Here is a 228,188-nt window from a genome sequence, read left to right as displayed (position 1 = left end):
CCGGGCCGACCGCGACCTACGGGCCACTGTCGGTGGCCGGGTGCAGACTGGCCCTTATCCGCGACAACGGCGTCCTGGAGGCACACGACCATGTCCGACGTACTGCTCACCGTAGGTACCCGCAAAGGACTCTTCATCGGCCGCAGAAGCGGCGGCTCATGGGACTTCGACGGCCCGCACTTCAACGCGCAGGCCGTGTACTCGATCGGCATCGACACCCGCAGAGCCGTGCCCCGGCTGCTCGTCGGCGGCGACAGCGCGCACTGGGGACCGTCGGTCTTCCACTCCGACGACCTCGGGAAGACCTGGGTGGAGCCCGCCAAGCCGGCGGTGAAGTTCCCCAAGGACACCGGGGCCTCGCTGGAGCGGGTCTGGCAGCTGCATCCCGCGGGCCCCGAAACCCCGGACGTGGTCTACGCGGGCACCGAGCCGGCCGCGCTGTTCCGCTCGGAGGACGGCGGCGAGACGTTCGACCTCGTACGGCCGCTGTGGGAGCACCCGACCCGTTCGCAGTGGGTCCCGGGCGGCGGCGGTGAGGCCGTGCACACCGTGGTGACGGACCGGCGCGACCCGCAGTCGGTGATGGTCGCCGTGTCGACCGCGGGCGTGTTCCGCTCCCGGGACGGCGGCGAGAGCTGGGCGCCGTCCAACAAGGGGGTGTCCGCGGTCTTCCTGCCGGACCCCGACCCGGAGTTCGGCCAGTGCGTCCACAAGATCGCCCAGGACGCCGGGGATCTGGACCGGCTGTATCTCCAGAACCACTGGGGTGTCTTCCGCAGCGACGACGCCGGCGCGAAGTGGACGGACATCGGAGCGGGCCTGCCCTCGGACTTCGGCTTCGCCGTGGCCGCGCACCCGCACCGCCGCGACACCGCCTATGTCTTCCCGATCACCGCGGACGCCGACCGGGTGCCCGCCGGCCGCCGGTGCCGGGTGTACCGCACCACCGACGCGGGCGGCAGCTGGGAGGCGCTGTCCGCCGGACTGCCCGAGGGTGATCACTACGGCACGGTCCTCCGGGACGCCCTGTGCACCGACGACGCCGATCCCGCCGGGATCTACTTCGGCAACCGCAACGGCGAGGTGTACGCCAGCGCGGACGACGGAGACAGCTGGCAGCAGCTGGCCTCGCATCTGCCTGACGTGCTCTGCGTACGGGCTGCGGCCATGGGTTGAGGGTCAAGGTCACTCCACCAGTAGAGTGACGCCCCGTGGCAGCACGACCGTTGAAGGACATTGTGGAGCCGGGATGGGCCGACGCCCTCGAACCGGTGGCCGAACGCATCGCCGCGATGGGCGACTTCCTGCGCGCGGAGATCGCCGCCGGACGCACCTATCTGCCGGCCGGACCGAATGTGCTGCGCGCTTTCCAGCAGCCGTTCGAGGACGTCCGGGTGCTGATCGTCGGTCAGGACCCGTATCCGACACCCGGGCACGCGGTGGGGCTGAGCTTCTCCGTCGCGCCCGAGGTGCGGCCGGTGCCGGGCAGTCTGGACAACATCTTCCGGGAGATGCACGCGGACCTCGGGCATCCCCGGCCCTCCAACGGCGATCTGACGCCCTGGGCCCGCCAGGGTGTGCTGCTGCTGAACAGGGCGCTGACCACCGCACCCCGCAAGACGGCGGCCCACCGCGGCAAGGGCTGGGAAGAGGTGACCGAACAGGCGATCCGTGCGCTCGTGGCGCGTGGCAAGCCACTGGTCTCCGTGCTCTGGGGGCGTGACGCCCGCAATCTGCGCCCGCTGCTCGGTGATCTTCCGGCGATCGAGTCCGCGCACCCCTCCCCCATGTCGGCGGACCGGGGCTTCTTCGGCTCGCGCCCGTTCAGCCGGGCCAACGACCTCCTGCGACGCCAGGGCGCCGAGCCCGTCGACTGGCAGCTTCCGTGACCGCGAGCCGGGTCCTCGGTGTGGACTCCGGCGGTTCCGGGCTGCGCGTGGCCCTCGCCGATGTCTCGGCGCCCCGGCGTGCCGAGACGCTCGCCTCACGGGAACCGGTACGTACCGGCGGCTCGGGCATCGACGCCGGGCACCTGCTGGAGCAGGTGCTGCCGATGGCGCGTGCCCTGCTGGACCGGGCCGGCGGCGGCGAGGTGTCCGCGGTCGCGATCGGTGCCGCCGGGATGGGGACCCTCGGCGGGCAATTGCGCGCGGAGCTTCCGGCCGCGCTGGGCGAGACGCTGGGTGTCGATCGCCTCGCGCTCGCCGCGGACGCCGTCACGGCCTATGCGGGGGCGCTGGGGCAGCGTCCCGGCGCGGTGGTCGCCGCGGGCACCGGTCTGATCGCGCTGGGCACCGATCTGTCGGCCTGGCAGCGCGCCGACGGCTGGGGTCATCTGCTCGGGGACAGCGGCGGCGGAGCCTGGATCGGACGCGCCGGGCTGGACGCGGCGCTGCGGGCGCACGACGGGAGGCGCGGCGGTTCCGTCGCTCTGCTCGCCGCCATGGAGTCGGCGTTCGGTCCGGCGCAGGAACTGCCGGCCCAGCTGTACCCGCGTACCGACCGGCCCGCCGTGCTGGCTTCCTTCGCGCCGGAGGTGGGGCGCTGCGCCGCGGGCGGCGACGCTGTGGCGGCGGACATCCTCGCCCGTGCCGCCGGGCACATCGCGGAGTCGGCGTCGGCCGTGTGCCCGCCGGCCGGCGTAGGGGCCGAGGCGCCTCAAGTGGCGCTGACGGGCGGTCTGTTGAAGATGGGCGACCCCCTGCTCGTACCGCTGAGGGCCGAGCTCGCCTCCCAACTGCCGTCCGCCGGGCAGGTCGCCGCGGCCGGGGATCCGCTCGACGGGGCGCTCCTCATCGCCGCCGCGCTGGCACAGGACGCGCTGCGGCTGCCCCGCCATCCGACGCTGCTGTACGTCCCGGCAGAGCAGGGCAGATGAGACACCGCGAACTCATCGGATAAATACGGACAGACGACGCGGGACCGCCCCCTCCCCGAACAGCCGCACCCACAAAACCAGTAGCATGCGGCGCCATGAGCTCCCCCACTGGGCCGGCATCCGGCCTGCCTGTACGAAGCCCGCGACCGCGTCAGTCCGGACGGCACCGCCGCCCGGAACCCGTGGCCGCTCCCGAGGGCGCGCCCGCGCTTGTGCTCGCCGTGCCCGGCGCTCCCGGGCCCTCCACCCGGAGCCTGGCCGAAGAGGTCATAAGCATCGCCCGGTCCGAGCTTCCCGGCCTCGAGGCCGGCATCGGCTACCTCGACGGCGACGACTCCGAGTACCCCACCCTCGCGACCGTGCTCGCCCACACCGCCGCGCGCCGGACCGAGCGGTACGAGATCGCCAGAGCGGCCGGCCGTGAAGTGGCGGAGCCCGAGGGCCCCGCCGCCGTCGTGGTGCCGCTGCTCGCGGGGCCGGACAACGTCCTGATGCGGCGCATCCGCCAGGCCGTCATGGACAGCCGCGCCGCCGCCGAGCTGACGGACGTCCTCGGCCCGCACCCGCTGCTCGCCGAGGCGATGCACGTGCGGCTCTCCGAGGCGGGGCTCGCCCGCGCCGACCGCGCACGGCTGTTCACCGTCGCCACGGCCGCCGACGGCATCATCCTGGCCACGGTGGGCGGTGACGAGGCCGTCCAGGCCGCCGGCATCACCGGCATGCTGCTCGCCGCACGGCTCGCGGTGCCGGTCATGGCCGCGGCCCTCGACCAGGAGGGCGCCGTCGCCGCGATCGGTGACCAGCTGCGCGGTTCCGGTTCGACGCAGCTGGCCTTGGCGCCGTACCTCGTCGGCCCCGAGCTGCCCGAGGGTCTGCTCGACGCCGCCGTGAAGGAGGCCGGCTGCGCTGCGTCCGAGCCGCTGGGCGCCTACCCGGCGATCGGCAAGCTGGTGCTGTCCCAGTACGCGGCCGCGCTGGGCATCAGCCCGCAGCCGCAGGGCTCGCCCGCTCACTGACGGACACCGCACGACGCGTCGGGCCCGCACCGTCAGCTCGGTGCGGGCCCTTCCCGCGGGCCGGGGAGCCCCGGGGGTGCGTCAGGCGAAGACCACGCAGGAGGCCGCGGGGGCGTCCAGGGAGCCCGCCCGGTGCGGCACTCCGGTGTCGGGGTCGATGTCGAACCAGGTGACGTTGCCGGAGCGCTCGTTGGCCGCGTAGAGCCTGCGGCCGGTCGGGTCCAGGACCAGGTCGCGCGGCCAGTGGCCGCCGCACGGGACGGTCGTGATCAGCTCCGGCCGTTCACCGCTCTCGTCGAGCGCGAGGACGGCGATGCTGTCGTGTCCGCGGTTCGCGGCCCACAGATGGCGGCCGTCGTGCGAGACCACCACCTCGGAGGGGTAGACGGGCCCGTCCGCGCCGTCGGGCAGCACGGGCGTCTCACCGACCGGTTCGAGCACGCCCGTGTCCGCGTCCCAGCGGCAGACGGTGAGGGTCGGTTCGAGCTCGTTCAGCACATAGGCGTGTGTGCCGGCGGGGTGGAACGCCAGATGGCGGGGCCCGGTGCCGGGGCGCAGCGCCGTTTCGCGGTGCTGCGTCAGTTCGCCGGCCTCGGGGTCGAGCGCGAAGACGCGTACGGCGTCGGTCCCGAGGTCGACTCCGAGGACCCAGCGTCCGCTGGGGTCGGGCAGCACCTGGTGGGCGTGCGGACCGCGCTGCCGGTCCGGGTGCGGGCCTGCACCCTCGTGCTGGAGCACACCGCTGGCAGCGTCCGGCTCACCGCCGGTCTTGACGGGGAGCACGCTCACGCTGCCGGAGCCGTAGTTGGCCGTGAGCAGATGGCCGTCGCTGTAGGTGAGATGGGTCGGCCCGGCGCCGCAGACGGGCACGCGGCCGCCGATCGGCCTGGGAGCCGAACCCTGCACGTCGAAGGCCGCCACGGCCCCCTCAGAGGTCTCGGAGACGGCATAGAGGACCGGCCCGCCGGGGGCGGTCGCCAGCGTGAGGTACGAGGGATCCGCGAGAGCGTCGCTGGCTCCCGTCTCGGTCAGGGCTCCGGTCGTCCCGTCCACGGCGGCGGCGATGATCCCCCGGCCGCCGGCGGAGGTGAAGGACCCTATGAATGCCCGTCCGGTGTTCGTGTTGCCCACGCCGTTCCCTCCCACTGTTCCCACGGATCTCTCGTGCCCCGCCGATCGCTCCTGCCCCGCTGATCGTTGGTGGCCCGGCCGACGGTAGCAGCGGTCTAGACCAAGTGTCGTCACCCGTTCCAGACCCCGGCCGCACGAGCGCGGGCCTCCGGGTGATGGACGTAGGCGGGTCTCCACTCGGTCGGGTCGTAGGTGCGGTGGAACACGGGGGTCGCCGAGCCCGACATCGGCGGCACGATCCACGACCAGTCGGCGCCGACCCCGCGCCCCCGGCTCTCCTCCCGGTCGATGTGGGTGAGGAAGCGGCGCGACTCGGTGTGATGGTCGGTGACGGTCACCCCGGCGCGGTCGAAGGAGTGCAGGACGGCCCGGTTCAGCTCCACGAGCGCGCGGTCCTTCCAGAGCGAGCGGTCCGTGGTGGTGTCGAGCCCCAGCAGTTCGGCGACGCGCGGCAGCAGGTCGTAGCGGTCGGTGTCGGCGAGATTGCGCGCGCCTATCTCGGTGCCCATGTACCAGCCGTTGAACGGCGCCGCCGGGTAGCAGACCCCGCCGATCTCCAGGCACATGTTGGCGATCGCCGGGACGGCGTGCCAGCGCAGACGGAGGTCGGCGCACCAGTCGTCCTCGGGGTGTCTCAGCTCGACCTCCAGCACCGCGTCCGGCGGCAGGTCGAACAGGCGGGGCTTGCGGTCGGCGTCCTCGACGACCAGGGGCAGGACGTCGAAGGGCGTACCGGGCCCGCCCGGCCAGCCGAGGCGCAGGGCGAGTTCGGTGAGACCCGCGTTGCGCGGATCGCCGACGACGGCTCCCCCGCCGGTGCGGTAGCCCGCGTACCGCACGAGCTGTTCGTTCCAGATCCGCGGGCCGGGCCGGTCGGGGGTGTCCGGGGCGAACACGGTGATCAGGGGCCTGATGTGGCCGCCGTTGGTCGCCTCCCGCAGATGGAGGGCCGCCTCGCGGGCGACTGATTCGGCGTCCTCGACCTGGCGGCGGTCGCGGACACGCAGGGAGCGCCAGTAGAGGCGGCCGATGCAACGGTTGCTGTTGCGCCAGGCGACCCGGGCGCCGTAGGCGAGTTCGTCGGCGGTGTGCCGATAGGTGCCGGTAGCGTCGATCTCCGCGCGTACGGCGGCGATCCGGGCCGCCGGGTCCACTCCCGGGCGCTCCTCGCGGTGATGGAGCCGGACGAAGTCCTCGGCCTCCTCGACCACTGCGCCCGCCGCGTGGGGCGTGACGGCGATCGGCCGGCCGGAGCCGGTGACGGGGCAGCGGCTCTCCGTCACCGGCTCCGGCCTGCCGGGGGCGTGCGCCTCTTCCGGGACGAGGGCCCTCCGCAGCGATCTGAGCAGTGACTTCCGCATGGTGCGTACCCCCGGGGCCCTGGAAGGACGTACGTGGATGCCGCACTGGTTACCCAGTGAACACGCTGATCCACCCTCTGTGTACGCGGAGAAAATGCCTCATTCACGTGCTTCCTGTCCATGCCCCTGGTCAGGCGGGCACGAGCGGGGCGCGCGGGGATGTGTGCAGCGGCGCGGCGAGGTCCGCGAGCGCCTGCTCCAGTGCATGGAGGTGCGTGAGTGCAACGTCGGACGCGAGGTGAGCGTGGGGCGCGAGAGCCGCGCTGTCAGCGTCGGCGCGGCCCGCCGCGGGGGCCACGAGCGCGTGGACGGCGGTCTCGACGCGGCGACAGGCGGTGGCCAGGCGCGCGTCGTGCGAGGCCGTGCGGCCGGCCGGCTCCGCGGCGACGGCGGCGAGCCCGCGCACCTCTCGCGCGCAGTCGTCGAGCAGCACGATGACCTGCCGGGCGCGCGCCTTGCGGGCCCGGAGCGGGCTCAGCGGGTGGACGAGCGGGGCGAGGGACAGGCGCACCCGGCCGAGCAGCAGCTCCAGCTCCGCCGCGAGGGACGCGGGGTCGGCCGTGCTGTCCCCGGCCAGCCGGCGGGCGGCCGCGGTGGTGCAGCCGTGGACGCAGGTCAGCGCGCGCCGGATCCAGGCATCGGTCGCGGCGTGCGTGGTGACGGGCAGGATCAGGGCGACTCCGAGGGCCGCGCCGAGGGCACCGACCGCCGTCTCCTGGAAGCGGAGGAGCAGCAGGCCCGGGTGGAGGACGCCGAGGAGCCCGTAGAGCAGGCCCGCCATGACGGTGACGAAGAACATCATCCAGCTGTAGGAGGGCGCGGCGGTGTAGAAGATCCCGAAGACGCAGACGGCGACGAGCGCGGCGGTCGGCAGCGGGGCGCCGGCGATGGGGATCGCGATCAGGAGTCCCGCGGCGATGCCGGTGACCGTTCCGACGACACGGCGGAAGCCGCGGACGAGGGTCTCGCCGCGCGAAGCGGTGTTGACGAAGATCCACCAGGCGGTTCCCACGGCCCAGTAGAAGCGGTCGGGCGAGACGACCTCGCCCACGGCGAGTGCCACGGCGCAGGCGAAGGTCGCCTGGAAGGCCTGGCGGGTGGTGGGGCGGGCGAGTCCGGTGCCGGGCAGCGGCGCGGGGGCAGCGGGCGGCGGGGTGCGCCGTTCGATGCACCACAGGCCGAAGCGGACCGCCGAGGCGGCGGCGAGGGCCAGTGCCACCGCCGCGTACAGCTCCGGCAGCTGGGCCGGGAGCGCGTGCAGGAACTGGGTGACGAAGAACATCATGAACGCGAAGATGCCGAGCGCGTGTCCGCGCAGCCCCCAGCGCCGGGCGTAGACCCCGCAGAAGACCACGACGAGCCAGGCGGCGGCGCGCAGCAGCGGCTCACCGTGCAGGGTGGTCGCGAGGGCGAGTACGGGGAAGCCCGCGGCGGGCAGCAGCGCGGTGGTGACCGCCTGGCGGCGCACGGTCGCGTCGCCGACGGTGAACAGCGCGAGGAGGGCGGCGAGACCGCCGGTGATCGAGGCGACGAGGGAGAGCCCGGCGGCTTCGGCGGCGGCGACCGCGAGGCCGATACCGAGCACGGCGCGCAGGGAGACACGCAGCCGCAGACGCCCCGGGTCGGGGGCGCTGAACATCCTCTTCACACCGGTCACGCTCCTCACGGCTGTCGTCCCGCCCCCTCGCTGTTCGGCTCACCCTGCAGACACGGCAAAGGCGCCGCGGGTCCGGAGTGGCGGCGTCGCCGGTCCGGCGCTGCGCAGCGCCCTCTCACCAGAGGAAAGCATTCCGGATGCCGGTGGCTCAACTCGATCGGTCCGAGGTGGGCCATTGGTACAGTCGATGGCGGATCATCCGGACCAGCAGGAGGCCAACGGACCATGGCCGTGGACGCGCTCGACACCCGCATCCTGCGACTGCTGATGGAGCAGCCGCGCACCAGCGCGCGGGAGTACGCCCGGCTGCTGGGCATCGCGCGGGGCACCCTGCAGGCCCGGATCGACCGCCTCGAACGGGACGGCGTGATCACCGGCACGGGGCCCCACCTCTCCCCCGCCGCTCTCGGTCATCCGGTGCTGGCCTTCGTCCACATCGAGGTCACCCAGGGGCATCTGGACGAGGTCGGCGACGCGCTGGCGGCCATCCCGGAGATCATCGAGGCCTTCTCCATCACCGGCGGCGGTGATCTGCTGACCCGGGTCGCCGCCCGTGACAACGGCCATCTGGAGGACGTCATCCAGCGCCTGATCCAGCTGCCGGGCGTAGTGCGCACCCGCACCGAGATGGCGCTGCGCGAGCGCGTGGCGCACCGGCTGCTGCCGCTGGTCGAGTCGGTCGGTCGGGCAGCCGGCAGCGGCCGCTGAACCGCGCCTTGGCATGCTGGGGGGCATGAGCCAGCCGCGCACCCCTTCGGTCATCTTCGACCTCGACGGAACACTCGTGGACAGCGAGCCGAACTACTACGAGGCGGGGCGCAGGCTGCTCGCCGAGTACGGCGTGACCGACTTCGGCTGGGAGCGCCACACCGACTTCATCGGCATCGGGACGCGCGAGACCCTGGAGGCGCTGCGCGAGGAGTACACGATCTCCGCACCCGTCGAGGAACTGCTGGCCGGCAAGAACCGGCACTACCTGGCACTCGCCGCCGCGTCGACGGACGTGTACCCGCAGATGCGGGGGCTCGTGGAGCTGCTGCACGGCGAGGGGGTGCCGATGGCCGTGGCGTCCGGCTCGTCCCGGGCCGCCATCGAGGCGGTGCTCGCCGCCACCGGCCTGGACGCCTTCCTCACCACCCTCGTCTCGGCCGAGGAGGTCGGGCGCGGCAAGCCGGAACCCGATGTCTTCCTGGAGGCGGCCCGCCGGCTCGGCGCCGAGCCCGCCGACTGCGTCGTGCTGGAGGACGCCCCGCCGGGTGCGGCGGCCGCCCACGCAGCGGGGATGCGGTGCATCGCGATCCCGTACGTGGCGGCGACGGCCGACGATCCTGCGTTCCGCGCGGCGGGACTGCTGTACGCGGGCGGCCAGAGCGAGTTCACGGCACGGGCGGCGTACGACTGGATCACCGCTCCGTAGTGCCGCGACGCGGTTCGGCATCTCCGCTCCGGAGCGGAGATGCCGCCCGACAGCGCCACCGCACCGGGGCGCCGTCCGCCCTCGGGCAGGTGGTTCACCCGGGGTCGTCCGGAGGACCTGGCGGACCGGAGCCACGGGAGGGGTATGCCAAAGGATCACCCCAGGGGCCTCTCCGGTAACGTCGAGGCATGAGCCACCCGCACCCAGAGCTGAAAGCCGCCCCGCCGCTGCCCAAGGGAGGGCTGAGGGTCGTCGCCCTGGGCGGCCTGGGCGAGATCGGCCGCAACATGACGGTCTTCGAGCACAACGGCAAACTGCTCATCGTCGACTGCGGTGTGCTGTTCCCCGAGGAGCACCAGCCGGGTGTGGACGTGATCCTTCCCGACTTCACCTCGATCCGGGACCGCCTGGACGACATCGTGGCGATCGTGCTGACCCACGGCCACGAGGACCACATCGGCGCGGTGCCGTATCTGCTGCGCGAGCGGCGCGACATTCCCGTCGTCGGCTCGAAGCTCACGCTCGCGTTCCTGGAGGCCAAGCTCAAGGAGCACGGCATCAAGCCGCGTTCGGTGCGGGTCAAGGAGGGCGACCGCCGCGGGTTCGGCCCGTTCGACTGCGAGTTCGTCGCGGTCAACCACTCCATCCCGGACAGCCTCGCGATCGCGATCCGCACCGGCGCCGGAATGGTCCTGCACACCGGTGACTTCAAGATGGACCAGTTCCCGCTGGACCAGCGGATCACCGACCTGCGCGCCTTCGCCCGCCTCGGCGAGGAGGGTGTGGACCTGTTCCTCACCGACTCCACCAACGCCGAGGTGCCCGGCTTCACCACCTCGGAACGCGACCTGAACCCCGCCATCGAGCAGGTGATGCGCACGGCGCCGCGGCGTGTCATCGTCTCCAGCTTTGCCAGCCATGTACACCGCATCCAGCAGGTGCTGGACGCCGCCCACCAGTACGGCCGCAAGGTCGCCTTCGTGGGCCGGTCGATGGTCCGCAACATGGGTATCGCCCGCGACCTGGGCTATCTCAAGGTTCCCCAGGGCCTGATCGTGGGTCTGAAGGAACTGGAGAAGCTGCCGGACCACCAGATCACCCTGGTGTGCACCGGGTCCCAGGGCGAGCCGATGGCCGCGCTGTCGCGGATGGCCAACCGCGACCACATGATCCGTATCGGTGAGGGCGACACCGTCCTCCTCGCCAGCTCACTGATCCCGGGCAACGAGAACGCGATCTACCGCGTGATCAACGGCCTGACCCGGTGGGGCGCCAACGTCGTCCACAAGGGCAATGCCAAGGTTCACGTCTCCGGCCACGCCAGCGCCGGCGAACTCGTCTACTGCTACAACATCGTGAAGCCGCGTCACGTCATGCCGGTCCACGGCGAGTGGCGTCATCTGCGCGCCAACGGTGACCTGGCCATCCGTACCGGCGTCGAGCCGGACCGCGTGATCATCGCCGAGGACGGTGTCGTCGTGGACCTCGTCGACGGACGCGCCTCCATCACCGGCAAGGTGCCCGCGGGCAACGTCTACGTGGACGGCATGGCCGTCGGCGGCGCCACCGAGGCCTCCCTCAAGGACCGCGTGACCCTCGCCGAGGAAGGCGTGGTCACCGTCGTCGCCATCGTGGACGCCGACACCGGGGCGCTGGCGGAGGCACCGGACTTCCTGGCCCGCGGATTCGTCCATGACGATTCGACCTTCGAGACGGTCGTCCCGGTGATCGAGAAGGTCCTGGCGAAGGCCGCGCTGGAAGGCGTCGGCGACGCCCTCCAGCTGGAGCAGCTCATCAGCCGCGCGGTGGCGTCCTGGGCGTTCCGGACCCACCGCCGCAAGCCGCTCGTCATCCCGGTGATCATCGACGCCTGACGGCCGCCGGGCCGTACGGGGCGCTGGCGCGCGGTGCGCGGCGCCGGTGCGGCTCAGCCCACCGGCAGACGGTCGCGTACCGTGCCCGCCGCCGACCGCACGTCGTGCGCCGCGCCGGAGACCGCCGCACCCAGATCGCGTCCGGCGCGACGGGTGCGGCGCCGCCCGGCGGAGGCGGCGGTGCGCGAGCGGTAGGCCAGCGACGGCTTCCCGTGCGTGTCCGCCGCCGCGATCAGCAGACCGCCGAAGAGGGACACGTTCTTGGTGAACTGGGTGCGCAGGCGAGCCCGTTCCTCGGGGTCCTCGGTCTTCCACCAGGCGTGCCCGGCCAGCGTGGTCGGGACGAGCGAGGCGGCCAGGGCGAGGGCCGAGGCACGCGGAAAACGACCGGCCGCGAGCAGCACGCCGGCGCCCAGCTGGACGGCGCCGTTGATCCGGACCAGCCGCTCGGTGTCCTCCGGCAGCCGGGGCACCCGTTCGGCGACGGGCAGCGCCACGGGTGCGGCGGCCGGCGCCACGGAGCGCGGGTCGAGCAGCGTACGGAATCCTCCCGAGACGAAGACGGAGGCGAGCAGGGGGCGGGCGGCTGTCCTGAGAATGGCCATGGTGAGCGCCTGCCCCGGGCACGGGCGGGCACGCCCGCGCATCCTCCGTCCGGCCTAGGGCACCCTTCGCGACCACCGCCAGTAGGACCGCCGTCGCGGGGGAAGGAGCGGGGGAAGAAGTCCCGCGATCGGATACGCACCGGACCAGGGAGGAAGCCATCGCAGCCGACGGCGCACCGCAGGAGGGCGACGCGTGGTGGAAGTCCGCGGTCGTCTACCAGATCTATCCGCGCAGCTTCGCGGACTCCGACGGCGACGGCATCGGTGACCTCGCCGGCATCACGCAGCGCCTGGACCATCTCGCGGATCTCGGCATCGACGTCATCTGGCTGTCGCCGGTCTATCCCTCGCCCCAGGACGACAACGGCTACGACATCAGCGACTACCAGGACATCGACCCGGTCTTCGGCGACCTGGCGGCGTTCGACCGGCTGCTGGCGGCCGTGCACGAACGCGGGATGAAGCTGGTGATGGACCTGGTGGTCAACCACACCTCCGACGAGCACCCGTGGTTCCAGGAGTCCCGCGATCCTCGGAGCCCCCGGCGCGACTGGTACTGGTGGCGGCCTCCGCGCAACGGCCGCGAACCGAACAACTGGGGCTCCTTCTTCTCCGGACCCGCCTGGACGCACGACCCCGCGAGCGACGGGTACTACCTCCATCTCTTCTCGCCCAAGCAGCCTGACCTCAACTGGGAGCACCCGCGGCTGCGTCAGGCCGTGTACGCGATGATGCGCTGGTGGCTCGACCGCGGTGTCGACGGCTTCCGGATGGATGTCGTCAACTTCATCTCCAAGGACCCGGCGCTGCCGGACGGCGCCGTGACCGGTGACGGCCCCCTCGGCGACGGCTCGCCCCACTTCGTGTGCGGTCCCCGTATCCACGACCACCTCCAGGAGATGCACCGCGAGGTCTTCGCCCGGTACCCGGGGCGGCTGCTGACCGTGGGCGAGATGCCGGGCGTGACCGTGGAGCAGGCCCGGCTGTTCACCGATCCGGCGCGGGCCGAGGTCGACATGGTCTTCCAGTTCGAGCATGTCGGACTCGACCACGGCCGCCACAAGTTCGACCTGAAGCCCCTGCGTCTGACCGACCTCAAGGCCTCGCTCGGGCGCTGGCAGACGGAGCTCGCGGACACCGGCTGGAACAGCCTGTACTGGAACAACCACGACCAGCCCCGCGCGGTCTCCCGCTTCGGCGACGACAGCCCCCGGCACCGTGTGCGCTCCGCCACCGCACTGGCCACCGTGCTGCATCTGCACCGGGGCACGCCCTACGTCTACCAGGGCGAGGAACTGGGCATGGCCAACGCGCCGTTCCGCTCGATCGAGGACTTCCGGGACATCGAGACGCTCAACCACTACGCGCAGTCGCTCCGCGCCGGGGAGAAGCCCGAGGACGTCCTGCCGGGCCTGCGGGCGATGGGCCGGGACAACGCCCGTACCCCCATGCAGTGGGACGCGTCCCCGCACGCCGGCTTCACCACCGGCACCCCGTGGCTGCCGGTCAACCCCGACCACACCGAGGTCAACGCGGCAGCCGCCCGCGCGAACCCCGCCTCCGTCTACCACCACTACCGCCGGCTGATCGCCCTGAGGCACGGTGAACCCGCCGTCGTGCACGGTGACTTCACGATGCTGCTGCCGGACGACGAACGCGTCTACGCCTTCACCCGGCAGCACGGCGGCACCGTACTGCTCGTGGTCGCCAACCTGAGCTCCGAGGCGGTTGCCGTGCCGCTGCCGGACGGGTGGCAGAACGCCGAACTACTCCTCGGCAATGTCCCGGCCGGCGAGGCGACCGACGCGGCGGACCCCGCACCGTCCGGTCACGCCGTCCTCGCCCCGTGGGAGGCCCGCATCCACCGCCGCACCACCTGAGGTCACAGGGTGAAGGCCGCCTCGACGAGCATCGCGGCTCCGGCGGCCCCTCTCGGCGCGTGGCCCGGCGCACGGAGAGTCCGCGTGCCCGAGCCGACGCGCCGGGTCCGCCACCGTCGGCGAGAGCGGTGTCCCGATGATCCCGGCATCGGCGGGTAGGCGCCCTTCATGACCGTCTACGGATTTCATGCCTCGCACGAACAGGTACCGCCTGCCGACCTGCTGAGCGCGGTGGTCCACGCGGAACAGGCGGGCTTCACCGCCGCCATGTGCTCGGACCACTTCTCGCCCTGGAGCGCCCGGCAGGGTGAATCCGGCTTCGCCTGGTCGTGGCTCGGCGCCGCGTTGCAGGCGACCGACCGCATACCGTTCGGCGTCGTCAACGCGCCGGGCCAGCGGTACCACCCGGCGATCGTCGCGCAGGCGGTGGGCAGTCTCGCCGCCATGTACCCCGGACGGTTCTGGGCCGCTCTCGGCAGCGGTGAGGCGTCCAACGAGCACATCACCGGCGAGCGGTGGCCCCGCAAGGACGTACGCAACGCGCGGCTGCGCGAGTGCGTCGACATCATCCGCGCCCTGCTGCGCGGCGAGGAGGTCAGCCATGAGGGCCTGGTGACGGTGGACCGGGCCAGGCTGTGGACCCGTCCCCCGACCCCACCGCCGCTGATCGGCGCCGCGTGCAGCGAGGCGACGGCGCGCTGGTGCGCGGACTGGGCCGACGGCCTGATCACCGTGAACGCCCCGCACGAACAGCTGACGCGGATCATCGACGCCTACCACTCCGCCGGCGGGACCGGCCCGCTGCACCTCCAGGTCCATCTCAGCTGGGACCCCGACCACGACACGGCCCTCGCCGTCGCCCACCACCAGTGGCGTTCCAACGTCCATGGTCCGCCCGCCAGTTGGGACCTGGAGACGGCGGAGCTCTTCGACAGTGTCAGCGAGCACGTCACCCCCGAGCAGGTCGCGGACTGCGTCAACGTCTCCTCCGACCTGGGCCGGCACGCGGCCTGGCTCCAGGAGTACGCCGACCTCGGCTTCGACGCGGTGATGCTGCACCACGTCGGGCAGGAACAGGCCGCCTTCATCGAGGCGTTCGGCGCCAAGGTGCTGCCGCAGCTCGACGTGACCCGTCCGCGGGCCTACACCGCGGAGCGTGCGCGATGAGGCTGACCCGGACCTCCGACCTGTGGTGGAAGAACGCGGTGGTGTACTGCCTGGACGTCGAGACGTACCAGGACAGCAACGGCGACGGCACCGGCGACTTCGCGGGCCTCACCCAGCGGATCGACCATCTGGTGCGCCTCGGTGTCACCTGTGTGTGGCTGATGCCCTTCTACCCGACACGCGAACGCGACGACGGCTACGACATCACCGACTTCTACGGAGTCGACCCCCGCCTCGGCACGCTCGGCGACTTCACCGAGTTCGTCCGCACCGCCCGCGACCGCGGCATCCGGGTCATCGCCGACCTGGTGGTCAACCACACCTCCGAGCACCACCCCTGGTTCGAGGACGCCCGCTCGGGCCGCGACGCGGCGCACCGCGACTGGTACGTGTGGCGCGACGAGCCGCCCGAGGACGGACCCTCCGGCGTGGTCTTCCCGGACGCGGAGAAGAGCCTGTGGGAGTACGACCGGACGTCCGGCCAGTACTACCTGCACCGGTTCTACAAGCAGCAGCCCGACCTCAACATCACCAACCCGGCCGTGCGGGACGAGATAGCCCGCATCATGGGGTTCTGGACCCAGCTCGGTCTTTCCGGTTTCCGGGTCGACGCGGTGCCGTTCCTGCTGGAGACCGACGGGCAGGACGACGCCGGCCGGCTGCCCGACCCCCATGAGTACCTCGCGGATCTGCGCGCCTTCCTCGGCCGCCGCTGCGGCGACGCGGTGCTGCTGGGCGAGGTCAATCTCCCCTACGACGAGACGGCGTTGTTCTTCGGCGAACCGAGCTCCGGCCGCGGCGACGAACTGACGATGTGCTTCGACTTCATCGGCATGCAGCGGATGTACCTCTCGATGGCCCGCGGCGACGCGTCCCCGCTCGCCGACGCCCTCCGTACGCGGCCCGCCGCTCCCCGCGACGCCCACTGGGCCACCTTCGTCCGCAATCACGACGAGCTGACCCTGGACAAGCTCGGCGACGACGAACGCGCCGAGGTCTTCGAGGCGTTCGGCCCCGAGAAGGACATGCAGCTCTACGACCGCGGTCTGCGCCGCAGGCTGCCCCCGATGGTCGGCGGTGACAGGCGGCGGCTGGAACTCGCCTACAGCCTGCTGTTCGCCCTGCCCGGTACGCCCGTCCTCTACTACGGGGAGGAGATCGGGATGGGTGAGAATCTCGCCGCGGAGGGCCGGCAGGCCGTGCGCGGGCCGATGCAGTGGACCGCCGACGACGACGCCGGCTTCTCCACCGCGGACGCCGGAGCGTTCCCGAACCCGCTGTGCGAGGGCGAGTTCGGCCCCGGGCGGGTGAACGTGCACGACCAGACCCACGACGCCGGATCGCTGCTCGCGCGCATGCGCCTGATGATCGAGCGCTACCGCGGGGCGCCCGAACTGGCCTGGGGGACGTACGAGGTCCTCGACACTCCTGCGCCCGCCGTCCTCGCCCACATCAGCTCGCTGCCCGAGGGGGCCGTGCTGGCCCTGCACAATTTCGCGGACCACACGGTCACCGCGGAGACGAAGGCGCCCGAGCTGAAGCCGGGCACGGTGCTCACCGACGTGCTGACCGGCGCCGCCGTCACCATCCCGCGCGGCGGCCGTCTGCGCACGGAGCTGGAACCGTACGGCTACCGGTGGCTGCGCGTCGACACGACGGCGGACGACCCGGAGCGTACGACCGCGAGCTGACCGGGGCGGCTGTTCGCACGGTGCGGCTCAGCCGAGGAAGCTGAGCCGCACCGTGCGGCGCGGGTTGTCCTTGTTCGTGTCGACCAGGCAGACCGACTGCCAGGTGCCCAGTTCGAGACGTCCGCCGATCACCGGCAGCGTCGCGTGCGGAGGGACGAACGCGGGCAGGACGTGATCGCGGCCGTGGCCCGGGCTGCCGTGGCGGTGCTGCCAGCGGTCGTCGGCCGGGAGGAGGGTGTGCAGCGCGGCCAGCAGGTCGTCGTCGCTGCCCGCGCCCGTCTCGATCACGGCGACACCGGCCGTCGCGTGCGGGACGAAGACGTTGAGCAGTCCGTCCCGGCCGTTCGCCGCCTCCTGGAGAAACTGTTCGCAGGCGCCGGTCAGATCGGTCACCGTCTCGTCGGAGCCGGTGGTGAGGTTCAGGACCTTGGTGGTGAAGGGTGCGGGCATGGGTCCATTTTCCCCCTCCGCGGGCCGCCTGCCCGTGAAGGCCCCGGCCGGGGAGGCCGCCGTGCCGGTCGTTCGGCGGGCGACGCGCGGTACGAAACCGGCCCGGCGGCCTCCCGTGGGTGCGACGGTCGATGGACGCGAAGAGCCGGGTGTGTCCACCATGGATGCACCCCTGACACGGCTTTCCGGCGCGGCGACGTCACGAGCGGACGGGACGGTGCTCCATGATCCACAGCGCTCCGGGTGCGGACTCCCCGCCCCTCCCCTCGGCCGCGGACGTCGTGATCGTGGGCGGCGGTGTCATCGGAGCGAGCATCGCCTTCCATCTGGCCGAGGCCGGCGTCCGGGACGTCCTGGTGGTGGAGCGCGACGAGCCGGCGTCGGGATCGTCGGGGAAACCGATCGGCGGGATCCGCGCCCAGTTCTCGGACCCGCTGAACATCGGGCTGGGACAGCGCAGCCTGGAAGCCTGGCGACAGTTCGCCACCCGCCCTGGCGCCGACATCGGGCTGCGGACCATCGGGTATCTCTTCCTCCTGGGCACGGGAAAGGAGGTGGCGACGTTCGAGCGGGCCGTCGCCGTGCAGAACGATCTGGGGGTCCGCAGCCGGATCATCACGCCGCGCGAGGCTCACGAGCTGTGCCCGTACATCGATCCGTCCTCGATCGCCGCCGCGGCCCACTCCCCCGACGACGGCTGTGCGCTCCCCGGTGCCGCGGTCGGCGGGTACCTCCGTGCGGCCCGCAGGCTCGGTGCCACGGTCCGTACCCACTGCGCGGTCACCGGCATCGCCACCGACGACGGCCGGGTGCGGGCGGTGCACACCTCGTCGGGGACCGTGCGCACCGGCACCGTGGTGTGTGCCGCGGGAGCCTGGTCCGGGGCCGTCGGTGCGATGGCCGGGGTGCCGCTGCCCGTGGTCCCGTTGCGCCGCCAGATCGCGATGACGGGCCCTCTCAGGCCCGGGCCGCCGAGAATCCCGTTCACCCTGGACTTCGCGTCGTCGCTCTACTTCCACGACGACGGCGCGGGTGGGCTGGTCCTCGGGCTCTCCGACCCGCGTCAGAAGCCGGGCTTCGGACGGGAGTTCAGCGTCGAATGGCTGGAGCCGTTCCGGGAGGCGGCCCGGCGGCGGGCGCCGGTGCTCGCATCGCTGGGGGTCCGCAGCGGCTGGGCGGGGCTGTACGAGGTGACGCCCGACCGCAACGCCCTCATCGGCCGGGCCCGCGAGGTGGACGGATTCCTGTATGCCACCGGCTTCTCCGGGCACGGTTTTCTCCAGGCCCCAGCGGTCGGCGAGATCATGCGAGATCTGTATCTGGAGGCGACGCCGTTCGTCGATGTCGGTCCGCTGTCCGCGACCCGTTTCGAAGGGAGCGCAGCCGCTGCCCGGCCCGAGGCGCACATCATCTGACGCGCGGGGATCGGACCACGAGAGGCCCGAGCCGGACATCCGGGAAGCCATGGATCCCAGAACCGTGGATCCGAGAAGCATGGATCCGAGAAGGCGCACAGCAGAGAAGGAGGACCGCATGATCCCGACCTGGCGGTTGCGGGCGGCGTTCGCCCGACGCCTCTCCGACATGTACGGGGCCGAAGTGCCTGCGTACACCACGCTCCTGGAGGTGTCGGCCCAGGTCAACGACGAGGTGATCGGCAAGGACGGCGACGCGGGACGCCTCGGCGGGATCGAGCGGGTGACGGCCGAGCGGCACGGTGCGATCCGCGTCGGCACCCCGCGTGAGATGCGCCAGGCCGCCCAGATCTTCGCCGCGCTCGGTATGCGGCCGGTCGGCTTCTACGATCTGCGCGAGGCCGCGGCCAGCTCGGTGCCGGTCGTCTCCACCGCCTTTCGTCCCGTCGAGGCCGAGGAGCTGGAACGCAATCCCTTCCGCGTCTTCACCTCCATGCTCACCACCGCCGACCGGCGGTTCTTCGACGCTGAACTCGAAGGCCGGCTGGAGTCGTTCCTCGACCGGCGCGCTCTCTTCCCTCCGGAGCTGCTGCATCTGGCGGCACAGGCGGAGCGGGAGGAGGGGCTCGACGAGGCGGCCGCGGAGCGATTCCTCACCCTGGCGGTGGCCGCCTTCGAACTCTCCCCGGAGCCCGTGGACCGGGCCTGGTACGCGGAACTGGAGCGGATCTCGGCCGTCGCCGCCGACATCGGCGGTGTCGCGAGCACGCACATCAACCACCTCACACCGCGCGTCCTCGACATCGACGAGCTCTACCGGCGGATGGGAGAGCGCGGCATCACGATGATCGACCGCATCCAGGGGCCGCCGCGGTGGGACGGTCCCGACGTCCTGCTGCGCCAGACGTCCTTCCGTGCGCTCTCGGAGGCACGGCGTTTCCGGGAGCCGGACGGCAGCATCGGCGAGGGTGCCCTGCGGGTGCGGTTCGGTGAGGTCGAGGCCCGCGGTATCGCCCTCACGCGGGCGGGCCGGACGCTCTACGACGAACTGATCGGCGGCCCCGCCGAGGAATGGCCGCTGCGCTTCCCCCGTACGGAACGTCAGTTGGCCGCCCGGGAGATGGGGTACTTCCGGTACGAACCGGCGGCCGGCCGGCCGCTCGACGGGCAGCGGCCGCCCCAGGATCTGCCCGGTCTGCTCGACGGCGGCTGGCTCACCGCCCTGCCCATCGTCTACGAGGACTTCCTGCCCGCGTCGGCCGCCGGGATCTTCCAGTCGAACCTCACCGAGGAGGGCACCCGGGACCGCACGGCCATCGGCACGCACTACGACCAGCGGTGGCTCTCGGAGGTGCTGGAGCGCCCGGTCCACGACCCCTTCGATCTCTACGCCGCTCAGCAGGACCGTTCACTACGGCAGGCCCGCGAGGCCATCGGACTCCCCAAGGACGCGCTGTGACAGGACAGGCTGTGACCAGCAACGACATTCCCCTTCCGGACCTCGAAGCGCTGCGTTCGCTCGCCCGGGAGAGCCTGCGGCGCTGCGGCGCCGAGCTGCCCGCGGACGGCGGCGACGTCGTCGCGCGGTCGCCGCTGACCGGCGGCACACTCTTCACTCTGCCCGCCACCGGGGCCGAAGAGGTGGACGCGGCGATCGGTGCGGCCGCGGAGGCGTTCCCGCAGTGGCGCACTGTGCCCGCGCCCCGGCGCGGCGCGCTGGTCAAGCGGCTGGGCGAGCTGCTCACCGAGCACAAGGAGCACCTCGCCGACCTGGTCACCGTCGAAGCGGGAAAGATCCGCTCCGAGGCGCTCGGCGAGGTGCAGGAAATGATCGACATCTGCGAGTTCGCGGTCGGTCTGTCCCGGCAGCTCTACGGGCGGACCATGGCCTCCGAGCGCCCCGGCCACCGTCTATCCGAGAGCTGGCATCCGCTCGGCGTCGTCGGGGTGATCTCGGCCTTCAACTTCCCGGTCGCCGTCTGGTCCTGGAACACCGCCGTCGCCCTGGTCTGCGGCGACCCGGTGGTGTGGAAACCCTCCGAACTCACCCCGCTCACCGCCCTGGCCTGCGACGCGCTCCTGGCGCGGGCCGCGGCCGACACGGGTGCGCCCGCCGGCCTGCACCAGGTCCTGCTCGGCGGCCGCGACATCGGCGAGCGGCTCGTCGACGACGAGCGGGTGGCGCTGGTGAGCGCGACCGGTTCGGTGCGGATGGGCAAGGAGGTGGCACCGCGCGTGGCCGCCCGTTTCGGCCGCTGTCTGCTGGAGCTCGGCGGCAACAACGGGGCCGTCGTCACCCCGTCCGCCGACCTCGACCTCTCGGTCCGCGGCATCGTCTTCTCCGCGGCCGGCACCGCAGGGCAGCGCTGCACCTCACTGCGCCGGCTGATCGTCCACGAGGACATCGCCGACCGGCTGGTCGAGAAGATCGTCCACGCGTACGGACAGCTGCCGGTCGGTGATCCTTTCGCGGACGGCACGCTGGTGGGTCCGCTGATCTCCGGCGCCGCGCACGACGCCATGAGGCAGGCGCTCGCCGATGCGGAGGCGGACGGCGGCAAGGTCCTCACCGGCGGCGAGCGGCTGACGGCGCGGTCGGCCCCGGACGCGGTCTATGTGCGGCCCGCGGTCGTCCGGATGCCCGCGCAGACCGATGTCGTGCGACGGGAGACCTTCGCCCCGATCCTGTACGTGCTGACCTACCGGAAGCTGGAGGAGGCGGTCGCGCTGCACAACGGCGTGCCGCAGGGTCTGTCGTCGAGCATCTTCACGCAGGACCAGCGGGAGGCGGAGCGCTTCCTGGGCGCCGACGGGTCCGACTGCGGTATCGCCAACGTCAACATCGGCACGTCGGGTGCCGAGATCGGCGGGGCGTTCGGCGGCGAGAAGGAGACGGGCGGCGGGCGCGAGTCCGGCTCGGACGCCTGGCGTGCGTACATGCGCCGGGCGACCAACACGGTGAACTACTCCGACAGCCTGCCGCTGGCCCAGGGGGTCAATTTCCTCTAGACCGCGCCTGGGCCCCCGGGACCCTCTGGGCGCGCGCCTGGGGCCCCGAGGGCTCGGCGCCCGTACGCGCCGCCCGGGCGGGAAGATCCGCGGACCCTCCACAGTTGGTAGAAGCGTGAACAACTTCGGGGCGCGTGACGTGACGCGGAACAAGGACGTGGTCGTCATAGGCGCCGGGCAGGCGGGACTGTCCGGCGCCCACCATCTGCGCCGTGTCGGGCTGGTCCCCGACCGCGACTTCGTGGTCCTCGACCACTCCCCGCAACCGGGTGGCGCCTGGCAGTTCCGCTGGCCGACGCTGACCTACGGCAAGGTCCACGGCATGCACTCACTCCCCGGTATGGAGTTGACCGGAGCGGACGACGACCGGCCCTCGTCGGAGGTGATCGGGGCCTATTTCGCCGCCTACGAGGAGCGCTTCGACCTGCGCGTGCACCGCCCCGTCGACGTCCTGGCGGTGCGCGAAGGAGACGACGGCCGGCTGCGCGTCGAGACCTCGGAGGGGACCTGGTCGGCGCGGGCGCTGATCAGTGCGACCGGCACCTGGGACCGGCCCTTCTGGCCGCGCTACCCGGGCCAGGAGACCTTCCGCGGGCGGCAGTTGCACACCGCCGGGTACCGGGGGCCCGAGGAGTTCGCCGGGCAGCGGGTGGTCGTCGTGGGCGGCGGAGCCTCGGGGACCCAGCACCTGATGGAGATCGCCCCGTACGCGGCAGCCACCACCTGGGTCACCCGGCGGCCACCGGTCTTCCGCGAGGGGCCCTTCGACGAGAACGTGGGCCGGGCGGTCGTGGCCAAGGTCGACGAACGCGTACGCCTCGGGCTGCCGCCGCAGAGTGTCGTCTCGGTGACCGGACTGCCGCTCAACGACGCGATCAGGCGCGCCCGCGAGGACGGGGTGCTCGACCGGCTGCCGATGTTCGACCGGATCACACCGGACGGTGTCGCCTGGGACGACGGACGCGTGGTGGAGGCGGACGTGATCCTTTGGGCGACCGGGTTCCGCGCGGTGATCGACCACCTCGCGCCTCTGAAGCTGCGCGAGCCGGGCGGTGGCATCCGGATGGACGGCACGCGGGCTGTCCGGGACCCGCGTGTCCATCTCGTGGGGTACGGGCCGTCGGCATCGACCATCGGCGCCAACAGGGCGGGGCGGGCGGCCGTGCACGAGATCATGCGGCTGCTGGAGCGGGAGCCGGTGCTGGTCTGAGCACGCGCCCCGTCAGCCGGACTGCCGCACGCCTCGGCTTGCGGGCCACCCCTCACCGGTCACCCGTCAGCCGTCAGCCGTCAGCCGTCAGCCGTCAGCCGTCAGCCGGAACGATCCTTCGCACGGTTGGCGTTGAACTCCCGCACATTGCGCTGGTGTTCCTCGTAGTTCGCCGTGAAGCGGGTGTCGCCGGGGGCCACGGTCACGAAGTAGAGCCAGTCGCCCGGCGCCGGTTCGACAGCGGCGCGCAAAGCGTGCTCCCCCGGGTTGCCGATGGGCGTCGGGGGCAGCCCCTCGCGCCGATAGGTGTTGTACGGGTTGTCGATCCTGGTGTCGTCGGCCGTGGTGTCCAGCGTGCTGCGGTTCAGCGCGTAGTTCAGCGTCGAGTCCATCTGGAGAGGCATCTGCCGTGCGAGGCGGTTGTGGACGACCCGTGCGACCTTGGCCATGTCCTCGGGAGTGTCGGCCTCGGCCTGCACGATGCTGGCGATGTTGACGGTCTGATAGTCCGTCAGCCCACTGCGCTGCGCACCGGCCGGTACGCCGGCTGCACCGAACCGCTTATTCGCCGTGTCGACCATGTAGGCGAGCAGGCTCGCCGGCGTCGTGTCGGAGTCGATCGGATACGTCGCGGGGAAGAGGTAGCCCTCGGGGTTGCCCCGGGCTTCGGGCGGCAGGTCGAGCGGGGCCGTGCCGACGGCCTTGCGGGTGGTCCCGGGTGCCTTCCCGAGTGCCTCGTCCACCGCTGCGTAGATCTGCGCGGTGCGCCGGCCCTCGGGCACGAGCAGGGTGTCCTGCTCGCCCTCGGGCTCGCCGGACAGCATCAGCGTGACCACCACCGCGGCCGCCGCCACGGCGAGGGCGGCGGTCACGATCAGGGTCCATCGGCCACGGCGGGACAGGCGTGGCCCGCGCCTGGACGGTGACGGCGAAGGCTCGTCGTTCATACGCGCACGCTAACCCGGGCCGCCCGGCGACCCTGCGCACCACCGCGGTCCGCACACCGGATCGACACCTGCCGTTTCCCGTCGCCCGGTATGTGCAGGGTGGACTGGCCGCCGTATCAGCGGGTGAAGGGCGGCAGGGCCGCGAACTCCGGCGCCACCTGGACCGCTTCGGCGAGCGTGTCGAGCACCCGCCGCACCCGCGTCAGCGGGTGGTCCGGGAACTGCTGGTCCCACTGGGCGTGGTCGGCGGCGTGGAAGGGCAGTCCGCCCTGCACCTCCGGGGCATAGGGGTGCGGCCGGAAGTAGTTGTCGTGGCCGACCTGTGCCATCACCATGGCCTCGCGCATCCCGGTCATCCCTCGCTCGGGTGACTGGACCTTCACCACGGTGCTGCAGGTCGCCCGCGGCACGGTGTAGCTGCCGATGAAGGCCTGCCCACTGGGCTGTCCCGGCAGCGGCAGCTTCAGTATCTGCTTGAGCGCCGGCAGTCCGCCGAGCGACTTCACGGAGGCCTCGATCAGCCCTCCGCCCGCGTCCGCGGTGAGCCGGGTCAGCGCCGCCCGCAGAGCGGGCCCGTCGTCGAGCGACGCGGGAAGATCCGGGGTCAGTCCGAAGAAGTGCACCGACAGCAGGTCGCCGTCGTCGTTCGCCCAGACGTCCTGGTCGACAGGCCGGTAGCCGGGCAGTTCCACGCCAAGGAGTGCTCTCATGGGCGGCGATCATGCCCTACCCAACGGACCCCGCGTCACTCAGGGGGCGATGACGGGGACGGTCAACTGCGCGTCCCTGCGCACCAATGCGGCATAGCGGCCGTCCAGAGCGAGCAGCTTGTCGTGGCTGCCGCGCTCGGCGACGCGTCCCGCTTCGAGGACGACGATCTCGTCCGCGTCCCGGACGGTGGAGAGGCGGTGCGCGATGGTGATGGTCGTGCGGCCGGCGGACAGCGCGTCGATGGCCTCCTGCACCGCGTACTCGGTGCGGGTGTCCAGTGCGCTGGTCGCCTCGTCGAGGATGAGCACGGGCGGGTCGCGCAGGATGGTGCGGGCGATGGCGAGGCGCTGCTTCTCGCCGCCGGAGAACCGGTATCCCCGCTCGCCGACCAGGGTGTCGTACCCATCGGGCAGGGAGGCGATGTGGTCGTGGATCTGTGCGGCCCGGGCGGCCGCCTCGATCTCCGCGTCCGTGGCGTCCGGCTTGGCGAAGCGCAGATTCTCGGCCACGGAGGCATGGAAGAGATAGGTCTCCTGGGAGACCACTCCGACGGCGCGCGCGAGGGTGTCGAAGTCCAGGTCGCGTACGTCGACTCCGTCGATCGTGACTCTGCCTCCGGTGACGTCGTACAGCCGGGGCACGAGATAGCTCAGGGTGGACTTGCCGGAGCCGGTGGGTCCGACGACGGCCAGCCGCCCTCCGGCCGGCACGGTCACATCGACGCCGTCGATCGTGAGCTCGGTCTGCGTGTCGTCGTAGGCGAAGTCGATGTCCTCGAAGCGGACTTCGCCACGGATCGTGTCGAGCCGCACCGGCTTCTCCGGTTCGGTGATCTCCACGGGCAGGTCGAGGTACTCGAAGATGCGCTGGAAGAGCGCGAGGGACGCCTGCATCTGCACACCGGTGGAGAGCAGGCTCACGGCCGGGCGGAACAGGCCCTGCTGGAGGGAGACGAAGGCGACGAGGGTGCCGATGGAGATCGTGGGCCCGCCGCTCTGGAGGGCGAACCCGGCGGCCCAGTAGATGAGGGCCGGCATCGCGGCCATGACGATGCCGATGGTCGACATCCGCCAGCGGCCGGCCATGCTGGAGCGCACTTCGAGGTCGACGAGGCGCTCGGACTCCTCCGCGAAGGACTTGGTGAGCGAGTCGGCCCGGCCCATGGTGCGGCCGAGGAGGATGCCGCTGACCGAGAGCGACTCGGTGACGGTCGCGGCCATCACCGCCATCTGTTTCTGGCGCTGGGTGGTGATGCGCTTGCGTTCGTTGCCCACGCGGCGGCTGATCCAGACGAACAGCGGCAGCAGGAGCAGCGAGACCACGGTCAGCCGCCAGTCCAGCGCGAGCATCGCCACGACGGTGGCGACGACGGCCGTGAGGTTGGAGACCAGCGAGGTGGCGGTGGAGGTCACGGTCGCCTGCATCCCGCCGATGTCGTTGGCGATCCGCGACTGGACCTCGCCGGTGCGCGTCCTGGTGAAGAAGGCGAGCGGCATCCGCTGGAGCTGGGCGTAGACCGCGGTGCGCAGGTCGTGCATCACGCGCTGGCCGACGGTGGTGGAGATCAGTGTCTGCAGCACGCCGAAGACGCTGGTCATCACCGCGGTGAGGATCATGCCGAGGGCGAGCAGGCTGAGCAGGCCGGTGCGGCCCTGCGGAATGGCGGTGTCGAGGATCTCGCGCAGCATGAAGGGCGAGGCGACGGAGACGGCCGACGCGGCGCCGACGAGCAGTCCGACGATCGCGAGGCGGCCGCGGTAGGGGCGGAAGAGCCGGAGGATCCGGCGGACCTCGGCCCTCGGTTGTTCCGGTTCTTTGGCGTGGGCGTTCCACGGGGTGGCTTCGGGGTGCATGGGCTCCTTCGAGGATTTCGACGGAATGTCCGGGCTCGATGACCGTCGACAACGGTCGACGACGGTCGACGACTCCGGATTTCGCGCGGACCGTACGTGCGGCCGCACGTACCGCGCGTACGGGATGAGTCCGGACGTACAGGATGAGATTTTGAGAGCTTAGCTCACTGTTACCTGTATTCACAATGAGCCTGGTCCTGATATTGTTCCCGTATGAGCACACCCGACCCCGACGGCCTGCTGGCCGAGCAGCTGCTGCGGCTGACCCGGAGACTGCATCGCAGCCAGAAGCGGCAGCTGGAGTCGGCCGACATCGCGATCACCCCCGCCCAGTCCCGTCTGCTGCGGACCCTCGCGCACTACGACGACCCGCCACGCATGGCCGACATCGCGTCGCGCCTCGAAGTGGTCCCGCGGGCCGTGACGAGCCTGGTGGACGGGCTGGAGGCGAGCGGCTGCGTCCGCCGCGCCCCCGACCCCAGCAACCGCCGGGTGATCCGCATCGAGCTCACCGACACCGGCCGTGCCACGCTCCGGGCCCTGCGGGCCGCGCGCCGCGCCGCCGCGGAGGACATCCTGGCCCCGCTCACCACCGAACAGCGTGAGGTGTTCGGCGGGCTGCTCTCCACCCTGGTCGACGGTCCCGGGGTCCGCTGCTGACACCTGCGCCGGGCCGCGCGACGAAGAGTCCATGCGTTCACCCCCGAGAGTCCAAACGCGGCTCTTGCTCATCACCAGCCTCAACACCCATGGTCCTAGCCGAGGTTCATGACCCGGCCGCGCACCAGCTTTCGTGGAGGCTCGATGAACGACGCAGCGATACCGGACCAGCGTAGTGACGACGGCGACGACGACGGCTCGATGAGCCGTCGTTCCGTTCTACGGACCACGGCGGGCGTGGCGGGAGCGGGACTCGGCCTCAGCGCCCTGGGGACCGGCACCGCGGCCGCCGCCCAGACCGCGAGATCCGCCACCGCACCGCAGGCGCCGTCCCCCGCACGACAGGGCCGCACCATGGCCGGGGTGCCCTTCGAGCGCCGCGGGACGGTGCGCGTCGGCATCATCGGCCTCGGCAACCGCGGCGGCAGCATGATCGATCTCTTCCTGGCCGTCCCCGGCGTCCGGGTGATGGCCGTGTGCGACCCGGTGAAGGCCAAGGCCGAGAGCGCCGCCGCCAAGGTCTTGGCCGCCGGGCAGGCGGCGCCGGCCGTCTACACCAAGGGCGACGACGACTACGAGAACCTCTGCAAGCGCGGCGACATCGACTTCGTCTATGTCGCGACGCCGTGGGACCTCCACTTCGAGATGGCGAAGACCGCGCTCCTCAACGGCAAACACGTCGGCGTGGAGTGTCCGATCGCGATGAGGCTGGACGAACTGTGGGCGCTGGTCGATCTCTCCGAGCGCACCCGCCGGCACTGTATGCAGCTGGAGAACTGCTGCTACGGCCGCAACGAGATGCGGGTGCTGCGGATGGCGCACGCGGGCAAGTTCGGTGAACTCCTGCACGGGGCAGGGGCGTACAACCACGATCTGCGCGGTCTGATGTTCGACCCGGACTACTACGAGGGCCCATGGCGCAGGCTGTGGCACACCCGGCTGCGCGGGGATCTGTACCCCAATCACGGCTTCGGCCCCGTCGCCAACTACCTGGACGTCAATCGCGGCGACCGCGTGGTGAGCATCTCCAGTTTCGGCACCCCGGCCCTGGGCCTGGCGGAGTACCGCAAGGCGCACATGCCGCCGGGCGATCCGAGCTGGAAGGAGACGTACATCGAGAGCGACCGGACGATCAGCATGCTCCGCACCGCGAAGGGGCGGGTCATCCGGCTGGAGCACGACGTGTCGACTCCGCACCCCTACAGCCGGATCAACAGCCTCGGCGGCACCAAAGGCGTCTTCGAGGACTACCCCGCGCGCATCTACATCGAGCCCGACCACTCCGACGACGCCTGGGGCGATTTCGAGGCATACACGCAGTGGGACCACTGGCTGTGGAAGGAGCACTCCGACCCGCCGGGCGGCCATGGCGGCATGGACTACATCATGATCTTCCGGGTGATGCAGTGCATGCAGCTCGGGCTGGTTCCGGACTTCGACGTCTACGACGCGGCGACCTGGACGGCACCCGTCCCGCTCAGCCATGCGTCGGTGAAGGCGAAGGGCGCGCCGATGGAGATGCCCGACTTCACCCGCGGCGAGTGGCGCAAGGAACGGTCCGGCGTGGACTCGGACAAGCCGTAGCCGGCCCGCGCGGGGCCCGGTCGGCACCGACCGGGCCCGGCGCTCCGTCGGCACCCTCGGCGCCGGGCCCGGCAGTTGGGGGCGCTCAGCAGCGCCGGCGGTCCTCGGTGAGCATGCCCTGAACCGTCGTCAGGCTCCGGTCGTAGCAGCCCTCCGGGCCGTGCAGCAGGTATCGCTCCGCGGTGCGGCCCACCGCGTGCCGCTGATCGCGCGGCACATTGGCCGTGTACGTAGCGTCGCCGGTGTACCGGTCGTCCAGCCGCGACCACGCGAGCCGCCGGCCGCCGCGCACCTCGGCCGTGTCGGCCCTGTCCCCCAGCGTGAGCACGGTCCGCAGCCGGTCGCCGGCGCCGAGCGTGGTGGTGCCGTCCATGGTGTAGAGGCGGTGGGTGGCGGTGGCCCGCCCGCCGGACGTGACCGTCTCGTCGTCCGTCCAGGTCCCCTTGAGCGCGTCGAGCTTCTCGTCCTCGGTCCAGCGGTGGACGGACACGTTCCCGACCGCGCGGCTGACGGTGGTCGTGACCCGCCCGTGCGAGGTGTCGAGATACCCGCTCACGGTGAGGCGGTGGCTGCCCTTCGTGTCGAGGCGGTGCTCCGGACCGGGCGTGTGCCGTACCGAGTTGACCGGGGTGCTCTCGTGATGGCGGGTCAGCCCGCCGGTGACCACCGTGCTGCCCTCGTCCTGCCACACCAGCACGTTGGTGGGGGTGCTCCATCCGGGCCGGCCCTGCGGGACCCCGGCGACGGACACCTCGACGCGGTGCTCCCGGCCGTCGTTGAGAAGGGCGGCGAAGGGGGTGAGGTCGTACTGGACCGGCTTGATGTCGAACGCCCGCGGCCCCGGGATCACGTACCAGAGAAAGGGGTTGGACCAGCCGCCGGTCCAGACCGTCGGGAAGGGCGCGGCGATGCCCGCAAGCCGGCCGTCGACCCGGATCTGCACTTCGCGGTAGGGGCCGTCACCGGCCTTGCAGGAGTACGGGGCCGTGTCCGGGACGGTGAGGTACCAGTACTCCTCGCAGCCGCCGCCGGAACCCGTGGCGTACACCTCAGCCACGATCCGTTCGGAGTTGCGGGGCGTGGTGAGGGACGTGCCGTTCAGGGCGAGCACCCGGTCGGGGACGGCGGCGGACCGGGGCGCGCCGTGGGCGGCGTAGAAGGTGAGCGTGACCTTGACGTCGATGATCCCGGTGTACGTCTCGTCGACGACGTTGCCGATCAGCATCTCGACCGGATGGGCGCCGCGCAGCAGTTCGCTGTAGCGGGTGACGTCCTTCTCCACCGACCAGGCGATTCCGTCGGGCGAGGGCTGCGGTGTCGAGGTGCGCAGGATCTCCACTCCCCCGACGGACAGATGGCCCAGACGGTCGTACTGGCGGCCCTTCACGTTCCCGTCGAGCCGCAGCACCACCGTGCTCCAGCGGTCACCGCAGCCCTTCGGAGGCGTGTAGCTCCCCCGGTACGGCGTGAAGTCGCGGAACTGCGCCTGCGCCAGCGTCACGTCGCAGGACCGGGTGCCGGGGCGGGTGACGGGCGGCGCGGCGGTGACGGGGTCGTGCCAGTCGCTGCCGAACTCCGCCGGCGGTTCGGATGCCCGCGGTGCGGCACCCGATGGTCCGACGGCCGGAGGTTCGACGGCCGGCGATTCGGCGGCCGCCGCGGCGGGCCCCGCGCCGAGCAGTGTTCCGGTCACCAGAACCAGCCCGGCGAGCATGGACATGATCTGTCGTCTCATGCCTCAGGAGTGAACCGGCGACCGCCTCGGCACGCCAGGCCCACGGACCGGAGATTGGCGCGTTCTGCCTTGTCACGCGCAAAAACCGATTGCGGAAGAGGCCCTCGAAAGGCGAACCTTGCACGGTTTGCGCCACCCGTTTCGAGCTCTGGGACGTCATGCAGATTCGCGATCTTCCGTACACCGACCCCGGCTCGCCGGATGCCAGGTCGGGGCCGCGGTTCCTGCTCTGGCTGGGTCGCAATCAGCTGGACGGCCAGCTCAAGGCGCTGGCCTGGGGACTGCTGCACTTCTGCGGTGTGGCGGGCCTGCCCCTGGGAGTCGGCCGGGCCGTGCAGGCGGTCGTGGACCGCTCCGGCAGCGGGCTTGCGCTCTCCGGCGCGGTGATCGTCCTGTGCGGTGTGGCGATCACGGTGGGCGACACCATGCTGCACCGCGCGGCCGTCACCAACTGGATCACCGCCGCGGCCCGGGTCCAGCAGCTGCTGGCCCGCAAGGCCGCGGAACTGGGCTCGGCGCTGACCCGCCGGGTCGCGGCCGGCGAAGTGGTCGCGGTCTCCACCGGCGATGTGGAGAAGATCGGCTGGTTCGTCGAAGCCGTCTCCCGTTTCGCCGCGGCCGCCCTCACCGTGGTCCTGGTCTGCGTCGGCCTGCTTCTCTATGAGCCGGAGCTCGGCGTGATCGTCGCCATCGGTGTCCCGGTGCTGGCGCTCGCGGTGCTGCCCCTGCTCCCCCGCGCCACCCGGCGCGCCGACATCCAGCGCGAGAAGGCCGGCCGGGCCACCGAGCTGGCCTCGGACACCGTCGCCGGTCTGCGCGTCCTGCGCGGGATCGGCGGTGAGGAGCTGTTCCTCGGCCGCTACCGGGAGGCCTCCCAGGAGGTCCGCAGGGCGGCGGTCCGCAGCGCCCGGATGTGGGCGCTGATCTCGGCGATCCAGGTCCTGCTGCCGGGTCTGCTGCTGATCGCGGTGGTCTGGTACGGGGCGGGGCTGGTACGGGACGGGCGGATCGGCGTGGGTGAGCTCGTCACCGCGTTCAGCGCGGTGACCCTCCTGATGTACCCGCTGCGGCACTTCGAGGAGATCGCCATGGCGTACTCCTTCTCGCGGCCTTCCGCGAAGCGTGCCGCCCGGGTGCTGGCGCTGCGGCGTACGTCGGAGCCGTCGGGCGTGGAGTACGGCAGCCCCAGCGGTGACCTGTACGACCCGGCGACCGGCGTCCTCGCCCCGACCGGCCTGTTCACGGCCGTGGTGTGCGGGGACCCGGACGCGGCCGGCGTGCTGGCGGAACGGCTCGGCGGCCACGCGGCCGGCGGCACGGACGGCACGCCCTCCGTGCTGCTGGGCGGTGTGCCGCTGGACGAACTGGTCCTGGACGCTTCACGAACCGCCGTCCTCGTCCAGGACAAGGACCCGGTGCTGCTCTCCGGCACGCTGCGGGAGCTGCTCGACGTACCGGCCTCCGGTCAGGTCGCCGCCGAGGACGCGCTCGCTGCCGCGCAGTGCGCCGATGTCCTGGACGCGCTCGCTCAGGCGTCAGTGGAGGACGACGGCGATCCGATGGAGACACGCATCACCGAACGCGGCCGGTCGCTCTCGGGCGGACAGCGCCAGCGGCTCGCCCTGGCGAGGTCTCTGGTCACCGACCCCGAGGTACTCGTCCTGGACGAGCCGACGTCCGCCGTGGACTCGCACACGGAGGCCCGGATCGCCGAGGGGATCCGCACGCTGCGGACCAACCGCACCACGGTGGTGTTCGCCTCGTCGCCGCTGCTGCTGGACCGCGCCGACCAGGTGGTGTTCGTGCACGACGGCAAGGTCGCGGCCGTCGGTACGCACCGCGAACTGCTGCACGGCGTCGAGTACCGGGCGGTCGTGACCCGTGAGACCGAGGAGGAGCAACTCGGCGGCACACAGGCCGCCGACGAGCTCGCGGAACTGGAAGAGATGGAGGAGTCGGCGTGATCGGCGTGGCACCACCGGCATACGATCCGGCGGCCCCGGAGTCGACGGCGACCCTGCCCGTCGGTACCCCGACGACGGTACGGACCTACGTCCGCGAACTGCTGCGGCGGCATCGCGGGGCCTTCGTCCTGCTGGTCTCCGTCAACGCCGTCGCGGTGATCGCCTCGATGGTCGGCCCCTACCTGCTCGGCGGACTGGTCGAGGACCTCGCCGGCGGAGCGCGCGATCTGCATCTGGAGCGCACGGCGGCCCTGTTCGCGGTCGCGCTGGTCGTGCAGACCGTGTTCACCCGGCTGATGCGGCTGCGCGGCGCCATGCTCGGCGAGGAGATGCTGGCCGACCTTCGCGAGGACTTCCTCGTACGGTCGGTGGGTCTGCCGCCGGGCGTGCTGGAGCGGGCCGGGACCGGTGATCTGCTGTCGCGTATCACCACTGACATCGACCGGCTGGCCAACGCGATGCGTGAGGCGGTGCCGCAGCTGGCGATCGGCGTGGTCTGGGCGGGACTGCTCATCGGCGCGCTCACCGTGACCGCGCCGCCGCTGGCGCTGGCCGTGCTGGTCGCCCTCCCGGTCCTGGTGATCGGCTGCCGCTGGTACTTCCGGCGTGCGCCCTCCGCCTACCGCTCGGAGGCCGCCGGATACGCGGCGGTCGCCGCGGTGCTCGCGGAGACCGTGGACGCCGGCCGGACGGTGGAGGCCCACCGGCTCGGGGACCGCCGGGTCTGCCTGTCCGAGCAGCGGATCAAGGAGTGGACCGCCTGGGAGCGCTACACGCTCTATCTGCGGTCGGTGCTGTTCCCGGTCATCAACGTCACCCATGTGACGATCCTCGGCGCGGTGCTGCTGATCGGCGGCGTCTTCGTCCTCCAGGGCTGGATCTCCGTGGGCCAGCTGACGACGGGTGCCCTGCTGGCGCAGATGATGGTCGATCCGGTCAATCTGATCCTGCGCTGGTACGACGAGCTCCAGGTCGCCCAGGTGTCGATCGCCCGGCTCGTCGGCGTGCGCGACATCGAGCCGGACGCCGGCGACGCACGGGTACGGCCGGACGGCCGGGAGGTCCGTGCTGACGAGGTGCACTTCGGTTACCGCGAGGGTGTGGACGTCCTCCACGAGGTGTCCCTGTCGGTCGCGCCCGGCACCCGGCTGGCGCTGGTCGGACCGTCCGGCGCGGGGAAGTCGACGCTGGGCCGGCTGCTGGCGGGCATCTACGCCCCGCGGGCGGGCCGGGTCTCCCTCGGCGACGCCGAGCTGTCCCGGATGCCGGCCGAGCGGATCCGCGAGCATGTGGCCCTGGTCAACCAGGAGCACCATGTCTTCGTCGGCTCGCTGAGGGACAATCTTCTGCTGGCCCGTACGGGAGCGGCGGACGCGGAGCTGTGGGCCGCGCTCGGCGCTGTGGACGCGGACGGCTGGGCGCAGGCGCTGGACGAGGGCCTGGACACGGAGGTGGGCTCGGGCGGTCTCGCGCTCACCCCGGCACAGGCGCAGCAGATCGCGCTGGCCCGGCTGGTTCTGGCCGACCCGCACACGCTGGTGCTGGACGAGGCGACCTCGCTCCTGGACCCGCGTGCGGCCCGTCATCTGGAGCGCTCGCTCGCGCGCGTGCTGGACGGCCGTACGGTCGTGGCGATCGCCCACCGGCTGCACACCGCTCACGACGCGGATGTGATCGCGGTGGTCGAGGACGGCCGGATCACCGAGCTGGGCAGCCACGACGAACTGGTCGCGGCGGACGGGGCGTACGCGGCCCTGTGGCGCTCCTGGCACGGCTGAGCCTGCCGCGCGGGGAAGGGGCGGCCGGCCTGCCGACGCTCCCTGGGTACAGCAATCGCCCGTGCCGCGAGTACCTGCGGCGCAGTGGCATCCGGCACAGGTTCCGGAGAGGACCGACAGCCAGGCCGTCCGCCTGCGCAAAGGCTCACGCAGCGGACGGCCACCCGGCTTCGACGAGGAGCGCTACTAGAAGCGCGACACCATCGGGCGAGCGATCAACAGGCTGAAGCGGTCCCGGGCGTGGAGGATCAGCTCGGCTCGCTCGCCTTGATCGATGCGGCCGACCTGGCGGCCTGCTCGATCTTCGCGCAGTGGGCCGCACGGGCTTCCTCGTCGATCTTCTGCTCGTTCTCGGCGCGCACCCCGGTCCGGCCGTCGAGGCCCTCGCGCAGGATGTCGGCGTGCCCGGCATGCCGGATGGACTCGCCGAGCACATGGACCATGACGGCGAACAGGTTCGTGTTGAGGTAAGGCTCCGGCCACCACGGCACGTGGCCGGGGGCGTCGAGGGGAAGCTCGTTGATCGTCGCGTCCGAGTGTTCCCACGTGCGCCGGTAGAACCCCGTGATCTGATCGCGGGTCTCGTCCTCGGTCGCCCACTGATCGCTGCCGTCGGAGTCCTGCCACCGGGACAGGGATTCCGGGGAAGGGCGGTCGAAGACCTCGCCGAAGTACCTGGCCTCGACGGTGGCCACGTGTTTGACCAGGCCGAGGAGGTTGGTCCCGGTCGCCGTCAAAGGTCTGCGGGCGTCGTATTCGGACAAGCCGTCGAGTTTCCAGAGCAGCGCCGCGCGGTCCCGCCGCAGTCTCCCGTGCAGGTTGTCCTTCGCGAATTCGTCGATCATGCGGCCCAACCCTTCCATGGGCTGTTCGTGGTCTCCAGACCCCGTACGTCGGCCGCGACGGCCGGCAGAGCCGAGGCTCAAGGACTCCTCGCACCATGAGCTTCCGGGAATGACTGTCTGTCAGAGAGACGTGGGGGGTGCCGCCCGCACGACGGTGGAGCCGACCGAGATGTCCCCGTCGATCTCGCCCGCGGCCTCGACCGAGGCCTTGGTCTGCTGCACTGGTCCCACGTGCTGTCGGCCGACCACGGGCGGCGTTCACGGACGGGGCAGTCACATGATCGCCCGGACAGCTCCTGGATGTAAGCGCTGCTAGATGTAGTTGAGCGCCGCGGCGCCGCCCACTCCCCCGAGCAGCATGAAGACCGGCATCAGCACCTTGAGCTCCACCCAGCTGCCCGCGCGGAACCGCATCGGCTTCGGCGGGCCGATCGGGTACCAGCGCTTGTTGCCCACGGGGATCGGCCACAGGATCGGGCAGCCCGAGATGGTCAGGGCGTCCCCGATGTCGTGCACCAGGGCGCCGAGCACGACGGGCAGACCCAGCCACAGGTACTCCTGGCCGGGCGCCGTGAACAGCCAGTCGGCTCCGTTGCCCGGCTGGTCCAGGACGCCCGCCAGGATCCAGGCGCTGGTCGCGCCGAGCAGCCACACCAGGACGTCGCTGGAGACCCGTGCCGCCCGCCAGAGCAGCCCTTCCACCGCCAGCACGAGGTGGATGAAGAGAATCGCCAGCACCGCCCAGCGGCCGCCGACGATCGCCAGTGCGGAGGTGCCGGCGCCGATCGTCACGGCCCAGAGCCAGGTGTGCGTCAGGGTGCGGTGGCCGCCGGTCCTGCGCTTGTCGCCCGGCTTCTTGGTCGCCTTGTAGATCGCGTACGACAGCTTGTCCACGATTCCGCAGAGCGCGCGCGATATCGGGCCGAAGGCGCGGGAGATCGTCGCCGCCTTGTGGTCCAGGTCGGGAGCCAGTGCGGCGCCGGCGCAGATCAGCGCCCCGACGACGAGCACGGGCCACGGCATCGGGTGCCCGGCGGCGGCCGTCGCCGCGCCCACTCCCAGCCAGGCGGCTGCCCCGGACAGCGAATGCGCCGGTCCCATCATGTGCGTTCCCGCCCCCGTCGATCCCGTGCTGAAGCTCATGGTGCTTGCGGTGAAGCCCAGTTGACGAGTCAGCGTAGCGCTCATGATCTTCCCTCCACCGTCCGGTTCCCTCATCGGGACCGAAGGCAGGCAAGATGGGGGCGTGACCCTTATCGATCAGCTGCCGCCGGATGCCGACCCCGATGCCCTCTTCGAGGCCTTCACCTCATGGGCCGAGGGCCAGGGCATCACGCTCTATCCGGCTCAGGAGGAAGCGCTGATCGAGGTGGTTTCCGGGGCGAACGTGATCCTTTCGACCCCGACCGGCTCGGGCAAGAGCCTCGTGGCGGCGGGCGCGCACTTCACGGCGCTGGCGAAGGACCAGGTCACCTTCTACACCGCGCCGATCAAAGCGCTGGTCTCGGAGAAGTTCTTCGACCTGTGCAAGCTCTTCGGCACGGAGAACGTCGGCATGCTGACCGGCGACGCCTCCGTCAACGCCGACGCCCCCGTCATCTGCTGCACCGCCGAGGTGCTCGCCTCCATCGCCCTGCGCGACGGCAAGCACGCCGACATCGGCCAGGTCGTGATGGACGAGTTCCACTTCTACGCCGAGCCGGACCGCGGCTGGGCGTGGCAGATCCCGCTGCTGGAGCTGCCGCAGGCCCAGTTCGTCCTCATGTCGGCCACGCTCGGCGATGTGTCGATGTTCGAGAAGGACCTGACCCGGCGCACGGGCCGGCCGACCGCGGTCGTCCGGTCGGCGACCCGGCCCGTCCCGCTCTCCTACGAGTATGTGACGACGCCGATCACCGAGACGCTGACCGAGCTGCTGGAGACCCGGCAGGCACCGGTCTACATCGTGCACTTCACGCAGGCCCAGGCGGTCGAGCGCGCGCAGTCGCTGATGAGCATCAACATGTGCACGCGCGAGGAGAAGGACAAGATCGCCGAGCTCATCGGCAACTTCCGCTTCACCACCAAGTTCGGCCAGAACCTCTCCCGCTTCGTGCGCCACGGCATCGGAGTGCACCACGCCGGCATGCTGCCCAAGTACCGCCGGCTGGTCGAGAAGCTGGCGCAGGCGGGTCTGCTGAAGGTCATCTGCGGTACCGACACCCTCGGAGTGGGCGTCAACGTCCCCATCCGCACCGTGCTGTTCACCGCGCTCACCAAGTACGACGGCAACCGGGTGCGCACTCTGCGCGCCCGTGAGTTCCACCAGATCGCCGGCCGTGCCGGACGGGCCGGCTTCGACACCGCCGGCTTCGTCGTCGCCCAGGCTCCCGAGCACGTCATCGAGAACGAGAAGGCACTGGCGAAGGCGGGCGACGACCCGAAGAAGCGCCGCAAGGTCGTCAGGAAGAAGGCGCCGGAGGGCTTCGTCGCCTGGTCGGACACCACGTTCGAGAAGCTGATCGCCTCCGATCCGGAGCCGCTGACCTCGCGCTTCCGGGTCACCAACATCATGCTGCTCTCGGTGATCGCCCGGCCGGGGAACGCCTTCGAGGCGATGCGCCATCTGCTGGAGGACAACCACGAGCCGCGCAAGGCGCAGCTGCGGCACATCCGCCGGGCCATCGCCATCTACCGCTCGCTGCTGGACGGCGGAGTGGTGGAACAGCTGGACACGCCCGACGCGGAGGGCCGCACCATCCGGCTCACCGTCGACCTCCAGCAGGACTTCGCGCTGAACCAGCCGCTGTCGACGTTCGCCCTGGCCGCCTTCGACCTGCTCGACCCCGAATCGCCGTCATACGCCCTGGACATGGTCTCCGTCGTCGAGTCGACGCTCGACGACCCCCGCCAGATCCTCGCCGCGATGCAGAACAAGGCGCGCGGTGAGGCCGTGGGGCAGATGAAGGCCGACGGCGTGGAGTACGAGGAGCGCATGGAGCGGCTCCAGGACATCTCGTACCCGAAGCCGCTCGAAGAGCTGCTGTGGCACGCGTACAACGTCTACAAGAAGTCGCACCCGTGGGTCGGTGACCACCCGGTCTCGCCGAAGTCCGTGATCCGGGACATGTACGAACGGGCGCTGACCTTCACGGAGTTCACCTCCTGGTACGAACTCGCGCGCACCGAGGGCATCGTGCTGCGCTATCTCGCGAGCGCGTACAAGGCGCTGGAGCACACCATCCCGGACGATCTCAAGTCCGAGGACCTGGAGGATCTGATCGCCTGGCTCGGCGAGATGGTCCGTCAGGTCGACTCCAGCCTGCTGGACGAGTGGGAGCAGCTGGCCAACCCGGAGGTGGAGACCGCGGAGGAGGCTCAGGAGAGGGCCGACCAGGTCAAGCCGGTCACGGCCAACGCACGCGCCTTCCGGGTGCTCGTGCGCAACGCGATGTTCCGCCGGGTGGAGCTGGCCGCGCTGGACAGGGTGAACGATCTCGGCGAGCTGGACGCGGAGTCCGGCTGGGACGCGGACGCCTGGGGGGAGGCGATGGACGCGTACTGGGACGAGTACGAGGAGCTGGGCACCGGCCCGGACGCCCGCGGTCCCAAGCTGCTGATCATCGAGGAGGACGCGCCGCACGGTCTGTGGCGCGTCCGGCAGATCTTCGCCGACCCGAACGGCGACCATGACTGGGGCATCAGCGCGGAGGTCGATCTCGCGGCCTCCGACGAACAGGCGCAGGCCGTCGTGCGTGTGACCGCCGTCGGTCAGCTGTGAGAACGCGCCTGTCGACAGGAATGCGGCTCATGACTGGAACACAGGAGAACACGCGATGACGAACCCGGCGGAGCGCCTGGTGGATCTGCTCGACCTGGAGCAGATCGAGGTCAACATCTTCCGCGGTCCGAGCCCGAACGAGTCCCTGCAGAGGGTCTTCGGCGGGCAGGTCGCCGGCCAGGCTCTGGTGGCGGCCGGCCGCACCACCGACGGGGAGCGCCCGGTGCACTCCCTGCACGCGTACTTCCTGCGGCCGGGCCGTCCCGGTGTGCCGATCGTCTATCAGGTCGAACGGGTCAGGGACGGCAGGTCGTTCACCACCCGCCGGGTCACCGCGATCCAGCAGGGCCGGACGATCTTCAATCTGACCGCGTCCTTCCACCGGCCGGAGGAGGGCAGCATCGAGCACCAGCTGCCGCCCCGCCTCGACTTCCCGGACCCCGAGACGCTGCCGACGGTCACCACGGAGATCCGCGAGCACCTCGGAACGCTGCCCGAGGCGCTGGAGCGGATGGCCCGCCGCCAGCCGTTCGACATCCGTTATGTCGACCGGCTGCGCTGGACGCCGGAGGAGATCAAGGAGAAGGAGTCCGATCCGCGCAGCGCGGTGTGGATGCGCGCGGTGGGCCCTCTCGGCGACGACCCGCTGGTGCACACCTGCGCGCTGACGTACGCCAGCGACATGACCCTGCTGGACGCGGTCCGGATCCCGGTGGAGCCGCTGTGGGGACAGCGCGGCTACGACATGGCGTCGCTGGACCACGCGATGTGGTTCCACCGGCCGTTCCGTGCGGACGAGTGGTTCCTGTACGACCAGGAGTCGCCGATCTCGACGGGCGGGCGGGGACTGGCCCGCGGACGCATCTACGACCGGTCGGGGCAGCTGCTCGTATCGGTCGTGCAGGAAGGCCTGTTCAGGCCGCTGGGCGGCTGAACCGACCCCCATCAGGGGACGGCCGTAATCAATGGAGGAGATCAGATGACATCGCTGTACGACATCCCGCTGCACACACTGACCGGTGAGCCGACGTCCCTCGCCGCCTACCGGGGCCAGGCGGTCCTGGTGGTGAACGTGGCGTCCAAGTGCGGTCTCACCCCGCAGTACGCCGGTCTGGAGCAGTTGCAGAAGCAGTACGGCGAGCAGGGCTTCACCGTCCTCGGGGTGCCCTGCAACCAGTTCGCGGGCCAGGAGCCGGGTGACGCGGAGGAGATCCAGACCTTCTGCTCGGCGACCTACGGCGTGACCTTCCCCATGCTGGAGAAGGTGGAGGTGAACGGCGCGCAGCGGCACCCGCTGTACGTCGAGCTCACCAAGACGGCGGACGCGGACGGCGAGGCCGGCGACGTGCAGTGGAACTTCGAGAAGTTCCTGATCGGCAAGGACGGCGCGGTCGTGGCGCGCATCCGCCCGCGCACCGAGCCGGACTCCCCCGAGGTGGTCTCGGCGATCGAGGCCCTTCTCTGAGCCTGCGGGGGCGGGCCGTTCGGGCCCGCCCCGCCGGCCGTGATCAGCGGATGGTCATGCCCGACAGGGTGCGGGCGATCACCAGTCGCTGGATCTCGCTCGTGCCCTCGAAGATCGTGTAGATCGCCGCGTCGCGGTGCATGCGCTCGACCGGGTACTCGCGCGTGTAGCCGTTGCCGCCGAGGATCTGGACCGCCTGCGCCGTGACCTTCTTCGCCACCTCGCTCGCGTACAGCTTGGACATCGACCCCTCGGCGGAGGTGAAGGGCTTGCCCGTCACACCCATCCACGAGGCGCGCCACACCAGCAGCCGGGCCGCGTCGATCTGGGTGCGCATGTCGGCGAGCTGGAAGGCGATGCCCTGGTTGTCGATGATCGGGCGGCCGAACTGGCTGCGCGTCCTGGCGTAGTCGAGGGCCACCTCGTACGCGGCACGGGCGGTGCCGACCGCCATCGCGCCGACCGCCGGACGCGAGGCCTCGAAGGTCGCCATGGCCGCGTTCTTGACTCTCTCGCCGCCGGCCTTGACGCTCTCGCGGGCCCGGGCGAGGCGCTCGTCCAGCTTCTCCTTGCCGCCCAGCAGGCAGTACCCCGGTACGCGGACGTCCTCCAGGACGACCTCGGCGGTGTGCGAGGCGCGGATGCCGTGCTTCTTGAACTTCTGGCCCTGGGAGAGCCCCCGGGTGTTCGGCGGCACGATGAAGGACGCGTGACCCTTGGAGCCGATCTCCGGGTCGACGACGGCCACCACGACATGGACGTTGGCGATGCCGCCGTTGGTCGCCCAGGTCTTGGTGCCGTTCAGCACCCACTCGTCCTTGGCCTCGTCGTACACCGCGCGGGTCCGCATCGCGCCGACGTCCGAGCCGGCGTCCGGCTCGGAGGAGCAGAAGGCCGCCACCTTCACATCGTCGACGTCGCCGTACATCTGGGGGATCCAGGTGCCGATCTGCTCCTCGGTGCCGTTCGCGAGGACGCCGACCGCCGCAAGTCCCGTACCGACAATGGACAGTCCGATGCCGGCGTCGCCCCAGAAGAGCTCCTCCATGGCCATCGGGATGCCGAGACCGGTCGGGTCGAAGTACTGCTGCGCATAGAAGTCGAGGGAGTAGATTCCGACCTTGGCGGCTTCCTGGATCACCGGCCAGGGGGTCTCCTCACGCTCGTCCCACTCTGCGGCGGCCGGGCGCATCACGTCCTTGGCGAAGCCGTTCAACCAGTCCCTGACCTGCTTCTGGTCGTCGTTGAGATCGAGCGTGAACTCGGCCATGTCCCCTCCAGCACTGCGGTGTCTTCCTGCATGTTACTTGCGGTAACCGCAGTCTGTTACCGGTTAGTAGCCCATGTCAACCGAACGCCGGGGGATCCCCGGTACGGGCGGGCAGGGTGTTAGTTTGCGCAGGCGTTACGCAATCGCACGGCGGGGAGAAAGCCATATGGAGACCACACACCAGTCGTCCGACCAGGACCGACCGGCCGCCGACCAGCGCCGTCGCGAGTTGCTGGAGGCGGCCGACCGTGTCGTACTCCGGGACGGTCCCCAAGCCTCCATGAACGCCATCGCGGCGGAGGCGGGCATCACCAAGCCCATCCTCTACCGCCACTTCGGCGACAAGGGCGGTCTCTACCGCGCGCTCGCCAAGCGCCACACGGACGCGTTGCTCGCCTCGCTGCGGGTGGCCGTCGACGCGCCCGCCGACCGGCGCAAGCGGGTCGAGGCCACGCTCGACGCCTACCTCGCCGCGATCGAGGCCCGGCCGCAGGTCTACCGCTTCCTGATGCATCCCGCCGAGGACGCCCACCAGCCGGAGGCGGGATTCGACGTCGGCCGCCACTCGGCACCGCTTCTGCGCCGCCTCGGTGAGGAACTGGCCAAGGTGATCCACGACCGGGTGGACCTGGGGCCCGACGGTGAGCAGCTCGCACGGGTGTGGGGCCATGGGATGGTCGGCATGATGCACGCGGCCGGCGACTGGTGGCTCGGTGAACGCCCGTGCTCACGCGCCCAGTTGGTGACCAGCCTGACGGATCTGCTGTGGGGCCGCCTGTTCGAGGTGCCGGACCGCGAGGACGGGCCCGGCTTCTAGGGAGTCTCCGCAGGGCGTGTTGAGGCCGGGGCAGCGGCGCCGGACAGCGGCGCCGCGCGATTCGGCTCCCGCCGGCGGAAGACCCGGTCCCGCTCTATGTGCTCCACTTCGCGCGTGCCGCCGCCCGCAGCACCTTCGCGCGGCGCCGGCCGGTGAGCCGGTCCGGGTACACGATCCCCTCCAGGTGATCGCATTCGTGCAGCAGACAGCGCGCGAAGAATCCGGTCCCCTCGACACGTACCCGCTCCCCGTCCGCGGTCGTCCCCTCCACCACCGCACGGTCGTGACGCGGCGTCCCCGCCTCGAGGCCCGGCAGCGACAGACAGCCCTCGGGGCCGCGCACCGTGACCCCGTCCGCCTCCACCAGGCGCGGGTTGACGATGTGTCCGAGATGGCGCACGTCCTCGTCGTCCGGGCAGTCGTAGACGAACACGCGCAGCCCGACGCCCACCTGGTTGGCGGCCAGGCCCACTCCCTGCGCCGCGTACATCGTCGCGAACATGTCCTCGACGAGCTGCTTCAGTCCGGGACCGAAGTCGCTGACGGGTTCACAGGGGGTGTGCAGCACGGGATCGCCGAGGAGGCTCATGGTCCTCACGAGTCCGGAACTGCCGGGGATCGGGCGGTTTCGCATGGCCGCAAGCGTACGTTCAGCCGTGACCTCCGCGTCTCGGGCGGTGCCGAGGTAGGGCCGTGCGGCCGGACCTGGATAGGCTGGGCCGGACCGATGCAAGGAGGATCAAGGACGATGTCAGGCAACTCGGAGCCCCTGACGCCGCGCGCCAAGCTCGCCGTGACGGCAGGCAAGGCCGCAGCGGCGGTGTCGCGCGCCGCCGGACGCGGCAGCGGATCGGTGATCGGCGGCCGGGTCGCGCTCAAGCTCGACCCCGATCTGCTGGGGCGGCTCGCGCAGCATCTGGACGTCGTCCTCGTGTCGGCGACGAACGGCAAGACCACCACGACCCGGCTGATCGCCGAGGCCCTGCGGGCCAGCGGTCCGGTCGTCTCCAACGCCCTGGGTGCGAACATGCCCGCCGGCATCACCTCGGCCCTGGCCGGTGGCTCCGACGCCAAGTTCGGTGTGATCGAGGTCGACGAGAAGTACCTCGCCGGCGTCGCACGTGATGTGACGCCGAAGGCGATCGCACTGCTCAACCTCTCGCGCGACCAGCTCGACCGTGCCGCCGAGACCCGGATGCTGGCCGAGAAGTGGCGCGAGGGCCTCGCCGGCTCGAAGGCCATGGTCATCGCCAACGCGGACGACCCGCTGATCGTGTGGGCGGCCTCCTCGTCCCCCAACGTGGTGTGGGTCGCAGCCGGCCAGGAGTGGAAGGACGACGCCTGGTCCTGCCCGTCCTGCGGCGGTGTGATGCAGCGCCCGGGCGACGACTGGTTCTGCGGCGAGTGCGGTTTCCGCCGTCCCGCCCCGAGCTGGGTCCTCAGCGGCGACCATGTGCTCGACCCGCACGGCTCGGCCTGGCCGATCCACCTCCAGCTCCCCGGCCGCGCCAACAAGGCCAACGCCGCCACCTCCGCCGCGGTCGCCGCCTGCTTCGGCGTTCCGCCACAGGTCGCGCTGGAGCGCATGTACGCGGTGCAGGCCGTGGCCGGACGCTATGACGTGGTCTCCTTCCAGGGCCGTGATCTGCGCCTGCTGCTCGCCAAGAACCCGGCCGGCTGGCTCGAGACGTTCTCCCTGATCGACCCGCCGCCGACGCCGGTCATCCTGTCCGTCAACGCCCGCGGCGCCGACGGAACGGACACCTCCTGGCTCTGGGACGTCGACTACACCCGGCTGGCCGGCCACCCGATCTTCGTCATCGGCGACCGCCGGCTGGACCTGGCCGTGCGGCTGGAGGTCGCGAACCTGGACTTCCGGGTCTGCGAGACGGTCGACGAGGCGGTGCAGCTCGCCCCGCCGGGACGGATCGAGCTGATCGCCAACTACACCGCCTTCCAGGACGTGCGCCGCCGCGTCGGGAACTGACCGGGGACTGCGAAAAGGACATGAGCATGAGCGACAACAGCCTGCGTCTGGTCTGGGTCTACCCGGACCTGCTCAGCACCTACGGCGACCAGGGCAACGCCCTCGTCGTCGAGCGCCGGGCCCGTCAGCGCCGCCTCGACGTGATGCGGATCGACGTGCGCAGCGACCAGCCGATCCCGACCTCCGGCGACATCTACCTGATCGGTGGCGGCGAGGACCGGCCGCAGCGGCTCGCGGCGGAGCGGCTGCGCCGCGACGGCGGGCTCAGCCGGGCCGCCTCCAACGGCGCGATCATCTTCTCGGTCTGCGCCGGTTACCAGATCCTCGGTCACGAGTTCATCAACGACCTCGGTGAGCGCGAGCCGGGCCTCGGCCTGCTCGACGTGGTCTCCACGCGCGGCGAGGGCGAGCGGTGCGTCGGCGACGTACTGGGCGACATCGACCCGCAGTTGGGCCTGCCGCAGCTGACCGGGTTCGAGAACCACCAGGGCATCACGCACCTCGGCCCCTCGGCCCGTCCGTTCGCCCGCACCATCCTCGGCCGGGGCAACGGCACCGGCGACGGCACCGAGGGCGCGTACAACGAGACCGTGTTCGGCACCTATATGCACGGCCCGGTCATGGCGCGGAACCCGCAGATCGCGGACCTGCTGCTCAAGCTGGCCCTCGATGTGAACGCCCTGCCGCCGACGGACGACCGCTGGTACGAGGCGCTGCGCGCCGAGCGCATCGCCACCGCGACCCAGCCCGCCTGACACCGCGCGGCACCGAGGCACACGCCGGCGTCCGCGCCGTCCCCGGGCGCCGGACGGACGGCAGTCCGGCGTCCGGCGCGCCCGGGGCGACGGGCGTCCAGCACTCGGACGCCCGGTTCGGTTCCCGCCGCCTCGCGCCGGTAGGGTGGCGGGGATCCGACCGGACGACGTGGTCCGGGAGTCCGCCCACGTTGCAAAGGTAATTCGGGCAATGCGCATTGGTGTGCTCACCTCCGGCGGCGACTGCCCCGGCCTGAACGCCGTCATCCGCTCCGTCGTACACCGCGCCGTCGTCGACCACGGCGATGAGGTCATCGGCTTCCACGACGGGTGGAAGGGACTTCTGGAGTGCGACTACCGCAAGCTCGACCTCGACGCCGTGGGCGGCATCCTGGCCCGCGGCGGAACCATCCTCGGGTCCTCCCGTGTCCAGCCGGCGCACCTGCGTGACGGTGTGGAACGCGCCAAGGGACATGTCGCCGAGCTCGGCCTCGACGCGATCATCCCGATCGGCGGCGAGGGCACGCTGAAGGCGGCCAACCTCCTCTCCGAGGGCGGCCTGCCGATCGTCGGCGTGCCGAAGACCATCGACAACGACATCGCGTCGACCGACGTCACCTTCGGTTTCGACACGGCGGTCGGGGTGGCCACCGAGGCCCTCGACCGGCTGAAGACCACGGCCGAGTCGCACCAGCGTGTGCTGGTCGTCGAGGTCATGGGCCGGCACACCGGCTGGATCGCGCTGCACTCGGGCATGGCGGCCGGCGCCCACGCCATCGTCGTCCCTGAGCGGCCGTTCGACATCGACGAGCTCAGCAAGCGGGTCGGTGAGCGCTTCGAGGCGGGCAAGCGGTTCGCCATCGTCGTCGCCGCCGAGGGCGCCAAGCCCCGCGAGGGCTCGATGCAGTGGGACGAGGGCGGCAAGGACATCTACGGGCACGAGCGCTTCGCGGGCGTCGCCCGGCAGCTCTCCATCGAGCTGGAGGAGCGCCTCGGCAAGGAGGCCCGGCCGGTCATCCTGGGGCACGTCCAGCGCGGCGGAACCCCGACGGCGTACGACCGTGTCCTCGCGACCCGCTTCGGCTGGCACGCGGTGGAGGCGGCGCACCGCGGTGAGTTCGGCATGATGACCGCGCTGCGCGGCACGGACATCACGATGGTGCCGCTGGCCGAGGCCACCGAGACGCTCAAGACCGTCCCGGACGAGCGGTACGCCGAGGCCGAGACCGTCCTGTGAGGTAGTCGCAGACCGCGAACTGCCCCCGGCCGCAACCGCGGCCGGGGGCAGTTCTAGTCTGGTGCGGACAACAAGCACGAATCGGTACGCACAGGGGTGCACAGATGGATCACAGCGGGCACGGCATGACGATGGATCTGCCGCCGTTCACGCTGGGACGGGGTCTGGAGTTCTCCCCGGACCCGTTCTTCCTGACGGGCTGTGTGCTCGCGCTGGTGCTGTACGGCTGGGGGGTGCTGCGGTTGCGCCGGCGCGGCGACAGCTGGCCGGTCAGCCGCACGGTGCTGTTCACCGTGGGCGTGCTGAGCGTGGCCCTGGTGATGTGCACCAAGCTGAACGACTACGGCATGGTCATGTTCAGCGTGCACATGGTGCAGCACATGGTGATCAGCATGCTGTCCCCCATCGTGCTGCTGCTGGGGGCGCCGGTCACGCTGGCGCTGCGCGCGCTGCCGGTCGCCGGCCGCGGCCGCAAGGGTCCGCGCGAGCTGCTGCTCGCACTGCTGCACAGCCGGTACATGAAGATCGTGACCCATCCGGCGTTCACCATCCCGCTGTTCATCGCGAGCCTCTACGGCCTCTACTTCACGCCGCTGTTCGACTTCCTGATGGGGTCGACCGTGGGGCATGCCGCGATGATGGTGCACTTCCTCGCCGTCGGCCTGGTCTTCTTCTGGCCGATCATGGGCGTGGACCCCGGGCCGCACCGGCCGGGCTATGTGATGCGGATGCTGGAGCTCTTCGCCGGGATGCCGTTCCACGCGTTCTTCGGTATCGCGCTGATGATGGCGACCGAGCCCATGATCGGCGCCTACCGCAACCCGCCGGCCTCGCTCGGCATCGACGCACTCACCGACCAGAACGCCGCGGGCGGCATCGCCTGGGCGTTCAGCGAGATCCCGTCCGTGCTGGTGCTGATCGCCCTGGTCTTCCAGTGGTACCGCTCCGAGCAGCGGCAGGCCAGGCGCCTCGACCGGGCCGCGGACCGGGACGGCGACAAGGAGCTCGAGGCGTACAACGCCTATCTCGCCTCGCTCCAGGCACGCAGCCGGTAGTGAGCACGGCGGACGGGCAGTAGCGCGAAGCCCTCCTCGCGGGTGACCATGGTCCTGGGCGGCCGTGGCCGCACGGAGGAGGGCGCGCATGTCCGGATCCACGAAGGCGATGGGAGTGCTCACCGTCTCGACCCTGGTGGTCGTGACCGCCTATACGGCAGCACTCGGCAGCAACGGCTGGCTCTGGTTCGGCTGGGTCGTGCTCGGCCTGCTGACGATCGGGGTGATCGCCTCGCGCGGCAACACCTGACGGCGGGCGCCGCGGGCGCTCGGCCGCTACGCGGAACGGGCCGGCGCCCGGCAGAAGGCAAGGGCGCCGGGCAGTGCCCGGCAGGTCGGCCGCCGGGCGGTGCTCAGAAGCGGAAGACCGCTCCGGTCGCCGCGTCGAGCGCGCACGCGTTGGCGTAGGTCTTCTGCCAGCTCATCGAGCGCTGCTGCCAGCTGCCAGTGGCCTCGACCGTCACCGGGTCGAACTTCTTGGTGCACGGGTGCGGGTCGGCGGGCAGTTTGTCGAGGTCGCCGCCGGCCTTCGTGAGCGCCGCGCACGCGTCCGCCGCCGCGGGGTGCGGGCCGCCGGGCTCGGGTGCGCACTTCAGCATCACCCCGCGCATCCAGGTGTTCTCGCTGCCGGACACGGTCAGGAACAGCCCCTCGCCGGCGACGGGCTCTTCGTCCGCGGCCTGCGCGGGCACCACGGCGGCAAGGGTCATCAGGGCGGCTGCGGCAAGAGTGACACTGCGGTACATCGAAGGCTCCTGGGGCTCGGGGAACGACGCAGGGTCGGACCGACGGAGGCAAGAGCACTCCTGGACGGGCGCGGTGGCAAGCGGCCGCGCGGCCCCGGTCGCGCGTACGGGCGACAGAAATCGCCCGTACGGCCCCGGGGCCGCCGCCTCGAACCGGCCGGTGCCTCAGCCGACACCCACCGGGACGCGTTCGGTGTCCTCAGCCCGGTGCCGCGCTGCGGGCTCGACCTCCCGTTGGACGACGGGGTCCACGGGAAGGGGCTTGAACTCGGGCATCGGGGCCGAGGGGGCGGGGGTGGCCCGCAGCATGCGCTCGGCCTGTGTCACCCGCCGGCTGAACCAGATCACCTTGCCGGTCGTCGTACCGCACGTGCCCCAGCTGTCACTGAGGACGGCGACGGTCGCGAGACCGCCCCTCGACGGGCAGGAACTGGTCAGCCGTGGCATATGGCTGTCGTTGTCCGCCACGGACGCGATCAGATGCCGCCCGGTCCAGCGCAGTTCCACCACGCAGGTCTTGTCACCCGTGACGTGCTGGACGACGTTGCCGACCAGTTCGTCGACCGCGCGACAGACGGGGGTGATGTGCGCTTCGAGCTTCCAGTGCCGAAGATGTGCCGCGAGAATGCGCCGGATCTGGGGGATCCGCTCTGTGGTTGCCTGCACTTCCAAGGTGTATCGGCAGGCGGCCTGAACGTGCATGACCGTGGCTCCTCACCGCAACAGGGCTGTCTCTTCGGATGCGGGCCCCCGAGTGCGAAGAGTGAGCACCTGACGCTTCTGGGTCACTGACCAGAGTGACCTCACGTCGTCACAACCGCAACACATCGCCCGACCGGAGCAGTGGCTCATCCCGTCGGGCACGGTTACGCGGAGCGTGCCGTGCACATAAACTGACCGTCCCCAAGACACCGACTGACCAGGGACGACGCGGCCCTGATCCTGATTCCGGACCGAGTGAGGAGCACCCTGAAGTGTTCTATTACGTGCTCAAATACGTCATTCTGGGGCCGCTTCTGCGGTTGCTGTTCCGGCCCCGGATCGAGGGGCTTGAGCACATCCCCGAGGACGGCGCGGCGATCGTCGCAGGAAACCATCTGTCGTTCTCGGACCACTTCCTCATGCCGGCGATCATCAAGCGCCGCATCACGTTCCTCGCGAAGGCGGAGTACTTCACCGGTCCGGGCCTCAAGGGCCGGCTGACCGCCGCGTTCTTCCGCAGCGCCGGTCAGATCCCGGTCGACCGCTCCGGCAAGGAGGCCGGGCAGGCCGCGATCCGTGAGGGGCTCGGGGTGCTCAGCAAGGGCGAGCTGCTCGGGATCTACCCGGAGGGCACCCGCTCGCACGACGGGAAGCTCTACAAGGGCAAGGTCGGCGTCGCCGTGATGGCTCTGCGGGCAGGCGTGCCGGTGATTCCCTGCGCGATGGTGGGCACCTTCGAGATCCAGCCTCCCGGGCAGAAGCTGCCGAAGATCAAGCAGGTCACCGTGCGGTTCGGCGAGCCGATGGAGTTCTCCCGCTACGAGGGGATGGAGAACGAGAAGGCCGCGATCCGCGCCATCACCGACGAGATCATGTACGCGATCCTCGAACTGTCCGGCCAGGAGTACGTCGACCGGTACGCGGCCGATGTGAAGGCGGAACTGGAGCCGGCGAAGAAGTTCCCGCGCCGGCGGCGCTGAGAGCGAATCTGCGCTCCGCCAAGTTTCTGGGCCCGGCCTCGGCCGGGCCCTTAGCGTTTGGACATGACCAGGGGAAACGCAGTCGTCGTCGGAGCAACGGGACAGGTGGGCCGGGCCGCGGTGCGCGCGCTCGCCGCGGACGGATGGGAGGTGCGGGCGCTCTCCCGCCGCGGCGGCAGGGACGAGAGCTGGCCGGAGGAGGTGCGGGCAGTCGTCTGCGACCGGGAGGACGAGACGGCGCTGGCGGTGGCGCTCGGCGACGGCTGTGACGTGCTGGTCGACATGGTGGCCTACGGAGCGGACCACGCGCGGCAGTTGACCTCTCTCGCCGACCGGGTCGGCTCGGCGGTCGTCATCTCCAGCGGCGCGGTGTACGAGGACGATCAGGGCCGCAGTTTCGACACACAGCGCGAGCCGGACGGCTTCCCCCGCTATCCGGTGCCGATCCCGGAGACCCAGCGCACCGTGGCGCCCGGGGATGCCACGTACGGCACCCGAAAGGTCGCGCTGGAACTGGAGTTGCTGGCGGCCGGCGACCACCCCGCGACCACGCTGCTGCGTGCGGGGGCGATCCACGGGCCGCACTGCCGCACGCCGCGCGAGCTGTACTTCGTGAAGCGCGCGGTGGACGGGCGGCCGGTGCGGATCCTGGCCCACGGCGGCCGCGACCGCTTCCATCCGGTACATGTCTCCAACCTCGCCGAACTGATCCGGCTGGCGGCCCTCCGGCCGGGGTCGCGGGTGCTGAACGCCGGTGATCCCGTGGCGCCGACGGTCGCCGAGATCGGTGCGGCCGTCGACGCCGTCCTCGGCCGGAGCAGCGAGACCGTGCTCGTGGACGGGGCGAGCCCGCGAGGCGATGTCGGGGTGACGCCGTGGAGTGTGGAGCACCCGATCGTCTACGACATGGCCGCGGCCGAACGAGAGCTCGATTACCGGGCGGTGACCACCTACGAGGACTCGCTGCCGAAGACCGTCGAGTGGCTGGCCCGGCAGCTGCACGGCCGGGACTGGACCGAGGCCTTCCCGAGGATGGCCGAGCTGTACGCTCCGCAGGTCGACCTCTTCCCCTACGCGGAGGAAGACGCATGGCTGGCCGAGCGCGGACGGGAATCGAAGTGAGCGAAGAGCACGGCATGTACGCCAAGTTGATCGGGCTGCTGGACGAGCGCGGCGCGGCGTACCGGATCATCGAGCACGAGGAGCAGGGCGCGACCGAGGCGGTCAGCGCGCTGCGCGGGAACACTCTGGCGCAGGCCGCCAAGTGCATCGTGGTGATGGTGAAGATCGGCAAGAAGGAGAAGCGGTACATCCTTGCGGTGGTGCCGGGCGACCGCCGGGTCGACCTCGGTGCGGTGAAGGGCCTGCTGGGCGGCACCTATGCCGGATTCGCGACACCCGAGGTGGCGGAGCGGCTCGCGGGCAGCGTGAGCGGCACGATCCTGCCGTTCTCCTTCGACCCCGAACTCGAACTGGTCGTGGACCCCGCCCTGCTGGTGCACGAGGAGATCTTCTTCAACGCGGCGCGGCTGGACCGTTCGCTGGCGCTGCGCACCGCCGACTACACCGCGGTCGCCGAGCCGCGCACGGCGGACATCGCGGGCTGACGTACGCCCGGGACATGAAGACCGCACGAGGGCCCGGGACATGAAGGAGGGGCGGCCGTGAACGGCCGCCCCTCCTCCGTGAAACCGGGACTTACGGCTTCGGCGTGGCGTGCGGGGTGCACGTCACATCGCGGCTGTCGACCTTGCCGCTGAGCAGGTAGGAGTCCACCCGCTGGTTGATGCAGGGGTTGACCAGACCGGTCACACCGTGCGAGCCGGCGTCCTTCTCGATGATCAGACGCGAGCCCTTGAGCCGCTTGTGCAGCTCGACGGCGCCCTCGAAGGGAGTGGCGGCGTCACGGGTCGACTGGACGATCAGCACCGGCGGCAGGCCCTTGCCGGACTTCACGTTCAGCGGGGTCTGCTGCTTGGACGACCAGGTGGCGCAGGGAAGGTTCATCCAGGCGTTGGCCCAGGTCATGAAGGGGTGGTCCCGGTGGAGCCGGGTGTTGTCCCGGTCCCACGTGCGCCAGCTGGTGGGCCACTTGGCGTCCGCGCACTCGACGGCCGTGTAGACGGCGTTGCCGTTCTCCGCGGAGATGTTGCCCGCGGTGTCGGACAGGTCCGGCGCCGCGGCGTCGACGAGTGCCTGGGTGTCACCTGCGATGTACTTGCTCCAGGTCTGGGCGGTGGGCACCCAGGCGGAGTCGTAGTACGGCGCACCCTGGAAGAAGCTGATCAGCTCCGCCGGTCCGACGACCCCGCCGAGCGGGGCCTTCTTCGCGGTGGCCCGCAGCTTCACCCACTGCTGCTCGACCTTCTCCGGAGTGTTCCCGATGTGGAAGACGGCGTCGTTCTTGGCGACCCATGCCTTCCAGTCGTTCCAGCGCGTCTGGAAGGCGACGTCCTGGTCCAGGTTGGCCTGGTACCAGATCTTCTCCCGGGACGGGTTGACCACGCTGTCGACGATCATCCGGCGCACATGGCCCGGGAAGAGCGTCGCGTAGACCGCGCCGATGTAGGTGCCGTAGGAGACGCCCAGGAAGTTGAGCTTCTTCTCACCGAGTGCGGCCCGGATCACGTCCAGGTCGCGAGCGGTGTTCGGCGTGGTCATGTGCGGCAGCATCCAGCCGCTGCGCTCGGCACAGCCGTCCGCGTACTCCGCGGCGAGCTTGCGCTGGGCCCGCTTGTCGGCCTCACTGTCCGGCACCGGGTCGGCCTTCGGAGCCTTCACGAACTCCTGCGGGTCGATGCAGGAGATCGGCGCCGAGTGGCCCACACCCCGGGGGTCGAAGCCCACGAAGTCGTACGCCTTGGCCGTGTTGGCCCAGAGCGGGTTCTTGCCCGTGACCCGGGTCGGGAAGCGCAGACCGGAACCGCCGGGGCCGCCGGGGTTGTAGATCAGCGCGCCCTGGCGGTCCGCCTTCGAACCGGTGTTGCCGATCCGGTCGACGGCGAGCTTGATCTGCTTGCCGTTCGGTCGTGCGTAGTCGAGCGGGACGGTCACCCAACCGCACTGGATGGGCTTGGCTATCGCCCAGTCCGCGGGGCAGTCCGCCCAGTCGATGCCCTTCTTGGCGGCACGTTCGGCAGCAAGCTGAACGCCACGCGCCTCGGAACCGCCGCGGCCGTCGGCGTTGGCCGCCGGAGCCACGACGGCGCCCATTATGAGGGTGCCCGCCATCAGAGTGCCGGCCGAGCCGAGCACTGCTGTGCGTCTCACGTAGAACTCCCCCTTCTGTCGTCGAAGTTCTCCGGGGGATCCTTTCGTCTGTGAGGCTGCGGGGAACAGGCCGTACTGGTGTTTCTTTACCGAACCAATAACCGGTATGCACGGTCCCGCTGAGCGGTACGCCCGGGAAGGGACGGCCCAACATCCCTTCTCAGGACGGCAGTTCCGAGCGCAGCACCTCGTCGAGCACCCGGCGCAGTTGCCGGGCGTCGGGGGCGACAGCGGTGACGAGGAAGGCCGGACCGGCGAGCGGGGTGAGGACGGCCGAGTCGCCACAGAGACGGGTTTCATACGGTTTGTCGGCCCATTCCGGATGTACCGCGAGGAGTTGGCCCACGGCCCGGTGTCCGTCGAGAACCGCTCCCCCGTCCCAGCCGGGCGGTGCACCGGAGCCGTAGGAGAGCTCCTGGTCGAACAGCGGGCGGCCGGACCGGCGGACGGTCAGCCGGGTGGTCAGGGTTCCCGGTTCCTCGCCGTGCCGGCCGAGGATCTGCTCCTCGCGAAGGACCAGACGTGCGGTGGCGGCGAGGTCGACGCGTGTGTGCATCCGCAGGTCGCTGCCCCGGGCCGAGATGAGCTGTTCGGGGAGCCAGCGCAGCTCGGCGTCCTCGCCGACCGTCAACCGCACGTCGTAGTGGGCCTGTTCACTCCCCCGGCCGGGCAGGGCGATGGTCGCGGCCGCCGAGTCGACGTCGAGCCGGGCGCCATCGCCGACGTCGGCCTCGACGGCGAGCCGGTCGCCTCCGAGGGGGGCGCTCATGGCGCCGACGACCGTGACGCGGGAGTGCGCCCGGGACTGCGGCAGGGCCGGCCGCGTACGGCGCAGCGCGAGGGGACCGTCGCCGGCCAGGACCGGCAGCCCGTCCCGGGTGGCGACGATGCGGGCGGTGGCGTGGACGCTCATGCGTTCCAGGCGGCGAGCTGCTCGCGCACCCACCCGGCGACCGGGGCGACGCCCTCCTCGCTCCTCAACGAGGTGAAGACCACCGGCAGTTCACCTCGCTGCTCCTTGGCGTCCGTGGCCATCCGGCCGAGGTCGGAGCCGACGTACGGCGCGAGGTCCGTCTTGTTGACCACGAGCAGATCGGCGGTGGTGACGCCCGGCCCGCCCTTGCGCGGGATGTCGTCACCGCCCGCTACGTCGATCACGAAGATCTGGGCGTCCACGAGCCCCTTGGAGAAGGTGGCCGTGAGGTTGTCGCCACCGGACTCGACCAGGATCAGATCGAGGGGGCCGACGCTCTCCTCCAGGTCCTCCACGGCTTCCAGATTCGCCGAGATGTCGTCGCGGATGGCGGTGTGCGGGCACGCTCCGGTCTCGACCGCCTGGATGCGCTCCGGCGGCAGCACGGCGTTGCGCAGCAGGAATGCGGCGTCCTCGCGGGTGTAGATGTCGTTGGTGACGACGGCGATGGACAACCGGTCGCGCAGCGCACGGCACAGGGCGGCGACGGTCGCGGTCTTGCCCGAGCCGACGGGTCCGCCGAGCCCGATGCGCAGCGCACGCCGGGTGCCGTCGGGACGTACGGCGTCGGCGCTGACGGCGGCGGGGCCGATGGGGGCGTGGTCGAGGTGCATGGTGCGGCTCCAGGGTGTGTCAGGACGCGAAGAGGCGTACGGGCCAGGCCGCGTGCTGTTCGGCGGTGATGTCGAGCAGCGGCGCCGAGGCCGCGGGCAGGGCGTCGATGCCCTTGCGGGCGGCTGCCGCCGCCTGTGCGGCGACCTCGTCCATCGCGGGCGCGAGGCGGGCGAGCACGGCGGTGGCGTCGAAGGGGTTCAGGCTCAGGAGGCGTACGGCCGCGGTGGCGGGGCCGCTGACCGTCTCGTAGGCGACGCAGTGCGCGGCGTCCTCGGGGCCGAGCCCGGCGGCCCGCGCCGTGAGCCCGATGACGACGGGCTGATGCGCACCGCGCGGGAGAGCGGCGGCGAGCGCGTCGAGTTCCGGAGCGGGCCAGGTGGCGCGGGCAGCGCGCATCATCTGTCGGCCGAGCCTGCGGGCCGTGGCCCGCAGGGCGGGGGACGGTGTGCGGGCGTCGGCGGCCTCGTCGAGTTCGAGGGGGTCGAGGCCGAGGGCGGCCGCGGCAGCGAGTGCGGCCGAGGTGAGTCCGGTGGTGCGGAGCCGGCCGTGGCAGAACGCCGCCAGATCCCGGGCGTCACGGATGCGGCCCGCCTTGACGGCCGCTTCGGCGCCGCCGGAGTGGGCGTGCCCGCCGGCGGGGAAGCGGCCGTCGGCGAGGACGAGGAGTGCGGCACGGCTCATGACCGGCTCCTCGTCGCAGACGGTGTCCTCTTCTGCGACGGCGATGGTGTGCATGTCGGCCCGTCGGCAGTCGTCCGCGGGACCCGGTCTGTCGTCATCGGCGGTCAGAAGAGGAAGTAGCGCTGGGCCATGGGCAGTTCGACGGCGGGCGCGGGCTCGACCGGCTCCCCGTCGATCGTCACCGTGAAGGTGTCGGGGTCGACCTCGACCCGGGGCAGGGCGTCGTTCTCCCGCATGTCCGCCTTGGTGATCCCGCGAGTACTGGTGATGGGGACGAACTCCTTGTACAGCCCGAGGCGTTCGGGCAGTCCGTCCTCGATCGCGGCCGGGGCCACGAAGGTGAGCGAGCCCGTGGAGGCGGCCCGGCCCATCGCACCGAACATCGGTCGCGGCAGCACCGGCTGCGGGGTCGGGATGGAGGCGTTGGCGTCACCCATCTGCGCGTAGGCGATCTGGCCGCCCTTGATCACCAGTTGGGGTTTGACGCCGAAGAAGGCCGGGTCCCACAGCACCAGGTCGGCGAGTTTCCCGGTCTCGACCGAGCCGATCTCGCGGTCCATGCCCTGGGCGACCGCCGGGTTGATCGTGTATTTGGCGACATAGCGACGGACTCTGTGGTTGTCGGCGCGGCCGTCCCCGGGAAGGGAGCCCCGGCGCTTCTTCATCACATGCGCGGTCTGCCAGGTACGCAGGACGACCTCCCCGATCCGGCCCATGGCCTGGGAGTCGGAGGAGATGATCGATACGGCGCCGAGGTCGTGCAGGATGTCCTCGGCCGCGATGGTCGAGGGCCTGATCCGCGACTCCGCGAAGGCGAGGTCCTCGGGCACCGACGGGTTGAGATGGTGGCAGACCATCAGCATGTCGAGGTGTTCCTCGATGGTGTTGACGGTGTGCGGCCGGGTCGGGTTGGTGGAGCTGGGCAGGACGTAGGGCTCACCGACCACCGTGATGATGTCCGGTGCGTGCCCGCCGCCGGCACCTTCCGTGTGGTACGCGTGAATGGTCCGGCCCGCGATGGCGGCGAGGGTGTCACCGACGAACCCGGCCTCGTTGAGGGTGTCGGTGTGGATGGCGAGCTGTGCGCCGCTCTCCTCGCAGACCCGCAGACAGGCGTCGATGACCGCGGGTGTGGCCCCCCAGTCCTCGTGGATCTTGAATCCCAGGGCTCCGCCGCGCAGTTGGGAGTGCATGGCCTCGCCGGACATGGTGTTGCCCTTGCCGAGCAGACCGATGTTGACGGGCAGACCGTCCAAGGCCTCGAACATCCGGGCGAGGTGCCAGGGGCCGGGCGTGATGGTGGTCGCCTTCGTGCCTTCGGCGGGACCGGTGCCACCGCCGACGAGCGTGGTGACCCCGGTCGCGAGGGCCTGGTCGACGAGCGTCGGCGAGATGAAGTGGACGTGCGCGTCGATGGCACCGGCGGTGACGATCTTCCCATTGCCCGCGATGACTTCGGTCTCGGGACCGATCACGATGCCGGGGTGGACGCCGTCCATGGTGTCCGGGTTGCCGGCCTTGCCGATGCCGGTGATCCGGCCGTCCCGGATGCCGATGTCGGCCTTGACGATCCCCCAGTGGTCGATGATCACGGCGCCGGTGACGACGGTGTCGGGTGCGCCGTCGGCGCGTGTCGTACGGGACTGGCCCATCGACTCCCGGATCACCTTGCCGCCGCCGAACACCGCCTCGTCACCGGCGAGTCCGGGGCCGCCGGAGCGGTCCTCCTCGATCTCGACGAGCAGATCGGTGTCGGCGAGCCGGATGCGGTCACCGGTGGTGGGCCCGAAGAGGTCCGCGTAGAGGGCACGGTGCAGTTCAGGCATCGAGCGCGCCTCCCGTCTCCCCGCGCAGCCCCGTGATGACGCGGAGTCCGGTGAAGGGCACCAGTTCCACGTCCACCGGGATGCCGGGCTCGAATCGCACGGCGGTGCCGGCCGCGATGTGCAGCCGCTTGCCGTGGGCCGCGGCGCGGTCGAAGTGCAGGCCGGGGTTGGATTCGGCGAAGTGGTAGTGGGAGCCGACCTGGACGGGCCGGTCGGCGGCGTTCACCACCGCCAGACGTGTGACCTCGCGGCCCTCGTTGAGGGGGACGGGGTCGTCGGCGAACAGGATCTCACCGGGAATCATTCGGCTCCTCCCCTTCAGACGATCGGGTCGTGGACGGTGACGAGCTTGGTGCCGTCCGGGAAGGTCGCCTCGACCTGGACGTCGTGGATCATCTCCGGGATGCCCTCCATGACGTCGGCGCGGCCGAGGACCTGACGGCCCGACGCCATCAGCTCGGCGACGGTCCGTCCGTCCCGCGCGCCTTCGAGGATGTGCGAGGTGATCAGGGCGACGGCTTCGGGGTGGTTGAGCGCCACCCCGCGGGCGCGGCGCTTCTCCGCGACGTCGGCCGCCACATGGATCATCAGCCGTTCCTGCTCGTGCGGGGAGAGTTGCACGCGTCCACCTCACTGTCGTCCGTGCCGGGCCCGTTCGGGCACGGCGAGACCTCGTCGCCGCCAACGCTCCGCCGACCTGCACGGTGCCGTCCCACTGCCGGGAGGTGAACGTTAGGGCGCAAGTTTTTCCGGCGCGTTAACTGACGTCGGGGGCGCTCATCGACATGAGCCCCCGAAGCCCGTCCTCCAGGACGTCGACGTCCACGTCGCCGAAGAGCGCCTGCTGAAGGATGAATCCCTGGGCGGTGGCGATGAGCGTGCGCGCCACATGGTCGGCGGGTACGTCGGCGGCCATCAGGCCGTTGTCCCGGTAGGCGTCCACGAGTTTCGCCCAGGCGAGCCGCATACCGCCGTAGCCCTCGCCGAGTGTGGTGGCGAGCCGCTCGTTGCGGAGCGTCTCGGTCCACACCTGGACCACGAGCCGGGCGAAGGCCTGTCGGTCCTCCCCCCGTACCTGCTCCTGCAGCAGCTTGCGCAGGACGCGGCCGAGCAGCACGTCGGGCAGGGGAGGCGGCGTGGTCCGGGCGGCGTCCTCGAAGGCGCCCCGGATCCCGGCGAACGCCTCGTTCGCGATGGCCGCGATCAGCTCGTCCTTGCCACGGAAGTAGCGGTATACCGCGCCTGCGGAGAGTTCCGCCTCACTGAGGATGTCCTGCATCGACGTGGCGTGGAAGCCGTTACGTGCGAAGCAGCGGGCGGCGCCGTCGAGGATCTGGCGTCGTCGTGCGTCGAGATGTTCCTGGGATACGCGGGCCATGCCAACAATCTAAAACGAACATTCATTCTTGACAAGCGCGACACGCGGCGGGACAGTGAGGTCAATCGCAAAACGAACGATCCTTCTCTTTGAATCGAGGCGCACGATGTCCGCCACGCCCACTCACCGCACGATCGCGGTGATGGCTCTCGTCCCCGCCCTGGTCGCGCTGGCCCTGTGGGCCTTCGCCTGGCCCGCCGCCCGTACCGCACCCCGGGATCTCCCCATCGGCGTCGCCGGCCCGGCGTCCGCGGTCGCCCAGGTCGAACAGCGCCTGGAACAGCGGCCGGACGCCTTCGAGGTGCACCGCTACACCGATGAGACCGCGGCCCGCGAGGCGATCGAGGACCGCGTTGTATACGGAGCGGTCGTCGTCACCCCGGAAGGGCCGCAGCTGCTGACCGCCTCCGCGGGGAGCCCCGTCGTCGCCGGACTGCTGAAGGAAGCCGTCACCGCGCACGCTCCTGCCGGCGATCCGGTGAAGGTGACCGATGTGGTGGCCACCCCCGCCGGCGATCCGCGCGGCAGCGGGCTGGCGTCGAGCATCCTGCCGCTGGCCCTGGCGGGTGTGGCGGCAGGAGTCATGGTGACGGTGCTCGGACTGCGCGGGAGCCGCGCGGCGCTCGCCCTGACCGGCGCGGCAGCACTGGTCGGACTCACGGCCGCCGCTCTCGCTCACAGCTGGCTCGGCCTGCTGAACGGCAACTGGTGGGCCGAAGCGGGAGTCCTCGGGCTGACCGTCCTCGCCATCGCGGGCGGCGTCGCGGGCTTCGCCGCGCTGCTCGGCACCCGTGGCATCGCCCTCGGCAGTCTGCTGATGGTCCTGATCGGCAACCCGTTCTCCGGAGCCGCGAGTGCGCCGGAACTGCTGCCCGACCCCGCCGGGGTGATCGGCCAGTGGCTCCCGCCGGGTGCGGGTGCCCAACTGCTGCGGTCGGTGTCGTACTTCGACGGCAGCGGAGCGGGCGGAGCGGCCCTCACGCTCTCGCTGTGGGCAGCGCTCGGACTCGCCGCGGTGCTGGCGGGCGGGCGGAGCGCGCAGCCTGCCGATGCGTCGAAGGAGTCGCTGCGACCCGTGCCGGCACCGGTCGGCTGAGCCCCCACGACCAGCCGCGCGTCCCCGCTGTAGCGGACGGGGACGCGCGGCTTTCTGCTGCGCGGGCTGGTACCGGGGGCGCTTGTGCGGCTGCGCAGTGCGGGCCGGCGCCGGGCCAGCGCCATACCGATGCGTGCTGGACCGGCCGGACACCCGGCTTGCGCGACGCGGTCGCGTGCTGGACCGGGCTGGGCACGCGGGCTTGCGCCACGCGGTCGCGTGCTGGACCGGGCTCGGCACCCGGACGCTGGCCACTCGGTTGCGTGCTGGGCCGGGCTGGGCACCAGGGCTTGTGTCATTCGCGCGCGTGCGTGACGGCCGGGCTGGGCACCCGGCTTGTGTCACTCGGGCGCCGCATGGTGCCGAGCCGGGGCGGCGGGTCGTACCGGCCGATCGGGGCGGCGAGACGGCCGCGACCGAAGGGCATCCGCTGCCCGCCGGGGACGCCGGGCCCGGCAGGGTTGTGAACCCGCGAGCCCGAGCGGCACGCCCCCCGGGGAGCCGGGCTGCGAGCCGTGAAGCTCGGCCGCCCGCTGCCCGCCGGGGACGCCGGACGTCACCAGGGGCCCGCGGGCCCGTGAGGCCCAGACCTCCGTCGCACGCCCAGGCGCGCCGGCGCGCGTCAGCCGTGCGTGTCGGGGCGGCGGTGCTCCGCCGTGAGTCCGAAGCGCCCCCGTTCGCCGGAAGCGGACGAGAGGGAGCCGACGGACGAGACCGAGCTGACCACCTGCTCCTCCGCGCTGTCCTGAGCCTGCTCCAGTCGTTCCAGGTCAGCGGCCGAGACGAGCGCCACGAGGGGCTTTCCGTGCCGGGTGACGACGACGCGTTCGCCCCCGTAGACGACGCGGTTGATCAGATCGGCGAGCTCTGCGCGGGCTTGCGTCACCGGAATCTCGTAGGCCATGCTCCCCATCATAACCGCCTGTACGTCCTGTACATTTTTTACAGAACCGTGCCAGGCGCGCACGGAGGAGACGCACTCATGGAGAAGAGGCTCGCCATGCACCGTCCGGTCGCCCGCTATGTCCTGCCGCAGTTCACCGAGCGCACGAGCTCGGGGACCCGCACCCTCGACCCGTACTCCAAGTTGCTGGAGGAGCGGATCGTCTTCCTCGGGACCGAGGTGGACGACACCGCGGCCAACGATGTGATCGCCCAGCTCCTGCACCTCGAGTACGCGGCCCCGGACCGGGACATCTCGCTCTACATCAACTCCCCCGGCGGCTCGCTCAGCGCCATGGCCGCGATCTACGACACGATGCAGGTCGTCACCTGCGACGTGGAGACGACCTGTCTGGGTCAGGCCGCGTCGACGGCGGCGCTGCTGCTCGCCGCCGGCGCACCCGGGAAGCGGATGGCACTGCCGGGAGCGCGGATCGTCGTGCAGCAGCCCGCGACCGAGGAGCCGTTGCGGGGCCAGCCGTCCGATCTCGACATCGCGGCACAGGAGTTGCTGCGACTGCGGGCCCAACTGGCCGCGATGCTTGTGACACACACCGGCCAGACGGCCGAACGGATCGCGGCCGACCTGGAGCGCGTCAAGATCTTCGACGCCGAGGGGGCCAAGGAGTACGGACTGCTGGATCACGTCATCCGGAACCGCAAGACGTCGCTCTCCGCGCCCGGTTCCCGGTGAGGGTGCGCGATGCTGCTGCCCGAACTGCCACCACTGCCCGCGCTGACACGCGCCGAGGGCGAACTGATCGACAGCTATCTCGAGGTCGTCGACCTGCTGGGGCGGATCAATCCGGCCCGCTCCACCCACACGTACGGCGCACTGCGCGCGGCCCAGGCGCTCGTCGGCCGGGCGAGCGCCCTGCGGGACGCCCTGACGCTCATGCACCTGCGCGGCGAGAGCGAGGTTCACCCGGCGACTCTCGGCCAGGCGCTGCGGGTTCTTGACGGCGATCGGAGGACGCGACGGGTGACCTTGCCGCCTCCGACGGAGAACTGACGACCCCTCGGATCGAGTCAACCGCCAAATGGGTATGAGATTCCCTACCCCATTCGGTGGAGCCGTTGCACCATCTTTGCCTACGGTCAACTTGCGCACCATGACCACCGATTTGGCGGAATGACTCATTCCGGTGCTGGTGCGGGCGTCCTCGGCCGTCGCGCGGCGAGCCGCGATGAACCCCTGTCCACCCGAACAGGTGAGTGGTGGCGAAACTCACATATCGCCGTTTCAGCTCGGAAATCCGGCGCGCCATGGGTCAAGATCCCTGGGACGACAAGCCCCCGTCACCTCGGCGGGGCGGTCCGGGCGGACGCCGAGTCCTGCCGCCGATCCGGACGTCTGGTCGACAGAAGTGCTTCGGCAGGAGTGGAGGACCCGAGCAACACGGGGCAGCCGGAAAGTCCGGCCGTCCCTCGGGGTGAAGCCGCACTATGCAGCCGGGCACCTTCGTCCGCCCGAACCCGACAGGTCATCCTTCACAGGCGGCTGACGAAGGGTTGCGCATGACTGCGCAGAAGCATGTCCCGTTCTTGATGACACGGGCGGGTGCCGTATCGGCCCTGACCCTGGCCGCCGTCGGCGGCTCCATGCTCGTGCCGGGTGCCTCGTCGGAGGCGTACGCAGCAACCACCCACGCCGGCAAGGCGTTGAAGGTGGCCGCGTCGAAGAAGGGCGCGCCGTACAAGTACGGCGCTATGGGCCCCTCCCGCTTCGACTGCTCGGGCCTGACGCTGTATTCGTACAAGAAGGCGGGCAAGAAGCTCCCCCGTACGGCCCAGCAGCAATACAACAAGACGCGTCATATCAAGGCCTCTTCACGGCAGGTGGGCGACCTCGTCTTCTTCCATTCCGGCAGGAGCGTCTATCACGTGGGTATCTACGCCGGCAGCGGGAAGATCTGGCACTCCCCCAAGACCGGTTCCTGGGTGAAGCTCGAAAAGATCTGGACCAAGAGCGTCTGGTACGGGCGCGTCGGCTGACGGCACGCCACTGAGGGTGTACCGGTGGGCGGTTGTCCCGTCCCGCCGGTGCGCCCGGTCTCGATGGCGCCGCGCATCGGCTACGCCCGGTTCCGGTGGCGCCCGCCGGCGGCTGGGCGAGGAGTGTCGCGCCCAGCGCCGTGAGCGCGCCGCCGGTGACGTGCTCCACGGCACGGGTGACCCGCGGCCCGCGCGGCTATGGGCCGAGCCGGACACCGGCTACGCCCTGGTCAGCTCGGGGCTCGGGGTGGCGGCGGTACCGGAGACGGTGGCTCTATGACGGTCACGCCGCTGGCGTACGGCAGTTGGAGCCGGCGGTGTTCTAGCGGACCATCTCGGTGGCCCATCGCGGGAACGAACGAGTCCGGCGGCTGCTTACCTACGGTCCCTGCTGCGCAGGGCGTCGGCAGTTGGAGCCGGCGGCGATCCGGCGGACCGTCTCGGTGGCCCATCGCAGGGACGAACGAGTCCGACAGCTGCTTCCCTGCGGCCCCGCTGCCCGGGGCGTACGGCAGTTGGAGCCGGCGGCGATCCGGCGGACCATCTCGGTGGCGCACCGCGGGAACGAACGAGTCCGGCGGCTGCTTCCCTACGGGCCCCGCTGCGCAGGGCGTTCGGCCGCGCGACAGGATGAGGCGGCTCCAGCGCCACGTCACCGGAGACCCACCGGCCGGGTCGTCGTTCAGCCGGGGACCGGCGCCGTCCACGGGAGAGCGATCCAGACCGTCTTGCCGCCCTCCGCCGTCGGGGTCACCGAGAGCCGGCCACCGCACTCCGCCGTGAGACTGCGGATGATGATCATGCCTCTGCCGTTGTCCTGCCGTACGGCGGCGGGCAGCCGCTGCGGCCAGCGCGGGTGGCTGTCCGTGACCCCGATGACCAGTTCCTCGTCCCGCTCCAGCCGCAGATCGACCGTGAAGGTCGGTGACTGGCCGAAGGTGTGCTGGATGGCGTTCGTGGTCAGTTCGGAGACGATCAGCCGGACCGTGTCGCCTGCCTCGTCGTCCACCGGGAGACCCCACTCGGAGAGGATGTCCGTAACGAATTTCCGGGCCGCGGAAACCGAGGCGGGATCGCTCGGCAGAGTGACGGAGGCTTCCTGAAGGTCGGCCATGGCGACGCTGTCCCTTTCCCACCGCGGCCGGGCTCCAACTCGTGGCGGATGATGCGCGGGCGGCCGCGGATTGCGCTTCGCGCCAGAGTGCCACTCATCACCGTGCCAGAGGTGGCGATCCACCAAGATATGTAGATATCTGTCGCTCGAAGCGGTGAACTCTGCTACGCGGGACCGGAGGGGCGCCGCGCCCTCCCGTCCCTGGTCACCGGCGCGGCGGGGCCGTCGAACGTGTCCGCGGGCTACGACGGGGGCGAACGGGAGTACCCCGGCCGCGGCGGGCCGGGACGGCGGCGTTCGGTGGTGTCAGCCGACCGGAGCCGTCTCCACGATGGTGGCGACAGCCCACGCGATCTGCTCGTCCGTGAGATCCGCACGGGCCGTCAGCCGCAGCCGCGAGATGCCGTCCGGGACCGACGGCGGGCGGAAGCAGCCGACGCCCAGACCTGCCGCCCGGCAGTCCGCGGCCCACTGCAGCGCCGCCTCCGGGGAGGGCGCCCGCACGGACACCACGGCCGCGTCCGGGCGTACGGCGCTCAGTCCCAGGGCCGTCAGCCGCCCGTGCAAAGTCCCCGCGACCGCGCGGGCCCGCCCGGCGAGCTCCGGCTCGCGGCCCAGCAGCCGCAGGGCGGCCAGGGCGGCGCCGGCGGCGGCCGGTGCGAGTCCGGTGTCGAAGATGAACGTCCGGGCGGTGTTGACCAGGTGGTCGATGACCCGCGCGGGGCCGAGGACCGCGCCGCCCTGGCTGCCGAGCGACTTGGAGAGGGTCAGCATCGCGACCACCCCCTCGTCGCCCGCGAGGCCGGTGGCCGCCGCGGCTCCCCGGCCGCCCTCCCCGAGGACGCCCAGGCCGTGGGCGTCGTCCACGAGCAGCGCGGCGCCGTGCTCCCGGCACGCCTGCGCCAGAGCGGGCAGCGGTGCGGCGTCGCCGTCGACGGAGAAGACGGAGTCGGTGACGACGAGGGCACGCCGGCCGGGGTGCGCGTCGAGCGTCTTGCGGACGGCCTCGGCATCGGCGTGCGGGGAGATCGCGGTCTCCGCGCGGGAGAGCCGGCAGCCGTCGACGATCGAGGCGTGGTTGCCGGCGTCCGAGACGATCAGCGACCCGCGATCGCTGAGCGCGGTGACCGCGGCGAGATTGGCCGCATAGCCGGAGGACAGGACGAGGGCGGCCTCGAATCCGCAGAACGCGGCCAGTTCCCGTTCGAGTTCGGCGTGCAGCGCGGTGCTGCCGGTGACGAGCCGGGAGCCGGTGGCGCCGGCGCCCCAGCGCTGCGCCGCCTCGGCGGCCGCGGCCGTGATCTCCGGCCGGCGGGTCAGACCCAGGTAGTCGTTGCCCGCAAGATCCAGCAGCTCGGAGTCGGCGTCGCGGGGCCGGAGCGTCCGGACGAGACCCGCGCTCGCACGGCGGCGCGACTCGTCGTCGATCCAGTCGAAAGGATCCTGGGTCATGGTGGTCCGGTCCTTTTTGTAGGCAGCGCACAGACCCTAACCGGGCCGGCTCGCGGAACCGATGTGGCCATACACACACCTCATTCGGGCTCTGTTGTCGGGTTCCGCCTTGGCCGGGACGTGTGCCGTACGTCAGGATCTGGCGCATGGACCTGCTGAACACGCTGGTGGAGAAGGGGCTGCGGCGCGAGCTGCCGACCCGTGAAGAGGCGCTCGCCGTACTGGCGACCTCAGACGACGACCTGCTCGAAGTGGTGGCCGCGGCCGGCAAGGTACGCCGTCAGTGGTTCGGGCGCCGGGTGAAGCTCAACTATCTGGTGAACCTCAAATCGGGGCTGTGTCCCGAGGACTGCTCCTACTGCTCCCAGCGGCTGGGGTCCAAGGCCGAGATTCTCAAGTACACCTGGCTGAAGCCCGACGAGGCGTCCGAGGCGGCGGCCGCGGGTGTCGCGGGCGGCGCGAAGCGCGTCTGCCTGGTCGCGAGCGGCCGCGGCCCGACGGACCGGGACGTGGACCGTGTCTCGAAGACCATCGAGGCCATCAAGGAGCAGAACGAGGACGTCGAGGTCTGCGCGTGCCTCGGGCTGCTCTCCCAGGGACAGGCCGAGCGGCTGCGGGACGCCGGCGCCGACGCGTACAACCACAACCTCAACACGTCCGAGGGGACGTACGGGGACATCACGACCACCCACACCTACGCGGACCGCGTGGACACCGTGCACCAGGCGCAGGCCGCGGGCCTGTCGGCCTGCTCCGGTCTGATCGCGGGCATGGGCGAGAGCGATACCGATCTCGTCGACGTGGTCTTCTCGCTGCGTGAGCTCGACCCGGACTCCGTGCCGGTGAACTTCCTGATCCCCTTCGAGGGCACGCCGCTGGCCAAGGAGTGGAACCTCACCCCGCAGCGCTGTCTGCGGATTCTCGCCATGGTGCGGTTCGTCTGCCCGGACGTCGAGGTGCGCCTCGCGGGCGGCCGTGAGGTCCATCTGCGGTCGATGCAGCCGCTCGCCCTGAACCTGGTGAACTCGATCTTCCTCGGTGACTATCTGACCAGTGAGGGCCAGGCGGGCAAGGCGGACCTCGACATGATCGCGGACGCCGGGTTCGAGGTGGAGGGCGCGGAGACGACGACCCTGCCGAAGCACCGGCAGGGCGGCGGCTGCGGTTCCGTGTGCGGCGGCGAGTCGTCCGACGCTCCGGCCGAAGCACCGGCCGAGGCCCGCGCGGAGGCCAACGCCGCCCGCACGGATCTGGTCTCCGTGCGCCGCCGCGGCGCCGGCACCGACCTCGCTCCCAATGCCTGAGGCGCCTCATGCCTGAACGAGTGCCCCACGACGAGCTGGTCGCCCTGGACCGGGCCCATGTCTGGCATCCGTACGGTCCGATGCCGGGCCGCAGCGACCCGCTGGTCGTGGACTCCGCGTCCGGGGTACGGCTGAGGCTCGCCGAACCCGCCCACGGGCAGCGCGAGTTGATCGACGGGATGTCGTCGTGGTGGTCGGCCATCCATGGGTACAACCACCCCGTCCTCAACGACGCGGCACGCGATCAGCTGGACCGCATGAGCCATGTGATGTTCGGCGGGCTCACCCACGAGCCCGCCGTCCGGCTCGCGACGCGGCTCGTCGAGATCACTCCCGAGCCGCTGCGGCACGTGTTCCTGTGCGACTCCGGGTCGGTGTCGGTCGAGGTCGCCGTCAAGATGTGCCTCCAGTACTGGCGTTCCACGGGCCGCCCGGAGAAGCGCCGGCTGCTCACCTGGCGCGGCGGGTACCACGGCGACACCTGGCAGCCCATGGCGGTGTGCGATCCCGATGGCGGGATGCACGAGTTGTGGTCGGGGGTGCTGCCGCGGCAGGTCTTCGCGGACGCGCCGCCGGCGGAGTTCGACGAGGTGTACGCGGACCATCTCCGGGAGGCGGTCGAGCGGCACGCCGACGAGCTCGCGGCCGTGATCGTGGAGCCCGTGGTGCAGGGCGCGGGCGGCATGCGGTTCCACTCGCCCGCATATCTGCGGGTGCTGAGAGAAGCGTGCGACGCCCACGGTGTGCTGCTGATCTTCGACGAGATCGCCACGGGCTTCGGGCGCACCGGCACCCTGTTCGCCGCGGAGCAGGGCGGGGTGTCGCCGGATGTGATGTGTCTGGGCAAGGCGCTGACCGGCGGCTATCTGACGATGGCTGCGACGCTGTGCACCTCACGGGTGGCGGACGGGATCTCGCGCGGCGAGGTGCCGGTGCTGGCCCACGGCCCGACGTTCATGGCCAACCCGCTGGCCGCGTCGGTGGCGAACGCCTCCATCGATCTGCTGCTGGCGCAGGACTGGCCCCAGGAGATCAAGCGCCTGGAGACGGGCCTGCGGGACGGCCTGGCGGAGGCGCGGAACCTGCCCGGGGTGAAGGACGTCCGGGTGCGGGGAGCGATCGGCGTCGTCCAGCTGGATCACGACGTGGACATGGCCGCGGCGACTCAGGCCGCGGTGCGCGCCGGGGTGTGGCTCCGGCCGTTCCGGGACCTGATCTACACGATGCCGCCGTACGTGACCGGGGACGAGGATCTGTCCCGGGTGTGCGAGGCGGTGTGCGCGGCCGCGGCCGCGGGGTGACGAGTCCGGGGCCCGGACCGGCAGGGCCGGGGCAGCGGACTCATGCGTACCGGGCACGCGCACTGACGCACCGTCCGGGACGCGGGCACGAGGCGCGGCGACATCGCGCAAGGGAACGAGGGGCGCTTCGGCGCCGGTGAACAGATGGGCGGTAGGGGCACCATGGCAGTCGTCGTCGTCTCGGGAACCGGGACGGAGATCGGGAAGACCGTCGTCACCGGCGCCGTCGCCGCGCTCGCGCTCGCGCAGGGGCGGACGGTGGCCGTGGTCAAGCCCGCGCAGACCGGCGTCGGGCGCGACGAGCCCGGCGACCTCGCCGAAGTCGCGCGGCTCGCCGGCGACGTGTTCGGGGTGGAACTGGCCCGGTACCCCGAACCGCTCGCCCCCGCCACCGCCGCCCGGCGGGCCGGGGCCGCGCCGGTCCGGCCGCAGGAGGTGGCCGACGCCGTGGAGAAGCTGGCCGCCGAGTACGACCTCGTCCTCGTCGAGGGCGCGGGCGGGCTGCTCGTCCGGTTCGACGACGACGGCGGGACACTGGCCGACGCCGCCCGGCTGCTGTCGGCTCCGGTCCTGGTCGTCACCACGGCGGGACTGGGCACGCTCAACGCCACCACGCTGACCGGCGAGGCTCTGCGCGCGCGGGGGCTCGCGCAACTCGGCGTGGTCGTCGGCAGTTGGCCCGCGGATCCGGGGCTGGCCGAGCGGTGCAATCTGACGGACCTCCCCGAGGCCGCCGGAGCTCCGCTGCTCGGAGCCGTACCGGAGGGGTCCGGAGCCCTCGCGCCCGCGGATTTCCGGGCCCGCGCCGGGGGTTGGCTCGCTCCGGTGCTCGGCGGGTCGTGGGACGCGGCGGCGTTCGGCCCGGTCGTACGCTGACCGGATGCGCGCGCGTATCGACGAGATCGTCTTCGACTGCCACGATCCGGCCCGGCTGGTCCGCTTCTGGGCCGCGCTCCTCGGCGGGGAGCCGGTGGACCGCAGTGCCGACTGGTCGTCCATCGATCCGCCCGGGTCCGCGCGGATCGCGTTCCAGCGTGTGCCCGAGGGCAAGGTCGCGAAGAACCGGATCCATCTGGATCTCGACGCCGGCGATGTGGACGAGGCGGCGGAACGGGCGGTGGCGCTCGGTGCCGTACGGCTGGGCCCGGTCACGACAGACGACCACGGCCGGTTCCAGGTGCTGACCGATCCGGAGGGCAACGAGTTCTGCTTCGTCGCCCCGGGGGGAGAATGACGGTGAACGTCCGCCGTCCCGGACACACCGACCCCCCGAGGAGACCGTCATGCCCTTGCGGAGCAGCGCAGTGCCCCGGGACGCCGTCCACCATCCTCTGTTCGCCCGTTTCTACGCCCGCTTCAGTGTGGCCGCGGACAAGAGCATCGCGCAGCACCGCAGGGAGCTGCTGGCCGGACTCTCCGGCCGGGTGATCGAGGTCGGCGCGGGCAACGGTCTGAACTTCCCGCACTATCCCTCCGCCGTCTCGGAGGTCGTCGCTCTGGAGCCCGAGCGCAGCCTGCGCGCGCTCGCGGTCGAGGCCGCGCGTCGCGCCGACGTCCCGGTCGATGTGGTCCCGGGTGCGGCCGAGGCGCTGCCGGTGAAGAGCGAGGCGTTCGACGCGGCCGTCGTGTCGCTGGTGCTGTGCTCCGTACGGGACCTGCCGCGGGCGCTGGCGGAGATCCGGCGGGTGCTGCGGCCGGGGGGTGAGCTGCGCTTCTTCGAGCACGGCCGCGCCGGGACCCCGGGAATGGCGCGGGCCCAGCGGCTCGTGGACCGTACGGTGTGGCCGCTGCTGTTCGGCGGCTGTCACACCTCGCGGGACACCCTCGCGGCCATCGAGGCGGCCGGGTTCGAGCTGGGTGAGCACCGGCGGCTGCGGGTGCCGGAGCAGGGAATGCAGGTGCCGAGTTCTCCGTGTGTCCTCGGCAGGGCGTACCGTCCGGTCGCCGAGAGCTGATCGGGGACAGCGGCTCACCTCTGCGTCACCAACTGCCGTGCCCGTGACGGCGTATGACGGCTCGATTCGGCTGACGGGGTGCGACGCGTACGTCCGCCCCGCGGGCTCCCCCGGCGAACACCGCCTCGAACACCACTCGGTTGCCCCTTACATCAACCCCGAGAACCGGGCCCTGCGACGGATACCGGGCACCACTGGCCGTTCTCTAGTCTCAGGAAGCCTGAGTCTCAGCACGTTGTAGGGCACCGGAGCGAGTCGGAGCGGCACGACCCAGGAGGCGGCCATGTCCACACCTGCCACTGCACCCACCCACGGCCGGGCCGCGGGTGTTCCGCTCGCCGCGCGGGCCCGGGCGCTGACCAAGGCGTACGGGAGCGGGGAGACGAGCGTCCGCGCACTGGACGCCGTCGACGTCGACATCGCCCGCGGACGGTTCACGGCGGTGATGGGCCCGTCCGGTTCGGGCAAGTCCACGCTGATGCACTGCCTCGCGGGACTCGACACCGTCTCGGCGGGCCAGGTGTGGCTCGGGGACACGGAGATCACGGGGCTCAACGACCGCGAGCTGACCAGGCTTCGACGGGACCGGATCGGTTTCATGTTCCAGGCGTTCAATCTGCTGCCAACCCTCACCGCCGCCGAGAACATCACCCTCCCCATGGACATCGCCGGGCGCAAGCCCGACCAGGAGTGGGTGGAGCGGGTCATCGACACCCTGGGGCTGCGCGACCGCCTTCGGCACCGGCCCGCGCAGCTGTCCGGCGGACAGCAGCAGCGGGTGGCCTGTGCGCGTGCCCTGGCGTCCCGCCCGGAGCTGATCTTCGCCGACGAACCGACCGGCAATCTCGACTCCCGCGCCGGCGCCGAGGTCCTCGGATTCCTCCGCGAAGCGGTGGACCACCTCGACCAGACGGTCGTGATGGTCACGCACGACCCGGGCGCCGCGGGCCACTCCGATCTGGTGCTCTACCTCGCGGACGGGCAGATCGTGGACACGATGCCGGAGCCGACGGCCGAGGCCGTGCTCGAGCGGATGCGCCTGTTCTCCGGCGGCCGGACGCAACCACCGGCCGCGGGGGCCGACCCCCTGGCCAAGGACTGAGGCCGCGCCGTGCTCAGAGCGACACTGCGGAGTTTCTTCGCGCACAAGGGCCGGCTGCTGCTGTCGATGCTCGCGATCGTGCTGTCCGTCGCCTTCGTCAGCGGATCACTGATCTTCTCGGACACCGTCTCCCGCACCTTCGACCGCCTGTTCGCCTCCACGTCCGCGGATGTCACGATCGCGCCGAAGGAAGGTGTGGGCGAGAGTCTGCCGACCGGGGTCGTACGGACCGTGCCGGCCTCGCTCGCGGACCGGGTGGGCGCCATCGACGGGGTCGCCGGCACCCACGTCGACGCGGCCGTCGAGAACATCACGGTGGTCGACGACCGCAACGAGCCCGTCGGGCCCACCAGCGGCGCGCCCACCATCGCCACCAACTGGTACGTCACCGACCGCAGCCCCGTGAAGCTCACCAGCGGCCGCGCGCCGCGCGGCGGCGGCGAGGCGCTGCTGGACCGGAACACCGCCGACAAGGCGAAGGTGGGCATCGGTGACACCCTCACGCTCCTCGCCCAGCCCGGTTCCTTCCGGGTCGAGATCGTCGGCATCGCGACGTTCCGGACCACCAACCCCGGTGCGGCGCTGGTCTTCCTGGACACGCCGACCGCCCAGGCCAAGGTGCTGGGCAGGCCCGGCGAAGCCACCTCGATCTCGGTCGACGCCGCCGAGGGTGTCAGCGACGACACGCTCAAACAGCGGGTCGCCGCCGAACTCGGTGACGCCTACGACCTCAAGACCGCCGACGAACAAGCGGAGTCCGACGCGGCGCAGCTCGGCGGATTCCTCGACGTGATCAAGTGGGTGATGCTGGGCTTCGCGGGCATCGCCGTCCTCGTGGGCATCTTCCTCATCGTCAACACCTTCTCGATGCTCATCGCCCAGCGCACCCGCGAACTGGGGCTGCTCCGCGCACTCGGGGCCGACCGCCGCCAGGTCCGCCGTTCGGTGCTGACCGAGGCGGTGCTCCTGGGACTGGTCGGCTCGACGCTCGGCCTCGCCGCAGGCGTCGGACTGGCGGCCGGGCTCATCGCGCTGATGAGCGCGTTCGGCATGAATCTGAGCGCGGCCGAGATGGTCGTGGGGCCGGCGACTCCCGTGTCGGCGTACGCCGTGGGCCTGGGTGTCACCTTCCTGGCCGCGTATCTGCCCGCCCGCCGGGCCGCCCGGGTCTCCCCGATGGCGGCGCTCGTCGACGCCGAAGTCCAGGGTGTGGGCCGGCCGTTGAGGGTCCGTGCCGTGGCCGGGTCCCTCATGGCCGCGGCGGGTGCGGCCGCGCTCGCCGGCTGCGCGGTGAGCGACCGGACGGCGAGTGCCTCCTTGCTGCTCGGACTCGGCGTGGTGCTCACGCTGATCGCCACGATCGTCGCGGGCCCGCTCCTCGTACGCCCGGTGATCCGAGTACTGGGCGGGGCGTTCCCCAAGGTCTTCGGCTCGGTGGGCAGGATGAGCCAGCGCAACGCCCTGCGCAATCCACGGCGTACGGGCGCGACGGCCGCCGCGCTGATGGTGGGGCTGGCCCTGGTCGGAGGACTGTCGATCGCGAGCGCCTCGATGACCGAGTCGTTCGACAACCAGATCGACAAGACGCTCGGCGCCGACTTCGTCGTCCAGAACAGCAACTTCATGCCCTTCCCGCAGGAGATCACCGAGAAGGTGAAGGCCGTCGAGGGCGCCGGAACGGTCGTGCGTCAGCGCTTCGCGCCTCTCGCGCTGACCCTGCCGGACGGCAAGCGGGTGGAGTCGACGGCCTCCGGGTACGACCCGAAGCTGGACGAGGCCGCCAACATCACCTACGCGAGCGGAACCACCGCGACCGCGCTGGCCGCCGACAGCATCGCCATGGACCTCGCGTACGCCACCGAACACCGGGTGCGCATCGGGTCGGTGCTGCCGGCCGAGTTCCCGGGCGGGCGGCAGGCCCGGCTGACCGTCGGGGCGCTCACCGACATGGACCAGACGGGCGGGCCGGGCATGGAGGGCGCTCTGTTCATGGGTCTGGCGACCGTCGAGAAGTGTCTGCCGGGCGGCCAGGACGCCGCGGTCTTCGTCAACGCGGCCGACAGCAGCGCCACGGACGAGCTGCGGACCGGTCTCGAAGCCGCGCTCGACCCGTATCCCCAGGTGCAGGTGCGCGACCAGGCCGACTACAAGGAACTGATCCGCCAGCAGATCGCCGTGATGCTCTACCTCGTCTACGCGCTGCTGGGGCTGGCGATCGTCATCGCGGTGCTCGGGGTCGTCAACACCCTCGCCCTGTCGGTGGTGGAACGGACGCGCGAGATCGGACTGCTGCGCGCGATCGGCCTCTCCCGGGTGCAGCTGCGGCGCATGATCCGGCTGGAGTCCGTGGTGATCGCGGTCTTCGGGGCACTGCTGGGGCTGGCGCTGGGCATGGTGTGGGGAGTGGCCGTCCAGCAGGTGCTGGCGCTGGAGGGCCTGACCGCGTTCGCCGTGCCGTGGGGCACGGTGATCGCGGTGGTGGTGGGCTCGGTGGTCGTCGGCCTCGCGGCGGCGGTACTGCCGGCGCTCCGCGCGTCGCGGATGAACGTGCTGGCAGCGATCGCCCACGAGTAGGAGAAGCGCGGGCCGGGACGGCCGGACGACCCGGCCACCGGGCAGCGGCGGGTCCCGGCGGCGACCGCCGGGACGGACGGGCCGGCAACGCCTCACCGGACCGCGGACCGCCGACCGCGCCTCACCGGACCGCCGTTGTGAAGGAGAGTCGATGCCCAGGCCGTTCCGCTTCGCGGTGAACATGCTGACACCCACCGACGGCCCGGAGTGGCGCCGGAAGTGCCGGCGGGCCGAGGAGCTCGGCTACGACGTGATCCAGGTACCGGACCACCTCGGCATGATGGCGCCGTTTCCCGCGCTGATGGCCGCCGCCGAGGTGACCGAGCGTCCTCGGCTCGGCACCTTCGTGCTCAACGCCGCGTTCTGGAACCCCGCGCTGCTCGCCCGCGAGATCGCCACGACCGACGCCCTCACCGGCGGCCGGCTGGAGATCGGCATCGGCGCGGGCTATGTGGAGGAGGAACACGACCGCGCCGGGCTGGAGTTCCGCACACCCGGTGGCCGGGTTGCGCATCTGCGGTACACGGTCGAGGAGTTGGAGCGGCTGCTCCACGACGACGGACACCTGCCGATGACAGCCCAACGACCCCGTCCTCCGCTGCTGATCGGCGGCAACGGGGACAAGGTCCTGCAACTCGCCGCGGAGCACGCCGACATCGTCGCGTTCACCGGCGCCCGGGCCACCGAGGACGGGCTCCAGGTGCTCACCGCCGAGGAGGTCGACGGACGGATCGCGGCCTACCGCAGGATGGCGGGCGGACGGTCCGAGGAGCAGGAGCTCAATCTGCTGCTCCAGCACGTAGCCGTCACCGACGACCACGAAGCCGCGGTCAAGGAGCTGCTGCCCCGGGTCCCGCATCTGAGTGTCGAGCAGGTGCTGGACGTGCCCCTGCTGGCCGTCGGGACGGTAGAGGCGATCGCCGGCCGGCTGCGCGAGCAACGTGAGCGCTACGGCTTCAGCTACCTCAGCGTCCTCGACCCGTACCTGGAGACGTTCGCCCCGGTGATGGACGAACTGCGCAACGGCTGAACGGCGCGGAAGCCGAGACGACGCGGTGTCTCGAACCCTGAAAGCCGGTGGCAGGCCCGCTCCCCCGCGTGCTTGGCTCGGCCCGTGATCGATCTGCGCATACGGACAGCCCGGCCGGACGAGGCGACGAGAGTTCTGGTCTTCTGGAAGGAGGCGGCCGAGGGGACGAGCGTCACGGACGACGTGGACGGCGTCACCCGGCTGATCTCCCGCGACCCCGAGGCACTGATCCTCGCCGAGTCCGACGGTTTGCTCGTCGGTTCCGTGATCGCGGGGTACGACGGATGGCGGTGTTCCCTCTACCGGCTCGCCGTCCTCCCCTCCCACCGCAGACGCGGTGTGTCGCGAGCTCTGCTGGAGGCGGCCGAGCGCCGGTTCGCCGCCGTCGGCGGACGCCGTGGCGATGCCATGGTTTTGGAAGCCAACGAACAGGCACACGGAGCATGGGCGGCCGCCGGGTACCGGAGGGAGGACCACTGGCGACGCTGGGTGAAACCGTTCGTGGGCCCCTCCCGTCCCGAATGACTTTGCCGGTCCTTTACCATGGGTGAACCATCACTCTCCGTATGAAAGGTGTGAGCGTCCGTCCATGGGCGAGCCTCCCAGTAGCAGACATCGCGCATTCCTCCTCCCCCTGTCCGATCATGGGACGGAGGTGACCCGATGACGGAAGTGCTCCTGCTCCTCGTGGCCGTGCTGCTCTCACTGGCCTGCGGCGCCTTCGTCGCGGCGGAGTTCTCGCTCACCACGGTCGAGCGCGCCGACCTGGAGAAGGCCGTCGAGCGGGGTGAGCGAGGCGCGGCGAGCGCCCTCAAGGCCGTACGCAGCCTCACCTTCCAGCTCTCGGGCGCCCAGCTCGGCATCACCGTCACCAACCTGATCGTCGGCATGCTGGCCGAGCCCTCGGTCGCCAAGCTGATCCGCGGTCCGGTCGAAGCGGCCGGACTCTCGCCCTCCATGGCCTCCTCGGTGGCTCTCGTCCTCGGTACCGCGCTGTCCACCGTCGTGCTGATGGTCGTCGGCGAACTGGTCCCGAAGAACTGGGCCATCTCCTCCCCGCTGGCCGTGGCCAAGGTGGTCGCCCCCGCACAGCGGGTCTTCACCGCCGCCTTCAAGCCGCTGATCAGCCATCTCAACAACACGGCCAACCGCATCCTGCGCCGGCTCGGCATGGAGCCGACCGAGGAGCTCGCCTCGGCCCGCAGCCCGCAGGAACTGGTCGCCCTGGCCCGTCACTCCGCGAAGGCCGGCGCGCTGGAGGCGGACACGGCCGAGCTGTTCGTCCGGACCCTGAAGCTCGCCGAGCTCACCGCGGAGAACGTGATGACCCCGCGCGTGCAGGTCACCGCGCTGGAGGTGCAGGCCACGGCCGAGGACGTCGCCAACGCGACCCGCGCCACCGGGCTCTCCCGCTTCCCCGTCTACCGCGGCAGCCTCGACACCGTCGTCGGCATCGCCCACATCAAGGACGTCCTGGCGGTACCGGCCGACGACCGGCCCCGCCGCGGCGTCACCGAGCTGCTGCGCGAGCCGCTGCTGGTGCCCGAGACCCTCACGGTCGACCGGCTCCTCGACCGGCTGGCAGGCAAGTCCACGATGGCCGTCGTCATCGACGAGTACGGCGGCACGGCCGGTGTCGTGACGATGGAGGACATCGTCGAGGAGGTCGTCGGCGAGGTGCGGGACGAACACGATCCGCACGAGACGCCGGACCTCGCACCCGCCGGCCAGGACGCCGACGGCCGCACCCTGTGGTCGGCCGACGGCGCCGCCCGCACGGACCAGCTGGAGCGCATCGGCCTGCGGGTGCCGGAAGGCCCGTACGAAACGCTCGCGGGTCTGATCGCCACCGAGCTGGGACGCATCCCCGTCGAGGGTGACCGCATCGACCTCGAAGGCTGGCGCCTCGATGTCGTGGACGCCTCCGGGCGGCGTGCCGCGAGGGTGCTGATGCACGCTCCGCTCCCCTCGGCCGACGAGCCCGTGGAGGCCGGACGATGACCGCGATCCAACTTCTCATCGGTCTGCTGACCCTGGTGGTCAACGCCTTCTTCGTCGGCGCCGAATTCGCGCTGATCTCGGTGCGCCGCAGTCAGATCGAGCCCCATGCGGAGTCCGGCGACCGGCGGGCCCGCAGCGTCATCTGGGGCCTGGAGCATGTGTCGGCACTGCTGGCGGCGGCCCAGCTCGGCATCACGCTGTGCACCCTGGTGCTCGGCATCGTCGCCGAGCCCGCGATCGCGCATCTGCTGGAGCCGGTGTTCGACGCGGTGGGCGTGCCGCACGGTGCGGTGCACCCGATCTCGTTCGTGATCGCGCTGGCCGTGGCCACGTATCTGCACATGCTCCTCGGCGAGATGGTGCCGAAGAACATCGCTCTCGCGGAGCCGACCCGCAGCGCTCTGCTCCTCGGCCCGCCGCTGGTGGCGCTCGCGCGGGCGCTGCGCCCGGTGATCTTCTCGATCAACGCCTGCGCCAACGCCCTGCTGAAGCTGCTGAGGGTCGAGGCCAAGGACGAGGTGGCCGCGACCTACTCGGACGACGAACTCGCCCGGATGGTGCGGGACGCGGGAGAGGCGGGCCTGCTGGACGACCGGTCGGCGGAACGTCTGCGCGACGCTCTGGAGCTGGGGCGCCGTCCCGTGCGGGACGTGGTGAGGCCGGTCGAGCAGGTGGTGTACGCGCAGGCGGGGACCACCCCGGAGCAGTTGGAGAGCCTGGCGGCCGAATCCGGGTACTCGCGTTTCCCGGTGGTCGACGGCCGCCGCATCCTCGGCTATCTCCATGTGAAGGACGCCCTGGACGCGGCTCCGCGCGACGAGCCCTTCCCGGTCACGGCGCTGCGGCCGATCGCCCGGGTCCGTGCGGCGACGCCGCTGGACGACGTACTGACCGCGATGCGCCGCAGCCGTACGCACCTGGCGGCGGTCCTGGACGAGGACGACTCCCCGGTGGGCCTGGTGACCATGGAGGACGTGCTGCGGGAGCTGGTGGGCCGGCGGGACTAGGGTCTGCCGCCTGACGGCGGGACCGGATCGAGCCGCTGACGGCGGCCGGTCCGGTCCTCGCACGATCAGGGGCCGGCCGCCTGCACAGGGCAGCTCGGCCGGGTCTCAGTCGATCGTGAAGCTCCAGAAGACGCCGAGTTCCTCGGCGGACACAGCGATGACGCCGCAGTCCATCACGTGCTCGGTGAAACACTCAGAGGAACCCTCGCGGCGGAACATGTCCCCGTCGGGGGTGTCACGCGCTGCCGACACGTTCGTGAAGTACAGAGCGTCCCGTCCGAACCGTTCCAGGACGCCACTCGCGTGGGAGATCAGCTCTCGCTCCCGCTCTGCGAAATCCGGAATGCCGTCCGCCTGGAACCAGTCGTCCTGGAGGGAGACCAGCAGCTGCTCGGCACCCTTCCTGGCCACGGGAAAGACGGAGTCGAATGCGGCCGGCGTGACGGCGGTGAACGGATTGTCCGGGCCGGTGCCGTAACGGCGCCCGCCGGGGGCCGTGATCAGCCTCGGCAGGCGACGGGGGTCGTCCGTCCTCAGCCGCATGACATCGATCGCGTCCGGATTCCAGTCCGCGTGCCGCCGCGCCCCCACCGCCGCGAACATGCCTTCCCCGAACAGGGCGCGAAGGGATGCGCTCCACGATGCCTCGTCCACCTGAGCCCGCCCTAGAACGCCGTCGCCCGGAGCCACGCGTCGAGTGTCGCGCGCTCGCCGGACACATCGAAGCGCGGGTCGTCGGACCGGTACCGGCCGTACAGGAGAAGCAGCAGGTCACCCGCCGGTCCCTGGACGCGGGCCGGGACCGCCGGGCCGGAACCAGTGGCCGAGCCCGTCCAGTGGTACCCGCCCCCGCCGAACGAAACGGTCCAGCCCGCCCCCGTGTCCGTGGCCACCAGCCGCACCGAGCCCTCGGGGAGTACGCCGACGGGTTCCGCGAGCCACGGGTAGCAGGGCAGGTTCTCCAAAAACTCCTCGATCCCGTCGGCCGCCGTTCCCGGGGCGATCCGCGGCTCCCGGCCCAGGGCGAGTTCGGCGTCCGCGAGGTGGACGAGGGCCTCGAAGAGCAGCCGGCGGGGGAAGAACCGCACCCGCTGGTCGGCGCCGTGCGACCACATCGGGGTCTCCGGGTCGACGCCGCGCATCGTACGGACCGAGGCCTCGGCGCTGCGGGCCAGCCACTGGGGGTACGCGCCCGGGTCGTCCGGGAGGTCCAGTGGCACGTCCTTCGACCAGACGCGTTCGGCGGCGCGGGTGCACACCAGATGTTCCATCCAGCGGTGGGTGGTCCCGTGGTGCCGTACGAGGTCGGCGAAGGTCCAGCCGGGGCAGGTCGGCACCGGCGTCTGCGGGTCCACGTCCCGTACGGTCTGCACGAAGCGCCGCCCCAGGTCCTCCACCGCGTCGCAGTAGAGCTCGTGCTGGTCATCGTCGATACCGAAGTCCTCGCAGATGCGCAGGACGTCGTCGCGCAGCTCTCCGTCGGGCCGGCGGGCGGCGGTCTGCCGGAGCAGGGCCGACAGCGCGCCGCGGTCGGCGGGCGAGAGCCGGCCCAGGAGATAGCCGGTGTTCTCCAGCCACTTCACCGCGGTGTCGGGGTCGAGCACATCGTCGTCACAGGTGGCGACCGAGGTCACCAGATCGGCCTGCGCTTCGGTCAGCGCGTTCAGCAGCGCGTCGCTCACAGGGCTCCCTCCCGGTACGGAACCGACGGACCTTACCGCGCGGTAGGATCCTTCCGCCATGGAGATGCATGCCAACTACACCAGCTTTGTCGCGCTCGGCGACTCCTTCACCGAAGGCATGTCCGACCTGATGCCCGACGGGACCTACCGGGGCTGGGCGGATCTGCTCGCCGGCCGGCTCGCCGTCCGCACCGAGGGGTTCCGCTACGCCAACCTGGCGGTCCGCGGAAAGCTCATCAAGCAGATCGTCGACGAGCAGGTCGATGTCGCCGCCGCCATGCGACCCGATCTGGTCACCCTGGTGGGCGGGCTGAACGACACCCTGCGCCCCAAGTGCGACATGGGCCACGTCCGCGGTCTCCTGGAAGAGGCCGTGGAGAAGCTGACCCCGTCCTGCGGTCAGCTGGTGCTGATGCGCAGCCCCGGCCGCAACGGGCCGGTGATGGAGCGCTTCCGCCCCCGCATGGAGGAGCTCTTCGACTTCATCGACGAGCTGGGCGCCCGGCACGGTGCTCTCGTGGTGGATCTCTACGGCTCCGGAGCGCTCGGCGACCAGCGGCTGTGGGACGTGGACCGGCTGCATCTGACGGCCGAAGGACACCGGAGGGTGGCCGAGGCCGTCTGGCAGACCCTCGGCCTCGACGCCGAGGACGACTGGCGCTCGCCGCTGCCGCCCGCCGTGCAGGCGCGGTGGACCGCCCGCCGGGTCGCCGACGTGCAGTTCGCGCGCCAGTATCTGGGCCCGTGGATCGGACGCCGGCTCACCGGCCGGTCATCGGGCGACGGTCTGCCGCCCAAGCGGCCGGAGCTGCTGCCCTACGAGTTCCCGCGCACGGACGAGCCCTCGTAGCAAGCCACAAACCGGGGCGGGACGCTGGCCTGCACAAACCGCCAGTAGAATCCGTACACGTGACTGCAAAGCCTCGTATCCCCAACGTCCTGGCCGGCCGCTACGCCTCCGCGGAGCTCGCCGTCCTGTGGTCCCCCGAGCAGAAGGTGAAGCTGGAGCGGCAGCTCTGGCTGGCCGTGCTGCGCGCGCAGAAGGACCTCGGGATCGAGGTGCCGGACAGTGCCCTCACCGACTACGAGCGGGTCGTCGACCAGGTCGACCTGGCCTCCATCGCCGAGCGCGAGAAGGTCACGCGCCACGATGTGAAGGCCCGGATCGAGGAGTTCAACGCGCTCGCCGGTCATGAGCACGTGCACAAGGGCATGACGTCCCGCGATCTGACCGAGAACGTCGAGCAGCTCCAGATCCGCCTCTCCCTGGAGCTGATGCGCGACCGTACCGTCGCGGTACTGGCCCGCCTCGGCAAGCTCTCCGCCGAGTACGCCGAGCTCGTGATGGCCGGGCGCTCGCACAATGTCGCCGCCCAGGCCACGACGCTCGGGAAGCGGTTCGCCACCGCCGCCGACGAGTTGCTGGTGGCGTACGGACGGCTGGAGGACCTGCTGGCCCGCTACCCGCTGCGCGGGATCAAGGGCCCGGTCGGCACCGCTCAGGACATGCTCGACCTGCTCGGCGGGGACGCGGCGAAGCTCGCCGACCTGGAGGGGCGCATCGCCGGGCATCTGGGCTTCGCCCACGCGTTCACCTCGGTCGGCCAGGTCTACCCCCGTTCCCTCGACTACGACGTCGTCTCCGCGCTGGTCCAGCTGGCCGCAGCGCCGTCGTCCGTCGCCAAGACGATCCGGCTGATGGCCGGGCACGAACTGGTCACCGAGGGCTTCAAGCCGGGCCAGGTCGGCTCCTCCGCGATGCCGCACAAGATGAACACCCGCTCCTGCGAGCGCGTGAACGGCCTGATGGTGATCCTGCGGGGCTACGCCTCGATGACGGGGGAGCTGGCGGGCGACCAGTGGAACGAGGGCGACGTCTCGTGCTCCGTGGTGCGCCGGGTGGCCCTGCCGGACGCGTTCTTCGCGTTCGACGGTCTGCTGGAGACGTTCCTGACGGTGCTGGACGAGTTCGGTGCCTTCCCCGCCGTCGTCGCCCGGGAGCTCGACCGCTACCTCCCCTTCCTCGCCACCACGAAGGTGCTGATGGGCGCCGTACGGGCAGGGGTCGGCCGCGAGGTGGCGCACGAGGCCATCAAGGAGAACGCCGTCGCCGCCGCGCTCGCGATGCGGGAACAGGGCGCCGAGCGCAACGAGCTGCTCGACACGCTGGCTGCCGATGAGCGCATCCCGCTGGACCGCGGGCAGCTGGACGCCCTGATGGCCGACAAGCTGTCGTTCACGGGTGCCGCCGCCGACCAGGTCGCCGCCGTGGTGGGCCGGATCGAGGCCGTCGTCAAGGAGCACCCCGCGGCAGCGGGCTACACCCCGGGGTCGATCCTCTGACACCCGACGAACTGGAGGCCGCCCGCGACCGCGTCATCGACGATGTGGTCGCGGGCGGTCTGCATGTGCTGTTCTGCGGGATCAACCCGGGCCTCATGTCTGCGGCGACGGGTCATCACTTCGCCCGCCCCGGCAACCGGTTCTGGCCCGTACTGCATCGGTCGGGCTTCACACCCCGCCAGTTGAAGCCGTCCGAGCAGCGGGAGCTGCTCACCTACGGGCTCGGCATCACGAACGTGGTGGCGCGGGCGACCGCGCGCGCCGACGAGCTGAGCGACGAGGAGTTCCGCGAGGGCGGGCGCCTGCTGACCGGCAAGGTGGAGCGGCTGCGGCCGAGGTGGCTGGCGGTGGTCGGGGTCACGGCCTACCGCACGGCCTTCGGCGACCGGAAGGCCAGGATCGGTCCGCAGGAGCGCACGATCGGCGGGACACGGATCTGGGCGCTGCCCAATCCGAGCGGACTGAACGCCCATTGGACGGCGCAGACGATGGCGGAGGAGTACGCCCGGCTCCGCGCGGCGGCGGAGTCCTCCTGAGCCGCGGCCTTCCCGGACACCGTTCAGGGCGGTTCGCTCACGGTGACGACGGCCAGGAGCTGGAACTCGGAGAGTCCGACGCCTATCCACCGGCCCTCGACGCGCCAGAGATGGAGCCAGGGGACGGTGGAGCTCAGGCGCAGCCACGGTTCCGGTATGTCCGGCTCGCTGGGCGCGGTCCGGGCGGCACGCAGCTGTGTCCCGGTCAGGTCGCACAGCGAGGCATCGCCCCAGCGGCGGTCCAGAGCGTCCAGCAGGGCGTCGTGCTCGGCCCTGCGCTGTTCCGCTTCCGCGCGGAGGTCCGCGTCGGGTCCCGCGACGGCGTACGGATCACCCGGATCGGGATGTCCGCCCAGCACCGCTATGTGAAACCCCGGGCCCTCGGAGCCGACGTCCGACGGTCCGGGCTCCGCGGCGAACTGCCGGGAGCGCAGCAGGTCGATCGTCTCGAGGTGCCGTGCCGTGGTCATGTCCCCAGTAAAGCTGCCTGCACTGACATATGGCTGTCCGTCAGACAAGGAAGGCGGGACGGAGCGCGACGACCCACCGTTGCACCCCTCGCACCGACCGTGCACGTCGTACGGCCAGCGAGTACGATCCGGCAGAACACGCGCTCGAGCTGGGAGGACACACAGTGGGGCGGCTGACCGGCGGAGACCCGTCGCTGCTGCGGCGGATCAACTCCGCGGTGGTACTGCATGCGCTACGAGGCGCCGGCTCCCCCACGCTCACGGACCTGACGCGGATCACCGGGCTCTCCCGGCCGACCGTCGAAGGCGTGGTCGAGGGTCTCATGGAGGCCGGCCTGGTCGTCGAGTCCGTTCCCGAGGAGGGTGCGGCCCGCCGCCAGGGACGGCCCGCGAGGCGATTCCGCTTCCGCGCCGAGGCCGGCCATCTGCTGGGCGTGGAGATCGGACCCCACCGGGTCGCGGCCCTGCTGTCCGGCCTGGACGGCCGCATCATCGGGGCCGGGTCCCGGGAGGTGTCGGAGACCGCCTGCGCGGACGACCGGCTGGAGCGGGTGCGGCTGGTGGTCGCCGATGTCCTGCGCCGGGCCGGGATCGCCCGTAACAGCCTGCGGGCCGTGGGGGTGGGCTCACCGGGGATCGTGGAGGCCGACGGAACCGTACGGCTCGGGACCGCGCTGCCGGGCTGGACGGGACTCGCGCTCGGGCAGCGGCTCCAGCGCTCGTTCCGCTGTCCGGTGCTGGTGGAGAACGACGCCAACGCGGCCGCGGTGGCGGAGCATTGGAAGGGCTCGGGACGGGACTCCGACGACCTCGTCTTCGTCCTGGCGGGGCTCAGCCCGGGTGCCGGTTCGCTGATCGGCGGGCGGCTGCACCGGGGCTTCGGCGGAGCGGCGGGCGAGATCGGCGCGCTGCATCTGCTCGGGCGGGAGGTGACCCCGGAGCGGTTGCTGTCGACGACGGACGAGCCGCTGCATCCGCTGGACGAGCAGGCCGTGGCCGATGTCTTCGCACTCGCCAAGGGCGGCGACACCCGGGCGCAGGAGGCCGTCGAGCGTTTCATCCAGCGTCTGGTCCACGATGTGGCGGCCCTGGTGCTGGCGCTGGATCCCGAACTGGTGGTGATCGGCGGCTGGGCGGCCGGTCTGGACGGTGTACTCGACCCGCTGCGCGACGAGTTGTCGCGCTACTGTCTGCGGCCGCCGCGGGTCGCCCTGTCCCTGCTCGGTGAGGCGGCGGTGGCGACGGGCGCGCTGCGGCTGGCGCTCGACCACGTCGAGGAGGAACTCTTCGCCGTGGAGGGAACGGTGACGGCCCGCCGCTGAGCCTCAGCTCGTGCGACGGGCCGTGCGGGGACGGGGGGTGCGCGTACCAGGTCGGGCTCCGGTGAGCGCGGCGTTCCTGGTCGTGTCCCAGGAGGCGCGGCGTTCCGGAATCCTGTCCTAGGAGGCGCGGCGTTCCTCGTCGTGGTGCCTGATCTCGACATCACCCGAGTCACCGAACGTGAGCCGGCAGGTGTCGGCCCGGTAGGTGGCGACGGACAGCGCGGCCGTCCTGCCGGCGGAGAAGTAGCGGGTGGTGACCATCAGCACGGGCGCGCCCGGCAGCCGGTCGAGCTCCTTGGCGTCGTCGGCGCGGGCGGAGCCGAGCTCCACGGCGCGGTCCTGGCCGTCGAGTTCGCGGCGCTGGAGTTCCCGCAGGACGGCACGCGCACGGGCCGGCCCGGAGGGTGTGTCGATGGCGGAGAGCTCGGCGACGGATGCGGCCGGCACGTAGAGCAGTTCGGCCGCGACCGGCTGCCCGTGGCTGACGCGCAGCCTGCGCACGACGTACGTCTCCTCGTCGGCGCCGGTGTCCAGGAACCGTGCGACCGCGGCCGGCGGCACCGCCCGGGTGCAGTCGACGGACTGCCAGGAGTCCTGCGCCGAGCCGGGCCACGCGTGCTCGGTGGTGGAGACGTCCACGCCGACGCGCGGAGGAGCGACGGTGGTACCGACGCCGCGGCGCCGCTGGAGGCGTCCTTCGAGCTCGAGCTGTTCGAGTGCCTGGCGCAGGGTCGCGCGGGCAACTCCGAAGCGGGCGGCCAGATCTCGTTCGTTGGGCAGGATCTCGCCCACCGCGAAGTCCGAGTCGAGCGCTTCACCGATCACGGTCTTGAGGTGCCAGTACTTCGGCTCCGGCACTGATTCGAGCTGCGTGGTCCCCACCCTGATCCTCCGCAATCGCCGTGTCAGCGGCGGCTTTTCCGCGCCCTTGTTTATTAAAGGTTCCTGCACTAACTCTGCGACCATAGGACGGCCCACCACCTTGGTCAAGACCAATCCTGCGTTCGTCACGCTGTGAGGTCGAGCGGGTTCGCAGCGCGTTCACAGGGCGTTCGTATCCCAGGGGAACGCGCGCGGCAAAGGCCCCCTGCCCTTTTCGGACAGAGGGCCGGAGCGGGTGCCGCTCGCAGGTCAGAGGGTGGGGAGCGCGCCGAGTTTGTCAGGGTTGCGCATCAGGTGGATGCACTGGATGCGGCCGCCCCGGATCTCCAACTGGAAGACGGTGTCCGGCTTTCCGGCGCTGAACACCACGAGCCCCGGTGCGCCGTTGATCTCGGAGAATGCGAAGTCCGCCTCCGGGATCGGCTGCTTCGCCACCGCGAACAGGAACCGTCCCACCTTGTCCGCGCTCTCCAGGATCCGCACCGGGGCCTTGGTCTTGCCTCCGCTGTCGCTGATCATCCGGACGTCGGGGGCGAGGAGGTCCAGCAGGGCGTCCAGATCGCCGCCGGCCGCTGCGGTGAGAAAGCGCTGGGTGAGATCGCGCCGTTCGCCGGGGTCCACGTCGTACCGGGGTTTGCGCTCCTCCACATGCCGCCGGGCACGGCCCGCGAGCTGTCGCACGGCCGCCTCGGAGCGCTCCAGCGTGGTCGCGATCTCGCCATAGGGAAAGCCGAAGGCCTCGCGGAGCACGAACACCGCCCGCTCCAGCGGCGAGAGCGACTCCAGGACCACGAGCACGGCGAGGGAGACGGATTCGGCGAGAACCGCCTGCTCGGCCGTGTCGGGAACCGTGCTGCCGAAGTCCGTGGCGATCGGCTCGGGGAGCCACGGACCGATGTACGCCTCGCTCCTCGCCCTGATCTGCCGCAACCGGTCGATCGCCAGCCGGGTGGTGATCCGTACGAGGTAGCCGCGCGGCTCCGCCACGTCGTCGCGCTCCTGCGCGGTCCACCGCAGCCACGCGTCCTGCACCACGTCCTCGGCGTCGGCCGCCCGGCCGAGCATGCGGTAGGCCACACCGGTCAGCACGGGCCGGTGCTCTTCGAAGACGTCGGTCGCAGGGTCGCTCGCCACGCTTCCATCCCACCCGACGGCGCATCCGGTGTCCAGGCGACGGGGCGCGCCGCGCCGCACATCCACGTCCGCCCGGCGGTTCCTCTTGAACTGGAAGCTACTGAGCGGTAATTCTTACGGACAAGCGGCCGGGCCGCCCGTCCCACGGGCGTACGCCGTCCGACACATCGGTGCCGTGGCGAGACCAAGGAGCAGCAGGGCATGGTCGCGAAGATCTCGTTCTCCGTCGAGTCACCCCGGGGCAGCCGGGAGCTGTCCGTCTCCTACGAGAGAGCGGGCTCGGGCGAACCGCTGCTGCTGCTCCACGGCATAGGGCATCACCGCCAGGCCTGGGACCCGGTGATCGGGATTCTCGCGGCCGAGCGCGAGGTCATCGCGGTCGACCTGCCCGGCTTCGGTGTCTCACCGGCGCTGCCCGAGGGGGTGCGGTACGACCTGGCGGCCGTCGGAGGCGCGCTCGCCACGCTCTGCGAGGCGCTGGACATCGAGCGGCCCCATGTCGCCGGCAACTCCCTCGGCGGGCTGCTGGCCCTGGAGTTGGGCCGCGAGAAGCTCGTCCGTTCCGTCACCGCCCTCTCCCCCGCCGGCTTCTGGACGGAAGGGGAACGGCTCTTCGCCTTCGGAACGCTGCGGGCCATGCGGCTCGGCGCCCAGTCGTTGTCCCTGCCGATGATCGAGTGGCTGGCACGCAGCGCCGCCGGGCGCGCGGCGCTCACCAGCACCATCTACGCCAAGCCGGGCAGGCGTTCACCCGAGGCCGTCGTCGCGGAGACCCTCGCGCTGCGCGGGGCCACCGGCTTCCACGAGACCCTCTTGGCCGGCCGGGACGTCCTGTTCACCGACGACATCCCCGATGTGCCCGTCACCATCGCCTGGGGCACCCGCGACCGGCTGCTGTTCCGCCGTCAGGGAGTCCGCGCCAAGCAGGCCATCCCCGGCGCCCGGCTCGTCCGGCTGCCCGGATGCGGCCATGTGCCGATGAACGACGACCCCGCTCTCGTCGCCCGCGTCCTGCTGGACGGCAGCCGCTGACCCACGCCCGAAGACGCCCGAGCCGAGCGCCGCGCCCGCTCCCACCAGCACTCCGCCCGCCGCCTGGGCGGGACCGAACGTGCCGGTGCCCACGAGCGGCGCGGTGAGGGCGGCGGCGACGGGGATGAGGCCGGTGAAGAGCGTCGCCCGCTCGGTGCCGATCCGCTGCAGCCCCGTGTACCAGGTCACAAAGCCGATCACGGTCACCACGGCCGCCTGCCACAGCAGTGCCAGTGCCTCGCCCTGGTCCGGAGTCCGCACGAATCCGGCGCCGTCCACGACGAGTCCGACGATCGTGGACTCCACGGCCGCGACACCGCAGACGGTCGCCGTGAGCAGCTTCGGTCCGAGCGGCCGGAGCACGGGCGCCGCCAGTACGGCGAACCCGACCTCGCCCGCCAGCGCGGCCACCGACCAGCCGATGCCCACGGCGTCGGCGCGGCCCCACCCCTGGACCGTGAAGGCCCCCGCCGCCACGAGCAGTGCTCCGAACAGGACCGGCCGGGTGGGCCGCCGGCCGTCCGCGAGCGGTACGAGCACGGCGACGATGACCGGCGCGCAGCCGACGAACACGCCCGGGACCGCGGGCTCGGAGGTGCGTTCCGCCGCCAGGATCGCCAGGTTGAACCCGACCATGCCGACGCCGGCGAGCAGGGCGATGCGGCCCCACTGGGTGGGGCCGAGCAGCTTCAGCGGCGCGAGTGCTGCCCGTCCGCCGAGCAGGGGCAGCAGAAGCAGACAGGCCAGGGCGTAGCGCACGGCCTGACCGCCGGCGTACGGGTAGTCGCCGAGGACGCTGTTGGCGGTGAAGGAGGCGCCGACCAGGCAGTAGGCGAAGGAGACGAGCCCCACGCCGTGCAGCGTGCGGGTGTTCATACGGTTCATGGGTGCGACGCTATGGACGTCCGCGGTCCCCTTTAAGGTCCACTTCCATGACGTCATCGGGGACCAATCCGCCGGACGGGCCGTCCTGGACGACCGCCTGGGAACTGCTGCTGCCGGCCGCCGGAGCACCGGCCCGCCGCCGCGGCAGGGCGCTCCAGTCGGCCCTGCGCGAGTCGGTCAGATCGGGCCGGCTGGCGGCCGGCACCCGGCTGCCCTCCAGCCGGGAGCTCGCCGCAGACCTCGGGGTGTCACGCGGTCTGGTCACCGAGGCGTACGAACAGCTGACCGCCGAGGGCTATCTGCGCAGTGACCGGGGCGCGGGCACCTGGGTGGGGGACGCGGCCCGGGCCGGTGCCGGGGCGGCGCGGGACCTCGCGCCGCGCGCGTCCGGCGCCCGGGTGGACTTCCGTCCCGGCACCCCCGACCTCTCGCTCTTCCCGCGCGCCGCGTGGGCCGCCGCGCACAAATCCGTACTGGCGCGGCTGCCCCATCGGGCGCTGGGCTACCCGGATCCGCGCGGCCTGCCCGAGCTGCGTACCGCTCTCGCGTCGCTGCTCGTCCGGCGCCGAGGTGTCGTCGCCGACCCCGAACGGCTGGTGGTGTGCTCGGGCGTCGCCCAGGCCATGACCCTGCTCGGTTTCGTGCTGCACGGGCACGGGCTGCGCACGATCGGCGTCGAGGACCCGGGGAGCCCCCAGCACGGCCCGCTGTTGGCCGCGGCCGGTCTCGGCGAGACACCGCTCCCGCTGGACGACGACGGACTGGCCATGGAACCGCTGCACCGCTCCGGTGTGCGGGCCGTGGTGACGACACCGGCGCATCAGTTCCCCTCCGGGATCGCCTACTCCGCGCGGCGCCGCACCGAACTCCTCGACTGGGCACGGTCGGTGGACGGACTGGTCGTCGAGGACGACTACGACGGCGACTTCCGCTACGACCGCGCGCCGGTGGGCGCGCTCCAGGGCCTGGATCCCGAACGCGTCGCCTACAGCGGCTCGGTGAGCAAATCGCTCGCCCCGGGGCTGCGCCTCGGCTGGCTGCTGGTGCCCGATCGTCTCGCCGACGAGGTGGTCGAACGCAAGCGCACCATGGACCTGGGCAACCCCTCTCTCGACCAGGCGCTGCTCGCCGACTTCATCGACGGCGGTGGCTACGACCGGCAGTTGCGCCGCTGTCAGCGGGCCTACCGGGAGCGGCGCGACGCGCTCGTCGGCGCGCTCGACGAGCACTTCCCGGGGACGGAGGTGAGCGGTATCGCCGCCGGGCTCCATGCCATCGCCCGTCTGCCCGGGAGGTTCGGTCCCGAGCCGCGGTTCCTGGAGGCGGCGCGGCGGGCGGGCATCGCTCTGCGGCCGCTCGCGGAACACGGCACGGCGCGATATACGGACTCGGCGGTCCGGCTCGTGCTCGGATACGCGCATCTGACGCCGTCGGACATCGCGCGCGGGATCGCGTTGGTGGCACGGGAGACGCAGGGTGGCGGTCCGGCGGCGCCCTGACGAGCCGGCCACCGGACAACGGGCCACGGTGCCGGTGGCGTACGGGAGTTGGGGCGTCGGTGGTAGGTCCTGCGAGCGTGGGCGGAGGTCCGCGGTCGGGGAGCCGGTGGGCCGGCGGCAGCGGTGGGCCCGACGGCGGCGCGGTGGGCCCGGGCGCGGGTGGGCCGCGCGCGGAAGGCCGGTACGCGGAGGACCGTACGCGACAGGCCCCGGCGCGAACCCGGCGCGTGAGGGCCGCGCGCGGAAGGCCGGTACGCGGATGACCGGTGCGCGAAGACCGGCACGGGTAAGGCCGGTTGTTCACCTCCGGTTCGCGTTCGCGCCGCAGCCGGGCGTTAGGCATGGCTCGGCACACCCGGCGCACCCCTCCCCCAACCGTCCTGGAGGCCCAGCGATGTCGCACAGCCCGCGGAGAACGTCCCCCGACCGCCGTACCCTCCTGCGGGGCACGGTCGCCGCATCGGCGGCCCTCGCGCTTCCGGCGGTGGGCGCGCCACCCGCGCTGGCCCGCTCCGGCCGTCCTCGTGCCGCCTGGGGCGTGCAGACCGGCGATGTCACCACGTCGTCGGGACTGGTGTGGGCACGTTCGGACCGGCCCGCCCACATGATCGTCGAGACGTCGGCGACGGACTCCTTCCGGCGTACGCACCGGTGGCACGGCCCGCTGCTCGGGCCCGGCACGGACTTCACCGGTACGGCGTCGCTGCGCGGGCTGCCGGCGGGCGAGCAGATCCACTACCGGGTCACGCTCGCGGACCCGGACGACCCCCGTCGTACCGGGGAGCCGGTGCACGGAACGTTCCGTACCGCACCCGCCCGGCGCCGTCAGGACGTGCGCTTCCTGTGGTCGGGCGACATCGCGGGCCAGGGCTGGGGCATCAATGTGGACGACGGCGGTTACCGCGCCTACGAGGAGATGCGCCGGCGCAACCCGGACTTCTTCCTGTGCAGCGGTGACACGGTCTACGCGGACGGCCCGCTGGTCCCGAGCGTGACGCTGCCGGACGGCCGTGTGTGGCGCAACCTGATGACCGAGGAGAAGGCGAAGGTCGCCGAGACGCTCGCGGAGTACCGCGGCACCTTCCGCTACAACCTCCTCGACGAGAACGTCCGCCGCTTCAACGCGCAGGTGCCGACCGTGGTCCAGTGGGACGACCACGAGGTGGGCAACAACTGGTACCCGGGCCAGATCCTCGACGACATCCGCTACACCGAGAAGAACGTGGACGTCCTGGCCGCCCGTGCGTCCCGTGCATTCAGCGAGTACTTCCCGGTCTCGACCCTGCCGTCGGGCGGGCGCGAGGGCCGGATGCACCGGGTGGTGCGGTACGGGCCGCTGCTCGACGTGTTCGTCCTGGACATGCGCTCGTACCGCAACGCCAACTCGCCGGGCCGGCAGGCCGATGACACGCAGGGCATCCTCGGCGCCGAGCAGCTCGCCTGGCTGAAGCGGGAGTTGTCGCGGTCGCGTGCGGTGTGGAAGGTCATCGCCTCCGACATGCCGCTCGGCCTGGTGGTGCCCGACGGCGCGGCGAACATCGAGGCGGTGGCGCAGGGCGACCCCGGCGCACCCCTCGGACGCGAGCTGCAGATAGCGGAGTTGCTGCGGCACATCAAGCACCGCCGGATCACCGGAACGCTGTGGCTCACCGCGGACGTGCACTACACCTCGGCCCAGCACTACGCGCCGGAGCGGGCCGCCTTCAAGGACTTCGCCCCGTTCTGGGAGTTCGTCTCGGGGCCGCTGGCGGCGGGCGGTTTCCCCGCCAACGCCCTGGACGCCACGTTCGGTCCCGAGCGGGTCTTCGTCCGCGCGCCCGAGCGGGCGAACGTCTCGCCGATGGAGTCCTCGCAGTACTTCGGCGAGGTCGACATCGACGGCGGCAGCGGTGAGTTGACCGTACGGCTGCGGGCCGAAGGAGGGACGGTCCTGTTCAGCAAGGTGCTCCAGCCCGGCCGCGTAGGACAGTAGGCAGGACAGGAGAAGAGGGACAGGAGAAGGCCGGGCATCCGCCCGGACGTGGGCCCGGCCGTCCGCCTCCGCGAGAGGTGCGGGCGGCCGGGTCTGCTGTGCGCCCGGCGTCACATGCCGAGGCGACGCGGAACCGTCACGCGCGAGGACGTGTGGAATCCTCTCCGGGGGTACTCGCGGGGACTGGGCAGACCGGGGCGAGGAGATCGTCGCAGCTCGCCGGGTGGAGGCTCCCGGCCGGTGATCGCGACACATCGGGCGACCGATCACTCCTCGCCAAAATCAGCCAATAATGGCCTATAACGGTTCAGATCCGCGCTTAACCCATCAGTCACAATACGTTCGCGATCACGCAACACAGAACGTTCACAGTGGGGGCATGACTGATGTGACTTCTGCGAAGAGTGCCCGCCGCCCCCACCACTGGCGCCGGGATCTCGTCGAACTGGCCGCGCTGTTCACGGCGGTGGCCGTCGCCGACGGCATCGCCAATCTGGTCGGCCACAGCCCCGACGGCCCGTTCCTGCTCGTCGCCTCCGCCGTCGCCCTCGTCGCCACGGCCACGTTCCACACATGGTGGGCACGACGACACGGCCATGCCCCTCCGGCCGGCACGAGCGATACCACCGGCGCTACGGGTGCGGCCGGCGCCGAGCGCGCCGACGACGGCACACCGCACGAGACGACGCTGTGGCGCATGCGCACCACCGTCCAGGACGCGCCCGGCAGTCTCGCGGCGCTGTGCACGGCCCTCGCCTCCCTGCGCGTGGACATCCTCACCCTGCAGACGCACCCGCTCGCCGCGGGCACCGTGGACGAGTTCCTGCTCAGGGCCCCCGGCCCGCTCCAGGCACGGCAGCTGACCCACGCCGTCTCGGCGGCCGGCGGCAGCGGTACCTGGATCGAGCGGGCGGACGCCCACGACCTCGTCGACACCCCGACGCGGGTACTCGGCCTCGCCACCCGTACCGCCCTGGACGCCGCCGAACTCCCCCTCGCACTGAGGCAGTTGCTCGGACGGTGCACCATCCACTCGCTGCCCGCCGTCTCCCTCACCGGCCGCCCCACCGGCGATCTCCCTCCGGTGGAAGGCGTGCTGGAGGACACGGTGATGCGGCTGCGCGACCCGAACGGAGGCGCGATCACCGTCGAGCGGCCCTATCTCCCCTTCACCCCCACCGAGTTCGCCCGGGCGCGCGCCCTGGTCGAGCTCGACGCCCGGCTCGGCCCCCGTATCCCCCGCAGCCAGGACGTCCTCACCCTCCCCGAGGGCAACGAGATCACCGTGCGCCGCGCCGACCAGAGCGACGTCGAAGCGGCGAAGGCGATGCACGAGCGGTGCTCGCAGCGCACGCTCGGCCACCGCTACCACGGCCCGGTCGGCGACGCCGACCGCTATCTGAACCATCTGCTCAGCCCGCGCTTCGGGCGCACCCTCGCCGTGCAGACGGCCTCCGGCCGGCTCGTCGCCCTCGGCCACCTGCTGTGGGACGGGGACGAGACCGAGATCGCTCTGCTGGTGGAGGACGACTGGCAGCGCCGCGGCATCGGCTCGGAGCTGCTCGGCCGGCTCGTCGCCCTCGCCCGGGAGGCCCGCTGCAACAGCGTGTACGCCGTGACCCAGTCGTCCAACACCGCCATGGTGGCGGCGATGCGCGGCCTGGGCCTGCCCCTCGACTACCAGATCGAGGAGGGCACGCTGGTGATCACAGCCCGACTGGACGGATCTGCCGAACAGCACCGGTCCTGGTTCGAACAGGCTGAGCGCTGAGGGCTTCGGCGAGATCCCGCCAGAGGTCCTCGACGTCCTCCAGCCCGACGGACAGCCGCAGCAGCCGGTCACTGACACCGGCCGAGCGCCGGTCGCCCTCCGCGACGATGCGGTGACTGATGGACGCCGGGTGCTGGATCAGGCTGTCGACGCTGCCGAGGCTCACGGCGGGGGTGATCAGCCGTACGCCGGCGATCACCCGGTGCGGGTCGCCGTAGACCTCGAACGAGACCATGGCCCCGCCGATCCGCGGGTAGTGCACACGCGCGATACGCGGATCGGCGGCCAGCCGGCACGCCAGGTCGGCGGCCGAGGCGGAGGCCGCCCTGACCCGTACCGGCAGGGTGGACAGACCCCGCAGCAGCAGATATCCCGCCATCGGATGCAGCACACCGCCGGTCGCGAAGCGCACCTGCCGCAGGCGTCCGGCGAACTCCTCGTCGCAGGCCACGACCCCGCCCATCACATCGCCGTGACCGCCCAGGTACTTGGTGGCGCTGTGCAGCACGATCCGCGCGCCGTGCTGGATCGGGCGCTGCAGCACGGGAGTGGCGAAGGTGTTGTCGACAAGCAGCGGCACCGACCCGCAGGCATGGCGAACGGCTTCGATGTCGACCTCGGCGAGGGTCGGGTTGGCCGGCGTCTCGACCATGACCAGACCGGTGTCGGGGCGTATGGCGTCGGCGATCCCCGCCGGATCCGTCCAGGTCACCTCGGTGCCCAGCAGCCCCGTCTCCAGCAGGTGGTCGCTGCATCCGTACAGGGGACGGACGGCGACCACATGGCGCAGGCCCATGCTCGCCCGTACCAGCAGTACGGCGGTCAGCGCCGCCATCCCGCTCGCGAAGGCCACCGCGGCCTCGGCTCCCTCGAGCCGGGCGAGGGCGGTCTCGAAGCGGGCCGTGGTCGGGTTGTCGAGCCGGCCGTAGACGGGCGGGCCCTCCGGCCGGCCGCCGGTTAGGGCGAAGGCGTCGATCCGCTCGGCCTCGGCCGCGGCGTCGTAGGAGGGATACGTCGTCGACAGATCCAGCGGCGGTGCGTGCACACCCAGCTCCGCGAGGTCCTCGCGTCCGGCGTGCACTGCTTCGGTGGCCAGCGCCCGGGGTACGGGGGCGGCGAAGGCTGCGTTGTCCATGACCGCAGACTGAACACCTACCGGAAGGTAGCGTCGGATGGCCGTGCTACGTTCGATGAATGGCCGAATCTGTCGCTCTGGACCCGGTCGACCTGCAGATTCTCCGCCTTCTGCAGAACGACGCCCGGACCACGTACCGCGATCTGGCGGCCGAGGTCGGAGTCGCGCCGTCCACCTGCCTGGACCGGGTCACGCGGCTGCGCCGCTCCGGCGTGATCCTCGGTCATCGCCTGGCCCTCGACCCGGCCCGGCTGGGCCGCGGTCTCCAGGCCCTGCTGTCGGTGCAGGTGCGTCCGCACCGGCGCGAGCTGATCGGGCCGTTCGTGGAGCGCATCCGCGCGCTGCCGGAATCGCTGTCCCTGTTCCATCTCACCGGGCCGGACGACTATCTGGTGCATGTGGCGGTGACCGACACGGCCGACCTCCAGCGCCTGGTCATCGACGAGTTCACCTCTCAGCGGGAAGTCGCCCGTGTGGAGACCCGGTTGATATTCCAGCAGTGGGACTGCGGGCCCCTGCTGCCTCCCACCGGACAGTGAGCGATCCGGCCGATGACATGCCGCTGAGCCGGGACGATGGTGACGTGGAGGCCTCACTCGTATGAGGATGTGCGCATGTCTGTCACCCTCAGCCATCCGCTGCCCCGCCAGGTCGCCGACGCCTACGTCGACGCGCTCATCGAACTCGATCCGACCGTCGGAAGTTATCTGGGAGTCAAGGAGAGCGCCGGACTGCTCCCGGACTACTCACCCGCAGGTCAGGAGCGATTCGCCGAACTCGCCAGGGAGACCCTCGCCCGGCTCGACGAGGCCGAGAAGCTGCCGGGTGCCGCCGCGGACGCGGAACGGCGGTGCGGACGGCTGCTGCGGGAGCGTCTGACGGCCGAACTGGCCGTGCACGATGCGGAGGAAGGGCTGCGGACCGTCAGCAACATGCGCTCGCCGGTGCACGCGGTGCGCGAGGTTTTCACGGTGACGCCGACGCAGACCGACGAGGACTGGGCAGCGGTGGCCCAGCGGCTGCGGGCCGTACCGCAGGCCCTCGGCGGCTACCGGGAATCGCTCGAACTGGGCCTGGAACGCAAGCTGTTCGGTGGCCCTCGGGCCACCACGACCCATATCGGGCAACTGACGGAATGGCTGGGCACGGACCGCAGCTGGTTCGAGGACATCGTCGCGGACGGCCCGGACGGGCTGCGCGCCGAACTCGACGCCGCCGCCCGCACGGCCACCGTCGCCCTCGGTGAGCTGCGGGACTGGATGCGCGACGTCTACGCCCCGGCTGTCGCGGACGCCCCGGACACCGTGGGCCGCGAGCGCTACGCCCGCTGGTCCCGCTACTTCAACGGCACGGACCTCGACCTGGACGAGGCGTACGCGTACGGCTGGTCCGAATACCACCGTCTGCTGGCCGAGATGAAGAAGGAAGCCGACAAGATTCTGCCCGGCGCGGGCCCTTGGGAGGCGCTGGCCCACCTCGACGTGCACGGCGAGCACATCGAGGGCGTCGAAGAGGTCCGGGTCTGGCTGCAGAACCTGATGGACGAAGCGATCGAGGCACTGGACGGCACCCACTTCGAACTCGCCGAGCGGGTACGCAAGGTGGAGTCCCGGATCGCGCCCCCGGGCGGGGCGGCGGCGCCGTACTACACCGGCCCCTCGGAGGACTTCACCCGGATCGGCCAGACCTGGCTGCCGACGATGGGCGCCACGCGCTTCCCGGTCTACGACCTGGTGTCCACCTGGTACCACGAGGGTGTCCCCGGCCATCATCTGCAGATCGCGCAGTGGGTGCACGTCGCCGACCAGCTCTCCCGCTACCAGGCCACGGTCGGCATGGTCAGCGCGAACGCGGAGGGCTGGGCCCTGTACGCGGAGCGGCTCATGGACGAACTGGGCTTCCTGCCCGACCCGGAGCGCCGACTCGGTTATCTGGACGCCCAGATGATGCGCGCGTGCCGGGTGATCGTGGACATCGGTATGCACCTGGAGCTGGAGATCCCCGCCGACTCGCCGTTCCATCCGGGCGAGCGCTGGACGCCGGAACTGGCGCAGGAGTTCTTCGGCAACCACAGCGGCCGGCCGGCGGACTTCGTGGAGAGCGAGCTGACGCGGTACCTCTCGATGCCCGCGCAGGCGATCGGCTACAAACTCGGCGAACGCGCCTGGCTGCTGGGCCGCGAGAACGCGCGACGGAACCACGGCGCGTCGTTCGACGCGAAGGCCTGGCACATGGCGGCACTGTCGCAGGGGTCGCTGGGGCTGGACGATCTGATGGACGAGCTGTCGAAGTTGTGAGACCGGCGGCCTGAGGGAGGGCGGGCCCCGCCGGGCGGCGCGGTGCGCCGCGGCGGGCCTGCGGGGCGGGCGGGCCTGCCGAGTTCGGGCGGGCCTGCCGAGTTCGGGCGGGCCTGCCGAGTTCGGGCGGGCCTGCCGGGTTCGGGCGGGGGCGGGCGCAGCTCTGCGAGCGGCCCGCCCCGGCCGGGGCGGGCCCGCCGGGTGATCGGGGCCGGTGAGAGCCGGCCGCTCGGCCGGGCTCCCCGAGGGGCCCGGCCGCCCGCGGAGGGGCCTCACCCCCTGAGCTGCCTGTGAAGGCGGCCGGTCGCTTCGTGTCGCAGCGGGCGTCCGCCGCCCTGCCCCGTCGCTCCCGCACGGGAGTCGCAGCCGGACGCCTCCCTGGTGGCTCGCTTCCCGCGGCAGGACGCGGCCCCACCATCAACGGCGGAACCCGCCCTCCGAGTTGATCACCTCGCCGGTGATCCACTCCGCCTCGTCCGTCGCCAGCCACGCGATCAGCCGCGCCGGGTCGTCCGGCATGCCCCAACGGCCCGCCGGGAACATTCCCGCGATCTCCTCGCCGTCCAGGTAGTCCGTGTCCACCGGCCCCGGGTTGACGGTGTTCACCGTCACCAGGAGATCCCCGAGGGACGTGGCGAGCGACCGGGTCGCCGATGCGAGTGCGCCCTTGGCCAGGGCGTAGGCGATCTCCTGCGGCATCCCGCCGGCGATGTCCTGGCCCGACGTCATCATCACCACCCGGCCGCCGGGGGTGCGCTCCGGCAGCGCGGCCCGCAGGCGGGAGTAAGCCTGGACCAGCAGGATCACCGAGCGCGCGTCAACGGCCCAGTGCGCGTCGAGCATGCCCGCGTCGATCGCGTCGAGAGGACCGTCGCTCCCGCTGAGGGCATGATTGGCGACGAGGATGTCGAGCCGGCCACCGAACGCTTCGGCGGCGGTGGCGACGAGTTCGGCCGGTGCGGCCGGGGCCGACAGATCACCGGGGCCGTGGAAGACGGCCGCGGCCGGATCGCCGAGTGCCTCGCGCACCCCCTCGGCCACCGCACGGGGCCCGTCGGGGTCCGCACCCCACGGCTGGGCCGCGTCGTGCGGGACATGGTGGTGGAGGTAGACACTCGCTCCGTACGCGGCGAGACGGCGGGCGACCGCGTAGCCGATTCCGCCGCGCCTGCTGGCACCGGTGACGAGGGCGGTACGGCCGCGCAGGGGCAGTGGATCACGCCGCAGCGACGCGGCATCGGGGTTCGGGATCTTCGGCATGGCAGGTCATCCTGCTCGATCGCACCGCCCGTGTCACACCCCTGGCGACCGGCGCGACCATGGCCCGCAGCCCTCGCAGCCCGCGTCCCGGCCGCCGGTTCAGCAGCCGCAGGCGTCCGCTCCGACAGGTGCGGTCAGCGGGTCGGCCTCGCGTTGCGCGCCGCCCTCCCACGTCTCGTACGCGAATCCCTCGCGCACCCAGTACTCGAAGCCGCCGAGCATCTCCTTGACCTGGTAGCCGAGTTCGGCCAGGGCGAGCGCGGCGCGGGCTCCGCCGTTGCAGCCGGGGCCCCAGCAGTAGGTGACCACCGGCACCGCCGGGTCGAGCAGGTGTCCGGCCTGCTCGGCGATCAGCGCGGTCGGCAGATGGACCGCTCCGGGGACGTGCCCCTGGTCCCAGGACTGTGTGGACCGTGAGTCGAGGATGACGAATCCCGGGTCGCCGCCGGCAGCGAGCGCCGATGCGACGTCGGAGACATCGGCGTGGAAGGCGAGAGAGGCACCGAAGTACGCGGCGGCAGCGGCAGGCGGCGCCGGCGGGACCCGGAGAACGGGATTCGCCAAGGCGGGGCCCGCAGGCGCGGAGTGCTCTATGAGCTGGGTCGTTGTCATGACCAAGAATCTACGAGCGGCCGGCCCGCGCCTGAAGGGAGATATCCCGGGGCTGCTCTTGATCGGCCGGGGATTCCCCTGTTATCTCTCGGGGATGACCGCGTATTCACCGGACGCCACGGACTGGCGCATTCTGCAGGCCCTGCAGAGCGAGGGCAGGGCCAGCTTCGCCGAGCTCGCACGCACCGTCTCGATGTCCGCGAGCGCCGTGACCGAGCGGGTGCGGCGGCTGGAGGAGGCAGGCGTCATCGCCGGCTACACCGCGGTGGTCGACCAGGAGCGGCTCGGGCTGCCGATTCTCGCCTTCGTGCGGCTGCGGTACCCGAACGGCAACTACAAGCCCTTCCACGACCTGCTGGAGACGACACCCGAGATCCTCGAAGCGCACCATGTGACCGGCGACGACTGCTTCGTGCTGAAGGTCGCCGCCCGGTCCATGAGCCATCTCGAATCCGTCTCCGGGAAGATCGGCGCGCTGGGCTCGGTCACCACGAGCATCGTCTACTCGTCCCCGCTGCCGCGCCGGGCGATCAGCCGCTGAGCGGGGCCGTCCGCAGCCGCACCACGGATCCGTTCCGCTCCTTGACCACTTCGAGCTGGGTGGGGATGCGTCGGCGCAGATCCGGGACATGGCTGACGATGCCGACGCTGCGGTCCCGCTCGCGCAGCGAATCGAGCACGTCGATGACCTCGTCGAGGGTCTGCTCGTCCAGACTGCCGAAGCCCTCGTCGATGAAGAGGGTGTCCAGCTGTACACCGCCCGCCTCGCCGGTGACCACGTCGGCGAGGCCGAGAGCGAGGGCGAGCGAGGCGAAGAACGTCTCGCCGCCGGACAGCGTCGCCGTGTCGCGTTCACTGCCCGTCCAGGCGTCGACCACATGGAGTCCGAGTCCCGAACGCCTGCCCCCGGCGCGGGCGTCGGAGTGCACCAGGGTGTAGCGGCCGGCGGACATGCGCTGGAGCCGCGCGGTGGCGGCAGCCGCGACCTGTTCGAGCCGGGCGGCGAGGACGTACGACTCCAGGCGCATCTTGCGCTCGTTGTCCGCGGAGGTGCCCGCCGTGAGTCCCGCGAGCCGCGCCACCCGGTCGTACTCCTCGCGCAGCGGGCCCAGGCGGAGCACCTCGGTGACGGCCTGGCGGGAGAGCCGTCCCAGTTCGGCGGTCCGGCCTCGGGCGGCCGCGAGCACGGATGTGGCATCGCGCAGGGCGCGTTCGGCCGTGTCGTGCGCGGCACGGGCTGACTCGGGGTCGGCGGGCGGTCGTCCGCCGGCATCGTGGGTCTCCGGCTCGGCGAGCCGGTCGGCGACCGCGGCGGCCTCTCTCTCCCCGTCGTCGATACGGTGCTGGAGGTCGCGATGCTCCGCGTCGCTCAGCATCGCGTCGGCGGCGGCCCGGGGCGTGTCGAACCCCGCACGGAACGCGGCGTCGGCCAGCCGGTCGTCGGCGTCCTTCAGCCGCTGGGCCGTGAGGTCGACGGCACGGACGGCCTCGGCGGCCGCGGTGAGCAGGCGGACCCGCCGCTCCAGCAGTTCCGCGTGCGCGGCAACACTGGCCTCGCCACCTCGGGCGCGCGCCAACTCCCCTGCCAGCGCTGCCTGTTCGCGGTCGAGCGCCTCGCGGCCCGAGGTCCGTGCCGCAGCTCGGACGCCGGCCTCCTGCTGCGCCGCAAGACGCTCCTGGTGTTCCCGCTCGGCGTGGTCGAGCGCCTCCCGGGCAGCGTGCATCCCGGAGGCCAGGCGGCGGGCCTGCTGATACTCGTGGTCCAACTCTTCGACGAGGGTGCGCAGTTCGGAAACGTCGGGATCGACAGCGGCCGAACCGCCGTCAGTCGCCGCACAGGCGGACGCCGTGTCCTCAGCCCCGCTCGTTCCCTCCCCGGCCGCTTCCCGCGCCGCGGCCAGCGACTCGCGCACCACCGCCAGTTCGCGCTTCGCGTCCGCCTTCGCCTCGTCCGCCCGGGTGCAGCCCTCGTACGCGGACTCCTCCGCCGAGCGGTCCACGTGCCCCTCGCCCGCGCGGGCCGGATCGGGATGGTCCGGCGATCCGCAGACGGCGCAGGGCTCGCCGGGCAGCAGTCCCGCGGCCAGTTCCGCCGCGATGCCCCGCAGCCGGCGTTCCTTGAGGTCGAGCCAGCGCTCCCGCGCGCTGTTGGCGCGCTCGTGTGCCGTTCGCAGGTGTTCCGCTGCGCCTTCGGCACGGGCGGCGAGCCGGTCCCGTTCCAGAGCGGCCTTCAGTCTGCGGCGGGCGGGGTCGAGCCGGCCCGCCAGGTGTTCGGCGGCCGTGGCGGCCTCCTGGGCGGCCGTGATCTGCTCCTGGTGACCGCGGCGCAGCGACTCCCAGCCGGCCAGCCACGCCGCCGCGTCCTGGAGGATGCCGTCGTCCGCCCGGGCCTGGCGGTCGAGGTCCGCCCGCTCGCGCACGATCTCCTCGCTGCGCCGCTCGGCCCTGCGGGCGGCGTCGAGGCCGCCGAGATCCTGGCGCAGTTTCCTTTCCAGCTCGGACAGTTGCTCCGCGCCGGCCTCGTGCAGCTCAGGAGGAAGCCCCGCCAGGGCGAGGTCGCATGCCTCGCTCGCGCTGTCGTGCTCGCGCTCGGCGTCCTCCCGCAACCGCAGTGCCGGTGCCACGCGTTCGGCCTTGCGACCCCGTTGCATACGGGTGTGCAGCGCCTCGCGCTCCGGTCGGCGTGCTTCCAGGGCCTCCTTGCGGCGCTGCGCGTCGTCGTACCGCTGCTGCAGCCGGTGCACTTCACGCTCGGCGTCCAGCGTGTGGCGCGCGGCGGCCTGCCGGCTCTCCGCGGCGGACAGCGCGCAGTCGGCGATGTCCTGGCGCTCCCTGGCCCCCGCGCGAGCGACCGCCGCCCAGGCGAGCACGGCACCGGCGAGGCCCGGGTCTCCCGGCTGCTGCTGCGGCAGCGGCCAGTCGCCCGCCGCGGCGCCTGCCTCCTGCTCCATCTTGTGGGCGATGGCGAGGAGTCGCTCGTCCCCGGCCTTCACCTGTTGTTCCGCGGCGCGGCGCTGTTCGGCGAGCCGTTCCTCGACGGCGGCGAAGCGGCGGGTGTCGAAGAGCCGGCCCAGCAGCTTGCCGCGGGCCTCGGCGTCCGCGCGCAGGAAGCGGGCGAAGTCGCCCTGCGGCAGCAGCACCACCTGGCAGAACTGGTCGCGGCTCATGCCGACGAGCTGGGTGAGCTCCTCGCCGATCTCCTGGTGGGACCGGCTCAGCGCCCGCCACTCGCCGCTCTGCGCGTCGTACTCGCGCAGCCAGCTCTGTGCGCGCTCGGTGGTGAACCCCTTCCCGTTCTTCTTCGGCCTGAGCTGGGCGGGGCGTCGGCGGATCTCCAACCGCCGCCCGCCGAACGTCAGTTCGAGCAGGACCTCGGTGAAGGTGCCGGCCACGGCGTGGTCGCTGCGCAGCGAGGCTCCCGGGCTCTGCCGAGCCCCGGGCACCGCGCCGTACAGCGCGAAGCAGACGGCATCGAGCACGGAGGTCTTGCCCGCGCCGGTCGGCCCGTGGAGCAGGAAGATCCCGGCGGCGGACAGGGTGTCGAAGTCGACCTCCTGGTCGGCGCCGAAGGGGCCGAAGGCGGTGACGGTCAGCCGGTGCAGCCTCACCCGGCCACCTCGCGCACGCTGATCTCCACACGGACGTCGTCGAACGCTCCGCGCAGCACCGTGCGCTCGCGCTCGTCGGGCCCGCTGCCCCGGACATGAGCCACGAAGTCCTCCGCGATCTCCTGGTCGCTGCGTCCCTTCAGCCGCTCGGCGTACGAGGCGACGGTGTCCTCCTCGGCGCGCTCGGGTTCGAAGACGAGGCTCAACGCGTACGGGAAACGCTCGGCGAGGCGTGCCATCGGGTCGGCGGGGCGCACCGGGTCGGTGAGCGTGGCCTCGACGAAGGACTGCTCGTGGCCGGCGAGCGCCGGGTCGTCGAGCAGGTCGTCCAGCCGTCCGCGCAACCGCGCGAGCGGCCGCGGGACGGGGCAGTCGACGCGCTCGGCGTCGATCTCACCGGCAGCGCCGAGGTCGACGAGCCACATGGTCTTGCGGTGGGACGCCTCGGAGAAGGAGTAGGCGAGCGGCGAACCGGAGTAGCGCACGCGCTCGGTGATGGTCTGGGCGCCGTGCAGATGCCCGAGCGCGGCGTAGTCGACACCGTCGAACACCCCCGCCGGCACCGCCGCGACCCCGCCGACGGTGATGTCCCGTTCGCTGTCGCTCTCCTGGCCGCCGGCGACGAACGCGTGCGCCAGCACCAGCGAGCGCGTACCGGCCGGACGGGTCGCGAGGTCGGCCCTGACCCGGTCCATCGCCGCACCGACGACGGCCTCGTGGTGCGTCTTGTCGGTCTGGAACTCGTCCCTCACCAGGGCCGGTTCCAGATACGGCAGGCCGTAGCAGGCGACCTCGCCATGGTCGTCGGCGAGGACCACGGGGGTGTCGCAGCCCGCCGGGTCGGTACGCAGATGTATCCCGGCCCGCTCGATGAGCCCGGCCCCCACCCCGAGCCGGCGGGCGGAGTCATGGTTCCCGGAGATCATGACGGTCGGCACGCCGACGGCCGCCAGCCGGTGCAGCGCGTCGTCGAACAGCTCGACGGCGGTGAGCGGCGGCACTGCCCGGTCGTACACGTCTCCCGCCACCAGCACCGCGTCCACGTCGCGTTCGCGCACCGTCGCCACCAGGTGGTCGAGGAACGCGGCCTGGGCGTCGAGCATGCTCACCCGGTGGAGCGAGCGCCCCAGGTGCCAGTCCGACGTATGCAGGAATCTCATGATCCCCGAGAGTAACGGTGCGGTCGGACATCACGTGCGGAATCAGGCGTCCCCATACGCCTCACCGCCCAACTCCAGCACCGCAGTTCCCGCGGTGGCGTCCGCGAGCCAGCCGCGGAACGCCTCGACGTCGGCGTCGGGCAGACCGATCTCGAAGGTGACGGCCTCCGCGTACCGCACCTCGCGCACATCACGTCCGGTGGCCCGCAGATCGTTCTCGAGCTTGCCCGCGCGCTGGTGGTCGACGGTGACGGCCGCGAGCCGGAAGCGCCGGCGGGCGAGAGTCCCGAGCGTGTCGAGCGCTTCGCCGACCGCTCCCCCGTACGCCCGGATCAGCCCGCCTGCGCCGAGCTTCACACCGCCGTAGTACCGCGTGACGACAGCGACGACATAGCGGACATCACGCCGCATCAGCATCTGGAGCATGGGGACACCGGCCGTGCCGCCGGGTTCGCCGTCGTCACTCGCCTTCTGGACGGCGGCGTCGGCCCCGATGACATACGCGAAGCAGTTGTGCGAGGCGGCCGGGTGCTCCCTGCGGACCCGGGCGACGAAGGCCTGTGCCTCCTCCTCGGTCGCCGCGGGTGCGAGCGCGCAGATGAAGCGCGATCGGTTGATCTCTGTCTCGTGCACACCCTCACGGGCGACCGTCCGGTACTGCTCCTGCATCCGGCCACCCTATGCGGCGCCCGGAGGGGAATGCTCCGCGAGGCTCCCGGGTTGTCGGTCTCATGGACGCAGACACAGAGACGATCCGCAGGATTCTCACCTCGACGGGCGACACGTGGGCGGTGGTGGGCCTGTCCAACAACACGTCCCGGGCGGCGTACGGCGTCGCCGACGTCCTCCAGCGCTTCGGCAAGCGCATCGTGCCGGTCCACCCCAAGGCCGAGACGGTCCACGGCGAACTGGGCTACGCCTCACTCGCCGACATCCCCTTCGAGGTCGACGTGGTCGACGTCTTCGTCAACTCGGACCTGGCGGGCGCGGTGGCGGACGAGGCCGTCGCGGCCGGCGCGAAGGCGGTCTGGTTCCAGCTGGGCGTGATCGACCCCGAGGCGTACGAGCGCACGCGCGCGGCGGGCCTGGACATGGTGATGGACCGCTGCCCGGCGATCGAGATCCCGCGGCTGGGGTGAGCGGGGCGGGCCGGGGGGCGTGATCACGTTGTGGGGGTATGTACCGCGCCGGGGGCGTGCGCCCATAATTGCCGCGTACCGGTCCTACGGGGGAGGCACCAGTTGGGTCAGCTGATTCGCACCCGGGACGGTCGGAAGCTGGCTGTGGAGCACCACGGAGATCCTCGCGGCAGACCCGTCTTCCTTCTGCACGGCACCCCCGGCAGCCGTCTGGGCCCCGCCCCTCGAGGCGGTGTGCTCTACCGGCAGGGAATACGGCTGATCACGTTCGACCGCCCCGGCTACGGCGCGTCGGACCGGCTGCCGGGCCGCCCGGTCGCGGCCGCAGCGGCCGACGTGGCCGCCATCGCCGACGATCTGGGGATCGAGGAGTTCGCTGTCGTCGGACGCTCGGGCGGAGCCCCGCACGCGCTGGCCTGCGCCGCTCTGCTGCCCGAGCGCGCCGTACGCATAGCGGCGCTCGTCGGCCTCGCACCTCGGGACGCGGCAGGTCTCGACTGGTTCGCCGGCATGACCGAGTCGAATGTGCGCGAGTACATCAACGCCGCCGCCGGACACCGTCAGCTCACATCAGCGCTGGAGTTCCGCACGGTGACCATCCGGGCGGACCCGACGGCCTCAGTCGCCCAGATGCGGCGAGCCCTGCCCGCCGCCGACCGGGAGGTCGTCGCGGACGCCGGCATCCGCGCCATGCTGGCACGCAACTTCGCCGAGGGCCTGCGCCGCTCGGCCGACGGCTGGATCGACGATGTGATGGCGTTCAGCACCGACTGGGAGTTCCGGCCCGAGGACATCCGGACCCCCGTGCTCCTGTGGCACGGCGAGCAGGACGTCTTCGCACCCGTGCAGCACACGCGGTGGCTCGCCGAACGGATCCCGGGGGCACGCCTGGAGGTGGAGCCCGGGATGGCTCACTTCGCCGCCCTGCGGGTGCTCACCCGCGTACTGAACTGGGTCACCAGCTGACGTACCCGCCCCGGCCGCCCCGGGGCGCGCGGCTCACACGGGCTGCGCCTCGAGATCACGGTTGATGCGCCGCCATGCCCGCGCGGCGTCGGTGATCGGATGCTCGATGCCGAGCTGCTTGGTGGCGATCTCCAGAACCTGGGCGCGCAGCTGCTGGCCCTCCTGCACGCGTCCCGCGGAACGCAGGGTGATCGCGAGATTGGTCCGGCAGGCGAGGGCGTCCGGGTGGTTCGCCCCGTACCGCTGCGTCAGCCCGTCGAGCGCCCGGCGCTCCCAGTTTTCCGCCTCGGTCACCTGCCCCAAGTCCCCGTACGCGTTGGCCAGGTTGATCGACACGCACAGAGTGAAGGGGTGCAGCGGCCCGAGCGTCTCCTCCAGAGCGGGCCGGATCTCCTCCCCCGCGTCTCGTGCCGCCTCCAGTGCGCCCACCCCGCGCTGGTAGATGGCGAGGTTGTTCCGGCAGGCGAGCGTGAACGGATGGTCGTCGCCCAGCGCATCCCGGTACCCCCCCAGCACCTGCTGGGCCAGGTCCAGGGCTGCCTGCTTGTCGCCGCCGGCCGAGTAGTCGGCCGCGAGGTTGAGCCCGCACGCCAGGGCGTCGGGCACCTTCGTCCCGTACCGCTGCCGGTAGCGGTCGTACGTCTCCTCGGTGACGCGCTTGGCCTCGGCCTGCCGGCCCGCCTTGCGCAGCGAGACGGCGAGGCTCTTCGTGGCCCGCAGCACCTCGGGCACGTCCGCGTTGAGCACCCGTTCGAACGCCTCCACCACTTCGCGCAGGATCTGCACGGATGCCTGGTACTCACCCAGTTCCCGCAGGTCACGCGCGAGATGCCCCTTGGTGGTCAGGGTGAACGGGTGTTCCTCGCCGAGCAACTGGCTGCGCCGAAGCACCGTCTCGTGGTCGAGCCTGCGCGCCTTGCCGCTCTCGCCCGTGAACCGATAGTCGATCGCCAGGTTGTTCGCCGCGATGAGCGTCCTCGGGTGGTCCTCGCCGAAGATCTGGCGGAAGCCCTCGTACACGCGCGAGTCGTGCTCGAGTGCCTCGCCGAAACGGCCCAGCCCTCGCAGATCGGCGGCCAGGCTGCCCGTGGTGATCAGGATGCTCGGGTGGTCGTCGTTGGCGTGATGGTCGTGGAGCGCCAGAATCTGCCGTTGGAGGGTGTCCTCGTCCATGGTGCACGCTTCGAGGTACTTGCCTTGCGCCCGCAGGGCGTTGGCCAGTTCGAAGCGGATGTTCAGTGTCTGCAAATCGTTCTCGCCCAGCTTCTCCGACCAGGTCTCGTTCAGCTCCGACCCCTTGATGCGTGCCGCCTCCAGCTCACCGCGCTTGAGGAGATAGCGCACCCGGTCCACCATCAGCTGCCGCACGTTCTCCTCGTCGCACGCCTCAAGACCGGAGGGTTCGAGATGCGGCCAGATCTGCTCGAAGTAGGGCCAGCTCTTGGGGTCGTTGACCGGGTTGTCACGGTCGGCGCCCTCGGCGGGTCGAGCCTCGGCGAGGATGCGATGGACCTCGTGCTTGGCCGTCTCCTGCTCCTCCGGTGACAGTCCGGCGCGGACGGCCGCCTGTACCAGACGGTGCACCTGGATGCTGCTGTCCGCCGGATCCACCTTCGCCAGGGCGAACCGGTTGAGCATCTGGATGACCTTGCCGAGCATGTAGCGTTCCCGCAGGTCGGGGTCGTACGGCAGCAGTGAGTGGAACATCGAGTCGCTGCCGATGAGCCGCATGGATATGGGCTCGGCGGAGAAGAACGAGCACAGCTCCAGCAGCCTCAGCGCCGCCCGCGATTCCTCGCGCAGCCGGGCGATCGAGATGTTCCAGGTGGCACCGATGCGCAGGGAGTAGTCCTCGGGCTTGCCGAGGGAGAGCACATTGGTGCTCTGTTCCTTGAGCTGTTTGACGTACGCATCCACCGGCGTCGCCGTCTCGGCCAGCCATGCCGCGGCCACCTCGACCGCCAGCGGAAGATCACCGACGGCCTCCGCCACACGCTCGGCGTCCGTATGGGGCAGCTTGGACACACGGCGGCACAGGTGTTCCACGCTCTCCGCCCGGGTGAAGACCTCGACCTCCATGGGCTGCAGCCGCGTGGACACAGGCTTGTTGCGGCAGGTGACCAGGACATGGCCGTAGATGCCCTCGGAGATGGGGCCCGTCTCGTCGGGCAGCAACTTCAGCGCACCGTCCAGGTCTTCGACGTTGTCGAAGATCAGCAGCCACCGCCGGAACGGCTCGCCCTGTCGCAACGCCTGAAGCGCCGCTTGCGCCCCCTCGGCGACCACGTCACCGGCGCGAAGGTCCAGCGCCGTGGCCAGCTCCGCCAGCGACGACACGACGCGGTCGGCCTGTTCCGCCTCGACCCACCACACCAGGTCGTAGTCCGCCCGGAAGCGGTGCGCGTACTCGCGCGCGACCTGGGTCTTGCCGACTCCGCCCAGCCCGTAGAGGACCTGGGGAAAGCGCCGGCCGGACTGGGTGTCCCCCCGCAACTGCTCACGCAGCCGGTCGAGTATGGGTGCTCTGCCGGTGAACCAGGCATGCCGGGGCCGCACGTTCCACACCTTGGGCACGCCACCCGGGTAGCGGACGTCCGCGGCCGCAGAGGACGTGGTGTCTCCGCGCTCCAGCGCGGAGAGCAGTGCGGTCACTGCCTCGTCCTCGTTCAGCCGCACCAGATCGACGACACCACGACTGCCGATGGGCGGGCTCAGCCGTACGTCGCCGACGCGGACGGGAACCATCGGCCGACGGGTTCCGGAGGGGTCGTAGTTCATGTACGAGTCCCACAGCGCCCTTCCCGGTTTCACGTTCAGGAAGTCCTGCGAGACGATGGCGAGTTCGCGGTACACGCCGGTGGGCGCGCCCAACTCCCCCGTGCCCTGGTACTCCCGGCGGACGTCCGCCGGTATGACGTTGAATCCGGCTCGCGTCAGAACCGACCCGAGCCAGTCGGCCCACATCTGGTCCTCGGCCACATGGGCGAGCTTCACCGTGGACGGTGAAGCGGGCCTCCGACGGGTGTAGGCCTTGACATGGGTGAGCCGCTCCGCCTCGTCCACCGGAGGGAGCGAGGTGACCAGGCCACTGGTGAGCGTGGAGGTGAGCCGCTCGCACGCCGTGAGCATCGAACTGGACACGTTGGGGGCGTCCCCGAAGGTCGCCAGGATCTCTTCATAGGCATAGAACGGGCGGTAGGGGACCTCCACGGACCCCCAGTAGTTGGCCATCTCCTCGCCGGTGAGCCCGGAAGGAAGCCCGGGGAACCTCTCCTTGGCCAGAGCGCGCCCGGTGTCCGCCTTCTCCTTCTCCCCGTCGTCGATGCGCATCGGCACGGGGAGAATACGGATGCGCTTGTCCTTGTAGCGTTCCCCGATCTGCCGGGCGACCGCCGAGGCTCCTTCGATGCTCTGGTCGCTGAGCGTGAAGCAGACGACGAGCACCTGGGGCATCTGGACCGTGCAGATGTCGGCGATGTCGCTGAATCCCGTGCGGCTGTCTATCAGGGTGTAGTCGTAGTGACGTTGCATGTCCGCGCGCATGGCGTCGAAGAACTGACCGCCTCCGTAGCGCACATAGAAGTCATCCCAGTCCATCCGGCTGACGGCGGCGGAATAGTCGCGGTTGCTGCGCCCGGCCGACAGAAAGTCCAGGCTGCCGCCCTGCTGGAAGGCCCAGTCGACCGAGGTGGCGTGGGGCCGGACGCGCGCGTAGTCCCGATGCCAGTTCGGCGCCCGCCGCCCGGGCCGCCGGACTTCCTCCTGGTACTCGGTGATCAGGTTGATCAGCCCAGGGGTCGCCTCCAGGGTGGCCAGGTCGAGGAACGGGTGGAAGAAGCGGTGCAGACCGGGCGCCTCCAGATCCCAGTCCACCGCCAGCACGCGGTACCCGTTCGCGGCCAGGATCCAGGCGACGTTGGCCAGCGCCATGGTCCGTCCCGTACCACCCTTGTACGAGTAGAACGTGACTACGGTGCCCTCACGGTTCTCCGACATCACAACCGCTCCTCCTTGTCAGCGTTGCCCAGGGCCTGGCCCGCGTCACCGGTGGTCGATGCGGGAAGACCGGCGCCGTAGCCGATCCCCGACGGCAGGACCCGTGGGACTCGCTCGCTGGGTCCTTCCGGCGGAAAGGTCGGCGCGTGGGCCGTGTAGTACTTGCCGGCCGCTTTCACTGCACCCGGTAGTTCCTTGCTGAACGCCTCCAGGGTGGGAACCCCGCCGCTCGGCGACCGGTAGCCACCGCCGTCTTCGAGCCGTGCGGCGAGCGCTTCCTCGGTGGCCGTGCGCAACTCGTCCTCGCGCACGCCCGATTCCGGGTCCTCCCGGTTCCAGGGCACCATCACACTGATCCAGGGCCGGTCCGCCGCACCGAGCCGGCGCATCAGTTCCCGGCGATGCGGATCGTCGAGGGCCCAGCGGTCCAGGATCAGCAGGCCCGGGGAGTGCGGTGGCCCTGGGGCCAGGAGGCGCTCCGCCTCCGCCTCGAACTCCCCCACCCTCACCCGGTAGTCAAGGTTCCTGACGACGTCGACGGCGTGGTCGGCGAGAGGTCTGGCGGTCGTCGGGTGGTAGGGGTTCCAGTCGCGAGGGCTCGGGCCGTAGCACTCACGGCCACGGCCGGGCGGCAGGTCCGACCACGAGCAGGCAAGTATCGAGATCTCCATGGCCCGGGCCGGGCCGGGTGGTCCGAACGCGCTGGGCATCCCCCCGTAGTCCTGGTGCGGGTCACCCTCCGCAATGCAGGTTTCCTCGGCGACACTCACGATGCGTTTCGCGAGCCGGTACACAGCTCGCTCGTACTGATCGCGCAAATATCTGAGCTTGATCAGCCCATAGAACCCCTCGTCGGCGTAGTCGTCACCGAAAGCGGCGTGATTGAACTGCAACCGCTCGGCGGGCTGCGGGAGTTCGGTGGGAGGAACGGGCACCCACAGAGCGGGCACGATGCCGCCGCTCCCGGACGCGCCGTTGCTGCGGGCCTGATGGTGAGCGGCACGGGTGGAGAAGACGAACCATTCCCGGCCGCACTGTTCACTGCGGAAGTAGCGGGGAGAATACAACGGAACGAACACCCTGCAGGACGCCAGAGCCTGCGAAAGCCGCTCCTGCCAGCCCTCTCCCGGCTGCATCTGCTGATCCAGAAATCCGGCCGGCACTCCGGCCGGAAGGGACGTCAGCTGCATCACATGGGCGCACAGATCCCGGTAGAACCTCTCGACCCACACATTGGGGTCCTTGTCCTTCGGGTGGTTCTTCGGCGTATGCGCGTAGCTGAGGAAGAAGTACGGCGCCGGTTCTTCCTCTGGCCCATCGGCTCCGAGCACCAACATCCCCCCGAGTCCATGTCGATGAACTCATCAGTGTAGGAATGCCGGTTGGGCTGCGGAACGGCGCGAACTCGCCTGTTGGCCGACTCAGACCAGTGCCTGTGTCATCCCCTCGACAAAGCGATCACCGAGTTGGGTCATCCGGCCCGTCCGGACAAGATTGCCGAGCGTCACGAATGCTTCCTGCCGGGCACGAATGAACTCGTGCTCGGCCGCCGTTGCCTCGTCGCCTTCGAGTGTCAGTCGACGAACTCGCCAGAACTCGACGGCTGCCATCTGGGAATACGCGGCGAGAATCACGACCCTGCTCTCCGTGGCGTCAGGGTCGTGGAGATCATGCCGGTCCAGCACCGCTCCCAGCTTCACCCGCTGAAAACCTTGCATGACCGAGAGCGCAAGACCGTCCGGCGCGGGCGTGCGGATCACGTCGGCGGTACCGAAAGACTGCGATGCGCGGCGTTTTCCGGTCAGAGGGAGCGGTGTGACGGACCGCAGTCCGATGGACAAGCCGTCGGCGTACCGCGGGAGGTGACGGTGAATCAGTGTCCACGCCTCATTGAGGTCTTCGGCCCAGACTTTCGCATCGGTGGCCGACAGGGGCTCGGCGCTCGCATCCTGCGACTGCTCCAGCGCAAGCTGCCAGCCCGGGAGTTCGACGAGCCGCACCGGTTGCCAGTGGGGGCTGTGGTCGTCCATCCCCTCGTCCCAGCCGATCCGCACGGATCCGCCCGCGCTCCGCACCACGAAACCGTCCGCTTCCGCGGCCACGTCCGCGTGGCCGAAAGTGTCGGCAAGGGCCACCGTACCCAGGCCCGGCAGGCGCAGCTTCCCGTCGCGGAAGGGAACGGTGACGGTAGCGCCGCGTCGTGCCCGAAGAGTGGCGGCGGCGGCGAGCGCGGCCATACCGGAGGCGATCGTCTCCGGCACCCGTCCCTTGAGAATGTTCAGGGCCCAGGGCCTCGTGGACGGATGGGCCACCACGGCGTCCACGGACTCGGGGGCTTCCTGGTCCAGTTCGGCCAGAGCTTTCCAGGCGGCGCTCGCCACGGCGTCGCTCGGCTGCACGCGTCCGCCCACCGCCATCAGCAGCCGCCGGTGGAGGTCCAGTTGGTCGGCCACGAGCTGTTCCACGGTCTCGACACTGCCGAACCCCGTTGCCAGATCGTCCAGTTGGTCGATCTCACCGTTGCGGAGGGCACGAGCGGGCCGCGCGGATTCCGAGGAGACCCGGTCACGGATTCCGGTGATCAGCGCCATGAGGTCCGGGCAGAAAACGGACGGGTTGTCGAATCCGTTGTCGCTGCGATAACGGTGAGCGTACAGACCGCCGCCGCAGGAATTCACCACGGGGCAGGTCCGGCATGGTGCGCTCAGCTGCTCAATTCCACTTTGCCGGGCACTCATTCCGGGGTGCTTCATCACATCGTCGACCGAATTGGCGAAGACATCCATCCCCGTGACCGGCGCACCGTCGAAGGCCGTCTTCAGACTGTCGGCCTGTTCAAACGTTCCGTCGGTCTCGATGACGACGAATTCGGCGGCCGAGAGACCCAGCGATTCGGTCAGGCTGGTCTCGCCGCGCAGCGTCCGCAGAACGGAGTCGAACATCCTCACCGGCACAGGCCGGCCCGCTTCGTCCCAGCGCTTGTAGATGACGCCGAGCCAGTCGGCGTAGGGCGTCGGGGACGGTCCCGGGCGAGGCGGCGGTGTGTCCCAGGTCGCATGAGGCAGAAGGAAGTCGAGGCGCGGAGGTTCAAGGGCGACCAGTGCGTCATACACCGCAACCGGGTCGTTCTCCACGTCGATCGTGCACAGAAGACCGCTGAACAGCTCCTGGTACCGGGGGCGGCGCAGAAGCTCCACCGCTCGCAGGACCTGAGGGTGACTGCTGCGGCCGTCGGCATAGCGACGGTGGCGGTCGTTCGAGGCCTTGTCGCCGTCGAGAGAAATACCGACCTTGATGTCCCATTCGAGGAACAACTCACAGAAGCGCTCGCTGAGCAGAACTCCATTCGTGTGAATACGCAGATCAAGTGCGCACACACCCTGAAGCGCACGGTGCAATTCCTGAGCGGTTCTGCGTAAGCCGGCGGGCCCGGCAAGCAACGGCTCTCCGCCATGCATCACGACATGCACGGTCGACAGCCCATGCGCCAGAGCATGTTCCGCAATGCGTTCCGCGGACTTTTCGAGGGCCTTTTCCGGCATGGCCTTGGGCCGGCCACGCCAGCTTGAGTCAGCATGCTCGTAGACGTAGCAATGGTCGCATGCCAAATCGCAGCGGCTATGCACCTTCAGAACGAACTCACCCAGGGCCGAATGTGGCCGGTCCACGACTGGAATCCGATCAGTCACTCAGAGCGCCGACTGGAACCGCCGCCACCCACTCGACGGAAGCGAAGCGCCATCGGTGAGGAGCAGCCGACGGACATCGTCCGCCAAGCCGTCGCCCGCCGTCGCAGCCCCGCCCAGTGTTCCCACGCGATCTTTGGCTTCCGAGTGACTCCCGGTCCCGGTGTTGCGGGTGGCAGAGTTGAGAACAGTGTTCATTGAGCGCCTTTCGTGTGGATGACTCACGGTGTGCGGTCCGCGCGCCTCGGGACTAACTTAAGCAATTCAGACATATCTCACGACATCACGTCCCTCGCCGCTAACGATCCACGCAGATGGAGGTGCTGAGCGTTCGACCATTCGGGCGACAAGAGAGAGGGGCCCAAGCGTAGTATCTCCACGGCCGGTCGAGGAGAACTCGTGAAGTTCTAGGTCCCCAACCCGGCAAGAACAACCGCCCCCGCCAACCCCGCGAACGCCTTCCCCGGCACGATCAGCTTCCCGCGCCTGCGCCCGCTGCCGATCAGCACCCACGGGATGTCGACGACCGCCGCGTCCACCAGCAGGGGCCAGCTCGCCGGGAGTCCGATCGGGGTGATGCCGCCGTACTCCATGCCCGTCTCACCCGTCGCGGTGTCCATCGACGCGAACGACGCCTTGCGCGCGCCCAGTTGCTTGCGGACGACCCCGTTCACATCGACCCTCGTGCTCGACAGCACGACGCACGCCGCCAGTGTCGACTCGCCGCCCCGTTTGCCCGCGACGACCACACAGTTCGCCGACTGTTCCAGCAGCTCGCGTCCGTAGTGCTCCACGAACACCGCCGTGTCCGCGATCTCCGGGTCCGTGTCCACATAGATCAGCTGGTCCGCCGGGACATCGCCCTGCCAGCCGCGTACGGCGTCGGCGACCGGGGCGGTCAGGATGTCGAGGCAGTCGGGTGCGGGGCGGGCGTCGGGGAAGTTTCCGATGGGGGCGCGCATGGGCGGAAAAATAGCAGCGGTCCGTGGCGGGCCGGCCGGGCGTCTCAGCGGACGGGCGGGATGGAGACGGCCATGGTCATCACGACCTTCTCGGCGCCGTCGTTCCGGTACCCGTGGGGGACGTTCGCCTCGAACGTGGCGGAGGAGCCGGCGGGCACCGCGTGCGGGGCGCCGTCGACCAGCAGGGTGAGGTCGCCCGCGGTGACGTGGAGGAGTTCGATCGTCCCGTCCGGGTGCGCGTCGGACTCGCTGCGGTCACCGGGCATCAGCTCCCAGGCCCACAGCTCCAGGGGTCCGCGCTTCTCGGTACCGACCAGCAGGGTGGTGAAGCTGCCGGTTGAGGTCGACCACATCCGTACAGCCTGGTCCGGCGGGACGACGCGGACCTGCGGCCCCTGCTCGTAGTCGAGGAGCGTGGTGATGCTGACGCCGAGCGCGTCGGCGAGCTTCACCGTGGTCCCGACGCTCGGGTTGGTGCGTGCCTGCTCGATCTGGATGATCATGCCGCGGCTGACTCCCGCGCGGGCGGCGAGAGCGTCGAGCGTGAGGCCCCGCTCGCCGCGCCAGCGTTTGAGGTTGCGGGCGAGCGACTGCGTGAGCTGGTCGAGATCCGACACGTTCCGTCCATTATTCTGGATGACATAGTTCAATATCTTGCACTACCGTGTGGTGCACCCAAACGTTCACCGCACTGTACTGCGAGGCCCCCATGACCGCACTGTTCGCCCTGGCCACCAGCGTGCTGTGGGGTCTCGCGGACTTCGGCGGCGGACTGCTGACCCGGCGGACTCCCGCCCTCACCGTCGTGGTGGTCTCCCAGGCGATCGCGGTCGTGGTCCTCGGCGTGATCGTCGTCGCCACGGGCGCGTGGCACGAGGCGGGTCACCAGCTCTGGTACGCGGTGGGCGCCGGCGTCGTCGGGCCGGTCGCGATGCTCTCCTTCTACAAGGCGCTCGCCCTCGGCCCCATGGGTGTGGTCTCGCCTCTGGGCTCGCTGGGTGTGGCCGTGCCGGTGGGCGTCGGCCTCGTGCTGGGCGAGCGGCCCGGGCTGCTCCAGTTCGCCGGCATCGGCGTGGCGGTGGTCGGCATCGTGCTGGCCGGCGGTCCTGAGCTGAGGGGCGCGGCCGTGCAGCGGCAGGCGATCCTGCTGACCCTGACGGCGGCCTTCGGGTTCGGTGCGGTCATGGCCCTCATCGCCGAGGCGTCGACCACCCTCACGGGCCTGTTCCTGGCCCTGTTCGTGCAGCGCGTCACCAATGTGACCGTGGGCGGCGCGGCACTGTACGTGTCGGTCAAGCGCGGCGGGCGGGCCCTTCCGGAGGACGGCGGGATGAAGGTCGTCCTGTCCTCGCTGCCCGCCCTCGCCTTCGTCGGTCTCGCCGACGTCGCGGCCAACGGCACGTACTCCATCGCCGCACAGACGGGACCGGTGACCGTGGCGGCCGTGCTCGCGAACCTCTATCCGGTGGTCACGGTGCTGGCCGCGCTCCTCCTGCTCAGGGAACGGCTGCGGATGATCCAGGCGGCGGGGGCCGGGCTCGCACTGGTCGGCACGGTCCTGCTGGCCTCCGGCTGAACCCGGCTCGCATCCGGCCTGCCGGACGCCCGCTGCGCTCGCCCCTCGCACCGCTTCGGCCTCGCCGGGCTCAGCTCTCCTCCAGCTCCGCCAGCGCCAGCAGCTGCTCGGGCGTGACCCCGTCCGGGATCGGCACGGGTGCGGGTGTCCGCAGGGGCGGCTGCCAGCCGAGGACCGGGTCCCAGCTCCTGACCACGCGGGCCGGCGCCCCGGCGACCACGGAGTGGTCGGGGACCTCTCCGCGGACGACGGCCCCGGCGGCGACCACGACATTGCGGCCGAGGCGTGCGCCGGGCAGCACCACCGCGCCGGTACCCAGCCAGCAACCGGGTCCGATCGTCACCGGCTCGGTACGGGGCCACTGTTTCCCGACCGGCTCGTGCGGGTCGTCGTAACTGTGGTTGGTCGAGGTGATGTAGACGTACGGACCGCAGTAGGTGTCGGAGCCGATGGACACCCTCGTGTCGGCGATGACATGGCTGCCACGGCCGAGCACCACACCGTCGCCCAGGGTCAGGATCGGCTCCGTGCCGAGATCGAGGTCCGGCATCATCCCCGCGGTCAGGGTGACCTGCTCGCCGATGATGCAGTGGTCCCCGAGTTCGATCCACGCCTCTCCGAACACGGTGCCCTGCGGGAAGGCGAGACGCGTGCCGTGGCCGATGCTGCGGAAGCGCAGCCGGCCGGGGTGGTCGGCGGTGACGGCACCGGCGTCCTGTGCCCAGCGCCAGCCCCTGTGGAGGGCACGGGCGAGAACGCCACGCCACCAGACGGCGGGCGATGAGAACGTGTTTCTGTTCTTCGGCACCCGCACACGGTAGTCGGCCCGCTCGCGGCCGATCGGAGCACCGCGCTGTGATGTTCGCCCCACGCCGTCGGGCGGCGGGACGCCCCGGGGGCCGTTCTGCCCGTACGCCCCGCGCCGGGTTGGCCGGAAAGCGCCGCTCGGACGGGCGGTGTCGTGGTCCCGGGCACCTCATTCGGCACACAGGCAACAGCGGCCACGAGGTCCATCGGCACCGTTTCCGGCGACACACGGGCTGCCGGGAGGAAAACGCTGTCTACCACGTCCGCCGGGACCTGACAGTGACTTCGGGACTAAGTCCTCCGTTCCGTGGGCAGTCCGGCTTCTCGGGGCTCCCGGGCATCGGTGCGTGACTAGCATGAGCGCCACATGCTTACGGAAGATCACCGTCAACTTACGGTGCCTGTACGGCATGTGGTCGGCCGATGCGCGCCAGTCGGCCTCGTCTGTTCTTCCCCGGACTCAAGCAGCGAGGGATCGCGGAATGTCAGTGCCAGTCGCTCGGAAACCGCACAGGATACGAACCCCACGGCCCTTGCCCCTCGTCGTACCGCTGGCCGCCGTGGTGGTGGCCGGCGCGGCCGCCGGCGCGGTGATCGCTGCGGCACCCGAGGCGGCCGGGAACTGGGTCGCGGCCACCGTCGGCGTCGCCTGGGTGTGGGTGGCGGCCACCGTCGTCGTCTCCGCACTCAGCTCCCGCCGGCTGCGCGCCACGGCGATGGCCGCCTCAGGTGAACTGCGGGCGGTGCAGGCCCAGTCGGCGCAGGCGGCCGCCGAGTCCGCCCATCTGGTGAACGTCACGCTCCCCTCGGTCGTGAAGCGCTTGCGCGACGGGGAGAACTCCGAGGACACCCTCGCCGGCACACCGCCGCCGACCGATCCGCAACTGCGGCGCATGCTCCAGGTGTTCGCCACCGAGCTCGGGGCCGGTGAGCGCCGGGCGGAGACCTCGGCCGCCAACAGCGCCTCGGCGGTACGCCAGTTGGCCCAGGCGGCCGACGATCTGGACCGGCTGACAGCGGTGACGCTGCCGGCCGTCTTCGAGCATCTGCGCCGGGGCGCCTCGGCCGACACCGTCCTCGGCGAGCTCGAGCAGCCCGCCGACGCGCGGCTGCGGGTGATCCTGGACGCGGTGGTCCGGGAGTTCGCCGTCAGTGAGCGGCGTGCGGCGGCCGCCCAGGGCGCGAGTGCCAAGGCGCTGAGCCGGGTGCAGGCGAAGGCCGTGAGCATGCTCGCCGACCTGCGGGAGATGCAGGATCGTCACGGCGAAGAGGTGTTCGGCGATCTGCTCAAGCTCGACCACAACACCTCGCAGCTCGGTCTGCTGACCGACCGCCTCGCGCTCCTGATGGGCGGCCGGTCGAGTCGTTCGTGGAACAAGCCGATCGGCATGGAGAGCATCCTGCGCGGCGCGGTGGGCCGGATCGCGGCCTATCAGCGGGTGCGGCTGCACTCCTCCAGCACCGCCGCGATCGCCGGCTTCGCCGCCGAGGGCGTCATGCATCTGCTGGCCGAACTGATGGACAACGCGGCGAACTTCTCGCCGCCCATCGACGAGGTCCACGTCTATGTCGAGGAGCGCACCGCCGGCCTGGTCGTCACGATCGAGGACAGCGGGCTGAAGATGGCCGACGCCGCCATGCGCCGGGCCGAGGAGGCCGTGTCCGGCCGGGTCACCGACCTCGCGGCCCTTCAGGGCACCCGCCTCGGGCTCGCGGTGGTGGGCCGGCTGGCCGCCAAGTACCGGATGAGCGTCAATTTCCGGCCCTCCTCCCGTGGCGGCACCGGCGTCGTGGTGCTGTTCCCGCCGCAGCTGCTGGCACAGCAGCGCAGCGCGGCACCGGAGACGACGATCCACCGCGCCACCCCCGACACGGTGGAGCGGACGCCCGACGCACCCACGACCTCCGGATCGGGCGCTGCCGCGCCCGGCACCGTGGCCGCCGCGGGCACTCCCTTCCCGGTCCAGGGCGGACCGCGCGTGGCGACGCCGAACGGCCTGCCCGTACGGCCGCCGGGGCGCACCATGGCCGCCGCCGACCGTGGCCGCGAGCCGGCCGGACCGGGCAAGGAGCACACGCCGCCCGGCCGTGAGGCCGGTCGCGACCCCGGCCGTGACGCCGGTGCGCAGTTCGGCGCCTTCCACCGCGCCCGCAAGGCACAGGAGGACCGGCCCGCAGGGCCCACCGAGGAGTGATGCGATCCGCCCCGCGGGCGCCCGGGTCATGGCGCCACCCCCGTTACACGACGTGAGAGAAGGAGGCACGGGCGGATGACCGGATCACCGGGACCCATCCGCCCCACGCAGACGATGCAGACCACTGACAACAGCCTGACCTGGCTACTGGAAAGCCTTCTCGAACGCACCCCGGGCACCCGGCACGCCCTGGTGCTCTCCCGCGACGGGCTCAAGCTGTGCTGGACCCGGCATCTGACGCTCGACCAGGCCGATCAGCTGGCCGCGATCTGCTCGGGCATTCAGGCGCTGGCCCAGGGTGCGTCGGTCGAGTTCGGCAACGGCAGCGGCGGCGTACGGCATTCCATGACCGAGTTCCACGGCGGACTGCTGTTCATCGTCGAGGCCGGTGACGGTGCCCATCTGGCGGTCGTCGCTGAGGACGGCGCCGATCCCGGCGTGGTGGGCCACCAGATGACCGATCTCGTGGAACAGATCGGTGAGCATCTGCGGGCGGAGCCGCGGATGCCGACCCCGGAGAGTCCGCTCTCATGACCCGCAAACCCGTCGACACGGGTGATCCGGACCGGCTCTACACGGTCACGGGGGGCCGCAGCCGTGCCGACGACGACGCGTTCGACCTGGTGACACTGATCGTCAGCGAGTGCGAGCCGGCCCTCGGGATGCAGTCGGAGCATGTGCGGATCCTCGATCTGTGCCGTCATCCGACCGCGGTCGTCGAGCTGTCCGCGGAGCTGAAGCTGCCGGTGACGGTCGTACGGATCCTGCTGGGCGACCTGCTGGCGACGGGGCGCATCACGGCCCGTCATCCGCGGGCCGCGCGCGCGCTCGTCGATCTGCCCGACTCGGCCCTCTTGAAGGAGGTGCTCCATGGACTCCGCAACCTCTGAACTGCCCGCCCGCACCCCGCTCGTCGACTCGGCCGAGACCGGGTTGAAGATCGTGATCGTGGGTGGTTTCGGGGTCGGCAAGACCACGCTGGTGAAGTCGGTCAGCGAGATCCGTCCGCTGAACACCGAGGAAGTCATGACGCAGGCCGGTGTCGGGGTCGACGAGACCGCCGGTCTCGCCACCAAGACGACCACCACCGTCGCCTTCGACTTCGGCCGGATCAGCCTCAACGACCGTATGGTCCTGTACTTGTTCGGCGCACCCGGACAGGAGCGTTTCTGGTTCCTGTGGGACCGGCTCTTCACCGGCACCCTCGGTGCCGTGGTGCTGGTCGACACCCGGCGCATGAGCGACTCCTGGTACGCGATCGACCGGCTCGAGCACCACCGGACGCCGTTCGTCGTGGCGGTCAACCGCTTCGACGACGACATGGCCGCGTTCTCGCTGGACGAGATACGCCAGGCGCTGTCGCTCGCCCCGCATGTGCCGCTGATCGACTGCGACGCCCGGGTCCGCTCGTCCGGCAAGCACGTCCTGATCAGCCTTGTCGACCACCTTCATGAACTGGCCATGGCACGGGAGATGACACCATGACCGACCCCGCCGCACCCGAACCCGCGCCGTCCCCGCCCCCGGGCTGCCCCGCACATGCGGGGGCGATCCGCCTCAGCGGCCTGGAGTACCAGCAGAGCCCCTCCGAGCTGTACCGCTCGATGCGCCGCGAGCAGGGCGCGGTGGCGCCGATCCTGCTCGACGGGGACATCCCCGCCTGGCTGGTGCTCGGTTACGCCGAGGTCTCCTATGTGACCAGCCACGACGAACTGTTCGCCCGGGACTCCCGGCGCTGGAACCAGTGGGAGAACATCCCCGCCGACTGGCCGTTGATGCCGTTCGTCGGATATCAGCCCTCGGTCCTGTTCGCCGAGGGCGCCGAGCACCAGCGGCGGGCGGGCGTCATCACCGAGGCGCTCGAGTCGGTCGACCAGTTCGAACTGGCCCACTGGAGCACGCGGATCGCCGACCAGCTGATCGACGGCTTCGCGGGCAGCGGGCAGGCCGAGCTGATGTCCGCGTACGCCCACGCACTGCCGATGCGGGCCGCGGTCCAGATGTGCGGGATGCCGGCGCGGGGCTCCGACACCGACGACCTCGTGCGGGATCTGCAGATCTCGCTGGACGCGGCCGAGGGCGACGACCCGGTGGCCGCGTACGTACGGGTGCAGGAACGCATCCAGCGCCTGGTCAAGGACAAGCGCGGCACACCGGGTCCGGATGTCACCTCGCGGATGCTCCGGCATCCGGCGGGGCTGACGGACGAGGAGATCGTCCAGGACCTGATCTCGATCATCGCCGCGGCGCAGCAGCCGACGGCGAACTGGATCTGCAACACGCTGCGTCTGCTGCTGACCGACGACCGGTTCGCCCTCAACGTCTCCGGCGGCCGTCTCAGCGTCGGCCAGGCCCTCAACGAGGTGCTCTGGCTGGACACCCCCACCCAGAACTTCATCGGCCGCTGGGCGGTGCGCGACACGCAGCTCGGCGGCCGGCAGATCCGGGCGGGCGACTGTGTGGTGCTCGGGCTCGCGGCGGCCAACACCGATCCGCAGATCTGGCCCGAGGGCCACATCGGTGCCGAGAACTCCTCGCATCTGTCCTTCAGCAACGGCGAGCACCGCTGCCCCTACCCGGCGCCGCTGCTGGCCGATGTGATCGCGCGTACCGCGATCGAGACACTGCTGGAGCGGCTGCCGGACGTGGTTCTGGCCGTGGAGCCGGAGCAGTTGACCTGGCGGCCCTCCATCTGGATGCGGGGGCTGACGTCCCTGCCGGTGCAGTTCACGCCGGTCGTGCAGTGAGCGGCGGCGCCGGGGCCCGCGGTGGAACCGCGGCCCCGGCGCACCGGCCGGCCCCGCCGTGATCAGCCGGCGACGGGCGTGAAGCGGACGGGCAGCGACTGCGGCCCGCGCGTGAACACGCCCTGCTCGGACGGGACGAAGCCGTCCGCGAGCCGCATGTCCGGCATCGCGTCGAGCAGTTGGTTGACGCCGGTCTCGACCTCGGCCTTGGCGAGCAGCGCGCCGACGCAGAAGTGCCGGCCGAGTGCGAACGCCAGATGGTCGGCGGCCGCGGAGAACGCCGTGGTCGAGGTGAGGTCGTCGCGGAATATGTCGAAACGGTCCGGGTTCTCGTAGCGCTCCGCGTCCCGGTTCGCAGCGCCGATCAGACAGGTGACCGTCGCCCCCGCGGGGATCGTGCCGCCGCTGACCGTGACCTCGGTGGCCGTCTGCCGCATGATCATGTGGACCGGCGGGGTGTAGCGGAGGGTCTCGGCGAAGGCCCGGTCGATCAGGCTGCGGTCCTCCCGTACGGCGGCGAGCTGTTCGGGGTTGACCAGCAGATTGGCGAAGATGCTGGCGATCGCCTTGTCGGTGGTCTCACCGCCGGCGGCGAGCAGCAGGCTGCAGAAGGCCTTGATGTCCTCGTCGCTCATCCGTACGCCGTCGACCTCGGCCGCGCAGAGCGAGGAGAGCAGGTCGTCCCCGAGGTGCTCGCGGCGCTCCTGGATGATCGGGATCATGTATTCGGCGAACTCGATGCGGGTGCGCTCCCCCGCCGCCGTGACGTCGGGATCGCCCGCGAGGTTGCCGAGGAAGGCGATGACCGTGGTGTACCAGCCGTGGAACCGGGCGTGGTCCGCCTTGTCGAGTCCGAGCATGTCGGCGATGACGTTGACGGGGAAACGGGTGGCGAAGGAGTCGACGAGGTCGGCCTCGCCCTTGTGCCGGATGCCGTCGATCAGTTCACGGGCGTTGCTCTCTATGACCGGCAGGAACTTCTCCTGGAGGTCCCTGCCCCGGAACGCCGGCGCCACCAGCGCCCTGCGGACGGCGTGTTCGCGCCCACTGAGCTGGAGGATCGTCTTGCCGTGCACCGGCTCGATCTGCCATGCGTAATTGTCGGTGGTGTAGAGCGAGTCCTTGTCCTTGAAGGCCCGCTCGACGTCCCGGTAGCGCGAGATGAGATAGCTGTTGGTGGCTTCGTGCCAGATCAAGGGCGCATGTTCACGCATGGCGCGATAGGCCGGATAGGGGTTCGCGGCAAACTCCGGCGACAGGATGTCCGGTACCTGTTGTGCGGTGGCCATGGCGCTCCTTGAGCAGTAACGGGCAACTCACACAAGGCTATTGATCATCCGTCAGCTGAACCAGACCGGTCCTGGCCGAATCTGGTGCCTTGGTGCCCTTCTCCAGCACGCGGCCTGATCGTGCGCCCGGAGCGGACAACCGTGCCCGGGGCCGGGCCTCCCCCGCCTCGGCGAGCGCGGGCCACCGTGGTGGGGGATGCGGCGCACACTCACCAGGCCGTCCGGCCGCCCGGGCACAGCACCGACGGCGGGCACTCGGGTCACCGGTCGCCACGAGGGCAGACTCGATAACGGTGCATTCCGCTTTCGGTGAGTGGAAGCTATGACCACATCCCGAGATGCGCCTATCCGTGCACCGGATCTACGGATACGCAAAAAATTCATGAACCCCGGCTGCCGCGGTTGCGGCTCAGCTGCTGGCGCGTCTGCGACTCCAGCTTCCGCCGCGCCCGGGACACGTGCTGCTCCACCGTGCGCGGCGACAGGTGCAGCGTGGTGGCGATCTCGCGGTTGGTGAGGCCCGCCGACGCCAGGTCCACGACCTCCTGCTCTCGCGGCGAGAGCTGGTCGCCGTAGCTGGGCCGCCCGCGCGGACGCTGCTCCGCCGCGGGCTGGTGGGAGCGGAGCGTGGCCCGTACCCGTGCGGCGTCCCACCCGGCGCCCATGTCGGTCAGCCGTTCCACGCAGGACGCCAGGGACTCGACGGCCGCCGCGAGCGTGTCCGGGTCGCTGTCCCCGCCCTCGGCCGCGGCCCCGAGCACACAGGAGGCCGCTGCCTCGGCAGTGAGGATCGCCGCGTACGGCCGGAGCATCGCGCTGTACCTCTCCGTCGCGTCCTGGAAGTGCGGCACCGCCTCCGCGGGCCGGCCGGCGGTCTCCAGCAGGATGCCGCGGCACCAGGACAGCGCCGCCAGCGGGGACGGCAGGGCCGTGTCCTTCAGGCCCGCCTCGAACTCCGCGGTCATCGCCTCGGCGGTCTGGCGGCGGCCGGCCCGGGCGGTCGCCTCCACCGCCCAGGGCGCCAGTTCGGCCGCCCACGCCCAGACGCCCTTGTCCCGCAGCCGGTCCCAGGCGTCGGCCGCCTCGGACGCGGCGCTGTCCAGATCGCCACGGGCGAGTGCGGTACGGACGAGCGCGCCGGCCGCCGCCGCGACATGCGGCAGCGGCGAGCCGACGGGCAGCGGATGCCCGTCTCCGGAGAGCCAGGCCGCCATCTGCTGCCATTCGCCCTGTGCGAGGGCCAGCATGCCGAGGACGATCCGCGCGTCCGCGGCGGGCCCGGGCATGACACCGGTCTCGGCCACGAAGGCCCTGGCCCGGGTGGTGAGGCCGTCCCAGGTGCCCGTCATCCAGTCCAGCAGCAGGCCGGTGCCGCGGCCGTCCTGTTCGACGTAGGTGGCTCCGCCGCGGACGGCGACATCGACCCCCTCTTCGAGCAGCTCTCCCACGCGGGAGAGATGGCCGAGCCACAGGGCGGCGTCCGCGGCGTTCACCAGCCCACGGGCCACGTGCGGCAGCCGGTCCGTCTGCTCGGTCTGGCCGCGCAGCCGCTCCAGGACGTCCCAGGCCGCGGGGTCACCGATCTCCAGGAGGACCGCGATGCAGTTGGCGTCGACCGCTGTGCGCGCCTCGTCGTCGCGGCTGCCGGCCGCCATCTTCTGCACCTTCTCGAGCCAGTGCAGATTGCGTTCCAGTGGTACGGACGACATGACCGGCATGGCGAGCGCCGACATCGCGCGGGCGGCGAGCGCCGGCCGCTCGGCCAGTTCGTCGACCGCCTGCTCCAGTTCCACCCAGCCCTGGAGCCCGCGGCCGGCCTGGTTGTAGAGCACCAGGCCGAGGTCGAGCCGGATCTGCCCGCGGACCGCGGGGGGCAGCGACTGCTCGTCGAGGATCTGCCGCAGCACCTGGACAGTCTGGTCGGTGTGCAGTCCGAGCACCGCGCTGTGGGCGAGGAGGCGGGCGAGGCGGGCCCGGGTCTCCCGGGGCACCGCGGGGTGCGACAGAGCCTGTTCCAGCAGGTCGATCGCCGTCTGATGGGCGCCTACCTCGGCGCACTGCTGGGCCGCGTGTTCGACGGCCTTGAGCCAGCCGCGTATCTGGCCGCCGCGGTGCCGGTGGGCCGCGAGCCGGGCCCACGGCACGGGATGCCGGTGGGCGAGGACGTCGGCGGCCCTGCGGTGCATGTCCTGGCGCAGGGGGCCGGGCATCTCGCCGTAGACGGCGGTGCCCGCGAGGGGCGAGGGGAAGCCGTACAGATCGCGGTCGTTCTCCAGCAGGACCGCCCCGCGGAGTGAGGCGACGAGCGCCTCACGGCCGGCCGCGCCGGGCAGCGCGGCCACCGCGTACAGGTCCGCCGCGCTGCTGGGCTCGTCGAGGACGGCCGCGGCGCGGGCCACGGCCCGGTGCTCCTCGGGCAGTGCGGCCAGCCGGCCGACGGCCAGTTCGGCCAGTCGTACGGGCGGGCCGGTGGCATCGAGGTCCTTGGCCGTGTAGCGCTCCCGCGGCCCGTAGGCGTCCTCCAGCTGGCGCACGAGATCGACGACGACCTGAGGCACTCCGGCGGACCGCTCGTGGATCCGGGCGACGAGCTCGGGCGGGCAGCATTCGGGACCGAGGCGGTCCTCGACCAGCCGGCGGACCTCGTCGGCGTCCAGGGGTTCGAGGCGGAGGCGCAGGACGGTGAGGCGGGCCGGGTAGGCAACCGCCCGGCCGAGGACGAGTCCGGGTTCGGCGAGTTCCTCGGGGCGGTAGGTGAGGACGGCGGCGAGCCCGGCCGGGGGCTGCTCCAGCAGTCCGCGCAGCAGGTCCCTGCCCGCGCTGTCCGCCCGGTGCACGTCGTCGGCGATCAACAGGACCGGGCCGCCGGACTCCAGCAGGGGTTCCAGATCCCCGGCGAGTGCGGCGGCGTCGGGGTGGATCCGGGGCTGCAGGGCGACCGGATCGGGACGCTCACGTACGGCGGCGGTGCCCGGTTCCGTGCGGGGCGCCCGGGCCGGGTGGTGCGTCAGCGCGACGCCGGAGGACGTGAAGGTCAGCACGACCCGGGGACGCGGTCCGGCCTCGGCGCTGTCCAGCAGCCGGTCGGCCAAGCGGCTCTTGCCGGTACCGGCGCGCCCCTCCAGCAGCAGGAGCGCCGACTGCCGGCCGGGGTGGGCGACCGTCGCTTGCAGCCATCGCTCCCAGACTTCGTCACTGAGCGTGCTCACCGGCTCACTCTCCTCGACATTTCTGGGCATTTCATTTCTTTAGGTATCCGTACTTCAGTCTCCCCAATTGCGCCGGGCTTGCCGAGACAGTGAGCGTAGTCGGACGGGCCCAGGCGTCGACCTGGGCAGAAGGAGCCGACGTGATCGCATCAGAGGAGTCCTCCCAGTTTTCGTCGTCCGGGCACGGACCGTACGGCGGAACCTCGGGTCTGGCCCAGTGTGCGATGTCGGCGACGCCGGAAGCCGCCCGCACCCTGCGCCATTTCGCGCGCGCAGTGGCCCGTCGATGGCGGTTGCACGACGAATTCCACGAAGCGCTCTCGGTGATCGTCACCGAGCTCGTCAGCAATGTGGTGCTGCACAGTGGCAGCACCTGGGTCGCCCTGGCCATCAAGGTCCGCGGCAACACGCTGGTGACGGAGGTCAGGGACGGCGGCCGGTGGAAGCATCGTCATGCACGACGCCAGGAACCGCTGGACGCTCACGCGGACTGCGGCCAGGGTCTGCGGCTCGTCGACGCATTCGCCACCAGGACCGTTACGCGACGGCTGCCGATGGGCAGCGTGGTCGCGGCTGAAATCGTCATGCCATCCCATCAGGGCGGGCCACGGCCTGTGACCCTGCACCCCCTGATGGAGGACGAACCGTCGCCCCCCGTGGAGTTCCGCACGGTGTTCGGGCTGACGGTGGAGCCGGACTGCCACTGACGCACACGGGAGCAGCGAGGACCACACAGACCGCGGGCGCGAGCGGGCGACGGGAGAGGTCAGGACTTCCGTGCCGGCTCGCGACAGGTGCGCTCAGGGGATGACGCTGTGGGCCGGGCTGCTGCGGGCCGGCCGGTGTCGGCCGCCCGTCAGCGCGCCGCCTCACGATGGGCGTCGGCGAGGTCCAGGTAGACGGCGGCGTTGAGCTTGATGCCCTCACGCTCCTCGTCCGTCAGCTCGCGACGCACCTTGGCGGGCACCCCGGCGACGAGCGAGCCGGGCGGCACCTGCATCCCCTGCGGAACCAGCGCGTGCGCGGCCACCAGGGACCCGGTGCCGATGTGGGCACCGTTGAGGACCGTCGCCCCCATACCCACCAGCACGTCGTCCTCGACAGTGCAGCCGTGCAGGACGGCGTTGTGGCCGACCGAGACCCGCTCCCCCACCGTCACGGGGAAGCCGGGGTCCGAGTGGACCGTGCAGTTGTCCTGGATGTTGGAGTCGGCGCCGATGACGATCGGCCCGCAGTCCGCCCGCAGCACCGTCTGGTACCAGACACCGGCGCCCGGCGCGAGGGTGACCTCACCGATGACGACCGAGGTCGGAGCGGTGAAAGCCTCCGGTGCGACGCTCGGCTCGCGGCCGCCCACACCCATGATCAGCGCCTCTGACGCCATCGCTGTCTCCTCGTTTCATGAACGGCGCACCGCACGGTCCGTACGGCTGCGCGACGACCGGGCCGCAGGTCAGTCGGCGGCGGGAACCGGCTCGGGTTCGAGGACCGTCCGCGTTTCCGCCTCGGCGGCCGCCTTCTTCGCACGGCTCTTGAGCACGAGCATGGAGGTCACACCGATCAGCACCGCGAGGACGAGCCCCAGCCACGAGAAGCGCTTGAGCCACGCCTCGGCCACGACACCGACGGAGTAGATGACGGCGGTCGTGCCGCCCGCCCACAGGATGCCCCCGAAGACGTTGGCGATCAGGAACTTCCAGTACGGCATGCGCAGTACGCCCGCCAGGGGCCCGGCGAAGATCCGCAGCAGGGCGACGAAGCGTCCGAAGAAGACGGCCCACATGCCCCACTTCTCGAACGACCGCTCCGCCATGGCGATCTGGGCGGGGCCGAAGTGTTTGGGGAACTTCCCGCCGAGCCAGGCCAGCAGGGGCCTGCCGCCCTTGCGGCCGATCGCGTACCCGATCGAGTCGCCGATGATCGCGCCGGCCGTCGCGCACGCGCCCAGGATGTATGGGTTGATGTCACCGTGCTGGGAGGCGAGCAGCGCCGAGCTGACCAGGACGATCTCACCCGGCAGCGGGATACCGAGACTCTCGAGCCCGATCACCACCCCCACCAGGAGGTAGATGCTCAGCGGGGGGACGGTCTCGAGCCACTCCTGGACGTGCAACGCCGGTTCCTCCCGTGTGCGCAGCAGTACCGCTGCCCGGCGTGCGCCCCCGTGGCGCACGCCGGGCAGCCTACCTGCTGAGGGAGTGGGATCCGGCCGCCCGTCAGGCGTTGGGCCGCAGGGTCCAGACGACGGTCATCTCGCCGGTGACGGCGCCGTCGGCGCGCTCGATGGCGATGTTCACCGGGAACTCCGGGCGCTCGCCCGCGTCGAGTTCGGCGACGACGTCGGCGATGGGCCGGCCGAGGGTGGCGGTCGCGGTGACGACGCCCATCGCGAGCTTCTTGTAGCCGATCTCGGCCTTGACGGCGAGCGGTACGGCACGGTTCAGCTGGTCGCCGAAGGCGGCGATCACGATGGCACCGCTCGCGGACTCGGCGAGCGTGAACATCGCTCCGGCGTGCGGCCCGCCCACGTGGTTGTGGAAGTCGGGCTGGTCCGGCATGCGCAGCACGGCACGCTCGGGGGTGGTCTCCAGGAACTCGAGGTTCAGCGTCCGGGCCATGGGAACCGTGGCGGCGAGCATCTCGCCGACTGTCATCTGATCAGCGCTCATGCCGCGATGTTACCCACGAGTAGGGGCGCTTGGCCATCCCCGCGCGGGGGCGGACGTAGCCCCGGCGGCACGGCACCTCTATGGTTACTCGCCATGTGGCCAGGACAGCAGCCGCCCGGGGGCGAGAACCCGCAGGACCAGAACCCGTACCAGCAGCCGGGGTACCAACAGCCGAATCCGTACCAGCAGCCGGGGTACCAGCAGCCCAACCCGTACCAGCAGCCGACCGTGCCGCAGTACGGGGTGCCGATGCAGCCGCCCGGTGGCCCCACGCCGCCGGACGACAAGAAGAAGACGACCATCGTCGCGATCGTCGCGGCCACGGCGGTCGTCGCGGCTGCGGTGATCACGGGTGTCGTCGTGCTCGGGGACGACGACAGCACGTCCGTCGACAGCAAGCCCACGGCCTCGAAGACGCCGACGGTGAAGCAGCCGACCGGCGATCCCGCGGCCTCCCCCACGGAGAACCCGCGCGGCGGTGACGGCGGCAAGCCGACGATCGCCGGCTGGAAGGTCGTCTCCAACCCCAAGCACGGCACGCAGTTCGACGTCCCGGCCGGGTGGGAGGTCGCCGGTTCGGGCGTCAGCACCGGCTTCGAGGACGACAAGAAGGGCGACGGCTCCCCCGTCGTCGCGATGTCGGCTCCGGCCCACTACAAGTCCAAGTGGTGCACGTTCGACACCGACAAGGACGGCAAGCTCGAGGACTGGGGTCTGAGCACCACCGGGACGAAGGGCGGCAAGGGAGCGAAGGACGCCGCGACGGCCGCGTACAACGAGGCCGGCAACTGGGTCTGGGCGGGCTATGCGCAGACCGAGCCCAAGGGCACCGTGAAGGTGACCAAGGCCGTCCCGTACAAGACCAAGTCGGGCCTGGCCGGCAGCGTGTCGACGGCGACCGCGATCGGGGTGAAGAAGGAGAACAAGTGCGAGACCGACGGCAAGTCGATCGCCTTCTCCTTCAAGGACCCCGCGGGTGAGTTCAAGTCCTGGGTCCTGTACGCCAACAAGGGTGTGCCGGACGAGCTCCCGGACGCGACCATCAAGCAGATCCTGAGCACCGTGCGACTGGCGGCGACGCCCACGCCGTAACCGGTTTGGCAACCGGGGCGGCCTGCGGGGATAGTCCGTGGGTGACCTTTCCCGCAGCCCCGCCCCGCCGCCACCCGCGCCGCCCCGAATGGGCCGGCCGCAACTACACGCTGCTGACCGCCGCCGCGATCGTCACCAACCTGGGAAGCCACGGTGCACTGATCGCGGCGGCGTTCGCCGTGCTGGAGTCCGGGGGCGACGCGGGCGATGTGGGTCTGGTCGCGGCCGCCCGTACGCTCCCGCTCGTTCTCTTCCTGCTGATCGGCGGCGCGGTCGCCGACCGGGTTCCGCGGCACCGGGTGATGGTCGCCGCCAACGCTCTGAACTGCGTGTCCCAGGCCGCCTTCGCGGTCCTGGTGCTGGCCGGCGACGCGCAGCTGTGGCAGATGATGCTCCTGACCGCGCTCTGCGGAACCGGGCAGGCCTTCTTCAACCCGGCCGCCGAGGGCATGCTGATGTCGAGCGTCAGCGGTGAGCAGGCGAGCCGGGCCTTCGCCGTGTTCCGGATGGCCATGCACGGTGCCTCGATCGGCGGTGCGGCACTCGGCGGCGCGCTGATCGCGGCGATGGGGCCCGGCTGGGTGCTGGCGGTGGACGCGGTGGCGTTCGCGGTCGCCGGAGGGCTGCGCGCCTTCCTCCACGTCGGTCACATCGCGCCGCGTGCTCCCGGCGGCGGGCTGCTCGCCGATCTGCGCGACGGGTGGAAAGAGGTCGTCAGCAGGCCGTGGCTGTGGGGCATCGTCGCGCAGTTCACGGTGGTCGTCGCCGTCGTGGGCGCCGCCGAGTCGGTGTTCGGACCGCTGGTGGCCGAGGACGAGTTGGGCGGCGCCGGGCCCTGGGGCATGGCCCTCGCGGCCTTCGGCGTGGGCACCCTCCTCGGTGCGCTGCTGATGATGCGCTGGAAGCCGCGGCGGCTGCTGCTCGCGGGCACGCTGTGCGTCTTCCCCCTCGCCCTGCCCTCCGCAGCGCTGGCCGTGCCGCTGCCGGTCCCGGGACTGGCCGCCGTGATGCTGCTGAGCGGGGTGGCGATCGAGGTGTTCGGCGTCGCGTGGATGACGGCGCTGCACCAGGAGATCCCGGAGGAGATGCTCTCGCGGGTCTGCGCCTACGACTGGTTCGGCTCGGTGGCCATGCTGCCGCTGGCGACCGCGCTCGCCGGGCCCGCGGAGAGCGTGTTCGGGCGGAGCGCGTCGCTGTGGGGGTGCTCGGCGCTCGTGGTCCTGGTGACCGCGGCCGTGCTGTTCGTCCCGGACGTCCGGCATCTGACGCGCCGGGCCGGGAAGGTCGCCGCCGCGGGTCCCGGCACCCTCCCGGTGGCCTCAGCCGATGCTGAAGGCCCCGCCGGGCGGCTCGGGTGACGCCTGGGCGTCGGCGTCCGCGACCGGCGTCGCGGATCCGATGAGCCGCCGCAGCGGCGGGCCGTGCTCGACGCGTGCGGGGAACGGGTCCGCCGAGGTGCGGCGGGCGAGGGCTGCCGTGTCGAGCGGGGCGTGGGACGCGAGCAGCAGGACGTTGCCGAAGCGGCGTCCGCGCAGCACGGACGGTTCGGCGACCAGCGCGAGTTCGGTGAACACCGCGGCGAAGGTGGCCAACTGGGAGCCCATAAAGGCGAACGGAGCGCTGTCGGCGAGGTTCGCCGCGTAGATCCCGCCCGGTCTCAGGACGCGTTCGGCCGCTCGCGCGTACTCGACCGAGGTCACCTGCGCCGGCACCCGCGATCCGCCGAAGACATCGGCGATCAGCACATCGGCCGAGTCCGCGGGCGCCGCGTCGATCCAGGCGCGGGCGTCCGCCGCGTGCAGCGCGATGCCCGAGCCGTCGGGCAGGGGCAGTTGCTCCGCGACCAGGTCGAGCAGACCGCGGTCGAACTCCACCACGTCCTGCCGCGAGCCGGGCCGGGTCACCGCGGCGTAGCGCGGCAGGGTGAGGGCTCCGCCGCCGAGGTGCAGCAGATCGAGTGGCGTGCCCTCGTCGGCACAGGTGTCGATGACGTGGGCGAGCCGCCTGGTGTACTCGAACTCCAGATGCGTGGGCTCGTCCAGGTCGACGTACGACTGGGGAGCGTCGTCGACGGTGAGCAGCCAGGCCCGCTCGCGGTCGATGTCGGGCATCAGTCTGGCGGTGCCCCGGTCGACCTGGCGGACGACCGGTATCTGCTCGTTCACGGTCTCATTGTGCCCGGGCCGCCCGCGCCGGCAGGTGCGGGGACGGCCGGGGAGCGCCCGACACGTACCCGCCCGAGCATGCGTACCCGCCCGAGCGTGCCGGGACCGCGCCCGCGGAGAGCGACCGGCCCGCGCTCACTGTCTGCCGAGCCCGCGCCCGCGGGCAACCGCCCTTGCCGAGCGCGGGCACCGCTCGCCCGCTGCGTGGCGTGCCCGCGCCGCAGGCGCCCACGCGCGCCGAGCGGGAGCAACCGCCCCGCTCCGAGCGCCCCGCCGTCAGCCGGACCAGACCGCCGCCACCTCGTCGGCGTGCGCCACCGCCTGGGCCAGTCCCGCCCGTGCCGCGGGCGCCCGCCGGGCCGGGTCCAGGACATTGCGGCCGAACGCCTTCCGCGCCGCCCGGTCCGGGGTGATGACGGCGACGCGGGCCCCTTCGGCCCGCAGTCGCGCCGCCTGCACCCGCGCGGCCGGCACGGGTCCGCCGCCGATCGCCATCGGGGCCACCACGACGACCCTGCCGTACCCGGAGGCGAGATCCGCGTTGGAGGACGACCGCACTCCGCCGTCGATGAACAGCCGGCCGTCGATCTCCATGGGCGGCCAGACCCCCGGCACCGCGCAGCTCGCGGCCACCGCGTCCACGAGTCCGACCCCGCTGTCCCGGTCGAAGGGGCGGAACTCGCCCGTGGCGGCGTCGACGGCCGTCACCACGAGCCGCCGTTGCTCGGGCCACTCGTGCGACAGCAGCCGCCGGGCAATGACCTCCCGGCGCCCTGCCCCGCCGTCCGTCCCGGACTTGAGCGCCATCTTTCCCATACGGATGCCGTACGACGTGCTGTCCCGCGCACGCAGCACGGTCCAGGCGTAGCGGGCCAGCATCGCGGGCCCCATGCTCGCGGTGATCTCTCCTTCGGGGGAGACGAGTTGACGCTCGTACAGCTCCGGGAGCTCCAGCAGCCCGGAGACGAGCTGCGCGCCCACGACCGAGCCCGCCGAGGTACCGATCACCGTGTCGGCGCCGGTCACGTCAACGCCCGCCCGTGCGAGTCCGTGCAGGATGCCGATCTCCCAGCCGATGCCGGTGAGACCGCCACCGCCGAGCACCAGGGCCGTGTCGCCCATCGCCGCCGCCTTCCACCGAGGTGTGTGGCAGCAGCGTAGGCGCAGGTGGCCGGTCCTCGTACGGTGCGTACGAGGACCGGCCACGCGCCTCACCCGGAGGCGGCAGCCCTCACCCGCCGGCGACCTCGGTCACCGTGCCGGCGCCGACCGTGCGGCCGCCCTCGCGGATGGCGAAGCCGAGTCCGGCCTCCAACGGGATGTCACGTCCCAGCTCGACGGTCATGGTGACCGTGTCGCCGGGCTGCGCGACGGCCCGCTCGCCGAGGTCGACGTCCCCGACGACGTCCGCGGTGCGGATGTAGAACTGCGGCCGGTAGCCGGTGGAGACCGCTGTTCTGCGGCCGCCCTCCTTGGCCGAGAGCACATACACCTGGGCGGTGAAGTGCCGGCTCGGCGTGACACTGCCGGGCGCGGCCACCACATGGCCGCGGCGCACCGCGTCGCGCGGCAGTCCGCGCAGCAGCAGCGCGACGTTGTCTCCGGCCTCGGCGGACTCCATCGGCTTGCCGAAGGTCTCCAGACCGGTGACGACCGTCTCGGTGTCCGCGCCGAGCACCTGCACACGGTCGCCGACGCGCACCGTGCCCCGCTCGACGGCGCCGGTGACGACCGTCCCGCGCCCGGTGATGGTCAGGACGTTCTCCACCGGGAGCAGGAACGGCGCGTCGGTGTATCTGACGGGCATCGGCACATAGGTGTCGACGGCGTCGAGCAGCGCCTCCACGGCGGCGGTCCAGCGTGGGTCGCCCTCCAGCGCCCTGAGTCCGGAGACCCGGACGACCGGTGCGGCCTCGCCGCCGTAGCCGTGCGCGGTGAGCAGCTCGCGGACCTCCAGCTCGACCAGGTCGGTCAGCTCGTCGTCGCCCGCGTCGGCCTTGTTCAGCGCGACGACGATGTGGTCGACACCGACCTGACGGGCCAGCAGGACGTGCTCGGCCGTCTGCGGCATGACCCCGTCCAGCGCGGAGACGACCAGGATCGCCCCGTCGAGCTGGGCGGCACCGGTGACCATGTTCTTGACGTAGTCGGCGTGCCCGGGCATGTCCACGTGCGCGTAGTGCCGGGTGTCCGTCTCGTACTCGACGTGCGCGATGTTGATGGTGATGCCCCGCTGCGCCTCCTCCGGCGCCCGGTCGATGCGGTCGAAGGACACGTAGGAGGTACTGCTCCCGGAGCGCTCGGCGAGCACTTTCGTGATGGCGGCGGTCAGCGTGGTCTTGCCGTGGTCGACATGGCCCATGGTGCCGATGTTGAGGTGCGGCTTGGTACGTACGTATGCCGTCTTGGGCATGGCTGTTTCCTCGGACTTCCTCGGAGTGCGAAGCGTGATGAGGACCCCTGGGCCTTGCCGACCCTCCCCCTGTGGGGTCCGCCGGACGTTCCGGGAAGGGTCAGCTTCGGGCGCCGCCGAACGGCGCCGCGGCAGCGGCTGCGTCCGCCGTGAGGAATGCGGCAGCCTTCGGCGCGTCCGCGACTGCGGACGGCGCTGCGAGGAAGGCGTACCGGAACATGAGGACGATGTTCGCCCACGGCCCGCGCCGCGTCGAATGGTTTTCCGCGTACGGGAGTTCAGCGGGCGCGGGGTCTGCGTGGACACAAGGTCAGCAGGTCACAGGTTCTTCAGCGCTTCCCGTACGGACAGCGGCGAGAGCCTCTCCCGCGCGGAGTCGACGAACTCCCGTACGGCGTCGGGGTCGGTCTTGGCGTACTCCCGCAGGCACCAGCCGATCGCCTTGCGGATGAAGAAGTCGGGGTGGTCGGCCCGGCGCAGGCAGTACCCGAAGAGACGGTCGGTGTCGGTGGAGTCCTTGTAGCGCAGTTGGTGCAGCAGCGCGGTGCGGGCGACCCACAGATCGTCGTCGTCGATCCAGGTGTCCATGTCGGTCCTGAGTACTGGGTCGGCCGCGACGAGCGGTCCGACGACATGTGCGGCGAGCGCGTCGACGGTGTCCCACCAGGAGACGGTGGTGACGAGCCGGCGGACGACGGGCAGAAAGCCGGAGGAGCACCGTCGGACGTGTCGGCGCAGATAGTCGGCGGCGAAGTAGGCGTACTCCCGCTCGGGCAGCGCCCAGCAGCGCAGTGCGATCGCCGTGCAGTCGGTCTCGTCCGGCGCGGGCAGCCCTGCGAGCACGGTGCGGGACAGAACACGCCGCTCGGCGGTGTAGATCCCGAGGAAGGGCGCGACCCCCTTCATGTACGCGGCGGCGCCCGCCGCCCGGACCGGATCGGCCCCGGTGGGGTACAGCGCGGTCAGTCGTTCCATGACCGTGTCGGCGAGCTCGCTGCGTGGTACCGCGGGGGTCATGCGTCACAGATTACGGCGATCACATCCCTATGTCGGTTACTGTCTCCGGATGTTCGAGCCAGTCCCCAGGCCCGCTTCCCCACTCGCCGTCCGCTGCACCCGGGTGTTGTTGTCCCCCTGGTCGCGGCTGTCGCTGCTGGTCCTCATGCTGGTGACCGCGGCGGCACTGGTCCTCCTGTACGAGCCACAGAGACTCCTCTCCGGCGGCTTCCCGGCCCAACTCGGCGGCGCCGCCGCGGTGATGCTGTTCGCAGTGGCGTACGGCGCGTGCACCGCCGCCTTCGTACCGCGGCCGTTGCTCAACCTGGCGGCGGGCGCACTGTTCGGCTCACAGGCCGGTCTCGTCTCGGCGATCGCCGGCACGGTGATCGGTGCGGGCATCTCCTTCACCCTCGGCCGTCTGCTCGGACAGGAGGCGCTGCGGCCGCTGTTGAAGGGCCGCTGGCTCAAGGCCGCGGACACCCAGCTCAGCACGCACGGCTTCCGCTCGATGCTGGCGATCAGGCTCTTCCCCGGTGTGCCCTTCGCCGCGGCCAACTACTGTGCGGCCGTCTCCCGCATGGGCTACGTCCCGTTCCTGCTGGCCACCGGCCTGGGCTCGATCCCGAACACCGCGGCGTACGTCGTCGCGGGCAGCCGGGCCGGGTCACCGACGTCGCCCGTGTTCCTGATCGCGATGGGCTTCATCGTGGTCACGGGTCTCGGCGCCGCCGCCGTCGCCTGGCGCAAGCGCCATCGTCTGCCGAGCGGTTGACCCTCCGAGGCACAGCTCGCGCCGGTGCACTGCCAGGGCCCGAGGCACAGCCCGTCGTCGAGGGACGCTAGGCTGCCTCAGACCTGGCGCATGATCGAGAACGCTACGCGCCGCCTGACCGTGATCATTCTTGGATGGCGTAGTTTTCCATGTCTTGGTTCGAATCATTCATCCTCGGGCTCGTCCAGGGGCTGACCGAATTCCTGCCCATCTCCTCCAGCGCGCATCTGCGGCTCACCGCGGCGTTCGCCGGATGGCACGACCCGGGCGCGGCGTTCACCGCGATCACTCAGATCGGCACCGAGGCGGCCGTCCTGATCTACTTCCGCAAGGACATCGCGAGGATCGTCTCGGCATGGTTCCGCTCGCTCACCGACAAGTCGATGCGCAGCGACCACGACGCCCAGATGGGCTGGCTGGTCATCGTCGGCTCGATCCCGATCGGCGTGCTGGGCATCACGCTCAAGGACCAGATCGAGGGCCCGTTCCGTGATCTGCGCCTCATCGCCACCACGCTGATCGTGATGGGCATCGTCCTCGGTATCGCCGACCGGCTCGCCGCCCGCGACGAGACCGGCGGCAAGCACCGCGCCATCAAGGAGCGCAAGACGCTGCGCGAACTGAGCGTCAAGGACGGTCTGATCTTCGGTATCTGCCAGGCGATGGCCCTCGTCCCCGGTGTCTCCCGGTCCGGCGCCACCATCAGCGGTGGTCTGCTGATGGGCTACACCCGTGAGGCCGCGGCCCGCTATTCGTTCCTGCTGGCCATCCCCGCCGTGCTCGCCTCCGGCGCCTACGAGCTCAAGGACGCGGGCGAGGGCCATGTGTCCTGGGGGCCCACCATCTTCGCGACGTTCATCGCGTTCGGTGTGGGCTACGCCGTCATCGCCTGGTTCATGAAGTTCATCACTACCAAGAGCTTCATGCCCTTCGTCATCTACCGGGTGATTCTGGGAATTGCCCTGTTCATCCTGGTCGGAACGGACACTTTGAGCCCTCACGCGGGCGAGTCGGGCGACTGACGCCACATGCCGAAGGGGCGACGCGCCGCTCGGGCCCGTCGTAGCCTGTTCGCCATGTCCACCCTTCGACCCGAACCCGAGACCGCCCTGTCCGCCACCGAGCTGAACGCCCGCATCCGAGAGCTGTGGGCCGACGGGCAGCTGCCCGACGACCGGCGCCCGGAGTACGAGGCGCTCGTGGTGAAGTGGGCGGCCGCGGCTCTCGAAGGCGTGGGGCGAGCGGCCTGACGTCCGCGCGCAGCGGGCGCGTGGATCATGAGGTCCCCGCGCTCGGCTAGCCTGGCTGCACGATGAACCGTCTGACCACGTCCTGGGGCGACCTCCGGCTCGCCCGCTTCCCCGAAGATCCCCGCGACACCCTCCGCGCATGGGACGCCGCCGACGAGTACCTGTTGCGCAGGCTCGAGGGGATCGACGACGCGGATCCGGCGGACCTGTCCGGCACCGTGGTCGTGGTGGGCGACCGGTGGGGTGCTCTCACCGCATCGCTCGCCGCGCACGACCCCGTACAGATCACCGACTCGTACCTCGGCCAGGAGGCCACCCGCGCGAATCTGGCGCGCAACGGCATCGACGCCGCCTCCGTGCGGCTGCTCTCCGCCCGGGACACTCCGCCCGAGCGCATCGACGTCCTGCTCGTCCGGGTACCCAAGAGCCTCGCGCTCCTGGAGGACCAGCTGCACCGGCTCGCGCCCGCCGTGCACGCCGGCACCCTGGTCATCGGTACCGGCATGGTGAGTGAGATCCACACCTCGACGCTGCGGCTGTTCGAGCGGATCATCGGTCCGACGCGGACCTCGCTCGCGGTGAAAAAGGCGCGGCTCATCTTCTGCACGCCCGACCCCGCGCTGGCCCCCGGGCCCAGCCCCTGGCCGGTGCGCTACGCCCTGCCCGACGGCATCGGTGTGCTGGCGGGCCGCTCCGTCACCAACCACGCGGGCATCTTCTGCGCCGACCGTCTCGACATCGGCACCCGGTTCTTCCTGCGCCATCTGCCGGAGCGCAGCGGGCCCGCCCATGTGGTGGACCTCGGCTGCGGCAATGGCGTGGTCGGCACCGCCGCCGCTCTCGCCGGGCCGGAGACCTCGGTGACCTTCGCCGACGAGTCCTTCTCCGCGGTGGACTCCGCACGGGCCACCTACCGCGAGAACGTCGCCGACGCGTCGAGGGCGAGCTTCCTCGTGGGGGACGGACTCGCGGAGCTCGCGGACGGCTCGGCCGATCTCGTCCTGAACAATCCGCCGTTCCATTCGCACCGGGCGACGACGGACTCGACGGCCCGACGGATGTTCGGTGACGCCCGCCGCGTCCTGCGGCCCGGCGGCGAGCTGTGGGTGATCGGCAACCGGCACCTCGGGTACCACGTACGGCTGCGTCGGCTCTTCGGCAACTGTGAGGTCGTGGCGAGCGACCCGAAGTTCGTGGTCCTGAAGGCTGTCCGGCCCTAAGGGCCGTCGTTCCGGACGGCCGAGATCCACCGTTTGCCGAACGGACGCGGGTGACGGGTGCGCACGGCTCTTGGCCTGGGGCCCCGGCTGCCCGAGACTGACCCGATGACGCAGCGCGTGGATCTCGCGACGATGATGGACCGCCTCGCCATCGACGAACTGGTCACCGGTTACGCGGTGGCCGTGGACGACGCCGACTGGAACGCCTACCGGGCCTTGTTCACCGGGGACGGGCGGGCCGACTACCGCAGTTCCGGCGGGATCGAGGGCTCCGCCGCCGAGGTCGCCGACTGGCTGGCGGAGACGATGCGCGTCTTTCCCGTACGCCAGCACCTGATCGTCAACCGGCGCGTGCACATCCAGGATCTGGGGGGCTATCCGGGTGACGGCGCCGAGCTCCAGGCCGACTATGTGAATCCGATGCGGATGGAGTCGGGCGACGACTTCGTGTCCGGCGGCCGCTACACCTTCCATGTGCTCCGTACGGACGAGGGCTGGCGGCTGAACCATGTGCTGATCGCCGAGAAGTGGCGGCGCGGCACGGGAGCGCTTGCCGACAGCAGATAGGGGCACGCTGTCGGTGCGGGACCCCCTCGCGCACACTGGAGAGGGACGGCTCGCGGCCCGTCGGGGCGGTCCCTTCCAGGCAGGACGAGGAGGCGCGTCATGCGGATTCCGGTCGGCCGGAGCCGGCGGGAGGGCAGCGCGCCCCGACGACGGACCGGAGACGACGCGGGGTGGCAGCGCGCCCGGCGACTCGTCGGAGCCCCCCGCGGGCGTGCGGTCGCCGCCGTGCTGGCCGGTGCGCTGCCCGCGCTCGCCTTCCCCGAGCCGTCGCTCTGGTGGTTCGCCTATGTGGCGCTGGTGCCGTGGATGCTGCTGGTGCGCACGGCGCCGACCGGGCGCCGGGCGGCGCTGGAGGGCTGGCTCGGCGGCCTGGGCTTCATGGTCGCCGTGCATCACTGGCTCATGCCGAGCCTCCATGTGTTCATCGTCGTGCTGGCCGCACTGCTGGGGCTGCTGTGGGCGCCTTGGGGGTGGCTGGTCCGCTCCCTGCTCGGCGGTATGCCGTCACCGGCGCGGGCCGCGGCGGCTCTCGCCGTGGTCCCCTCCGGGTGGCTGATGGTCGAACTGGCCCGCTCCTGGGAGGGGTTGGGTGGTCCGTGGGGGCTGCTCGGCGCCAGCCAGTGGGAGGTCTCCCCCGCCCTGCGGCTGGCGTCGGTGGGCGGTGTGTGGCTGGTCAGCCTGCTCGTGCTGGCGGTGAACACCGCGGTGACCGTGCTGATCGCGGTACCGAGGGCCCGCACCACCGCGGTGGGCGGCACGGTCGCCTGTGCGCTGGCCACCACGGCGGCATGGATGTGGGCGCCGCAGCCGGAGTCGTCGGGCCGGACCCGGATCGCGGTCGTCCAGCCGGGGGTGATCAACGGCATCGGCGGCGAGGACAAGCGCTTCGAGCGCAGCGAGCGGCTGACGCGTGAGCTGGCCGGCCAGGACGTCGACCTGGTCGTCTGGGGCGAGAGCAGTGTGGGCTCGGACCTGCGCGAACGCCCCGATCTGGCGGCGCGTCTCGCGGTGCTGTCGCGCGCGGTCGGCGCCGATCTGCTGGTCAATGTCGACGCCCGGCGGGTGGACGCCTCGGGGCAGAGCGGGATCTTCAAGAGCTCGGTCCTGGTCGGTCCGCAGGGACCGACCGGTGACCGCTACGACAAGATGCGTCTGGTGCCGTTCGGTGAGTACATCCCGGCGCGTGATCTGCTCGGCTGGGCGACCTCGGTGGGCAAGGCGGCCGGCGAGGACCGGCTGCGCGGCACGCGTCCCGTGGTGATGGTGCTGCCGGGCGAGGGCGCCGACCGGCTGCGCCTCGGTCCACTGGTCTGCTTCGAGTCGGCGTTCCCCGACATGAGCCGCAGGCTCACCCGCGACGGCGCCCAGGTGCTCATCGCCCAGTCGGCGACGTCGTCCTTCCAGAACAGCTGGGCGCCGGAGCAGCACGCGTCGCTGGCGGCCCTGCGGGCGGCGGAGAGCGGGCGGCCGATGGTGCACGCCACGCTCACCGGTGTCAGTTCGGTCCACGACGCGCACGGCGGCCGGGTGGGTCAGCCGCTCGGTACGGACGAGAGCACGGCGGCGGTCTACGACATACCGCTGGCGCGCGGGACGACGGCGTACGTGCGGTTCGGCGACTGGGCGGTGTACGGCGCGCTCGCCGTGCTGGCCCTGTGGCTGGCGGCCGAGGGCGCGCGGGCGGTCAGGCGGCCTGCTCGAGAGCCCGAAGCACCACCCGTTCGCACAGTTCGTGAGTCCTCAGGGCGTCCTGGGCACTGAGGAACTTCCCCGCGCGCACCGCTTCGAGGAATGACGTCACCGACTGCTCGATACCGCGCTGGCGGGCCACCGGCACCCAGTCGCCGCGCCGTCGCACGCTCGGCTGCCCCTTGTGGTCGACGACTTCGGCGAGGTTGCGCACCTCGCGCTTGGTGTCCTGGCCGGACACCTCGAGGATCTCCTCGGCGGAGCCGCTCATCCGGTTCATGGTGCCGATGGCGGTGAATCCCTCGCCGGAGAGTTGAAGGACGACGTGGTGCATCCGCCCGTCGACGATGCGGGCCCGCACATCGCTGTGCTCGACCGTGCCGGGGGCGAGGAAGCGCAGCGTGTCGACGACATGGATGAAGTCGTCGAGCACGAGGGTGCGGGGGTCCTCGGGGAGGCCGACGCGGTTCTTCTGCATCAGGATCAGGTCGCGCGGGTGCTCCAGGCACTGCGCGTACCCCGGCGCGAATCGCCGGTTGAAGCCGACGGCCAGGCTGGTGCCGCGCGATTCGGAGAGGTCCACCAGCCGTTCGGATTCGGCGAGTTCGTACGCGAGAGGCTTGTCGACGTACGTGGGCACACCCGCCTGGAGGAGACGGCCGACGATCTCCGCGTGCGCCGCTGTCGGCGCGTGCACGAAGGCGGCGTCGAGGCCCTGTTCCAGCAGCCGGCCGAGGTCGGTGTGGCGCTGACCGGCGGGGATGCGGTGCGTCTCGGCGACCCTGGTCAGGGTGGCCGGTGTGCGGGTCTGCAGATGCAGTTCGATGCCTGGAAGGGCGCCCAGCACGGGCAGATAGGCCTTCTGCGCGATGTCGCCGAGTCCGATGCAGCCGACCTTCACGGGGCCTCCCTCACGCTGTGTCCTCGCCCGTGTGCCTGGTCAGCATACGGGCGCCGGGGCGGCTGCCAGTCGGCGATGCCGTCGAAGGTCCGCAGTACGACGCCCGGCCCGAGCCGGGAGACCGCGGACATCAGGGTGTTGCGCGCGGCGACGGCCGGCCGGCCGGTCAGCGACATCGCCCGGGCGACCCGCGCCGACTTGCGGACGACTGCGGTGGTCCGCGGGAGCCGGTCCGCGCTGTAGGCGGCGAGGCCCGCGCCCAGGTCGGCTCCGGGGGCGACGTGATGGGCGAGGACGATGCCGTCCTCGATCGCCTGGTTACCGCCCTGACCCAGGGTGGGCGCCATGGCGTGGGCGGAGTCGCCGACGAGGACGGTCCGGCCGCTGTGGAAGGCGGGCAGGGGGTCGATGAGGTGGTGGACGTCGTTGCGCAGCACCTGACGCGGGTCCGCGGCAGCGATGACGGCCGGCACCGGGTCGTGCCAGTCCCCGAACCGGCGCAGGAGTTCGGCCTTCTCGTCGTCCGCCCGGTCGCCGGCGGGTGCGACGGCCGCCGCGTACGCGTAGATCCTGCCGTCCTTGAGCGGCTGGGTGCCCCACAGGGTGCCGGCGCCCCAGCTCTCGTGCGGTGCGAAGGGCCTGCCGAGGCCCGGGACCACGACACGCCAGGTGGTGAATCCCGAGTAGGCCGGGCCCTGATGGGCGGGGAACAGCGCGGTGCGGACGGCCGAGTGGATTCCGTCGGCGCCGACGACGAGGTCCGCCTCGAACTCCGCGTCCGCTGTGGCGACGCGGGCCGGGCGTCCGTCCGCGGCGCCGGGGTCGGTGAGCCGGGCCTCGCTCGCGGTGTGCACGGCCCCCGCGGGCAGCAGGGCGGCGATGCGGTCGACCAGGGTGGCCCGGTGAAGAAGGACCAGGGGCCCGCCGAAGCGTTCTGCGGCGGCCGCGCTGTTCGTGCGGGCGAGCCATCGGCCGCGCGGGGTGCGCATCCCGCCGTCGCCCTGCCACGCGGACAGCTCCCGGATGTCGTCGCCGAGGCCGATGACGTCGAGCGCACGCAGACCGTTGGGGGCGAGTCCGATGCCGGCGCCGACCGGCTCCAGGGAGGCGGCCTGTTCCAGGACGGTGACCTGCCAGCCGCTTCGGTGCAGGGCCACGGCGACGGTCAGGCCGCCGATTCCACTGCCGATGACGACGGCACGGGGGTCGGACATGGCTCCTCCTCACATGCGCACTACATATGTAGTGACACGCCGAGCGTACTACAACTGTAGTTGCGCGGGTAGGTTGGGCCCATGGCAGAACGCACCACTCCCGGCACCTCCCGCGCCGATCTGATCGCCGATGCCGCGCTCGCACTGCTCGCCGAGCGCGGTATGCGCGGCCTCACCCACCGGGCGGTGGACGAGGCCGCGGGCCTCCCCCAGGGCTCGACGTCCAATCACGCCCGCACCCGGCTGGCCCTCCTGGAGGCCGCGGTACGGCGCCTGGCGGACCGCGAGGCGGCCGTTCTGACACCCGGCGAGCTGTCGGCCGCGGGCCACGGCGGCGGGGGCCTGGCGGACGCCCTGGCCCTCGCGCTGCACCGCTATCTCACGCGCCATCGCGAACTGCTCGTCGCCCGCTACGAACTCGCCCTGGAGGCCACCCGCAGACCGGAGCTGCGTGAGTACTACGACGCGGCGGGCAGCCGCTTCCGGACCATGCTGAACGCCCTGATGACAGCGGCCGGTTCACCGGAGCCGGAGCGCCATGCGCTGTCCCTGGTGGCCTGGTGCGAGGGGCTGATGTTCGCCTGCGCCGTGGGGTCGTACCACGCGGCCGTCCCCGACCGTGCGGAGCTGCGCACGGGGTTCACCGAGCTGCTGCGGGGGATGCTCGGCGAAAATGCCGTGGCGGGCGGCGGGCCGGTCCTCCAGGATGATCGCCATGACGAGACCTGAGCGCACCGAACCGTCCACCACCGCAGACGAACAGGCCATGTTGACGGGCTGGTTGGAGTTCCACCGCGAGACGCTGGAGTTGAAGTGCGCGGGGCTCACCGACGAGCAGCTGCGCGAGCGGTCCGTGCCACCGTCCGGGATATCGCTGCTGGGACTCGTACGGCACATGGCGGAGGTCGAGCGCGGCTGGTTCCGCGACGTCTTCGCCGGCGAGGACGTCCCCACGCTCTACTGCGAGGAGGACCGGGACGGGGACTTCCACGTCACGGACAAGGACACCTGGTCGGACGCCCGCACCGCATGGCAGGCGGAGATCGCGCGTGCCCGCGAGCTGGTCGCGGGCCGCTCACTGGACGATGTCGCGGCCGGCACCACCCGTTCCGGCAGGGCGTTCAACCTGCGGTGGATCATGACGCACATGATCGAGGAGTACGCCCGCCACAACGGCCACGCCGACCTGGTACGGGAGCGGATCGACGGCGCCACGGGCGACTGACCCCGCCCGACGCCCGCGACCGCGGCCGGGCCGATGTCACTCGTGAGGGGCATGGTGGAGCGATCGGGCGGTGAACCGGGCCGACGACCAGCAGAGTTGATCGCGTGCAGCGATCATCGACGCGGCGGCCACCGACCGCCGCGAAACTCCTGGTTGGAGTGGCCGTCTGGGCCGCGTGGGGCCTGTCCGTGACGGGCTGCGTGTCCGTGGACGCGGGGCCCACTCCGATCCCCGCACCGGCCGGGAGCCGCCCGGCGCAGGTGGTGGAGCCCCGGATCGGTCAGGCTCCCGCGCGCGAGGCCCTGGCACCGCCGGCAGCACGGAAGACGCCTTCCCCGCCCCCTGCGGCGCCGTCGTCCGCGTCGGCCGTACCACGCCGCCACGGCCCCTCTGCCGTCCCGACCCGGCAGACGGGGCCGACACCTCCGACGCCCCGGACGCTGCCGTCCGTCGCGCCGACGTCGCGGCCCGACGTCTGCGCCCTGAGCGAGGGCTACGGGAGCTGGCGACCGGACAGCGCGCAGGCACGCATCTGCCGGGAGGCATACGGACGTTGAGCCGGCCCACTGGCATGCGGAGGATTCCGGCCCGATCGGTCGGCGCCCGCCGGTCCGCCCGGGGCCCTGCACGGCCCTCCGGCCCCTTCCCGGCAGCGCAGGGTCCTGATCCCGGCCCGGGCCCGCCGACGCGGCCCAGAGCCCTGCCGGCACGCCTGGCGGGACCCGGCGGCACGGGACCCGTGCGCCTCAGTCGGTGCGCAGCCTCAGCTCCAGGCGTTCGATGGCCGCGCGGACCCCTCGGCCGTATCCGTCGTCGCCGAGAGCGTCGGTCGCGGAGCGAGCCCGGTCAAGATGGATCCGGGCCGCCTGCGGCCGGTGCAGCTTCACATAGTCGGCGGCGAGGTTGAGGTGGAGCGAGGGGTAGAAGGCCCGCACCGCGAGCCCGGCCTGGTGGGCGGCGGTCCGCTGCTCGCTCAGCCCCTCCGCCGCCGCCAGTGCCCGCAGGTCCCACTCCAGCTCGTCCACCGGATCGTCCTGGGTGTCCGCCATGTAGTGCGCGAGGGTGCACCGGTGGAGGGGTTCCCCCGCGTCGCCGATCTCCGCCCACAGCGTGCCGAAGCGATTGCGGGCCTCTTCGCGGTCACCGCCGTGCAACAGCATGATCGCCTGCCCGATCCGGGTCATGACGGCGTCCCCCGACGCCTCCTGCTGCTCCACCACTGCCGCCTCCCGCATCCGTGCGCCCGACGTGCGACCGTGGCGCCGGCCGCTCGGCCTGACGCCACGATCACGACGCTAGCCGCCGCCACCGACAATGCCGCACAGGCTCGGGCAGGTGGCCCGTGCCTGTCAGCCGGGTGCGCGAACGGTCAGCCGAGGTCGGGGATACGCCAGTCGATGGGCGCGTGGCCCTGTGCGGCGACGGCCTCGTTGATCTGGGTGAACGGCCGGGATCCGAAGAACCTCTTCGCCGACAGCGGTGAGGGGTGGGCGCCCTTCACCACCACATGGCGCTGCTCGTCGATCAGCGGAAGCTTCTTCTGCGCGTAGTTCCCCCACAGGACGAACACGGCCGGGTCCGGGCGCGAGGCCACGGCGGTGATCACCGCGTCCGTCACCTTCTCCCACCCCTTGCCCTTGTGGGAGTTGGCCTCGCCGGCGCGAACGGTCAGCACCGCGTTGAGCAGCAGCACGCCCTGCTCCGCCCACGGCATCAGATAGCCGTTGTCCGGGATCGGGAGGCCCAGCTCGGCCTGCATCTCCTTGTAGATGTTCCGCAGGGAGGGCGGGGTCTTGACGCCCGGCCGCACCGAGAAGCAGAGCCCGTGGCCCTGCCCTTCGCCGTGGTACGGGTCCTGGCCGAGCACCAGCACCTTGACCCGGTCGTAGGGCGTGGCGTCCAGCGCGGCGAAGACCTCCTCGCGCGGCGGGTACACCGGGCCCCTGGCGCGCTCGTCCTCGACGAAGTCGACGAGCTCCTTGAAGTACGGCTTCTGCAGCTCGTCGCCGAGGACGCCGCGCCAGGACTCGGGCAGCATGTCGGTGTCGGTCACGTCAACAACCTCCGGGATGCGATCACTTACCGACCACAGAACCTACCCGGAGGCACTGACAACGGGTCCTACCAGCTGGCCTTGCGGTACAGCTCCCACATCTGCATGACCGTCTGCGGGTCGAGGGCGAGCTCGCCACCGCCGATCTCCTCGCTGGCGGCGACGTACAGCTTGCCCTGCCACAGCGGCAGCAGCCGGACGTCGTCGACGAGGATCTCCTGGGCCCGCTCGAACTCGGTCGTGACCGCGCCACGGTCGCTCTCCCGCCGGGAGGCGGGCAGCAGCGTGTCGGTGATCTCCTTGTTCTCGTACGGCGTGCTCAGCACGTTCTTCTCGCCGACGAACGGCGCGATGAAGTTGTCCGGGTCCGGGAAGTCCGGGAACCAGCCACGGCCGAAGACGGGGTAGGAGCCGGACTTGTAGCCCTGCTGGAACTCCTTCTCCGACTTGCCCTGGATCGTGATCTTGAACAGACCGGACGCGTCCAGCTGCCTCTTGAGCTCGCGGAACTCCAGCGCCGTCGCCGAGCCGTAACGGTCGGTGGTGTACCAGAAGGTCAGCGGCACCGGCTTGTCGATGCCGGCGTCCTCCAGGATGTCCTTGGCCTTGGCCACGCTCGGATCGCCGAAGCGGTCGAAGTACTCCGTCGTGTGGCCCGCGATGCCCTTCGGAACCATCGAGTACAGCGGCTCGGAGGTGCCCTGGTAGACCTTGTTCACCAGCGCGCCGCGGTCCACGATCTGGGCGATCGCGCGCCGCACGGGCAGCTTGCCCGCCATCGGGTCCTTGGAGTTGAAGACCAGGTAGCGGATGTCGGCGCCGACGGTCTCGACGAGCTGCAGGTGATCGTTCTCGGGGAGCTTCTGCTGGAGTTCGACGACCTCGGGCGCGGTCAGACCGCGGTAGATCGCGTCGATCTCCTTCTTCTTGAGGGACTTGACCATCACGTCGGAGTCACCGAAGTAACGGATCGTGACGGCGTCGTTCTTGCGCTTGGCGAAGCCCTCGTAGGTGTCGTTGCGGGTCAGCTCCGCCTTGTCGCCCTTGTTGTACGAGTCCAGCACGTAGGGACCGGACCCGGTCAGCCCGCCGTCCTCGCGGAGCTTGTCCGCCGGGTACTCCTTCGGCGGCACGATCGACATGGCGGGCGTGGCGAGGATGAACGGGAACGTGGCGTCCGGGGACTTCAGGCGGAAGCGCACCACACGGTCGCCGGACGTCTCGACCTTGTCGAGGGAACCGAGCAGACCGTTGGGGCCACCCTGCACATCGATCTTCTGGATCCGGTCGATCGAGTGCTTCACGGCGGCGGCGTCGAGCGTGTCACCGTTGGAGAACTTCAGCCCCGAGCGCAGCTCGCACTCGAAGACCTTGTTGGCCGGATCCATGAACTGGCACTTCTTCGCCGCATCGGGCTGCGGCGTCGTACTGCCGGTCGGGAAGCTGACGAGCGTCTGGAAGACGTTTCGGAACAACTCCCACGAACCGTCCCAGGCAGCGGCAGGATCGAGCGTCGTGGGCTCACTCGTCGTACCGACTGAAATCTTCTGCTTGCCGTCCGCTTCCGCATCGGAGAACAGACCGCATCCCGCCAGCAGAGATATGGACGCTAGGGCTGCAGCGGCCTGCAGACAGGTCCGGTAGAACACGTGCACGCTCCTCGTTCAGCCATGGGTCGGCCGACCATACCGCAGCGCCCTGCCGGGTCAACCTAAAAGCCCGGCAGGGCACTTGGTTCATTCATGAACAAAACGGTTCAGTTCGCTCAGTGCACGCCCGCATTGAGGAAGATACCGCCGTCGACGACCAGAGTCTGGCCCGTGATCCAGTCCGACTGGTCCGACGTGAGGAACGCGGCGGCACCGCCGATGTCCTCGGGCACACCGAGCCGTGCCAGCGGGTAGGCCGCGGCCGCCTCGGCCTCCCGGCCCTCGTACAGCGCCTCGGCGAACTTCGTCTTGACCACGGCGGGCGCGATCGCGTTCACCCGCACGCCGGGGGCGAACTCATGGGCCAGCTGGAGGGTCAGATTGACCATGGCCGCCTTGCTCATCCCGTACGCGCCGATGAAGGGCGAGGGCGAGATGCCGGCGACGGACGCGATGTTCACGATCGCACCGCCGTTCTCCTTCTGCCACGCCTTCCAGGTCTGCTGGGCGAAGCCGAGGGCCGAGATCACGTTGGTCTCGTAGACCTTGCGCGCGACGTTCAGATCGAGATCGGCCATCGGCCCGAAGACCGGGTTGGTGCCGGCGTTGTTCACCAGGAAGTCGACCCGGCCGAACGCCTCCATGGTGCGCTCCACCGCGGCCGCCTGGTGGGCCTCGTCGTGGGCCTTGCCCGGGACGGCGATCACCCGGTCGGCGCCGAGCTTCTCCACGGCCTCCTTGAGGGCGTCCTCGCCACGGCCGGTGATGCACACCCGGTCGCCGCGGGCGACGAGCGCCTCGGCGACTCCGTAGCCGATGCCGCGGCTCGCGCCGGTGACCAGCGCGACCTTTCCGCTGTCAGGTACTTCTGCGGTCATGTTCGTCGTCTCCCGATTCAGTTGAGCGGTCCGCCGGCGACGTACAGCACCTGGCCGGAGACGAAACCGGCGTCGTCGCCCGTGAAGAAGGCGATGGCGCCGGCGATGTCCTCGGGGTACCCCACGCGCTGGACCGGGATCTGCGTCGCTGCGGCGGCCTGGAACTCCTCGAAGCCCATGCCGACGCGCTCCGCCGTCTGGGCCGTCATCTCGGTGACGATGAACCCGGGCGCGACGGCGTTGGCGGTGATGCCGAACTTGCCGAGCTCCTTGGCGAGGGTCTTGGTGAAGCCCTGGAGACCGGCCTTGACGGCGGAGTAGTTGGCCTGGCCGCGGTTGCCGAGCGCCGAGCTGGACGACAGCGAGACGATACGGCCGAAGCCGGCGTCGACCATGTGCTTCTGGCACGCCTTGGCCATCAGGAACGCGCCCTTGAGGTGCACGTTCATGACGGTGTCCCAGTCGGACTCGCTCATCTTGAAGAGCAGGTTGTCGCGGAGCACGCCCGCGTTGTTCACGAGGATCGTCGGCGCGCCGAGCTCGGCGGCGACGCGCGCCACGGCGGCCTCCACCTGAGCGCTGTCGGAGACGTCGCAGCCGACGGCGAGCGCCGTGCCGCCCGCCGCGGTGATCTTCTCGACCGTGTCCTTGCAGGCCGCCTCGTCGAGGTCGAGTACGGCTACGGCACGGCCCTCGGCCGCCAGCCGGACCGCGGTGGCTGCGCCAATGCCGCGCGCCCCGCCGGTCACGACAGCGACGCGCTGCTCGGTGGTGGACATGCTGGTTCTCCTCGCCCTTGGATGCGGCTCATCCGGTACGTCCCGACGGATGAGCGACCGCTTAGTACCTTCAGCAGACGAGACGCTAGAAGCCATGGCACGCGGTGTCAACGGCCCACCGCGTGCGCCGGGTCACTCACCGTACGAGCAGCTCCAGCAACCGTTCGGCCTCGGCCTGCGGATCGGCGGTCAGCCCGGTGTGCACCGGGCCGGGCTGGACGACGGTCGAGCGCGGTGCGATCAGCCAGCGGAACCGGCGGCCGGCGTCGTCGCGGGACGCCTGACCCGCGTCGTCCCCGCCCCGGCAGACGCCCTCGACGGCGTGCAGAGCGGCTCGTACTCCCGTCACATCGGCATGCGGGTCCAGCGCCTTGAGCTTCACCTCGTCCAGGTGCGTACGGGCGGCGACGAAGGACCGGGCCCGGCAGTAGACCACCACGCCCGCGTTGAAGAACTCACCGCGCTCCACACGGGGCACGACCCGCAGCACCGCGTACTCGAAGACCTCACGCCCGCTCATTCGCCCGCCGCCTTCTGTGCCTTGGCCGGGTGCGGCCAGGGGGTCGGATGCCCGGTCAGCCAGCCGGGGGCCTGGGAGGGCCGGGGCTTGGAGGGCGCGGTCAGCGTGATCCGCTCGTGGATGGTGGCCGCGCGGGCGAGCAGCGGCTCGACATAGGCGCGCCGCAGGGCATCGGTGGTCTCGAAGCCGGGCTCGCCGACCAGCCACTCGTCGGGAACGTCCGCGGCGGCCTCGGTCAGCAGTTCCTCCGTCACGAGCGGTGCGAGCTCGGCAGCGGCGGCGGCGATGTCGGGCCGGAACGGCGCGAGCGCGTGGTCGGACGCGTCGTACGGCTTGGCGGCCGAGGCGGCCGCCCCGGGCCAGTTGTGGTGCCAGATCATGGTGGCTCCATGATCGATGAGCCACAGGTCCCCGTGCCACACCAGCATGTTGGGATTGCGCCACGAGCGGTCGACGTTGTTGATCAGCGCGTCGAACCAGACGACCTTGCCGGCCTCGGCCGGGTCCACCTCGTAGGCCAGCGGGTCGAAGCCGATCGAGCCCGGCAGGAAGTCCATGCCGAGGTTCAGTCCGCCGCTCGCCTTCAGCAGCTCCTGCACCTCCTGGTCGGGTTCGCCGAGGCCGATGACCGGGTCGAGCTGCATGGTGACCAGATCGGGCACGCGCAGACCGAGCCGGCGGCCCAGCCGGCCGCAGATGACCTCGGCGACCAGGGTCTTGCGGCCCTGCCCCGCGCCGGTGAACTTCATGACGTACGTGCCGAGATCGTCGGCCTCGACGATGCCGGGGAGTGAGCCGCCCTCACGCAGGGGCGTGACATAGCGGGTCGCTGTGACTTCGGGGAGCATGGCCCCACAGTACTTCGGGGCCAGGGGCAAGATCGCGAGCTTATTCGCTTGCTCCGCTCCTCCGGAACCTGAGCACGATGCCCCATGAGTGATCACGTCGAAGCCCCCGGCTTCCCCCGCCAGTTGGCCCGTACCCGCCGCTTCTCCCTCGGTGTCCCCCGGCTCTTCACCGTCTCGCCCGACGGCCTGCGTGTGCTCTTCGTCCGCGGCACGGCCGGCGACGACCCGGTGAGCCGGCTGTGGATCCACGAGGCGGGCAGGGAGCGCGTACTCGCCGATCCGGCAGCGCTCGGCGGGCGGGAGGAGGAACCCGAGGCCGAGAAGGTCCGCAGGGAACGCGCCCGGGTGACGTCCTCGGGAGTGGTGTCCTACGCGACCGACGCCGGCGGGGTACTCGTCGCCTTCGCGCTGGGCGGTGAGTTGTGGACGGTACGGACCGACGGAGGCGCACCCCGCCGGATCGCCACGGCCGGCCCGGTGGTCGATCCGCGTCCGTCGCCGGACGGCACGGCCGTCGCGTACGTCACCGGGGGTGCACTGCGTGCCGTGCGGACCGACGGATCGGAGGACCGGCTGCTCGCCGGCCCGGAGGAGCCGGAGGTGACCTGGGGCCTCGCGGACCATGTGGCGGCCGAGTCGATCGGACGGTCCCGGGGCTATTGGTGGTCACCCGGCTCGGACGCCCTGCTGGTGGCCCGGGTGGACAACTCCCGCGTCCAGCGCTGGTACATCGGCGACCCGTCCGAGCCGGCCAAGGAGCCGCGATCGGTCCGCTACCCGGCGGCGGGGACGGCGAACGCCGAGGTGTCCCTGCACATCGTGCGCCTCGACGGCACCGACCGGACCACGGCCGTACGGCTGCCGGCCGCCGCGGACGCGGAGACCCACGAGCCGGGGACCTGGACCGACACCGCCTTCGACTACGTCACCGCGGTGTCGTGGGACGCGCTCGGCCCGCTGGTGGAGGTCCAGACACGCGACCAGCGCACCGCCCAGCTGCTGGCCGTCGATCCGGAGTCGGGCGCGACCGAGGTCCTGCACACACGGCGCGATCCGGCGTGGGTTGACCTGGTGCCGGGCGCCCCCGGCCGCAGCTCGCCGGGCACTCCCATCCGCACCTTCGTCCGCCCGGACGGGACGCGGGGGCTGCGCGTCGGCGACGATGCCTCCCCGGCCGGACTGCACGTCCGCGCGGTGGTCGGCACGGTGGGCGAGCGGGTGTGGTTCACCGCGAACGAGGACCCCACCGAGGTCCATGTCTGGTGCTACGACCCGGCGTCCGGTTTCGTTCGCCTCAGCGAAGGCGCCGGTGTGCACACGGCCTGCGTCGGCGGGGACACCGTGGTCCTGGACAGCGTCACGGACGAGGGCCGCACGGTGACCGTCGTCCAAGCGGGCCGTCCGGCCGGGCGGATCGCCGTACTGGCCGAGCAACCGCTCGTCACCCCCCGGCCGGTGTTCCTCTCGCTCGGCAGGCGTGAACTGCGCAGCCGGCTCTACCTCCCCTCCTGGTACGAGCCGGGCTCGGCGCGACTGCCGGTGCTGCTCAACCCGTACGCGGGTCCCGGCATGCAGATCGTCGTCCGGGCCGGAGGGTGGTGGACGGCCGTGTCGCAGTGGTTCGCCGAGCAGGGCTTCGCGGTGCTCGTGACGGACGGCCGGGGCACGCCCGGCCGGGGCAGGGAGTGGGAGAAGGCGGTCCGGGGAGACCGGTTGACGCCCGCGCTCGACGACCAGATCGACGCCCTGCACGCGGCGGCGGAGCGGCATCCCTTCCTCGATCTGGACGCGGTCGCGATCCGTGGCTGGTCCTACGGCGGATATCTGGCGGCCGGAGCGGTGCTGCACCACCCCGAGGTGTTCCACGCCGCCGTCGCCGGCGCCGCCCCGACGGACCGGCGGCTCTACGACACGCACTGGGAGGAGCGCTTCCTCGGGCACCCCGATGTCACCCCCGAGACGTACGAGCGCAGTTCACTCGTCCCGTTCGCCCATCAGCTCAGAAGGCCGCTGCTTCTGGTGCACGGGGTGGCGGACGACAATGTGGTTCTCGCCCATATGCTGCGCTTCTCATCGGCCCTGCTCGCGGCCGGAAGGCCCCACAGTGTGCTCCCGTTGTCGGGGGCGACCCACATGGTCACGCAACAGGACCAGGCGAGCAGCCTTCTGCTGTGGGAGACCGACTTCCTGAGAAAGTCCTTGAAACTTTGAGAATCTGAACGCTGCCGAAGAGGGGCCCGTACACCATCACGAGGAACCGGCTGATGTCCGGCCGACAGGGACCGTACAGACAGAAGGAGCAGTCATGACCGGATCACAGGGGCCGTCCCGCACCATCGCACGTCGGACTGTCGTCGCCGCCGCGGGCGGAGCCGGTCTCGCCGTCGCGCTGACCGCGTGCGGAGGCTCGGACGACGGCGGGGGCTCCGTGTCCGAGCAGCCCGGCGACGGAGGGACCGGGAGCACGGGCGGCACCGGCGGCAAGGTGATCGCGACGACCGCCGACATCCCCGAGGGCGGTGGCAAGGTCGTCGGAGATGTGGTGATCACTCAGCCGAGGGCGGGCGAGTTCAAGGCGTTCTCCTCCAAGTGCACCCATCAGGGCTGTGCGGTGAAGGATGTCGCCGACGGCGTGATCACCTGTCCGTGCCACCAGAGCAAGTTCGACGCGACCGACGGCAGCGTCAAGGCGGGGCCGGCGACCACGCCGCTGCCGCCGGCCGACATCACGGTCGACGGAAACTCGATCAAGCTCGCCTGAGCAACACGGCCCGGCGGGCACGATCCGGCGGATACGACCCGGCGGGCACGATCCGGGCGGGCGCGGCCCGGCCTCAGCCCGCCTCCGACGCCGTCCGCTCCCGCCCGGTGCGGCGAGGGCGTTTCCAGCAGGCCAGCACCTCGTCGGTGGTGGCGATCGTGGCGACGAGCGCGAGCGTGTGGCGGATCATCGCGGGGGTGTAGTCGGCGGGCACCCCCGCGACGGCGTCCCGGGCCACGACGGCCGTGTAGCCCAGATTCACCGCGTCGAACACCGCGTTGGGCACGGCGATGTTCGCCGAGACGCCGACGACGATGACGGTGCGGCAGCCGAGATTGCGCAGCAGCGCGTCCACGTCCGTCCCGGCGATGGGCGACAGACCGTGCAGCCGGCGCACGACGAGGTCCTCGTCCGCGACCTCGATCGGCGGGGCGATGCGCACCGCCGATGTGCCGGAGTGCTGCTGGACGGGCAGCCGCCCGGCCGCCCGGAAGAGGCGGGCGTTGTGGTTGGCGCCGCGGCCGTCGGGACGGCGCTCCGCCACCGCGTGCAGCACCTGGACGCCCGCCTCGTGCGCTCCGGCGACGAGCCGGGCGACCTGGTGGAGTACGCCCGACGACCGTGCCTGCGCGGCGAGTTCGGGCAGGGCGCTGTGGTCGCCGACCACCCCCTGCTGGCATTCGACGGTGAGCAGCGCCGTGGTCACCGGATCGAGCTGTTCCGCGAGCTGGTCGGCACTCGGCACGGCTCCCCCTCGGGTGTCGCGGTCCGACCGACCGGGTGTCATGGGCCGGACCGGGCGCGTGACAGTAGCCTCCATTGCGCGCAGAGGGAAGAGCCCTCATGATTTCTGACACGCCGTCAGCTACAGGGAGGGGCCGCCATGGCCGTCGAACAGCGCCGGGGCCGCCGGATCATGATGAGCCCCGGTGAACTGGACGTGTTCTTGACGGAGCAGCGCACCTGTCGCGTGGCCACCGTCTCGGCCGACGGCCGCCCGCACGTCAGCGCGCTGTGGTTCGCCTGGGACGGCACATCGCTGTGGCTGTACTCCCTGACCCGCAGCCGGCGTTGGGCCGATCTGCGCCGCGATCCCCGGCTCGCCGTCGTGGTCGACGACGGCGAGGACTACGGCGAACTACGGGGCGTGGAACTCTCCGGCAGCGCGGTGTTCGTCGGCGAGGCCCCGCGGACGGGCGAGCCCTGCCCCGAACTGGACGTTCCCGAAGCCCTGTTCGCGCGGAAGAACTTCGGGCTCGACGAGATGCCCCACGACGGCAGGCACGCCTGGCTGCGGCTCACGCCCGACGCCGTCGCGTCCTGGGACTTCAGGAAGATGGCCGCTCTCTGACGCTACGGCGTGCCGAGGCTTCGGCGAGGCGGCGGTGACGGGGGCCGGCATCGAGGGCGGTGTCAGCGCTCCGACCCGGCCGCGGCCCGCAAGGCCGTCACCGCCGCCCTGATCGAGGGACGGCGGTCCGCGTCCGTGCGCCAGACCGCGTACACATGGCGCTGCATCTGCTGCCGTACGGGAACGAGCGCGACACCGTCCGGCACCGGGCCCCGGCCGAGCCGGGGCGTGACGCACACGCCGAGCCCCGCGGCGATCAGCGCGAGCTGGGTGTGGTGCTCCCCCGCACGATGTGAGATCCGCGGTTCGATACCGTGCGAGCGCAGGGTGAAGACCAGCCACTCGTGGCAGAACTCGCCCGCCGGCCAGGAGACCCACTCGTCCTCGGCGAACTCCGCGAGGTCGACCTCACTGCGGCCGGCGAGCGCGTGGTCAGCGGGCATCGCCACGTCGGGCGCGTCGTCGAGAAGATGGGCCTGGGCGAGACCGCCGGGCACGGGCAGTCGCTTGTTGCTCCAGTCGAGCACCACCGCGAGGTCGAGATCTCCCCTGATGACATGCCGAATGGCCTGCTCCGGCTCCATCTCGCGTGACTGGACGCCCAGTTCGGGATGCTGCCGGCGCAGTGTGGAGATCGCCGCGGGGAACAGTCCGCGGGCCGCCGTCGGGAAGGCGCCGATCCGGACCTCGCCGACCACCTGCCCGCGCCGCGCCTCGATGTCGGACTGGGCGAGCGCGACCTGGGAGAGGATGCGCGCGGCATGGTCGGCGAGCAGTTGGCCGGCGTCGGTGAGCCGGACACCCCGCCCGTTCTTCGCCAGCAGTTGCTGGCCCACCTCCCGCTCCAGCTTGGCCATCTGCTGGGAGACCGCGGAGGTCGTGACGTGCAGTCCGTCGGCCGCGCCGCTGACCGAGCCGTGGCGGGCCAGCGCGTCCAGGGTCCGCAGACGCTCCAGATTCAACATGTAAGCAATGCTAAGCGAATGCCACAACAAATTCTCGCTTGTTCTAAGAGGTTGTGGGGACGAAGCTGGCTGTCATGACCGCCGCCACTCCCTCCCGGACCTCCTCGGCCCCCCGCCGCGCCCCGGCCGCTCCCGGCCGGCCCCGGCTCGACTGGCGTATCCGCTTCGCCGCACTCTCCGCCGTCTGGGGTTTCAGCTTTCTGCTGATCAAGGTCGGCACCGAGGCATTCGCACCGTTCCAGGTGACCCTGGGCAGGCTCTTCTTCGGCACCGCGGTCCTTGCCGTGGCGATGTCGGTGCGCCGGGAGCGGATGCCGCGTTCGCTACGGACCTGGGGCCATCTGACGGTGGCCGCCTTCCTGCTCAACGCCCTGCCCTTCTCCCTCTTCGCCTACTCCGAGCTCACGATCCCCTCGACCCTGGCAGGCATCTGCAACGCCACCTCGCCGCTGTGGGGGATGGTCCTGTCCGTGGTCGCCCTCTCCGAGGACCGTCCGACCCGGCGCAGGGTGGCCGGGCTCGGCATCGGCTTCCTCGGTGTCCTGACCGTGCTCGGGGCGTGGCAGGGCTTCTCGGGCCTCGACGTCGGCGGTACGGCGATGGCGCTGCTCGCATCGCTGAGCTACCCGGTCGGCTGGATCTATGTGCGCCGCACCCTGGCGGGCAGCAGCCACTCCAACCTCTCCCTGATGGGCGCGCAGTTGCTTCTGGCGACGGTCCAACTCGCCGTGGTCACACCGCTGTTCACCGCGATGCCGACGTCGTTCCCGGTCGTCCCGCTGCTGGCCGTGGTCGCGCTCGGCGCACTCGGCACCGGGTTCGCCCTGCTGGTGCAGTACGGCCTGGTCCATGAGGTCGGTCCGACGACGGCCCAGATGGTCACCTACTTCATTCCGGTGATCGCCACCGCGGCGGGCGTCCTCGTACTCGGCGAGCAGCTGAGCTGGAACACTCCGGTGGGCGCCCTGATCGTGCTGGCCGGCGCGGCACTCACGCAGAGCCGGGCGAGGCCGAGGACGGCGGCGATCGCCCCCGGACCGACGACGGAGGGGGCCGCGGCCGAACCGGGGTTTGCCGGCGCACCAGTCACGGCTGCCACCACACCGGTCGCGACACCGACCGCGACACCGGCCGGGGACGCGTCCGTGCGCCCGCCCGACGCCCCCTCCGCCGCCAGGGCGCCCGCCCCTCAGCCGTAGCTGCGCGCGGGAGCCGGTCCGACCGTCGCCGCCAGCACCTCGGCCACCGCCTCGATCTCGTCCGGATCGAGGTCCGAGACGGTGATCCGTACCGCGGGCGGCGACGACATCCGGAACCGCGCGCCCGGCGCGACCGCCCACCCCGCGTGCAGCAGTCGCGCCACCGCGCCCGTCTCGTCGCCGACCGGCACCCAGACGTTCATGCCGCTGCGGCCGTACGCCTCGACACCGTGCCGCGCCAGCGCCCGTACGAGGGCGTCGCGCCGCTTCCCGTAGGACCGCGCCACCGCCGGTACGTCGACCGCGTCCGAGGTCCACAGATGGACCACCGCGCGCTGAAGGAGCCTGCTCACCCAGCCGGGCCCCAGGCCCAGCCGTCCCGAGACGCGGTCGACGGTGACGCTGTCGCCGGTCAGTGTCGCGACCCGCAGATCCGGGCCGTACGCCTTGGCCACGGAGCGCACGAACGCCCAGTGGTCCGTGACACCGGCGAGGGGATGCAGCGGCAGATCGACGATGGCGTGGCCGTGGTCGTCCTCGATGAGCAGGGTCCGGGGAAACCGGGCCAGGACGGCCCGCAGTTCGGCGGCGCGGGCCGCGCCGAGCGCGGCGCCCGTCGGGTTCTGGGCGCGGTCGGTGACGACGAGCGCCCTCGCCCCGGCCTCCAGTGCCCGCTCCACCTCGGCGGTGAGCGGACCGTCGTCATCGAGGGCCACGGGTACGGGCTTCAGCCCCAGCGCCGTCACCAGGTCCAGCAGGCTTCCCCAGCCGGGGTCCTCGACGGCGACGGCGTCACCGGGTCGCAGATGGGCGGCGAGCACCCGCTCGATGGCGTCGAGCGCCCCGGAGGTGACGGCGACCGGGCCGTCCGGCACCCCGTCGGCGTCCAGTCCGGCACGGACGAGCCGCCCGAACTCGGCGTCCACGGGCTCCAGTCCGTAGAGCCCCGGCTCGCGTTCGTTGCGGGCGGCGGCCGCGGCGAGAGCCTCACGCAGGGGCGGCAGCAGGGAGGGGTCCGGGTTCCCCTTGCTGACATCGCGCACGCCGGGAGGCGCGTCGACCCGGATGGATCCGCGCGAGGTGCTCGCCGGGCGGGGACGCACCCGGCTCCCCCGGCGGCCCGCCGTCTCGATGACCCCGCGCTCGCGCAGGGTCCGGTAGGCGGCGGCGACGGTATTCGGGTTCACCTCAAGACGGGCCGCCAACTCCCTCATGGGAGGCAGCAGTTGCCCCGGCTCCAGCCCTCCCGCACCGACCGCGCGCTCGACACTGGCGGCAATCTCCGATGCGCGCCGACCTTCGATCCGATACTCTCCTAGCACAAACGACATTATGCACTAGTGCAATGGAGATCGCAATGCCGGACGTCTACGAAGCGACGGAACGCACCGTCCCCACCCGTGCGCGGGAACGCGCCTCGTACGACCGCGAGCTGGTTCACTCCATACTCGACGAGGCCTACCTCTGCCATCTCGGCTTCGTCCGGGACGGCGCGCCCGTCGTGCTGCCGACACTCTTCGCCCGCGTCGAAGACCATGTGTACGTCCACGGCTCGACGGGGTCGCGCTCGCTGCGCATGGCGGGAGCACCCGACCCCGGCCTGCCGGTCTGTCTGACGGTCACCCATGTCGACGGGCTGGTCCTCGCCCGCTCCGCGTTCCACCACTCGATCAACTACCGCTCGGTCGTGATCCACGCGACGGCCCATCCGGTGACCGACCCGGCCGAGAAGCGTGCCGCCCTCGACGCCCTGGTCGACCAGGTCGTGCCGGGCCGCGCCGAGGACTCCCGGCCCGCCAGCCCGAAGGAGCTGGCGGCGACGGCGGTCCTGCGACTGGACCTGACGGAGGTCTCCGCGAAGGTGCGCACCGGCGGCCCGAACGACGAGCCGGAGGACGCGGATCTCCCGCACTGGACGGGAGTCCTCCCGCTGCGCACGTCGTACGGGCCCGCGATCCCCGCGGAGGACCTGGACGCGTCGATCGCGCTCCCGGAGTACATCGCCTCGCGCTGAGACGCGCATCCGGGCCCGGGCAGGCGCGGCGCCGTACCGGACGCGGGCAGGCGCGGCGCCGTACCGGGCCGGGTGGCCCGGGGGCCGGGCCGTTCGCGGCCCCCGGCCCGGCCACCCGCGACGTCAGCCCGTCGGCCTCGCCGGCCGTGTCTCGGCGACGGCCAGTCCCGCCACCGCCGCGAGCAGGAGCAGCGTGCCCACCACGGTCGCCGCCGTGAGATGTTCGCCGAGCAGCGTCACCGCGATCAGCGCCGCGCTCACCGGCTCCAGCAGCATGATCACCGACACGGTGGCCGCCCGTACGACCGCGGCTCCCGCGAAGTAGAGCGCGTACGCGAGCGCGGTCGGTACGGCGGCGACGTACGCCAGCAGCCACACGACGTGCCCCAGTTCGTCGGTGTGCGGCAGCAGGCCCTCGGCGAGGGCCATCGGCAGCAGTCCCACCGCTCCGATGCCGAACGCCCATGCCGTCGTGGCCATCGAGTCGCCGCTGCCGTCCCGGCCCAGCCATCGGGTCAGGAGCGTGATCGCCGCGTAGCCCGCCGCCGACAGCAGGGCGAGCGCGACGCCGGCCGGCCGCACCGTGCCGCCCCCACCGCCCAGGACGAGGACCGCCAGTCCGGCGAGCGCGCCGGTGACGGCGACGACACCGCCCCGGCCGAGGCGCTCGCCCATGGTCAGCCGCGCACCCACCGCGATGAGGACAGGTCCCGCGCCGAGGGTGACGACCGTGCCGACGGCCAGGCCGGTCGCCTGCACGGCCGCGAAGTACGCGCTCTGGAAGACGGTGAGTCCGATCCCCGTACCGAGGATCCGCACCAGCCGGCGCCGCCGCGGCTCGGCGGCGGCATGCGCGGCACGGGCGGCACGGCCCACCGAGCCCCGCCGGGCGCGCAGCGCGAGCGCACCCAGCAGCAGGACGAGTCCCCCGGCGCAGCGCCAGAAAGAGAGCGAAAGGGGACCGAGGTCACTCAGCCGGAAGACCAGCGAGGCGGCCGCCCCGGCGGTCCCCCAGGCGACTCCGGCGAAGACGAGATAGAGGAGGCTGCGCCCGACGGGCAGCGGGATCTGCACCGGAACGGCGGCTTGCGTGGACACGCCGACGGCGGACGTGGAGGAAAGATTCGGCACGTGACTTCTCCGTGTGAAGAACGGGATGGTGGTCGCTCGGCTCCGTCACGCGGGCAGCGACGAACCGCTCGGGGACACCCCGAGCCCGGTCTTCGTCAACGGCTGGCCGCCCGCGTTATGCGGCAGGCGGCGGAAGGACGGTCAAGTGCATGATCGCCACCTTACGTTCCGGCCCTCTCGACCGACAACCGCTCTTCCTCGGCGGCGCCGTCATCCGGCGCGACGGCGGGGACGGACCCCGAGGCCACCGGCCCGGACGGGGCCTTCGGCGCCTGGGACTGGGCGATGAACGCCCCGATCAGCACCACGGCACCGCCCACGATCTGCGGCGCCGACAGATGCTCCCGCAGGAGGACCCAGGCGAGCACGGTGGCGATGACCGCCTCCAGGCAGGCCACCACGCCCGCCACCTGCGGTGACAGCTTGCGCACCGAGACGACACCGGTGACGTACGCGAGGACGGTGGCGACGAGCACCACCCAGGCGAGCAGCAGCCCGGCGGGGACCGCGGTCCCGCCCATCGAGGCGCTGCCACCGAGCAGCGAGAAGTCCATCGACCAGGGCCGGGCGATCACGGTCAGCACGGCGGTGCCGACGAGCAGTCCGTACGCGATGACTCCCAGCGGGTCGGCGGCGTTGTCGCCGTCGCCGCCGTGGTCGGACAGGACGAAGTAGCCGACCTGGCAGCACGCGGCGCCGAGCGCCAGCAGCAGACCGAGCGCGTCGAAGGTCAGTCCCGACCAGACCTCGACGACACACGCCAGTCCGGCGACGGCGAGGACCACCCCGACGGCCGCGGCACGGGTGACGGGCCGGCGCTGCACGAAGCGGACCCAGCCGAGCACGAGGGCCGGCGCGAGATATTCGATCAGCAGCGCGACACCGACGGGGATCCGGGAGATCGCGGCGAAGTAGCACGCCTGGACGCCCGCGACGGCGAGCAGCCCGAAGCCGAGGAGGAGGGCAGGTCGCCTGCGCATGAGATCACGGTGGCGCCAGGCCACCGGCAGCATGATCAACGCCGAGCCCGCCACCCGTAGCCACACCACGTGCAGCGGGTCGAGACCCGCCTCGATCAGCGGCTTGGCCGCGACACCCGATCCACCGAACGCGAACGCCGAGCCCAGGGCGAGTCCCAGGCCGGCGTTCCTTCCCCAAGACGCCTGCATCGGCACATCATGTCAGCGCTCGTCAGGACCGTCGACCCCGTTGCACATGTCGAGACGCGACCCCGATCCCACCGGCGGCCCGGCCTCGATCAGCCCGCCCAGTGCCGCCGCGTCCACCCCCGCCCTGGCGAGTACCTCCACGGCACGGCACTCCGCGTCGGCGGCGAGAGCGGCCAGGAGATCGACACCCCCGGCCCGGGCCTCGCCGCGCCGCTCGGCCCCCTCCAGCGCACTGTGTATCGCCGCGACGGCCGACGGCGAGTATCCGGAGGTGTCCACCTCCGGGGCGCGGACGACGGGCACCGCACCCGAGTCCTCCACGGAGCCCTGCCAGCGCAGCCCGTACCCGATGCTGCGCTGCACGAGATAGCCGAGCACCCTGGCCACCTGAGGCCCGGGCCCGAACGCGGCACGCACGTCGGCGTCGGTCTCCAGCAGGGAGTGCAGCAGATGCGCGGTGTCGATCTGCCGGTCCCCGTCACGCAGCGCCCGCCGGCGCGCACTCGCGAGCGCGGAGGCGAGTTCCGCGGTCAGTCGGGCGTCGTTCTCCGCGCGGGTGGCGGCGGGCTGCTGCGGCAGCCACGGGGTAGGGCTCTGCACATCTCCCACCTCATCAGCCATTGAGGGCCCAGGCGTCCCCGGAGGGACTCATTTGCGCATCCCACGGAGGTTGGGCACACCTGGACGGTTTCTCCTCCCTGCGGATGAGATCGAGACAGTTCTTCCCGACTGCCGCGCGCCGCCTTGCCCGTCGCGGGAGCCACCCCGTCACGCATTTCTGACTGTTCATCAGTATTGAATGTTCGCGGCACTGCGACTACGTTCCGCGACACCGTGACCCGATACGAAGGGGTGGTCGTATGGCCGAAGTCAGCGCCGAGGCACGCATCGAGGCACCGGCCGAGAAGGTCTGGGCCGAGCTGACGGACTTCACCGGGTACGGCCGGTGGAACGCCACGCACACCAGCTTCCCCAAGGGCGGGCCGACGACGCTCGAGGTCGGCGCCACCTACGAGGAGAACATGAAGCTGATGGGCTTCCCCGCCGAAGTGACCTGGACCGTGGACGAGTTCGAGGCCGGCAGGCTGCTGGGGATCAGGGGCAAGGGCCCGATGGGCGTCAATGTCGGCAACCGCTACTCGCTCACACCGGAGGGCGACGCGACGCTGGTGCGGATCGACGGCGAGTTCACGGGCGCGGCGGTCTCACTCATGGCCGGCAAGCTGAAGGACTCGGCGACGGCCGCGCTCAACGAGTCACTGCGCAAGCTGGGCGGCCTGGTCGCCTGACCTCTCACTGCGCAAGCTGGGCGGCCCGGTCGCCCGACCTCGTCCGGCGCCGCCCAGCCACCCACCCCATGTCCCGTCGTCCACCCCATGAACAGGCACAGGGCCCCGCGCGGGTGCGCGGGGCCCTGCCGTCCATCACGGGTCAGTACTCGTCCACGGCTCAGTGCTCGTCGGCGAGAATCAGATAGAGCTTCTTGCGGGCTTCGTTGATGACCTCGACGGCCTTCTGCCGCTGCTCGGGGCTGCCGGTCTTCCAGACCTGTCCGAAGGCTTCCATCAGCCCCCAGCCGGCCTGCCGGATCTCGTTGACCGTGTCCCAGTCGACGGTGCGCCCGGCCTCTTCCCACGGGGCGTCCGGCCCCGACTCGGCCTCGGCGCGGCCCGATTCCGTGAGCGTGAACAGCTTCTTGCCGCCCTCGCTCTGGTTGGTGATCAGGCCTTCGTCCTCGAGCAGCTGGAGCGTCGGGTAAACCGAGCCGGGACTGGGCTTCCACGCCCCGCCGCTGCGCTCGCCGATCTCCTGGATCATCTCGTAACCGTGCATCGGGCGGTCCTTCAGCAGCGCCAGGATCGAGGCACGCACGTCACCGCGCCGCGCCCTTCCCCTGCCGCCACCCCGGCCGCGCCCGCCGCCGAAGGGTCCGCCGCCGAACGGCGGTCCGAACGGACCGAACGCTCCCCGGCGCCCTTCGAAGTCGCCCCGACCCTGATGGCCGGGTCCGCAGTGTCCCTGACGGTGACCGTGTTCGTGTCCTGATGAACGCATGACTACGCCCCTTCCATCGTTGATCTGTCGCGATGCGTCAACGATATATCGGAATAGCTCGCATGACAATAACCATCGGGCCGCCGATCCCCGATTGGCCTTGGCCTGCGGCTTTGTGCGGCCCCTACGGTCGGCTCATGCGGATTCGAATCGTCGACGCCTTCACCGACCGCCCCTTCGCCGGCAACCCCGCGGGAGTCCTGCTGCTGGACACCGACGGCTTCCCGGCCGACACCTGGCTCCAGCAGGTGGCCACCGAGGTCCACCTCTCGGAGACCGCCTTCGCCCATCCCCTGCCGCCCGGCGGGGACGCCGACTGGGCGCTGCGCTGGTTCACCCCGGCCACGGAGGTCGACATGTGCGGCCACGCCACGCTGGCCACCGCCCACGTGCTGCGGACCACGGGTGCCGGTACGGGCACGGTCCGGTTCACCGCGCGCTGCGGCATCCTCACGGCCACCGCCGGGGACAACGGCACGATCACACTCGACTTCCCGACCTCACCCCTGACGGCGGTCGAGATCCCGCCCTCGCTGGCCGGAGCGCTGGGAGCGGAGGTGCTCTCGGTGCACGACACGGGTCCGCACATCGGCGATCTCCTCGTCGAGGTTGCCGACGAGAAGACCGTGCGGGGGCTGCGCCCGGACCACCGGGCCCTCGTCGACGTCTCCGACCGCGGTGTCATCGCCACGGCCGCCGCCGCCGACCCGGCCTCCGGCTACGACTTCGTCTCGCGGTGCTTCTTCCCGCGGGTCGGCATCGACGAGGACCCCGTGACGGGCAGCGCCCACACGGCCCTCGCACCCTTCTGGTCGGCACGTCTCGGGCGTACGGATCTGACCGGGCTCCAGGCGTCCGCCCGCTCGGGCCTGGTCCGCACCTCGCTGCGGGGCGAGCGCACCGCGCTGACCGGCAGCGCCGTGACCGTCATCGAGGGCGAACTGCTCACCGCCCCCTGACCGCGCGCCTCGGACACCGAGGGGCGTACGGCATGCGCCGTACGCCCCTGGTCACCCCCGCCCGCGTCACATCGTGGGCAGCCAGCTCACCTTCCCGGCGAGCAGCCCGTATCCGACGAAAGCCACGATGTCGAGCAGTGCGTGGGCGGCCACGAGCGGCCCGACCCGTCCCCAGCGCCGGTACAGCAGGACGAAGACCACGCCCATCACCATGTTGCCGACGAAGCCGCCGATGCCCTGGTAGAGGTGGTACGAGCCGCGCAGCACCGAGCTTGCCGCCAGCGCGGCCATCGGCGTCCAGCCCAACTGGTCGAGCCTGCGGAGCAGATACCCGACGACGATCACTTCCTCCACCACGGAGTTCTGGATCGCCGACAGGATCAGGACCGGGTACTTCCACCACACGTCGGGCAGCGATTCCGGCACGACGGTGAGGTTGAACCCGGACGCGCGCGCGGCCAGATAGAAGGCGAGTCCGGCGCTGCCGATCCCCGCCGCGACGAGCGTGCCGCGTCCAAGGTCGGACCACGGCCGGCTCCGGTCGAAGCCGATCGCACGCATCCCGGCTCCCTCGCGCAGGAGCAGATGGGCCACCAGCAGCACCGGTACCAGGGCGGAGGCGATGCCGAACAGCTGCCAGGAGAGATCGAGCCAGGGGCGGCCCGGCGCGTACGACCCGTTCAGCGTGGCCGCCTGGTCCTTCAGTCCGCCCGGTTTCGTCAGTGATCCGACGAAGCTGATGAGCGCCGACACTCCACTCGCGCCCAGCGAGAGCGCGAGCACCAGGAGCATCTCGGACCGCAAGATCTTCCGCGGCATGCCCTCCCCGGGGAGAGGTTCAGCCACGCGTCCCGCATCCGCCTGCACACGTGCCTCCCATAGACCGAGCCCGTCCCGTCCCCATCCTCGTGCCGCCGGCGGACATCACCGGGCAACACCACAGGTTGAGACGTCACAGCTTGCCCGACGCACGGCCGGGGAGGGGAGGCAGGTCCCGTCCGGCCGTGGCCGGGCGGCATCCCGGACCGGCGGATCACTCGCCGAACAGGACCTGCACGCACGCCGACGACCGGCACGGTCACCCGCGCCGGTCGCCGGCGGCGCCGTCGGCCGTTCGAGCTCAGTTCCGCGGCCCCGGGAAGCCGACCTGCCAGGTGTGGACCGGCTCGCCCTCACGCATCAGCTCGCAGTAGCGACGTGTGGTGGCCGCGAGAGCCGCGTCCCTCCCCAGGCCGGCCTCCAGCGCACGGTGATACGTCTCCGACTGCCAGGACGCGCCGTTCATCCGCCGCTTGCACCGCTCCTCGATCACCCCGAGGTACTTGTCACGGTCGGCCGGCTCGATGTTCCAGGCGTCGAGCCCGGCGGCGGCCAGCGGCAGCAGTTCGTCGCGCACGAGCTTGGCGACGGGCACCGTGGTGATGCCGCCCGCCCGGCCCGGACGCGGCCACTTGAGTTCCGCCTCGATGCCGTACCGGCACCCCGCGTCGAAGTTCTCCGCGGCGGCCGAGAACGGCAGCCTGCTCCACACCGGCCGCGGCTCCTCGGCGAGCGCGCGCACGAGTCCGTAGTAGAACGCGGCGTTGGCGATCACGTCGGTGACCGTGGGTCCCGCCGGCAGGACCCGGTTCTCCACCCGCAGATGGGGCACGCCGTCGGCGACGCCGTACACCGGCCGGTTCCAGCGGTACACGGTGCCGTTGTGCAGCACGAGTTCATGGAGCCCGGGGATGCCACCGTCCTCGATCACCCGCAGCGGATCCTCGTCGTTGCATATCGGCAGCAGCGGAGGGAAGTACCGCAGGTTCTCCTCGAAGAGCTCGTACGCCGAATCCACCCAGCGTTCGCCGAACCAGGTCCGCGGCCGTACGCCCTGGGCCTGGAGTTCGGGCGGCCGGGTGTCGGTGGCCTGCTGGAACAGCGGTGGCCGCGACTCGCGCCACAGCTCCCTCCCGAACAGGAAGGGGGAGTTGGCTCCCACCGCCACCTGAACCCCGGCCACCGCCTGCGCCGCGTTCCACACGTCGGCGAACCGGTTGGGCGTCACCTGGAGGTGCAGTTGCACCGAGGTGCAGGCGGCCTCGGGGGCTATCGACCCTGAGGTGCAGGTGAGCCGCTCGACGCCGTCGATGTCCAGCGCGAAGTCCTCACCGCGGGCCGCGACGATCTGGTCGTTCAGCAGCGTGTAGCGGTCGACGTCGGAGAGGTTCGCCGACACCAGGTCGTCCTGCTCGAGGGTCGGCAGGATGCCGATCATCACGATGCCCGCGCCGACCTCGTTCGCTTTCCGGTCCGCATATCCGAGCCCGGTGCGCAACTCCTCCCCCAGCTGATCCAGAACCTGTCCGCCGAGCCGGTGCGGCACAATGTTCACTTCCAGATTGAACATTCCCAGCTCGGTCTGGAAATCCTGGCTCGCGATGCGCTCCAGGACCTCCGCATTTATCATCCGGGGCAGCCCGTCGGCGCCTGCGAGATTCAGCTCGATCTCCAGCCCCATGAGATTCTTGGGCCGGTCGAACCTCTTCTCGTCCAGCAGTCGCGCCAGTCCCGCCAGGCACTGCTGCAACTTCCGGCGGTGGCGTTGCCGATCGGACAGCGCGATGCCGCCTGCCACGACCTTCTCCCCCATCGAAGGGTCCCTCCTCGAGTGGGCTCCACGCAGCTCTGGTCGCTCGCGTCACGGACGATAATGCCCCGGCTGGCTGATCTATAACGCGGCGGGAACGCCCGGTGACCGCTACTGTGGGATGCGCGCCCGGGCGGCACATTCACTCGGCATGATGCAGAACGCAGTTTCCAGCCCCGGCCCCCTGGTGAAAAACGCCGACGGGTTTCGGCCTACCGGCCCGTAGAGGAAATCCCAGGCCGCGGCATCACATGTCGGCTAAAACCCCCTGAAACTCCGCAGGAGAAAGACCTGAACCTGCCTTGCGGGAAATACGCACGAGCACTAGCGGAAACAATGTGAGAACACGTGTCGTATAAACTCCGCAAACGAGGCAGAGAGTTGGCGCCCGGCGGCCTGTCCCGGCCCCCCTCTGACCCCGCACGCTGACAGTGCCGTCCGCACCTGCCCACGTTTCACCGTGTCTCCAAGTGAGAGGCGACCCATCATGCCGCTGCATGTCCCCCCGGCTCCCGCGCCTGCCCTCCGCAGCGTCCTTGCGGCACTCGGTTCCCCTACCGCCGTCCGTGAGGACCGCACACCCGCACTGAGGTCCGTCCAGGGACCTGTCAGTCCCGAATCGCCGCTCCCCGTCCACGTACTGGACCGGATCGTGCCGAGCGCCGGCCGGCCGTGCACCCGCCTCACCGGCTGGCGCTTCCTGATCCGCAGCGGAGAGAGAAGTGTGGCCGCCGCGGAGACGACCCTCACCGCCGACGGCTGGACCTTCTCGCACTTCTTCGAAGGCCCCTATCTCACCTCCACCGAACGTGCGCTGCGGCAGGCCGAGTCCATGATCACCGCCTTCCAGCCGCGCCTTCTGTCCATCCCCGAGCTCTACATGCTCGCCCTGTGGCTGCACGGCGACACCGACGCGGACGCATCGACGGGCATGCCTCTCCCGACCGATGTCCTGGTCCCTCTCGCCCCGGCCCCTCCCGGCATCGCGGCCCACCGGCCGCACCGGGTCGCCGATCTGCTTCCGGTGATGACCCTGCGGCTCACCCCCGCGCCGCTGCTCGGCTCGCCGGCCTGAAAGACCGCTGTTCGCGCCCCGTGACCGTCCGGTCGCGGGGCGCACTGCCGCCCCGACCGGACTAGCCCGAACCGGCCCCCCTGAACCACCCGAAAGGACAGCTCAGTTGAGCTGAACCGTCCGCCCGGGTGATACGTCATTAACCAGTAAGAAGAGCTGCCGCGAAATCCCTGCGGATTGACGCCCGTAGGGCAACACTGGGATCGGACCGACAGATACGGGGGGCGGCCATGAACACTTCATCCAGCCGCAGGACTCACACACCGCAGCGAAAGAACCCACCCATGTGCCAGCACCAACCAGCCTGCCCGACATCCGACTCTGCCGACAGGGAAGCGGCGCGCCTGGTGGCGCACCACCCGGAGCAGGGCTGGAGCCTGCTGTGCAACGGCGTACTCCTCTTCGAGGACACCGGCGAGCTGCTGCCCGACGGGCAGATCATCGCGCCGCACCGCCAGGTCATGACGGCCGCCTGAGCGCCGTCCGTACGAGAAGGGGCCGGCCGGAGAGTCATCCTCCGAACCGGCCCCGACGCATACGCGTCGCCCGTCAGTTGTCGTACTCCTCCAGCGGCGGGCAGGAGCAGACGAGGTTGCGGTCGCCGAACGCGCCGTCGATCCGTCGCACCGGCGGCCAGTACTTGTCCGCGGCGCTCACGCCGGCCGGGAAGACCGCTTCCTCACGGCTGTAGGAGTGCTCCCACGCCCCACCCAGCGCGGCCGCGGTGTGCGGGGCGTTGCGCAGCGGGTTGTCCTCCGCGGGCCATGCGCCCGATGCGACGTTCTCGATCTCCGCGCGAATGGCGATCATCGCCTCGCAGAAGCGGTCGATCTCGCCCAGGTCCTCGCTCTCGGTGGGCTCGATCATCAGCGTGCCGGCCACCGGGAACGACATGGTCGGCGCGTGGAAGCCGTAGTCGATCAGACGCTTGGCGATGTCGTCGACGCTGACGCCCGTCGCCTTCGACAGCGGCCGCAGGTCCACGATGCACTCATGCGCCACCAGGCCCGCCGGGCCGGTGTAGAGCACCGGGTAGTGCGGCTCCAGACGCTTGGCGATGTAGTTGGCCGCGAGAACGGCGACCTGTGTGGCCCGCTTGAGGCCCTCGCCGCCCATGAGCCGGACGTACGCCCAGGAGATGGGCAGGATGCCCGCGGAGCCCCACGGGGCGGCGGAGATCGGACCCACGCCCGTCTCCGGGCCCGCGGTGGGCTGAAGCGGGTGGTTCGGCAGGTACGGGGCGAGGTGCTCGCGCACACCGACCGGGCCGACACCCGGACCGCCGCCGCCGTGGGGGATGCAGAAGGTCTTGTGCAGGTTCAGGTGCGAGACGTCGCCGCCGAACTGGCCCGGCTTCGCGAGGCCCACCAGCGCATTGAGGTTGGCGCCGTCGACGTAGACCTGGCCGCCGGCCTCGTGGACCTGGGCGCAGATGTCGGCGACATGCTCCTCGAAGACGCCGTGCGTGGACGGGTAGGTGATCATCAGCACCGAGAGCTCGTCGCGGTACTGCTCGATCTTGGCGCGCAGATCCTCGACGTCGATCTCGCCGTCGTCGGCGGTCTTGACCACGACGACCTTCATACCGGCCATGACGGCGCTGGCGGCGTTGGTGCCGTGGGCGGACGACGGGATGAGGCAGACGGTGCGCTGGTCGTCGCCGTTGGCGCGGTGGTAGGCGCGGACCGCGAGCAGTCCGGCCAGCTCACCCTGCGAACCGGCGTTGGGCTGGATGGAGACGCTGTCGTAGCCGGTGACCTCGGCGAGACGCTCCTCCAGCTCGCGGATGAGCGTCAGATACCCGGCGGCCTGGTCGACGGGCGCGAAGGGGTGCATCTGCCCGAACTCGGGCCAGGTCACCGGCTCCATCTCGGTGGTCGCGTTCAGCTTCATGGTGCAGGAGCCGAGCGGGATCATGCCGCGGTCCAGCGCGTAGTCACGGTCGGCGAGGCGGCGCAGGTAGCGCAGCATCGCGGTCTCGGAACGGTTCTGGTGGAAGACCGGGTGCGTGAGGTAGTCGTCGGTGCGCAGCAGGGAATCGGGCAGGGTGTCCGCGGAGGCCGCGTCCAGCGCCTCGATGTCGGCGTCGACGCCGAAGGCGCCCCACACGGCGGTCAGCTGCGCACGGTTCGTGGTCTCGTCGCAGGCGAGGGAGACGTGGTCGGCGTCGACGAGGTGCAGGTTCACCCCGCCCTCACGGGCGGCGTGCAGCACGTCGGCCGCCTTGCCCGGCACGCGGACGGTGAGCGTGTCGAAGTACGCGCCGTGGACGACCTCCACGCCGCCGGCCCGCAGGCCCTCGGCGAGCAGCGTCGCGTAGCGGTGGGTGCGCCGGGCGATCGCCCGCAGGCCCTCGGGCCCGTGGTAGACGGCGTACATGCCCGCCATCACGGCGAGCAGCACCTGAGCGGTGCAGATGTTGCTGGTGGCCTTCTCGCGGCGGATGTGCTGCTCACGGGTCTGCAGCGCGAGGCGGTAGGCCCGGTTGCCGTCCGCGTCCACGGAGACGCCGACGAGTCGTCCCGGCAGGCTGCGGGCGAACTTCTCGCGCACCGCCATGTAGCCGGCGTGCGGTCCGCCGAAGCCCATCGGAACGCCGAAGCGCTGCGTGGTGCCCACCGCGATGTCCGCGCCGAGGTCACCGGGCGAGGTGAGCAGGGTCAGCGCCAGCAGGTCCGCCGCGACGGTGACGATCGCACCGAGCTCGTGCGCCTGGTCGATCACGGGCTTGAGGTCGCGGACGACTCCCGAGGCGCCCGGGTACTGCAGCAGGACGCCGAAGACGCCCCGCTCGGCGACCTCGGCCGGAATGCCGTCGTGCAGGTCGGCGGTGACGACCTCGACGCCGGTCGGTTCCGCACGGGTCTCGATCACCGCGAGGGTCTGCGGCAGGACGTCGGCGTCGACGAGGAACACGCCGTTCTTGACCTTGCCGACACGGCGGGCGAGCGACATGGCCTCGGCGGCGGCGGTGCTCTCGTCGAGCAGCGAGGCGCCGGAGGTGGGCAGGCCCGTCAGCTCGGCGACCATGGTCTGGAAGTTCAGCAGGGCTTCGAGCCGACCCTGGGAGATCTCGGGCTGGTACGGCGTGTACGCGGTGTACCAGGCCGGGTTCTCCATGACGTTGCGCAGGATGACCGGCGGCGTGAACGTGCCGTAGTAGCCGAGGCCGATCATCGGCGCCAGGACCGTGTTCCGGTCGGCGAGCGTCCGCAGCTCGGCGAGGACCTCGGGCTCGGTGCGTGCCTCGGGCAGCGCGAGCGCCTCGGCGTTCTTGATGACGTCGGGAACCGCGGCCGCGGTCAGCTCGTCGAGCGAGCCGTATCCCACCTGGGCCAGCATCTTGGCCTGCGCCTCGGCGTCGGGTCCGATGTGGCGCTGCTCGAAGGGGGTGCCTCGCTCCAGCTGTGCGAGCGGAATGCGGTTGGCGGTCATGATGGAGGCCTCCTGGTCTGACGCGACCTGCGAGGGGCACCACGGCGCGGGTACCCGGACGGCCTCCCCCTCTGTCATCTCAACCTGAGAGCTTCACCGGATCCCCACGAGGGAACCCAGCTTTCACCGTCGGTGAGAGCGGATGCCGTCCGACGCCCGCCCTGCTTTCCAGAGTGACCTCGTCCGTGCGGTACAGGGTGCCTGAGAGATTCCGGGGAGGATTTGCTCCTTCGGCGCCACCGTTTGTTCCGGTGGACTCTCCCGCACGGGGTCAGCAGCCGTTAGTCAGCGTACCAGCGCGTCCTCTCGTCGATCGCTCAAGTGGCCGACACCCTCGATGTGCACTTTCGTATCATTTACGGAGCAGTTGCGACCTCTTGGAGGGACCGTGCAGACCGACATCGATCCGCGCAGCCTGATCGGCCGCAAGGCGTTCGACCGCAACGGGGCCAAGATCGGGACTGTGGACGAGGTGTATCTCGACGATGCCACCGGCGTACCCGAATGGGCGGCCGTCCGCACCGGGCTCTTCAGCAGGGACGCCTTCGTCCCTCTGGAGCCGAGCGAGTTCGTCGACAACGGACTGCGGGTGCCGTACGAACGCGCGTTGATCAAGGACGCCCCCGATTTCGGCGTGGGCCGTCATCTCTCGCCGGAGCAGGAGCTTCAGCTCTACCACCACTACGGGCTCGATCTCTCGACTCCGCCGGACACCCCCGCGCCCTCGTCCGGCGACCGCTCCTTCGGCCGTGTCGCCGGCCAGGAGGACTGATCCCCCTCGGGGGGAGCCACCAGTGGCAGCGGGTCGGACAGCTCCAGGTCCGGGTCGTCGACCCGGAAGGTGCGGACGCGTCCCGGCGGTGAGGTCGGTTCCTCGAACCGGACGGTGACCCGCCCGATGCCGCTGCCCTGTACCCATCCCGGCCCCAACTGCGCATGCCGTACGTCGTGGCCCGCGGGCCAGCGCCGCTCGGCGAGAGCCGTCTCGGGCTCGGGCTCCGGCGGCTTCTCCTCCCGGTGCGGCACCGCGGCATCCGCCGCCTCGCCCTCCGCCGGCTCTCCCGCGCTCTGCTCACCGGCGGCAGCCGCCTGCGCGAAGAGGTCCTCCTGTGTGTAGTCCGCGAGGCCCGTCACGCCCACGCCGAGCAGCCGCACCCCGCCCGTGGTGTCGACGGACTCCAGCAGCCTCCCCGCCGCTTCGCGCACGACGGCGGGGTCGTCCGTGGGCCCGCGCAGCGTCTCGGAACGGGTGAGCGTGGAGAAGTCGAACCGCCGGACCTTCAGCACGATGGTGCGGCCCGAGTGCCCCGAGGCCCTCAGCCGGTGCACGCACCGGTCGGCGAGCCGCTCCACCTCGACCCTGATCCGGACGCGGTCGTGGAGATCGACGTCGAAGGTGTCCTCCACCGACACGGACTTGGTGTCCCGCTCGGCCACGACGGCCCGGTCGTCATGGCCGAGGGCCATCCGGAACAGGGACGCACCATGGGCCTTGCCGAGCAGCCGTACCAGTTCGTCCTCGCCCGCCTCGGCCAGATCCGCGCACGTGGTCATGCCCGCCCTGCGCAGATGCTCTCCCGTGGCGGGACCCACGCCGGGCAGTGTGCGGACGGACATCGGGCCGAGCAGCTCACGCTCCGTGCCGGGCTGGATGAGCACCAGTCCGTCCGGCTTGGCCTGCTCCGAGGCGATCTTGGCGAGCATCTTGGACCCTGCGAGGCCGACAGAGCCGGTCAGTCCCGTGACGGCGCGGATGGCCGCACGCAGCTGCTCACCGGTGGCCCGGGCGGACGCGGTGTCGTCCGCCGCGCCGCCTGCCTCCAGATCCACAAAGGCCTCGTCCAGGCTCAGCGGCTCCACGAGCGGCGACAACCGGCCCAGCAGCTCCATGACCTGCTCACTGATCGTGCGATAGAGCGAGAAGCGGGGCACGAGATACGCGGCGTTCGGCGCGAGCCGTCGGGCCTGGGCCATCGGCATCGCCGAATGGACCCCGAAGCGTCTCGCCTCGTACGAACAGGTGGCGACGACTCCCCGCGGACCGAGACCGCCGACGATCACGGGCTTCCCGCGCAGACTCGGCTTCGCCGCCTGCTCGGCGGCGGCGAAGAAGGCATCCATGTCCAGATGCAGGATCGTCGGCGCGGGTCTCACATCTCCGATGCTGCCCTACGCCACTGACAAAGGGGCCGCTTCCCCGTGTGCTCAGACCGCCCGGTCGCGTCGGCGTCTGGCCAGCTCGTCGGCCGGGTTGTGCCCGACCAGGGTCTCGCCGGTGTCGATCAGCTCGCCGTGCAACTGCGACAGGGCCGCCTCGACGTCCCGCCAGACGACGCCGACGGCGATCCCGAAGATGCCCTGACCGCCCTGGAGGAGATCGACGACCTCGTCCGGCGACGAACACTCGTAGACCGTCGCGCCGTCGCTCATCAGCGTCATCCGCTCGAGATCGGCGAAGCCTCGCGCCCGCAGATGCTGTACCGCGGTCCGGATGTTCTGCAGCGCCACGCCTGTGTCCAGGAAACGCTTCACGATCTTGAGGACGACCACGTCACGAAAGCTGTAGAGGCGCTGGGTGCCCGATCCGTGCGCCGGACGGACACTGGGCTCGACCAGGCCGGTACGGGCCCAGTAGTCGAGCTGCCGATAGGTGATGCCGGCTGCCGCACACGCGGTGGGACCGCGATAGCCGACCGTCTCCGTGGCTGGTTCGGCCGCACTCCCGTGGAGCGGATACGGCCCGCTCTCCCCCGGACCTCGTCCGGGGGCGCCCCCCACCGCACCGTCGCCGCTGCTGTCCACGCCGACCTCCGTCCTTGACCTGCCATGTCGACGGTAGGCAGTCACCAGGGGCGCGTCAACGATCGCCACACTCGGCACGCCGAGTGATAATCACCCTGAGAGTGGTTTCCCGTGCCCCGGTTCGGGGAATAGCTGCCCGAATGTGCCGATGCCGCCGCCCTGGGCGGTCACTGGCTGTTGGTCCCGAAGTCCTCCGGCGAGATCTGGTCGAGGAACTCGCGGAACTTCTCCACCTCGTCCTCCTGCTCGTCGGGGATCGCGATCCCCGCGTCGTCCAGCACACCGTCGCTGCCGAAGATCGGTGTACCGGTACGCAGAGCGAGGGCTATGGCGTCGGACGGACGCGCACTGACCTCGACTCCGCTGGCGAAGACCAGCTCCGCGTAGAAGACCCCTTCACGCAGATCAGTGATGCGGACCTCGGTGAGCTCCTGGCCCACCGCCTCCAGCACATCCTTGAAGAGGTCATGGGTCAGCGGCCTGGCAGGAGCCATGCCCTGCTGTGCAAAGGCAATGGCGGTCGCCTCCCCGGGACCGATCCAAATGGGGAGGTACCGATCGCCTCCCACTTCACGCAGGAGCACGATCGGTTGGTTGGAGGGCATTTCAACCCGGACACCCACAACGTCGAGCTCGTTCACACAGCAACCCTAGGACGTGCTCGGCAGGTTTGGGTAGTCGGGCACGTTCATGATCAGTGGAGCCGCACTCCGAGAGCCGTCTGCACCAGAGCCGCATGCAGCCGCACGGACAGGGCCGCGAGCTCTTTAACGGTGGCCTCGGCATGTGCCCTGGTCTGCGGATTGCGGTGCCGCCGCAAGGGTGCCACCACCTGTTCCACCAGCCCGGCCTCGCGGTCGGCGGCGGCCTTCATGGCCCGCAGATGACGCGGTTCCAGACCGAATCTGCCCAGATCGGCCACCAGCCTGGCGACCGTCACCGACTCGGCGTCGTAACCGCCGTCCTCGTGCCGGCCCAGCAGACCGTACGACTCCCAGTCCGCCAGCTCCTCCTCGCTCACCCCGGCGGCGGCCAGAAGCTCCGCACGGCCCACCCGGGCGGCGGTACGGCGCTCGGCATCGGCCTCCCAGGCGCCGCCGCCGTCCAGGAGCTCACGCGGCGTGCTCTGTGCGGGCAGCTGGACCTGCTCACCACGTGCCACGGCGTCGAGATGCTCGCGGATGACCTTCAGCGGCAGATAGTGGTCGCGCTGCATCCGGAGCACCTGAGCCAGACGCTCGACGTCCTCCGGGCTGAACTTGCGGTACCCGGACGGGGTGCGCCGCGGCTCGACGAGCCCTTCGGCCTCGAGGAACCGGATCTTGGAGATCGTGACGTCGGGGAACTCGTCGCGCAGCCCGCTGAGCACCGTACCGATGCTCATCAGCCGCTCGGCCGCAGCGGCGGTGCCGTGACCGGCACCGCCCTTCGGTGTTCGCATGTGCCTTCCTGGGGTCCCCCCGGAGCGTGTCCGGGGGACGGTTACAGGCCCCTCTGGCTCGCGTAGAAGACCAGTCGGTACTTGCCGATCTGGACCTCGTCACCGTTCGCCAGGAGGACCGAGTCGATCCGCTCACGGTTGACGTAAGTGCCGTTCAGACTGCCGACGTCCCCCACGGTGAAGCTGCCGTCGGGACCGCGCCGGAACTCCACATGGCGCCGCGACACGGTGACGTCGTCGAGGAAGATGTCGCTCTGCGGGTGGCGGCCGGCCGTGGTCAGCTCACCGTCCAGCAGGAAGCGGCTTCCGGAGTTCGGTCCGCGGCGCACCACGAGCAGCGCGGAGCCGAGCGGCAGCGCGTCGACCGCCGCCTGGGCCTCCGGGGACAGCGACGGGACCTGTGTCTGGCCCGTCACCTCGGAGTCGTACGCCTCGAGGCCGGAGATGGAGATCGTCGACGTCGTCTCGGACGGCCGCTCGGCGGGCGCACCGCCGCGCAGCGGCGCGCCGCAGTTGGAGCAGAACCGACTGGATTCGGCATTGCGGTGACCGCACCTCGTACAAACCGGCAAGGCCGACATGGACGGATCCTCCTGCCGCGGCTGCCCCGCGTGGGGATTGGTCGCATACGGGTCGGAGGCAAACCCTCCACCCGCACTTGAGGTTGATGGTTCCCCGAAACCTATGCGGCCGGGACCGGCAGGGTCAACAGACGACGCGCCCGGACCGCCCGAAATGTCACCGCCCTGGCCGGAGACCTCGTCCCGGAAGAGCGGCCGCTCGCCGCCCTGCTCCTCACCCTGGCCATGACGCGGCGCGCGATGCCTGGCGTTGCCGCCGTCCTCGCGCGAGCTCTTGCCGAACAACTTCCCAAACAACTTCACGGGCGATTCCCCTTGACCGAAATAGACCCGCCCGTGGGGCAGGACGAACCCTCGATGATCAGACCTGCCGACCCGGACATTCTCACAACGTCCGTACCCACCAGACAGTTTCCACCAGACCGCACGCCTTCGATGTGCTGACCCCCCGCAACCTCTTGCCCCGGTCCGCCGGACCCCATGCGCCCCCGCCTCACTGGCCCGACGACCGAGCGTAGTCAGGCCGCTTCGCGGGTCGCAAGGCGTCCACGACGATCTTCTGTGAGCGCACCACCGTGGCGGTGGCCTGCTCCTTCTCCAATGTCTGCACCACGCCGCCGGGGATGTTCAGGGCCGGCTCGAGATCCTGCGGCTTCCCGATGACCTTGAAGACGTACGGAGCGGCGATGCGCTTCCCGTCGACCTCGATGTCACCGCCCGTGCCCGTGAAGTGCGTATCCGCGACGACCCTGATGTCGTTGACCTGGATCGCCTCCGCACCGGCCGCTCGCAGCTCCTGGATGGCGTCCAGCAGCATGTCCGACTCCACGGTGCCGGACTTGTCCTGGATGGTGAGCGTGATGCCCGGGCCCTCCGCCGCGACCGTGCCGGCGAGGATGCCCAGCTGCTGTTCCTTCTGCTGGGTCTGCTTGCGCGCCTCTTCGGCCTGGTCCGAACTGTTCTCCAGCTCGGCGCGCTGGTCCTCCAGGCGCTGCTTCTCGTCCTCCAGCCGCTGGGTGCGGTTGTCGAGCTCGTCGAGGATGCGGACGAGGTCCTCCTGACGTGCTCCGCGCAGCGCACTGTTGTCGCTGGTGGAGCGCACCTGGATGGCCAGGCCCAGCCCCAGGACGAACAGCAGGACGGCGACCGTGAGTTGGGCACGGCTGATACGCGGGGGCCAGAGCCCGGCCAACAGCCGCTGCCTGCCGGTCTCTTCACCGGCCCCCTCGCCGCCCGACGGGGCCGAGGCGCCCGCCGGTGCCACCGTCGGCTCCTCGGCCGACGCCGTCCGTTCGTCGCGGCCTTCCGCCGGGGAGCCCTTCTCCGGTGGCAGTTCGGCCCGCGGCGCCCCGGCCTGCGGCCGCTCGCTGCGCGGACCCTCTTCTGTCACACCCTCACTGATGCCACCCTCGCCCTTCGGGTTCCCATCCTGCGGAATCCCGTCCTGCGCGTTCCGGTCCTGGGCGTTCCCGTCCGGGGCGTTCCCGTCCTGCGGATTCTCTGCGCTGTTCATCGGCCTCACGCCCGGAACACATGCCGGCGGATCGCGGCAGCGTTGGAGAAGATCCGGATACCGAGCACGACGACCACACCCGTGGAGAGCTGCGCGCCGACACCCAGCTTGTCGCCGAGGAAGACGATCAGTGCGGCGACCACGACGTTCGAGAGGAAGGAGACGACGAAGACCTTGTCGACGAAGATGCCGTCCAGCATGGCCCGCAGACCACCGAACACGGCGTCCAGAGCCGCGACGACGGCGATCGGCAGATAGGGCTCGACCACCGCCGGCACTTCGGGCCGGACCAACAGTCCGACCACGACTCCCACGACGAGGCCCAGTACGGCGATCACGATGTGCCCTTCCCTGTGTCAGCCGTGTCCTGCCCGCTGCCCGTCCCGGCGCCGGTGGTGTTCGGCTCTGCTGTTCGTACGATCAAGCTCGGAGCAGCCGGAAGACGCACCGTGCTCTCGGTGGAGATGCTGGAACGGATCCCGAAGTTCTCCTGGAGCGCGTGCAGATACTGTCCGTCCGCACTGTCCTGGAACGCCGTGCTCAGCTTCTTCCCGTCCCCCACCGCGAGCACCGTGTACGGCGGCACCAGCGGCCTGTTGTCGACCAGTATGGCGTCGCCCGCGGCGCGGATGGCGGACAGGGCCGTCAGCCGCTGCCCGTTGATCGCCACCGCTTCGGCGCCGGACTCCCAGAGTCCGTTCACGACCCGCTGCATATCGCGGTCCCGCACCCGGCCGGTGTCGTTGAAACCGCTGTCCTCCCGCGGCCCGTCACCACCCTGCTCGGTGCCCTTGGCATCATCGACGACCAGCTTGACGCCCGGACCCTCGACCTCGGTGGCCCCCGCGAGCAGGGCGACCAGCTCACCCTGGTCACCGCCCTCGGTCTTCAGGGCCTTGCGCTGACGCTCTCCGACGTCGTCACGCAGCTTGTCGACGCTGCCCTCCAGCGCGTCGGCGTCCGAGGTCTCCGCGTCGATGCGGTTGATGAGCTCCTCGCGCTCCTTGGCCACCACCGGTGCCGCTATCCGCGCATTCGCGGCTCCCACGGTCACGACCAGGGCGGCGAGCACGAGCCCGGCGGCCAGTCCCAGCTTGGCACGCAGCGTACGCGGCAGACCGCCGCCCTCGGCCGCTCGGCGGGCCGAGGCCTCCGCGTACCCGTCGTCCAGACTGTGCTCCATCACGTTCGTCAGCAGCGACATGGACGCATCGGGACGTGCAGGTGGAGAGCCGGTGCTCCGAACGGGGGGCTGCTGCGACATGCCGCACATCGTCGCACGTCGCAGCCGCTACCGCCGAATGGCCCCACCGGTGTGCCGGGAGCCGTCGCGCGACAACTCCCGGCACAGCCGTCACACGCTACTGACCTGCGCTGTCCACCACGGCGGACCACTCGTCGAGCAGAGCCTGCGCCGAAGCGTCATCGGGGCCTTCTGCCCACAAATGAGTGACAGCTTCGGCGGGATCCGGCAGCACCATGACCCAGCGGCCGTCCGTCTCCACGACGCGCACGCCGTCGGTGGTGTCCACATGCCGCTCGCCGGCGGCCTCGACGACCCGGCGCATGACGAGTCCCTTCACCGCCCACGGCGTCGCGAGGTCGCGCTTGAGGACGTGTGCCTTGGGGATCCTGGCGTCGATCTGGCTCAGTGTGAGCTGCGTACGGGCCACCAGGCCCACCAGGCGCACCAGAGCCGCCGAACCGTCGAAGACACTGCTGAACTCCGGAATGATGAAGCCACCACGGCCGTCACCACCGAAGATCGTCGTCTCCTCGCGGCCCACCCGCGTCAGATCGTCGGGCGAGGTCGTGGTCCACTCCACCTGGGTGCCGTGGTACGCCGCCACCTGCTCGGCGATCCTTGTCGTCGTCACCGGCAGGGCCACCCGCCCGCTGCGCCGTTCCGCCGCGACGAGATCGAGCATCACCAGCAGCGCCCGGTCGTCCTCGATGATGCGGCCGCGCTCGTCGACGAGGGAGAGCCGCTCACCGACCGGGTCGAAGCGCACCCCGAAGGCCGCCCGCGCGGAGGCCACGATCTCGCCGAGGCGCACCATCCCGGACCGGCGTGTGTCGGCCGACTCGGTCGGCCTGGACTCGTCGAGACCGGGATTGATCGTCAGCGCGTCCACACCCAGCCGTCCCAGCAGGCTGGGAAGGACGAGTCCGGAGCTGCCGTTGGAGGCGTCGATGACGACCTTCAAGTTGGAATCGGCGATCCCCGTGATGTCGACATTGCGCAGCAGGGACCCTGTGTACGAGTCGAAGACGCTGGCGGGGAAGTGCAGGTCGCCGATCTCACCGGGGAACGCGCGCCGGTACTCCTGGCGTGCGTACACCCGGTCCAGCTTCCGCTGTCCGGCCTGCGAGAGGTCGGCACCACGCTCGTCGAAGAACATGATGTCGACGGAGTCCGGTACACCCGGCGACGTACGGATCATGATGCCGCCGGCGCTTCCGCGCGCCGTCTGCTGACGGGCGACCGGCAACGGCACGTTCTCCAGGTCGCGTACGTCGATGGCACTGGCCTGGAGCGCCGAGATCACCGCGCGCTTGAGGGCACGGGCACCACGTGAGTGGTCACGTGCCGTCGTGACGGTGGACCCCTTCTTCAGGGTCGTCGCGTACGCACCGGCCAGCCGCACGGCCACTTCCGGGGTGATCTCCACGTTCAGGATGCCGGTGACACCCCTGGCGCCGAAGAGATGCGCCTGACCGCGGGACTCCCAGATGACCGAGGTGTTGACGAACGCGCCGGCCTCGATGGTCTTGAACGGGTAGACCCGCACATTGCCCTGGACGATCGATTCTTCACCGACGAGGCACTCGTCGCCGATGACCGCGCCGTCCTCGATCCGGGCGGCACGCATGATGTCGGTGTTCTTGCCGATCACACAGCCACGAAGATTGCACTGCTCGCCGATGTAGACGTTGTCGTGGATGACGGCCTTGTGGAGGAACGCACCGCTCTTGACGACGACGTTGGACCCGATGACCGTGTGCTCGCGGATCTCCGCGCCGGCCTCGACCTTGGCATAGTCGCCGATGAAGAGGGGACCGCGCAGAACGGCGTCCGGGTGCACCTCCGCACCCTCCGCGACCCAGACGCCGGGCGAGATCTCGAAACCGTCGATGTCGACATCGACCTTGCCCTCGAGGACATCGGCCTGGGCCTTCACATAGCTCTCGTGCGTGCCCACGTCCTCCCAGTAGCCCTCGGCGATATAGCCGTAGATGGGCTTGCCTTCCTTCATGAGCTGCGGGAAGACATCACCGGACCAGTCCACGGACACATCGGCCTCGACATAGTCGAAGACCTCGGGCTCCATCACATAGATGCCCGTGTTCACGGTGTCCGAGAAAACCTGACCCCAGGTCGGCTTCTCCAGGAAGCGCTCGACCTTTCCTTCCTCGTCCACGATCGTGATACCGAATTCCAGAGGATTCGGCACACGGGTCAGACACACCGTGACCATCGCGCCCTTCTCCTTGTGGAAGGCGATCAGGTCGGACAGATCGAAATCGGTGAGGGCGTCACCGGAAATGACGAGGAAGGCATCGTCCTTCAGCGCTTCCTCGGCATTCTTCACACTCCCCGCGGTGCCGAGCGGCTTCTCCTCATTGGCATAGGTGAGCTCCATTCCGAGCTCTTCGCCATCACCGAAGTAGTTCCTGACCAGTGAAGCGAGAAACTGCACGGTTACGACGGTCTCATTGAGCCCATGCCGCTTGAGCAGCCGAAGGACGTGCTCCATGATGGGGCGGTTTGCCACCGGCAGGAGCGGCTTGGGCATGCTCGAGGTCATGGGGCGAAGTCGCGTACCTTCGCCACCGGCCATCACGACGGCCTTCATGTCGGAAGCGTCCTCCTTGACGAGATGACGGTCTGGCCGACTCCACCCGTCCAAAGAGGCCCTCGGGGGTCATCCGCGGCCGGCAACGCTGCACGGCTCCGCGTCGACGGGTCAATCGGCGACTGCGTCCGCCTTGACGAGGCGGCGGACTTGGACCACATACAGGATCCCTGCCCACCAATACAGAGTTGTACCCCATCCGGCGAAGGCCCATCCGAAAATAGCACCGAGTGACGCAAGCCACCCCGATCCGTCACTGAGCAGCAGCAGCGGGAACGCGTACATGAGGTTGAAGGTGGCCGCCTTGCCCAGGAAGTTCACCTGAGGAGGCGGATAACCGTGCCGGCGGAGGATTCCCACCATCACCAGGAGCATCAGTTCCCGGGCCAAAAGCGCCGCGGTCAGCCACAGTGGCAGGATCTCGCGCCAGGTGAGACCGACAAGGGTCGACAGGATGTACAGGCGGTCCGCAGCGGGGTCGAGAAGTCGCCCCAGACTGCTGATCTGGTTCCATCGGCGTGCGAGCTTGCCGTCGAGATAGTCACTGACACCGCTCAGCATCAGGACGAGCAGAGCCCAGCCGTCACTCTTGGGTCCGCCGAACTCGGGGCGGAGAATCAGCCAGAGGAAGAGCGGCACACCGGCAAGACGCGCCATGCTGAGGACGTTGGGGATGGTGAGTACCCGGTCCGTCTGAACGCGGGTCTCCTGGACCTCCACCCGGGGGCCTCCTGTGTGGAACGTGCCGATGATGCTCCCCGACCTTACCCTCAGCCCGGATCGCCGGATGCACAGGGGTGAGCAGCAGAAGTCCCGGAACGCAGAAAGGCCCCGCACCAGAGGTGCGGGGCCTTCCCACAATGATTGTTCGGCGGCGTCCTACTCTCCCACAGGGTCCCCCCTGCAGTACCATCGGCGCTGAAAGGCTTAGCTTCCGGGTTCGGAATGTAACCGGGCGTTTCCCTAACGCAATGACCACCGAAACACTATGAAGATATCGACCCGGAACCCACACAAACGGGGGTTCGACAGTTCGTTACTTCAGAACTAACACAGTGGACGCGAGCAACTGAGGACAAGCCCTCGGCCTATTAGTACCGGTCAACTCCACCCATTACTGGGCTTCCATATCCGGCCTATCAACCCAGTCGTCTACTGGGAGCCTTACCCTCTCAAGGAGGTGGGAATACTCATCTCGAAGCAGGCTTCCCGCTTAGATGCTTTCAGCGGTTATCCCTCCCGAACGTAGCCAACCAGCCATGCCCTTGGCAGGACAACTGGCACACCAGAGGTTCGTCCGTCCCGGTCCTCTCGTACTAGGGACAGCCCTTCTCAATATTCCTACGCGCACAGCGGATAGGGACCGAACTGTCTCACGACGTTCTAAACCCAGCTCGCGTACCGCTTTAATGGGCGAACAGCCCAACCCTTGGGACCGACTCCAGCCCCAGGATGCGACGAGCCGACATCGAGGTGCCAAACCATCCCGTCGATATGGACTCTTGGGAAGATCAGCCTGTTATCCCCGGGGTACCTTTTATCCGTTGAGCGACGGCGCTTCCACAAGCCACCGCCGGATCACTAGTCCCGACTTTCGTCCCTGCTCGACCCGTCGGTCTCACAGTCAAGCTCCCTTGTGCACTTACACTCAACACCTGATTGCCAACCAGGCTGAGGGAACCTTTGGGCGCCTCCGTTACCCTTTGGGAGGCAACCGCCCCAGTTAAACTACCCATCAGACACTGTCCCTGATCCGGATCACGGACCCAGGTTAGACATCCAGCACGACCAGAGTGGTATTTCAACGATGACTCCACAACCACTGGCGTGGCCGCTTCACAGTCTCCCACCTATCCTACACAAGCCGAACCGAACACCAATATCAAACTGTAGTAAAGGTCCCGGGGTCTTTCCGTCCTGCTGCGCGAAACGAGCATCTTTACTCGTAGTGCAATTTCACCGGGCCTATGGTTGAGACAGTCGAGAAGTCGTTACGCCATTCGTGCAGGTCGGAACTTACCCGACAAGGAATTTCGCTACCTTAGGATGGTTATAGTTACCACCGCCGTTTACTGGCGCTTAAGTTCTCAGCTTCGCACGCCCGAAAGCGTACTAACCGGTCCCCTTAACGTTCCAGCACCGGGCAGGCGTCAGTCCGTATACATCGCCTTACGGCTTCGCACGGACCTGTGTTTTTAGTAAACAGTCGCTTCTCGCTGGTCTCTGCGGCCACCCCCAGCTCGAGGAGCAAGTCCTCTCACCAGTGATGGCCCCCTTCTCCCGAAGTTACGGGGCATTTTGCCGAGTTCCTTAACCATAGTTCACCCGAACGCCTCGGTATTCTCTACCTGACCACCTGAGTCGGTTTAGGGTACGGGCCGCCATGAAACTCGCTAGAGGCTTTTCTCGACAGCATAGGATCATCCACTTCACCACAATCGGCTCGGCATCAGGTCTCAGGCTATGTGCTGTCCGGATTTGCCTGGACAGCGCCCTACACCCTTACCCCGGGACAACCACCGCCCGGGCTGGACTACCTTCCTGCGTCACCCCATCGCTTACCTACTACCACCTTGGATCGCCGGCTCCACCACTTTCCTTTCCCCGAAGGGTCCGGAACGGCTTCACGGGCTTAGCATTAATGGGCTCGATATTGGGCGTTTCAAAGCGGGTACCGGAATATCAACCGGTTGTCCATCGACTACGCCTGTCGGCCTCGCCTTAGGTCCCGACTTACCCTGGGCAGATCAGCTTGACCCAGGAACCCTTAGTCAATCGGCGCACACGTTTCTCACGTGTGTATCGCTACTCATGCCTGCATTCTCACTCGTGAACCGTCCACCACTGCCTTCCGGCGCGGCTTCACCCGGCACACGACGCTCCCCTACCCATCCGTACTCCCGTTGGGGATATGTGTACGAATGACACGACTTCGGCGGTACGCTTGAGCCCCGCTACATTGTCGGCGCGGAATCACTTGACCAGTGAGCTATTACGCACTCTTTCAAGGGTGGCTGCTTCTAAGCCAACCTCCTGGTTGTCTCTGCGACTCCACATCCTTTCCCACTTAGCGTACGCTTAGGGGCCTTAGTCGATGCTCTGGGCTGTTTCCCTCTCGACCATGGAGCTTATCCCCCACAGTCTCACTGCCGTGCTCTCACTTACCGGCATTCGGAGTTTGGCTAAGGTCAGTAACCCGGTAGGGCCCATCGCCTATCCAGTGCTCTACCTCCGGCAAGAAACACACGACGCTGCACCTAAATGCATTTCGGGGAGAACCAGCTATCACGGAGTTTGATTGGCCTTTCACCCCTAACCACAGGTCATCCCCCAGGTTTTCAACCCTGGTGGGTTCGGTCCTCCACGACCTCTTACAGCCGCTTCAACCTGCCCATGGCTAGATCACTCCGCTTCGGGTCTTGAGCGCGCTACTAAGTCGCCCTATTCGGACTCGCTTTCGCTACGGCTTCCCCACACGGGTTAACCTCGCAACACACCGCAAACTCGCAGGCTCATTCTTCAAAAGGCACGCAGTCACGACGCAAGGAACAAGTTCCTTGCGCGACGCTCCCACGGCTTGTAGGCACACGGTTTCAGGTACTATTTCACTCCGCTCCCGCGGTACTTTTCACCATTCCCTCACGGTACTATCCGCTATCGGTCACCAGGGAATATTTAGGCTTAACGGGTGGTCCCGCCAGATTCACACGGGATTTCTCGGGCCCCGTGCTACTTGGGTGTCTCTTAAACGAGCCGCATGAATTTCAGCTACGGGGGTCTTACCCTCTACGCCGGACCTTTCGCATGTCCTTCGCCTATCCATACGGTTTCTGACTCGTCTCACCGCCGGCAGACGATGATAAAGAGATCCCACAACCCCGCATGCGCAACCCCTGCCGGGTATCACACGCATACGGTTTGGCCTCATCCGGTTTCGCTCGCCACTACTCCCGGAATCACGGTTGTTTTCTCTTCCTGAGGGTACTGAGATGTTTCACTTCCCCTCGTTCCCTCCACACTGCCTATGTGTTCAGCAGCGGGTGACAGCCCATGACGACTGCCGGGTTTCCCCATTCGGAAACCCCCGGATCAAAGCCTGGTTGACGACTCCCCGGGGACTATCGTGGCCTCCCACGTCCTTCATCGGTTCCTGGTGCCAAGGCATCCACCGTGCGCCCTTAAAAACTTGGCCACAGATGCTCGCGTCCACTGTGCAGTTCTCAAGCAACGACCAGCCACCCACCACCCCACCCAACAGGGCGAGTTCACTGGGGCCGGCATCGCGAAGGTTCAGACAACTTTCTGCCCGTACCCTCAGATACCCAACAGCGCGCCCGGCACAATCAACCCTCCGCCGCGTTCCACACTCCGAAGAGCAGTACTAACAACCGGATGACCGATCGTGCCGAATAGTCAACGTTCCACCCATGAGCAACCAGCACCGGACATTCGCCGATGTACTGGCCTCTGACCTGATCCGAAGATCCGGTAAGAAGTGCTCCTTAGAAAGGAGGTGATCCAGCCGCACCTTCCGGTACGGCTACCTTGTTACGACTTCGTCCCAATCGCCAGTCCCACCTTCGACAGCTCCCTCCCACAAGGGGTTGGGCCACCGGCTTCGGGTGTTACCGACTTTCGTGACGTGACGGGCGGTGTGTACAAGGCCCGGGAACGTATTCACCGCAGCAATGCTGATCTGCGATTACTAGCAACTCCGACTTCATGGGGTCGAGTTGCAGACCCCAATCCGAACTGAGACCGGCTTTTTGAGATTCGCTCCGCCTCGCGGCATCGCAGCTCATTGTACCGGCCATTGTAGCACGTGTGCAGCCCAAGACATAAGGGGCATGATGACTTGACGTCGTCCCCACCTTCCTCCGAGTTGACCCCGGCAGTCTCCTGTGAGTCCCCATCACCCCGAAGGGCATGCTGGCAACACAGAACAAGGGTTGCGCTCGTTGCGGGACTTAACCCAACATCTCACGACACGAGCTGACGACAGCCATGCACCACCTGTCACCCGACCACAAGGGGGGCACCATCTCTGATGCTTTCCGGGCGATGTCAAGCCTTGGTAAGGTTCTTCGCGTTGCGTCGAATTAAGCCACATGCTCCGCTGCTTGTGCGGGCCCCCGTCAATTCCTTTGAGTTTTAGCCTTGCGGCCGTACTCCCCAGGCGGGGAACTTAATGCGTTAGCTGCGGCACCGACGACGTGGAATGTCGCCAACACCTAGTTCCCAACGTTTACGGCGTGGACTACCAGGGTATCTAATCCTGTTCGCTCCCCACGCTTTCGCTCCTCAGCGTCAGTAATGGCCCAGAGATCCGCCTTCGCCACCGGTGTTCCTCCTGATATCTGCGCATTTCACCGCTACACCAGGAATTCCGATCTCCCCTACCACACTCTAGCTAGCCCGTATCGAATGCAGACCCGGGGTTAAGCCCCGGGCTTTCACATCCGACGTGACAAGCCGCCTACGAGCTCTTTACGCCCAATAATTCCGGACAACGCTTGCGCCCTACGTATTACCGCGGCTGCTGGCACGTAGTTAGCCGGCGCTTCTTCTGCAGGTACCGTCACTTTCGCTTCTTCCCTGCTGAAAGAGGTTTACAACCCGAAGGCCGTCATCCCTCACGCGGCGTCGCTGCATCAGGCTTTCGCCCATTGTGCAATATTCCCCACTGCTGCCTCCCGTAGGAGTCTGGGCCGTGTCTCAGTCCCAGTGTGGCCGGTCGCCCTCTCAGGCCGGCTACCCGTCGTCGCCTTGGTAGGCCATCACCCCACCAACAAGCTGATAGGCCGCGGGCTCATCCTTCACCGCCGGAGCTTTCAACCCCTCCCCATGCAGGAAGGAGTGTTATCCGGTATTAGACCCCGTTTCCAGGGCTTGTCCCAGAGTGAAGGGCAGATTGCCCACGTGTTACTCACCCGTTCGCCACTAATCCACCCCGAAGGGCTTCATCGTTCGACTTGCATGTGTTAAGCACGCCGCCAGCGTTCGTCCTGAGCCAGGATCAAACTCTCCATGAATGTTTTCCCGTAATCGGGATGAACACCACAAGAGCGGAACAGCCGATCGGAATAAGACCGACTGTTCACAGCGTCCTCGCTGTGTCATTGCCTACCAACCACAAGGGCCGGCAGGACTTTCAAAGGAACCTCGCCATCCGAAGATGGACGGGGTATCAACATATCTGGCGTTGACTTTTGGCACGCTGTTGAGTTCTCAAGGAACGGACGCTTCCTTTGGACCTTCTTCAAGGCCCTCCGGGCGCTTCCCTTCGGTGTTTCCAAACCATATCAGGCTTTTTCGGTCTCCCTGACCATCCGCCCTGCGGACATGCAGAGGTTTAGACCAGTTAGGATCTCGGCTTGATAGGCGCTGCCGACCCCCGACTCACTGTCGCGTTGGGGCCAGGCAGGGGTACGACAGTACCTGCCGCCTGGAGGCGAGGCAAATCGTTTCCGGTGCACCCCTAGGTCCGCCAACTGGTAGGTCTCGTGCGGAACTAGGACTTGTCATGACTTACCCTTCTGAACAGTGTGCCGTCCTCGACAGGCAGTGACGGTGCAGTAACGAATCTCCGCCCCTGGGAGGCTCCATGACCACAGTGACGTCCCCTCTTTCCGGACGTGCCATCGGACTCTCGGCGGTGCCGGACCCGGTGTTCTCCGGTGCCATGGTCGGTCCGGGTACCGCCATCGACCCCGTGCGTGAGCCCTCGGAGGCGGTCGCACCCGTCGACGGCATCGTTGTCTCCCTCCACCCCCACGCCTTCGTCGTCGTCGACGACCAGGGACACGGTGTGCTGACGCACCTGGGCATCGACACCGTCCAGCTCAACGGCGAGGGCTTCGAGCTGCTCGTCAACAAGGGCGACACCGTTCGCCGTGGTCAGCCCGTCGTGCGCTGGAACCCGGCCGCCGTCGAAGAGGCCGGCAAGTCCGCGATCTGTCCGATCGTGGCGCTCGAGGCCACGGCCGACTCCCTCTCCGGACTCCGTGAGGACGGCGATGTGAAGTCCGGGGACACCCTCTTCACCTGGCAGTGACGCCGACGCCGTGATGACGGCGAGTTGCACATCCAACGCGGCGGCACAGGCCGTCGCTCAATCGGAGACGGTGAAATGGAGACAACGCTGCGAGGCGTCGGCGTGAGCCACGGGGTGGCGATCGGCGAAGTACGGCACATGGGTACGGCGGTGCTGGAGCCGCCGGCAAAGCAGATCCCGGCACAGGACGCGGAGCGCGAACAGGGGCGCGCCCGCAAGGCCGTGGAGGCTGTGGCCGCTGACCTGATCGCTCGGGGCAATCTGGCAGGTGGTGAAGCCCAGCACGTGCTCGAGGCGCAGGCGATGATGGCGCAGGACCCCGAGCTGATGGCCGATGTGGAGCGGCGCATCGCTGTCGGGAGCACGGCCGAGCGTGGGGTGTACGACGCGTTCGCCTCGTACCGGGCGCTGCTCGCGGGTGCCGGCGAGTACCTGGCCGGCCGCGTGGCCGACCTGGACGACGTACGGAACCGGATCGTGGCGCGACTGCTCGGCGTGCCGATGCCCGGTGTGCCGGACAGCGACGAGCCGTATGTGCTGATCGCCCGGGACCTCGCTCCGGCGGACACGGCGCTGCTCGACCCGGCGCTGGTGCTCGGGTTCGTGACCGAGGAGGGCGGGCCGACCAGTCACAGCGCGATTCTGGCGCGGGCGCTCGGTGTGCCGGCCGTCGTGGCGCTGCCCGGTGCTGGCGAGCTCGCCGAGGGCACGGTCATCGCGGTCGACGGCAGTACCGGCGAGGTCTTCGTCGAGCCCAGCGAGGACAAGCGCACGCAGATGGAGCGGGCGGCCGCGGAGCGGAAGGCCGCGCTGTCCGCGTCGACCGGACCGGGTGCGACGTCGGACGGGCACAAGGTGCCGCTGCTGGCGAATGTCGGCGGTCCGGCGGATGTTCCGGCTGCGGTGGAGGCCGGTGCCGAGGGCGTCGGTCTGTTCCGTACGGAGTTCCTGTTCCTGGACGACAGCAAGCAGGCGCCGTCCGAGGAGAAGCAGGTCGAGGCGTACCGGGCGGTGCTGGAGGCGTTCCCCGAGGGCCGCGTGGTCGTGCGGGTGCTGGACGCGGGCGCGGACAAGCCGCTCGACTTCCTGACGCCGGCGGACGAGCCGAACCCGGCGCTGGGTGTGCGCGGGCTGCGCAGCCTGCTGGATCACCCCGAGGTGCTGCGGACGCAGCTGACGGCGCTGTCGAAGGCCGTCGAGGGTCTGCCCGTGTATCTCGAGGTCATGGCGCCGATGGTGGCGGACCGGACGGACGCGAAGGCGTTCGCGGACGCGTGCCGCGAGGCGGGGCTGCGGGCGAAGTTCGGCGCGATGGTGGAGATTCCGTCCGCCGCGCTGCGGGCGCGCTCGATCCTCCAGGAGGTGGAGTTCCTGTCGCTGGGCACCAACGACCTGGCGCAGTACACCTTCGCCGCCGACCGTCAGGTGGGTGCGGTGTCCCGGCTTCAGGACCCGTGGCAGCCGGCGCTGCTCGACCTGGTGGCCCTGTCGGCCGAGGCCGCAAGGGCCGAGGGCAAGAGCTGTGGTGTGTGCGGTGAGGCTGCCTCCGATCCGCTGCTCGCCTGTGTGCTCACCGGTCTGGGGGTGACGTCGCTGTCCATGGGTGCCGCGTCGATCCCCTATGTCCGCTCGACGCTGGCGAAGTACACGCTCGCGCAGTGCGAGCGGGCGGCGGCCGCAGCGCGTGCCGCGGACACCGCCGAGGAGGCGCGCCTGGCCGCGCAGGCGGTGCTCTCCGGCGAGTAGCCGCGGGGACAGGTCGGTCGAGGGGCTCCTGCCGGTGACGGCGGGAGCCCCTTCGCCGTTCAGTGCTGGGCTTCCGGGTCGTCGGTCGTGACGGGGAAGCCCGCGCAGTACTCCACGCCCGGTTCGGGTGAGAGCGGCTCACCGGTGGCCGCGTCCGTGCAGTACGCGCTGAACACCTCGCCCGCGGTCAGCGGGAGGAGGCGGCCCTCGTGCAGCCGCCAGCCGCGGAGGCGGTCGGGTGCGTCGGGTGTGCTGGTGCGCAGCACCAGGCCCCCTGGGCTCTCCAGGGCGACGGCGGTCGCGAGGACGGTGACGAACTCGGCGCCCTCTGCGGCGTCCAGTTCGGCGGCCCGCGCTCCCGTGGTCGCGTTGCCTTCCGCGTGCAGGACGGCGAGAAGCTGTTCGTCCGGGGCCGGGACGCTGCACACGAGGTGGTGTCTTCCCTCTCCGGCACCTTCGAGCAGGCGCATCAGGAGACGGGACGCGCGGTCGAAGGCCGACCGACCGACGTCCTGGCCGCAGTCGGCGCACGCGCCGAGGTCGGCGAGGAGCAGGGTCGCGTACTCCCAGGTGGACTGGCGGACCGCCTTGTCGATCAGCTCGGGCAGCAGGCTGTCGAGTGGCTGGCCGGTGTAGCGGACGGTGCTCCCGCGGGTGGTGATCGCCGCGGTGTAGCTGCTGCGGCTGGTGGGTGTGTCGGGGTCGAGGCCGTGCTCGGAGCAGTACTCCGCGAAGTCCTCCGGGTCGAACAGGGCGACGGTGGTGTGCAGTTGACGGCTTGCGAGCGTTTTGAGCAGCCCGTCGACCTGCCTGAGGTACTCGCGGTGGTCCTCGAACGGGAAGGTGCGGTACCCGCGCATCGCGTCGAAGTCGTACGCGTCGGTCAGCACCCCGACGGTGCCGGCCACTTCTCGGCGCAGGGTGCGCCTGAGGGTGGTGTCGGTCGTGGGACGGTCCCCCGCCGCCCGCGGTCCGGTGCGGCCCTTGCGCCTCGATCGCCCGGTCTGTTTGCGGGCAGCCTTGTCGTGCGCCATTTCTCCCCCTGACGGTTGTCGACTGGTCGTGACTCACCGTAACGGGAGGCACTGACAACACCGGGGCGGAGTGCTGCGGCAGACACCGGAACAGGCCGCCGGCCTCGGTGTTCGCCGGGTCCTGGGCGGTCCGGGGCCGGGCGGGAGGCGGCGGCGGTTACGAACGGGTGCGGGCGAGCTCCTCGTAGAACGTCAGCAGTTCCAGGTTGTCGACCGAGCCGGGGTTGACCGCTTTGGCGAGGGCCGTGCCCTGGAGCAGGCGCTTGACGGGGACCTCGATGCGCTTGCCGGTCAGGGTGTGCGGGACGCCGGGCACCTCGATGATGTCGTCGGGGACGTGCCGCGGGGAGAGCTGCTCACGGATCGTCCGCGTGATGCGGGCGCGCAGGTCGTCGTCGAGCGTCGCGCCGTCGGCGAGGTGGACGAACAGCGGCATCCAGTACCCGCCGTCGGGCTCCTCCAGGCCGATGACCAGCGATTCGCGGATCTCCGGGAGGCGTTCGACCGCTTCGTAGATGTCGGCGGACCCCATGCGTACTCCCTGACGGTTCAGGGTGGAGTCGGAGCGACCGTGGATGACGACGGAGCCGCGGTCGGTGATGGTGATCCAGTCACCGTGCCGCCAGACGCCGGGGAACATCTCGAAGTAGCTGTCGCGGTAGCGGCTTCCGTCGGGGTCGTTCCAGAAACGGATGGGCATCGACGGCATGGGGTTGGTGACGACCAGTTCGCCGACCTCGCCGATGACCGGTTTGCCGTGCGGGTCCCAGGACTGGAGGTCGGTGCCGAGGCAGGCGGCCTGGAGCTCGCCGATGTGGACGGGCAGGGTGGGGACGGCGCCCGCGAAGCAGCTGCAGACGTCGGTGCCGCCGCTGACGGAGGCGATCCAGAGGTCGTCCGCCACCTCGTCGTGCAGCCAGCGGAAACCGTCCGGCGGGAGCGGGGATCCGGTGGTGGCGACGCAGGCGATGCGGGACAGATCGTGGTCGCGGGACGGGTGGACGCCGGCCTTGCGGCAAGCCATGACGTACGCGGCGGAGGTTCCGAAGAAGGTGGCCTCGGTGCGTTCGGCGATGCCCCACTGGGCGCCGGTACCCGGATAGCCGGGGCTGCCGTCGTACAGGATCACCGTCGTGCCGGTGAGCAGGCCGGAGACGAGGAAGTTCCACATCATCCAGCCGGTGGAGGTGTACCAGAAGAACCGGTCCTCCGGGCCGAGGTCGCAGTGCAGTCCCAGCTGCTTGAGGTGCTCCAGCAGGATGCCGCCCTGGGACTGGACGATCGCCTTGGGCAGGCCGGTGGTGCCGGAGGAGTAGAGCACCCACAGCGGGTGGTCGAAGGGGACCTGCTCGAAGGCGGGCTCGGTGTCGCCGGAGGTGACGGCGGACCAGTCGAGCGCGCCGTCGGGAGCCTCGGTGCCGAGGAGGGGGATGTGGACCACGGCGCGCAGTGTGGGCAGTTCGGCGCGCAGTTCGGCGACGGTCTCCCTGCGGTCGTGCTCCTTGCCGCCGTAGCGGTAGCCGTCGACGGTGAACAGGACGACGGGCTCGACCTGCTGGAAGCGGTCGAGCACGCTGCGGGCGCCGAAGTCGGGGGCGCAGGAGGTCCACACGGCGCCGACGGCGGCGGTGGCGAGCAGTGCCGTGACGGCCTGCGGGATGTTGGGGAGGTAGCCGCTGATCCGGTCCCCGGGGCGCACGCCGAGTGCGCGCAGTTCGGCGGCGAGGGCGCCCACCTGGCGGCGCAGCTCGGCCCAGCTGACCGGAGTCGGCTCATGTGTTTCGTCCACATGGAGCAGGGCCGGATCGTGGGGGCGTTCCTCGGCGGCGCGCAGGGCGTGTTCCGCGTAGTTGAGCGTGGCGCCGGGGAACCACCGGGCGCCGGGCATGGCGGGATCGGCGAGCACGCGCTCGTAGGGGGTGGAGAACCGGACGTCGAACCAGTCGGCGACCGCGCGCCAGAACGTTTCGAGCTCATCGACCGACCAGCGGTGCAGCGCCGCGTATCCGCCCTGCTCCGGGGCTCCGTGGTGCTCGGCCGCCCAGCTCTGGAAGCGGGTGATCCTCGCTGCGGCGATACGGTCGGGGTCCGGCTGCCACAGGGGGGCAGGGTTCGCTGCTGAGGTCATGAGGCGGCTCCCGGCTGGCTCTACGCGGTGTCGGCGTGGTCACGCGCACGTGCGGGGTGTGCGCGTGACGCGGCTGACACGGACGATGCCATGTGATCGTCTTTCGCACCAGGGCTCGCCACCCATGGTCGGGCCGGGGAATATGTGGTCCCACCATGGGTGAACGGGAGTTGAACAGACCTCCCGTACGCCCAGCCGGATGGCAGGCTGAGCTGCATGGATGGTCGTGGTCTGGTGCGCTCGGTGCGGAACTTCGGAACGGTGCAGGGGTTGCGCGCGGTGCGCTCGGCCTGGCGGCAGCGGCGTACCGACGCGCGGGAACTGCCGGCGAGGGGTGCGGAGCGCGCCAGGGTGCCCGGTCCGGTGGCCGGTGCGGAGCCGTTGCCGGGAGGCGGGATCGTCCGGTTCGCCCGTTCCGAGCTGCGGATCTGCGTCACCGCGGGCGGTGCCGTCTTCTGGGGATGGGACGGCGCGGAACCGGAGCCGTCGTACGCGTTGGACGGAGCGCCGCCCGAGCCGGATCCGAGGGCCTCGCTGGAGCCCGACAAGGACGGCGGCTGGCGGGTGGTGTCGGAGCGCGTGACCGTCGAGGTGTCCCGGAACGGGGCGGTGGAGATCCGTACCCCCGGTGGTGTGGTCCTGCGCCGCGATCTTCCGCCGCGCTGGTGGGAGCCGGTGCACGGCGGTCCCGCGCGCTGGGTGCAGCGGACCGAAGTGGCCGCGGACGCCCGCTTCTTCGGGCTCGGCGGCCGGGCGTCGGGGCCGCGGCTGCGCGACGGCACCTACCGTCTGTGGAACACCGACCCTCGGGGTTCCTTCGGCCCCGGCGACGATCCGCTCTACATCACCATGCCGGTGCAGCTGGTCGTGGCGGACGCGGGCACGCATCTGGCGTTCCACGACAACTCCTGGGACGGCCGCGTCACGCTGCGCGAGGGCGAGGAGGGCGCGGGGTCCGGGCACGACCGGCCGGGCACCAGCGAGGTGCGGATGGACGGCGGTCCGCTGCGCTGCTGGGTCGCGGTCGGCACCCCCGCCCGCGTGCTGAGCTGCTGGGCCCGCCTCACGGGCGCACCCGCCGTGCCGCCCTCGTGGGCGCTCGGGCCGCAGCACGCCCGCTGGGGCTTCGGCAGTGAGCGGGAGGTGCGACGGATCGTGGCGGGCTACCGGGACCGGGATCTGCCCCTGTCGGCGATCCATCTCGACATCGACCACTACGACGCCCGCCAGGTCTTCACCGTCGACCGCGAGCGCTTCCCCGATCTGCCCGGGCTGGCGAAGGACCTGCGCGAGGACGGCGTGCGGCTCGTCTCGATCGTCGATCCCGCGGTGAAGGCGGAGCCGGGGAACGCGGTGTACGACAGCGGGCTTGCGGCGGATGTGTTCGTCAAGGACCGCGAGGGCGGCGAGGTGCACGGTGTGGTCTGGCCCGGTGACTGCGTCTATCCCGACTTCACCGAGCCGCGGGCCCGGCGCTGGTGGGGCGAGCTGTACGAGGAGCGCCTGGCGCAGGGCTTCTCGGGGGTGTGGCACGACATGAACGAACCGGTCTCCTTCACCCCCTTCGGCGACATGACCCTGCCGCGCTCGGCCCGGCACGCGCTCGACGGGCGGGGCGGCGACCACCGGGAAGCCCACAATCTGTACGGGCTCGCCATGGCCAGCGCCGGATACGAGGGGCTCCGGCAGCTGCGCCCGGCGGAGCGGCCGTTCCTCTTCTCTCGCTCCGGCTGGGCGGGCATGCAGAGGTACGGCGGGACCTGGTCCGGCGACGTCTCCACGGGGTGGCCGGGGCTACGGGCCTCGCTCTCGCTGGTGCTGGGACTCGGGCTGTGCGGAGTGCCGTACTCGGGGCCGGACATCGGCGGGTTCGACGGCGCACCGTCGCCCGAGCTGTATCTGCGCTGGTTCCAGCTGGGCGCGTATCTGCCGCTGTTCCGTACGCATGCGGCGATCGACGCCGGGCGCAGGGAGCCGTGGGAGTTCGGGCCCGCCGTCCTCGCCCATGCGAAGACGGCGCTGGAGGAACGCGAGCGGCTGCGTCCGTACTTCGTCACGCTCGCGCAGCTGGCACGGCTGACGGGGGCGCCGTATGTGCGGCCCCTGTGGTGGGACTCCCCCGAGGACAGGACGCTGCGCGACTGCGAGGACACGTTCCTGCTCGGCGACGCGCTGCTCGTCGCGCCGGTGCTGGAGCGGGGTGCGGACCGTCGTGCGGTGCGGTTGCCGCGCGGCCGCTGGTACGACACGTCGACCGGCCGGGCGTACGACGGCCCCGGGCAGGTGCTGGTGGAGGCTCCGTTGTCGCGCGTCCCCGTTCTGGCACGGGGCGGCTCGGTGATTCCGGTACGGGGTGCGGACGGCAGTACGGAGCTGGAGGTGTGGGCACCCGCGGTGGGCCGCCGCGGCGGTGGTCTGGTGGTCCCGGACTCCGGCGACGGCTTCGGGGCCACGGAGGTGGAGCGCTACACGACCCGGCTGGTGGACGGCCGGGTGGTCGTGAAGCAGATCAGCGGGGAGGGCTCGGGTCCGCCGAGGTGGCGGGTGCGGGTGAGGGGGCTGGGGGCGACGGCATAGGGGGCGGGTGGTCAGCCGGCTGCGCGCCCGCAGGTCGCGTGCGGGCCGGCGACCCGGGCGTTCGGCCGACGCGGGTCCGCACGCGGCCTTCGCGGCCGCATCGCCCATCGGCCGGACCGGGTCGTACGGATCAGCCGGCAGGGATCAGCCCGAGCACACGATCAGCCGTAGACGCCGTCGAACCAGTTCTTCGCCGCCGCCGTGTGCAGCGGGAAAGCCAGCTCCTCCGGGGTGCGCAGCACATGCCAGCCCTCGGTCTCGTCGGTCGCCTGCGACGGCGGGAGGTCCGCCGTCGCCCGCTCCGGCAGCAGGCCGAACAGCAGCAGATGGCCTGCCGGGGCGCTCATGGCGTCCGCCAGGCGTACCTCGTCGCGGGCCGCGTCGATGCCCGTCTCCTCCTTCAGTTCGCGGACGACCGCGTGTTGCCAGTCCTCACCGAAGTCGATGAATCCGCCGGGCAGCGCGATCCCGCCGCGCCGGGGTTCGACGGTCCGGGTGATGACGACGAGTCCCGTGCCGTCCGCGTCCCGTACCGGGAGCAGGGTGACGGCCACGGGGAGCGGATTGCGGTAGGCGATGTCGCCGCAGGCGGGGCAGGTGCGGGGCCAGCCGGTGGCGGGGCCGTACGGCGCACCGCAGTTGCCGCAGTAGGAGTCCTTGGGCACGCGCGGACTGTATCCGATCACCTTTCCCACACGGGCCGGAACTGATAGACGGTGTGCCCATGACACGACGCGCTTCCGCTCTCCGCACCCTGCTCGCGACCGGTGCCGCCCTCGTCTCCCTCGCCGCCGCCACCGCTCCGGCCGCACAGGCCGACCCGGAGCCCACGGCCCCGAAGGAGTTCGTGGCCCTGCGGTCGGTGGATCCGACGATCATTCAGGAGATGCGCTACACCACCGCGCACAACTTCGTGGGCGAGCGGATCGACGGCTATCGGCAGCCGTTGTGCATCCTCACGCGGCCGGCCGCGAAGGCCCTGCGCCAGGCGCAGCGGCAACTCCTGCGCCAGGGCTATTCGCTGAAGGTGTACGACTGTTACCGGCCCCAGCGGGCGGTCGACCACTTCGTGGAGTGGGCGAAGGATCTGGACGACGAGGCGATGAAAAAGGAGTTCTATCCCCACGTCGACAAGTCGAGGCTGTTCGAGGACGGCTATATCGCGGAGAAGTCCGGGCACAGTCGCGGCTCTACGGTCGATCTCACCGTCGTGAAGCTCCCGGCACGCCCCACCAGGCCGTATGTCCCGGGCGAGCCCCTCGTCCCCTGCTATGCCCCGGCGTCCGTGCGGTTCCCGGACAATTCCGTGGACATGGGGACCGGGTACGACTGCTTCGACACGCTGTCGCACACCGAGGACCCGCGCATTCAGGGCAAGCAGCGGGCGAACCGGCAGCTGCTGAAGTCGACGTTGAGCGGCCTCGGCTTTGTGAACCTGGCCGAGGAATGGTGGCACTTCACCTACAAGCCCGAACTCTTCCCGGACACGTATTTCGACTTCCCCGTCGCCCGGAGGTCGGTCGCCGGTCACTGAGCCGTGCTCACCCGGCCGGGCACGGAAGCCGTCCGGGCACTGGAGCCGTCAGGAGGCCGTCCGGGCGCGGGCGGCGTGCGAAACGGACCGGCCGGGACCACCCCCGTAGGCTCCGGCCGGTCCGTTCACTGCTATCCGACGCACGAGAGCCGTTTCCGGTTCTCCTCCCAGGGATTACGGTGCGGACATGGCAGAGCAGACCTTTGACTCGTACGAGGAATTCTGGCCCTACTACGTCGCGATGCATTCCAGGGCGGCGACCCGGTGGGTGCATCTGACCGGGACGCTGACCGGGCTGGCGGTGACCGCCTTTGGGCTCGCCCGCGGGCGGAAGCGATATGCGGCGGCGCTGCCGCTGATCGGCTACGGCACGGCCTGGACGGCCCACTTCTTCATCGAGAAGAACAACCCGGCCACCTTCGGGCATCCCGCCTGGTCGCTGCGCGGCGACGTCCAGATGATCAGGATGATGCTGGCGGGCCGGGACGCGGAGCTGGCCGAGATCGCCGGCAAGTGGCTCGCCGAGAACCGCTAGGCCGTGGCACACTTCTGACGTTCCGTCAGATTGCCGTGCCGGGGAGGACCCTTGACGCGCACGCCCGTGGTCGCCGGATGGTTCACGCATGACAGCGGTGAGGAGGACTTCCGGCTGCTCGGCACCCGGTGCACGGCCTGCTCGTCGGTCTTCTTCCCCCGCGAGGACACCTTCTGCCGCAACCCCGCCTGCTCGGGCGGGGAGTTGGCGGAGGTGCCGCTCTCCAAGCGGGGGCGGGTGTGGTCGTACACCGACGGCCGCTACCGGCCGCCCGCGCCGTACGTCTCCGATCCCGGGACGCAGTGGGAGCCCTACACCCTCGTCGCCGTCGAACTCGCCGCCGAGCGCATGGTCGTGCTCGGACAGGCCGTGCCGGGGGTCACCGTCGCGGATCTCGCGGTCGGCATGGAGGTCGAGGTCGTGCCCGGTGTCCTCGATGAGGGCGCGGGGACGGACACCGTTCTCACGACGTGGCACTGGCGGCCCGTGGCGGTGTCGTCATGACCGGCGATGTGGCGGTCCTCGGGGCGGGAATGCATCCCTGGGGCAAGTGGGGACGCAGCTTCGTGCAGTACGGGACGGTGGCCGCGAGAGCCGCCCTCGCCGACGCGGGTGTCGCCTGGCCGCAGATCCGGTCGGTGGTCGGCGCGAACAGCGTGCGCTGCGGCTATCCCGGCCATGTGGCGGGGGCGACGTTCGCGCAGGCCCTGGGCTGGCAGGGGGCCCGTGTGACGAGTGTGTACGCCGCCTGCGCCTCCGGAGCGCAGGCCGTCGACGCGGCTCGTACGCAGATCCTCGCGGGTATGGCCGACGTCGTGCTGGTGGTCGGCGCGGACTCGGCCCCCAAGGGCTTCTTCGCACCCGCCGGCGGTGATCGCCCCGACGACCCGGACTGGCTGCGTTTCCGGGTGCTCGGTGCGACCAACCCGGCCTACTTCGGGCTCTACGCCCGGCGGCGCATGGCCGTACACGGCGACACCTCCGAGGACTTCGCCCTGGTCAAGGTCAAAAACGCCGCGGCGGGAGCCCTCAACCCCAACGCCCGCTACCGCACGCCCGTTTCGGCCGAGGAAGTGGCCGCCTCCCCCGTGGTCGCCGACCCGCTCCGGCTGCTCGACATCTGCGCGACGTCGGACGGCGCGGCCGCGCTGGTCCTGTCGAGCATGGACTTCGCGCGCCGGCACGGGGCGGCGGACCCCGTTCGTATCCGCGCGGTCTCCACGGTCACCCCGACCTATCCGAGAACCGTGCTCGATCTGCCCGACATCGCGACCGACTCGGCCGTGGCGGTGGAGCCGTCGCCGCACTCGTTCCGGGCGTCCATTGCCGCGGCGGCGTACGACGAGGCGGGCATCGGGCCGGAGGACCTGTCGCTGGCGGAGGTGTACGACCTCTCCACGGCCCTGGAGCTGGAGTGGTACGAGGACATCGGGCTGTGCGGCGCCGGTGAAGGCGCCAAGCTCGTACGGGAGGGGGTGACGGCGCTCGGCGGACGCGTCCCGGTCAACGTCAGCGGCGGGCTCGCGTCCTTCGGCGAGGCGGTGCCCGCCCAGGCCATCGCCCAGATCTGTGAGCTGACCTGGCAGTTGCGGGGCACGGCCGGGCAGCGCCAGGTGCCCGGGGCGCGTACCGGAATCACCGCGAACCAGGGGCTGTTCGGGCACGGGTCGGCGGTCGTCGCCGTCCGCTGAGGCGCTGTACGAATCCCGGAGAGGCGTCGATTTCCGCTCCGGGACCCGCCCTTGCTGTCCACCACCTTGACGCCCCTACACGGTCGGTGAACACTGCCTGTTCGTCGGCATCGCCGCATTTCGGCACGCTCACCACGCTCGTCACGGACGCCGGGCGGGGGCGAGATCTCCCTGCCTCCGGCTCCCCCAGCCATGGAAGTCCATGGCACGCACCCTGCACGGAGGACCGGGGCCGGGCCCCGGGCGAGGGCCTAGGAGCCGCCATGAGCAATGGGGACATTTTCCTCGGTGAGGTCATCGGCACCGCGATACTCATCCTGTTCGGCGCGGGAGTCTGCGCCGCCGTCACCCTCCACCACTCCAAGGCCAAGGCCGCCGGCTGGATCGTCATCGCCTTCGGCTGGGGTTTCGGAGTGCTGGCGGGTGCGTACACCGCCGCTCCCCTGTCGGGCGGCCACCTCAACCCCGCGGTGACCCTCGGCGTGGCCGTCGACACCGGGGAGTGGGGCAAGGTTCCGCTCTACATCCTGGCGCAGATGGTCGGCGCGGTCCTCGGAGCCGTACTGGCCTACCTCGTCTACTTCGCACAGTTCCGGGCCAACGCCGAGGAGGACAAGGCCCAGCCGACGCTCGGGATCTTCTCGACCGGCCCCGAGGTCCGCAGCCCGGTCGCCAACACCATGACCGAGGTCATCGCGACCGTCGCGCTGGTGCTGCCGATCCTCGCCTTCGGCAAGAACGACGGCATCGGCATCGGCCAGATCCCCGGGCAGGACGCGGGCATCTACGGCTCCGGCATCTCGATCCTGCTGGTGTCCCTGCTGGTCGTCGGCATCGGTCTCTCGCTCGGCGGGCCGACCGGTTACGCCATCAACCCCGCGCGCGACCTGGGCCCCCGGCTGACCCACGCCGTTCTGCCGATCCCCAACAAAGGCTCGTCCGACTGGGGTTACGCGTGGGTGCCGGTGGTCGGGCCGGTGATCGGCGGGCTGTTGGCCGGCCTCATCTTCAACGCAGCCTTCTAGGCCTCCGGGCCGCATCGACAAGGGGACGTCATGACGGACAGGTTCGTCGCCGCAATCGACCAGGGCACCACGTCCAGCCGCTGCATCATCTTCAACCAGGACGGTGCCATCGTCGCCGTCGACCAGCGCGAACACCGTCAGATCTTCCCCAAGCCGGGCTGGGTGGAGCACGACGCGACCGAGATCTGGTCCAAGGTGCAGGCGGTGGTCGCGGGTGCCATCGCCAAGGCCGGGCTGCGGGCCGACCAGCTCAGCGCTCTCGGCATCACCAATCAGCGCGAGACGACGGTCCTGTGGGACCGCGCGACCGGCAAGCCGGTGCACAACGCGATCGTGTGGCAGGACACCCGCACGTCCGCCCTGTGCCACGAACTGGGCGGCACGGACGGTCAGGACCGCTTCCGGGACGCGACCGGGCTGCCGCTCGCCAGCTACTTCTCCGGCCCCAAGGCCGCCTGGCTGCTGGACAACGTGCCCGGTCTGCGCAGCCGCGCCGAGCGCGGTGAGATCGCCTTCGGCACCATCGACTCCTGGCTGATCTGGAACCTCACCGGTGGTACGGAGGGCGGCGTTCACGCCACGGACGTGACCAACGCGTCCCGCACCATGCTGATGAACCTCCAGACCCTCCAGTGGGACAGTTCGATCCTCGCGGCCATGAATGTGCCCGAGTCCGTCCTTCCGGAGATCCGGTCGTCCTCGGAGGTCTACGGGACGGCCGTCGGCCAGCTGGCCGGGGTGCCGGTCGCCTCCGCACTCGGCGACCAGCAGGCCGCGATCTTCGGCCAGGCCTGCTACGACACGGGAACGGCCAAGAACACGTACGGCACCGGCAGCTTCCTGCTGCTGAACACCGGCAACCGCCCCGTGCCGTCCAAGAGCGGACTCATCACCACCCTGGGCTACAAGATCGGTGACGAGAACCCGGTGTACTGCCTGGAGGGCTCGATCGCGATCACCGGCGCGCTGGTGCAGTGGTTCCGCGACCAACTGGGCATCATCCGCAGCGCCGACGAGATCGAGACGCTGGCGGCGAGTGTGGACGACAACGGCGGCGCCTACATCGTGCCCGCCTTCTCCGGCCTCTTCGCCCCGTACTGGCGCTCCGACGCCCGTGGTGTGATCACCGGTCTGACGCGGTATGTCACCAAGGCACACCTGGCGCGCGCCGTCCTGGAGGCGACCAGCTGGCAGACGCGTGAGGTCGTGGACGCGATGTACCAGGACTCCGGGGTGCAGATCACGACCCTGAAGGTGGACGGCGGTATGACGGCGAACAATCTGCTGATGCAGCATCAGGCGGACGTCCTGGGCGTGCCGGTGATCCGGCCGAAGGTGTCCGAGACGACGTGCCTGGGCGCCGCCTACGCGGCCGGTCTCGCCACCGGTGTCTGGGCGGACCTCGACGAGCTCAAGACCCACTGGCAGCGCGATGTGGAGTGGTCGCCGCGGATGGAGGCCCCGGTCCGCGAACGCGAGTACGCGAACTGGCGCAAGGCGGTGGAGCGGAGCTTCGGCTGGGAGGACGACGGCGGCCGGTCCTGAGGCCCCGCCCCGGCTGCCGCGGGCCGCTCAGCGGCCGCGCACAAGCCCACGGCCCGTACCCCAGTCGGTGGGGGTACGGGCCGTGCTTCTCCCCGCGGGGCGTGCTGCTGCCGCTGCGCAGATCAGGTCGTGGCGTGCTCGCGCTGCCGGTCGACGCGGGCCAGTGCGTGTTCCACCACCGCCACGAGCACCATCTTGACCGACTCGCGGTCGCGGGCGTCGCACATCATCAGGGGCACCTCGGGGTCGAGGTCGAGTGCGGCCCGTACGGTCTCGCCGGGGAAACGGCCCGCGCCCTCGAAGCAGTTGACGCCCACCGTGAAGGGGATGCCACGGCGTTCGAAGTAGTCGATGGCCGCGAAGGAGTCCTCCAGCCTGCGGGTGTCGGCGAGCACGACGGCGCCGAGAGCACCCTGGGCCAGCTCGTCCCACAGGAACCAGAAACGGTCCTGACCCGGCGTACCGAAGAGGTACAGCACCAGGTCCTCGCGGAGCGTGATGCGGCCGAAGTCCATGGCGACCGTGGTGGTCGTCTTGGACTCGACGCCCGCGGTGTCGTCCACGGGCCGGCCCGCCTCGCTCAGGGTCTCCTCGGTGCGCAGCGGTCTGATCTCGCTGACCGCACCCACCAGAGTCGTCTTGCCGACGCCGAATCCGCCGGCGACGAGGATCTTGAGTGTCACCGGCTCGACGGGAGGCTCCCGGCGGCTAGAGCGCCCGAAGACCATTGATCACCTCGCGGAGAATACTCACGTCCGGCAGTTCGGCCGGCGGAACGGGACGGGTCACATGCACGAGGGCGTCCTCGACGAGGTCGCCGACCAGCACCCGGACCACCCCGACGGGGAGATCCAGGGTGGCGGCGAGCTCGGCGATCGACTGCGGCATGTCGCCGCAGCGCTCGACGATCTCGACATGTTCCGGGGACAGGGACTGGTCCTGGCCGGGGTGGTCCGCCGCCGGCTCGGGGACGACCAGGGCGATCAGGTCGAGCCGGTGACGGGTCGCACTGCTGGTGCGGCCCCGCGTCATGGCGTACGGGCGGACCACGGGGCCCGCTTCGGCGTCGAAGTAGTGGTGAGGGTGCTGGGCGTTATGAGTCGAGTCACTCATGCCGGACACTCACCCTCCGGCGGCCGGACCGGACCGTGGCGCGGTGGCGAGGTGCACTCCGACCCGCTTGACCATCAGGGTCATCTCGTACGCCACGAGGCCGACGTCGGAGTCGGCGTCGGCGAGGACGGCGAGACAGCTGCCGTCACCGGCGGCGGTGACGAAGAGGAAGGCCTCGTCCAGCTCCACCACGGTCTGGCGGACCTTGCCGGCGTCGAAGTGGCGTCCGACTCCCTTGGCGAGGCTGTGGAATCCGGAGGCGACGGCGGCCAGATGCTCGCTGTCCTCCCGGGTCAGCTCCCCCGAAGTGCCGGTCGCCAGACCGTCGCTGGAAAGCACAAGTGCCTTGCGGATGCTGCCGACGCGGTCCACCAGCTCGTCGAGAAGCCAGTTGAGCTCGCCGGATCCCTTGGCGACCGGGCGGCCGCCCACGGCGTCTGCTGCGGTGTGCGGTGCGGTCATCGACCGTCCCCCTCCGATGTGTTTCGTGGTGCCGGCCGGCCGGTACCGGTGGTCTGCCCGGCTTCGTCGGCCTCGTCTGCGTTCTGGAGGCGGCCGCGTTGCCAGCCTCGTTGCATGGAAGCCATGCGGTTGCGTACTTGTTCCGCGTCCCGTTCGACATCATCGCGCACGTCCGGTGCCGGGCTCTGCCCCGAACCCTCCCTGAGCTGGGGGGCGAGGCTCGCCTGGCGGACCCGGCGCGGCAGGCCGTCGATCAGTCCGGGGTCCGGCGGCCCGTCCTGCGGCGGGGGCGACGACCACGGTCCGGGGGATGCCGGACGGAGCTCGTGGGCGGGCGGGTGTGCGGGCTCGGTCCGCGCCGGCTCGGGGGCCGGGGCGGGGTGCGAGCGGCCCGGTTCGTCGACCCGGCGACCGTGGTCGGTGACCAGCGTCGGCGGTTTGCGGCGGGGAAGCGACACGGGTCCCACCGTCCGTTCCGGCGCCGGCTCCAGCGCCTGTTGGTGCTGTTCCTCGGGGACCGGACGCCGGCGGCCACGGGACCTCGCCCGGAAGATGCCGCCGCGCTCGCTCTCGGAGTCGCCGAGGTCGGCGAGGGCGCCGGAGTCCCGTTCCACGGGGCGGGCGTCGAAGCCCAACGGGTCGACGGGGCCTTCCAGTTCGACGGGGCCGTCGAGCAGTGCCGAGCCGTTCGCCCGGCCCGGACCGGAGAGCGCCGACAGTTTTCCGTCGCTGCCGCGCCGGCCCGCCGCGCTCTCGCTCTTGCGGTCGAGCCGGAAACCGGTGCCCTGCGTCTCGGGGGCGTCCGTGAGCAGCGCCGCCGGGATGAAGACGATGGCGGTCGTCCCGCCGTACGGCGACGGCTGGAGGGAGACCCGCACGTTCTGGCGCTGGGCGAGCCGGCTGACGACGAACAGGCCGAGGCGGTCGGTGTCGGAGAGCTCGAACTCGGGGGTCTCGGCGAGCCGGAGGTTGGCGTCGAGGAGGACCTCGGGGGCCATGCCGAGTCCGCGGTCGTGGATTTCGAGGGTGAAGCCGTTGGCGACGCGCTCGCCGTGCACCTGGACGCCGGTGTGCGGCGGCGAGAACACCGTGGCGTTCTCCAGGAGTTCGGCGATGAGGTGGGTGAGGTCGGCGACCGCGGGGCCGCCGACGCCGATGCGGGGCAGCCGGCGCACCTCGATGCGCTCGTAGTCCTCGACCTCGGCGACCGCCGCACGGACGACGTCCATGAGCTGGATGGGCTTGCGCCACTGCCGGGAGGGCGCGGCGCCGGAGAGGATCACCAGACCCTCGGCGTGCCGGCGCATACGGGTCGTGAGGTGGTCCAGGCGGAACAGGTCCGCGAGTTCCTCGGTGTCCTCCGTGCGGCGCTCCATGGTGTCGAGGAGCGTGAGCTGGCGGTGCAGGAGCACCTGGTTGCGGCGGGCGAGGTTGACGAACACCTCGGAGACGCCGCGCCGCATGTCCGCCTGGCGTACGGCTGCCTCGACGGCCGCGCGCTGGAGGGTGTTGAGCGCCTGGCCGGCCTGGCCGATCTCGTCCTTGTCGTATTCGAGGCGCGGGGCCTCGGTCTCGACGTCGACGTGTTCGCCGGCCGCCAGCCGGCGCATGACGCTCGGCAGACGGACGCCGGAGACCTCATGGGCCTCCTTGCGCAGCCGGGACAGGTCACGGACGAGGTCGCGGCCGATGCGCACGGAGACGATCACCGAGACCAGCAGGGCGAGGAAGCCCAGGACGCCGGCGATGCCCGCGCGGACGAAGACGCTGTACGCGGCGGGGTCGACGCGGTCCTGGTAGCGCGCGCCTGCGGCGTCGGCCTCGCGCGCGAGTTCGTCGAGTACGGGGGTGGCAGCCGACTGCCAGTCGGCGGCCTCGGCGGCGCTCGCCTTCTTCAGCGGTCCGCCGGCGATGAGGCGTTCCTCGGCGTCGCGCAGGGCCGCGGTCTCCGGGCTGCGCCAGTACTGCTCGTAGATCCCGCGTTCCTGCGCGGGCAGGACCTCGAGGTTGATGTCGTAGTAGAGCTCGCGGTTGGCCACGAAGACGGAGAGCTTGCGGATCTCGTCGGCGCTGACCTTGCCCGTGGTCAGGGCGGAGGCGATGAGCGCGTCCTCACGGGACAGCATCTCCATCGCGCGGACGAGGCCGACCAGGGCGCGGCCCTGACGTTCCATGCCGACGTCGTTGAGGGCGTGCAGGGTGGTCAGGAAGCGGAAGCCGGGGTCGACGATGCGGTTGTAGAACTCCAGCGCCTGGGCGCGCGAGACGGTGCCCGCCTCCACGGAGCGGCGCAGGGCCGCGAGGCCGTCGAGCCCTTCCAGCAGGGAAGAGAGCCTGGTGCGGCCGTCGGGCCGCATGTCCTCGCGGACTTCCTTCTTCTCCGCGTTCTCCTTGATCGTGGCCACGGCCGCGTCGGTGGCCGCGCGCCTCTCGCGGAGGTTGGGCAGCGCGTCGGAGGCACGGCGGTCCGCCAGATAGACGAGGGTCTGACGGCGTTCCTTCTGGATGACCTCGAGTGCGTCCTCGACCGGGTGACCGACCTGTTCCACCACCGAGCCGACATCGAGAAGCTGGTCCGCCTCCCGGCCGGTCAGTACGGTGGCGAAGCCCCACAGAGCCGTCAGGGAGACGAGCGGCACCATCAACAACGCCACGATCTTCCGGCGGATGGACTTCCCGCGAAAGCGCATGGCCTCCCCCTGCTCAACCCCGCCCACGGCAGGCGGTGTTATCCGTCAACAAACGGCGCGAGCCTACTACTGTCACACAGACAACTCGAAGGTGCGTCCGGACGATTTTCAGCCTGCCCACGATGCGTTGATCACGGGTTGTCCTGGTATTCAAGGAGATGACATTCCCCGCGTGTCCCGCCCCACCTGGCGGCACGTCATTTTTCGGACCGTGGGAGATGGCTGGAATTCTTCGCTCTGCGGGAATCATTCCGCCTGGTCAATCGTCCTTCTGTACGGGGGTTGCGGGGGCGCGTCCGCATCGGCGGACCGTGGATTCGGTTCAGCGCCGGGCCGTTCGCGGCCGGCACCGGTTGTTCATCTCCGTCGGCGCGCGCGACGTGCGGCTACGTCCGTGTACGACGCGGCGCCGGAGTAAAGCAACGGAATCCGGGCAGCCACCCTGAAGCCGGACAGAAGTGGGGAGTGACAGTTCCATGGACACGGACGAGCGTCGCGGAGCGGTACGAGCGACGGGCCATGCGCAGGATTCACCGCAGCTCTGGGTCGAGGAGCCGGTGGCAAGACGGCGTATGGCGGATCCGGTTCGCACGGCGGCGGTCCGCGCGGTACTCATATCGTCCCTGACATTGATTCAGGCGATGATCGCCTTCCTGTGCACCCTTGCCGGTTCATGGCTGGCATTTCCGATGGTGCTCAGCTCCGTCGCCAGCACCGTGGTGGCAACCTGGGCGGTGCTGGACGTGTGGGTGACCCGTCAGGTGTGGAACCAGCGCCATGGTGTGATCTCCGCGCCGAGCAGCAGCGCGCGGCAGCTGCGACGGGAGCGCCGTCGGGTGCGGCGGGCGGCCAAGGCGTCGTCCCGCGAGAGTGCGCGTATACGGCGGCAGAGCCGGGGCCGGCTGTCCCAGGCCTGAACAGCCGGGCCCCTGCGCGGTGTCGGGACCACCCGCCCTCAGCGGGCGGCCTCCGCCGCGGCGGGCGCGGCGTTCTCGCCGGAGTGCTCCGGTGAGGCGGGGTTTCCGGGCGGGGCAGAGGCCTCGGGTTCCTGCTCCACCGCGGCGCGCTTGTACATCCTGGTCGCGGTGATCTCACCGTGGACGCTCTCGCCGGACGGGTCGTGCTGGGGCAGGCCGGGCCGCAGGTGCTCCTCGACGCTGATGTACTTCAGCCCCGCCCGCAGATCCGCGTCGTTGCGCAGCCGGATGACGAGCGGGAACTCCGCGAGCGCCGTGGTGTCGAACAGGCCCGTCGTATAGAGCAGCTGAACACCGAGCGCGTTCGACACGGCCCGCTGGAGCTCCAGCAGATAGGTGGCGTTCGCCCGGCCGATCGGGTTGTCGAGGAACAGGGTGCCCGCGTGGCGGTGCCGGTCGCGGCCGCGGTCGTTGCTGCGCAGCGCGGCCATCGTGCAGTAGAGCGCGATGGCGGCCGTGAGCAACTGGCCGCCCGAGAACACATCGCCCATCTGACCGACCGGTACCCGCTCGGCGCGCAGCACGGCGTCCGGCTTGAGGATCTCCACGGCGACGCCCTTGGGCTCCAGCGCCGCCTGCACTCCGCGCAGCAGCAGCGACATGCCGTCCCTGCGCCCCTCGCCGTAGGCGGCCGAGGAGTTCTTGCGCACGGCCGCGCGGGTCGCCTCGTCGATGACCTCTCCGAGCCGCTCGGCCAGCGTCGCCTGGTCCGGCTCCTCGAAGCGGATCCGCAGGAACTCCTGGCCGGACCACTCGCCGAGGCCCTCCGGCAGCCGGGAGAGCCGCTGGGCCGAGCGCAGCGTCGTCAGCGCCGACTCCACCAGCCCCCGCAGCCGGTCGACGATGGTGTCGCGGTTGCGCTCCAACTGCTCCAGTTCGTCGGTCAGTACGCGCAGGCGCGGCGCGAACGCCTCGGCCCACTTCGCCGCGTGCTCCGGCAGCGCGGAGGCCGGCAGCTCCCGGATCTGCTGCCGCGCGGGGGTGCGCACCTGCTCGTAGCGCGTGGAGTTGGCGTGCCGGACGAGGACGTCGCTCGCCTCCCGTACGGAGGTCTCGGCGGCGGACAGATCGGCGGCGCAGGAACGCAGGGAGCGGCGTGCCTCGGCGGCCGACTGGCGGGCCTCCGCCAGGCTGCCCGGGTACGGCTCGGGGGTCTCCTGGCCCTCCTCGTCGTGCTGCTCACGCAACAGGTCGCGCAGCAGGGCCGCGGCCTCCTCGAAGCCTCCCCTGGCGTCCTCGGACGCCCGGTGGGCCTGGAGCAGGCTCGCGTGAGCGTCGCGGGCCGTCTCCAACGCGTCCGTGCGCGAGGCGAGTTCGGCGGTCGCGGTACGCAGCAGGGTCTGTGCCTGTTCGGCGTCGGCCGGGACGAGCTCGTCGGGGAGCTCGGTGTGGGCGTCGCCGTCGGCGGGAGCCAGTCGTTCCGCCTCGCCGCGCAGCCGGCCCAGTTTCTCGCTGGCCTCCGTCGCCCGTGACTCCAGCATCTGCACCAGCGACTCGGCGCGGGCGGCCGCGGCCTGACGGGACGGCCCGTCGGCGCCGTCCGTGCCCTCCAGAAGCTGGGCGGCGCGGGTGCGGACCTTGTTGGTGAGCCGGTCGAGCTCGGCGAGGGCGGCGCTCTCGTCGCTCTCGGCCCGGGCCTGCTCGGCGCGGAGGTCGGCGCCGACGCCGACCTTCTCGTACAGCTGGGAGGCCGCCCGGTAGGCCTCACGCAGGGCGGGGAGCGCTGCACGGGCGGCGTCCTCGTCCGGCTCCGGCAGATTCTCGGGTGCGCCCGCGATCTCGGCGCGTTCGGCACGCAGAGCGCGGGCCGTACGGCGGGCGTCGTCGCCGGCCCGCTGGGCGGCCCTGCGGTCCTCGTCCGCGGCCTTCGCGCGCTCCAGGCAGGTGGCGGCCCTGGCCTCGGACTCGGCGGCCTCGTCGGCCAGTTCGCGCAGCTTCACCTGCCAGCCGGCCCGCTCCCGCAGCCGGAACGCGAGGCCGGCGAGGGCGTCGGCGACCCGGCGGGCGCGCTGGGCGGTCTCCTGGCGGTCGTCACGGACGCGCGCGGCGTCGGCCGCCGCCTCGTCCGCCTCGGCGCGGACGGTCCGCGCCTCCGTCAGTTCGGCCTGCGCCTCTTCCGCGGTCTCGCGGGCCGCGTGTGCGGCCTGCGCCAGCTCGGCGAGCATGCCCGGCGGGCAGTCCGCGCGCCACGATCCGATGCGGGCGGCGAGGGACCGGTCCGCGGCGAGCCGGGCGGCCAGCGCCCGGATCTCCTCGTCCCGGGCGGCGGCCCGTGCGCGCAGCGCCTGCCGCTCCTCGTCGGCCGCGTGTTCGTCGTGCATCGCCGGGTTCGGCGGTACGAGGAAGACACCGCTGCCGTCGTCCTGACCGGTACCGGGGCCCGGCACCGGTGCGAGCAGCGCGGCCGCCGTGCCGACGGCGACCGCGGAACGGGGCAGCAGCGCGGCCCCGGTGAGGACCTCACGGGCGCGGGCGTGCGACGCGGGATCGGTGATCACCACACCGTCGACGAGCTCGGGCCGCGCGGCGAGGACGGCGGCGTGGTCGGCGGGGTCGACGGCCTGCGCGAGATAGCGCCAGCCGGGCAGAGCCGGAACGCCGTGCTCTCCCAGGTACTCGACGGTGGCGAGGACGTCGGGGCCGGGCGGCAGCAGGCCTCCGTCGCCGAGCGCCCCGAGGATCCGGCTGTCGTCGGCCGCGACGGTCCGCAGGTCGAAGAGCTGGCGTTCGGCGGAGGAGACGTACTGGTCGAGCAGCTCGTGGAGCTCGTCGGCGTACCGGTCCAACTCCTCGGTGGTGAGGGGGCCTTCGGCGGGACGGGCGGTCCGTGCGACGGAGCCGGCGGGACCTTGCGCGGGCGTATCGGCGGTGCCCGGTTCCGGCGCGGTGTCCGCACCCGCGGTGTCGCCACCGACGCTGTGCGCTGACGTACCCGCGTGGTCGACCGGGCCGTCCTCATCGGGCCCCGGACCCGCTCCGTACGGCTCGGTCGGCGCGTGCGCTCCTCCGTGCCCGGCCTCCGCGCCGGCCGTGCCACGGCGGGGCGAGGGCACCGTCGCACCCGAGGCCGGCGCCTGTGACATCGGGGGCAGACTGAGGAGTTCCGCGAGGCGGTCGTCCTCCGCGATGGCCTCCGCCGTGCGGCGCTCGGACTCATACGCGTTCTCCGCGGCCTGGGCCGCGTCCGACGCCCGGGCCGCCGCCAGTTCGGCGCGGGACTCCGCCGCGGCCGCCTCCCGCGCGCGGTCCGCCGTGGCGCGTCCCGCCTCGCGGGCCGTGTCCCATCCCGCGACGGCCGCCTTCTCCGCGTCGCTCGCCGCCAGCGCGGCGCGCGCCGGGTCTGCGTCCGGGGCCGTGTCGTCGAGCCAGCCCGCGCGTACCGCCTCGGCCGTTTCCTGCTCGACCTCACTCAGCCGCTGCCGGAGGTGGCCGATCTCGCTGCGTGCGCGCTGCGCCTCGGTCGCGGCGGCCGTCGCGTCGCGGTGGGCGGCCTCGCCCGCCTCCTGGAGTGCGGCCGACCGCTCCTCCTCCTCGTTGGCGACCCGCTCGCCGGCCTCCGCCGCGGAGTGCAGCGCCCGCACGAGGTCGGCGGCGGCCTTGGCGCGGGCGGCGAGCGCGGGGGCGGCGTCGCGTTCGGCCTCGCGGATGGCGACGGCGACACGGGCCGAGCGGTCGGAGGCGGCGCGGTGCCGCAGCACCGCCTCCGCCGCCTGCCACGCGGAGTGCAGCGTGCGGGCGTCCATCAGCTCGCGCCGCTGGGCTGCCGCGCCCTTCTCCGCGACGGTCAGCGCCAAGGACGCGTGCCGGTAGGCCAGTTCGGCCGCGATCAGGGAGCTGCGGCTACGGGCCCGTTCCGCGTCGGTGACCGTGTGCGCGGCGGCCGTGACCTGCTCGGTCAGCTCCGCGGTGCGGCCGCGCTCCAGCTCGGCCCGTGCGGAGAGCCGGCGGGCGAGGGTACGCGTGCGGCGCTCGGCTCCGGTGTGGATCTCGCGGGCTCGTGTACGCGCCTCGGCCGCCTCCACGATCCGGCCGAGCAGGTCGGCCGATCCGGCGGTGAAGTCGCGCTCGGCGGTCAGCTCGGCCCGGCGGCCGAGTTTGTTGCCGAAGCTGCTGACGAGGTCGGCGAGGCCGTCCGTGTCACGGGTGTCGGTGACGGCCCGCAGCAGCAGGTCCGTGAAGTCGGAGTCCTTCTTGACCGCGAAGAGGCCCGCCGCCTCGCCCTCGTCGGCGTTCATCTCCCGCTGGTAGCGGAACAGTTCGGGATCGAGGCCCACCTCGCCGAGGTGCTCGTTCCAGCGGTCGTGGATCTCCTCCCAGTAGACGTCCAGGTGCGGGTACACCTTCGCCGCCTCGGTGATCGCGTCCCGGAAGCCCTTCATGGTGCGGCGGCGGCCCTGTGCGCCGGAGACACCTTCGACCGGCGGGCGTACCACCGAGGACTCGGCGACGGGCAGGGAGTCGAGGCTGAGCCCCGGGCCGGGCCGGAAGGAGTACCAGGCCTCGGCGAACTTCCGCGGGTCGTTGGAGACCTGGCGTCCCCGCCACTCGCTCACCTTGCCGACCACGATCAGCTCGCCCGTGAGGGTGTGCTGCCACTCCAGCGCGACATGCCCGCAGTCGTCGGCGAGCAGGAACTTGCGCAGGACTCCGGAGCTCGCGCCGCCGAGCGTGTTGCGGTGACCGGGCAGCATCACGGAGAAGATCAGCTTCAGCAGGACGGACTTGCCGCCGCCGTTCTCCAGGAAGAGCACGCCGGCGGGGGCCGGACGGCGGGGCGGGCCGGCCGGCTCCTCCTCGAAGAACTCGGCCTGCGTCGGCGCGGGATGGGGCACCGGCGCGCCGACCCCGCGCAGATCCAGCACGGTGTCGGCGTAGCGCGCTCCGGCGGGCCCGATGGAGTAGAGGCGAACGCGGGACAGCTCGTACATGGCGGACTCTCGTGGTCGGCAGGCGGATGGGCGGGGCGGGTGGCGGGGGCCCGGGTGAGGGCCGACGGGTCAGGTGTGGAAGGGGAGTCCGGCGTCGGCCGCCAGCTCCAGACCGTCCGCGTCGGGCGGTGGTACGAGGGTGGCGGTGCCGTCGCTCACCGGTACGACGCCCAGTTCGAGCAGTTCGGCCATGGCCGCGCTGCCCGCCATGTCGCGGACCTGCAATTGGTACCGGGCGGTGGTGCGATAGGCGCCGCCGGCGTCGTCGCCCGTGCGCTGGAGGAAGCCGGAATCGGTGAGGAAGGCGACGGCCTTGCCGACGATGCCGGTGGTGGACCCGGCGAGCCGTCGCGCGTCCTTGGTGGCGCCGGTGGCGCTGCGGCGGGCGTAGACGCGCCAGGCGGCCTCGAGACCCGGCTCGTCGGTGGCCGGGTCGGTGTTCTCGCCCTCGGCGTCGGCGCGCTCCTCGAGACGGCTGCACGCCTGGCGTACGAAGGCGTCGACGCCGTTGACGGTGATCCGGCCGATGTATCCGTCGTCGGCGAGGTCCTCGGGCCGCGGGAACGCCATGGCGGCGACGGCGAGATGGGCCAGACCGTGCAGGAAGCGGTCCGCAGAGTCGGCGGTGGCGCGGCGGGCGTAGTCGCCCATCCGGACGGCGAACACGGAGTCCTCGCCGGCCGTGACCGCCATACCGGCGCGCGGGGAGACTTCGAGGACGATCAGGCCGAGGCCCGTGGCGACGGCGTCCGCGAGGCGGGCGAACGCGGCTTCCTCGCGGTAGCGGCGCAGCAGTTCGGCGTACTCGGCGTCGCGGGCGGGCAGCAGCTTGGGCTGGAGTCCGAACGAGACGAGGCGCGCCGCGTCGGCGGCGTCGGCGGGTGTGACCGTGGCCTGCGCGGCCGGGACGGGCGTCTCGTGGGCGTCCGCCTCCCGCCATGCGTGCTGCTCGGCCTGGTTGTCGGTCACGGGTGCTCCTGCGCAGTCGTGGTGGTGGTCGCGGGCCGGGATGCGGACGCCGCAGCGGATCCGCGGCGCCGCCCCGCGGTTGGCGTCTCCCGTCCATGGGGACCCCGGGCGCCGGACACGGCCGGAGAGGAACCCCGCGCCGCCTCGGACGCGGTCGCAGAGGCCGGAGCCAGGGTCCTCACGCCGCCTCCGTCCGGTCCGCCGTCATACCTGCCGCGTCGAGCAGTGCCGTCCCCACTATCAGGTCCGCGCCGCCGAACTCGGGGTCGTCCAGCTCGGTGCCGTCGTCGACCGCGAACAGCAGCCGCTCCTCACCCTGGCGGTAGGCGGTGCCGACCGGAGGGCTCGCCGCGTGAATGGCCAGCAGCGCGACCAGGTAGGGCAGTTCGGGATCGCGGCGGCGCGCCTCGGCGAGGAGGCCGGACAGCCGGCGCGGCGCGTCGTGCTCCAGGTCGAGCAGCTCCATCGCGCTCGCCAGCTGTTCCTCGCTGAAGCGGCTGTCGTCCGGGGTCGCGATCAGATCGGGCTCGGGCATCTCCGCGCCGAGGTGCTCGCGTTCCAGGGGCGGCGTCAGCAGCATCTCGACGAGGTCGCCGACGCGTACGGAGGACGGGGTGCGCAGTCCGGTGCCGCGGGCGAAGAAGGCGTCCGTGACCCGGATCGCCGAGCGCAGCGGCAGCGGCAGCACCGGGGTGACGAGCTGTCCGTAGAGATCGAGTCCGGTGCGCGCGGTGGGACGGGCGAACGCCTGCCGGTCCTGCTCGGCACGGAACAGGGGTCCGGCCTCCAGGAGTCGCGACTGCAACTGGGTGTGGCGGCGGATGCAGTCCTTGACGATGTCGACGAGTTCGGCGGCGCGGCGCTTGTGCTCCGGGTCCTCGGCCTCGTCGCGTGCCTTGCGGATGTTGGTGAGGATCGCGTTCTCGTGGCGGTACCGGTCGGCGACGTGGTCCAGCGCTTCGGCGATCATGTCGGGAACGGCGTTCAGCCAGTCGACCGCGCGGACGTTGCGACGGGTTGCGTCCAGCGTCCGGCGGAGGGTCTCGGCGTACTGAACGGTGCGGTACCGCGCCTGCTCGGCGGCGAGCTGGGCGTCGGCGAGCCTGCCCCGGCTGATGAGGACTTCGAGCTTGACCTCCGCCGCGATCTGCGCGCTGGTGACGTCGGTGTCGAGCGCGCCGACCAGGACGTTGACCGCTTCGTCGGTGGTACGGAGGTAGACGCTGCCGCCGTGGCCCGGGACTTCCTCGATGAGTTTGAAGTCGTAGTCGCGGCGGGTGTAGACGCCGTCGGTGCCGAAGGTGCCGTAGACCGCGCGGAAACCGCGGTCCACGCTGCCCACGTTGATCAGGTTCTCCAGCACCCAGCGCGCGACGCGCTCGTGCTCGGCTACGGGTCGCTGCGGTGCCTGGGCGCCGATGCGCGGCAGCAGCCTGGCGACGATCTGGTCGTGGTCGGCGCCGGTGTCGAAGTCCATGTTGAGCGTGACGAGGTCAATGGCGGACAGCGCCACCTCCGCCATCGCGTAGACCGTGTACTCCCCCGCGAGGTTCGCCTTGCGGGCGTCCAGGTCGTGCAGCGGAGCGGTACACGCGAGCGCGCGAAGCCGCCGCGCGAGCCCTTCGTCGGCGGCCGGGCCCTGTGCGGGCCGCGGCCCCGCGCTGAGCTGGGGCGGAACGAATTCCGTCGAGGCAGGCGAAGTCACGCTGCACAGATTAGGTCCTCGCACCGACAACGGTCGAAACGACGCAGAAGCGACCGCAGCACCGGGGCCGCGGTCCGGCCCGGGTGCGGGTCCGCGTCACCCGGCCCCGCGCCCGGCGTGACTACGCTCCCTCGCCGTCCTCGTCCGCGACGAGGTCGGCATAGGTCTCCACCATCTGGGTGCGGGAGTCCTCGAGATAGTCGGTGAGCAGCCGTTCGGCGGAGGTGCGGTCGCCGGCCTGGAGCGCGTCGAGAATGGCGCGGTTGCGGACGAGGTAGGGCTGGTGCAGCCGTCGGGGGTCGTCCACCACATGGAAGGCGAGCCGGAGTTCGGCGAGCACGCTGCGCATCAGTTCGTCGGTGCGGGCACTGCCGGCGAGGGCGACCAGTTCGCGATGGAAATGGATGTTTGCGGTGGAAACGCCCTTCCAGTCCCTTTCGCGCTCAGATCGTTCACCGCCGGAGACCGCGGCTTCGAGCCGCTCGACGGCGTACGGCGGCTCGCCGAGACCGTGTACGACGGCACACTCGACGAGGAGGCGGGTGCGGTAGATGTCCGTGACGTCCTGGACGGCGAGCATCCGGACGAAGACGCCGCGGTTGAGTTCGTGGACGAGCAGCCGTTCGTGGGTGAGCAGCCGGAACGCCTCGCGCAGGGTGTTGCGCGATACGCCGAGCGCCTTGCCGATGCTGTCCTCCGAGAGCCGCTCCCCCGGCGGGAAGTAGCCCTCCGCGATCCGGGTCCGCAGGATGTCCGCGACCCGCTCGGCCGTGCTGGTGCGACCCAACAGCGGCCGGTCGTCCGCCAGTCCGCCGACCTCGGGCTCCGTCGTCCCCACAGCACCCCTCTCTCCTGCGCCGGCGGCTCCCGGCGATGCGCGAGCTCCATCGTAGAAGGAAGAACGACCCGACATGACTCTTGTCGGATCGTTCAACAATCCCCTACCTTGGCGCTACCGCACAGTCGCCAGCACCCTCTCCCCCTCTGCGAGGTGCAGATGAGTACGACCCAGGCACAGTCGAAGCAGGGCGAACTCCCCGAGGACACCGGCGCCTTCGCCTGGCTGCGGGCGCTCGGCCCCGGCGGCCGCCGCGCCTTCGGCGGCGCGTTCGGCGGATACGCCCTCGACTCCTACGACTACTTCACGCTGCCGCTGAGCATGGTGGCGATCTCCGCGTACTTCGCCCTCGACAACGGACAGACCGGACTTCTCACCACCGTCACCCTGGTGGTCTCCGCGGTGGGCGGCGCGCTCGCCGGAATCCTGGCCGACCGCATCGGCCGGGTGAAGGCCCTGATGATCACGGTGATCACCTACGCGGTCTTCACCGTGGCCTGCGGATTCGCCCCCAACTACGAGACGCTGATGGTCTTCCGGGCCCTCCAAGGCCTCGGCTTCGGCGGCGAGTGGGCGGTCGGCGCGATCCTGGTCGCCGAGTACGCCGGACCCAAGCACCGCGGCCGTACCCTCGGTGCCGTCCAGAGCGCGTGGGCGGCCGGCTGGGCGCTCGCCGTGATCGTCTACACCCTGGTCTTCGAGTTCCTCGACGCGGACACCGCGTGGCGCGTGATGTTCTGGACCGGCGCGCTGCCCGCTCTGCTGGTGATCTATGTACGGCGCCATGTCAAGGACGCTCCCGAAGCCGCCGCCCGGCGCAGCGCCAGCAGCGAGCGCGGTTCCTTCGGGGCCATCTTCAAGGGCGACCTGCTGCGGACGACACTCTTCGCCACACTGCTGTCGACCGGCGTCCAGGGCGGCTACTACACACTCGCCACCTGGGTCCCCACGTATCTCAAGACCGAGCGGGGGCTGACGGTCGTCGGCACCGGCGGCTATCTCGCCTTCCTGATCTCCGGCGCCTTCCTCGGCTATCTCACCGGCGGCTATCTCACGGACCGCATCGGCCGCAAGAACAACATCACGCTCTTCGCCGCCCTCTCGGCGGCCGGGATTCTCGCCTACACCAACATTCCCTCCGGAGCGAACGGCCTGCTGCTCGTCCTCGGCTTCCCGCTCGGGTTCTGCATGTCCGCGATCTTCAGCGGCTTCGGCTCCTTCCTCAGCGAGCTCTACCCGACGGCCGTACGCGGCACGGGTCAGGGCTTCACCTACAACAGCGGGCGCGCGGTCGGCGCCTTCCTGCCCACGCTGGTCGGCTTCCTGTCCGACAGCTGGGGTGTGGGTGGCGCACTCATCCTCGGCGCCGCGGGCTACGCGCTGGCGGTGGTGGCACTGTTCGGCCTCCCGGAGACGCGCGGCAGGGAGCTGCTGTGACGGCGTACAGCACACCCTCCAAGCCCCTCGACGGGCGCGCGTGGAGCCCGGCCGAGGCCCGCACACGGTTCCGTTCCGGGCTGAGCGGCCCGACCGCGGGCATGGTCCCGGGCCACGCACAGGCCAACCTGATCGCGGTTCCCGCCGACTGGGCGCACGATGTGCGGGAGTTCTGCCGGCACAACCCGAAGCCCTGTCCCGTACTCGACGAGACCGACGCCGGTTCCTGGTCCACCACGCTCGCGCCGGGCGCGGACCTGCGCACCGATCTGCCGCGCTACCGGGTGTGGGAGCACGGCGAGCTCGTCGACGAGCCCACCGATGTCGTGGAGCGGTGGCGCGGGGACCTCGTGTCGTTCCTCATCGGATGCAGCTTCACCTTCGAGTGGGCTCTGTCGGCGGCCGGCGTCCCGTTGCGCCATGTCGACCAGGGCCGCAACGTCCCGATGTACGTGACCGACCGGCTCTGCCGTCCGGCGGGACGACTGCACGGACCCATGGTCGTCTCCATGCGTCCCGTACCGCCCGGGCACCTCGCCGCGGCGGTGAGCGCCAGTGCGGCGATGCCCGCGGTCCACGGCGCCCCGGTGCACAGCGGCGACCCCGCGGAGCTCGGCATCGAGGACCTGGACCGCCCCGACTTCGGTGACGCGGTGGTCCCGGAGCCGGGCGACATCCCGGTGTTCTGGGCCTGCGGAGTCACCCCGCAGGCGGCGGTCATGGCCTCCCGGCCGCCGTTCGCCATCACCCACGCACCGGGCCGGATGTTCATCACGGACGTCCGCGACGAGCAGTACCGCGTGGCCTGAACCCGCGGCCCGATCCGCGTGAACCGAGCAGAGGCAGGAAAGAAGGAGCACATGACCTGGGCGTCGATCGACCTCAACGCCGACCTCGGCGAAGGCTTCGGCCGCTGGCAACTCACCGACGACGAACAGCTGCTGTCCGTCGTCACCAGCGCCAACGTCGCCTGCGGCTTCCATGCCGGTGACGCGGCCACCATGCGCCGCGTGTGCACGCTCGCGGCCGAACGGTCGGTGCGGATCGGCGCCCAGGTCTCCTATCGCGACCTCGCCGGCTTCGGACGGCGTTCCATGGACGTGCCACCGGACGAGCTGGCGGCCGAGATCGCCTACCAGATCGGCGCGTTGGAGATCTTCGCCCGCGCCGCCGGCTCCCGGGTCTCGTACGTCAAACCGCACGGCGCGCTCTACAACCGTGTCGTGCACGACGAGGAGCAGGCGGCCGCCGTCGTCGAGGGCGTCATGCTGTCGGGTGAGCGCCTGCCGCTGCTCGGACTCCCCGGCTCGAAGCTGCACACCATGGCGGAGAAGGCCGGACTGCCGGCGATCACCGAGGCGTTCGCCGACCGCGCGTACACCGCCGAGGGGACGCTGGTGCCCCGGAGGGAGGAGGGCGCGGTCCTCACCGATCCGTCGGCCGTGGTCGAACGGTCCGTCAGCATGGCCCGGTTCGGGGTGGTCGCCGCGCGGTGCGGCAAGTCCGTTCCCGTCCGGGCCCGTTCACTGTGCCTGCACGGCGACACCCCCGGAGCCGTCGCCCTCGCCCGGCGCGTACGGCGGCAGTTGGAGGCCGCGGGTGTGCGCGTGGAGGCGTTCGTATGAGGGTGCTGCCGGTCGGTGACCGGGCTCTGCTCGTCGAGCTCGTGGACGGCGACGAGGCCGGTGCGCTCCATGCCGAGCTGCTGCGCCGCCGGGCGGCGGGCACGCTCCGGCCGGTACGGGAGATCGTCCCGGCGGCACGGACCGTCCTGCTGGACGGGCTCGACGACCCGGGGCACTGGGCCGAGGAGCTCGCGGGGTGGGACGTGCCACCGCTCCCCGCGCGCGTGGACGAAGCCATCGAGGTGCCGGTGCGCTACGACGGCCCCGATCTCGCCGACGTCGCCGCGTTGTGGCGGGTGACGGAGGCGCAGGTGGTGGAGATCCACGCGGCGACCGAATTCCGCGTCGCCTTCTGCGGATTCGCCCCCGGGTTCGGCTATCTCACGGGCCTCCCGCAGCAGTACGCGGTACCGCGCCGGGCGACCCCGCGCACCGCGGTCCCCGCCGGTTCCCTCGGTCTCGCCGGTCCGTACACCGGGATCTATCCGCGCTCCTCCCCCGGCGGCTGGCAGCTGATCGGTTCCACGGCTCTGGAGCTGTGGGACCCGGCCCGCGAGCCGGCCGCCCTCCTCTCCCCCGGGACCCGGGTGCGCTTCGTGCCGGAGGGCCGATGACCGACCGGGCGATCGCCGTCGTACGGGCCGGGGCGCTGAGCACCGTGCAGGATCTGGGCCGCCCGGGGCACGCCCACCTCGGCGTGCCCCGGTCCGGGGCGCTCGATGCGCCGGCAGCCCGGACGGTCAACCGTCTGGTGGGCAACGCGGAGGGCGCGGCCGTCCTGGAGACCACGCTCAACGGCTGTGCGCTGCGCCCGCGTTGCGCGGTCACCGTCGCGGTCGGCGGAGCGCCCTGCCCGGTCACCGTCGACGGACGGCCCGTGGCCTGGGGAGCACCGGTCCGGGTGGCCGCGGGCTCCCTCATCGAGGCCGGCTGGGCCGCGCGGGGCGTCCGGTCGTATGTGGCGGTCGCCGGAGGGTTCGCGGTGGAACCCGTCCTGGGCAGCCGCTCCACGGACCTGCTGTCCGGTCTCGGACCGGCGCCGCTCGCGGACGGCGCGGTGCTGCCGCTCGGCAGGCCCACCGGGCAGCCGGCGCGACTCGACGGCGGTGTGCCGTGGCCCGCGCCGCCCGCGGAACTGATCCTGCGCGTACGGCTGGGACCGCGCGCGGACTGGTTCACGGACGGGGCCCTGCGCACGCTGGCCTCCGGCGGATACCGGGTCTCGGCGTCGAGCAACCGCATCGGGCTGCGGACGGAAGGCCCCGCGCTGGAGCGGGCGCGGACCGGTGAACTGCCCAGCGAGGGCATGGTGCTGGGGGCGGTCCAGGTGCCGCCGGACAGCTGCCCGGTGGTCTTCCTCGCCGATCATCCGACGACCGGGGGCTATCCGGTGGTGGCGGTGGTCGACCCACGGGACCTCCCCGCCACGGCCCAGGCGGCACCCGGCACCCCGGTCCGTTTCGTCCCCGTCCGCTGACGGAGCCCGGATCAGCGGACGGCGGACGGCGGACGGCGGACACGCGGCAGACCTCAGACCGGCTCCCCGTAGCCACCGCCGCCGGGCGTCCTGACCACCAGGACGTCGTCCGGCCCCACGTCCACCGAATCGACGCCCTTCAGTTCCGTCACACCCCCGTCGGCGCGCTCCACCCGGTTCTCGCCGAGCGCGCCCGCCGCACCGCCCGCCATCCCGTACGGTGCGACGCGGCGGTGCCCGGTGAGCAGTGCCACCGTCATCGGCTCCAGGAAGCGGATCCTGCGTTCGACGCCCTGTCCGCCGTGCCACCGGCCGTCGCCCGCGCTGTCGTCGCGTACCGCGAAGGCGTCCACCCGCACCGGATAGCGCCACTCCAGCACCTCGGGGTCGGTGAGCCGCGAGTTGGTCATGTGCGTCTGGACGGCGTCGGCGCCGTCGAACCCGTCCCCCGCCCCCGAACCGCTCGCCACCGTCTCGTAGTACTGCACCCGGTCGTTGCCGAACGTCAGGTTGTTCATCGTGCCGGAGCCCTCCGCCTGGACGCCGAGCGCCGCGTAGAGCGCGCCGGTGACGGCCTGTGAGGTCTCGACATTGCCCGCGACGGTCGCCGCCGGGTGGACGGGCGCCAGCATGGATCCTTCCGGCACCCGGACCTCCAGCGGCTCCAGACAGCCGCTGTTGAGCGGGATGTCGTCGGCGACGAGCGTGCGGAAGACATAGAGCACGGCCGCCATCACGACCGAGGTGGGCGCGTTGACGTTGCCCGGCTGTTGCGGCGAGGTGCCGGTGAAGTCGATGACGGCGCTGCGTTCGTCGCGGTCCACCCGCAGCGCGACACGGATGACCGCGCCGCCGTCGGTCTCGTAGCGGTACTCACCGTCGTCGAGATCGGCCACGATCCTGCGGACCGATTCCTCGGCGTTGTCCCGGACGTGGCGCATATAGGCCTGGACGACGTCGAGCCCGAACTCGTCGACCATACGGCGCAGTTCCTCGATGCCCTTCTCGTTGGCCGCGATCTGGGCGCGCAGGTCGGCGAGGTTGGTGTCGGGGGCCCGGGAGGGGTACGCCGCCGTGGTCAGCAGCTCGCGTGTCTCCTCCTCGCGCAGCACGCCGTCCCGGACGAGCAGCCAGTTGTCGAAGAGCACACCCTCCTGGTCGATCGTCTCGCTGAAGGCGGGCATCGAGCCGGGGGTGATGCCGCCGATCTCCGCGTGGTGCCCGCGGGAGGCGACGAGGAAGCGCAGCTCGTCACCGTCGAACACGGGCGTCACCACGGTCACATCGGGCAGATGCGTGCCCCCGTGGTACGGGTCGTTGATGGCGTAGACGTCGCCCGGCCGCAGTCCGTCCCCGTTGCGGCGCAGCACCTCCTTGATCGACTCACCCATCGAGCCGAGGTGTACGGGAATGTGGGGCGCGTTGGCGATCAGATTGCCCTCCGCGTCGAAGAGGGCGCACGAGAAGTCCAGCCGTTCCTTGATGTTGACGGAGTGGGCGGTGTTCTCCAGGCGCACCCCCATCTGCTCGGCGATGGCCATGAAGAGGTTGTTGAAGACCTCCAGCAGCACCGGGTCGACGTCGGTGCCGACGGCGGTCCTGCCGGGCCGGGGCCGGACGCGCGTCAGAAGCAGATGACCGCCCTCGTCCGGCGCGGCCCGCCAGCCGGGGTCGACGACCGTGGTGGCGTCGGACTCGGCGATGATCGCGGGCCCTTCGACGGTGTCGCCGTGCCCGATGTCGGCGCGCCGGTACAGCGGCACCTCCTGCCGCTCACCTTCCACGAACATCGGAACGCGGGCCCGTGGCGCGAACTCGCCCCCGCCCTCGGTCTCCTCGACGACATGAGCGCCGTGTTCGCCCGCCGTCCCCACCGCCTCGACGGAGACCGCCTCCACGACGAGCGGCTTGTCCATGGTGAAGGCGTAACGGGCCCGGTGGGCCGAGGTGAAGGACTCCCGCATGGCGGCCGCGCCCTCCAGCGGTACGGGCAGGCTCGCGTCCGTGCCGGCGTAGCGGAGCAGGACGCGTGCGTGGGTGGTGATCGCGTCGTCCGGGACGTTGTCGTCGCGCAGTTCGGCCCGGGTGCGGCCGGCCAGCTCGTCGCAGAGGGTGCCGACCCGCGCGCAGGTCTCCTCGTCCAGTTCCGCCTCCACGGACTGCTCCAGCATGGCGGTCGCGTCGGCGAGGCCGATGCCGTACGCGGACAGCACGCCCGCGAGCGGGGGCACGATCACGGTGTCGACGCCCAGGGCGTCCGCGACGGCGCAGGCGTGCTGGCCGCCCGCGCCGCCGAAGGAGTTGAGGGCGTAGCCGGTGACGTCGTGGCCGCGCTGGACGGAGATCTTCTTCACCGCGTTCGCCATGTTCAGCACGGCGATCTCGAGGAATCCGGCAGCGACCTCCTCGGGCGTGCGCCGGACTCCGCTCTCCCGGCGGACCTCCTCGGCGAGTTCGGTGAACCGCTCCCGTACGACGTCGCCGTCCAGCGGCCGGTCGCCGTCGGACCCGAAGACGGCGGGGAAGTGGTCGGGCTGGATCCGGCCGAGCATCACATTGGCGTCGGTCACCGTGAGGGGCCCGCCGCGGCGGTAGCAGGCGGGTCCGGGGTCCGCGCCCGCCGAGTCGGGGCCGACCCGGTACCGGCGGCCGTCGAAGTGGAGCACGGAACCGCCGCCGGCGGCGACGGTGTGGATGTTCATCATCGGCGCCCGCATCCGCACGCCGGCGACCTGAGTGCCGAGTTCGCGCTCGAACTCCCCCGCGTAGTGGGACACATCGGTGGACGTACCACCCATGTCGAAGCCGATGACCCGCCCGAAACCGGCCTGTTGGGCGGTGCGCGCCATACCGACGACCCCGCCGGCCGGTCCCGACAGGACGGCGTCCTTGCCCCGGAAGTGGGCGGCCTCGCGCAGTCCTCCGTTGGACTGCATGAACATCAGCCGGATGTCGGCGAGTTCGGAGGCGACCTCGTCGACGTAGCGCCGGAGGATGGGTGAGAGGTAGGCGTCCACGACGGTCGTGTCGCCGCGCGGCACGATCTTGATGAGCGGGCTGACCTCGTGGGAGCAGCTGATCTGGGTGTAGCCGAGTTCGTGTGCGGCTTCGGCGATGCGCTGCTCGTGGCCGGGGTGACGGTAGCCGTGCATCAGCACGATCGCCGCGCTGCGGAAGCCCTCGGCGCGCGCCGCCGTCAGCTGCTCGGTGACGTCGTCCAGGTCGAGCGGCCGGATGATCTCCCCGTGCGCGTCGACGCGTTCGGGGACCTCGATGACCTTCTCGTACACGGGCTCGGGCAGGACGATCCTGCGGTCGAAGATCCGCGGCCGGTTCTGGTAGGCGATGCGCAGGGCGTCCCGGAAGCCCTCGGTGACGACCAGGACGGTCGGTTCACCGCGGCGCTCCAGCAGGGCGTTCGTCGCAACGGTCGTGCCCATCTTCACGCTGTCGACGCGGTCGGCCGGCACGGGCTGGTCGGGCCCGGTGCCGAGCAACAGCCGAATCCCCGCCACGGCCGCGTCCCGATAACGCTCGGGGTTGTGCGAGAGCAGCTTCCGGGTCACCAGCCTGCCGTCGGGGCGTCGGCCCACGACGTCGGTAAAGGTGCCGCCACGGTCGATCCAGAACTCCCAGCGCCCGCTCATTCCCCCATTCTGGCAAGCGGGACCTCCAGGGACACGGCGGCGAGGGCGACGGAGAGTGCGTGCTCCGCGCTCCGGTCCAGGCGTTCGCTGGTGCCGCGCGCCCAGTGGCGCACTTCGGAACCGGCGAGTCGCATCAGCTGCGGCAGCAGATCGTTGCAGCGTCGGGCCACCCAGCCGGTACCCGCCGTGGCGAGCCACAACAGGGAGGCCGCCCTGGTCGGCGGGGGCTGGGTCGGCTCGGCGCCGGGCGCCTGACCGCGGGCGAGCCCGTACCCGCCGAGCAGTTCGTGGAAGCGCAGCGCGATCATGCGGTGGCCACGCTCCCCCGGATGCAGCCGGTCCGCGCTCCACATGGACCGGTCGAGGACCCAGGCGCCGTCGCTCGCGTGGAGATGGACGGCGTCGTAGCGGGCGGACAGGGCGTGCACGACCGCGTTGACCGCACGCTGGCGACGGGCGAGCGGCCGGGCGAGCGGGAGCGGAAGCCCCAGCATGGTCCCCGGGTCGGGGAGGCAGGCGGTCAGCAGGACGGTGCCCCGTGCCGTCAGCCGGTCGAAGACGGAGTCGAGGCGGCGGGTGACCTCCTCGATGTCGAAGGTGCGGCGCAGGGTGTCGTTGACGCCGACGACCACGGAGGCGATGTCGGGCCGGAAGGCCAGCGCCTCGGGTGCCTGCCGCTCGGCGACGTCCTCGGTGAGGGCGCCGCTGACGGCGAAGTTGCGGAACTCGGCCGGTGCCGAGCGGTCCCCCAGCCCGGCCGCGAGGAGGGCGGCCCAGCCCCGCCAGCCGTCGCCGACCCGGTCGCCGACGCCTTCCGTGAGGGAGTCGCCGAGGGCCGCGAACCGCAGGGCACGCGGCGGTGCCGGGGGTGCCAGGGGCGCCGGGCGGACGATGACGCCGGAACCCGGCAGCTCGGGTGCGGGGGCGAGGTCCGGTACGGGGTAGACCTCCGCGCCCGCGACGATCGCGGTACGCCCCGGCGCGGTCGGGTCCGCGGTGGCCGACGAGGGACGCGGAGAGCTCGCCGACGGGAGCACAGTGGCTGCTGTCGGATGCGGGGTCGCCGCCGCCGGATGCGCAGTGGCTGCTGTCGGATGCGCGGTGGCTGTCGGTTCCGGGGCGGCCACCGACGGGTCGGCCTGCGACGCGTCGGCGAGCGCCCCCGCGGGCGAGGCCGTCATACCGTCACTCCCTCTCCGAGGACGTGCGGTGCGGGCCGGCCGGTCGTCCGGGCGGCCGGGGCCTCCAGCGCGTCGAGGAAGGCGGTCACCGACCGCTGCCAGTCGAAGAGCTCCGCGCGCGCCCTGGCAGCCTCACTGCGTTCCCGCTCGGGGCGGGCGAGCAGCCCTTGGACGGCCTGAGCGAAGTCCTGCGGGGTGTCCTCTGCCGCCGCTCCCGCGTCGCCGATCACCTCGGGCAGTGCCGAGGAGGCACTCGCGACGACGGGGGTCCCGCAGGCCAGTGCCTCCAGGGCCGAGAGCCCGAAGGTCTCCGCGGGACCGGGGGCGAGGCAGATGTCCGCCGCGGCCTGCAGGTCGGCCACGGCCTCGCGGTCGCCGACGTATCCGAGGAACTCGGCCGGCAGCCGCTCCGCCCGTGCCCGGCGGATCAGGGAGGTCCGCAGCGGACCGTCGCCGGCGACGACGAGCGTGGCCCGTACTCCGCGCCGGCGCAGTTCCGCGAGTGCGTCCAGGGCCATGCCGGGGCGCTTCTCCACCGACAGCCGGGAGCAGAGAAGCAGCAGCACATCGGCCCCGGCCGCGTGCTCGGCCCGCAGGACCGTGCTGCGCCGCCCGGGACGGCAGTGGACCAGGTCGACCCCGAGAGGCGCGCGGACGACGTTGCGTGCCCCGATGCGCACGAACTCGCGCTCCGCCCACTCGGTGGTGCACACGATGCGCGAGTAGGCCCAGGCGCTGCGGCGGTTCAGCCGGTCCGCGGCGCGGACCGCGACGCCTTCGGACAGTCCCCAGGTGCGCAGCACCCCGTCCGCGGTCTCGTGGGAGACCATCACGGAGTGGACCCTGTGGCGTCGTGCCCACTCGCCGGTCCACCGCAGGGTGGTGCGGTCGGAGACCTCCAGCCGGTCGGGCCCGATGCTGTCGAGGACCTCCCGCAGGCGCCGCTTGGCGGCGAGTACGCGGTAGCCGCCGGTGCCCGGTATCTCGGGCCCGGGCAGGGTGATCACCCGGCCCTGCGGGGTCATCCGGTCGCTCTCCACGTCGCCGGGCACGATCAGCACCGGCTCGTGGCCGGCGGCGAGGTAGCCCTGGCCGAGTTCGCGCAGCGCCGTGCGCAGGCCCCCGGAGGCGGGGGTGACGAAGTTCGCCAGTCGTACGATCCGCAGGCCGCTCATGCCGCCACCGCCGTCCGGGCGCCGAGGACCTCGGCGTAGTGGTCGAGCAGGGCGTCGCCGATCACGGCCCAGGTCCGTCCTTCGACGGCGGCCCTTCCGGCGCGGCCGTAGGCGGCCCGCAGCTGCGGGTCCGCGGCGAGGGTGGCGACGGCGGTCCGTACCGCTTCGCCGTCCCGCGGCTCGATGAGCAGGCCGGTGCGCAGGTGGTCGACGAGGTCGAGCGGTCCGCCCGCGGCGGGTGCGATGACGGGAACGCCGCTGGCCATGGCCTCCTGCACGGTCTGGCAGAAGGTCTCGTACGGTCCGGTGTGCGCGAAGACGTCCAGCGAGGCGAAGATCCGGGCGAGGTCCGCGCCGGTCCTTCGGCCGAGGAAGACGGCGGTGGGCAGCGCGGTGCGCAGGGACGGCTCGCTCGGGCCGTCGCCGACGACGACCACCCGTACACCGGGTGTGGCGCAGGCCCCGGCGAGGAGTTCGACGTGCTTCTCGGGGGCGAGGCGCCCCACATAGCCGACGATCAGCTCGCCGTTCGGGGCGAGGCTGCGGCGCAGCTGCTCGTCCCGCAGTTCCGGCCGGAAACGCGCGGTGTCCACGCCGCGCGGCCACAGCCGCACCCTCTCGACGCCGTGTTCCTCCAGATCCCGCAGGGCAGCGGTGGAGGGGGCGAGGGTGCGGTCGGCCGCGCTGTGCACGGTACGGATGCGCCGCCAGGCGGCGTTCTCGCCCGCGCCCACGTAGGTACGGGCATAGCCGGCGAGGTCGGTCTGGTAGACCGCGACGGCCGGCAGCCCCAGCTTGGACGCGGCGGCCATGCCGCGTACGCCGAGGACGAACGGGCTGGCCAGGTGAACCAGCTCGGCCCGGTGGGCGGCGATCGTCGCCGCCACCTTGCGGCTGGGAAGCGCCACCCGTACCTGCGGATAGCCGGGGAGCGGCAGGGAGGGCACGCGCACCACCGGGCAGGGTGCGCTCTCGTCGGAGCCGTCCGCCCCGGCGACGGCCGGGGCTATGACGAGCGGGTCATGGCCGCGCGCGGCGAGATGCCGGGCGGTCTGCAGGGCGCAGTGCGCCACACCATTGACGTCTGGCGGAAATGATTCGGTGATGATGACGACTCGCATACCCGTGTTGTCGTCTGGCCCGGGGTGGCTGCGACAACGTGGATCTTTCCGCTTGTGGAACGTCCCATGAGCGTTTGTGGCGGCGTCCCTGATGTCACACTGCGGGCATGTCCGGGCCGATTCTGCTCCGTACGGCCGTTTGCACCTCGGCCTCCTCGGCCGGATCGGCGGCCAGCCGGCGCAGCCTCTCGGCCACGCGGACGTCACCGGTCTCGGCGTGCAGCGCCGCGACTTCGCGGGTGGTCTCCTCGCAGTCCCACAGGCATTCCACGGCGAATCCGGTGGCGAACGACCCGTCGGTGCAGGCCAGGGCGCGGGCGGCCCTGCCGCGCAGGCAGGAGGAGGCGGTCTCGCGGTAGATATGGCGCAGGACGGGTGCGGCGCAGGCGATGCCGAGCCGCCCGGCCCCGTCGACGAGGGTCCACAGCAGCGGGGCGTCCGGGCCGTCGGCCCGCACGGTCTCCCGCAGTGCGCCGAGGACCAGCGTGGCGTCCTGGGCGGTGCCGCGGCAGGCGAGGACACCGGCGGCCGAGGCGCCGAGGGCGTCGGGCCGGTGGACCCAGCCGCGCGCCCGGTCGACGGCTTCGTCGCCGCACATCCGCTCGAACGCGGCGACGGCGGCCTCGGCGACCGTCCGCGACCCGGTGCCGACGGCGGCCTCGATCAGGTCGAGGACGGCGGGGTCACGTGACTGGGCGAGGTAGTGCAGCGCCGCGCAGCGGGCGCCGTCGGCC

The 228,188-nt window shown here is 71.0% G+C and carries 197 protein-coding genes, 3 rRNA genes, 1 pseudogene and 2 riboswitches (1 of these 203 running past the window's edge); of the genes and pseudogenes, 100 read left to right on the top strand and 101 right to left on the bottom strand.

The genetic code is table 11. The annotated features are described in order from the left end of the window. The first annotated feature begins 90 nt into the window (after window positions 1-90). From RPQ07_RS32105 to RPQ07_RS32090, 4 genes are all read left to right on the top strand, one after another. On the top strand, window positions 91-1,176 hold the full coding sequence (locus RPQ07_RS32105) for an exo-alpha-sialidase (protein ID WP_313947718.1): 1,086 nt from the start codon (window positions 91-93) through the stop codon (window positions 1,174-1,176). 35 nt (window positions 1,177-1,211) lie between these two features. Beyond that, window positions 1,212-1,889 carry a uracil-DNA glycosylase gene (locus RPQ07_RS32100; protein WP_313947717.1) on the top strand — a complete coding sequence of 226 codons (678 nt, stop codon included), beginning with the start codon at window positions 1,212-1,214 and terminating at the stop codon, window positions 1,887-1,889. Continuing rightward, on the top strand, window positions 1,886-2,878 hold the full coding sequence (locus RPQ07_RS32095) for an N-acetylglucosamine kinase (RefSeq protein ID WP_313947716.1): 993 nt from the start codon (window positions 1,886-1,888) through the stop codon (window positions 2,876-2,878). The genes RPQ07_RS32100 and RPQ07_RS32095 overlap by 4 nt, the downstream gene beginning before the upstream one ends. A gap of 95 nt (window positions 2,879-2,973) precedes the next feature. Next, window positions 2,974-3,894, top strand: coding sequence for a hypothetical protein (locus RPQ07_RS32090; protein WP_313947715.1), 921 nt, complete (start codon window positions 2,974-2,976; stop codon window positions 3,892-3,894). An 81-nt stretch (window positions 3,895-3,975) separates the two neighbouring features. On the opposite strand, the gene RPQ07_RS32085 is transcribed toward RPQ07_RS32090, so the two are convergent. From RPQ07_RS32085 to RPQ07_RS32075, 3 genes are all read right to left on the bottom strand, one after another. Beyond that, window positions 3,976-5,025 carry a lactonase family protein gene (locus RPQ07_RS32085; RefSeq protein WP_313947714.1) on the bottom strand — a complete coding sequence of 350 codons (1,050 nt, stop codon included), beginning with the start codon at window positions 5,023-5,025 and terminating at the stop codon, window positions 3,976-3,978. Window positions 5,026-5,135: 110 nt separating this feature from the next. Beyond that, complete coding sequence (locus RPQ07_RS32080) at window positions 5,136-6,386, bottom strand: nitric oxide synthase oxygenase (RefSeq protein ID WP_313947713.1); 1,251 nt, start codon at window positions 6,384-6,386, stop codon at window positions 5,136-5,138. Between the two features lie 130 nt (window positions 6,387-6,516). Beyond that, window positions 6,517-8,025, bottom strand: a complete 1,509-nt coding sequence (locus RPQ07_RS32075; protein ID WP_313949107.1) for an FUSC family protein — start codon at window positions 8,023-8,025, stop codon at window positions 6,517-6,519. Window positions 8,026-8,268: 243 nt separating this feature from the next. On the opposite strand from RPQ07_RS32075, the gene RPQ07_RS32070 reads away from it, so the two are divergent. From RPQ07_RS32070 to RPQ07_RS32060, 3 genes are all read left to right on the top strand, one after another. Continuing rightward, complete coding sequence (locus RPQ07_RS32070) at window positions 8,269-8,751, top strand: Lrp/AsnC family transcriptional regulator (RefSeq protein WP_313947712.1); 483 nt, start codon at window positions 8,269-8,271, stop codon at window positions 8,749-8,751. Between the two features lie 25 nt (window positions 8,752-8,776). Continuing rightward, entirely contained in the window at window positions 8,777-9,460 is a 684-nt protein-coding gene (locus tag RPQ07_RS32065) for an HAD family phosphatase (protein ID WP_313947711.1), read from the top strand. Window positions 9,461-9,648: 188 nt separating this feature from the next. Beyond that, on the top strand, window positions 9,649-11,334 hold the full coding sequence (locus tag RPQ07_RS32060; RefSeq protein WP_313947710.1) for a ribonuclease J: 1,686 nt from the start codon (window positions 9,649-9,651) through the stop codon (window positions 11,332-11,334). 53 nt (window positions 11,335-11,387) lie between these two features. Here RPQ07_RS32060 and RPQ07_RS32055 read toward each other — a convergent pair whose 3' ends face one another. Then, complete coding sequence (locus RPQ07_RS32055) at window positions 11,388-11,939, bottom strand: DoxX family protein (RefSeq protein WP_313947709.1); 552 nt, start codon at window positions 11,937-11,939, stop codon at window positions 11,388-11,390. A gap of 158 nt (window positions 11,940-12,097) precedes the next feature. On the opposite strand from RPQ07_RS32055, the gene RPQ07_RS32050 reads away from it, so the two are divergent. The 3 genes from RPQ07_RS32050 (at window position 12,098) to RPQ07_RS32040 (ending at window position 16,677) form a co-directional block, all read left to right on the top strand. After that, on the top strand, window positions 12,098-13,819 hold the full coding sequence (locus tag RPQ07_RS32050; RefSeq protein WP_313949106.1) for an alpha-glucosidase: 1,722 nt from the start codon (window positions 12,098-12,100) through the stop codon (window positions 13,817-13,819). Between the two features lie 168 nt (window positions 13,820-13,987). Continuing rightward, the gene (locus RPQ07_RS32045; RefSeq protein WP_313947708.1) at window positions 13,988-14,986 is read left to right on the top strand and encodes a TIGR03885 family FMN-dependent LLM class oxidoreductase; all 999 of its coding nucleotides are present in this window, start codon (window positions 13,988-13,990) and stop codon (window positions 14,984-14,986) included. After that, window positions 14,983-16,677, top strand: coding sequence for an alpha-amylase family protein (locus RPQ07_RS32040; protein ID WP_313947707.1), 1,695 nt, complete (start codon window positions 14,983-14,985; stop codon window positions 16,675-16,677). Before RPQ07_RS32045 ends, RPQ07_RS32040 begins: the two co-directional genes overlap by 4 nt. A 27-nt stretch (window positions 16,678-16,704) precedes the next feature. Here RPQ07_RS32040 and RPQ07_RS32035 read toward each other — a convergent pair whose 3' ends face one another. Next, complete coding sequence (locus RPQ07_RS32035; protein ID WP_313947706.1) at window positions 16,705-17,127, bottom strand: YjbQ family protein; 423 nt, start codon at window positions 17,125-17,127, stop codon at window positions 16,705-16,707. Window positions 17,128-17,351: 224 nt separating this feature from the next. On the opposite strand from RPQ07_RS32035, the gene RPQ07_RS32030 reads away from it, so the two are divergent. The 4 genes from RPQ07_RS32030 (at window position 17,352) to RPQ07_RS32015 (ending at window position 22,761) form a co-directional block, all read left to right on the top strand. Further along, the gene (locus RPQ07_RS32030) at window positions 17,352-18,542 is read left to right on the top strand and encodes an FAD-binding oxidoreductase (RefSeq protein ID WP_313947705.1); all 1,191 of its coding nucleotides are present in this window, start codon (window positions 17,352-17,354) and stop codon (window positions 18,540-18,542) included. A 118-nt stretch (window positions 18,543-18,660) separates the two neighbouring features. After that, entirely contained in the window at window positions 18,661-20,001 is a 1,341-nt protein-coding gene (locus RPQ07_RS32025; protein ID WP_313947704.1) for a VOC family protein, read from the top strand. 11 nt (window positions 20,002-20,012) lie between these two features. Beyond that, entirely contained in the window at window positions 20,013-21,551 is a 1,539-nt protein-coding gene (locus RPQ07_RS32020; protein ID WP_313947703.1) for an aldehyde dehydrogenase family protein, read from the top strand. A 115-nt stretch (window positions 21,552-21,666) separates the two neighbouring features. Next, on the top strand, window positions 21,667-22,761 hold the full coding sequence (locus tag RPQ07_RS32015) for an NAD(P)-binding domain-containing protein (protein WP_313947702.1): 1,095 nt from the start codon (window positions 21,667-21,669) through the stop codon (window positions 22,759-22,761). 101 nt (window positions 22,762-22,862) lie between these two features. Here the strand turns inward: RPQ07_RS32015 and mltG are convergent, their stop codons facing one another. The 3 genes from mltG to RPQ07_RS32000 all read right to left on the bottom strand — a co-directional run bounded on the left by mltG (window position 22,863) and on the right by RPQ07_RS32000 (window position 26,272). After that, a complete protein-coding gene (gene mltG, locus RPQ07_RS32010) occupies window positions 22,863-23,708 on the bottom strand; it encodes an endolytic transglycosylase MltG (protein WP_313947701.1) in 846 nt (281 codons plus the stop codon). Window positions 23,709-23,824: 116 nt separating this feature from the next. Next, on the bottom strand, window positions 23,825-24,418 hold the full coding sequence (locus RPQ07_RS32005; RefSeq protein WP_313947700.1) for a hypothetical protein: 594 nt from the start codon (window positions 24,416-24,418) through the stop codon (window positions 23,825-23,827). 39 nt (window positions 24,419-24,457) lie between these two features. Further along, window positions 24,458-26,272, bottom strand: a complete 1,815-nt coding sequence (locus tag RPQ07_RS32000) for an ABC transporter ATP-binding protein (protein WP_313947699.1) — start codon at window positions 26,270-26,272, stop codon at window positions 24,458-24,460. Window positions 26,273-26,485: 213 nt separating this feature from the next. Between RPQ07_RS32000 and RPQ07_RS31995 the strand changes: the two genes are divergently transcribed. After that, entirely contained in the window at window positions 26,486-26,932 is a 447-nt protein-coding gene (locus RPQ07_RS31995) for a MarR family winged helix-turn-helix transcriptional regulator (RefSeq protein WP_313947698.1), read from the top strand. 144 nt (window positions 26,933-27,076) lie between these two features. Then, window positions 27,077-28,516, top strand: a complete 1,440-nt coding sequence (locus RPQ07_RS31990) for a Gfo/Idh/MocA family protein (RefSeq protein ID WP_313947697.1) — start codon at window positions 27,077-27,079, stop codon at window positions 28,514-28,516. Between the two features lie 85 nt (window positions 28,517-28,601). Here RPQ07_RS31990 and RPQ07_RS31985 read toward each other — a convergent pair whose 3' ends face one another. Further along, the gene (locus RPQ07_RS31985; RefSeq protein WP_313947696.1) at window positions 28,602-30,251 is read right to left on the bottom strand and encodes a peptide-N4-asparagine amidase; all 1,650 of its coding nucleotides are present in this window, start codon (window positions 30,249-30,251) and stop codon (window positions 28,602-28,604) included. A 158-nt stretch (window positions 30,252-30,409) separates the two neighbouring features. Here RPQ07_RS31985 and RPQ07_RS31980 point away from each other — a divergent pair, with 158 nt between their 5' ends. Both RPQ07_RS31980 and RPQ07_RS31975 read left to right on the top strand, forming a co-directional pair. Continuing rightward, window positions 30,410-32,215, top strand: a complete 1,806-nt coding sequence (locus RPQ07_RS31980) for an ABC transporter ATP-binding protein (RefSeq protein WP_313947695.1) — start codon at window positions 30,410-30,412, stop codon at window positions 32,213-32,215. Beyond that, window positions 32,212-33,993: an ABC transporter ATP-binding protein gene (locus RPQ07_RS31975; protein WP_313947694.1), complete on the top strand. Its 1,782-nt coding sequence runs from the start codon at window positions 32,212-32,214 to the stop codon at window positions 33,991-33,993. The genes RPQ07_RS31980 and RPQ07_RS31975 overlap by 4 nt, the downstream gene beginning before the upstream one ends. A gap of 248 nt (window positions 33,994-34,241) precedes the next feature. On the opposite strand, the gene RPQ07_RS31970 is transcribed toward RPQ07_RS31975, so the two are convergent. Both RPQ07_RS31970 and RPQ07_RS31965 read right to left on the bottom strand, forming a co-directional pair. Continuing rightward, window positions 34,242-34,838 carry a DinB family protein gene (locus RPQ07_RS31970; protein WP_313947693.1) on the bottom strand — a complete coding sequence of 199 codons (597 nt, stop codon included), beginning with the start codon at window positions 34,836-34,838 and terminating at the stop codon, window positions 34,242-34,244. A 312-nt stretch (window positions 34,839-35,150) separates the two neighbouring features. Then, complete coding sequence (locus tag RPQ07_RS31965; RefSeq protein WP_313949105.1) at window positions 35,151-35,942, bottom strand: metal-dependent hydrolase; 792 nt, start codon at window positions 35,940-35,942, stop codon at window positions 35,151-35,153. Window positions 35,943-36,024: 82 nt separating this feature from the next. On the opposite strand from RPQ07_RS31965, the gene RPQ07_RS31960 reads away from it, so the two are divergent. Genes RPQ07_RS31960 through RPQ07_RS31950 form a run of 3 tightly spaced genes read left to right on the top strand, consistent with a single transcriptional unit; the run spans window position 36,025 to window position 40,063 of the window. Then, on the top strand, window positions 36,025-38,598 hold the full coding sequence (locus tag RPQ07_RS31960; protein WP_313947692.1) for a DEAD/DEAH box helicase: 2,574 nt from the start codon (window positions 36,025-36,027) through the stop codon (window positions 38,596-38,598). Window positions 38,599-38,653: 55 nt separating this feature from the next. After that, window positions 38,654-39,532, top strand: coding sequence for an acyl-CoA thioesterase II (locus RPQ07_RS31955; RefSeq protein WP_313947691.1), 879 nt, complete (start codon window positions 38,654-38,656; stop codon window positions 39,530-39,532). A 45-nt stretch (window positions 39,533-39,577) separates the two neighbouring features. Further along, the gene (locus RPQ07_RS31950) at window positions 39,578-40,063 is read left to right on the top strand and encodes a glutathione peroxidase (protein WP_313947690.1); all 486 of its coding nucleotides are present in this window, start codon (window positions 39,578-39,580) and stop codon (window positions 40,061-40,063) included. 43 nt (window positions 40,064-40,106) lie between these two features. Here the strand turns inward: RPQ07_RS31950 and RPQ07_RS31945 are convergent, their stop codons facing one another. Continuing rightward, window positions 40,107-41,333, bottom strand: coding sequence for an acyl-CoA dehydrogenase family protein (locus RPQ07_RS31945; protein ID WP_313947689.1), 1,227 nt, complete (start codon window positions 41,331-41,333; stop codon window positions 40,107-40,109). A gap of 166 nt (window positions 41,334-41,499) precedes the next feature. Here RPQ07_RS31945 and RPQ07_RS31940 point away from each other — a divergent pair, with 166 nt between their 5' ends. Beyond that, the gene (locus tag RPQ07_RS31940; RefSeq protein WP_313947688.1) at window positions 41,500-42,150 is read left to right on the top strand and encodes a TetR family transcriptional regulator; all 651 of its coding nucleotides are present in this window, start codon (window positions 41,500-41,502) and stop codon (window positions 42,148-42,150) included. A gap of 94 nt (window positions 42,151-42,244) precedes the next feature. On the opposite strand, the gene def is transcribed toward RPQ07_RS31940, so the two are convergent. Next, entirely contained in the window at window positions 42,245-42,784 is a 540-nt protein-coding gene (gene def / locus RPQ07_RS31935; protein ID WP_313947687.1) for a peptide deformylase, read from the bottom strand. Window positions 42,785-42,898: 114 nt separating this feature from the next. Here def and RPQ07_RS31930 point away from each other — a divergent pair, with 114 nt between their 5' ends. From RPQ07_RS31930 to RPQ07_RS31910, 5 genes are all read left to right on the top strand, one after another. After that, window positions 42,899-44,137: a Mur ligase family protein gene (locus RPQ07_RS31930; RefSeq protein ID WP_313947686.1), complete on the top strand. Its 1,239-nt coding sequence runs from the start codon at window positions 42,899-42,901 to the stop codon at window positions 44,135-44,137. 26 nt (window positions 44,138-44,163) lie between these two features. Then, a complete protein-coding gene (locus tag RPQ07_RS31925; protein ID WP_313947685.1) occupies window positions 44,164-44,892 on the top strand; it encodes a glutamine amidotransferase in 729 nt (242 codons plus the stop codon). 211 nt (window positions 44,893-45,103) lie between these two features. Then, window positions 45,104-46,129 carry a 6-phosphofructokinase gene (locus RPQ07_RS31920; RefSeq protein WP_313947684.1) on the top strand — a complete coding sequence of 342 codons (1,026 nt, stop codon included), beginning with the start codon at window positions 45,104-45,106 and terminating at the stop codon, window positions 46,127-46,129. Window positions 46,130-46,233: 104 nt separating this feature from the next. Continuing rightward, complete coding sequence (locus RPQ07_RS31915) at window positions 46,234-47,184, top strand: cytochrome c oxidase assembly protein (RefSeq protein ID WP_313947683.1); 951 nt, start codon at window positions 46,234-46,236, stop codon at window positions 47,182-47,184. 88 nt (window positions 47,185-47,272) lie between these two features. After that, window positions 47,273-47,434: a hypothetical protein gene (locus tag RPQ07_RS31910; RefSeq protein ID WP_313947682.1), complete on the top strand. Its 162-nt coding sequence runs from the start codon at window positions 47,273-47,275 to the stop codon at window positions 47,432-47,434. 103 nt (window positions 47,435-47,537) lie between these two features. Here RPQ07_RS31910 and RPQ07_RS31905 read toward each other — a convergent pair whose 3' ends face one another. Continuing rightward, on the bottom strand, window positions 47,538-47,930 hold the full coding sequence (locus tag RPQ07_RS31905; protein ID WP_313947681.1) for an SSI family serine proteinase inhibitor: 393 nt from the start codon (window positions 47,928-47,930) through the stop codon (window positions 47,538-47,540). Window positions 47,931-48,095: 165 nt separating this feature from the next. Beyond that, window positions 48,096-48,632, bottom strand: a complete 537-nt coding sequence (locus RPQ07_RS31900) for an ATP-binding protein (RefSeq protein ID WP_313947680.1) — start codon at window positions 48,630-48,632, stop codon at window positions 48,096-48,098. Window positions 48,633-48,904: 272 nt separating this feature from the next. Between RPQ07_RS31900 and RPQ07_RS31895 the strand changes: the two genes are divergently transcribed. The 3 genes from RPQ07_RS31895 to RPQ07_RS31885 all read left to right on the top strand — a co-directional run bounded on the left by RPQ07_RS31895 (window position 48,905) and on the right by RPQ07_RS31885 (window position 51,219). Next, a complete protein-coding gene (locus tag RPQ07_RS31895) occupies window positions 48,905-49,612 on the top strand; it encodes a lysophospholipid acyltransferase family protein (RefSeq protein WP_313947679.1) in 708 nt (235 codons plus the stop codon). A 63-nt stretch (window positions 49,613-49,675) separates the two neighbouring features. Further along, window positions 49,676-50,734 carry an NAD-dependent epimerase/dehydratase family protein gene (locus RPQ07_RS31890; protein ID WP_313947678.1) on the top strand — a complete coding sequence of 353 codons (1,059 nt, stop codon included), beginning with the start codon at window positions 49,676-49,678 and terminating at the stop codon, window positions 50,732-50,734. Between the two features lie 14 nt (window positions 50,735-50,748). Beyond that, window positions 50,749-51,219 carry a YbaK/EbsC family protein gene (locus tag RPQ07_RS31885; protein WP_313949104.1) on the top strand — a complete coding sequence of 157 codons (471 nt, stop codon included), beginning with the start codon at window positions 50,749-50,751 and terminating at the stop codon, window positions 51,217-51,219. Between the two features lie 91 nt (window positions 51,220-51,310). Here RPQ07_RS31885 and RPQ07_RS31880 read toward each other — a convergent pair whose 3' ends face one another. The 8 genes from RPQ07_RS31880 to RPQ07_RS31845 form a co-directional block, all read right to left on the bottom strand. Beyond that, complete coding sequence (locus RPQ07_RS31880) at window positions 51,311-52,843, bottom strand: alpha/beta hydrolase (RefSeq protein WP_313949103.1); 1,533 nt, start codon at window positions 52,841-52,843, stop codon at window positions 51,311-51,313. Between the two features lie 199 nt (window positions 52,844-53,042). Next, window positions 53,043-53,795 carry an urease accessory protein UreD gene (locus RPQ07_RS31875; RefSeq protein ID WP_313947677.1) on the bottom strand — a complete coding sequence of 251 codons (753 nt, stop codon included), beginning with the start codon at window positions 53,793-53,795 and terminating at the stop codon, window positions 53,043-53,045. After that, the gene (ureG, locus tag RPQ07_RS31870) at window positions 53,792-54,469 is read right to left on the bottom strand and encodes an urease accessory protein UreG (protein WP_313947676.1); all 678 of its coding nucleotides are present in this window, start codon (window positions 54,467-54,469) and stop codon (window positions 53,792-53,794) included. The genes RPQ07_RS31875 and ureG overlap by 4 nt, the downstream gene beginning before the upstream one ends. Before the next feature lie 19 nt (window positions 54,470-54,488). Then, window positions 54,489-55,151, bottom strand: coding sequence for an urease accessory protein UreF (locus tag RPQ07_RS31865; protein ID WP_313949102.1), 663 nt, complete (start codon window positions 55,149-55,151; stop codon window positions 54,489-54,491). A gap of 104 nt (window positions 55,152-55,255) precedes the next feature. Continuing rightward, window positions 55,256-56,977: an urease subunit alpha gene (locus tag RPQ07_RS31860; RefSeq protein WP_313947675.1), complete on the bottom strand. Its 1,722-nt coding sequence runs from the start codon at window positions 56,975-56,977 to the stop codon at window positions 55,256-55,258. Further along, window positions 56,970-57,281 carry an urease subunit beta gene (locus RPQ07_RS31855; protein WP_313947674.1) on the bottom strand — a complete coding sequence of 104 codons (312 nt, stop codon included), beginning with the start codon at window positions 57,279-57,281 and terminating at the stop codon, window positions 56,970-56,972. Before RPQ07_RS31855 ends, RPQ07_RS31860 begins: the two co-directional genes overlap by 8 nt. A gap of 14 nt (window positions 57,282-57,295) precedes the next feature. Then, window positions 57,296-57,598: an urease subunit gamma gene (locus RPQ07_RS31850; protein WP_313947673.1), complete on the bottom strand. Its 303-nt coding sequence runs from the start codon at window positions 57,596-57,598 to the stop codon at window positions 57,296-57,298. 136 nt (window positions 57,599-57,734) lie between these two features. After that, window positions 57,735-58,355: a helix-turn-helix domain-containing protein gene (locus RPQ07_RS31845; RefSeq protein ID WP_313947672.1), complete on the bottom strand. Its 621-nt coding sequence runs from the start codon at window positions 58,353-58,355 to the stop codon at window positions 57,735-57,737. 106 nt (window positions 58,356-58,461) lie between these two features. Between RPQ07_RS31845 and RPQ07_RS31840 the strand changes: the two genes are divergently transcribed. After that, on the top strand, window positions 58,462-59,451 hold the full coding sequence (locus RPQ07_RS31840) for an ABC transporter permease (RefSeq protein WP_313947671.1): 990 nt from the start codon (window positions 58,462-58,464) through the stop codon (window positions 59,449-59,451). 622 nt (window positions 59,452-60,073) lie between these two features. Here RPQ07_RS31840 and RPQ07_RS31835 read toward each other — a convergent pair. Continuing rightward, window positions 60,074-60,355, bottom strand: coding sequence for a type II toxin-antitoxin system Phd/YefM family antitoxin (locus RPQ07_RS31835; protein ID WP_313947670.1), 282 nt, complete (start codon window positions 60,353-60,355; stop codon window positions 60,074-60,076). Window positions 60,356-60,451: 96 nt separating this feature from the next. Between RPQ07_RS31835 and RPQ07_RS31830 the strand changes: the two genes are divergently transcribed. The 3 genes from RPQ07_RS31830 to RPQ07_RS31820 all read left to right on the top strand — a co-directional run bounded on the left by RPQ07_RS31830 (window position 60,452) and on the right by RPQ07_RS31820 (window position 62,388). Then, window positions 60,452-61,087: an ATP-dependent Clp protease proteolytic subunit gene (locus RPQ07_RS31830; protein WP_313949101.1), complete on the top strand. Its 636-nt coding sequence runs from the start codon at window positions 60,452-60,454 to the stop codon at window positions 61,085-61,087. A gap of 9 nt (window positions 61,088-61,096) precedes the next feature. After that, on the top strand, window positions 61,097-61,405 hold the full coding sequence (locus RPQ07_RS31825; RefSeq protein WP_313947669.1) for a hypothetical protein: 309 nt from the start codon (window positions 61,097-61,099) through the stop codon (window positions 61,403-61,405). Window positions 61,406-61,722: 317 nt separating this feature from the next. Then, window positions 61,723-61,908: riboswitch (cyclic di-AMP (ydaO/yuaA leader) on the top strand. Between the two features lie 3 nt (window positions 61,909-61,911). Beyond that, window positions 61,912-62,388: a C40 family peptidase gene (locus RPQ07_RS31820; protein WP_313947668.1), complete on the top strand. Its 477-nt coding sequence runs from the start codon at window positions 61,912-61,914 to the stop codon at window positions 62,386-62,388. A 682-nt stretch (window positions 62,389-63,070) separates the two neighbouring features. Here the strand turns inward: RPQ07_RS31820 and RPQ07_RS31815 are convergent. Both RPQ07_RS31815 and RPQ07_RS31810 read right to left on the bottom strand, forming a co-directional pair. Next, window positions 63,071-63,502: an ATP-binding protein gene (locus tag RPQ07_RS31815; RefSeq protein WP_313947667.1), complete on the bottom strand. Its 432-nt coding sequence runs from the start codon at window positions 63,500-63,502 to the stop codon at window positions 63,071-63,073. A 306-nt stretch (window positions 63,503-63,808) separates the two neighbouring features. Then, on the bottom strand, window positions 63,809-64,954 hold the full coding sequence (locus tag RPQ07_RS31810; RefSeq protein WP_313947666.1) for an 8-amino-7-oxononanoate synthase: 1,146 nt from the start codon (window positions 64,952-64,954) through the stop codon (window positions 63,809-63,811). 146 nt (window positions 64,955-65,100) lie between these two features. On the opposite strand from RPQ07_RS31810, the gene bioB reads away from it, so the two are divergent. The 11 genes from bioB (at window position 65,101) to RPQ07_RS31755 (ending at window position 77,228) form a co-directional block, all read left to right on the top strand. Continuing rightward, complete coding sequence (gene bioB, locus RPQ07_RS31805) at window positions 65,101-66,258, top strand: biotin synthase BioB (protein ID WP_313947665.1); 1,158 nt, start codon at window positions 65,101-65,103, stop codon at window positions 66,256-66,258. Between the two features lie 8 nt (window positions 66,259-66,266). After that, complete coding sequence (locus RPQ07_RS31800; protein ID WP_313947664.1) at window positions 66,267-67,559, top strand: adenosylmethionine--8-amino-7-oxononanoate transaminase; 1,293 nt, start codon at window positions 66,267-66,269, stop codon at window positions 67,557-67,559. Window positions 67,560-67,721: 162 nt separating this feature from the next. Further along, window positions 67,722-68,435 (top strand): dethiobiotin synthase, encoded by a 714-nt coding sequence (bioD, locus tag RPQ07_RS31795; protein ID WP_313947663.1) that lies wholly within the window; start codon window positions 67,722-67,724, stop codon window positions 68,433-68,435. A gap of 4 nt (window positions 68,436-68,439) precedes the next feature. Then, window positions 68,440-68,793: a VOC family protein gene (locus tag RPQ07_RS31790; RefSeq protein WP_313947662.1), complete on the top strand. Its 354-nt coding sequence runs from the start codon at window positions 68,440-68,442 to the stop codon at window positions 68,791-68,793. A 49-nt stretch (window positions 68,794-68,842) separates the two neighbouring features. Continuing rightward, complete coding sequence (locus tag RPQ07_RS31785; RefSeq protein WP_313947661.1) at window positions 68,843-69,514, top strand: class I SAM-dependent methyltransferase; 672 nt, start codon at window positions 68,843-68,845, stop codon at window positions 69,512-69,514. Between the two features lie 283 nt (window positions 69,515-69,797). Then, complete coding sequence (locus RPQ07_RS31780; RefSeq protein WP_313947660.1) at window positions 69,798-70,616, top strand: ABC transporter ATP-binding protein; 819 nt, start codon at window positions 69,798-69,800, stop codon at window positions 70,614-70,616. A 9-nt stretch (window positions 70,617-70,625) separates the two neighbouring features. Continuing rightward, window positions 70,626-73,190, top strand: a complete 2,565-nt coding sequence (locus RPQ07_RS31775; RefSeq protein WP_313947659.1) for an ABC transporter permease — start codon at window positions 70,626-70,628, stop codon at window positions 73,188-73,190. Window positions 73,191-73,341: 151 nt separating this feature from the next. Next, complete coding sequence (locus tag RPQ07_RS31770; protein WP_313947658.1) at window positions 73,342-74,220, top strand: LLM class F420-dependent oxidoreductase; 879 nt, start codon at window positions 73,342-73,344, stop codon at window positions 74,218-74,220. A gap of 84 nt (window positions 74,221-74,304) precedes the next feature. Continuing rightward, window positions 74,305-74,745: a GNAT family N-acetyltransferase gene (locus tag RPQ07_RS31765; RefSeq protein WP_313947657.1), complete on the top strand. Its 441-nt coding sequence runs from the start codon at window positions 74,305-74,307 to the stop codon at window positions 74,743-74,745. 138 nt (window positions 74,746-74,883) lie between these two features. After that, the gene (locus RPQ07_RS31760) at window positions 74,884-76,221 is read left to right on the top strand and encodes a hemolysin family protein (protein WP_313947656.1); all 1,338 of its coding nucleotides are present in this window, start codon (window positions 74,884-74,886) and stop codon (window positions 76,219-76,221) included. Then, window positions 76,218-77,228, top strand: coding sequence for a hemolysin family protein (locus RPQ07_RS31755; RefSeq protein ID WP_313947655.1), 1,011 nt, complete (start codon window positions 76,218-76,220; stop codon window positions 77,226-77,228). The genes RPQ07_RS31760 and RPQ07_RS31755 overlap by 4 nt, the downstream gene beginning before the upstream one ends. Window positions 77,229-77,333: 105 nt before the next feature. On the opposite strand, the gene RPQ07_RS31750 is transcribed toward RPQ07_RS31755, so the two are convergent. Together RPQ07_RS31750 and RPQ07_RS31745 are read right to left on the bottom strand one after the other, a co-directional pair. Further along, window positions 77,334-77,882: a hypothetical protein gene (locus RPQ07_RS31750; protein ID WP_313947654.1), complete on the bottom strand. Its 549-nt coding sequence runs from the start codon at window positions 77,880-77,882 to the stop codon at window positions 77,334-77,336. 11 nt (window positions 77,883-77,893) lie between these two features. Further along, entirely contained in the window at window positions 77,894-78,910 is a 1,017-nt protein-coding gene (locus tag RPQ07_RS31745) for a maleylpyruvate isomerase family mycothiol-dependent enzyme (RefSeq protein WP_313947653.1), read from the bottom strand. Between the two features lie 58 nt (window positions 78,911-78,968). On the opposite strand from RPQ07_RS31745, the gene RPQ07_RS31740 reads away from it, so the two are divergent. From RPQ07_RS31740 to mug, 3 genes are read left to right on the top strand one after another with little or no spacing between them, the layout of a single operon-like run. Next, complete coding sequence (locus RPQ07_RS31740; protein WP_313947652.1) at window positions 78,969-79,760, top strand: SGNH/GDSL hydrolase family protein; 792 nt, start codon at window positions 78,969-78,971, stop codon at window positions 79,758-79,760. 59 nt (window positions 79,761-79,819) lie between these two features. Continuing rightward, complete coding sequence (gene purB, locus RPQ07_RS31735; protein WP_313947651.1) at window positions 79,820-81,253, top strand: adenylosuccinate lyase; 1,434 nt, start codon at window positions 79,820-79,822, stop codon at window positions 81,251-81,253. After that, the gene (gene mug / locus RPQ07_RS31730; RefSeq protein ID WP_313949100.1) at window positions 81,250-81,789 is read left to right on the top strand and encodes a G/U mismatch-specific DNA glycosylase; all 540 of its coding nucleotides are present in this window, start codon (window positions 81,250-81,252) and stop codon (window positions 81,787-81,789) included. The genes purB and mug overlap by 4 nt, the downstream gene beginning before the upstream one ends. A gap of 23 nt (window positions 81,790-81,812) precedes the next feature. Here mug and RPQ07_RS31725 read toward each other — a convergent pair whose 3' ends face one another. Further along, entirely contained in the window at window positions 81,813-82,259 is a 447-nt protein-coding gene (locus tag RPQ07_RS31725) for a hypothetical protein (protein WP_313947650.1), read from the bottom strand. Between the two features lie 164 nt (window positions 82,260-82,423). Between RPQ07_RS31725 and RPQ07_RS31720 the strand changes: the two genes are divergently transcribed. After that, the gene (locus tag RPQ07_RS31720) at window positions 82,424-83,581 is read left to right on the top strand and encodes an ROK family transcriptional regulator (protein ID WP_313947649.1); all 1,158 of its coding nucleotides are present in this window, start codon (window positions 82,424-82,426) and stop codon (window positions 83,579-83,581) included. A gap of 117 nt (window positions 83,582-83,698) precedes the next feature. On the opposite strand, the gene RPQ07_RS31715 is transcribed toward RPQ07_RS31720, so the two are convergent. After that, a complete protein-coding gene (locus tag RPQ07_RS31715) occupies window positions 83,699-84,463 on the bottom strand; it encodes a GntR family transcriptional regulator (RefSeq protein WP_313949099.1) in 765 nt (254 codons plus the stop codon). Window positions 84,464-84,712: 249 nt separating this feature from the next. Continuing rightward, window positions 84,713-85,597, bottom strand: a complete 885-nt coding sequence (locus RPQ07_RS31710) for an RNA polymerase sigma-70 factor (protein ID WP_313947648.1) — start codon at window positions 85,595-85,597, stop codon at window positions 84,713-84,715. Window positions 85,598-85,798: 201 nt separating this feature from the next. Here RPQ07_RS31710 and RPQ07_RS31705 point away from each other — a divergent pair, with 201 nt between their 5' ends. Further along, window positions 85,799-86,629, top strand: coding sequence for an alpha/beta fold hydrolase (locus RPQ07_RS31705; RefSeq protein ID WP_313947647.1), 831 nt, complete (start codon window positions 85,799-85,801; stop codon window positions 86,627-86,629). Window positions 86,630-86,665: 36 nt separating this feature from the next. On the opposite strand, the pseudogene RPQ07_RS31700 reads toward RPQ07_RS31705, so the two are convergent. Then, window positions 86,666-87,505 (bottom strand): annotated as a pseudogene (locus tag RPQ07_RS31700) (DMT family transporter); the annotation flags it as partial. 56 nt (window positions 87,506-87,561) lie between these two features. On the opposite strand from RPQ07_RS31700, the gene RPQ07_RS31695 reads away from it, so the two are divergent. From RPQ07_RS31695 to RPQ07_RS31685, 3 genes are all read left to right on the top strand, one after another. Then, window positions 87,562-89,013, top strand: a complete 1,452-nt coding sequence (locus RPQ07_RS31695) for a PLP-dependent aminotransferase family protein (protein WP_313947646.1) — start codon at window positions 87,562-87,564, stop codon at window positions 89,011-89,013. 394 nt (window positions 89,014-89,407) lie between these two features. Further along, complete coding sequence (locus RPQ07_RS31690) at window positions 89,408-90,985, top strand: alkaline phosphatase D family protein (protein WP_313947645.1); 1,578 nt, start codon at window positions 89,408-89,410, stop codon at window positions 90,983-90,985. Between the two features lie 379 nt (window positions 90,986-91,364). Beyond that, window positions 91,365-92,756: a GNAT family N-acetyltransferase gene (locus RPQ07_RS31685; protein WP_313947644.1), complete on the top strand. Its 1,392-nt coding sequence runs from the start codon at window positions 91,365-91,367 to the stop codon at window positions 92,754-92,756. Here RPQ07_RS31685 and RPQ07_RS31680 read toward each other — a convergent pair. Then, window positions 92,692-93,891, bottom strand: coding sequence for a trans-sulfuration enzyme family protein (locus RPQ07_RS31680; protein ID WP_313947643.1), 1,200 nt, complete (start codon window positions 93,889-93,891; stop codon window positions 92,692-92,694). The genes RPQ07_RS31685 and RPQ07_RS31680 overlap by 65 nt on opposite strands. Window positions 93,892-93,950: 59 nt before the next feature. On the opposite strand from RPQ07_RS31680, the gene RPQ07_RS31675 reads away from it, so the two are divergent. Both RPQ07_RS31675 and RPQ07_RS31670 read left to right on the top strand, forming a co-directional pair. Next, entirely contained in the window at window positions 93,951-94,430 is a 480-nt protein-coding gene (locus RPQ07_RS31675) for an Lrp/AsnC family transcriptional regulator (protein ID WP_313947642.1), read from the top strand. A gap of 75 nt (window positions 94,431-94,505) precedes the next feature. After that, complete coding sequence (locus tag RPQ07_RS31670) at window positions 94,506-96,188, top strand: DUF885 domain-containing protein (protein WP_313947641.1); 1,683 nt, start codon at window positions 94,506-94,508, stop codon at window positions 96,186-96,188. A gap of 417 nt (window positions 96,189-96,605) precedes the next feature. Here RPQ07_RS31670 and RPQ07_RS31665 read toward each other — a convergent pair whose 3' ends face one another. Both RPQ07_RS31665 and RPQ07_RS31660 read right to left on the bottom strand, forming a co-directional pair. Further along, window positions 96,606-97,448 carry an SDR family oxidoreductase gene (locus tag RPQ07_RS31665; protein WP_313947640.1) on the bottom strand — a complete coding sequence of 281 codons (843 nt, stop codon included), beginning with the start codon at window positions 97,446-97,448 and terminating at the stop codon, window positions 96,606-96,608. 99 nt (window positions 97,449-97,547) lie between these two features. Further along, window positions 97,548-98,060, bottom strand: coding sequence for a rhodanese-like domain-containing protein (locus RPQ07_RS31660; RefSeq protein ID WP_313947639.1), 513 nt, complete (start codon window positions 98,058-98,060; stop codon window positions 97,548-97,550). Between the two features lie 94 nt (window positions 98,061-98,154). On the opposite strand from RPQ07_RS31660, the gene RPQ07_RS31655 reads away from it, so the two are divergent. Next, window positions 98,155-98,601: an Lrp/AsnC family transcriptional regulator gene (locus tag RPQ07_RS31655; RefSeq protein ID WP_313947638.1), complete on the top strand. Its 447-nt coding sequence runs from the start codon at window positions 98,155-98,157 to the stop codon at window positions 98,599-98,601. Here the strand turns inward: RPQ07_RS31655 and RPQ07_RS31650 are convergent. From RPQ07_RS31650 to RPQ07_RS31640, 3 genes are read right to left on the bottom strand one after another with little or no spacing between them, the layout of a single operon-like run. Then, a complete protein-coding gene (locus tag RPQ07_RS31650) occupies window positions 98,591-101,668 on the bottom strand; it encodes an SMC family ATPase (protein ID WP_313947637.1) in 3,078 nt (1,025 codons plus the stop codon). The two genes, RPQ07_RS31655 and RPQ07_RS31650, sit on opposite strands and share 11 nt — an antisense overlap. Further along, window positions 101,665-102,828, bottom strand: coding sequence for an exonuclease SbcCD subunit D (locus RPQ07_RS31645; RefSeq protein WP_313947636.1), 1,164 nt, complete (start codon window positions 102,826-102,828; stop codon window positions 101,665-101,667). The genes RPQ07_RS31650 and RPQ07_RS31645 overlap by 4 nt, the downstream gene beginning before the upstream one ends. Before the next feature lie 42 nt (window positions 102,829-102,870). Beyond that, a complete protein-coding gene (locus tag RPQ07_RS31640; protein ID WP_313947635.1) occupies window positions 102,871-103,497 on the bottom strand; it encodes a YigZ family protein in 627 nt (208 codons plus the stop codon). Between the two features lie 62 nt (window positions 103,498-103,559). On the opposite strand from RPQ07_RS31640, the gene RPQ07_RS31635 reads away from it, so the two are divergent. Together RPQ07_RS31635 and RPQ07_RS31630 are read left to right on the top strand one after the other, a co-directional pair. Next, window positions 103,560-103,967, top strand: coding sequence for a CoA-binding protein (locus RPQ07_RS31635; RefSeq protein ID WP_313947634.1), 408 nt, complete (start codon window positions 103,560-103,562; stop codon window positions 103,965-103,967). A 102-nt stretch (window positions 103,968-104,069) separates the two neighbouring features. Beyond that, a complete protein-coding gene (locus RPQ07_RS31630; RefSeq protein ID WP_313947633.1) occupies window positions 104,070-104,933 on the top strand; it encodes an alpha/beta fold hydrolase in 864 nt (287 codons plus the stop codon). Between the two features lie 33 nt (window positions 104,934-104,966). On the opposite strand, the gene fxsT is transcribed toward RPQ07_RS31630, so the two are convergent. From fxsT to RPQ07_RS31605, 5 genes are all read right to left on the bottom strand, one after another. Beyond that, the gene (fxsT, locus tag RPQ07_RS31625) at window positions 104,967-108,929 is read right to left on the bottom strand and encodes an FxSxx-COOH system tetratricopeptide repeat protein (protein WP_313947632.1); all 3,963 of its coding nucleotides are present in this window, start codon (window positions 108,927-108,929) and stop codon (window positions 104,967-104,969) included. Further along, window positions 108,929-110,266 (bottom strand): TIR-like protein FxsC, encoded by a 1,338-nt coding sequence (locus RPQ07_RS31620; protein ID WP_313947631.1) that lies wholly within the window; start codon window positions 110,264-110,266, stop codon window positions 108,929-108,931. The genes fxsT and RPQ07_RS31620 overlap by 1 nt, the downstream gene beginning before the upstream one ends. Window positions 110,267-110,350: 84 nt before the next feature. Continuing rightward, window positions 110,351-112,597 carry an FxsB family cyclophane-forming radical SAM/SPASM peptide maturase gene (locus tag RPQ07_RS31615; protein WP_313947630.1) on the bottom strand — a complete coding sequence of 749 codons (2,247 nt, stop codon included), beginning with the start codon at window positions 112,595-112,597 and terminating at the stop codon, window positions 110,351-110,353. A 425-nt stretch (window positions 112,598-113,022) separates the two neighbouring features. Then, window positions 113,023-113,577 (bottom strand): YbaK/EbsC family protein, encoded by a 555-nt coding sequence (locus RPQ07_RS31610; RefSeq protein WP_313947629.1) that lies wholly within the window; start codon window positions 113,575-113,577, stop codon window positions 113,023-113,025. Window positions 113,578-113,621: 44 nt separating this feature from the next. Further along, complete coding sequence (locus RPQ07_RS31605; protein WP_313947628.1) at window positions 113,622-114,194, bottom strand: XRE family transcriptional regulator; 573 nt, start codon at window positions 114,192-114,194, stop codon at window positions 113,622-113,624. A gap of 92 nt (window positions 114,195-114,286) precedes the next feature. Here RPQ07_RS31605 and RPQ07_RS31600 point away from each other — a divergent pair, with 92 nt between their 5' ends. After that, window positions 114,287-115,153 (top strand): DMT family transporter, encoded by an 867-nt coding sequence (locus RPQ07_RS31600; RefSeq protein ID WP_313947627.1) that lies wholly within the window; start codon window positions 114,287-114,289, stop codon window positions 115,151-115,153. A 70-nt stretch (window positions 115,154-115,223) separates the two neighbouring features. Here RPQ07_RS31600 and RPQ07_RS31595 read toward each other — a convergent pair whose 3' ends face one another. Next, a complete protein-coding gene (locus RPQ07_RS31595) occupies window positions 115,224-115,961 on the bottom strand; it encodes an acyltransferase (protein WP_313947626.1) in 738 nt (245 codons plus the stop codon). A 481-nt stretch (window positions 115,962-116,442) separates the two neighbouring features. Between RPQ07_RS31595 and RPQ07_RS31590 the strand changes: the two genes are divergently transcribed. The 5 genes from RPQ07_RS31590 (at window position 116,443) to RPQ07_RS31570 (ending at window position 120,902) form a co-directional block, all read left to right on the top strand. Next, complete coding sequence (locus RPQ07_RS31590) at window positions 116,443-118,155, top strand: ATP-binding protein (protein ID WP_313947625.1); 1,713 nt, start codon at window positions 116,443-116,445, stop codon at window positions 118,153-118,155. Window positions 118,156-118,230: 75 nt separating this feature from the next. Then, complete coding sequence (locus RPQ07_RS31585; RefSeq protein ID WP_391841961.1) at window positions 118,231-118,689, top strand: roadblock/LC7 domain-containing protein; 459 nt, start codon at window positions 118,231-118,233, stop codon at window positions 118,687-118,689. Next, window positions 118,686-119,045 (top strand): DUF742 domain-containing protein, encoded by a 360-nt coding sequence (locus RPQ07_RS31580; RefSeq protein ID WP_313947624.1) that lies wholly within the window; start codon window positions 118,686-118,688, stop codon window positions 119,043-119,045. The genes RPQ07_RS31585 and RPQ07_RS31580 overlap by 4 nt, the downstream gene beginning before the upstream one ends. Further along, on the top strand, window positions 119,026-119,640 hold the full coding sequence (locus RPQ07_RS31575; protein ID WP_313947623.1) for an ATP/GTP-binding protein: 615 nt from the start codon (window positions 119,026-119,028) through the stop codon (window positions 119,638-119,640). Before RPQ07_RS31580 ends, RPQ07_RS31575 begins: the two co-directional genes overlap by 20 nt. Next, window positions 119,637-120,902, top strand: a complete 1,266-nt coding sequence (locus RPQ07_RS31570; RefSeq protein WP_313947622.1) for a cytochrome P450 — start codon at window positions 119,637-119,639, stop codon at window positions 120,900-120,902. Before RPQ07_RS31575 ends, RPQ07_RS31570 begins: the two co-directional genes overlap by 4 nt. Before the next feature lie 62 nt (window positions 120,903-120,964). Here RPQ07_RS31570 and RPQ07_RS31565 read toward each other — a convergent pair whose 3' ends face one another. Further along, complete coding sequence (locus RPQ07_RS31565) at window positions 120,965-122,191, bottom strand: cytochrome P450 (RefSeq protein ID WP_313947621.1); 1,227 nt, start codon at window positions 122,189-122,191, stop codon at window positions 120,965-120,967. 380 nt (window positions 122,192-122,571) lie between these two features. Beyond that, complete coding sequence (locus RPQ07_RS31560; protein ID WP_313947620.1) at window positions 122,572-125,400, bottom strand: LuxR C-terminal-related transcriptional regulator; 2,829 nt, start codon at window positions 125,398-125,400, stop codon at window positions 122,572-122,574. Window positions 125,401-125,624: 224 nt separating this feature from the next. Here RPQ07_RS31560 and RPQ07_RS31555 point away from each other — a divergent pair, with 224 nt between their 5' ends. Next, window positions 125,625-126,107 carry an ATP-binding protein gene (locus RPQ07_RS31555; protein WP_313947619.1) on the top strand — a complete coding sequence of 161 codons (483 nt, stop codon included), beginning with the start codon at window positions 125,625-125,627 and terminating at the stop codon, window positions 126,105-126,107. A 149-nt stretch (window positions 126,108-126,256) separates the two neighbouring features. Here RPQ07_RS31555 and RPQ07_RS31550 read toward each other — a convergent pair whose 3' ends face one another. The 3 genes from RPQ07_RS31550 to RPQ07_RS31540 form a co-directional block, all read right to left on the bottom strand. Beyond that, complete coding sequence (locus RPQ07_RS31550) at window positions 126,257-126,784, bottom strand: gamma carbonic anhydrase family protein (RefSeq protein ID WP_313947618.1); 528 nt, start codon at window positions 126,782-126,784, stop codon at window positions 126,257-126,259. Between the two features lie 69 nt (window positions 126,785-126,853). Then, a complete protein-coding gene (locus tag RPQ07_RS31545) occupies window positions 126,854-127,513 on the bottom strand; it encodes a DedA family protein (RefSeq protein ID WP_313949097.1) in 660 nt (219 codons plus the stop codon). A 103-nt stretch (window positions 127,514-127,616) separates the two neighbouring features. After that, window positions 127,617-128,054 carry a DUF4442 domain-containing protein gene (locus RPQ07_RS31540; RefSeq protein WP_313949096.1) on the bottom strand — a complete coding sequence of 146 codons (438 nt, stop codon included), beginning with the start codon at window positions 128,052-128,054 and terminating at the stop codon, window positions 127,617-127,619. Between the two features lie 108 nt (window positions 128,055-128,162). Here RPQ07_RS31540 and RPQ07_RS31535 point away from each other — a divergent pair, with 108 nt between their 5' ends. Together RPQ07_RS31535 and RPQ07_RS31530 are read left to right on the top strand one after the other, a co-directional pair. Continuing rightward, window positions 128,163-129,161 (top strand): hypothetical protein, encoded by a 999-nt coding sequence (locus tag RPQ07_RS31535; protein WP_313947617.1) that lies wholly within the window; start codon window positions 128,163-128,165, stop codon window positions 129,159-129,161. Between the two features lie 41 nt (window positions 129,162-129,202). After that, complete coding sequence (locus RPQ07_RS31530; RefSeq protein WP_313947616.1) at window positions 129,203-130,519, top strand: MFS transporter; 1,317 nt, start codon at window positions 129,203-129,205, stop codon at window positions 130,517-130,519. Here RPQ07_RS31530 and RPQ07_RS31525 read toward each other — a convergent pair. The 4 genes from RPQ07_RS31525 to RPQ07_RS31510 form a co-directional block, all read right to left on the bottom strand. Further along, window positions 130,481-131,326, bottom strand: coding sequence for a fused MFS/spermidine synthase (locus tag RPQ07_RS31525; protein WP_313947615.1), 846 nt, complete (start codon window positions 131,324-131,326; stop codon window positions 130,481-130,483). The genes RPQ07_RS31530 and RPQ07_RS31525 overlap by 39 nt on opposite strands. Window positions 131,327-131,602: 276 nt before the next feature. After that, window positions 131,603-132,448, bottom strand: coding sequence for a patatin-like phospholipase family protein (locus RPQ07_RS31520; protein ID WP_313947614.1), 846 nt, complete (start codon window positions 132,446-132,448; stop codon window positions 131,603-131,605). Between the two features lie 109 nt (window positions 132,449-132,557). Further along, on the bottom strand, window positions 132,558-133,739 hold the full coding sequence (gene tuf, locus RPQ07_RS31515) for an elongation factor Tu (RefSeq protein ID WP_313947613.1): 1,182 nt from the start codon (window positions 133,737-133,739) through the stop codon (window positions 132,558-132,560). Window positions 133,740-134,057: 318 nt separating this feature from the next. Continuing rightward, entirely contained in the window at window positions 134,058-134,756 is a 699-nt protein-coding gene (locus tag RPQ07_RS31510; RefSeq protein WP_313947612.1) for a DNA alkylation repair protein, read from the bottom strand. Between the two features lie 49 nt (window positions 134,757-134,805). Between RPQ07_RS31510 and RPQ07_RS31505 the strand changes: the two genes are divergently transcribed. The 6 genes from RPQ07_RS31505 to lnt all read left to right on the top strand — a co-directional run bounded on the left by RPQ07_RS31505 (window position 134,806) and on the right by lnt (window position 140,308). Beyond that, window positions 134,806-135,510, top strand: coding sequence for a TVP38/TMEM64 family protein (locus tag RPQ07_RS31505; RefSeq protein ID WP_313947611.1), 705 nt, complete (start codon window positions 134,806-134,808; stop codon window positions 135,508-135,510). Window positions 135,511-135,659: 149 nt separating this feature from the next. After that, window positions 135,660-136,532 (top strand): undecaprenyl-diphosphate phosphatase, encoded by an 873-nt coding sequence (locus RPQ07_RS31500; protein ID WP_313947610.1) that lies wholly within the window; start codon window positions 135,660-135,662, stop codon window positions 136,530-136,532. Window positions 136,533-136,586: 54 nt separating this feature from the next. After that, a complete protein-coding gene (locus RPQ07_RS31495; protein ID WP_313947609.1) occupies window positions 136,587-136,760 on the top strand; it encodes a hypothetical protein in 174 nt (57 codons plus the stop codon). Window positions 136,761-136,822: 62 nt separating this feature from the next. Further along, the gene (locus RPQ07_RS31490; protein ID WP_313947608.1) at window positions 136,823-137,980 is read left to right on the top strand and encodes a methyltransferase; all 1,158 of its coding nucleotides are present in this window, start codon (window positions 136,823-136,825) and stop codon (window positions 137,978-137,980) included. Window positions 137,981-138,085: 105 nt separating this feature from the next. Then, a complete protein-coding gene (locus tag RPQ07_RS31485) occupies window positions 138,086-138,547 on the top strand; it encodes a nuclear transport factor 2 family protein (RefSeq protein ID WP_313947607.1) in 462 nt (153 codons plus the stop codon). A gap of 99 nt (window positions 138,548-138,646) precedes the next feature. Beyond that, on the top strand, window positions 138,647-140,308 hold the full coding sequence (gene lnt, locus RPQ07_RS31480) for an apolipoprotein N-acyltransferase (RefSeq protein ID WP_313947606.1): 1,662 nt from the start codon (window positions 138,647-138,649) through the stop codon (window positions 140,306-140,308). Here the strand turns inward: lnt and RPQ07_RS31475 are convergent. Continuing rightward, complete coding sequence (locus tag RPQ07_RS31475; RefSeq protein WP_313947605.1) at window positions 140,232-141,137, bottom strand: Gfo/Idh/MocA family oxidoreductase; 906 nt, start codon at window positions 141,135-141,137, stop codon at window positions 140,232-140,234. The genes lnt and RPQ07_RS31475 overlap by 77 nt on opposite strands. Further along, entirely contained in the window at window positions 141,134-142,351 is a 1,218-nt protein-coding gene (locus RPQ07_RS31470; protein ID WP_313947604.1) for an FAD-dependent monooxygenase, read from the bottom strand. Before RPQ07_RS31470 ends, RPQ07_RS31475 begins: the two co-directional genes overlap by 4 nt. An 81-nt stretch (window positions 142,352-142,432) precedes the next feature. On the opposite strand from RPQ07_RS31470, the gene RPQ07_RS31465 reads away from it, so the two are divergent. Both RPQ07_RS31465 and RPQ07_RS31460 read left to right on the top strand, forming a co-directional pair. Further along, on the top strand, window positions 142,433-143,080 hold the full coding sequence (locus RPQ07_RS31465) for a TetR/AcrR family transcriptional regulator (RefSeq protein WP_313947603.1): 648 nt from the start codon (window positions 142,433-142,435) through the stop codon (window positions 143,078-143,080). Then, window positions 143,067-143,576, top strand: coding sequence for a DinB family protein (locus tag RPQ07_RS31460; protein ID WP_313947602.1), 510 nt, complete (start codon window positions 143,067-143,069; stop codon window positions 143,574-143,576). The genes RPQ07_RS31465 and RPQ07_RS31460 overlap by 14 nt, the downstream gene beginning before the upstream one ends. 746 nt (window positions 143,577-144,322) lie before the next feature. Here RPQ07_RS31460 and RPQ07_RS31455 read toward each other — a convergent pair. From RPQ07_RS31455 to RPQ07_RS31425, 7 genes are all read right to left on the bottom strand, one after another. Then, complete coding sequence (locus RPQ07_RS31455; RefSeq protein WP_313947601.1) at window positions 144,323-144,796, bottom strand: hypothetical protein; 474 nt, start codon at window positions 144,794-144,796, stop codon at window positions 144,323-144,325. Window positions 144,797-144,945: 149 nt separating this feature from the next. Next, window positions 144,946-145,629 (bottom strand): uracil-DNA glycosylase, encoded by a 684-nt coding sequence (locus tag RPQ07_RS31450; protein WP_313947600.1) that lies wholly within the window; start codon window positions 145,627-145,629, stop codon window positions 144,946-144,948. Window positions 145,630-145,697: 68 nt separating this feature from the next. Then, on the bottom strand, window positions 145,698-147,278 hold the full coding sequence (locus tag RPQ07_RS31445) for an ABC transporter substrate-binding protein (RefSeq protein WP_313947599.1): 1,581 nt from the start codon (window positions 147,276-147,278) through the stop codon (window positions 145,698-145,700). 116 nt (window positions 147,279-147,394) lie between these two features. Then, window positions 147,395-148,156, bottom strand: coding sequence for an SDR family oxidoreductase (locus tag RPQ07_RS31440; RefSeq protein ID WP_313947598.1), 762 nt, complete (start codon window positions 148,154-148,156; stop codon window positions 147,395-147,397). Window positions 148,157-148,173: 17 nt separating this feature from the next. Then, window positions 148,174-148,935, bottom strand: a complete 762-nt coding sequence (fabG, locus tag RPQ07_RS31435; protein ID WP_313947597.1) for a 3-oxoacyl-ACP reductase FabG — start codon at window positions 148,933-148,935, stop codon at window positions 148,174-148,176. Window positions 148,936-149,071: 136 nt separating this feature from the next. Then, a complete protein-coding gene (locus RPQ07_RS31430; RefSeq protein ID WP_313947596.1) occupies window positions 149,072-149,455 on the bottom strand; it encodes a DUF3037 domain-containing protein in 384 nt (127 codons plus the stop codon). After that, the gene (locus RPQ07_RS31425; protein WP_313947595.1) at window positions 149,452-150,303 is read right to left on the bottom strand and encodes a HipA family kinase; all 852 of its coding nucleotides are present in this window, start codon (window positions 150,301-150,303) and stop codon (window positions 149,452-149,454) included. Before RPQ07_RS31425 ends, RPQ07_RS31430 begins: the two co-directional genes overlap by 4 nt. Before the next feature lie 84 nt (window positions 150,304-150,387). Between RPQ07_RS31425 and RPQ07_RS31420 the strand changes: the two genes are divergently transcribed. Together RPQ07_RS31420 and RPQ07_RS31415 are read left to right on the top strand one after the other, a co-directional pair. Beyond that, window positions 150,388-152,514, top strand: a complete 2,127-nt coding sequence (locus tag RPQ07_RS31420) for a S9 family peptidase (protein WP_313947594.1) — start codon at window positions 150,388-150,390, stop codon at window positions 152,512-152,514. Between the two features lie 94 nt (window positions 152,515-152,608). After that, entirely contained in the window at window positions 152,609-153,064 is a 456-nt protein-coding gene (locus tag RPQ07_RS31415) for a Rieske (2Fe-2S) protein (RefSeq protein ID WP_313947593.1), read from the top strand. A gap of 73 nt (window positions 153,065-153,137) precedes the next feature. On the opposite strand, the gene RPQ07_RS31410 is transcribed toward RPQ07_RS31415, so the two are convergent. Further along, window positions 153,138-153,809: a cysteine hydrolase gene (locus RPQ07_RS31410; RefSeq protein ID WP_313947592.1), complete on the bottom strand. Its 672-nt coding sequence runs from the start codon at window positions 153,807-153,809 to the stop codon at window positions 153,138-153,140. Window positions 153,810-153,947: 138 nt separating this feature from the next. On the opposite strand from RPQ07_RS31410, the gene RPQ07_RS31405 reads away from it, so the two are divergent. Further along, complete coding sequence (locus tag RPQ07_RS31405) at window positions 153,948-154,415, top strand: pyridoxamine 5'-phosphate oxidase family protein (RefSeq protein ID WP_313947591.1); 468 nt, start codon at window positions 153,948-153,950, stop codon at window positions 154,413-154,415. Between the two features lie 62 nt (window positions 154,416-154,477). Here the strand turns inward: RPQ07_RS31405 and RPQ07_RS31400 are convergent, their stop codons facing one another. Then, window positions 154,478-155,380: a LysR family transcriptional regulator gene (locus RPQ07_RS31400; RefSeq protein WP_313947590.1), complete on the bottom strand. Its 903-nt coding sequence runs from the start codon at window positions 155,378-155,380 to the stop codon at window positions 154,478-154,480. Window positions 155,381-155,454: 74 nt separating this feature from the next. Between RPQ07_RS31400 and RPQ07_RS31395 the strand changes: the two genes are divergently transcribed. Next, entirely contained in the window at window positions 155,455-156,579 is a 1,125-nt protein-coding gene (locus tag RPQ07_RS31395) for a DMT family transporter (protein WP_313947589.1), read from the top strand. On the opposite strand, the gene RPQ07_RS31390 is transcribed toward RPQ07_RS31395, so the two are convergent. Continuing rightward, the gene (locus RPQ07_RS31390) at window positions 156,570-157,901 is read right to left on the bottom strand and encodes an aminotransferase class I/II-fold pyridoxal phosphate-dependent enzyme (protein ID WP_313947588.1); all 1,332 of its coding nucleotides are present in this window, start codon (window positions 157,899-157,901) and stop codon (window positions 156,570-156,572) included. The two genes, RPQ07_RS31395 and RPQ07_RS31390, sit on opposite strands and share 10 nt — an antisense overlap. Window positions 157,902-157,924: 23 nt before the next feature. Between RPQ07_RS31390 and RPQ07_RS31385 the strand changes: the two genes are divergently transcribed. Beyond that, the gene (locus RPQ07_RS31385) at window positions 157,925-158,593 is read left to right on the top strand and encodes a pyridoxamine 5'-phosphate oxidase family protein (RefSeq protein ID WP_313947587.1); all 669 of its coding nucleotides are present in this window, start codon (window positions 157,925-157,927) and stop codon (window positions 158,591-158,593) included. Between the two features lie 123 nt (window positions 158,594-158,716). Here RPQ07_RS31385 and RPQ07_RS31380 read toward each other — a convergent pair whose 3' ends face one another. From RPQ07_RS31380 to RPQ07_RS31370, 3 genes are all read right to left on the bottom strand, one after another. Next, window positions 158,717-159,691 carry a DMT family transporter gene (locus RPQ07_RS31380; RefSeq protein WP_413777855.1) on the bottom strand — a complete coding sequence of 325 codons (975 nt, stop codon included), beginning with the start codon at window positions 159,689-159,691 and terminating at the stop codon, window positions 158,717-158,719. Between the two features lie 194 nt (window positions 159,692-159,885). Next, window positions 159,886-160,893: an EamA family transporter gene (locus RPQ07_RS31375; protein ID WP_313947586.1), complete on the bottom strand. Its 1,008-nt coding sequence runs from the start codon at window positions 160,891-160,893 to the stop codon at window positions 159,886-159,888. Between the two features lie 12 nt (window positions 160,894-160,905). Beyond that, a complete protein-coding gene (locus RPQ07_RS31370; RefSeq protein ID WP_313947585.1) occupies window positions 160,906-161,493 on the bottom strand; it encodes a Clp protease N-terminal domain-containing protein in 588 nt (195 codons plus the stop codon). A 260-nt stretch (window positions 161,494-161,753) separates the two neighbouring features. Here RPQ07_RS31370 and RPQ07_RS31365 point away from each other — a divergent pair, with 260 nt between their 5' ends. After that, the gene (locus tag RPQ07_RS31365) at window positions 161,754-162,182 is read left to right on the top strand and encodes an SRPBCC family protein (RefSeq protein ID WP_313947584.1); all 429 of its coding nucleotides are present in this window, start codon (window positions 161,754-161,756) and stop codon (window positions 162,180-162,182) included. 160 nt (window positions 162,183-162,342) lie between these two features. Here the strand turns inward: RPQ07_RS31365 and RPQ07_RS31360 are convergent, their stop codons facing one another. Next, window positions 162,343-162,948 (bottom strand): PadR family transcriptional regulator, encoded by a 606-nt coding sequence (locus RPQ07_RS31360; RefSeq protein ID WP_313947583.1) that lies wholly within the window; start codon window positions 162,946-162,948, stop codon window positions 162,343-162,345. A gap of 137 nt (window positions 162,949-163,085) precedes the next feature. Between RPQ07_RS31360 and RPQ07_RS31355 the strand changes: the two genes are divergently transcribed. Then, complete coding sequence (locus tag RPQ07_RS31355) at window positions 163,086-163,907, top strand: PhzF family phenazine biosynthesis protein (protein WP_313947582.1); 822 nt, start codon at window positions 163,086-163,088, stop codon at window positions 163,905-163,907. Between the two features lie 66 nt (window positions 163,908-163,973). Here the strand turns inward: RPQ07_RS31355 and RPQ07_RS31350 are convergent, their stop codons facing one another. Beyond that, the gene (locus RPQ07_RS31350; RefSeq protein WP_313947581.1) at window positions 163,974-164,726 is read right to left on the bottom strand and encodes a CPBP family intramembrane glutamic endopeptidase; all 753 of its coding nucleotides are present in this window, start codon (window positions 164,724-164,726) and stop codon (window positions 163,974-163,976) included. A gap of 301 nt (window positions 164,727-165,027) precedes the next feature. Continuing rightward, on the bottom strand, window positions 165,028-166,539 hold the full coding sequence (locus RPQ07_RS31345) for a glutamate-cysteine ligase family protein (protein ID WP_313947580.1): 1,512 nt from the start codon (window positions 166,537-166,539) through the stop codon (window positions 165,028-165,030). A gap of 484 nt (window positions 166,540-167,023) precedes the next feature. On the opposite strand from RPQ07_RS31345, the gene RPQ07_RS31340 reads away from it, so the two are divergent. Beyond that, window positions 167,024-167,611 carry a hypothetical protein gene (locus RPQ07_RS31340; protein WP_313947579.1) on the top strand — a complete coding sequence of 196 codons (588 nt, stop codon included), beginning with the start codon at window positions 167,024-167,026 and terminating at the stop codon, window positions 167,609-167,611. 284 nt (window positions 167,612-167,895) lie between these two features. Then, window positions 167,896-168,087: a DUF5999 family protein gene (locus RPQ07_RS31335; RefSeq protein ID WP_313947578.1), complete on the top strand. Its 192-nt coding sequence runs from the start codon at window positions 167,896-167,898 to the stop codon at window positions 168,085-168,087. A 73-nt stretch (window positions 168,088-168,160) separates the two neighbouring features. Here the strand turns inward: RPQ07_RS31335 and gcvP are convergent, their stop codons facing one another. After that, entirely contained in the window at window positions 168,161-171,046 is a 2,886-nt protein-coding gene (gcvP, locus tag RPQ07_RS31330; protein ID WP_313947577.1) for an aminomethyl-transferring glycine dehydrogenase, read from the bottom strand. Window positions 171,047-171,224: 178 nt separating this feature from the next. After that, window positions 171,225-171,320: riboswitch (glycine riboswitch) on the bottom strand. A gap of 63 nt (window positions 171,321-171,383) precedes the next feature. Between gcvP and RPQ07_RS31325 the strand changes: the two genes are divergently transcribed. Next, entirely contained in the window at window positions 171,384-171,818 is a 435-nt protein-coding gene (locus RPQ07_RS31325) for a PRC-barrel domain-containing protein (RefSeq protein WP_313947576.1), read from the top strand. On the opposite strand, the gene RPQ07_RS31320 is transcribed toward RPQ07_RS31325, so the two are convergent. The 13 genes from RPQ07_RS31320 to RPQ07_RS31260 form a co-directional block, all read right to left on the bottom strand. Continuing rightward, window positions 171,728-173,200 (bottom strand): DNA polymerase IV, encoded by a 1,473-nt coding sequence (locus tag RPQ07_RS31320; protein WP_313947575.1) that lies wholly within the window; start codon window positions 173,198-173,200, stop codon window positions 171,728-171,730. The two genes, RPQ07_RS31325 and RPQ07_RS31320, sit on opposite strands and share 91 nt — an antisense overlap. Window positions 173,201-173,251: 51 nt before the next feature. Then, window positions 173,252-173,848, bottom strand: coding sequence for a MerR family transcriptional regulator (locus tag RPQ07_RS31315; RefSeq protein ID WP_313947574.1), 597 nt, complete (start codon window positions 173,846-173,848; stop codon window positions 173,252-173,254). Between the two features lie 167 nt (window positions 173,849-174,015). Beyond that, window positions 174,016-174,489 carry a bifunctional nuclease family protein gene (locus RPQ07_RS31310; RefSeq protein ID WP_005475662.1) on the bottom strand — a complete coding sequence of 158 codons (474 nt, stop codon included), beginning with the start codon at window positions 174,487-174,489 and terminating at the stop codon, window positions 174,016-174,018. A 53-nt stretch (window positions 174,490-174,542) separates the two neighbouring features. Next, a complete protein-coding gene (locus RPQ07_RS31305; RefSeq protein ID WP_313947571.1) occupies window positions 174,543-175,289 on the bottom strand; it encodes a MerR family transcriptional regulator in 747 nt (248 codons plus the stop codon). A gap of 41 nt (window positions 175,290-175,330) precedes the next feature. Continuing rightward, entirely contained in the window at window positions 175,331-176,281 is a 951-nt protein-coding gene (locus RPQ07_RS31300; protein ID WP_313949094.1) for an FHA domain-containing protein, read from the bottom strand. A gap of 82 nt (window positions 176,282-176,363) precedes the next feature. Beyond that, entirely contained in the window at window positions 176,364-177,260 is an 897-nt protein-coding gene (locus tag RPQ07_RS31295) for a DUF881 domain-containing protein (RefSeq protein WP_313949093.1), read from the bottom strand. A 128-nt stretch (window positions 177,261-177,388) separates the two neighbouring features. Then, on the bottom strand, window positions 177,389-177,721 hold the full coding sequence (locus tag RPQ07_RS31290) for a small basic family protein (protein WP_003970459.1): 333 nt from the start codon (window positions 177,719-177,721) through the stop codon (window positions 177,389-177,391). Further along, window positions 177,718-178,647, bottom strand: a complete 930-nt coding sequence (locus RPQ07_RS31285) for a DUF881 domain-containing protein (RefSeq protein ID WP_313947570.1) — start codon at window positions 178,645-178,647, stop codon at window positions 177,718-177,720. Before RPQ07_RS31285 ends, RPQ07_RS31290 begins: the two co-directional genes overlap by 4 nt. Window positions 178,648-178,744: 97 nt before the next feature. Next, window positions 178,745-181,240 carry a mannose-1-phosphate guanyltransferase gene (locus tag RPQ07_RS31280; RefSeq protein WP_313947569.1) on the bottom strand — a complete coding sequence of 832 codons (2,496 nt, stop codon included), beginning with the start codon at window positions 181,238-181,240 and terminating at the stop codon, window positions 178,745-178,747. 111 nt (window positions 181,241-181,351) lie between these two features. Then, entirely contained in the window at window positions 181,352-181,960 is a 609-nt protein-coding gene (locus tag RPQ07_RS31275; protein ID WP_313947568.1) for a CDP-alcohol phosphatidyltransferase family protein, read from the bottom strand. A 146-nt stretch (window positions 181,961-182,106) separates the two neighbouring features. Next, a 5S ribosomal RNA gene (gene rrf, locus RPQ07_RS31270) occupies window positions 182,107-182,223 on the bottom strand. Between the two features lie 88 nt (window positions 182,224-182,311). Then, a 23S ribosomal RNA gene (locus tag RPQ07_RS31265) occupies window positions 182,312-185,432 on the bottom strand. 314 nt (window positions 185,433-185,746) lie between these two features. Continuing rightward, window positions 185,747-187,272, bottom strand: a 16S ribosomal RNA gene (locus tag RPQ07_RS31260). Together the 16S, 23S and 5S rRNA genes form the textbook arrangement of a ribosomal RNA operon. A 572-nt stretch (window positions 187,273-187,844) precedes the next feature. Here RPQ07_RS31260 and RPQ07_RS31255 point away from each other — a divergent pair. Next, complete coding sequence (locus RPQ07_RS31255; protein WP_313947567.1) at window positions 187,845-188,294, top strand: PTS glucose transporter subunit IIA; 450 nt, start codon at window positions 187,845-187,847, stop codon at window positions 188,292-188,294. A gap of 75 nt (window positions 188,295-188,369) precedes the next feature. Beyond that, the gene (gene ptsP / locus RPQ07_RS31250; protein WP_313947566.1) at window positions 188,370-190,040 is read left to right on the top strand and encodes a phosphoenolpyruvate--protein phosphotransferase; all 1,671 of its coding nucleotides are present in this window, start codon (window positions 188,370-188,372) and stop codon (window positions 190,038-190,040) included. Between the two features lie 59 nt (window positions 190,041-190,099). Here ptsP and RPQ07_RS31245 read toward each other — a convergent pair whose 3' ends face one another. Next, window positions 190,100-191,074 (bottom strand): hypothetical protein, encoded by a 975-nt coding sequence (locus RPQ07_RS31245; RefSeq protein ID WP_313947565.1) that lies wholly within the window; start codon window positions 191,072-191,074, stop codon window positions 190,100-190,102. Between the two features lie 157 nt (window positions 191,075-191,231). Further along, the gene (locus RPQ07_RS31240; protein WP_313947564.1) at window positions 191,232-193,202 is read right to left on the bottom strand and encodes an acetoacetate--CoA ligase; all 1,971 of its coding nucleotides are present in this window, start codon (window positions 193,200-193,202) and stop codon (window positions 191,232-191,234) included. 216 nt (window positions 193,203-193,418) lie between these two features. On the opposite strand from RPQ07_RS31240, the gene RPQ07_RS31235 reads away from it, so the two are divergent. Further along, window positions 193,419-195,779, top strand: a complete 2,361-nt coding sequence (locus RPQ07_RS31235) for a glycoside hydrolase family 31 protein (protein ID WP_313947563.1) — start codon at window positions 193,419-193,421, stop codon at window positions 195,777-195,779. 161 nt (window positions 195,780-195,940) lie between these two features. On the opposite strand, the gene RPQ07_RS31230 is transcribed toward RPQ07_RS31235, so the two are convergent. Continuing rightward, window positions 195,941-196,444 carry an NUDIX domain-containing protein gene (locus RPQ07_RS31230; protein ID WP_313947562.1) on the bottom strand — a complete coding sequence of 168 codons (504 nt, stop codon included), beginning with the start codon at window positions 196,442-196,444 and terminating at the stop codon, window positions 195,941-195,943. A gap of 59 nt (window positions 196,445-196,503) precedes the next feature. Here RPQ07_RS31230 and RPQ07_RS31225 point away from each other — a divergent pair, with 59 nt between their 5' ends. The 6 genes from RPQ07_RS31225 (at window position 196,504) to glpK (ending at window position 202,109) form a co-directional block, all read left to right on the top strand. Then, window positions 196,504-197,313, top strand: coding sequence for a M15 family metallopeptidase (locus RPQ07_RS31225; RefSeq protein ID WP_313947561.1), 810 nt, complete (start codon window positions 196,504-196,506; stop codon window positions 197,311-197,313). Window positions 197,314-197,500: 187 nt separating this feature from the next. Next, entirely contained in the window at window positions 197,501-197,848 is a 348-nt protein-coding gene (locus RPQ07_RS31220; protein WP_313947560.1) for a DUF962 domain-containing protein, read from the top strand. A 66-nt stretch (window positions 197,849-197,914) separates the two neighbouring features. After that, window positions 197,915-198,352 (top strand): Zn-ribbon domain-containing OB-fold protein, encoded by a 438-nt coding sequence (locus tag RPQ07_RS31215; protein ID WP_313949092.1) that lies wholly within the window; start codon window positions 197,915-197,917, stop codon window positions 198,350-198,352. Then, entirely contained in the window at window positions 198,349-199,539 is a 1,191-nt protein-coding gene (locus tag RPQ07_RS31210) for a lipid-transfer protein (RefSeq protein ID WP_313949091.1), read from the top strand. The genes RPQ07_RS31215 and RPQ07_RS31210 overlap by 4 nt, the downstream gene beginning before the upstream one ends. 263 nt (window positions 199,540-199,802) lie before the next feature. After that, entirely contained in the window at window positions 199,803-200,564 is a 762-nt protein-coding gene (locus RPQ07_RS31205) for an MIP/aquaporin family protein (protein ID WP_313947559.1), read from the top strand. 30 nt (window positions 200,565-200,594) lie between these two features. After that, window positions 200,595-202,109, top strand: coding sequence for a glycerol kinase GlpK (gene glpK, locus RPQ07_RS31200; RefSeq protein ID WP_313947558.1), 1,515 nt, complete (start codon window positions 200,595-200,597; stop codon window positions 202,107-202,109). 122 nt (window positions 202,110-202,231) lie between these two features. Here the strand turns inward: glpK and RPQ07_RS31195 are convergent, their stop codons facing one another. From RPQ07_RS31195 to RPQ07_RS31180, 4 genes are read right to left on the bottom strand one after another with little or no spacing between them, the layout of a single operon-like run. Further along, window positions 202,232-202,837: an ATP/GTP-binding protein gene (locus RPQ07_RS31195; protein ID WP_313947557.1), complete on the bottom strand. Its 606-nt coding sequence runs from the start codon at window positions 202,835-202,837 to the stop codon at window positions 202,232-202,234. Continuing rightward, window positions 202,818-203,222: a DUF742 domain-containing protein gene (locus RPQ07_RS31190; protein ID WP_313947556.1), complete on the bottom strand. Its 405-nt coding sequence runs from the start codon at window positions 203,220-203,222 to the stop codon at window positions 202,818-202,820. Before RPQ07_RS31190 ends, RPQ07_RS31195 begins: the two co-directional genes overlap by 20 nt. A gap of 9 nt (window positions 203,223-203,231) precedes the next feature. After that, window positions 203,232-203,684, bottom strand: a complete 453-nt coding sequence (locus RPQ07_RS31185) for a roadblock/LC7 domain-containing protein (RefSeq protein WP_313947555.1) — start codon at window positions 203,682-203,684, stop codon at window positions 203,232-203,234. After that, a complete protein-coding gene (locus tag RPQ07_RS31180) occupies window positions 203,681-206,374 on the bottom strand; it encodes a nitrate- and nitrite sensing domain-containing protein (protein WP_313947554.1) in 2,694 nt (897 codons plus the stop codon). The genes RPQ07_RS31185 and RPQ07_RS31180 overlap by 4 nt, the downstream gene beginning before the upstream one ends. A gap of 476 nt (window positions 206,375-206,850) precedes the next feature. On the opposite strand from RPQ07_RS31180, the gene RPQ07_RS31175 reads away from it, so the two are divergent. Next, a complete protein-coding gene (locus RPQ07_RS31175; protein WP_313947553.1) occupies window positions 206,851-207,291 on the top strand; it encodes a hypothetical protein in 441 nt (146 codons plus the stop codon). A gap of 38 nt (window positions 207,292-207,329) precedes the next feature. Here the strand turns inward: RPQ07_RS31175 and RPQ07_RS31170 are convergent, their stop codons facing one another. The 4 genes from RPQ07_RS31170 to RPQ07_RS31155 form a co-directional block, all read right to left on the bottom strand. Further along, window positions 207,330-212,279: a hypothetical protein gene (locus tag RPQ07_RS31170; protein WP_313947552.1), complete on the bottom strand. Its 4,950-nt coding sequence runs from the start codon at window positions 212,277-212,279 to the stop codon at window positions 207,330-207,332. Between the two features lie 69 nt (window positions 212,280-212,348). After that, window positions 212,349-213,248, bottom strand: a complete 900-nt coding sequence (locus tag RPQ07_RS31165; RefSeq protein WP_313947551.1) for a hypothetical protein — start codon at window positions 213,246-213,248, stop codon at window positions 212,349-212,351. 178 nt (window positions 213,249-213,426) lie between these two features. After that, window positions 213,427-214,953 carry a hypothetical protein gene (locus tag RPQ07_RS31160; RefSeq protein WP_313947550.1) on the bottom strand — a complete coding sequence of 509 codons (1,527 nt, stop codon included), beginning with the start codon at window positions 214,951-214,953 and terminating at the stop codon, window positions 213,427-213,429. Between the two features lie 121 nt (window positions 214,954-215,074). After that, window positions 215,075-215,791 carry a GntR family transcriptional regulator gene (locus RPQ07_RS31155; protein ID WP_313947549.1) on the bottom strand — a complete coding sequence of 239 codons (717 nt, stop codon included), beginning with the start codon at window positions 215,789-215,791 and terminating at the stop codon, window positions 215,075-215,077. A 159-nt stretch (window positions 215,792-215,950) separates the two neighbouring features. Between RPQ07_RS31155 and RPQ07_RS31150 the strand changes: the two genes are divergently transcribed. The 5 genes from RPQ07_RS31150 to RPQ07_RS31130 are packed head-to-tail and all read left to right on the top strand — an operon-like array spanning window position 215,951 to window position 220,330. Further along, on the top strand, window positions 215,951-217,228 hold the full coding sequence (locus tag RPQ07_RS31150) for an MFS transporter (RefSeq protein WP_313947548.1): 1,278 nt from the start codon (window positions 215,951-215,953) through the stop codon (window positions 217,226-217,228). Next, on the top strand, window positions 217,225-218,037 hold the full coding sequence (locus RPQ07_RS31145) for a putative hydro-lyase (RefSeq protein ID WP_313947547.1): 813 nt from the start codon (window positions 217,225-217,227) through the stop codon (window positions 218,035-218,037). The genes RPQ07_RS31150 and RPQ07_RS31145 overlap by 4 nt, the downstream gene beginning before the upstream one ends. A 51-nt stretch (window positions 218,038-218,088) precedes the next feature. Continuing rightward, window positions 218,089-218,853 (top strand): 5-oxoprolinase subunit PxpA, encoded by a 765-nt coding sequence (locus RPQ07_RS31140; RefSeq protein ID WP_313947546.1) that lies wholly within the window; start codon window positions 218,089-218,091, stop codon window positions 218,851-218,853. Further along, window positions 218,850-219,467, top strand: a complete 618-nt coding sequence (gene pxpB / locus RPQ07_RS31135; RefSeq protein ID WP_313947545.1) for a 5-oxoprolinase subunit PxpB — start codon at window positions 218,850-218,852, stop codon at window positions 219,465-219,467. The genes RPQ07_RS31140 and pxpB overlap by 4 nt, the downstream gene beginning before the upstream one ends. After that, on the top strand, window positions 219,464-220,330 hold the full coding sequence (locus RPQ07_RS31130) for a biotin-dependent carboxyltransferase family protein (RefSeq protein ID WP_313947544.1): 867 nt from the start codon (window positions 219,464-219,466) through the stop codon (window positions 220,328-220,330). The genes pxpB and RPQ07_RS31130 overlap by 4 nt, the downstream gene beginning before the upstream one ends. 53 nt (window positions 220,331-220,383) lie before the next feature. Here the strand turns inward: RPQ07_RS31130 and RPQ07_RS31125 are convergent, their stop codons facing one another. The 5 genes from RPQ07_RS31125 to RPQ07_RS31105 all read right to left on the bottom strand — a co-directional run. Further along, the gene (locus RPQ07_RS31125) at window positions 220,384-223,977 is read right to left on the bottom strand and encodes a hydantoinase B/oxoprolinase family protein (protein WP_313947543.1); all 3,594 of its coding nucleotides are present in this window, start codon (window positions 223,975-223,977) and stop codon (window positions 220,384-220,386) included. Beyond that, on the bottom strand, window positions 223,974-224,852 hold the full coding sequence (locus RPQ07_RS31120) for an SGNH/GDSL hydrolase family protein (protein ID WP_413777854.1): 879 nt from the start codon (window positions 224,850-224,852) through the stop codon (window positions 223,974-223,976). Before RPQ07_RS31120 ends, RPQ07_RS31125 begins: the two co-directional genes overlap by 4 nt. 302 nt (window positions 224,853-225,154) lie before the next feature. Beyond that, a complete protein-coding gene (locus tag RPQ07_RS31115) occupies window positions 225,155-226,333 on the bottom strand; it encodes a glycosyltransferase (protein WP_313947542.1) in 1,179 nt (392 codons plus the stop codon). Continuing rightward, the gene (locus RPQ07_RS31110) at window positions 226,330-227,454 is read right to left on the bottom strand and encodes a glycosyltransferase family 1 protein (RefSeq protein WP_313947541.1); all 1,125 of its coding nucleotides are present in this window, start codon (window positions 227,452-227,454) and stop codon (window positions 226,330-226,332) included. The genes RPQ07_RS31115 and RPQ07_RS31110 overlap by 4 nt, the downstream gene beginning before the upstream one ends. A 94-nt stretch (window positions 227,455-227,548) precedes the next feature. Next, window positions 227,549-228,188: the 3' portion of a HEAT repeat domain-containing protein gene (locus RPQ07_RS31105; RefSeq protein WP_313947540.1), read on the bottom strand. Its footprint extends 779 nt past the window's final position; 640 of the gene's 1,419 nt are visible here — the last part of the coding sequence; the start codon falls outside the window, past its right edge; it ends in the stop codon at window positions 227,549-227,551.

The organism is Streptomyces sp. AM8-1-1 (assembly GCF_032229325.1).
GTDB classification, from domain to species: domain Bacteria; phylum Actinomycetota; class Actinomycetes; order Streptomycetales; family Streptomycetaceae; genus Streptomyces; species Streptomyces achmelvichensis.
Note: the sequence above shows the minus strand (reverse complement) of the source record. Positions and strands in the feature narration are given on the sequence as shown.

Excerpts from the sequence above, each read along its gene's own strand:
- RPQ07_RS31285 (WP_313947570.1), bottom strand. The coding sequence starts at position 178,647 with ATGTCGCAGCAGCCCCCCGTTCGGAGCACCGGCTCTCCACCTGCACGT.
- RPQ07_RS31915 (WP_313947683.1), top strand. The coding sequence starts at position 46,234 with ATGGATCACAGCGGGCACGGCATGACGATGGATCTGCCGCCGTTCACG.
- RPQ07_RS32000 (WP_313947699.1), bottom strand. The coding sequence starts at position 26,272 with ATGCACCCCGAAGCCACCCCGTGGAACGCCCACGCCAAAGAACCGGAA.
- RPQ07_RS31400 (WP_313947590.1), bottom strand. The coding sequence starts at position 155,380 with ATGTTGAATCTGGAGCGTCTGCGGACCCTGGACGCGCTGGCCCGCCAC.
- RPQ07_RS31955 (WP_313947691.1), top strand. The coding sequence starts at position 38,654 with ATGACGAACCCGGCGGAGCGCCTGGTGGATCTGCTCGACCTGGAGCAG.
- RPQ07_RS31115 (WP_313947542.1), bottom strand. The coding sequence starts at position 226,333 with ATGAGCGGCCTGCGGATCGTACGACTGGCGAACTTCGTCACCCCCGCC.
- RPQ07_RS31365 (WP_313947584.1), top strand. The coding sequence starts at position 161,754 with ATGGCCGAAGTCAGCGCCGAGGCACGCATCGAGGCACCGGCCGAGAAG.
- RPQ07_RS31620 (WP_313947631.1), bottom strand. The coding sequence starts at position 110,266 with ATGTTGGTGCTCGGAGCCGATGGGCCAGAGGAAGAACCGGCGCCGTAC.
- RPQ07_RS31175 (WP_313947553.1), top strand. The coding sequence starts at position 206,851 with ATGGACACGGACGAGCGTCGCGGAGCGGTACGAGCGACGGGCCATGCG.
- RPQ07_RS31645 (WP_313947636.1), bottom strand. The coding sequence starts at position 102,828 with ATGAGATTCCTGCATACGTCGGACTGGCACCTGGGGCGCTCGCTCCAC.
- RPQ07_RS31670 (WP_313947641.1), top strand. The coding sequence starts at position 94,506 with ATGTCTGTCACCCTCAGCCATCCGCTGCCCCGCCAGGTCGCCGACGCC.
- RPQ07_RS32075 (WP_313949107.1), bottom strand. The coding sequence starts at position 8,025 with ATGTTCAGCGCCCCCGACCCGGGGCGTCTGCGGCTGCGTGTCTCCCTG.
- RPQ07_RS31950 (WP_313947690.1), top strand. The coding sequence starts at position 39,578 with ATGACATCGCTGTACGACATCCCGCTGCACACACTGACCGGTGAGCCG.
- RPQ07_RS31855 (WP_313947674.1), bottom strand. The coding sequence starts at position 57,281 with ATGATTCCCGGTGAGATCCTGTTCGCCGACGACCCCGTCCCCCTCAAC.
- RPQ07_RS31740 (WP_313947652.1), top strand. The coding sequence starts at position 78,969 with ATGGAGATGCATGCCAACTACACCAGCTTTGTCGCGCTCGGCGACTCC.
- RPQ07_RS31810 (WP_313947666.1), bottom strand. The coding sequence starts at position 64,954 with ATGACCCAGGATCCTTTCGACTGGATCGACGACGAGTCGCGCCGCCGT.
- RPQ07_RS31785 (WP_313947661.1), top strand. The coding sequence starts at position 68,843 with ATGCCCTTGCGGAGCAGCGCAGTGCCCCGGGACGCCGTCCACCATCCT.
- RPQ07_RS31375 (WP_313947586.1), bottom strand. The coding sequence starts at position 160,893 with ATGCAGGCGTCTTGGGGAAGGAACGCCGGCCTGGGACTCGCCCTGGGC.
- RPQ07_RS31815 (WP_313947667.1), bottom strand. The coding sequence starts at position 63,502 with ATGGCCGACCTTCAGGAAGCCTCCGTCACTCTGCCGAGCGATCCCGCC.
- RPQ07_RS31280 (WP_313947569.1), bottom strand. The coding sequence starts at position 181,240 with ATGAAGGCCGTCGTGATGGCCGGTGGCGAAGGTACGCGACTTCGCCCC.
- RPQ07_RS31555 (WP_313947619.1), top strand. The coding sequence starts at position 125,625 with ATGTCGGCGACGCCGGAAGCCGCCCGCACCCTGCGCCATTTCGCGCGC.
- RPQ07_RS31495 (WP_313947609.1), top strand. The coding sequence starts at position 136,587 with ATGTCCACCCTTCGACCCGAACCCGAGACCGCCCTGTCCGCCACCGAG.
- pxpB (WP_313947545.1), top strand. The coding sequence starts at position 218,850 with ATGAGGGTGCTGCCGGTCGGTGACCGGGCTCTGCTCGTCGAGCTCGTG.
- RPQ07_RS31580 (WP_313947624.1), top strand. The coding sequence starts at position 118,686 with ATGACCCGCAAACCCGTCGACACGGGTGATCCGGACCGGCTCTACACG.
- RPQ07_RS32105 (WP_313947718.1), top strand. The coding sequence starts at position 91 with ATGTCCGACGTACTGCTCACCGTAGGTACCCGCAAAGGACTCTTCATC.
- RPQ07_RS31125 (WP_313947543.1), bottom strand. The coding sequence starts at position 223,977 with ATGAGCGGGCGCTGGGAGTTCTGGATCGACCGTGGCGGCACCTTTACC.
- RPQ07_RS31510 (WP_313947612.1), bottom strand. The coding sequence starts at position 134,756 with ATGACCCCCGCGGTACCACGCAGCGAGCTCGCCGACACGGTCATGGAA.
- ptsP (WP_313947566.1), top strand. The coding sequence starts at position 188,370 with ATGGAGACAACGCTGCGAGGCGTCGGCGTGAGCCACGGGGTGGCGATC.
- RPQ07_RS31255 (WP_313947567.1), top strand. The coding sequence starts at position 187,845 with ATGACCACAGTGACGTCCCCTCTTTCCGGACGTGCCATCGGACTCTCG.
- RPQ07_RS31820 (WP_313947668.1), top strand. The coding sequence starts at position 61,912 with ATGACTGCGCAGAAGCATGTCCCGTTCTTGATGACACGGGCGGGTGCC.
- RPQ07_RS31860 (WP_313947675.1), bottom strand. The coding sequence starts at position 56,977 with ATGCCTGAACTGCACCGTGCCCTCTACGCGGACCTCTTCGGGCCCACC.
- RPQ07_RS31190 (WP_313947556.1), bottom strand. The coding sequence starts at position 203,222 with ATGAGTGACTCGACTCATAACGCCCAGCACCCTCACCACTACTTCGAC.
- RPQ07_RS31505 (WP_313947611.1), top strand. The coding sequence starts at position 134,806 with ATGTTCGAGCCAGTCCCCAGGCCCGCTTCCCCACTCGCCGTCCGCTGC.
- RPQ07_RS31685 (WP_313947644.1), top strand. The coding sequence starts at position 91,365 with ATGACTGATGTGACTTCTGCGAAGAGTGCCCGCCGCCCCCACCACTGG.
- fxsT (WP_313947632.1), bottom strand. The coding sequence starts at position 108,929 with ATGTCGGAGAACCGTGAGGGCACCGTAGTCACGTTCTACTCGTACAAG.
- RPQ07_RS31570 (WP_313947622.1), top strand. The coding sequence starts at position 119,637 with ATGACCGACCCCGCCGCACCCGAACCCGCGCCGTCCCCGCCCCCGGGC.
- RPQ07_RS31995 (WP_313947698.1), top strand. The coding sequence starts at position 26,486 with ATGAGCACACCCGACCCCGACGGCCTGCTGGCCGAGCAGCTGCTGCGG.
- RPQ07_RS31875 (WP_313947677.1), bottom strand. The coding sequence starts at position 53,795 with ATGAGCGTCCACGCCACCGCCCGCATCGTCGCCACCCGGGACGGGCTG.
- RPQ07_RS32030 (WP_313947705.1), top strand. The coding sequence starts at position 17,352 with ATGATCCACAGCGCTCCGGGTGCGGACTCCCCGCCCCTCCCCTCGGCC.
- RPQ07_RS31985 (WP_313947696.1), bottom strand. The coding sequence starts at position 30,251 with ATGAGACGACAGATCATGTCCATGCTCGCCGGGCTGGTTCTGGTGACC.
- RPQ07_RS31675 (WP_313947642.1), top strand. The coding sequence starts at position 93,951 with ATGGCCGAATCTGTCGCTCTGGACCCGGTCGACCTGCAGATTCTCCGC.
- RPQ07_RS31195 (WP_313947557.1), bottom strand. The coding sequence starts at position 202,837 with ATGGTCTTCGGGCGCTCTAGCCGCCGGGAGCCTCCCGTCGAGCCGGTG.
- RPQ07_RS31770 (WP_313947658.1), top strand. The coding sequence starts at position 73,342 with ATGCCCAGGCCGTTCCGCTTCGCGGTGAACATGCTGACACCCACCGAC.
- RPQ07_RS31885 (WP_313949104.1), top strand. The coding sequence starts at position 50,749 with ATGTACGCCAAGTTGATCGGGCTGCTGGACGAGCGCGGCGCGGCGTAC.
- RPQ07_RS31585 (WP_391841961.1), top strand. The coding sequence starts at position 118,231 with ATGACCGGATCACCGGGACCCATCCGCCCCACGCAGACGATGCAGACC.
- RPQ07_RS31830 (WP_313949101.1), top strand. The coding sequence starts at position 60,452 with ATGCACCGTCCGGTCGCCCGCTATGTCCTGCCGCAGTTCACCGAGCGC.
- RPQ07_RS31800 (WP_313947664.1), top strand. The coding sequence starts at position 66,267 with ATGCCTGAACGAGTGCCCCACGACGAGCTGGTCGCCCTGGACCGGGCC.
- RPQ07_RS31725 (WP_313947650.1), bottom strand. The coding sequence starts at position 82,259 with ATGACCACGGCACGGCACCTCGAGACGATCGACCTGCTGCGCTCCCGG.
- RPQ07_RS31235 (WP_313947563.1), top strand. The coding sequence starts at position 193,419 with ATGGATGGTCGTGGTCTGGTGCGCTCGGTGCGGAACTTCGGAACGGTG.
- RPQ07_RS31180 (WP_313947554.1), bottom strand. The coding sequence starts at position 206,374 with ATGCGCTTTCGCGGGAAGTCCATCCGCCGGAAGATCGTGGCGTTGTTG.
- lnt (WP_313947606.1), top strand. The coding sequence starts at position 138,647 with ATGCGGATTCCGGTCGGCCGGAGCCGGCGGGAGGGCAGCGCGCCCCGA.
- RPQ07_RS31150 (WP_313947548.1), top strand. The coding sequence starts at position 215,951 with ATGAGTACGACCCAGGCACAGTCGAAGCAGGGCGAACTCCCCGAGGAC.
- RPQ07_RS31925 (WP_313947685.1), top strand. The coding sequence starts at position 44,164 with ATGAGCGACAACAGCCTGCGTCTGGTCTGGGTCTACCCGGACCTGCTC.
- RPQ07_RS31210 (WP_313949091.1), top strand. The coding sequence starts at position 198,349 with ATGACCGGCGATGTGGCGGTCCTCGGGGCGGGAATGCATCCCTGGGGC.
- RPQ07_RS31485 (WP_313947607.1), top strand. The coding sequence starts at position 138,086 with ATGACGCAGCGCGTGGATCTCGCGACGATGATGGACCGCCTCGCCATC.
- RPQ07_RS31600 (WP_313947627.1), top strand. The coding sequence starts at position 114,287 with ATGACCGCACTGTTCGCCCTGGCCACCAGCGTGCTGTGGGGTCTCGCG.
- RPQ07_RS32055 (WP_313947709.1), bottom strand. The coding sequence starts at position 11,939 with ATGGCCATTCTCAGGACAGCCGCCCGCCCCCTGCTCGCCTCCGTCTTC.
- RPQ07_RS31340 (WP_313947579.1), top strand. The coding sequence starts at position 167,024 with ATGCCGCTGCATGTCCCCCCGGCTCCCGCGCCTGCCCTCCGCAGCGTC.
- RPQ07_RS31575 (WP_313947623.1), top strand. The coding sequence starts at position 119,026 with ATGGACTCCGCAACCTCTGAACTGCCCGCCCGCACCCCGCTCGTCGAC.
- RPQ07_RS31170 (WP_313947552.1), bottom strand. The coding sequence starts at position 212,279 with ATGTACGAGCTGTCCCGCGTTCGCCTCTACTCCATCGGGCCCGCCGGA.
- RPQ07_RS31335 (WP_313947578.1), top strand. The coding sequence starts at position 167,896 with ATGTGCCAGCACCAACCAGCCTGCCCGACATCCGACTCTGCCGACAGG.
- RPQ07_RS31460 (WP_313947602.1), top strand. The coding sequence starts at position 143,067 with ATGACGAGACCTGAGCGCACCGAACCGTCCACCACCGCAGACGAACAG.
- tuf (WP_313947613.1), bottom strand. The coding sequence starts at position 133,739 with ATGCCCAAGACGGCATACGTACGTACCAAGCCGCACCTCAACATCGGC.
- RPQ07_RS31910 (WP_313947682.1), top strand. The coding sequence starts at position 47,273 with ATGTCCGGATCCACGAAGGCGATGGGAGTGCTCACCGTCTCGACCCTG.
- RPQ07_RS32060 (WP_313947710.1), top strand. The coding sequence starts at position 9,649 with ATGAGCCACCCGCACCCAGAGCTGAAAGCCGCCCCGCCGCTGCCCAAG.
- RPQ07_RS31350 (WP_313947581.1), bottom strand. The coding sequence starts at position 164,726 with ATGCCGCGGAAGATCTTGCGGTCCGAGATGCTCCTGGTGCTCGCGCTC.
- RPQ07_RS31205 (WP_313947559.1), top strand. The coding sequence starts at position 199,803 with ATGAGCAATGGGGACATTTTCCTCGGTGAGGTCATCGGCACCGCGATA.
- RPQ07_RS31930 (WP_313947686.1), top strand. The coding sequence starts at position 42,899 with ATGTCAGGCAACTCGGAGCCCCTGACGCCGCGCGCCAAGCTCGCCGTG.
- RPQ07_RS31420 (WP_313947594.1), top strand. The coding sequence starts at position 150,388 with ATGAGTGATCACGTCGAAGCCCCCGGCTTCCCCCGCCAGTTGGCCCGT.
- RPQ07_RS31665 (WP_313947640.1), bottom strand. The coding sequence starts at position 97,448 with ATGCCGAAGATCCCGAACCCCGATGCCGCGTCGCTGCGGCGTGATCCA.
- RPQ07_RS31220 (WP_313947560.1), top strand. The coding sequence starts at position 197,501 with ATGGCAGAGCAGACCTTTGACTCGTACGAGGAATTCTGGCCCTACTAC.
- RPQ07_RS31440 (WP_313947598.1), bottom strand. The coding sequence starts at position 148,156 with ATGACCGCAGAAGTACCTGACAGCGGAAAGGTCGCGCTGGTCACCGGC.
- RPQ07_RS31140 (WP_313947546.1), top strand. The coding sequence starts at position 218,089 with ATGACCTGGGCGTCGATCGACCTCAACGCCGACCTCGGCGAAGGCTTC.
- RPQ07_RS32065 (WP_313947711.1), top strand. The coding sequence starts at position 8,777 with ATGAGCCAGCCGCGCACCCCTTCGGTCATCTTCGACCTCGACGGAACA.
- bioD (WP_313947663.1), top strand. The coding sequence starts at position 67,722 with ATGGCAGTCGTCGTCGTCTCGGGAACCGGGACGGAGATCGGGAAGACC.
- RPQ07_RS31325 (WP_313947576.1), top strand. The coding sequence starts at position 171,384 with ATGTGCACTTTCGTATCATTTACGGAGCAGTTGCGACCTCTTGGAGGG.
- RPQ07_RS31535 (WP_313947617.1), top strand. The coding sequence starts at position 128,163 with ATGTGGCCAGGACAGCAGCCGCCCGGGGGCGAGAACCCGCAGGACCAG.
- RPQ07_RS31425 (WP_313947595.1), bottom strand. The coding sequence starts at position 150,303 with ATGCTCCCCGAAGTCACAGCGACCCGCTATGTCACGCCCCTGCGTGAG.
- RPQ07_RS31965 (WP_313949105.1), bottom strand. The coding sequence starts at position 35,942 with ATGATGGGACCGGCGCATTCGCTGTCCGGGGCAGCCGCCTGGCTGGGA.
- RPQ07_RS31900 (WP_313947680.1), bottom strand. The coding sequence starts at position 48,632 with ATGCACGTTCAGGCCGCCTGCCGATACACCTTGGAAGTGCAGGCAACC.
- RPQ07_RS31550 (WP_313947618.1), bottom strand. The coding sequence starts at position 126,784 with ATGGCGTCAGAGGCGCTGATCATGGGTGTGGGCGGCCGCGAGCCGAGC.
- RPQ07_RS31565 (WP_313947621.1), bottom strand. The coding sequence starts at position 122,191 with ATGGCCACCGCACAACAGGTACCGGACATCCTGTCGCCGGAGTTTGCC.
- RPQ07_RS32005 (WP_313947700.1), bottom strand. The coding sequence starts at position 24,418 with ATGAGAGCACTCCTTGGCGTGGAACTGCCCGGCTACCGGCCTGTCGAC.
- RPQ07_RS31110 (WP_313947541.1), bottom strand. The coding sequence starts at position 227,454 with ATGCGAGTCGTCATCATCACCGAATCATTTCCGCCAGACGTCAATGGT.
- bioB (WP_313947665.1), top strand. The coding sequence starts at position 65,101 with ATGGACCTGCTGAACACGCTGGTGGAGAAGGGGCTGCGGCGCGAGCTG.
- RPQ07_RS31500 (WP_313947610.1), top strand. The coding sequence starts at position 135,660 with ATGTCTTGGTTCGAATCATTCATCCTCGGGCTCGTCCAGGGGCTGACC.
- RPQ07_RS31780 (WP_313947660.1), top strand. The coding sequence starts at position 69,798 with ATGTCCACACCTGCCACTGCACCCACCCACGGCCGGGCCGCGGGTGTT.
- RPQ07_RS32090 (WP_313947715.1), top strand. The coding sequence starts at position 2,974 with ATGAGCTCCCCCACTGGGCCGGCATCCGGCCTGCCTGTACGAAGCCCG.
- RPQ07_RS31130 (WP_313947544.1), top strand. The coding sequence starts at position 219,464 with ATGACCGACCGGGCGATCGCCGTCGTACGGGCCGGGGCGCTGAGCACC.
- RPQ07_RS31640 (WP_313947635.1), bottom strand. The coding sequence starts at position 103,497 with ATGCAGGAGCAGTACCGGACGGTCGCCCGTGAGGGTGTGCACGAGACA.
- RPQ07_RS31755 (WP_313947655.1), top strand. The coding sequence starts at position 76,218 with ATGACCGCGATCCAACTTCTCATCGGTCTGCTGACCCTGGTGGTCAAC.
- RPQ07_RS31225 (WP_313947561.1), top strand. The coding sequence starts at position 196,504 with ATGACACGACGCGCTTCCGCTCTCCGCACCCTGCTCGCGACCGGTGCC.
- RPQ07_RS31825 (WP_313947669.1), top strand. The coding sequence starts at position 61,097 with ATGCTGCTGCCCGAACTGCCACCACTGCCCGCGCTGACACGCGCCGAG.
- gcvP (WP_313947577.1), bottom strand. The coding sequence starts at position 171,046 with ATGACCGCCAACCGCATTCCGCTCGCACAGCTGGAGCGAGGCACCCCC.
- RPQ07_RS31345 (WP_313947580.1), bottom strand. The coding sequence starts at position 166,539 with ATGGGGGAGAAGGTCGTGGCAGGCGGCATCGCGCTGTCCGATCGGCAA.
- RPQ07_RS31695 (WP_313947646.1), top strand. The coding sequence starts at position 87,562 with ATGACGTCATCGGGGACCAATCCGCCGGACGGGCCGTCCTGGACGACC.
- RPQ07_RS31990 (WP_313947697.1), top strand. The coding sequence starts at position 27,077 with ATGAACGACGCAGCGATACCGGACCAGCGTAGTGACGACGGCGACGAC.
- RPQ07_RS31520 (WP_313947614.1), bottom strand. The coding sequence starts at position 132,448 with ATGGGCGACACGGCCCTGGTGCTCGGCGGTGGCGGTCTCACCGGCATC.
- RPQ07_RS31540 (WP_313949096.1), bottom strand. The coding sequence starts at position 128,054 with ATGACAGTCGGCGAGATGCTCGCCGCCACGGTTCCCATGGCCCGGACG.
- fabG (WP_313947597.1), bottom strand. The coding sequence starts at position 148,935 with ATGTCCACCACCGAGCAGCGCGTCGCTGTCGTGACCGGCGGGGCGCGC.
- RPQ07_RS31905 (WP_313947681.1), bottom strand. The coding sequence starts at position 47,930 with ATGTACCGCAGTGTCACTCTTGCCGCAGCCGCCCTGATGACCCTTGCC.
- RPQ07_RS31430 (WP_313947596.1), bottom strand. The coding sequence starts at position 149,455 with ATGAGCGGGCGTGAGGTCTTCGAGTACGCGGTGCTGCGGGTCGTGCCC.
- RPQ07_RS31590 (WP_313947625.1), top strand. The coding sequence starts at position 116,443 with ATGTCAGTGCCAGTCGCTCGGAAACCGCACAGGATACGAACCCCACGG.
- RPQ07_RS31845 (WP_313947672.1), bottom strand. The coding sequence starts at position 58,355 with ATGGCCCGCGTATCCCAGGAACATCTCGACGCACGACGACGCCAGATC.
- RPQ07_RS31490 (WP_313947608.1), top strand. The coding sequence starts at position 136,823 with ATGAACCGTCTGACCACGTCCTGGGGCGACCTCCGGCTCGCCCGCTTC.
- RPQ07_RS31610 (WP_313947629.1), bottom strand. The coding sequence starts at position 113,577 with ATGCGCGCCCCCATCGGAAACTTCCCCGACGCCCGCCCCGCACCCGAC.
- RPQ07_RS31865 (WP_313949102.1), bottom strand. The coding sequence starts at position 55,151 with ATGAGCCGTGCCGCACTCCTCGTCCTCGCCGACGGCCGCTTCCCCGCC.
- RPQ07_RS31465 (WP_313947603.1), top strand. The coding sequence starts at position 142,433 with ATGGCAGAACGCACCACTCCCGGCACCTCCCGCGCCGATCTGATCGCC.
- RPQ07_RS31660 (WP_313947639.1), bottom strand. The coding sequence starts at position 98,060 with ATGACAACGACCCAGCTCATAGAGCACTCCGCGCCTGCGGGCCCCGCC.
- RPQ07_RS31360 (WP_313947583.1), bottom strand. The coding sequence starts at position 162,948 with ATGCGTTCATCAGGACACGAACACGGTCACCGTCAGGGACACTGCGGA.
- RPQ07_RS32040 (WP_313947707.1), top strand. The coding sequence starts at position 14,983 with ATGAGGCTGACCCGGACCTCCGACCTGTGGTGGAAGAACGCGGTGGTG.
- RPQ07_RS31655 (WP_313947638.1), top strand. The coding sequence starts at position 98,155 with ATGACCGCGTATTCACCGGACGCCACGGACTGGCGCATTCTGCAGGCC.
- RPQ07_RS31980 (WP_313947695.1), top strand. The coding sequence starts at position 30,410 with ATGCAGATTCGCGATCTTCCGTACACCGACCCCGGCTCGCCGGATGCC.
- RPQ07_RS31385 (WP_313947587.1), top strand. The coding sequence starts at position 157,925 with ATGGAGATCGCAATGCCGGACGTCTACGAAGCGACGGAACGCACCGTC.
- RPQ07_RS31960 (WP_313947692.1), top strand. The coding sequence starts at position 36,025 with ATGATCTTCCCTCCACCGTCCGGTTCCCTCATCGGGACCGAAGGCAGG.
- RPQ07_RS31690 (WP_313947645.1), top strand. The coding sequence starts at position 89,408 with ATGTCGCACAGCCCGCGGAGAACGTCCCCCGACCGCCGTACCCTCCTG.
- RPQ07_RS32045 (WP_313947708.1), top strand. The coding sequence starts at position 13,988 with ATGACCGTCTACGGATTTCATGCCTCGCACGAACAGGTACCGCCTGCC.
- RPQ07_RS32080 (WP_313947713.1), bottom strand. The coding sequence starts at position 6,386 with ATGCGGAAGTCACTGCTCAGATCGCTGCGGAGGGCCCTCGTCCCGGAA.
- RPQ07_RS32070 (WP_313947712.1), top strand. The coding sequence starts at position 8,269 with ATGGCCGTGGACGCGCTCGACACCCGCATCCTGCGACTGCTGATGGAG.
- RPQ07_RS31405 (WP_313947591.1), top strand. The coding sequence starts at position 153,948 with ATGGCCGTCGAACAGCGCCGGGGCCGCCGGATCATGATGAGCCCCGGT.
- RPQ07_RS32035 (WP_313947706.1), bottom strand. The coding sequence starts at position 17,127 with ATGCCCGCACCCTTCACCACCAAGGTCCTGAACCTCACCACCGGCTCC.
- RPQ07_RS31920 (WP_313947684.1), top strand. The coding sequence starts at position 45,104 with ATGCGCATTGGTGTGCTCACCTCCGGCGGCGACTGCCCCGGCCTGAAC.
- RPQ07_RS31680 (WP_313947643.1), bottom strand. The coding sequence starts at position 93,891 with ATGGACAACGCAGCCTTCGCCGCCCCCGTACCCCGGGCGCTGGCCACC.
- RPQ07_RS31940 (WP_313947688.1), top strand. The coding sequence starts at position 41,500 with ATGGAGACCACACACCAGTCGTCCGACCAGGACCGACCGGCCGCCGAC.
- RPQ07_RS31945 (WP_313947689.1), bottom strand. The coding sequence starts at position 41,333 with ATGGCCGAGTTCACGCTCGATCTCAACGACGACCAGAAGCAGGTCAGG.
- def (WP_313947687.1), bottom strand. The coding sequence starts at position 42,784 with ATGCGAAACCGCCCGATCCCCGGCAGTTCCGGACTCGTGAGGACCATG.
- RPQ07_RS31890 (WP_313947678.1), top strand. The coding sequence starts at position 49,676 with ATGACCAGGGGAAACGCAGTCGTCGTCGGAGCAACGGGACAGGTGGGC.
- RPQ07_RS31970 (WP_313947693.1), bottom strand. The coding sequence starts at position 34,838 with ATGATCGACGAATTCGCGAAGGACAACCTGCACGGGAGACTGCGGCGG.
- glpK (WP_313947558.1), top strand. The coding sequence starts at position 200,595 with ATGACGGACAGGTTCGTCGCCGCAATCGACCAGGGCACCACGTCCAGC.
- RPQ07_RS31395 (WP_313947589.1), top strand. The coding sequence starts at position 155,455 with ATGACCGCCGCCACTCCCTCCCGGACCTCCTCGGCCCCCCGCCGCGCC.
- RPQ07_RS31470 (WP_313947604.1), bottom strand. The coding sequence starts at position 142,351 with ATGTCCGACCCCCGTGCCGTCGTCATCGGCAGTGGAATCGGCGGCCTG.
- RPQ07_RS31245 (WP_313947565.1), bottom strand. The coding sequence starts at position 191,074 with ATGGCGCACGACAAGGCTGCCCGCAAACAGACCGGGCGATCGAGGCGC.
- mltG (WP_313947701.1), bottom strand. The coding sequence starts at position 23,708 with ATGAACGACGAGCCTTCGCCGTCACCGTCCAGGCGCGGGCCACGCCTG.
- RPQ07_RS31305 (WP_313947571.1), bottom strand. The coding sequence starts at position 175,289 with ATGCGAACACCGAAGGGCGGTGCCGGTCACGGCACCGCCGCTGCGGCC.
- RPQ07_RS32025 (WP_313947704.1), top strand. The coding sequence starts at position 18,661 with ATGATCCCGACCTGGCGGTTGCGGGCGGCGTTCGCCCGACGCCTCTCC.
- RPQ07_RS31415 (WP_313947593.1), top strand. The coding sequence starts at position 152,609 with ATGACCGGATCACAGGGGCCGTCCCGCACCATCGCACGTCGGACTGTC.
- RPQ07_RS31635 (WP_313947634.1), top strand. The coding sequence starts at position 103,560 with ATGGACGCAGACACAGAGACGATCCGCAGGATTCTCACCTCGACGGGC.
- RPQ07_RS31835 (WP_313947670.1), bottom strand. The coding sequence starts at position 60,355 with ATGGCCTACGAGATTCCGGTGACGCAAGCCCGCGCAGAGCTCGCCGAT.
- RPQ07_RS31355 (WP_313947582.1), top strand. The coding sequence starts at position 163,086 with ATGCGGATTCGAATCGTCGACGCCTTCACCGACCGCCCCTTCGCCGGC.
- RPQ07_RS31840 (WP_313947671.1), top strand. The coding sequence starts at position 58,462 with ATGTCCGCCACGCCCACTCACCGCACGATCGCGGTGATGGCTCTCGTC.
- RPQ07_RS31760 (WP_313947656.1), top strand. The coding sequence starts at position 74,884 with ATGACGGAAGTGCTCCTGCTCCTCGTGGCCGTGCTGCTCTCACTGGCC.
- RPQ07_RS31705 (WP_313947647.1), top strand. The coding sequence starts at position 85,799 with ATGGTCGCGAAGATCTCGTTCTCCGTCGAGTCACCCCGGGGCAGCCGG.
- ureG (WP_313947676.1), bottom strand. The coding sequence starts at position 54,469 with ATGCACCTCGACCACGCCCCCATCGGCCCCGCCGCCGTCAGCGCCGAC.
- RPQ07_RS31880 (WP_313949103.1), bottom strand. The coding sequence starts at position 52,843 with ATGGCGGGCACCCTCATAATGGGCGCCGTCGTGGCTCCGGCGGCCAAC.
- RPQ07_RS31240 (WP_313947564.1), bottom strand. The coding sequence starts at position 193,202 with ATGACCTCAGCAGCGAACCCTGCCCCCCTGTGGCAGCCGGACCCCGAC.
- RPQ07_RS31185 (WP_313947555.1), bottom strand. The coding sequence starts at position 203,684 with ATGACCGCACCGCACACCGCAGCAGACGCCGTGGGCGGCCGCCCGGTC.
- RPQ07_RS31790 (WP_313947662.1), top strand. The coding sequence starts at position 68,440 with ATGCGCGCGCGTATCGACGAGATCGTCTTCGACTGCCACGATCCGGCC.